This is a genomic window from Amycolatopsis sp. PSD-21 (assembly GCF_055561455.1).
In genome coordinates this window covers 7,636,961-7,862,812 of sequence record NZ_CM145712.1, presented here as the reverse complement: position 1 = coordinate 7,862,812, position 225,852 = coordinate 7,636,961, and the positions used below count along the sequence as shown (strand labels likewise).

The window sequence follows — 225,852 nt, the reverse complement described above, 5'->3', positions numbered from 1 at the left end:
TCAACTTCATCGGTGACGGACTGCGGGACGCTTTCGACCCGCGTCAGCGCCGTCAGAAGGCGTAAGGCCCTCTCTAGCGCGTGAAGGCCCCCTTCCCTCGGCTCAGCCGAGGGAAGGGGGCCTTCACGCGCTTCAGGGCACTGCGGGGTGTCGCGAAAGCCACGTTGCCAGGCACCTCTAGTGAGTCCAATGCCGTGAAGGCCTCCTTCCCTACTTTGAGGGTAGGGAAGGAGGCCTTCACGGATCGGGAGCCGTATCTCGCGTGCTTGGAGGCGTAACTCGCACATACGTCTCCAGACACGCGAGTTACGCCTTCAATCACGCGAGATACGCCTCCAGACACGCGAGTGTCGTCCAGATACACAAAGGCCCCCTTCACCGCGTCCAGCGCGGCGAAGGGGGCCTTCGCGTACCTCTGAGGGTCAGTCGGCCACCGGGGCCAGCTTGCCCGCCTCCCAGGCCGCACGCCGCTCGGCCTGCAGCACCGGGTCCGCGACCGGGGCGGCCGACAGCAGACGACGGGTGTAGTCCTCGCGCGGCGAGTGCAGCACCTGGTCACGCGTGCCGACCTCGACCAGCTTGCCGTGCTGCATCACCGCGACGCGGTCGGCCAGCAGGTCGACGACGGCGAGGTCGTGGCTGATGAACAGGCAGGCGAACTGCAGCGAGCGCTGCAGGTCCAGGAACAGGTCCAGCACCCGCGCCTGCACCGACACGTCCAGCGCCGACGTCGGCTCGTCCGCGATCAGCAGCGCCGGGTCGAGCGAGAGCGCCCGCGCGATGGCGACGCGCTGGCGCTGGCCGCCGGACAGCTCGTGCGGGTACCGGTTGCGGTAGTGGCCGCCGAGCTCGACCTTGTCCAAAAGGGACGCCACGCGCTCGTTCAGGGCCTTGCCCTGCAGGAACTTGTGCAGCACCATCGGCTCGGCGATCGATTCGCCGATGGTCATCTTCGGGTCCAGTGTGGACGCCGGGTCCTGGAACACGATCGAGAAGTACCGGCGCAGCGGGCGCAGGTCCTTGTTCGACATGTTCGTGATGTCCTTGCCCGCGATCGACACGGTGCCCGCGGTCGGGGTCAGCAGGCGGATCGCGCAGCGGCCGACGGTCGACTTGCCGGAGCCGGACTCGCCGACCAGGCCGACGATCTCGCCCTTGGCGATGCTCAGCGAGACGTCGTCCACCGCGCGGTTCTTCGCCTGGCCGCGACGGCCGGGGTACTCCAGCACGAGGTTCTTGATCTCGAGCGCGGGCGCGTTCTCCTCGATCACCGCGGCGAGCTCGGAGTCCTCGAGGCGGATCTCCTCGGCGATCTTCGTGGCCTCGTCGCTGTCGGCGGAGATGCCCTCTTCGAGCAGGCGGCGGCCTTCCGGACGCTGGCCCAGCACGGGGACGGCGGCGAGCAGCTTGCGGGTGTACTCCTGCGACGGCGACGCGAACAGGTCGCGCACCGGCGCCTCTTCGACGATGTTGCCCTGGTACATCACGACCACGCGGTCGGCGAGGTCGGCGACGACGCCCATGTCGTGCGTGATCAGTACGATCGCGGTGTTGAGCGTGTCGCGCAGCTTGCGCAGCAGGCCGAGGATCTCCGCCTGCACGGTGACGTCGAGCGCCGTGGTCGGCTCGTCGGCGATGATGACCTTCGGGTCGCACGAGATCGCCATCGCGATGACGACGCGCTGCCGCAGACCACCGGAGAGCTGGTGCGGGTACTGCTTGAAGCGCAGCGGCGGGTTCGGGATGCCGACCATCTCCAGCAGCTCGATGGCGCGCTTGTCGGCGGCTTCCTTCGAGATGTCCTGGTGCGAGCGGAGCGCCTCGCGCAGCTGCCAGCCGACGGTGTAGACCGGGTTCAGCGCGGTCATCGGCTCCTGGAAGATCATCGCGACCTGGTTGCCGCGGATCTTCTGGAGGTCCTTCTCCTTGAGGTCGGCGAGGTTGCGGTCGCCGAGACGGAGCTCACCCGCGATCCGGCTCGTCTTCGGGAGCAGCCCGAGCACCGACATCGAGGTCACCGACTTGCCGGAACCGGACTCGCCGACCACCGCGACGATCTCACCCGGTTTGACGTCGAAACCGATGCCCTTGACGGCGTCGACCACGCCTTCGTCGGTCGGGAACGAGACGCTCAGGTCGGAGATGGACAGAACCGAACCCGACACGCCGCCGAGGTCCGACGATGCTGCTTCAGTGCTCACCAAGATGCCCTTCGTGGGGGTACATATGGTCACGGCGCAATGGCCGTGACTCGCGCGAGGATAACCGAGAGCCGCCCGACTAAGGTCGGTGCTCGGGGTTTCCGTTCCCGACACCCTATAAAGGAAAGCGCGCCATGTTCGAATTAGTCTTCAAGCCGTGATCTCCGATCTGCCCAAATTGCTCCTCGTGCACGCCCATCCGGACGACGAGAGCATCACCACCGGTGGCACCATCGCGCGTTACGCCGCCGAAGGCGCCGAAGTGACCGTTGTCACGTGCACTCTCGGTGAGGAAGGCGAGATCATCCCGCCGTCCCTCGACGGCCTCGGCTCGTGGGCTTCGGACCAGCTGGGCGGCTACCGCGCGGGCGAGCTGGCGTCGGCCTGCGCGGCGCTGGGTGTCACGCGGCACCGGTACCTCGGCGGCATCGGCCGCTGGCGTGACTCGGGTATGGCCGGGACGCCGTCCGCGGCCCATCCGCGCGCGTTCTCCGGCGGCGACCTCGGCGAGCAGGCGGCTCAGCTCGCCGAGATCCTCGACGAGGTCCGGCCCCAGGTCGTCGTCACGTATGACGCCTTCGGGGGTTACGGGCACCCCGACCACATCCGCGCGCACGAGGTCACGATGGCCGCGGCCCCGAAGGCCGCGTCTGTCGAGCGGGTCTTCCACACCGTCTCTTCCCGCGACGCCGTCGCGGCCGGCCTCGCCGCGCTGCGCGGGCGCTCACCGTTCCGGGTCCCGGAAGACGGCGAACTCCCGGTGACGCCGGACGAGGCCATCACGACCGTCCTCGACGTCGGCGCGTACATCCCGGCGAAGGCGGCCGCGCTGCGGGCGCACGAGACCCAGGTCAGCGTGCCCGCTCCACCGCATCTCGCGGACCACTTCGCGCTGAGCAACGACATCGCGCAGCCGATCACCCCGAACGAGTACTTCGTGCTCGCGCACGGACCGGCCGAAGGCGCCGCGGCCGATCTGTTCGGGGGCCTCGCGAGGTGAACCCGCCGCTCACCTCGACGCAGCGTCTGCTGCTGGCCCTGCTGGCCTTCGACGCGTTCCTGCTCGGCCTGCTCGAACTGTTCTTCCTGCCGCTCCGGCTCGACGGGATCGTCCTGCCGAAGGTCGGGGACGCGCCTCTGCCGGTGACCGTGGTGCTCGCGGTGATCACCACCCCGCTGCTGGTGCGGACGACCGCGAAAGTGGTGCGGCCCTCCTTTTCGGTGATTCCGCTGCTCGTCTGGGTACTAGTCGTACTGGGAATGGGCGCGACCGGACCCGGTGGTGATCTGGTGCTGATACAGGACTGGCGGGCCTTGCTGCTGATCGGCGGCGGGGCGCTGCCGGGCGCACTGGCGCTGGGTGGCGGTCTTGGCGGGGCAGCGAAGGGAGTCAGCGGTGGGTGAAGCGATTTCGGACCGCCAGGTCGTGGCGGTGCTGCGGCCGTTCGTCCGCGGCTGCGGGCCGATGGTCGACGCGCTGCGTGACGCGGACCCGTTCGGCCTGCAGGCACGAGGACGCCGCCACGAGGATCTCGACGGCGTCGAGCCCGGGCTGAAGGACAAGCTGCTCAACGGGATCACCTCGGTCAAGGTGCCCGGCACCGCGGCGTGGGCCGAGATGTCGAACTACCAGCGGACCGACTGGTGGGTGAACCGGGTCGGCCGGTTCACCGCGCTGATCACCGCGATCCCCGGTCTCGGCGGCGCGCTGGCCGACCGGCTGCCCGTGCAGGACGCGCTCGGTTCGGCGGCGCAAGGCGTGTTGCTGTGCGCGATCGCGGGGGAGTACGGCGTGACCGACGTCGGCTCCCGTGTCCGGCTGATCGCGTGGGTCCTTTTCGAACGCGACATCGATCCGGTACTCGCGGCGGGCAAACATGCCGATCACGACAAAGCCGCCGAAGACGACGAAGCGGCGAAGCTCACCGAAGAACTCGACGACGCGAAGAAGAAGCACGGCAAGATCACCCTGAAGGCCGCCGCCGGCACGCTGTGGCGCTTGGGCAGGGGTCTGCTGGGCATCGTCGACGAACTGGAGAAGCGGCCCCGGGGCCGTCTTTTCCACCGCGCGCTCGGGAAGCTGCCGGTCGTCGGCATGGCGGGCGACTACCTCGGCGAGCGGTCCGGCCTCAAACGCGTCTGGAAGCGGGCGCACGAGTGGTTCACCGAGCACCCCGAGGGCGAGCTCACTTCCAGAACATGAACGCGTCCTGGCCGTACATGGCGGCCAGCTTGAAGCCGCCGACGGCGTCGAAGATCGCGAAGGACCCTTGCCACAGCAAGCGGCTCGCACCGTCCACGAGGAACAGCACGGCGAAGAGCACGATCGGTGCCCACGGCCGGGCCTTCGCGCCGAACTCGCGCGCGCCGGGCGAAAGGTACGGCTCGATCGCGCCCCAGCCGTCGAGGCCGGGGATCGGCAGGATGTTCAGGATGAACGTGACGATCTGAAGCAGCGCCAGGAACGAAAGACCGATCACGAGACCGGACGCCATCGGCACCAGCGCGACGACGAGGGTCAGCAGGACGCCGACGGCGAGGTTGCTCAGCGGTCCGGCGAGCGAAACCCACGACTGGACCCCGCGCGAGCGCAGGCGTCCGTGTTCGATCCAGACCGCGCCACCCGGCAGCGGGATGCCGCCGATGATGAGGAATACCAACGGCAGGATGATGGACAGTGCGGGATCCGTGTATTTCCGGACGTCCATGGACAGGTAACCCTTGTGGGCGACGCTGTGGTCGCCGCCTCGGAACGCGACGACCGCGTGCCCGAATTCGTGGAGCGTCAGTGACGCGACCCAGCCGCCCGCGACGAGCAGGACCACGCCGGCGATGATCAGCGGGTCGTACTGCTGGCTGGAAATCGTGGTCGCATCACCGAAAGCCGCCAGTACACCGCCCAGGACGGTGACCGCGAGGATGCCGAGGAAGATCGGGCTGGGCCGCACTGCTGATCTCTGCACCCCTCCAGTCTTCCGTATGCCCGATGTGAAGTTCTCGGCGTGTCCCCTTGCGCTTCCGCGCGCGGGTATCCCCCGAACTCGCTACTCCGCTTGACCTGACCGCACTACACGGGTGTAATCACAGTGATGTCATTCGTCGCTGGAAGGGGGCGGCGGATGGTGTTTCAACACCGCCAGCCTGGGGAGTGCGTGGACAGCGAGGAGGCGGACGTGCGGTTGGAAGCAGATGGAAGGGAATGGGGGCAAGTCGTGGGTTGGGGTGAGGTCCCGGAGCAGCAACTGGGCGATCTCACCGAGCTTTTCGACGACGCCTCCGCGGAAGAGCAGGACTGGCAGGAACGGGCCCTCTGCGCGCAGACGGACCCGGAGGCGTTCTTCCCCGAGAAGGGCGGCTCCACCCGCGAAGCCAAGCGGATCTGCCTCGGTTGCGAGGTCAAGGACGAGTGCCTCGAGTACGCCCTCGCGCATGACGAGCGGTTCGGTATTTGGGGCGGGCTCTCCGAACGCGAGCGTAGGAAACTGAAAAAGCGAGCCGTGTGACGGCGATCTCCGGCGGCCTGTGCGCGCCGGAGATCGCTTACGCCCGCTTCCACATAGTGGGGCCACCAACGGGTGACAGGGTCGCGTCGTAGGGTGGCGGCACTCGACTTCGCCGCCACATCTGGAGTGCCCGTTGTCACGCACCGCCGCGTCACCTGTGTTGCGCACGGTCCCCGTTCTGGCCATTGTGGTCTGTCACGACGGCGAGAACTGGTTGCCACTGGCGCTTTCCGCGCTGCGGCGCAGCGGAGTCCGGCCGCGGCACGTCCTCGCGGTCGACACCGGATCCACCGACGGGACGGCGAAGATCCTCGCCGACGCGGCGTCCGTCGGCGAAGCACCGGTCCTGGACGGAATTCTCACACTTTCCCGTGACGTCGGCTTCGGTGCCGCCGTCGGCGCGGCCGTCGAGCACGCCGTCGAACGCTGGGGTGATCCCGGAGGCTGGCTCTGGCTGCTGCACGACGACTGCGCGCCGGAACCCGACTGTCTCGAAAACCTGTTGGCAGCGGCGGAAAACGAGCCCGAGGCGACGGTGCTCGGCCCGCTCGCGGTCGACTGGAGCGACCCGCGGCTCATCGTCGAAGCCGGGTTGTCGACCGACGCCATCGGCCACCGGCAGCAGATCTCACCGGACGAGGACGACACCGCCGTGCTCGCCGTGCCGAGCGCGGGATCGCTGGTGCGGCGGGAAGTCTGGCACGAACTCGGCGGCTACGACCCGCGATTTCCGTTGCTGCGCGAGGATCTCGACTTCGGCTGGCGCGCCAACGCGGCGGGCGGCCGCGTGCTCTCGGTGCCGTCGGCCCGGCTCCGGCACGCTCGCGCGCTCAGCACCGGACAGCGCGAACCGGACGCCCTCGGCCTTCCCCTCGCGACGGCGAACCGCGCGCACGGGCTGCGGGTGTTCCTCGTCAACTGCTCCCCACTGTCCTTTTGGTTCGGCCTTTTTCGAATTCCGGTGTTCGCGGTGCTGCGGGCGCTCGCGTTCCTGGTGCTGCGGCGTACCGGCGAGGCTGGCGCGGAACTCGCGGCCGCCTGGTACCTGCTGCGCGGCCGTGGAGGACTGCGCGCGGCCCGCGCCGAACGCCGGAAGACCGGCAGGCCGGGACGGGTAGGCGGGCTGTTCACCGGCCGGATGACGCGGGTGCGCAACGCGGTGCGCGCCGGTGTCGTCGGTCTCGTCCGGCGTGGCGTGGAACGGGATTTCGCCCTCGGGACGGTGCCGGAGAGCGTCGATCAGGAAGGCGCCTGGATCCCGCCGGAGGCGGTGAAGGCCGGACAGGATCGTCCGGTCGGTCCCGGCGCGCTGCCGGCGGGGGCGATGCGCGGTGTCGGCTCGCGGGGGACGGGCCTGCGGCGGCCCAGCGGGGTTGTCGCGGTCGCGGTGCCCGAGAAGCCCGCGGAGGCTGGGCCGAAACCGTCTCCGGTGCCACGGGATGGCGGACAGCGGCCGGAACCGGAGCTCGTGTTCGTCGAGGTGGACCGGAAGCGCGTGCTTGGCGCGACCGTGTTCGCCCCGCCGGTGATCATGCTCGTCGTGTTGACGGCCCTCGCGTTCGTGATCAACGGATCCCGGCTGGGGCTGGACCTCTTCGGCGGGAAGCTGCTGCCGGTCGGCGGGCTCGGCGAGATCTGGTCGTCGTATCTCGCGCCGTGGCACGCGATCGCGGGCGGGACGGCGAGCCCCGCGCCCGCGACGCTGCCGGTGCTGGGCACGCTCGGCGCGCTCTTCGCCCCGATCGGCGGACCCGCTGCGCTGGTCGCGATCCTGCTGATCGGTGACATCCCGCTCGCCGCGCTGAGCGCGTACGCCGCCACTCGGCACCTTCGCGTGCGCCGCTGGGTGCGGGCCGTCGCCGCGGCGGCGTACGGCGTGCTCCCCGCGGCCACGGCTTCGGTCGCGCAGGGACGGCTCGACGTCGTCGTCGTGCATCTGCTGCTGCCACTGGTGATCGCGGGCCTCGTCGGGCTGCTGGTCCGCGCGGATTCGCGCTGGCTGCACGTATCCGCGCTGAGCGCGATCGGGCTGGCGCTGATCGGCGCCTTCTCACCGCTGGCGTACGCGCTGGCGCTGGTCGGGTTGCTGATCGGGTTCGTGGTGCTGCCGTCGCCGACGGGGCTCGCGCGTCGGATCGCGTCGGTCGGCATCGTCGTGTTCCTGCCGCTGGCGTTGCTGCTGCCGTGGCCGAGTGTGCTGCTGCGGCATCCGGAACTGTTGCTGCACGGGCTCGGCGGCGGCGCCACGGCCGCGTCCGGTGCCGACCTCGCCGGGCTGGACCCTGGCGGTCCCGGCGCGTGGCCGATCGGGGTGGCGCTGGTCGCGGCCGCGATCGTCGCGCTGGTGGTCCGGCCGTCGAAGGGCGCCGCCGGCGGTGTCGCGGTCGTCGTGCTGGGCGTGCTCGGGCTGGTGGCGGTGCGGTTCGTGGCCGTGACGCCGATGTCGGGCGGCGCGCACGCGACCGGATACGCCGGGGTGCCGCTGCTGGTGATCAGCGCCGGACTGCTGTGGACGGTGCTGGCGACCTGGCAGCGGGGCGGGTCCGGGGTCGACCCCGCGCCGTGGCTGGCGAAGGTCACGGCCGTGGCCGGGGTGCTCGTGCTGCTGGCGCTGGCGACCGGTGCGGTCGTCGCCGGGCGGGAAGGGCCTTTGCGCGCGGGTGCGCGTCCCTCGCTGGCTCCGGAGATTTCGGCGGAACTGGCTTCGAGTGGCCGCTCCGTGCTGGTGATCGGTGACGTCGCGCGGCAGACCGGTGGGCGATTGCCGAGTTTCGGCGACGACGAGTTGGCGCCGACGCCGGGCAGCGCCGATCGGCTCGCCTCGTGGCGCCGGGATCTGCTGCAAGGCTCGCCGGACGCGGTCAAACAGGCCTTCGCGGCCGCTTTGGCCTCGGGCGTGTCGTATGTCGTGCTGCCGAGCGGCGCCGACGGTGGCGCCTTCGTCGAACTCGCGCGTGAACTGGTCGTTTTGGCGGAGCCGACCTCGGACGGGCGTCCGGTGCTGCGGCTGCTGCCCGCCGGTGGTCAGGTGGCGCTGATCTCGCCGGAACTGGCGCAGGCCGCCGTGACCGGGAAGGGCGCGCCGGGGGCGTCGCCCGGGGTGGCGCCGGTGCAGGCCGGGCTGCCGGACGTGCGGGTGCGTGTCTCGGAAGGACCGACCGGGCGGCTGCTCGTGCTGGCCGCGGAGTTCGAGGCGGGCTGGCAGGCGAGCGTGGACGGCAAGGCGGTGCCGATCGTGCGGGCGTGGGGGCATCAGGTGGCGGTCTCCGTTCCGGCCACGCCTTCGGAGGTCGTGGTGGAGCATCAGGGCACGACGCGGAATCTGCTGCTGCTGGCGCAGGTGGCGGCGGTTTTGTTCACGCTGCTGACTGCTGTTCCTACGCGGAGGCGCTCTGCGGCTTCTTGAGCGGCTGGGCTGTCCTGAAGGGCACCTGCGAGACGTTGAACGTCCCGAAGGGGCCCTTCAGGACGTTCGGCAGCGGTGGTCGGGGTTCCCGATGTCGCATTCGTGTCGCTCAGCGTCTCGAATGCGACATCGGAAACCTTGCCCAAGACCCCGCGGTCCCGAGTTGTCCACAGCCCCTTCCCCTTGTGGACAACTCCGCGCTCCGGCGGCGTTTTCGCAGGTCCCATCGGTGCCCCGCGATACACTGGGCTGGGGACGCCCCCCGGGGAAGGGCGGGGGCTGGGGTGCGGAGGTGAGGGTTATTCGCCTTCGATGACGTCGGGTTCGACGCCCAGGTAGCCGGCGACCTGTTCGACGAGGACGTCGTGCACGAGTTCCGCGAGTTCGCCGGGGTCCTTCGCGCGCGCTTCGAGGGGGCGGCGGTAGAGGACGATGCGGGCCCGCGTCGGGAGGCCGGCGCGGTCGACGCCGGCCGGCACCAGCCGCGAGAGCGGGACGGCGCCGTCGTGCAGTACGCCATCGACTCCGGCCGGTGCGCCATCCGAGCGAACTTCGGGGACGTCGTCGACGGCGACGTCGAGCTTCGTCAGCTCGTGTCGCCACCGCGCTTCGATCGGTTCGAGCGCGTCCAGAACCAGCGCGTCGAACCTTTCCGCCCTGCTAGCGGCGGCGGGAAGGGTCGACGGATACAGCGCTCCGCGCAGGCCCCGGCCGTGCCGGTCCCGTCGCATCCGCCGTCGCTGTCGGGAATCACGAGCCGTCGCCACGAACCGAAGGGTACGCGCTCGGCGAATCAAAGCGCGTGTCGCCGGTACGCCCGGCTCGCGACGCGCTATCGTTCTCGATCGTGCGGAGCGTACGAAAGTGTTCGCGAACGGGTTGTCTCGAACCCGCTGTCGCCACGCTCACGTATGCCTACAGCGATTCGACCGCCGTCGTGGGCCCCTTGGCCACCGCGAGCGAGCCGCACTCCTATGACCTCTGCGAGGCGCACGCCCTCCGGCTGACCGTGCCCAAGGGCTGGGAAGTCGTCCGGCACGAAGGGGCCTTCGCCGCCCCGGACCCGTCCGCCGACGAGCTGACCGCGCTGGCCGAGGCCGTGCGCGAGGCGGGCCGGTCCGACAAGCCCGCGCCCGAGCCCGAACCCGAGGGCCCCTCGGGCAGGCGCGGCCACCTGCGCGTCCTGCCCGGCCGCGCCTGACGCGAAGGCTCGCCGGTAGGCTTTCGAGCGCGCCAGAGGGCGTTGTAACGAGACTATTGGCGGGGAGCAGGCGTGCCAGACCTTTCGGGCATCGTGAAGGCCTACGACATTCGCGGCGTGGTCGGTGAGCAGCTGGACGCGGCACTCGTCCGCGACCTCGGATCGGCGTTCGCCCTGTTGATCAAGCCGGAGTCCGACTCCGTGGTGATCGGCCACGACATGCGCGACTCCTCGCCCGAGCTGGCCGCCGCGTTCGCCGACGGCGTGACCTCGCAGGGCCTCGACGTCGTGTCGATCGGCCTCGCCAGCACCGACCAGCTGTACTTCGCGTCCGGGTCGCTCAACCTGCCGGGCGCCATGTTCACCGCCAGCCACAACCCGGCGAAGTACAACGGCATCAAGCTGTGCCGCTCGGGCGCCGCCCCGGTCGGCCAGGACTCCGGTCTCGCGGAGATCCGCGACACCGTCGAGCAGGGTGTGCCCGCCTTCGAGGGCCAGCGCGGTTCGGTGACCGAGAAGGACGTCCTCGCGGACTACGCGGCGTACCTGCGCAAGCTCGTCGACCTGTCGGGCAGCCGTCCGCTGAAGGTCGTCGTCGACGCGGGCAACGGCATGGGCGGCTACACCGTTCCGACGGTGTTCGCCGGCCTGCCCATCGAGGTCGTCCCGATGTACTTCGAACTCGACGGCAACTTCCCGAACCACGAGGCCAACCCGCTCGACCCGAAGAACATCGTCGACCTCCAGGCGAAGGTGCGCGAGGAAGGCGCCGACGCGGGCCTCGCCTTCGACGGCGACGCGGACCGCTGCTTCGTCGTCGACGAGCGCGGCGAGCCGGTCTCGCCGAGCGCCATCACCGCGCTGGTCGCCATCCGCGAGCTGGAGAAGGAGCCGGGCGGCACCATCATCCACAACCTGATCACGTCGAAGGGTGTCCCGGAGATCGTCGCCGAGCACGGCGGCAAGCCGGTGCGCACCCGGGTCGGGCACTCGTTCATCAAGGCCGAGATGGCCAAGACCGGCGCGATCTTCGGCGGGGAGCACTCCGCCCACTACTACTTCCGCGACTTCTGGCGGGCCGACACCGGCATGCTGGCCGCGCTGCACGTCCTCGCCGCCCTCGGCGAGCAGGCGGGCCCGCTGTCCGAGCTGACGGCGGAGTACTCGCGCTACTCGGCCTCCGGTGAGATCAACTCCACCGTCGACGACCAGGTCGCGCGCATGATGGCGGTCAAGGACGCGTTCGGCGCCCGCGACGGCGTCGAAATCGACGAACTGGACGGGCTCACCGTGCAGCTCCCCGGCGGTGGCTGGTTCAACCTGCGCCCGTCCAACACCGAGCCGCTGCTCCGCCTGAACGTCGAGGCCGCCGACGCCGAGGCCGTCCGGGCGCTGACCGAAGACGTATTGGCGATCGTCCGTGGGTAACGAATGTGTCGTGAAGACGCACATAGAGTCGTCCCACAGGTAGGGAGTAACCATGGCCGTCACGTTCGACGCACAGTTGCTGGAGATCCTGGCCTGCCCGTCCCCCGATCACGCGCCGCTGCGGCCGGGGACGGCGGCCGATCCCGAGGCCGACGCGCTGACCTGCACGGAATGCGGTCGCGAGTATCCGGTCCGTGATGGAATCCCGGTACTGTTGCTGGACGAAGCCACCGAGCCGACGACCCCGGATGGCGCCCATGCCGACGGTCCCTGACGATTCCCTGCTCGACGATCCCGCGAGGCTGGCCGAGGCCGACACCGCGGGGCTTCTCCGTGCCGCCGCGATGGCGGGCGCCCAGGTCCGGGCGACCGCCGAAACCGCGGCCGAACTCGAGCTGAGCGATCGCCTGGACGTCGGGCGCCCGCGCTCGCTCGTGCTGATCGACCGGCCGGGGGTCAGCCGGACGCTGACCCGGCTGGTCGCCGCGCTCCTGACCCCGTCGTGCCCGGTGCCGGTGGTCGTCGCCGAGGTGGTGCCGAGCTGGATCGGCGCGCTCGACGTGGTCTTCGCGCACACCGACGACGCCGGTGACCGCGAGCTGGCCGCTTCCTTGGAACGCGCCGCCCGGTTCGGGGCGAGGGTCGTGTTGTCCGCCCCCGACGAAGGCCCCGTCGCGGCCTCCATCGCGGGCAAGGGGCTGCTGCTCGCACCGCGGATCCCGGTCCCGCCGGAGATGGCGTTCCCGCGCGGGCTCGCCGCCGCGCTGCTCACCGCGAACGCGCTCGGCCTGCTGGTGGCCGATCTGGAGCAGCTCGCGGACCACCTCGACGCGGAGGCCGAGAAGGACTACCTGGCCAGGGATTCGTTCGCGAACCCGGCCAAGGCGATGGCGCTGAAGCTGGCCGAACGCCAGCCGCTGCTGTGGGGGCTGGACCCGGTCGCGGTCGCCGTCGGCGAGCACGCGGCCCACGCGTTCGCCGCGCACGCCGCCCTCGTCTGTGATGTCGAGGACTATCGCCAGGCGCTGGCCAGGCCCGCTTTGCGGCGGGCGGCGTTGTCCGGGGGCGTGGATCGCGATATCTTCGCGGACCCGGAAGAGGGGGCCGGCGCGACGCCGAGGGTGTTGCTCCTCTCCGTTCGCACGGGGCCCGCCGCCGAGGCGGCCCGCTATCAGGCGGAAGACCTGCTGCCCGGCGGCGACGTGATCGCCCCGGCCGAAGAGATCGAAACGGACGAGATCGTGCGTGCGGCCGTTCTCGCGCTCCGTTTCGAGCTGGCCGCGGTCTATCTGGGGCTGGCCGTCGGCAGCATCGGCGGCGCCGGGAGGTACACGCCCGCAACGGCGTGAGTCCCGAGCGCGACGTAAGCAATGAGGGCCGGCACCACCCGTGCCCGGCGAGGAGTTGAGGTGACAGTGGAGCTGCTGCGCAATGCCGTGCGGCCCTACGCGTGGGGATCCAGGACGACGATCCCCGAGCTGCTGGGGCGCCCGGTGCCGGCGCCGCATCCGGAGGCGGAACTGTGGATGGGCGCCCACCCCGGCGACCCGTCCCACGTCATCGGCCCGGACGGCACCGAGCGGAGCCTGCTGGAGCTCGTCGAAGCCGATCCGGTCGGCCAGCTCGGCACGATGTGCGCCGACCGCTGGGGTGGCAGGCTGCCGTTCCTGCTGAAGATCCTCGCCGCCGAAGAGCCGCTTTCGATGCAGGCGCACCCGTCGGCCGCGCAGGCGGCGGAGGGTTACGCACGCGAGGAGTCGGCGGGGATCCCGCGCGACGCCTCGAACCGCAACTACCCGGATCCGACGGCGAAACCGGAACTCGTCTGCGCGCTGACGGAGTTCCACGCGCTGGCGGGCTTCCGCGATCCGGAGCGCACGATCTCGCTGCTCAAGGCGATCGAGACGCCCGGGCTGGCGAAGTACGCGGTGCTGCTGGAGGCCCAGCCGGATCCGGCCGGGTTGCGCGCCCTGTTCACCACCTGGATCACCCTGCCGCAGGCGGCGCTCGACGAACTGCTGCCCGAGGTCCTCGATTCGTGTGTGAAGCACGTCCAGGAACGCGGCGAGTTCGACGTCGAATGCCGCACCATCCTGGAGCTCGGCGAGTCGCATCCCCGGGATGCGGGGGTGCTCGCGGCGCTGCTGCTCAACCGGCTCACCCTCAGCGCGGGCGAGGCGATCTACCTGCCCGCCGGGAACCTGCACCTGTACCTGCACGGCACCGCCGTCGAGATCCTGGCGAACTCGGACAACATCCTGCGCTGCGGGCTGACCCCGAAGCACGTCGACGTGCCGGAGCTGCTGCGCGTCGTCGACTTCGCGTGCGGCGAGATGCCGGTCCAGAGTGGCGAACGCGAGGACCGCATGTCGGTGTACCGCACCGACGCGCCCGAGTTCGAGCTGTCGCGGATCGAATGGGAGGCCGGGGACGGCGGCGAGGTCGCCGTCCACGACGTCGGCCCGCAGATCCTGCTGTGCACCGCGGGGAGCCTGCTGGTGACCGCCGACGACGGCGAGCAGGTCGAACTCAGCCGCGGCCAGTCGGTGTGGCTCCCGGCCGCCGACCCCGCCGTCCGGGTGCGGCCGCTTTCCGGCGAGCGCACCCAGGTGTTCCGCGCCACCGCCGGCACCTGCTGACCCCTTCCGCATTCAGTCCTCTGGATGCGGTACTTGCGCGTGCAAGGACCGCATCCAGAGGACTGAACGGGTGCGGGCTTGGCCGAAGTGTGTGCGTTCCGTGTGGTGGCTTCCGCAACTATCGCCCGAAGGGGTGACCCGGCGCTTGGCGTCGGCTCGTCCCGGATGTCGATAGCCAAGGAGCAGCAGTAGTGACTTCCCATCCCGACACGGCGAGCGGACGCGCTTTCCGGGTGCCGGTCTCCGCGCGCCCCACCGCCTTGCTCGCCGCGCTCGGAGCCGCCGTGGTGACCGTGCTCGTCCCGGTCGTCGACCTGGTGCTCCCGCTGCCGAGCGGCCAGGACCTGGTCGGCTCCGCGCAGGCGCTGGCCAGGTTGGCGGGTGAGACGATCGAGTCCGTCAAGGCCGCGGGATCCGGCCTGCACGGCCTCGCCGCCGACGCGGAGAGCAGGCTGAACCTTCCGCTGGTCGTGCTCGTCTCGCTCGGCGCGCAGGTGCTGCTCACAGCCGCGCTGGTGGTGTCGGGTACCCAGCCAGTGCGCGTGATGCTGACCGTCGCCGGGCTGATCAACGTGTTCGCGGTATCGCGCCTCGGGCCCGCCGCGCCGCCGGTGTGGGACGCGGCGGCCAACGGCGTGCTGGTGATCGTGCTGGCCTGGTTCTCCGCCGGACGCCGCGAACCACGGTTCGGGTGATCCGCACCCGATGGTGACTTCCGGGTGGTGCCCGTCTGAGGGGTCGGGCACCCCCCGGTCAGGCCGGGGCGGGTTCGGTGAGCGACAACAGCAACCGGACGAGGGTCGAAGCGTTGGCGTCGTGGGGGACTTCCAATCGCTTCGCCTCTTCGCCCGCCGCCTCGGCCGCCTTCGTTTCCCCGACGGCCTCGTACGCCCTGCGCAACACGTGCAGGGTGAGGGCCGTCGCGGGTTTCCCGCCCATGGCGCGGAATTCGTCAAGGCATTGGCGCAGCACGGGAATCGCGCGATCGGCCTGCCCGTCGCCGATCCAGCTCGCGGCTATCGCGCGCGTGCAGGAAAGCTCCCTCGGCCGTTCTTCGAGCGCTCCCGCCAGCCGCCGCGCGTGTTCGTACGCCTGCACCGCGCCGTCCCGCCGTCCGGCACCCGCGAGGATCGCGCCCTGGGTGCGCAACGACTTCGCCAGCGCCGATTTCGCCGTCGTCCGGCGCAGCACGCGGACCGACTCCTCGATCGTCTCCAGCGCCTCTTCCGGGCGGCCGCCGAGCATCAGCGACCACGAAAGCCCTTGCAGGGCAACACCGAGCTGACGTTCGTCGCCGCGTTCGCGCGCGTCGGCGAGGCTGCTCCTGTCGATCTCCAGTGCCTCGGAGATCTTGCCGAGCCGATGCAGCGCCGCGGATTCCGCCTGCCGTGCGTACGTACCGCTTTCCTCCACAGTGGACAGTTCGCGGGCCTGGGTCGCGGCGTGCAGGGATTCACCGGCCCTGCCGAGCCCGACGAGGCAGCGCGCCAGATTCGTCTCGACCCACGCCTGCGCGGAGATGTCGCCCAGCTCCGCCAATTCCTTCGAACATTCGCGGTAGCCCTCGGCGGCGAGCTCGTACTCGCCGCGAACGTGCAGCAGCACCGCCAAGTTGGCCTCGGCGATGACCACGATGTGCCGGTCGCCCGCCTCACGGGCGGCGTCGCGCAAGGTCTCGTACGCCGTCCGCATGTCGGTGTAATGACTCTGCAGGTACAGGTACGCGCTCAGCCTTTCCAGTATCCGCAGCGCTTTCCGCCGCCAGCCCACGGCGCACAGCGAGGAGACGGCGGCGACCAGGTTGGCCCGCTCCACGGAGAACCAGGTGCCGGGGTCGCGCAGCAGCCGCTCGACCAGCTCGCCGGCCAACGGCTGGGCGGGCACGTCGTGATCCGACAACGGCATCGGCACCGTCCTCGGCAGGCGGCGGGCCGCCGTGTCGGCCAGGCACAGCGCCGCGTCCGACACCTTCGCGACCGTTGCCACCCGCTCGGCGCGGGTCTCCAGCGCCCGGCCGAGTTCCGTGGCGAACACGCGCACGAGATCGTGGACGCGGAACCGCTGCTCGCCCGTCGGATCGAGACCGGTGGCTTCCAGCAAGCTGGCCTCGACGAGCTCGTCGATGGCCTCTTCGGCGCCTTCGTCGTCGATCAGCGTCGACACCGCCCAAGCGGGCAGGTCGAGGGTGCGGCAGCGGCCGATCAGCCGGAACGCGCGCCGCGCCGCCGGGCTCAGCGCCTCATAACTCAACGCGATACTGCCGCGGACCTGGAGATCGCTGACCTGGAGCTCGTCCAGGCGCGAGACCTCGTCCTCCAGTTTCCCGGCGAGCTTCCCGAGCGGCAGACCGGGCCGCATCGCGAGCCTGCTGCCGGCGATCCGCAACGCGAGCGGGAGATTGCCGCAGGCCTTGGCGATGCGTTCCGCGTCCGCGCGTTCGGCGCCCACCCGGCCCGGCCCGGCCAGCCGCGCCAGCAGGGCCATCGCCTCGGTGCCGGACAGCGGCGCGAGATGCAGCCGATCCGCCCCCGCGAGCCCGGAAAGCCGACGCCTGCTGGTGATCAGCACCGCACTGCCCGGCGTTCCCGGCAGCAGCGCGCGAACCTGCTCGGGGCTCGCGGCGTCGTCGAGCACCACGAGGACCCGCCGATCGGCGAGGCGGCCGCGATAGACCGCCGCCCTGGCCTCGACGTCGTCCGGGATGGCCGGACCGGTGACGCCGAGCGCGCGCAGCAGGTCGCCGAGGACGTCGGAAAGGTCGCGAGGGTCGGAGGCGCCCGCCAGCGGGACGAACAGCTGACCGTCCGGAAAGGACCGGCGGAGCCTGTGCGCGGTGCTGACCGCGAGCGTCGACTTGCCAGCCCCCGGTTCGCCGGTGATCACCGCGACCGGGACGCCGGCGGATTCGCCGAGCAGTGCGGAGAGCCGCGCGATCTCGCTCTCGCGGCCCGCGAGATCCGCGATGTCCGGCGGCAGCTGGCAGATCGGGAAGACCGGCGCCGCCTTGGCCGCGGGCACCGGATCCTCGCCGCGCAACACCGCGGCGTGCACCCGGCGGACCTCGGCACCGGGCTCCACACCGAGCTCCTCGACGAGCGTGGCGCGCAGATCGCGGTGGACGGCCAGCGAATCGGCCTGCCGTCCGGCGCGGTGCAGCGCGATCATCAGCTGCGCGGCGAGCCGCTCGCGCAGCGGATGCTCGGTGATCATCGCCTGGAGCTCGCCGGTGAGCTCGCCGTGCCTGCCGTCGGACAGTTCGGCGTCCACACAGTCTTCGAAGGCGGCCAGGCGTTCCGACTCCAGGCGGGCGATGTCCGCGTCGAGGCGGGGGATGTGCAGTCCGGAAAGGACCGGGCCGCGCCATTCCGCCAGCGCGCGGCGGTAGTGCCCGGCAGCGGCCGCCGGATCGCCCGCCCGCGCCGCCGCCTTCCCCGCCGCGGCGGCTTCGCGGAAGGAAAGCAGATCGAGGTCGGCAGGCTCGACCACCAGCCGGTAACCGTGCGGCTCCCGCTCGATCTCCAGGCCCTCGAACCGGGCCCGCAGGCGCGAGACGTACGTGTGCAGATTCGAGGAGTACGACTTCGGTGGCGTGTCCGGCCAGAGGGTCTCGACCAGCGCGTCGACCGGGACGGACGAGTTCGCGTTCAACAGCAGGACGGCCAGCAGGGCGCGCTGGTGCTCGCCGCGCGGCGTCGTGCGCCGCCCGGGCGGGCTCTCGATCGTCAACGGTCCGAGCACGCCGAATCGCGGCACGGGCACCTCCCCAGGTCATGAGAGGGGCGAGACTAACGAGGGGCCCCGACAATTCTGTGACCTGTCCCGCCCGCCGTGTACGGGCACATCCGCACTGCTAGCCTTCGAACCCGGCATATCGGGACACCATTGGGGAGTTGCACGTGTCTGCAGGTGGCGGAACCAAGGCGATCATCGCCGCGCTCGTGGCGAACGCCGGAATCGCGGCCGCGAAGTTCACCGGCTTCCTCATCACGGGGTCGTCCTCGATGCTGGCGGAGTCCGTGCACTCGCTCGCGGACACCTCGAACCAGGGGCTCCTGCTGCTCGGCCAGAAGACGTCGCAGCGCAAGGCGACCCGCACGCACCCGTTCGGTTTCGGGCGGGACCGGTACTTCTACTCGTTCATCGTCGCGCTGATGCTGTTCAGCCTCGGCTCGGTGTTCGCGCTGTACGAGGGCATCCACAAGATCTCGCATCCCGAAGAGCTGACCTCGCCGCTGGTGGCGGTCGGCATCCTCGTGGTCGCGATCGGGCTGGAGTGCTACAGCTTCTACACCGCGATCCAGGAGTCGAAGAAGATCAAGGGCGATGCGGGTTGGTGGGCTTTCATCCGCCAGGCCAAGACGCCCGAGCTGCCGGTGGTCCTGTTGGAGGACGCGGGCGCGCTGTTCGGACTGGTGTTCGCGCTCGGCGGGGTCGGGCTGTCGGTCGTCACCGGGAACCCGGTGTGGGACGGCATCGGCACCGTGACGATCGGTGTGCTGCTCGGCATCATCGCGATCATCCTGATCATCGAGATGAAGAGCCTGCTGATCGGCGAAGGCGCCTCCGAGACCGATCTCGACGTGATCGTCGACGAACTCGCCGCGGGCAAGGTCGAGCGGGTCATCCACATCCGGACGCTGTACATCGGCCCGGACGAGATGCTGGTGGCCGCGAAGCTCGCCCTGGTGCCGGGGCTGGAGACCGCGGACATCGCGCAGGCCATCGACGACGCCGAAGCGCGTGTGCGGGCGAAGGTGCCCACGGCGAAGCTGATCTATTTGGAGCCGGATCTGGACCGCGCGCTGGCCTGAGCGGCCGCCATCCGGGGCAACTCTCCGTACCGCGCCGATTACCGCCACGACCTCCGGGTACTTCGTTGCTCTCCCACCGCGCTGCCGTCACGACCGGGCGATAGGGTCCGTTGAACCGCAGTCAGGTGTAGGAGGTCAAGGGTGCCCGGAAACGGTCTGTGGCGTACGAAATCCATCGAGCAGTCCATCGCGGACACCGACGAGCCGGGGACGAAGCTCAGGCGGAACCTGAGCGCGTGGGATCTGACCGTCTTCGGTGTCGCCGTCGTCATCGGTGCCGGTATCTTCACCCTCACCGCGCGCACGGCCGGTGACTTCGCGGGGCCGTCGGTCTCGCTCGCCTTCGTGTTCGCGGCCATCGCGTGTGCGCTGGCCGCCCTCTGTTACGCGGAATTCGCGTCGACCGTCCCGGTGGCCGGGAGCGCGTACACGTTCTCCTACGCCACGTTCGGCGAGTTCATGGCGTGGATCATCGGCTGGGACCTCATCCTGGAGCTCGCGGTCGGCGCGGCCGCGGTGTCGAAGGGCTGGTCCGCCTACCTCGAAACCGTGCTCTCCTACATCTTCGGCAAGGGCACGAAGACGACGTTCGAGCTCGGCCCGATCCCGGTCGACTGGGGCGCCCTGCTCGTGGTGCTCGTGCTCGCGACGCTGCTCGCCGTCGGCACGAAGCTGTCTTCGCGGTTCTCCATGGTGATCACCGGGATCAAGGTCGCGGTGGTGCTGTTCGTGATCGTGCTGGGCATCTTCTACATCAAGGGGTCGAACTACACGCCGTTCATCCCGGACGCCCAGCCCGCCGGGGAATCGGCGTCGACCGGTGTCGACCAGTCGCTGTTCTCGCTGATCGCCGGTGGCGGCAGCAGCGCGTTCGGCGTCTTCGGCCTGCTGGCCGCCGCGTCGCTGGTGTTCTTCGCGTTCATCGGGTTCGACATCGTCGCGACCACCGCCGAGGAGACCCGCAACCCGCAGAAGGCCGTGCCCCGCGGCATCTTCGGCTCGCTCGCCATCGTCACGGTGCTTTACGTCGCCGTGTCGCTCGTGGTCGTCGGCATGGTGAACTACAAGGATCTCGCCACCACGGCGGGTGACGGCGGCAAGAAGACGCTCGCTTCCGCGTTCGCGGCCAACGGCGTCGACTGGGCGGCCAACATCATCTCCGTCGGTGCCCTCGCCGGTCTGACCACCGTCGTCATGGTGCTGATGCTCGGCCAGATCCGGATCATCTTCGCGATGTCGCGTGACGGCCTGATGCCGCGCGGCCTGGCGAAGACCGGCCCGACCGGGACCCCGATGCGCGCGACCATCGTCGTCGGCGGACTGGTCGCGGTCGCGGCGACGTTCTTCCCGGCGGACAAACTCGAGGAAATGGTCAACGTCGGGACACTGTTCGCCTTCGTTCTGGTCTCGGCGGGCGTGCTGGTGCTGCGGAAGACGCGGCCCGATCTGCCCCGCGCCTTCCGCGTGCCGTGGGTCCCGGTGATCCCGATCCTGGCGATCGTCGCCTGCCTGTGGCTGATGCTGAACCTGACGGTGCTCACGTGGCTGCGCTTCCTGGCGTGGATGGCGCTGGGCGTCGTCATCTACTTCGCCTACAGCCGCCGCCGTTCCCTGCTCGGCAAGCAGAACAAGGGCGAGGTGCCGACGTCCGTTTCGGACTGATCATTCTCGTTTCGGCGGCCCACCATTCCTTTGTGGATGGTGGGCCGCTTCGTCGGGGGCCCCGATTCACGGTGTGAAATCGGTGTGCGCTAACGTCCGGGCTCTTGCCTCACCCCGTCGGGTGAACGGGACTCGTGTAGAAGCACCGCGAGTTGACCTTCGTCCCTCAGAAGAGGCAACCGCGCTTTCTCTCGTTTGTCCCCCGATCGGTACAGGAGAGCTCTGAATGCAGATCATTTCCGGACGGCGTGTCCGCTCCGCTGTCACCGTCGTCGCGCTGGCGACCGCCGCCCTGCTCGGCGTCACGGGCACCGCGCTCGCGTGCCACACCGACGACCCCCGCGCCATCCCGACGCCGAAGAACGTCAGCACCTGTGAGAAGGCGAAGCTGCCGGGCACCGAGATCTCGACGAAGGACCTGACCTTCACCGGTGGGGACAACGAGAAGTACCTCAACATCACCGCGGTCGGTGAAGGCGTCACCGTCACCGCGATCGTGGTCAAGGGCGGCGACGGCTACAACATCTACGAGCCCGGCCAGCGCGGTCTCGCCAAGACCCCGCCGTGGGAGAAGCTGCGCTCGCCGATGAACGGCGGCGGCAAGCAGGCCGACATCAGCCACTGGTTCGCCTGCGGCGAGAAGAAGACCAAGCCGACCGAGCCGACGAAGCCGAGCGAGCCGACGAAGACGACGACGGCCAAGCCGCCGACGACCGCGCCGACCACCACCACGGAGAAGCCGTCGGAGACCTCCGCTCCGTCGAGCACCGCGGTTCCCGCCCCGAACGTCGGCGGTAACGGCGGCAACGGTGGCGGCCTCGCGGACACCGGTTTCGACAACGCCTGGCTGCTGTGGGCCGGTGGCCTGCTGGTCCTGGCCGGTGCCGGCGTCCTGGTCCTGCTGCGCGTGCGCCGCAAGGCCAACTGAAGCTAGCTGGTTGCGCGTGAAGGCCCCCTTCCCTCGGCTCAGCCGAGGGAAGGGGGCCTTCACGCGCATCAGCGCATCTGGGGGAAGTCCCCGAACAGCGATCCCTGCTCGCCCCAAGGGTTCTTCGGGCGCGGACGGCCGAGGCCGGCGGCCATCGCGACGGCGTTGTCCCATTCGGCGTCGACGACGTAGTCCGTGTGCTTGAGGACCCCGGGCGCCCAGCGGTGCCGTCCGGTCGGTCCGCGCATCGGGTCGGGCAGCCAGTGATCGCCGCCGAGCACCAAAACGCCCTGATCGTCGGCCTCGGCGGCCAGCGGCCCGGTCCCGCCGCCGGGCAGGTAGCCGTCGCCCAGCAGTTTCCCGGCCACCACGCGATGCCGCCACGTCGTGACGCCGCCGCCGAAGATGTCCGTGCCGCGGCACAGCGCGCGCCAGCGGCCGTCGAGATCCCGGTACAGCCCGGCGAGTTGCTCCTGCGGCAGCATCGCGGGGAAGGCGCGCTGGTAACCCCATTGCAGTGGTGATCCCGCGGTGAGCAGGCCGACCCGGTCGCGGTCCTCCGGCGGGAGATCGGCGACCACCCGCGCCGCGGCGAGCACGGTCAGCAGGCTGCCGAGGTTGTAGCCGGACAGCACGACCCGCGTGCCCGGATCGGCCAGATGTTCCTTGACCCGGTCGGCGAGTTCCGGGACGACCTTGAGCGCGTAACTCGGCGGGACGGTCGGATGGGCGGCACGCGGCCAGAAGCACACGAGATCCGCCAGCGCGCCGAGGTGACGGCTGCGTTTGGGGGTCGTCGCGGCGGCGAACACCACCCGCAGCAGCCCGGCCGCCATCGCGCCCAGCGCGAACACGCCGATCGCGGAGAGGGGCTTGAACCAGCCCGGCAACGGGCCGAAACCGAAGCGCAGCACCAGGAGCGCTCCGCCGCCCGCCGCCATCGCCAGCGCCACCGTGAGCGCGAGATGGTGCAGATGCTTGCGCTCCCACGACGCGCGCGCCCAAGCGCTCGCGGCTTCCTCTTCCTGGGCCTTGTCGATCTCCATCAGCGCGACGATCTCCGGGATGCCGCGGCGCAGCCGTCGCAGCGGGACGGCGACCGCGAAGCCCAGCACACCGAGCACGACGGCGAGCGCGAGACCGGCACCCCACAGCACGGTCACCAGGGAGTACGTGTCGGGCAGCCGGAGTTCGCTCGCGCCGACCAGCTGCCGCAGCGCGACCGCGAGTCCCGCGCCGAAGCCGCCGCCGAGCAGACCGGCCAGCGCGACGACCGGCGCCGCCGCCCAGCCGCCGAGCCAGGGCCGCAGCCGGTGCGGCAGGTGTTTCCACGCCGGCCGTCCGAGCAGGGCCGCCGGGACGAGGATCAGCGCGAACAGCACGGTCACCGCGACCATCGCCGCCCCCAGCGCCTCGACCGTCCCGTCCGCTCCGCCGAGCCCGCCGCCCGGGAGCCCGGCGGGCAGCGGCGTCCGGCGCACGACGGCGATCCCGACCAGGACGACGGCGAGCCCGATCAGCCCGCCCCGGATCACCGGGCCGGCCGAGAAACCGACCGTCGAGGCCACCAGCGTGGCGAGGACGAGCGCCAGCGCGCAGATCCAGACGACCAGGTCGAACGTCGCCGGCGGCAGCCGGAACGGCCCGCCGAGCAACGGGAGCGCGACACAGGTCAGCGCGGCGACGGTGTGCAGCGTGCGCAGGCCGGGCGTCCGCGGCAGGTCCTGCGGTTGCAGCGGGCTCGAACTGTGCGCGCGGTGCAGCCTGTTCCGCGATCGCCAGTCCGACGACGGGATCCGGTCGAGCACGAAGATCAGGATCAGCAGCGGCAGCACGCCGATCGCGGTCCGCAGCGGCGCGAAGTCCCTCAGGAACGACGGCGCTCCTTCGAGACAGGTCGAACCCGGCGCGAGGCATTGCGCGGCGAAGAGGTCGAGCGAGACCACAGCGAGCTGGCCGATCAGCAACATCGTCAGCAGCAGCGACGCCACCCGCAGCAGGCCACGGCACACCGAGCCGAGCAGCGCCGCGAACCGTTTGCCCTCCGGGACCGGCGGCAGCATCCAATGCGCGACGTTCGCCAGCGAGAACGGGAACAGCAGCGCCCAGGTCGCCTTCGCGGCGCCCCCGGAGGTCATCCCGCTCCACAGGTAGCCTTCGAGGATGCGCGGGATCGAACGGCCGAGCGCGGGCAGCACCGGACCGGGAGCGGGACGGCGCAGCCGGTCCGACGGCCGGATCAGCCTGCCGATCCCATCGCCCGCGACGTCGACCACCGACGTCGAATCCAGCAGGCTTTCACCGCTCGTGCCCACTAGCCCGGGTACGCGTATTTCGACGACGCGGGTATCGGGACCCGGCATGACCACGGTGAAGGCCTCCAAACCGTTCCGGTGGGCTTTGAGCCGACAACGGTACTGTTCCGATGTCATCCAACCTTGGAGGAAGCGCGCATATGACCCCCGAAAGCGTTGCCAAGCGGCACGACACCCGCAACGGCATCGAGTTCGCCGTCGCCGATCTCGAGGCCGCCGAGTTCGGCCGCAAGGAGATCCGCCTCGCCGAGCACGAGATGCCTGGCCTGATGGCGCTGCGCCGCGAGTACGCCGAGGTCTTCCCCCTGCGGGGAGCCCGGGTTTCGGGCTCACTGCACATGACCGTACAGACCGCGGTGCTGATCGAGACCCTGGTCGCGCTCGGCGCGGAGGTGCGCTGGGCCTCCTGCAACATCTTCTCCACCCAGGACCACGCCGCCGCGGCGGTCGTCGTCGGCCCGCACGGCACCCCCGAGGAGCCCAAGGGCGTCCCGGTGTTCGCCTGGAAGGGCGAGTCGCTGGAGGAGTACTGGTGGTGCACCGAGCGGATGCTCACCTGGGACGGCGAGGGCCCGAACATGATCCTCGACGACGGCGGCGACGCCACCATGCTGGTGCACAAGGGAACCGAGTTCGAGAAGGCCGGCGTCGTCCCGGCCCCGGACGAGGACACCTCGGACGAGTTCCGCGTGTTCCTGCAGTTGCTGAGCGCCTCCGTCGCGGCAGACAGCGGCAAGTGGACCAAGATCGGCCAAGGCGTCCGCGGCGTCACCGAGGAGACCACCACCGGCGTGCTGCGGCTCTACCAGCTCGCCGCGGCCGGTGAGCTGCTGTTCCCGGCGATCAACGTGAACGACGCGGTGACCAAGTCGAAGTTCGACAACCGCTACGGGATCCGGCACTCGCTGATCGACGGCATCAACCGCGGCACCGACGTGCTCATCGGCGGCAAGGTCGCGGTCGTCTGCGGTTACGGCGACGTCGGCAAGGGCGCCGCGGAGTCGCTGCGCGGCCAGGGCGCGCGGGTGATCGTCACCGAGATCGACCCGATCTGCGCGCTGCAGGCGGCGATGGACGGCTACCAGGTCAAGAAGCTGGAGAACGTCCTCGGCGAGGCCGACATCATCATCACGACGACCGGCAACAAGGACGTCGTGCTCGTCGAGCACATGGCGAAGATGAAGCACCAGGCGATCCTGGGCAACATCGGCCACTTCGACAACGAGCTCGACATGGCTGGCCTGCAGCGTTACCCGGGCATCCGGCGCATCAACATCAAGCCGCAGGTCGACGAGTGGGTGTTCCCCGACGGCAAGAGCATCATCGTGCTTTCCGAGGGCCGCCTGCTGAACCTCGGCAACGCGACCGGTCACCCGTCGTTCGTGATGTCGAACAGCTTCTCCAACCAGGTGATCGCGCAGATCGAGCTGTTCACCAAGCACGAGGAGTACGACAAGGAGGTCTTCCGCCTCCCGAAGAAGCTCGACGAGAAGGTCGCGAAGATCCACCTCGACGCGCTCGGCGGTGAGCTCACGAAGCTGACCAAGGAGCAGGCGGAGTACATCGACGTGGACGTCGAAGGTCCGTTCAAGACCGACCACTACCGGTACTGACCGCTGGGGCTCGTGAGTGGTGAGGACGGTTCTAACCGTCCTTACCACTCACGAGACGCGCCCTGCCACGCCACCGCCGCCCTTGGTCGCCCCCTGAAGTACATGAAGGCCCCCTTCCTGTACCTAGGCGCAAGGAAGGGGGCCTTCATGTACTCGGCAAGGTGTGAAGGTCGAGTTTCCCCAGGTACCTAAGACCCTCTCGACCCCGACCATCCTTACCACTCACGAGCCCCTGCCGGCCGTCACGCGCCGCTGTGGCTGCTGGTGCTTGTTCATTGCACGCGCTAGCGCCACTCGACCTCGATGCCGGCTAGCCCCGGCCCGGCGTCGCTGAAGAAACCGCTGGTCACGCCGCCCATGTCGAGGGGCAGCTCCTCGGACTCGACGGGCACGGCGTCGTCGCGCGTCCGGAACTGCCGCGTGCAGCGCGCGGGCAGCGCGCCGAGCGCGAACTTCAGCTGCACCAGGTAGCTGGAGCACTGGTCCCGCAGCATCCGGAAGTACCCGGGCGACGCGGTGCCGGAGTCGTCGCGGACCTCGAAGCAGAACACGTGGATCTCGCCCTCGGCGAGCTTCCGGTCGAAGAGCAGTTCGGTGGCCATCGTCTCGGCACCGGCGTTGCGCCGGATCCGGCCGACCCGGCAGCCCTCGGCGGTGATCAGCTCGACGTCGGCGATGTTGCAGCCGGGGTCGCCGTTGTAGACGGTGACGTACCGGTCCGGGCCGTGCCGCCGGGCCCGGCACACCAGCCGGGTCTGCAGGCCGACCTGCCGGTGCGCGGCGTCGAAGGTGATCGTGTCGTGCACCGAGAGCATCTCGAGGTCGGCGTTGTAGCGGTTGGACGACGGGTACGCGCCCAGTTCGGCCAGCAGCTGGTCGACGATCGAGCCCATGTCGCCGGACCGGATGTCGTGGAACGACGCGGCCATCTGGTGCCCGCGCGCCCGTGCGGTCCGCGGCCCGATCAGCACGACGAGCGCGTCCGCGGGCAGTTGCAGCACCGATTCCAGCGCGCGCACCGCGGGGAGCGCCTTGGGCACTTCCGGCTGGCGCAATCCGCGCTGCCAGTAGCTCAACGTCGACTGTCCGATTTGGACGCCGCGGAGCCCGAGGTGGGCGCGGAGCCGGGCGAGGGACAGGCCCCGGTAGGCGATCGCCTGCCGGAGGGCGTGGTGGAATTCGCCGCTGCGGAGGGCCTCGACGAGTTCCTTGGGCAAGGCTTCGAGCGGTTGACGGCGCGTGCCGTCGATGATCGTCGGGGTGTCATCGTTCGAGGCGAGCTTCCCCGCCGAGAACGTATCGGCACCGTCTCGTGTCACCGCTCGTCCCTTCACCAGACCAGTGTGTGCGCTGAGCGTGAACACCGCGGAACGTTCACGTTAGCAGCGCACTGTGAACACTACGTCCCCCGTTCGGGGTGGTTGACCCCGGAAGAGTGACCGTTCCGGGGTGTGGAAACGCCCCGGAACGGTCCGTTCCGCCGAGTGCCCATCTTGCTCTGTGTGAGCCTGCTGTTCACCGTTGTGACCACATTGGTTCGCCATGGTGACCAGGAGGCCCGTCGTGCCTGTGTTCTCGAGGAGGTTTTGCGCCGCCGGCGCCGCGAGTCTCGTGGCGTGGCTGGCGATCCAGACCCCGGCGAGCGCGCTGCCCTCGGCACCCGCCCGCCAGAACCCCATCGCCATGCAGGCGCAGGAGAAGTCCCAGTGGTGCTGGGTGGCTTCCGGCAACACCATCGCGGCACACCACGGCGTGACCGTCACTCAGAACGAATTCTGCCGGATCGCCCACGACGAGCGACGCCGGGAGTGCGCCGACGAGCCGGGAACGCTGGGCGACGTCCGGCGCGCCTTCGGCAAACTCGGCTTCTCGGCCCCGGGGAAGTACCTCAAGGGCCGCATCCCCTACGCCGCCGTCCAGGCCCAGACCGGCGACGGCAAGCCCGTCCAGACGCGGGTCGGCTGGGCCTCGGGCGGCGGCCACATGCACGTCCTCTACGGCCACGACGCCGGGCGGAAGTGGATCTCGTGGGGGGATCCACTGCCCACCGGCAACCGCTACAACTGGTCGACCTACGACTTCTATTCGGCCAACAAGTCCTTCACCTGGACCCACACGCTCACCGGGATCCGGCGATGAGCGCGCGGAAGTTGCTCGGGCTGGCCGGGCTGGTCGCGGTCGCGCTGCTGGTCTCGGCGCCCGGAGCGCGCGCGGATCACCTGTCCGGTGAAGATCTCGCGGCCGCGAAGGCGGCCGCCGACGACCCCACGTTGCGTGCCGAAATCGGTCGCTTCTTCACGCAGACGGGTGGTTCGGGAACCACGCCGTCGGTGAGTGTCGTCGATGAATCCTTCCCGGTTTACGAGCTTTCGAGGGATTTCGTCGCCGGTGACGGCGCGGTCGCCGGGCGGCTCGCCTACGTCGCGGTGCCCGTGACGGCGTCCGACGGGCGGACCGCGACCGTCTGGTCGGTCCGCGGCGACGACGGTGTCTGGCGCGTCGGCAACATCGCGTCGGGCGACCGGGAAAGCGAACTGGCCAAGAGGCTGCCCGCCGGCGCGACGCTGCTCCACGAACCCCAGGTCGACGCCTGGTACGCGCTGCGCGACGGCCGGGTGACCCTGCTCGACTCGGGCGCCAGCGGCCACGCGGCCGGGGCCTCGGCCACCCTCGCGGAGTACCAGAAGACCGTCTCCGGCCGGTACGGCGCCATGCTCGCGAACTCGCCGTACGCCCAGGAGGGCAAGGCCGGCGGCTACAACGCCCAGGTGATGCCCCGCGGCGACGGCGGCCCCGCGCCCGACGCGCAGGACACCGGCTTCGTGCCGCTGCTGATCTTCGGCGGCCTGCTCCTCATCGGTGTCGCCGGCTTCTTCCTGCACTCGAAGAGGCGCGTCCCCTAGCGGACCGGTGGGCCGGGCGTGAGCTGACCCGTCTGGCCCGCCGGTCGACCACCGCGTCTTAAGGTATGCCCGTGGGACGACTCGTGGTGATCGAAGGTCTGGACGGCGCGGGCAAGCGCACCCTCGCCGACGCGCTGACCGGCGCGCTGAACGCGGCCGGGGCGAGCGTCACGTCCATCGCGTTCCCGCGCTACGGCGAAAGCGTGCACGCCGACCTCGTGAAGGAAGCGCTGCACCGCGGCCACGGCGACCTCGCCGACTCCGTCTACGGCATGGCGATGCTCTACGCGCTCGACCGGCGGGGCGCGGCGGACGAGATCCGCGCCCGGCTCGGCGACCACGACGTCGTGCTGCTCGACCGGTACGTCGCGTCGAACGCGGCGTACGGCGCCGCCCGGCTCCACCAGGGCGCGGACGGCGAGTTCGTGCGCTGGCTCAAGGAGCTGGAGATCGACCGGTTCGGGCTGCCGGTGCCCGTCGCGCATCTGCTGCTCCGGGTCACCGCCGACGTCGCCGCCGACCGCGCGCAGCGCCGCGCGGAGAGCGACGCCGACCGCGCGCGGGATTCCTTCGAGACCGACGACGCGCTCCAGAAGCGGTGCTCGGTGGTCTACGACGAGCTCGCCGCGACGGGCTGGCTCGCGCCCTGGCACGTCCTCGACGGCGTCGCCGGTGTCGACCCCTCGGCTCTCGCGGCCTCCCTCCTCCGCACTTAGTCCTCTGAATGCTGGTGCCTACCGCGTTTCGTCCTCTAAATGCGTGAGTAGCCAGGTGTGGAACTCGCCGATGTGGTGCTCGGACGGCATCAGCACCCCACCGCCGCGGTAGGCGCGGGACGCCATCGCCGGCTGGCAGCGTTCGCAGGCGTCGAAGTCCTGCTCGTTGACGCGGTGGAACAACTCGACCGACCGTGACACGTCCCGCCCCGACGCCACGACGTCTTCGGAATAGAGCCAGTCGCATTCGACGACCGTCCGGTCCGGCGCGAGCGGGTACATCCGGTGGAAGATCACGTGGTCGGGCACCAGGTTCACGAACACCTGCGGCCGGATGGTGATCGCGTAGTACCGCCTGTCCTGTTCGTTCGCGACGCCGTCGAGCCGGTCGAAGCCCGTCGTGCCGTCGATGGTGAAACCCTCCACGGCTTCGCCGAATTCGGCGCCGTGCCCGACGTAGTACTGCGCCGCGTACCCGTCGGCGAATTCCGGCAGCACCTCGGTCAGCTCGGGGTGGATGGTCGCGCAGTGGTAGCACTCCATGAAGTTCTCGACGATCAGTTTCCAGTTCGCCTTGACGTCGTAGGTGATCCGGCGCCCGACCGAGAGCCGGTCGAGGCCGTAGCGCCCGATCGATTCCAGGTCGCCCAGCCGTTCCCGCACCGCGCCTTCGACGCCGTCCTCGAACGACGGCGGATCCGCGGCGAGGCAGACCCACGCGTAACCCAGCCATTCCCGCAGGTGCACGGTGTGCAGCCCGTACTCGGAGCGGTCGATGTCGGGCAGGTTCGCCAGGTTCGGCGCCGCGATCAGCTTGCCGTCGAGCCCGTACGTCCACGCGTGGTACGGACACTGGAACGCGCGTTTCACCGTGCCCGACTCCTCGGTGCACAGCCGCGCGCCGCGATGGCGGCAGACGTTGAGGAACGCCCGCAGCCCGCCGTCCCGGCCCCGGCTGACCAGCACGCTCTCCCGTCCCACCTGGACGGTCCGGAAGTCGCCCGCCGACGGCAGATCCGCCGACCGGACCGCGCAGAACCACTGGCGTTCGAAGATCTTTTCCTGCTCCGCCGCGAAGATCGCGGGGTCGGTGTAGTAGCCGCCGCCCAGTGTCGGGATGAGGCTCGTCATCTCGGCACTCCGGCGAACCGGGCGGGATCGAACAGGGCGATCGGATGACTCGTCGTGCCGTCCACGACCAGGTCGGCGAGGATCTCACCGACCACCGGGACGAATTTGAACCCGTGCCCGGAGAACCCGCACGCGACCACCACGCGTTCGTGCGCGGGGTGGCGGGAGATGACGAAGTGCTCGTCGGGAGTGTTCGTGTACATGCAGGTCGCCCCGCGCAGGAACGTGCCGGGCAGCGCCGGCATCTTCCGCCCGACGAACTCCGAGATCTCGCCGACCTCCTCAGGGTGCACCGTCCGGTCGATGGTCTCCGGCGTACAGGTCCGGCCGCCGCGGAAGAACGCGACCTTCACACTCTCCGTGTCGTCATGCGAAGGGAATCCGTAGAACTGGCGGCCGTTCTCACCTTCCCAGACGTAGATCGGATGCCGCCCGGCGCGGAACGGCTCCGCCCCGCCCGACGGCGCGAACCAGTACTGGACCTGGCGTTCGACGGTGAAGTCGATACCGAGCTCGGCGAGCAGTCCCGGCGCCCACGCGCCGGGGCAGACCACGAGCTGGTCCGCCGTGTAGAAGTTCTGCGACGTCCCCACCCGGACACCGGTGGAAGTCTCCCGCCACGAAAGCACCTTCTCTTCGTGGTGCAGCTCCGCCCCGGCCCGCGCGGCGAGCTGGAGATGCGCGGCCACACTGCTTTCCGGCACCACGAAGCCGGCGTTCTCCTCGTACAGCGCGATCTCGTGGGCGTCCGGGTTCATCGTCGGGAACCGGCGCCGGATCTCCGCCGCGTCCAGCAGCTCGTGCGGCAGCTCCCATTTCCGGGCGCTGGCCAGGCTTCCCGACACGGTCCGGGACTCGGGGCCGCCGAGCATGATCCCGCCGCAGCGGGTGAAGATCTTCCGGCCGGAGTCGTGTTCGATCCCGTCCCACAGTTCGTGCGCCCGCAGCAGGAGCGGGACGTAGGCGGGGTCCTCGAAGTACGCCTGCCGGGTGATCCGCGAGCCGCCGTGGCTGGACCCGAGGTTGTGCACCGGCGCGAAACGGTCGATGCCCAGCACGCGCTGACCTCGCTGCGCGAGCCGGTACGCCGCGGCGCTGCCCATACCGCCGAGGCCGATGACGATGACGTCGTAATGGCTCATGCGGCGCTCCTGATCCGGTCCATCCCGGGGTCGAACAGCGGTTCACGCGCGACGACGGCGGGGATCCGCTCGCCGAAGTATTCGATCTCCAGCGGCCTGCCCGGCTGGGTGAACTCGACCGGGAGCCAGGCGTACGCGATGTTCTTGCCGATGGTGTAGCCGTACGCGGCGCTCGTGACGTATCCGGCGGGACGGCCGTCGGCGAACACCGGCTCCTTGCCGAGCACGACCGGGTACGGGTCGTCGACGGTGAGACAGGTCAGTTTCCTGGTCACCGTTTCCGCCGAGCGCCCGGCCAGCGCGTCCCGGCCGATGAAGTAGCCCTTGTCCATCCGCACGGCGAAACCGAGCCCGGCCTCGTACGGATCGTGCTCGGCGGTGACGTCCGCTCCCCACAGCCGGTAGCCCTTCTCCAGCCGCATGCTCGCGAAGGCGTCCCGGCCGGCGGCGATGATCCCGTGCGCCTGCCCGGCTTCCCAGAGCGTGTCCCACAGCCGCTCGCCGAGGTCCGCGCTCGTGTACAGCTCCCAGCCGAGTTCGCCCACATAGGACAGTCGCATCGCGGTCACCGGCACCAGGCCGATGTACGCCTGCTTCGTCTTGAAGTACCCCATCGCCTTGTGTGAGAAGTCCGTTGTGGACAGTGGCTGCAGCACTGCCCTGGCGAGCGGCCCCCAGAGCCCGATGCAGCAGGTTCCCGGAGTCGTCTCGTGGATCTGGGCGGCGCCGTCGCCGGGGAGATGCCGCCGCAGCCAGTCGATGTCGATGGCGCTGTTGACGCCGACCTGGAACCTTTCGGCGCCGAGCCGGGCGACCGTCAAGTCGCTGCGCACCCCGCCGTCCTCGTCGAGCAAGAGCGTGTAGGTGACCGAACCGGGCTTCTTGTCGAGCTGGTTCGTGGTCATCGTCTGCAGGAACGGCAAGGCGCCGGGGCCGGTGACCTCCACCCGTTTCAGCGACGTCATGTCGAACATCGCGACCCGTTGCCGCGCGACCAGCGCTTCGGCACCGCCGATCGGCGACCAGTACCGCGCTGCCCAGTCGTTGCGCTCCGGGACGAGGCCGACCTCCGGGAGGTCCGCGTTCGCCTCGTACCAGTGCGGACGTTCCCAGCCGCTCGCTTCGAGGAAGAACGCGCCGAGCTCCTGCTGCCTTTCGTAGAAGGGACTCGTGCGCAGTGGCCGCGGTTCTTCCATGGGCTGCAAGGGATGGACGACGTCGTAGACCTCGGCGAAGCTCTGGCAGCTGCGTGCCATGACGTACTCCGGGGAGAGCTGCACCCGCTCGAAGCGGGCGAGGTCGCAGCCGTGCAGATCCACGCCGGGCTGCCCGTCGACGAGCCATCGCGCCATGGCTCGCGCGACCCCGGCCGAATGCGTGATCCACACGGCTTCGGCGACCCAGAATCCGTCGAGCTCCGGGTGTTCGCCCAGCAACGGCATGCCGTCCGGGGTGAAGGAGAACAGGCCGTTGATGCCTTCCTCGACCTTGGTGTCGCCCAGTGACGGCAGCAGGTCGACGGCGGCGGCCCAGGACGGCTCGAAATCCGCGGGGGTGAACGCGAGTTCCGACGGCATCCCCTCGCCGGTGCCGATCTCGTGGGGAGGCAACGGCATCGGCCGGTGCCCGTACGCGCCGATGCCGATCCGGTCGACGTGCTCGCGGAAGTAGAGGTCGGCGTCCTGGTGCCGCAGGATCGGCCGGGTGGCCTCCTCGGTGACGCCGGCGAGAGACGGCAGCGGGCTGGTGCGCGCGTACTGGTGCGCCATCGGGACCAGCGGGATCGCGAGGTCCACCAGTTCGCCGAGCAGCGGTCCCCACATCCCGGCGCACGAGAGCACGATGTCCGCGCGGAAACTCCCCGTCTCGGTGGTGACGCCGGTGACGCGGCCACCCGACCGGTCGATGCCGACGACCTTCTGGCGCGCGAGGAACTTCGCGCCGCGACCGATCGCGCGGCGGGCCTGCGCCTCGGCGGCGCGCAGGGGTTTGGCCAGGCCGTCGGAGGGGATGTGGAATCCGCCGAGCACCTTGGCCGGATCGAGCAGCGGATGCAGCGCGGCGCATTCGTCCGGCTCGACGAGCCTGCTCTCGACGCCGGACGCGGTGGCCCAGCCGTGCCGCCGGTTGAGATCGGCGAGGCGCTCCGGCGTCGTGGCCACCTCCAGCCCGCCGACGGGCCGGAAACACGGGTTCCCGTCGAGGTCGAGCGCGCCGTACTTCGCGACGGTGTACCGGGCGAACTCGGTCATCGTGCGGCAGGAGTTGGTCTGGAAGACCAGACCGGGGGCGTGCGAACTCGACCCGCCGGTGGTGAACAGGTCGCCCTGGTCCAGCACGGTGAGGTCGGTCCAGCCTCGTTCGGTGAGTTCGTCGGCGAGCGCGCAGCCGACGATGCCGGCGCCGATCACGACGACGCGGGGTCCTGGGGGCATGGTTCGGGGTACCTCCTGCCTGCCCTGGAGAGTCCACAAAGGACACCCGGGCATCGGGGTGACAGGCGCTGTTGCGGATGAGGCACGTTGTTCCGTCTTCAGCAACAAAGTGCGGCACGTGCGGGCGCGCTGTCAAGAGCCCGAAAAGGTCGGCCTCTTCACTCGGTGAAGTACCCCAGCTGTGCCGAAAGATCAGCCGACGCCTCGGTCAGCGGCCGCACGATCTGCCGCACCCGCTGCTTCGAAAGCCGGTACGACGGGCCGGAAGCGCTCATCGCCGCGACGACGTCGCCGCCGGGGCCGTGCACCGGCACCGCGACCGCGTGCATCCCCAGCTCCAGCTCCTCGAAGCAGGCCGCGTACCCGTCCTCGGCGACCCGCTCCAGCTCGGCGGCCAGCTCGTCGGGATCGACCGTGGTCCGCGGGGTGAACCGTTCGAGCTTCCGCCGGAGCAAACGTTTGCGCTCGACGTCGCCCATGTACGCGAGCAGCACCTTCCCGCTGGACGTCGCGTGCAGGGGAGTGCGCTGACCGGTCCAGTTCTGCGTGGTGATCGCGGCCGAGCCGCGGGCCTGGCTGACGTTGATCGCGACGCCGTCGTCGGCGATCGCGATGTTGACCGTCTCGCCGAGCGTCTCCGCCAGGCCCTGACAGGTCCGCCTGCCCAGTTTCGCCAGGTCCATCCGGCCGGTGGCGGCGCCGGCGAGCCGGACGACGCCGAAGCCGATCGCGTATTTCCCGCGTTCGCCGAGCTGCTCGACGAGGCCGCGGTTCTCCAGGACACTCAGCAGGCGTGACGCCGTCGACTTGTGCACGCCGAGCTCGCCCGCGATCTCGGTGATACCGGTTTCCCCGTTGCGCGCCAGCAGTTCCAGCACGCTGATCGCACGGTCGACGGACTGCACCTGACTGGGCGTTGCGTTCCCCGCGTCCTGGTTCCGCATGACGCAACAGTAGCCGTTTCGCCCGGATCCGCTCGGCTGAGTGGGCGAATCCCTTGACGTACCGGCCCCTCCGGGGTGATTGTTGCGCAGAGCACGTCCCGTCTCGTAATACGCAACATCAACAAACCGTCGGTCCTTTCCCCGGAGGCCCCGATGATCCGTGCCTGCTCCGTCTCCGAACTGCCCGAAGGCGAAGCCCTCCGCCTGCCGGGCCCCGTTCCGGTCTCGGTCTTCCATTCCGAGGGCGCCTATTACGCCCTCGACGACACGTGCAGCCATCAGGACGCGTCACTCGCGGACGGCTGGATCGAGGGCTGCTACGTCGAATGCCCGTTGCACGCCGCGCGATTCGACCTGCGGACCGGCGCCCCGGACTGCCTGCCCGCCAAGAACCCCGTGCGCACGTACCCGGTCGTGATCGCGGACGGCGTGATCTATGTGGACACCGAGGCGCGCCGGGAAGTGGCTTGAGATCGGTCGCCGTCGTCGGCACCTCTCTGGCGGGACTTCGCGCGGCGCAGGAGTTGCGCGGGCGGGGTTTCGACGGGCGTCTGGTGATGATCGGCGCCGAACCGCCGTACGACCGGCCGCCGTTGTCGAAGGATTTCTTGCTGGGCAAGGTTTCCGCCGAAGACGTCGCGCTCGCCGGGCGGGACGATCTCGACGCGCTGGACGCGGAATGGCACCTCGGTGTCCGCGCCGAAAAGTTCGGCCGCGAGGGCGTGACGCTCGGCGACGGCACCACGATCGCCGCCGACGGTTACGTCCTCGCGACCGGTGCGGTGGCCAGAACCCTCGATGCGGCAACGAATCTGTCCGGCGTTCACACTCTGCGGACGCTCGACGACGCGGTCGCGCTGAAACGCGCTCTCGCCGCCGGGCCTTCCTCGGTCGTCGTCATCGGCGCGGGATTCATCGGCGCGGAGGTCGCGTCCGCGTGCCGCCTGCTCGGGCACGAGGTCACCGTGGTCGAGGCGATGCCCGTGCCGCTCGCCGGCGTCATCGGCGCGCGGATGGGCGCGGTGTGCGGGGAACTGCACACCGAGAACGACGTCCGCCTGATCGCGGGCGTCCCCGTCGCCGGGTTCGCCGGTGGCGGCCGGGTCACCGGTGTGCGGCTCGCCGACGGCCGCGAACTCCCCGCCGATCTCGTCGTCGCCGGAGTGGGGGCGCGGCCGGCCACCGAATGGCTGACCGGCTCCGGGCTCGCCGTCGACGACGGGGTGCTGGTCGATTCCGGCTGTGTCACAGCGAATCCCCGAGTGGTCGCGGTGGGTGACGTCGCGCGGTACCGCTGCCCCCTGCGCGGCAGGAGGGTCCGCGCCGAGCATTGGACGGCGGCCACGGAACAGCCGGGCGTCGCGGTCGCGAATCTGCTCGCCGGCTCGACCGTCACGCGTTTCGCACGACACGGTTACTTTTGGTCCGATCAGTACGGTCGGCGGCTCCAATTCGCCGGAGTGGCCACGGAAGACGTGCGGATCGCCGAAGGTGACGTGGCTGCGAAGCGGTTCGTGGCGACCTATCACCGCGGCGACGTCCTGACCGGGGTGTTCGCGATCGACTCCCCGAGGCCGTTCACCAGGCTCCGGCGTGCCCTCTAGCGTCTGATGGTGAACCCGCGTCCGCGATCGACGTCGGCAGGACGCCGCCTGGCCTGCCGGCACGCGTCGGTCGGTTTCCGAGTACATCCCCAGCTCCGCCAACAGGCTCCAGGGCCCGAAGACCCTACTCGGATGGAGCAATTTGCCCGATTCGATGATCTTTCTGGTGGTCACATCGCCGGGTCGCGCGCTCGCGCGGGGAAACTAGTGCGAACATAGGTTTATGAAGGCACGTGTTCTGGTCGTCGACGACGACCCTGCTCTCGCGGAGATGCTCACCATCGTGCTGCGTGGGGAGGGGTTCGACACAGCCGTCGTGGCCGACGGCTCACGGGCGCTGCCCGCGCTTCGTGAGCTGAAACCGGATCTGGTCCTCCTCGACCTCATGCTGCCCGGGATGAACGGCATCGACGTCTGCAAGGCGATCCGGGCCGAGTCCGGCGTGCCGATCGTGATGCTCACCGCCAAGAGCGACACCGTGGACATCGTCCTCGGGCTCGAGTCGGGGGCCGACGACTACGTGGTCAAGCCCTTCAAACCGAAGGAGCTCGTGGCCCGCGTCCGCGCCAGGATGCGCCGCACCGAGGCCGAGCCCGCCGAGTCGCTGACGATCGGCGACCTCGCGATCGACGTCCCCGGCCACGAGGTGACGCGCGAGGGGAAGGCCATACCGCTGACCCCGCTCGAGTTCGACCTGCTGGTCGCGCTCGCCCGCAAACCGCGTCAGGTGTTCACCCGCGAGGTGCTCCTCGAGCAGGTGTGGGGATACCGCCACGCCGCCGACACCCGGCTGGTGAACGTGCACGTCCAGCGGCTGCGGTCGAAGGTGGAGAAGGACCCGGAACACCCCGAGGTGGTGTTGACCGTTCGCGGTGTCGGGTACAAGGCCGGCCCGCCGTGATCACCCCATGAACGGACGCTTGCGAAGGCTCGCCCAGACCACGATGCGCCACTTCCGGCGCATCGTGGTTTTCGTGCGCCGCAAGGTCGTCTCGTTCAACGAACTGTGGCGGCATTCGCTGCAGTTCCGGGTCACGGTGTCCACACTGGCGCTGTCGTCGGCCGTGGTGTTCGTGCTGGGCATGGTGCTGCAGAACCAGATCACCGAACGGCTGCTGGAGACCAAGCAGAACGCGGCCATCGCGCAGACGAGGGCGGTCGTCGAGACCGCGGCCGGTGAACTGATCGGCGTCGGCACCGAAAGCCCCGAAGCGCTGACCGCGCGGATGAAGAACGCGCTGAAGAAGATCACCAGCACGACGACTTCGCAGGACAGCGCCGGATCGGCCGCGGGCACCTTCGAGCCGGTGCTGGCCGCGGGTGGCCGTGACCAGTCGAACAAGCCGGTGTTCGCCGGGCCCTATGACAAGGTGCCGGAGCGGCTGCGCCAGTTCGTGGAGACCGAGCAGGTCAGCTTCCTGATCCACACGGTCACCGAAGCCGACGGCGGCAAGACGACGTACCTGATCGTCGGCGCGCCGGTGAGCACGATGATCAACCCGCTCCAGCTCTACCTGCTGTACCCGCTCACCAGCGAGCAGAACACCGTCTCGACCGTGCAGAACACGCTGCTCGTCGGCGGTCTCGTCCTGTTGCTCCTGCTGGCCGGGATCACGAACCTGGTCACCAGACAGGTCGTCCGGCCGGTCCGGCAGGCCGCCGCGGCGGCCGAGCAGTTCGCGGGCGGAGACCTCGACCAGCGCCTCGCCGTGCTCGGCGAGGACGACCTGGCCAAACTCGCCGTGTCCTACAACGAGATGGCCGCGAGCATCCAGCGGCAGATCCGCCAGCTGGAGGAGTTCGGTGGCCTGCAACGCCGCTTCACCTCCGACGTCTCACACGAGCTGCGCACCCCGCTGACCACCGTCCGGATGGCCGCCGACGTGCTGCACGCGTCGCGCGAGCAGTTCCCGGCCGGGCTCGCGCGCTCCACCGAACTGCTGGTCGACGAGCTCGACCGGTTCGAGGCCCTGCTCGGCGACCTGCTGGAGATCAGCAGGCTCGACGCGGGCGTCGAGGAACTCTCCGCCGAGCTGATCGACGTCCGGCCGATCGCGACCAGGGCCGTCGAGCAGGTGCGGGTGATCGCGGGCAACGCGGGCAGCTCGGTCGAACTGGTCCTGCCGGAGGAAGAGGCGCACGCCGAGGTCGACGCGCGCCGCGTCGAGCGGATCCTGCGCAACCTGCTGGCCAACGCGGTGGACCACAGTGAGGGGAACCCGGTGGTGCTGACCCTCGCGGTCAACGAGACCGCCGTCGCCATCACCGTCCGGGACCACGGTGTCGGGCTGCGGCCGGGCGAAGCGGAACTGGTGTTCAACCGGTTCTGGCGCGCCGACCCGTCCCGTAACCGACGGACCGGCGGCACCGGGCTCGGCCTCGCGATCAGCCAGGAGGACGCCCGGTTGCACGGCGGCGTGCTCGACGCGTGGGGCGAGACCGGCCACGGCGCCTGTTTCCGGCTCGTGCTGCCGCGGCGGCAGGACACGCCGATGGGGGAGAGCCCGCTGATCCTGCCACCGCCCGATCACACGTCCACCGAACCACACGGCTCGTCCGGACTGCTCGAAGTCCGCCCCGCACCCGACGCGATCCTCGCCGAGCCAGAGGAGGTCGGCCGGTGAAACGGCTCCTGCCCCTGCTCGCGGCGTTGCTGCTGCTCGCGGGCTGCGCGAACATCCCGCTCGAATCCCAGCCCGCCGTCGTCTCCGGGGACAAACCCGGGCAGGTGCCCGCGGACGTCGCCGAGCCGGTGGCCGGGCTCGACCCGCTGACCGTCACCCGTCAGTTCATCCGCAACTCCGCGACACCGGGCACGGCGAACGCCAACGCGAGGGTGTACCTCGACGAGGAGGCCCGGCGCAACTGGAAGCCCTCGCAAGGGCTGACGATCATCGACGACACCTTCGGCACCGTTTACGACACTTCGTCGTCTTCTCCGAACCCGGACGAGCAGGTGGTGAACGTCCGCGGGTTCAAACTCGGCAACCTGAGCCCCGACAGCGCGTTCATCCCGGTGAAGGCCGAGTACTCGCAGCAGTTCAAGCTGCGGAAGCAGCCGAACGGCCAGTGGCGCATCGTCGACCCGCCGCAGGAACTCGCCGTCACCGACGAGGATTTCGCACTCAACTACTTCCGCGTGCCGATCAGCTTCTACTCGCCCGACTCCGGGGCCTTCGTCCCCGACCTCCGCTACGTCGCGGCGAAACCGCAGGCCGGATTGCCCGGCCGGGTGATGGACCTGGTGCTGCAGGGACCGTCGGAAGGGCTGAAGGGCGCGGTCAAGGACCTGCTCGGCGACCAGGTCACCACCGAAAGCAACGTCCGCAGCACGGACGACGGGACGCTGGACATCAACCTGACCGGTGTCGGCGGGGCCAGCCTCGCGGACCGGAACCTGATCGCCGCGCAGATCGTCCTCTCGCTGCAGACGGTGACGCTGAGCCGGATCCGGCTGCTGGCCGACGGCACCGCGCTGGTGCCGGACCACGAATACTGGCGTTCCAGCGAACTGCCCAACTACAACGTGGACATCGCGCCCAACTCGGAACTGCGGGGCCTGATGACCGTGAACGGCCGGGTCCGGTCGCTCGAAGACGGGCAGCCGGTCGGCGGGCCCGCGGGCAACGGCGGCTACAAGGTCGTCAGCGCCGCGCAGTCCGTCGACGGGAAACGGCTCGCGGTGGTCGAAGAACGCGACGGCAGGCAGTGGCTCCGGGTCGGCGACCTCGGGCACGACCTCGCCTCGGTGGACCTGTTCGGCGGCAGCCTGAGCCGTCCCACCTGGCGGCCGGTCGCCCGGGGCGGCGGGGTATCCGGCGAGGTCTGGACGGTCGTCGACCACAACACCGTCGCCAGGGTCACCCTGGCCGCGGACGGCCGCTGGGTGAAGGCCGGCGTCGACGCGACCATGCTCACCAGCCTCGGCCAGATCACCGAAATGCGCCTCTCGCGTGACGGGTCGCGGCTGGCCGCGGTGGTCAACGGGCAGCTGGTGGTCGCCTCGATCGTGCGGACGGCGGACTCGGTGGCCCTGCGGGCGCCGCGGAAACTGCAGGAACGCGACCTCAAGGACGTCGTCGACGTCGACTGGGCGACCCAGGACCACCTGATCGCCGCGACGTCGTCGACCTCGCTGCCGGTGGTGAAGGTGCCGCTGGACGGGCAGCGGATGGACGCGTTCAACAGCTCGAACCTGACCCCGCCGGTGCACGGCGTCACCGCGGCGCCGAGCAGGCAGAACCTGGTCGCGGACGCGGGCGGGCTGTGGGTCGCCTCCGAGCTGGGGGAGGTCTGGCGGCCGCAGGCGCACACCGTCACCGACGCGGACCCGTTCTACCCGGGCTGAAGTACATGAAGGACCCCTTCCTTGCGCCTCACGCAAGGAAGGGGTCCTTCATGTACTTGGCAGGGGAGGAACGTCTCTTCGCGGTATTCCAGGGGCCCGCGCGTCGCGAAAGCCACTTTCGCGACCTCTGATGTCCCGAAAGTGGCTTTCGCGACGCGCAACGCTCCTCGGCGGGAGCAAGGGACCTTTAGTACCGCTAGCTTTCCTAGCGGCGCTAGCAAGCGGTTCGGGCACTGGATGTCCGTGAAGGCCTCCTTCGCTACCTTGAGGGTAGGCAAGAAGGCCTTCACGGACCGAGCTCCGCGCGCCAAAGCGACGCGAAGCCGCGAAGCGCCCTTCTCCTCGATTGGCTTTTTCAACGACTCCCGGTCATGACCGGTCCCCTTAGGACGAAAAGGGTCCAAACCGGACCTCTCACGACACGACGCGACCCGGAACTGTCGGAGCCCCCGCCGACACTCGCCGCATGTCCCCACTCCTGGATCTCCTCATCCCCGCCCGCTGCGCGTCCTGCGGAGTGCCGGGCGCGCCCTGCTGCGCCACCTGTCAGACCGCTTGGGGTTCGCTCAGCGAGATCATCCGCGGCCCGACGGCCGGTCTCGTGCCCGTGTACGCCCTGGCCCCCTACGCCGACGACGCCCGTCGCCTGATCCTCGCCTACAAGGAACGCGGCCGTCGCGACCTCGCCCCTTCCTTCGGGCGGGCGGTCGCCGAAGCCCTCGCTCAGCTACCCGATCCAGAGCCGGAACCTTGCCTCGTCCCCGTCCCTTCGCGACGGTCCGCCTCGCGTGTCCGAGGCGGACCGCACGTCCGGCGCGTCGCCGAAGAATGCGTGAAAGCACTGAGAGGCAAGGGAAAAGCCGCGACAGTGGCGCCGGTCCTCAGGCTGAGGTCCGGTGTTCGTGACGCCGTGGGGCTCACCCGGGCCCAGCGGTCGGCGAACCTCGACGGCCGGATCCGCCTGGCTCCGGGAGCCTGCCGGGAGAAGGTCGTTCTCCTTGACGACGTCATCACAACCGGAGCGACCGCCGCCGCTTGTACGCGATTTTTGGACATAAGCGGAATTCATGTTTCGGCGGTGGTGGCGCTGGCCGCCGCCGGGTGATCGGGCTGTCACCTACAAGAGTGATGAATGATCGGGAACGGGAATGGGTACAAGGGCGTTGACGGGATATGAGGGACCTTCTGGGGAACACTCCGACGGCCCGCCACTCCACCGGGGTGGCGGCGGATTCCCCCGGGCTCGGCACCCTAGGCACCCTCCGCATTTTCCTGTCCGAAGGCTTGCGCCGTCCGCGTGAAAAGAAATCACGGGGGCGACGCCCGACAGGCCGGATTGTCCCGCTGGCCGCACGGTCTTCGTCGCGTGCGGTGACGAGGTCTCACGTCCTGATATCCCCCGGCTCGGGGGCTGTTGCTCGCGGCGTGATGCAGCTAACGTGCAGCGCTATCAGCAATCCCGGCAGGCAGGGAGGTGACCAGCCCATGTCCCTGGCGCCGGAGCCGCGCTGAGTCCGCGCTCGGACATCCGACACGAGACGTCGTGGCCGTATGCCGAGTTCCCTCACCGCCCGCGATCCGGGCTTCGTCCCCGCATTACCGGCGCCCTAGTGAACACATCTACAGCTCGCAGTCATTTCAGCGAGGGAGGTCGTGTATGGACATCGTCGTTAAGGGCCGCAACGTGGAGGTGCCCGACCACTATCGGGCACTCGTCAGCGAAAAGCTGGCCCGGCTAGAGCGCTACGACAAGAAGGTCATCCGTTACGACGTGGAGCTCTTCCACGAGCCCAATCGCCGGCAGTCGAAGAACTGCCAGCGCGTCGAAATCACCGGTAAGGGCCGCGGCCCCGCCGTACGCGCCGAAGCGTGTGCCGGCGACTTCTACGCAGCGCTGGATTCCGCACTGAACAAGCTCGAAAACAGGTTGCGGAAGACACACGACCGCCGGCGCGTGCACTACGGCCGCAGCCGCCCGGAATCCGTCGCCGAGGCGACTTCGATGGCGGCCGCCGGTGGAACGACCACCGACACCCGACATCTGGCGGGTACCGCTGTGCTCGAAGCGCCTGAGGCCGAACCCATGGCCAACGGTTTCGCTGTCGAGAGCGGTGACTTCGAGATGCCCCAGCAGCGCTGGGATGACGGGGTGACCGAACACCAGCCCGGTCGCGTCGTCCGCGAGAAGAAACACGACGCGGAGCCCATGACGGTCGACCAGGCTCTCTACGAGATGGAACTGGTCGGTCACGACTTCTACCTGTTCAACGACTCCGACGCCGGATGCCCGAGCGTCGTCTACCGGAGGCGAGGCTTCGACTACGGCGTCATCCGGCTGAGCTAGCCGGCCCTGCGTCCAGACGGCGGCCCGCACGCGTCCCGTGCGGGCCGCCGTCATGTCCGGAACAGGCGGGACGCGGCCTCGTCCCGGCAGGTACCGACCGACGGTGCGTGCGCGAACACCGAGGTGTTCCCTACGATGGGGGCGGACGGTGGTGCGTTACCCGGCACCGCCGCGTACGAGATTGCCCGGGACCGGCTCGGGTGCGATCACAATCAGCTAGTGAGGTCGACCGGATGGTGCTGAACCGCCTGCTCCGCGCGGGCGAGGGCAAAATGGTGAAGCGGCTGCGACACATCGCCGATCACATCAACACCCTCGAAGACGACGTCAAGGAACTTTCGGACTCCGCGCTGCGGGCCAAGACCGACGAGTTCCGTAAACGGCACGCGGACGGCGAGTCCCTCGACGACCTCCTGCCGGAGGCCTTCGCGGTGGCGAGGGAGGCCGCCTGGCGCGTGCTCGGCCAGCGGCCCTACGACGTCCAGCTCATGGGCGGCGCCGCGCTGCACCTCGGCCAGGTCTCCGAGATGAAGACCGGTGAGGGCAAGACCCTGACCCAGGTCCTCCCCGCGTACCTGAACGCCGTTTCCGGCAAGGGTGTGCACGTCATCACGGTGAACGACTACCTCGCCAAACGTGACGCCGAGTGGATGGGCCGCATCCACCGCTTCCTCGGCCTCGAGGTCGGGGTCATCCTGGCCGACCAGACGCCCGAGGTCCGCCGCCAGCAGTACGCCGCCGACATCACGCACGGCACGAACAACGAGTTCGGCTTCGACTACCTCCGCGACAACATGGCGTGGAGCCTCGAAGACTGCGTGCAGCGCGGCCACAACTTCGCGATCGTCGACGAGGTGGACTCCATCCTCATCGACGAGGCCAGGACGCCGCTGATCATCTCCGGCCCGGCCGACCAGTCCTCGCGCTGGTACATCGAGTTCGCGCGGATGACGCCGCTGATGAAGCCGGACATCCACTACGAGGTGGACATCCGCAAGCGCACCGTCGGTGTCACCGAGAAGGGTGTCGCGTTCGTCGAGGACCAGCTCGGCATCGACAACCTCTACGAGGCCGCGAACACGCCGCTGGTCGGCTACCTGAACAACGCGCTGAAGGTCAAGGAGCTCTACAAGCGCGACAAGGACTACATCGTCCGTGACGGCGAAGTCCTCATCGTCGACGAGTTCACCGGCCGCATCCTGCACGGCCGCCGCTACAACGAGGGCATGCACCAGGCGATCGAGGCCAAGGAAGGCGTCGAGATCAAGGCCGAGAACCAGACGCTCGCCACGATCACGCTGCAGAACTACTTCCGGCTCTACGACAAGCTGTCGGGCATGACCGGTACCGCCGAGACCGAGGCGGCCGAGTTCCACCAGACCTACAAGCTGGGTGTGGTGCCGATCCCGACCAACAAGCCGATGGTCCGCGCCGACCAGGCCGACCTGATCTACAAGACCGAGCAGGCCAAGTTCGAGGCCGTCGCCGAGGACATCGCCGAGCGGCACGAGAAGGGCCAGCCGGTGCTGGTCGGCACCACGAGTGTCGAGAAGTCCGAGCACCTGTCGAAGCTGCTGCTCAAGCTGGGTGTCCCGCACGAGGTCCTCAACGCCAAGCACCACGACCGGGAGGCCCTGATCGTCGCCCGCGCCGGGCGCAAGGGCGCGGTCACGGTCGCCACCAACATGGCGGGCCGCGGTACGGACATCGTGCTCGGCGGCAACCCGGACATCATCGCCGACGAGGTGCTGCGCGACCGCGGTCTCGACCCGGTGGAGCACTCCGAGGAGTACGAGGCCGCCTGGCCGAAGGTGCTCGAGGAAATCCAGGCGGAGACCAAGGCCGAGGCCGAGGAGGTCCGCGAGGCGGGCGGGCTGTACGTGCTCGGCACGGAGCGGCACGAGTCGCGCCGCATCGACAACCAGCTCCGCGGTCGTTCCGGCCGTCAGGGCGACCCCGGCGAGTCCCGGTTCTACCTGTCGCTCGGTGACGAGCTCATGCGCCGCTTCAACGCCACGATGGTCGAGCGGGTCATGACCACCATGCGGCTGCCGGACGACGTGCCGATCGAGCACAAGATGGTCTCCAAGGCGATCAAGAGCGCTCAGACGCAGGTCGAGCAGCAGAACATGGAGATCCGCAAGAACGTCCTCAAGTACGACGAGGTCATGAACGAGCAGCGCAAGGTGATCTACGCCGAGCGCCTGCGCGTCCTCGAAGGCGAGGATCTGCGCGAGCAGATCGAGCACATGCTGGTCGACGTCATCAACGCGTACGTCACCGAAGAGACCGCCACGGGCTACGCCGAGGACTGGGACCACGAGAAGCTGTGGACGGCGCTGAAGCAGCTGTACCCGGTCAAGGTCACCTGGGAAGAGCTCACCGAGGACGACGACCTCGACGCCGACAAGCTGCGTGAGGCGCTGCTCGAAGACGCTCACCGCGCGTACGACGAGCGCGAGGCCGAGATCGACGCGAAGGTCGGCGAAGGCGCGATGCGCAGCCTGGAGCGCCAGGTGATGCTCACCGTGCTCGACCGCAAGTGGCGTGAGCACCTCTACGAGATGGACTATCTCAAGGAGGGCATCGGCATGCGCGCCCTGGCACAGCGCGACCCGGTCATCGAGTACCAGCGCGAGGGCTACGACATGTTCCGCGCGATGCTGGAGTCGCTGAAGGAGGAGGCCGTCGGCTTCCTGTTCAACCTCCAGGTCGAGCAGGCCGAGCCCACGACGCCGTCGCCGGAGTCGGCGTCCGCGCTGCCCGCCGGTGTCGGCTCCGGGAACGGCCAGGCCGCCGGCGGCGACGGCAGGCACGCCCGTCCGACGCCTCCGCAGGGCCCGGCGACCGACACCCAGTCCGTGCCGTCCGCCTTGCGGGGCAAGGGACTCGGTGGTGGTTCGCAGTCCGGGCTGACCATGTCGGGCCCGTCCGAGGACGGCGGCGTCGAGTCGCATTCGGACAGTGCCGGCAGCGCCGGTGGTGACCAGGGCGGGACCCGCCGGGAGCGTCGCGCCGCGCAGCGCGCCTCCCAGAAGAAGGGCAAGAAGGGCCCGCGCCGCTAAAGGCCCCAAGCACGTGAAGGCCCCTTCCCTCGGCTCAGCCGAAGGAAGGGGCCTTCACGCGCTTCAGGCCGCGTCGTGCGCTTCACGGGCGTCAGTCGGGCCCGATCGGCGGCGCGGGGTGTTGCGAAAGCCACTTTCACAACCTTCAACGTTGCGAAAGTGGCTTTCGCAACACCTGCGAGCCGCCCGGCCGTCTGCCGCCCGCCCGCGCAGCGGCCTTCACGCGTATCAGGCCGCGAGCGCGGAGACCCGTCGCGGCGGCTTCAGCAGGTGGAAGCGGGTGCACACCCAGCCCGACGGTGTCCGCTCGAAGCGGGCGGCCAGCGCGAGGGAGCGCCCGTTCTGTTCGACGGTCGCGCAGGCTTCGACGACGCCGTCCGCCGGATGTCCCAGGTGGACCGACTTCGGCCGGTAGCCGCCAGAGGGACGGCGCCGGCCGCTGTCGAGCAGCGCGCTGTGCAGCGCCGGGTCGAGGATCGGCCGCACCTGGACCGCGGGACGGCGCCCGTCGCAGGCTTCGAGGATGGTGGTCAGCAGCCTGCCGACCTGCTGTCCGTCGGGAGTGTCGGGCCGCGGCTGTGGTTCCTCCACGATCTTTTCGCCGGACAGCGGCAGGTCCAGCACGAGCTGGTTGTCCGGCACCGCCGCCCGGTGCACCAGGTTCTCCGGCCTGCCGGCGACCCGGTACGGCGGTTCGAACGGTTCGAGCCGTCTCAGTACGTACGACTTCATCAGGTTGTCCCCCTCCGCGGCCCCTCCGGCCGCGCCCAGCAACTAAGGGGCGGGCGACGGACGAAGCCGCGACAAGGACCGCCCGAGAGGATGAACCCGGCGGTGATCGCTTGTGTACGGTGGGCCGGTGCTGAAAGGGCTGGTCGTCGACTACGTCGGGGTGCTCACGGACGCCGGCGCGGACGAGCTGTACGCCTACCTGCGGGCGGCCAGGGCGCGCGGCATCAAAACGGCCTTGCTCTCGAACGCTCCCGGCGCGTCGGACGAGGCCAAACGGTCGCTCGGCCCGTTCTTCGACGCGCTCGTCTTCTCCGGCGAGGTCGGCGTGGCCAAACCCGAACGCGAGGTCTACCTGCTGACCGCGGGGCTGCTCGACCTGCCCGCCGACCGGTGCGTGTTCGTCGACGACGCCGCGCACAACGTCCGCGCCGCGGTGGCGGCCGGGATGGCGGGGGTGCACCACACGTCGGTCGAGGAGACGCTGACCGAGCTCAGCGCGTTGTTCCCGAAGCCTTAGCCCGGCGCACCAGCTCGAAGGACAGCACCGCGGCGGCGGCCGAGACGTTCAGCGACTCGACCTCGCCCGGCATCGGGATCGAAACCCACTCCGTCACCAGTTCGCCCACCTCGGCGCCGACGCCGTTCGTCTCCCCGCCCAGTACGAAGGCCGCGCGCTGCGGAAGCTCGACGTCGAACACCGAACTGCGGGCGGAAGCGCCCAGCGCGAAGATCCCGTAGCCGGCTTCGGTGAGCATTTCGGCCGCCTCGCGCGCGCTGCCGCATCGCAGTACCGGCGCGCGGAACGCGACCCCGGCCGAAGCCTTGACCACCATCGGATCGAGGGCGGCGACTCCGCGCCGCGGCACCACGACCCCGTCCAGCCCGGCGGCGGTCGCCGTGCGCAGGATCATCCCGACGTTGGCCGGGGTGGTGATGCCGTCGAGCAGCAGCACCCGCGACGGCGGCCTGCCGTCGGACAGGGCCGCGTGCAGGGAGCGCATCCGCGGGGCGACGACGTCGGCCAGCACCCCTTGGTCCTGTTTGCCGTTGCCCGCCAGCACTTTGACGCGGTGCGCGCTCGCGCGCTGCACCGGCACTCCGGCGGCCTTGGCGGCACGCTGGATCTCGGCGGCGTTCGGCCCGCGCACGGTGTCGGCGAGGATCACCTTGTCCACCTCGAGCGCCGCGTCGTCCAAGGCCTCGAGCACCGGTTTGCGCCCGTACACCGTCAGGAACCGGTCCTTCGGCGAGATCACCGACTCATCACCCACACCGGCGAGTGTCCCACTATGTAAGGATCGGCCCATGCCCGACCGCCTCTCCGCGCTGGACGCCTCGTTCCTGTACGTGGAAGACCACTCGACCCCGATGCACGTCGGCGGCGTGGCGATCTTCGAGCGCCCGCGCGAGGGCTTCACCTACGAGCGGCTGCTGGACCTGATCGGGCAGCGCCTCGCCTTCCTGCCGCGGTACCGGCAGCGGGTGCTGGAGGTGCCCGGTCACCTCGCCCGGCCGGTGTGGGTCGACGACGTCGACTTCGACCTGAACTACCACGTCCGCCGGTCGGCGCTGCCGCAGCCGGGCTCCGACGGCCAGCTGTTCGATCTCGTGGCTCGGCTGATGTCGAGGCGGCTCGACCCGGGAAGGCCGCTCTGGGAGGCGTACTTCGTCGAGGGGCTCGCGGGCGACCGGGTCGCGCTGGTGACCAAGACGCATCAGTCCGTCGTGGACGGGATAGGCACCATCGAGATCGGGCAGCTGATCCTCGATGCCACCCCGCAGGAGCCGGAACCGTTCGACGACACCTGGCATCCCCGCCGGGAACCGAGCCGTACCCAGCTGATCCTCGACGCGGTCGCCGAGACCGTGCAGCGGCCGACGGAGCTGGTGGAGAACGTCCGGTCCATCGCCCACGACGCCACCGCGATGGCGGGCAAGGTCACCGAAACGGTCGGTGACGTCGCGTCGGCGTTGAAGACCATGGTGAGCCCGGCGCCGTCCGGGCCGCTCAACGTCCGCACCTCCGGTGGCCGCATGTTCGCCGTGGTCCGGACGCGGCTCGACGATTTCCGCGAGGTCCGCGCCGCGCACGGCGGCACGGTCAACGACGTCGTGCTCGCCGCGATCACCGGCGCGCTGCGGGAATGGCTGCTCTCCCGCGGTTCGAACCTGACCGCGACGACCACCGTGCGCGCGCTGGTGCCGATGGCCGTCCGTGACGCCGAGACGGCCGAATACTCGACGCCGGCACTGGTCGGGAACCAGGTCGACGCCTATCTGGTCGATCTCCCGGTCGGGGAGCCGAACGCGGTCCTGCGGTTGCAGCACATCGGCCACGCGATGGCCGACCACCTCGACTCTGGCCGTTCGGTCGCCGCGCGGGGACTGCTGACGGTCGGCGGGTTCGCCCCGGCGACGCTGCATTCGCTGGGCGCGCGGGCGGCCGGGTCGATGTCGGGCCGCATCTTCAACGTGCTGATCACGAACTCACCGGGCCCGCAGGTGCCGCTCTACGCGGGACAGGCGAAGATGGTGGAGATGTTCCCGGTCATGCCGCTGGTGCGCAATCAGGCGCTGGCGATCGGGGTCACCTCGTATCACGGCGGTGTCTACTTCGGACTGAACGGCGATCGCAAGGCCGTGTCCGATGTGGACCTGCTCGCCGGGATGATCGAGGAATCGTTGGAAGAGCTGAAGGGTGCGCACTGGTGAGGGTCTATCTACCGGCGACGATCGCGATGCTCCGTGACCTCGAAACCTCCGGTGAGTTCCGGGCGCGGAGCGGCACGGGATTCGCGCTGACCCCGGCGCTGCGGGAGTCCTACGCCAGCGGATCCGACGAAGAACTGGAGTACGCCGCGCTGCTCGACGCCGCGAGGGCGTCGCTCCGGCTGATCGCGGCCGAGGAGAAGCCCGAGCCGCGGCGCGTGGTGATCTCGGCCGACGTCGAGGAGGTCACGCTGCGCCCGGATCTCGACGCCGCCGTCGTCCGGCTGTCCGGGCCGGTGAAGATCGCCGACGTCGCCGCGATCCACGTCGACGCGGCCGAAGCGGCCGAGTCCGTCCAGGCCGCCGCCGCGGTGATCGACCAGGCCGACCTCGGCGATCCGGACGCGGAGTTCACCCTCGGCGACGCCGAAGACCACGAACTCGCCTGGTACGCGCCCCAGGAGCTCCCGTTCCTGCTGGAACTCCTCTAGCCGCTCCGAAACGCGTCAGAACCAGGACGGCCCGGGCACCGGGCGCTCGGGGCGCCAGCCGGTCGCCTCGGTGAGCCTGGTCGAGACCACGCGCTGCGAACGCGCCAGCACCGACATCAGGCCCAGCCGGCTCGCCAGCCACTTCGGCAGCGCGCGCGGACGGCGGACACCGGCCGCCGCGGCCATCGCCTCGCCGAGTTCCTGCTTCCGCACCGGATCCGCGGCCAGGTTGTAGACGCCGCTCGGTGCCCGCAGCGCCGCGATCGCGCCCGCCGCCGCGTCGTCCGGATGGATCGCCGCGGTCCAGTCGGTCCGGCGGCCGATGATCAGCGGCGAACCGCGCCGCGCGGCCGCCAGCATCGTCGTGGTCATCGGATCGCCGGCGACCAGGAGCCCGATCCGCAGCCGGATCGCGGTGCGGCCCTCGTCCGCCAGTTCCGCGATGTTCGCGTGCGCCACCGTCGAAGACGCGATATTGCCGCGCAGCTCGAGGGGCGAGTCCTCGTCCAGTTCCTGGTCGCCGCCGTCGGCGTAGACGAACGAGATCCCTTCCTGCACCACGATTCCCACCTCGCCGGCCCGTCGCACGGCGTCCGCCAGGGTCCGGCTGCCGGTGATCCGCACGCGGTCGTTCTCGGCCCAGCCGGAGAGCGTCATCGCCCGGCGCGCGTCCGGGATGCGGGTGGCGACGTTGACCACGGCGTCGTGCCCGTTCAGCGCGCCCGCCAGGGAATCGACGTCGAACAGCGAACCCGGCACCGGTTTCGCGCCGGTCGCGCGCACCGCCGCGACCCGGTCCGCCCCGCGGGCCAGCCCGCTCACCTCGTGGCCTTCGGCCAGCAGCCGCCGCACCAGCGGGCGCCCCAGCACCCCGGTCGCCCCGATCACCATCACGCGCATGTCCGTTCCTCCTGTCTCGCTACCCGAGGGACGAGACGCGCGCGGGGAACGTGACAGGTCAGCCCGCCGGGATTTCCCCGATGTCCTCCGGCGGTGGCGCCTGGATGTCGGCCTGCGTGCCCCATTCGCTGTAGCGGGTGACGATGCGGGCCATAGAGCTGTCCGGGACACCCGAAGCGGCGAGGACGGGCGCGAGGTCGAGCACGATCCGCAACGGCCGGTGGGCGTCGTCGAGCCAGATCTCCATGGGGATCTTCCCGAGCTTCCCCTGCAGCTCCCCGAGGGCCTCGGCCGACAACCCGGCGGGCAGATCACCGCCCAGCGCGGCCATGTCGACGTCCAGCCGGTAGCGCTCGGCGGGCACCCCGTCGAGTTCGGTGTGCCCGGATTCGACGAGCGTGCCGGCCTTCCGCACCTGGCCGAACGCGCGGGCGGGGTCGTTCTGCTTCGCCAGCTGATCGATGCTGCCGCCGGCGACCTGCGAAAACGGGTCCGCGCCGTCGGGGGAGACCTTCACCCAGGGCTTCCCGCCGGGGACGTCCTCGCGGGCGGCCTCCGGGACCTTGGCGAAGACGATCTTGTCTACGAGCCGGAGTTCGAGGGGCTCGCCGAGGAAGTCCGTGGTCATGGCCAGCGCGGTGCCCGCCCCCACGACCTTCGCCTCTCCCTGGCTCTTCGACCGCATCGTGCCCGCGGTGACCTCGGTGACGAACTTCGCGGCCTTGCCGTCGATCGCGGACGTGGCCCCGTCGGCGAGCGCGCGGGCATCGGCGAACGCCACGGCTCCGCCGTCGCACGCGCCGAGCAGCGCGCCGAATACGAGCACAACGGTGGCGAGGGCCGTTCTCCGCATGAGGGACCTGCTTTCAAAGGCGGCCGCCCAAGCGAAACACAGCCGCGGTCCGCACCCCGATCGGGGGAAGGCTCAGCGGCTGTCGCCGACCGCCTCGGGCGGCGGCGCGATGATCACCACGTCGGAGGCCCAGCTTTCGTACTTCACCGTCGCCTTGCCGATGCTGACCTGCACCGGACGTTGCTCGGCGTCCAGCCACACCTCGGCGGGGGCGCCGCCGAGATCGAGGACGTAATGCGTGGCGGCCGTGCCGTTCACATCGGCCTGCCCGGACTTCGTGACCTTGCCCGTTTTGGCGATCCGGTCGATCGTGCGGGTCGGGTCCATCGTCTCGACGACGTTCGTCATCAGCGCGCCGTTGGCCGCGGAGAGCGCGTCCTTGCCGTCGGCGGTGATCTTGACCCATTCCTTGCCGGTCTTGAGTTCCTGGACCTGAGCGTCCGACAGGTGGTAGTAGAGGACGCCGTCGGCGAAGATCAGGTCCCGTTTCTCCCCGGCGATCTCGGCGACCATGGAGAACTTGCTGTTCGGTCCCTCGTAGAGCCCGGAACTGGTGACCACGACCTTGCGGCCGTCGTCGGCTGTGGTCTCGAGCGCGATCTTGGACGAGCGGGCCTTCTGCGTGCTCGCGGCGGCGGCCGAGGCCAGTTGCGCCGCGTCGTTCACCGGCGGTTTCTCTTCGCCGGAACAGCCGCCCAGCAGCAGGAGAGCGGTACAGACGACGGCGAATCCGGTGGCACGCATGGGACTCCCTCGGGTGAATGGTCTGTACCACTACCGTAGCGCCTATCGCGTGAATTTCCACCGTCCGAACGGTCCGGAAGCGCGTGAAGGCCCCCTTCCCTCGGCTCAGCCGAGGGAAGGGGGCCTTCACGCGCAAAGGTCTAGCGGCCCGCCCGCCTCATCATTTCGGCGTAGTCGCCCACCTCGGCGGCGGGCGGCGGAGTGACCTCCACCGGCGTGCCCCAGTCGCTGTAGGTATACGTCGACTTGGCCTCGCCGGTCTGGGAGCCTCCCGCCGACTTCATGAACGAGGTCATGTCCATGGTCATCTTCAGCGGAAGCTGCTCGGCATTGAGCCACAGTTCGGCCGGAACCCGCAGATCCTTGCCTTCGAACCGCTTCTCGACCTCCGCCCGCTGATCGGCGGGGAGGTCGTCACCGAGGAACAGGTCGATCTGCTTCCTGACGTCGAATTCGACGAAGTAGTGGTTCACCGGGACGCCGTCCAGCCGGATCTGTTCCGACCTGATGACGCGGCCGGTCTTTTCGACCATCTCCAGCTGTTTCGCCGGGTCACCCATCTCGAGGGACCTCAGCATGGCCTTCCCCGCGGCCTTCTCTCCGGGATCCTCACTGTTCAGCGGGACCTTCCCCCACGCCTTGTCCGTCTTGAGCCGGGCCTTCTCCTCGGCGGGCAGCTTGACGAACAGGGTCTGGTCGACCAGGCGCAGCCCGGCCGTTTGGCCGTCGGAGGTTATGTTCGCCTCGATTTTCGAGGCGGGGCCGTCGTAGAGGCCCACCACGGTTCCGGTGACCTTGGAAGTCCCCATCATGCCGTCGATGGTCGTCTTGGAGGATTTCGCCTTTTGCGTTCCCTGCTTCGCGGCCTCGACGAGGCCGAGCGCGTCGGTGAACGGGGTGGCCAGCGCGAGTTCGCCGGCGCCGTTGGTGTTCTCGGCGGTCACGCCGGGCCGGGTGCCGCAGCCCGTGATCACGAGGGTCAGGGCAGCGGTCACCGCGGTCAGCTTGAAAGTGCGACGCATCTTACTGGCCGCCGGCCTTCTTCATGATCTCCGTCAGGTCGCCGACCTGGTCGGCGGGCGGTGCGGTGACGTTCACCGGGCTGCCCCAGTCGGTGTACTTGACCGTGGTCTTGGCGACGCTGTCACCGGGGGCACCCATGGCCTTCGCGAACGCGCTGGCGTCGGAGACGACCTGCACCGGCAACTGATCGGCGTTGAGCCACAGCTCGGTGGGGATGGTGACGTTCTTGCCCTTGAGCTTCTCGTCGATCTTCTGCTGGACATCCGCCGGGAACGGGACGCCCACCTCGCCCACGATGAGGGCGAGGACCTTCTCGACCTCGATCTCGATCAGGTAGTGGTTGGTCCGCTCGCCGTTCAGCTCGACCTGGTCCGACTTCGTGATCTTGCCGGCCTTGGAGATCTGCTCGAGGGTGCGCGACGGGTCGCTTTCCTTGACGGCCTTCGACAGCATCTTGCCGAGCAACTGCGAGATGGGGTCCTGGCCGTCGGCCGAGATCTTCACGTACGCCTTGTCGGTCTTCAGCTCGGTCTTGTCGTCGGCGCCGAGCTTGAAGAAGAACGTGTTGTCGACGAAAAGGACTTCCACCTTCTTGCTGACGTCGTCCATGACCATGGAGAACTTGGTGTTGTCCCCCTCGTACACGCCCTGCCCGGTCACCGTGTTCTTCTCGGTGCCGGCGACGGTCTCCATCGTCATCTTGAACGACTTGGCCTTCTTGGTGCTCTCGCGGGTCAGGGCCACGAGCTGGATCGGGTCGCCGAGCGGCGCCGAAAGCAGGCTCTTCTGCTCCGAAGGAGCGGGGGCAGCCGCGCCGGGCTGCTTCTCGCCACCGCAGGCGGACAGCGCCAGGACGGCGGCCGTGGCGACGGCGGCGAGTGTGGTTACGCGCTTCAAGGGGACCCCTCAGGAAAGTTGATCTAATCCGAACGGGTTATCGCGCGCAGCCGGAATTAGTTACCGCTCGTCGTCGTGCCCGGCACGGGAGCCCAAAAGCCGCCGCAACGACGTCAGCCGCTCCGCGCTCGCGTGACCTTCGGTGACCACGTCGTCGAGCGCGCAGTCCGGGTCCGAAGGCGGCCCGAGGTGCCCGCAGCCGGAGGGGCACTCTTCGGCCGCCTCGGCGAATTCCTCGAAAGCCAGGACGATGTCGTCGGCGGTCACGTGCGCCAGCCCGAACGAGCGGACGCCGGGGGTGTCGACCACCCAGCCGCCGCCGGGGAGGGGGAGCGCGACCGCCGCGACGGACGTGTGCCTGCCCTTGCCGACCGCGCTGACCACACCGGTCGCCAGCCCGGCGTCCGGCACCAGCCGGTTGACCAAAGTGGACTTGCCGACCCCGGAATGCCCGACCAGCGCGGTGAGCCTGCCCTTGAGCCGTCCGGTCAGCTCTTCCGGATGTTCGTCGTGCCGGGTGACCACGGCCGGGATGTCGAGGCCCGCGTAGCCGGCGAGGAGTTCGTCCGGGCTCGCGAGGTCGGCCTTCGTCAGGCACAGGACCGGCTCCAGGCCGCCCGCGTAGCAGGCGACGAGACAGCGGTCGATGAATCCGGTGCGCGGCGGGGGATCGGCCAGCGCGGTGACGATCAGCAACTGCTCGGCGTTGGCGACGACCACCCGTTCGAAGGGGTCGGTGTCGTCCGCGGTCCGGCGCAGCACGCTGGAGCGTTCGTCCACCCGGATGATGCGGGCGAGGGTGTCGGGTTTGCCGCTCACGTCGCCGACGATGCCGACGGTGTCGCCGACGACGACCGGGACCCGGCCGAGCTCACGGGCCCGCATCGCGGTGACGACCCGGTCCGGATCGGAGTCGATCGCGCAGGTCCAGCGGCCGCGGTCCTTGCCGATGACCATCGCGGTGGAGGCGTCCGCGTGCTCGGGGCGGCGTTTGCTGCGCGGCCTGGTGCCCTTGCCGGGACGGATCCGCACGTCGGATTCGTCCAGCCTGCGCCAGTCCTTGCCAGCCAAACCGCCTCCTGCTCTTCGCATCCCGCGGGACAATGATCCCATGCTGCTCGCCAACGCCTCGTCAGCGTGTAACGATGGCTGTCGATCAGGGAGGTTTACGCATGTGCGGGCGTTATGCCGCGACCAAGGACCCGGCGGCGCTGATCGACGAGTTCGCCGCGGTGGACCTGACCGAGGGCCGGGTCCGGACCGACCACAACGTGGCGCCGACCAAGGTCGTGCCCACCGTCGTGCAGCGGCATCCGCGTGACGCGGACGGCGCGGTGCTCGAAGACGAGCCCGCCGTGCGGTCGCTGCGGATGATGCGCTGGGGGCTGGTCCCGTTCTGGGCGAAGGACCCGGGGGTCGGCTCGAAGATGATCAACACGCGCGCCGAGACCGCGAAGGAGAAGCCGTCGTTCAAGAAGGCGGTTTCCGCGCGGCGGTGCCTCGTCCCAGCCGACGGCTGGTTCGAGTGGCGGCGCGACGGCAAGGAGAAGCAGCCCTTCTTCATGACCGGACCGGGTGACGAGTCGCTCGCGTTCGCCGGGATCTGGGAGACCTGGCGGCCGAAGGACGACAAGGACGCCGACCCGCTGATCACCTTCTCCGTGATCACCACGGACTCGGTCGGCAGGCTCACCGACATCCACCACCGCATGCCGCTGCTGATGCCGCGCGAAAAGTGGGACACCTGGCTCGACCCGGACCTCGCCGACGTCACCGACCTGCTCGTCCCGCCTCCGGCGGACCTGGTCGACACGATCGAGCTGCGGCCGGTGTCCAGCCTGGTCAACAACGTCCGCAACAACGGCCCGGAGCTGGTGGACCGCGTCGAACCCGCCACCGAAAGCCCGCTCTTCGAGCTGCCGAACTCATGACGAAGCTGGAGATCGACACCGCCTACGGCCCCGCGCGGGCCGAGCTGCACTGTGCCGAGGAAGGCGTCGCGGTGCTGATGCTCGGCCACGGCGCGGGCGGGGGGATCGGCGCGAAGGACCTGGTCGCGGTCACCCGTGCGGCGCAGGCAGCCGGTGTCCACGTCGCGCTCGTGGAGCAGCCGTACCGGGTGGCCGGCCGCCGGGCGCCCGCTCCCGCCACCCAGCTCGACACCGCCTGGCTCACCGTCGCCGACGAGATCTCCGCGCGCTTCGACGATCTGCCGCTCGTGTTCGGCGGCCGGTCGTCCGGTGCCCGCGTCGCCTGCCGGACCGCCGCGACGGGGCAGGCGGTGGCGGTGCTCTGCCTGGCCTTCCCCGAGCATCCGCCGGGGAAGCCGGAGAAATCCCGGCAGGGTGAGCTCGACGCCGTCGAGGTCCCGACCCTGGTGGTGCAGGGCGACCGTGACCCGTTCGGGCTGCCCAAGGCGGGGCCGCATCACGAGATCGTGGTGCTCAAGGGCGACCACAACCTCAGCGCCGACCTCGAAGGCGTGTCACGCGCGGCCGCCGAGTGGCTGGAGCGTGTGCTGCGGCCGCTCACCTGAGAGCCGCCGCCGGGCGTAGTGCACGGTGACCGCCGCCAGCAGCGGGCCCCAGAGCAGGAGCGGCGCGTAACAGGCCGCCATGACGACGCCGTAGACCGGCGAGTCTTCCCAGCTCCCCGGACCCATCGAGGAACCGGCCTCCGCCCAGCCGAACAGTCCCTGGACACCCAGCCCGGTCAGCGCGAGCGCGCCCGCGGCGGCCGGGAGGATCGCCGCGAGCGGCGGGATCCGGCGGCCGCGCAGCCCCGGGAACCAGCGCGGCCACACCTCGCCCCACGGCCGGACGAGCCCGAGGGTGAGGAACGCGAGCGCTTCGGCGAGCAGGCTCAGCCCGAAGACGTAGGCCGTGCCCCAGCCGGGGATCCCGAACTCCACCAGCCCTTGCGCGGTGAACCCGACCGGGATGCCGAGGCCCATCGCGATCCGCCACAGCCCGGAGGGCAAGGTCACCAGCAGCGTCGCGTGGGCGGCGAGGTTCGCCCATCTCGGCACGTCGGGCACGGTCTCGGTCATTTCGTCGCTCCCAGGAGTCGTCTTTCGCCTGCCGACGACGATTCCCGGGTGCGGCCGCGTGATCTTCCCGCTGCGGACCGATCCCTCTCCCTCGCGAGGGTGAGGTCAGCCCGCGATCGGGGCGACCACGGCGCCGGTGAGCCTCACCAGGTCGCCGGGCGCGAGCTCGACCTCCAGCCCGCGCCGCCCGGCCGAGCAGTGCACGGTCTCGAACTTCTCCGCCGACGAGTCGATCACCACCGGCAGCCTGCTCCGGTGCCCGAGCGGCGAGATCCCGCCGAGCACGTAGCCCGTCGCGCGCTGCGCGGCGGCGGGGTCGGCCATCTTCGCCTTCTTCCCGCCCACGGCGGCCGCCAGCGCCTTCAGATCCAGCTGGCCGGTGACCGGGACCACGCCGACGGTCAGTTTCCCGTCGACCTCGGCGACCAGTGTCTTGAACACGCGCGCGGGGTCGAGCCCCAGCGCTTCGACGGCTTCGAGGCCGTACGACTCGGCCCGCGGATCGTGGTCGTAGGCGTGCAGAACATGCGCCACTTTCTGCTTCGCCAGCAGCGCCGTCGCCGGGGTTCCCTTGCCTGCCATGGGCGAAGTCTACGAGCGTGCCGGGAATGCCCGGCCGGGCCGCACTGTTGAAAGGCACGTGTCCACCACACTGGAAGCTCCCCGAATCCTGATCCCGCGCACGCCGGGCGGCCAGGTGATCCGCCCCCGCGTAAACTCGACGACGTCTCATGCGCACAAGCGCATCGACGCCGATCGGGAAGGGAACGGTTTGCCGAGCACGCAGAATCCCGCGCCGGACACGGGCACGGACGCCGAAGAGGCGGCCGCGCGGGCCGAGCGCTTCGAGCGGGACGCGATGCCCCTGCTCGACCAGCTGTACTCGGCCGCCATGCGGATGACCCGGAATCCCGCCGACGCCGAGGACCTCGTCCAGGAGACGTACCTGAAGGCGTACGCGGCCTTCGCGTCCTTCAAGGCGGGCACGAACCTCAAGGCGTGGATGTACCGCATCCTCACGAACACCTACATCAACGGCTATCGCAAGCGTCAGCGCCAGCCGGTGCAGCAGCCCACCGAGGAGATCACCGACTGGCAGATCGCCAAGGCGGAGAGTCACACCTCCAGCGGGCTGCGCTCGGCCGAGGTCGAGGCGATGGACAACCTGCCCGACGCCGACGTCAAGGAAGCGCTGCAGAAGCTGCCCGAGGAGTTCCGCCTCGCGGTCTACCTCGCCGATGTCGAAGGTTTCGCGTACAAGGAGATCGCCGAGATCATGGACACGCCCATCGGCACCGTGATGTCCCGGCTGCACCGCGGCCGCGCCCAGCTCCGTGACCTGCTCGCCGACGTCGCCCGCGAGCGGGGCTTCATCCGCTCGGGCAAACAGCAGGAGGTGGCGGGGCGATGACCGAGGACTACTGCGCCGGCGCGGACGACAAGGTCAGGTGCGAGGAAGCCCTCGCCGACATCTACCTGCTGCTGGACAAGGAGTGCAGCGCCGAGCGCGACGCCGCCCTGCGCAAGCACATCGAGGACTGCCCGCCGTGCCTCGAGGAATACGGCATCGACGAGCACATCAAGCAGCTCCTCGCCCGCAAGTGCGGCGGTGACCACGCGCCGGACGACCTCAAGTCCCGGCTGCGGGCCTCGATCCGGCAGACCGTGCAGACCAAGGGCTCGCTGACCATCGAGCGCACCGAGGTCAAGATCGAGCAGACCTTCGAATAAGCGGCTCAGGACACACGAAGGCCCCCGTACCGATCGGTGCGGGGGCCTTCGCCGTCTGATCGAATGATCAGGAGTTGGGCTTCTTGCCGTGGTTCGCGCCGTTCTTCTTACGGTCGCGACGCTTGCGGGCGCGCTTCGACATGTTTCACTCCTCGTCCGAGTGGCCCTCGCGGGGTGATACGACACCGCTGGGCCAGGGTCAACCTCTCCAGTGTGTCATGCGGCCCTCACCCTGCTTGGATGGGGACGTGTCCACCCTTTCCGATCTGCTCGCGGAGAACACCGGCCTGTCCGGTGAAGCCGCGGACCATCTCCAGACCGTGGTCGCCGAATGGCAGCTGCTGGCCGACCTGTCCTTCGCCGACTTCCTGCTGTGGGTCGCCGTCTCGGAGGAACTGCAACCCGACGGCGGCGACTACGTGTGCGTCGCCCACGCGCGCCCGACGACGGCGCCGACGGCCCATCCGGAGGACGTCGTCGGCTCCCGGTTCACCGTGGACGAGCATCCGCAGCTGGCCAAGGCGAGCCGCGAGGTGCGGATCTGCCGCGAGGAGGACCCGCACTGGTACCGCGACCTGCCGATGCGCCGCGAGGCCATCCCGGTGGTGTTCGGCGGCACGGTGATCGCCGTCCTCAGCCGCGAGACCAACCTGGCGGCCTCGCGGGTGCCCAGCCCGCTCGAGATCGCGTATCTCGGCAGCGCGGGCGACCTGTGCCAGATGATCGTCGACGGCACCTTCCCCAGTCCGGGGAACCAAACGGACACGCACACCAGCCCGCGGGTCGGCGACGGCCTGATCCGCCTCGATCCGACCGGCACGGTGGTCTTCGCCAGCCCGAACGGCCTCTCGGCGTATCACCGGATGGGGCACGAGTCCGATCTGGTCGGGCAGCGCCTGGCGCCGCTGACCAGGTCGCTCATCCGTGACCCGTTCGACGCGACCGAGGTGTCGCATCGGATCATCGAGGCGCTCGACGGCAAGCCCAGCAGCCGGACGGAGGCGGATTCCCGGCGCGGTGCCGTCGTGCTGTTCCGCGCGCTGCCGCTGCGTCCCGCCGGGCAGGCCGCAGGTGCGCTGGTGCTGGTGCGCGACGTCACCGAGGTGAAGCGCCGTGACCGCGCTCTCCTGTCGAAGGACGCGACCATCCGCGAGATCCACCACCGCGTGAAGAACAACCTGCAGACCGTCGCCGCGCTGCTGCGGCTCCAGTCGCGCCGGACCTCCAGCGAGGAGGCGCGGCTCGCGCTCGGCGAGTCCGTGCGCCGGGTCTCGTCGATCGCGATGGTGCACGAGGCGCTGTCCATCTCGGTGGACGAGCGGGTCGACCTCGACAAGCTGCTCGACAACGTCCTCCCGATGGTCGGTGAGGTCGCGACGGCGGAATCGCAGGTCGGCCTCTCGCGTACCGGCTCGTTCGGTGTCGTCGTCGCCGAGATCGCGACGCCGTTGGTGATGGTGCTGGCCGAACTCGTCCAGAACGCCATCGAGCACGCGTTCCCCGACGGGCGGCCGGGCAAGGTCGAACTGGTGGTGGAACGCTCCGCCCGCTGGCTCGACGTCGTCATCCGCGACAACGGGCGCGGGCTTCCCTCGGGTTTCTCACTGGAGCGCAGCGACGGCCTCGGGCTCCAGATCGTGCGGACACTGGTGGAGTCGGAGCTGCGCGGATCGCTGTCGATCCGGGGCCTGCGCGGGGAATCCGACGAGACCGGCGGACGACGGCTGGGAACCGAAGCGGCGCTGAGGATTCCGCTGTCCCGGCGTCTCTAGTGGACTGTCGCGTTTGATCGTCCACAAGGGACAGTCTTATCCGGACACGTTTTAGGGCCGGCGCCCGAAGAGAAGTGGCGCCGGCCCTGTAACGGTTCCGCGGGAGGACTTGGGAAAAGTCCGCTGAAGCCATACCCCCGTGAGGGCGTGTCGGCCTCGCTTGTTAAGCTCAAGTCGGGTACGTGTCACCTCACGGCGCACGGCCATACAGCCATCGCGCCGCAGGATATTCCCGAAGCTTGGGGTCTTGCTCAGTTGTGAGTGATGCGATGAAGCGTGCTGAGTCCGAAAGACTCAGGCGGAGGTACGCGTGCCGATGTGCGTACGACGGCGCTTCAGGGCCCGTCGCTCGTCCTCGCTCATCCCGCCCCAAACGCCTGCGTCCTGCCCGCTGGCCAATGCCCAGGCCAAGCAGTCGGAAGCGACGGTGCAGCGGTGGCACACGGCCTTCGCCTGCGCTACCTGCGACAGAGCAGGACCGCTGGTTCCCACGGGGAAGAACAGCTCGGGGTCCTCGTCTCGGCAGGCCGCGTCGTGGCGCCAGTCCATGTTTCTGAGCTCCTTCATAACGGCGCGGTACTCCGCGCCATAGTCGTCATGGCGGTCGTTTTTTTGGGTGCTTGTGAATGCTTTCACGAAGCACCCGTTTCGACAAGGGTTTTCTGAAGATCGGTGAGTCAGCTCACCCGGCCGAGCGACGCTTCTGACCTGCGGTTTCGTTCCGAAACAGCCTTCCGAAGGGAAGGCCGATGCGGTGAGCGGAGGTTCTGCGTCGATGAGCGGCAGTTCGTACTTTGCCGCAGGCGATCAGCGGTCCGGTCGTCAGACGATTACCGTCAGTGCTTCCGGGACGCTGAAGAACTCCACCCTCTTCCGCTGGCCGACGAGGTCGCCGTCCACCTGGAAGTTTACCGGTTCAGCAGCGTCTATGCGGATCATCGGCAGGTCATCGTGACGAAGGAGACGTCGCCCGCGTTGATCGCTCTTAGTGAGCAATGCCTGCCGTACATGCTTGAACACGGTGGGCAACCCCAGACCGCTCAACGCGAAAAGGCCCAATCCGGTGTCGAACGAGCTGTCCGGGTTCAGGTGGACGGGACGGTTGCCCAGGTAGCTCCACGGATCGGTGTTCGACACGAAAGCGGTCAGCACTTCGGTGGGCTCTTCACCCGGGATCCGGACCGTCAGGGGCGGACGGCCCAGCGGGGGCCGCAGATGCGACGCCACCGCGGCCCTCAGGTAGAGCCCTGCGGTGGTCTGCTTGCCTCGTCGCTTGGCCACGCGGCCGACGACGTCGGCGTCCCAGCCCAGGCCGGCGTTGAAGGTGAACCAGTGGCCGTCGGCGATCCCGAGGCCGACCTTGCGGCTCCGATCGTTCTCGATGGCGTTGAGGAGCTGATGGGTCGCTTCCACGGGATCGTGCGCGATCCCCAGCGCCCGGGCGAAGACGTTCGCCGAGCCGCCCGGCACGACACCGAGCATGGGGGCACCGCCGACCTTCGCCGGATCGCCGTCGGAGTCCGCGAGCAGCCCGTTGACCACTTCGTTGACCGTGCCGTCGCCGCCGTGGGCGACCACCAGGTCGATCCCGTCGCGGGCGGCGGACCGGGCGACGGCCATCGCGTGGCCGCGGTAGTCGGTCTCCACCACGTCGAGTTTCACCTGGCTGGCCAGTGCGTGCGCCAGCACGTCACGGCCACCGGCGGTGGTCGAGGTGGCCTGGGGGTTCACGACGAGGATGGCACGCACATACCGCAGGGTAAGTGACTCCGGCCCGAAGGTGTGAGCTTCACGTGACGCGAAGCTCAGCCGTGCGGAGCCTCCTCGAGGCAGCACCGTATGGCCCTGTGGCGGGCGTCCCTCCTCACTGTCGGCTGGTGACAGCGCGTCGTGACAAGTGCACCCGGGCCGACCGCCCGCTCATCGACGACACTGCCAATTCTTCCCATGCGGCGGCGAGGGGAAACCGGCCGACCGGGTGGCATACGATCGAAAGTGCTCACGTACGGTGACCCGCCCTGGTGGAGCGCCGTGTCCGGAAGCCTGGAAGGCTGTTTCGCCGTGTCCATCGCCGACAAGCTCTCGCCCGCGCCCCGTGAAGTCCGCCTCGCCGGGGCCGTCACCGCGCTGCCGGGGCTCGCCCTGATCGTGTTCGCGATCCTGCTCCTGGTCAACGGCCAAGCGGGACCGGAGAACCTCCTGGCCGAAGTCGCCTATTACCTCGTCCTCGCCGCCGGAACGCTGGCCTGCGCGGCCGGCCTGATGATGGGGAAGACCTGGGCGAGGTCGCCCGGCGTCGTCGTCGCGCTGATCCTGGTCGGCGTCGGCTGGTACGGCGCGGGCCCGTCCGGGCAGCCGGTGTGGGGAGTGCCGCTCGCGCTGATCGGCGTCGCCGTCATCGTGCTGCTGTTCCGCCGCCCGTCGCGCGCGTGGGCGCTGGGGATGCAGGAGGGCGAGAGCGAGGAGGAAGCCGCCGAGCGGGACGGCGCCGCGGGTCGCGCGGCGCGTCGCGAGCGCGAGGAACGCGACTCCTGAACTCGGCACTCGCGTGCTTGAAGGCGTAACTCGCGTGATCGAGGCCGTATCTTCGAGTGTCGCCTCCAGACACGCGAGTTACGCCGCTGATCACGCGAGTTAAGCCTTCGCGCACGCTAGACCTGGGCGGCGAGTGCCTTCAGCGGTTCGTCGGTGAGGCGGTCGACGGTCCATTCGTCCATCGGCACCGCGCCGAGCGACTTGTAGAACCCCTGCGCCGGGTTCCAGTTGAGCACCGACCACTCCAGACGGGCGTAGCCGCGCTCGACGCAGACCGCCGCGAGAGTGGCCAGCAGCGCCTTGCCGAGGCCGGAGCCGCGCTGCTCGGGGCGGACGTAGAGGTCCTCCAGGTAGATGCCGTGCACGCCGCGCCAGGTGGAGAAGTTGAGGAACCAGAGCGCGTAGCCGACGATCTCGCCGTCCACCTCGGCGACGTGCCCGAACAGGGCAGGGGCCTCGCCGAACAGTGCCGTGCGCAGCTGCCCGGGCGTGAGGTGGCACTCGTCCGGGGCGCGTTCGAACTCGGCGAGGTCGTAGACGAGCTGGACGACGGCGTCCACGTCTTCTTCGCGGATACGCCGGATGCGGTCGTCGGCCACTAGTCCTCCGTCGTGGGGAGCAGGTTGAGATGTTCGATCTGCGGCTCGCCGCGTTCGTCGCCGAGCACCGCGACGCCGGCCGGGTCCAGTCCGAAGTGGACGCCCGCGGTCGACGGCAGGCCGATCCAGCGCGCGACCAGGACGCGGCTGAAATGCCCGTGACCGACGAGGATCACGTCACCCTCGCCGAGCGGTTCGCGGACGCGTTCGATCAGCTTGTCCGCGCGGGCGTTGACGTCCTCCGCGCTTTCGCCGCCGGGGATCGGATGCGACCAGACCGTCCATCCGGGAACGGTCTCGCGGATCGTCGGGGTGGTGATGCCCTCGTAGTCGCCGTAGTCCCATTCGGCCAGTTCTTCGGTGACCTCGTCGACGCGCAGACCTGCCAGCTCGGCCGTCCGCAGGGCGCGGGTGCGGGGGCTGGAGAGGACGAGCGCCGGGTTGCCGCCGAGCACCGCGCGCAAGGTGCCACCCGCGGCGCGGGCCTGCCCTTCGCCCGCGGTCGTGAGCGGTATGTCGGTGCGTCCGGTGTGCCGTCCGTTGACGGACCACTCGGTCTGGCCGTGCCGGAGGAGGAAGAGCCGATGTGCCACGTTGCGAATATAGCCTGCGGTCCGGTTATGCTACTGGTGAGTAACATGATGAGGAGACCGTGATGGCGCAGAATCCGACCTACGCGATGTGGAACCGGCTGGCGGGCAAGCCGGTCGGCAAACAGCTGTTCTCGGCGGCGATGTGCCTGCGTGTGCCGTACTTCCGGACGGTGCTCCCGTCGGTGCGCGAACTGCGTCCCGGCCGGTGCGAGGTGACGTCCCCGAAGTGGTGGGGTGTTTACAACCACATCAAGACTTTTCACGCGATCGCGGCATGCAACCTCGCCGAGATCGCCATGGGCATGCTCGCCGAGGCGACCGTCCCGACGACGCATCGCTGGCTGCCCAAGGGGATGACGGTCGAGTACGTGGCGAAGGCCGAGACGAGCCTGCGCGCGGTCGCGGAACTGCCGGAGTTGCCGGAATTCGGCGACGAGGGCTTCGAGCTTCCCGTGCCGGTGACGATCACGGACACGAACGGGAAGCCCGTCGTGACCGCGACCATCACGATCTGGGTGACCAAGAAGAAGTAGGCGCCCTTCGCTCCCGGCCTCCGCGGATACCCTTCGCGTGATCCGGCGGACGACACGCGGCGGACCTCGGCCAGGCGGGAGTCGTCCGCCGGATAACGAGAGCCGGCCATCCAATCACGTGTGTCGTCCGTCCGCGCACCGGCGGTGGGCACCCAAGGCGCGCTTCTCTCTCGCGTTTAGTCCTCTGGATGCGGTCCTTGCGCGTGCAACTACCGCATCCAGAGGACTGAACGCGGGTGCTCAGAGGGGCTTGAACTGCACGTAGGTCGACATCTTGAAGGTGTTCCGCCCGGTCGTGGAGGGGAGGCCGAGCAATTCGTCGGCTAATCGCGCCAGCGGGCCGCAACCGGTCGTGCGCGGCAGGGCGAGCTGGGTGTCGACGACGCCGAACTTCACCGTCATGGGGTCCCGCGAGATCACCTCGAACGGCACCGCGGGATCGTCCTTGACCACCGAATGCAGCGGCGCGTCGAGGGTGCCGATCGTGCATTCCTTGGGCAGCAAGGGATGCCGCAGGACGGCGTAGAGATCCAGCTCGCCGCGGCGTTCGTCGTTGGACAGGAAGTCCGAATAGCCGCCGTACTTCAGCTGCAGGCTCGCGCCGAAAGTGCCGCGGACCCGGGCCGGAGCGTGCCGTAGTTCACCGAACACCTGCGCGTACTTTCCGTCCACTTCGCCTTCGGAGAACGTCAGGCGCATCTCCCCGAGCTGGACCTCGCGGTCGCCGATGGTCAGGACTCCTTGGGAGACAAAGGCTTCGCAGCGCCAGGTGCCCGGGTCGGCGTTGGCGGGCGGAGCGGGGCAGGCGGAGAAGTCGAAGTCGGGGAGTGACGACGGTGCCGCGGAGGCATGGCCGGGGAAGGCGAAGAGCGCGGCCGCGGACAGTACTGCCGCGGTCGCGGCGAGAAGACGTCTCATGACTCGAAAGAGTGGTCTGTCCCGGTTTGAGTCACATCGGGGAAACCACCCAAGGGACCCCTGAATCACCACGTTCGAGTGAAAATAAACGGTGTTTACCCAGCTGACGCGAATCCGCTTCGGATTCGCCCTTGAAGGCGGCTCGAACAGCGGGCGATCATCGGCTCATGTCCCCACTGTCGCGCCGCGGGTTCCTCGGGTTCACCGCGCTCAACTCCGCCGCCGCCCTCGGGCTCACCACGATTTCCACCGCGGAGGCGGAGGAATCGGGCTTCTCGACGGCCGTGGTCGTCGGCACCGGGTACGGCGCCGCGGTGACCGCGCTGCGGCTCGGGGAAGCCGGGATCCCGACGGTCATGCTCGAAATGGGCAAACTGTGGGCCGACCCCGGCCCGGACGGAAAGATCTTCTGCGACATGCTCCGGCCGGACCGGCGCGCCGCGTGGTTCAAGAACCGCACGCAGGCCCCGCTCGCGTCGTTCCTCTGGATGGACCTGGCGAACCGGGACATCAAGCGGTATCCCGGCGTGCTCGACAGGGTGGACCACGGCGACATGTCCGTCTACGTCGGACGCGGCGTCGGCGGCGGTTCGCTGGTCAACGGCGCGATGGCCGTGACGCCGAAGCGGTCGTACTTCGAGGAGATCCTGCCCGGCGTCGACGCGGACGAGATGTACGGGAAGTACTTCCCCCTGGCCAACCGGGCCCTCGGCGTGAACCACATCGACCCGCGCTGGTTCGAAACCTGCCGTTCCTATCGCTACGCGCGGGTTTCCCGGAAGGCCGCGACGCGGGCCGGGCTCAAGACGGTGTTCGTGCCCAGCGTCTACGACTTCGAGTACATGAAGCGGGAAGAAGCCGGCACGGTGCCGAGGTCGGCACTGGCGTCCGAGGTCATCTACGGCAACAACCACGGCAAACGATCGCTCGACAAGACCTACCTCGCGGCCGCGCTGGGCACCGGGAACGTGACCATCAAGACGCTGCACCAGGTTCGCGGGATCACCCGCCAGACCGACGGCACGTACGTCCTCACCGTGCACGAAACCGCCGAAGACGGCTCGGTCGTCGCGCGGAAGCAACTCGGCGCGAAGTACCTGTTCCTCGGCGCCGGCAGCCTCGGTTCGACGGAACTGCTCGTGCGGGCAAGGGAAACCGGGACACTGCCCGGTCTGAACGACGAGGTCGGCCGCGGCTGGGGCACCAACGGCAACGTGATGCTGGGCCGCGCGAACCACGCCTGGGACATCGGCGGATCACTGCAATCGGGCATGCCCGCGCTCGGCATCGACGCGTGGGACGACCCGGTGAACCCGGTCTTCGCCGAGGTCGCGCCGGTGCCCGCCGGGGTCGAGACCTGGCTGAGCCTCTACCTCGCGATCACGAAGAACCCCGAACGCGGCCACTTCACCTATGACGCCACCACCGACTCCGTGCGGCTGCGCTGGAACGCCGCACAGGGGAAGCCGTCGATCGACGCGGCGAAGTCGTTGTTCGACAAGGTCAACCGGGCGAACCGCACGATCTATCGCAGTGACCTGTTCGGGGATACGCGGTCGTTCGAGAACCGGTTCACCTATCACCCGCTGGGCGGACTGGTGCTGGGTGAGGCCACTGACCTGTACGGCCGGGTGAAGGGCTACCGGAACCTCTACGTCACCGACGGGTCGCTGATCCCGGGCAGTACCGGTGTGAACCCCTTCGTGACGATCACCGCGCTGGCGGAACGGAACGTGGAACGGGTGCTGCGCGAGGACGTGGCGCGCTGACTCAGTCCGCGGCCCGCAGCTTCTCGTAGTAGGCCACGCAGTCGTCGTACTGGGGCAGCAACCCCTGCTCCAGTGCCTCTTTCAGGTAGGGCGCCGTGGTGTCCTTTTCGGACACCACGGGTTCGATGTCCTGCGGCCACGGCAGCGCGAGATCGGCGTCCATCGGGTTGACGCCGTGTTCGCCCGTCGGGTTGTACGGCTCCGAGCAGAGGTACGCCATGATGGTTCCGTCTTCGAGCGCCATGAAGGCGTGGCCGAGGCCTTCGGCGATGTAGACCGCCTTGTACTCGGAGCTGTCGAGCAGCACGGACGTCCATTCGCCGAAGGTGGGCGAGCCGACGCGGAGGTCCACGATGACGTCCAGCATCGAACCGCTCGGGCAGTAGACGTATTTCGCCTGGCCGGGCGGGGTGTCCGCGAAGTGCACGCCACGGATGGACCCGCGCCGCGAAACGCTGGTGTTGGTCTGCCCGAGGCGAAGCCGGTGCCCGACCGCGTCGACGAACGCTTCTTCCTGGTACGGCGCCACGAACAGGCCGCGGTGATCGGGGAAAACCCGCGGGGTGAATTCGAAACAGTCGGGGATGCTGAGGCGCCTGGCATGCATGACCTCAATGCTAACGAGCCCTTCCCAAACCGGATGGACGTCTTGCGAAAGGTCTCTTGAGCTGCGGAAAGCCGGGCCCGTTTGTGACATGAACCGCACCAGAGGGGCACACTGGTCCGCACGCCTGTCACAATGATCCGACCGCTGCGTCCGCGGCCGTCGCCACACCCACGGCACCGATGGCCGATTGGACGCTTCGCCGACAGGCCGGCGCTACCGCGCTGGGCTGCCGTGTCGGAGGACGAGTTACCCCAGGTGGCCGGGCCATGCCCAGTTTTGGCCTGCTCACCGGCCAGTTCCCCCGCTCGCAGTCCCAGGAGAAGAAATCCCATGACCTTCGCTCGAATCGAGACTCCGCCGTCCTTAGACACGGCGGAAGCAATGACGGGAACCACGATGACCACGCCAGTGACGGACACCGAGATCTTCGAGGGCCACGAGGGCGGCAAGCTCTCCGTGGCCGCGACGCGCCCGATCTCCTCGCCCCGTGACCTTTCGGTCGCGTACACGCCTGGCGTGGCGAAGGTGAGCCGTGCGATCGCCGAGGACGCGGCCAAGGCGAAGCGGTACACGTGGGCGGACAGGCTGGTCGTGGTGGTCAGTGACGGTACGGCGGTGCTCGGCCTCGGTGACATCGGCGCGAGCGCCTCGCTGCCGGTCATGGAGGGCAAGTCGGTCCTGTTCAAGACCTTCGGCGGGCTCGACTCGATCCCGCTGGTGCTCGACACCACCGACGTCGACGAGATCATCGAGACCCTGGTCCGGCTGCGCCCGTCGTTCGGCGCGGTGAACCTGGAGGACATCTCGGCGCCGCGCTGCTTCGAGCTGGAGGACCGCCTCAAGGAGGCCCTCGACTGCCCGGTCATGCACGACGACCAGCACGGCACGGCGATCGTCACGCTGGCCGCGTTGCGCGGGGCGAACCAGGTCCTCGGCAAGGACATCTCCGGCCAGCGCGTGGTCGTCTCGGGAGCGGGCGCGGCGGGGGTGGCCTGCGCCAGGATCCTGCAGAACGCCGGCGTCGCGGACGTCACCGTGCTCGACTCGCGCGGCATCATCCACTCCGGCCGCGAGGGCTTGAACCCGATCAAGCAGAAGCTCGCCGAGACCACGAACGCGGCCGGTCTGCGCGGCGGCCTCGGCGAGGCGCTGCGGGGTGCCGACGTCTTCCTCGGCCTGTCCGGGGCGACCATCGACGAGACGCTGCTGGCCGGGATGGCCGACGACGCGATCGTGTTCGCGCTGTCCAACCCCGACCCGGAGGTTCACCCGGTCGCGGCGTCGCGGTACGCCAAGATCGTGGCGACCGGGCGCAGCGACTTCCCGAACCAGATCAACAACGTGCTGGCGTTCCCCGGCGTCTTCCGCGGCGCGCTGGACTCCGGTGCGCGGGCGATCACGGAGAACATGAAGCTGGCCGCGGCCGACGCGATCTTCGCCGTCGCGCAGGACGACCTCGGCCCGGACCGGATCGTCCCGAGCCCGCTGGACCCGCGCGTCGCGCCGGAGGTGGCGGCGGCCGTCGCGAAGGCCGCCGAGGCCGACGGCGTGGTGTGACGGTCCCTCTCACGCTCGCTCAAGCGCTGTGAAAGGCCCCTTCAGTGCGAAATTCGCACTGAAGGGGCCTTTCACAGCGTGTGGGGGTCACGCACGTCAGCCGGTGGGGATGGACAGATCGGCGCCGGGGACGAGGACGGAACCGGTCAGCTGCGAGTCGGGCGAGTAGATCGTGCAGAAGACGGTGCGCACGCCGTTTTCCCAGCTCTCGCGTCCGGGCCCCATGTAGCTCAGCTCGGCGTGGACGCCGGACGCCTCGAGCCGCGGACGGTCCACGTTCTTTTCCATGATCCGGCGGCACTCGCCCACGGCCTCCGCTCGCAGCTTTTCGGCACCGGGCCAGGAGGTGTCCGCCGGAGTGAAGGCCCCGATAGCTTCGGCTGCGTGCGCACTCCCGCACGAGGTGAGTTCGACGGTGGCGAACGTACCCTTGACAGTGGGTTGTTCGAAGCATTCGCCCGGCTTCAAGGTGCAGGCGTCGGCGTGTCCGGCCGGCGGGGTCGCGCAACTCGCGCTCGGGGGGCTCGCGGTGTGGCGGTCCAGGTCGCCCATGGTGTTCTTGGCCAGCGCGATCCAGCCGATGGTCCAGAACGCGGCGGCCGCGAGGCCGCCGATCGCCAGGCCCCGGCCCTGCTGTTTCCCGGGACCGGTCTGACTGAGCGCCATGATGCCCAGGATGAACGCGGGGAGCAACGGCAGCAGCAGGCAACCGGCCAGGCCCAGTACGAGCGCGGCGATCGCGAGGCCACTGGTCTTGGGGCGTTGAGGCGGAGGCCCCGGCGGGTAGGCGTACCCGTACGGCTGCGCTATCGGCGTTCCGGGGCCTTGAGGTTCGTACATGGGACTGAACCTAGGAAGGCCGCATGAAGTTCCGATGACACGTTCAGCCGAGTAGTTCCGCCAGCCGGTGCCGCGGCAGGTCGATCAGCCGCGCGTCCGTCAGGTCCGGTGGTACGTCCAGCGAGACGTTCGCCAGCCGCGCGTGCGCCCGGGTCAGCAGTTCTTCCTGGTGGGCGACGGCGTCCGCGACGACGATGGCGTGCCGGTTGTCCGGGGTGCTCCGCAACAACCGCAGCTTGTACTTCGCGCCGATCAGCCGGTTCAGCGCGGCCTGCGCATCGGCGTTCGTGAGGTCGGGATGCGAATTCGGGACCAGCAGCGCCAGCCGTCGCGCGTTGGTGCCCAGCAGGGTCCGCAGCAGCCACGGCCCGGGGTCGGCCGAAAGGTCCATCGCGACCGCGTCGCCCTCGGGGCCGGAGACGGACCAGTCGACCGGACGCGATTCGAGCGCCAGCCCGCCTTCGGTGGCGATCTCGTGCAGCTTGTCCAGCAGCGACGGCTTGGCCGCGCCGGCGGATTCCACCGACTGCGGGCCGTGCGTGTAGATCGCGGCCTTCCCCTTGCCGCCGCGGTTCTTCTTCGATTTCGCGGTCGGCTGGCAGACGTAGAGGTCGGCCGCGCTCCCGATCGCCTGCGCGCCGAAGTACCGGTTGAAGTCCGGCAGGATCGCCTCGAAGGTCAGCCCGAGCGTCGCGAGTGCCCGCTGCACCTGCGCGCCCAGAGCGGGATGGCGCGGGCTGTAGCCGTAGGCGAGCAGCAACCGCCCGTCCGAGGGTTCTATGAGCGCCTGGACCCCGCGCGCCGCGAACAGGCCCATTCCCTCGGGGGTGTAAGGCGGATCACTGAACACGAGGTCCATCCGCCCGGTCACCGATGGCGGGAGGCCGACGCGCAGATCCGTGTGCAGGGTGCGGATGGAGCGCTCGCTGAGCTCGTCGATGTAGGCCAGCACACGATCGTCGAGGTCGACGACGGTGAGGTCGGCGTCGGGCCGCAACGCGCGCACGGCCAGGGAAGTGAGGTCGTGATCGCCGAGGAACAGCAGCTTCGCCGTGCCGAGGTCGTACCGCTCGTCCAGCCACAACGCCCGGTTCAGCACCGTTTCCGGGGTCGCCTGGACGTGGTCGAGCGCGGCCAGCGGCGCGGGCACGTTCTCGACGTAGCTGGTGATGATCTTCAGCAGGTCGGGGTCGGATTTCCGGTCCCGCGCCCCGAAGCGCCCATACTTCTCGCGCGCGGCGGGGGCAAGCCGGAAGCGGGACTCGTTCCGCTCGAGGTCGTCGCCGAGCGCGTTCAGGACGTCTTCGACGCTCCGGCGCGGCGCGGTGCTGATCCGGACCAGCTCGCCGAGGTCACGCCAATCCGTCCGGAGCAGGGAAATCACCTGATGGAGCGGTCGCACGTGGACACCGTGCGCCGCGAGGACGTCTTCGACGGAAGGACTCACGGGCAGCAGCCTAGTAACCCGGTCCCTGGGACACCGTGCCAACAGGCAGGATCTGGGCTACGGTTTTTCGACCAGACATGGGGAGAGACACGTGACTATCGAGTTCCGTGGCGTGACCAAGCGGTATCCGGACGGGACGGTCGCGGTCGACGACCTGAACCTCACCGTGGAGGACGGCACGATCACCGTCTTCGTCGGGCCGTCCGGCTGCGGCAAGACCACGTCGCTGCGGATGATCAACCGGATGGTCGAGCCGACCTCGGGCACGGTGCTGCTCGACGGCAAGGACGTCAGCGACGGCGACCCGGCGTTGCTGCGCCGCGGCATCGGCTACGTCATCCAGCACGCCGGCCTCTTTCCACACAGGACGGTGCTGGACAACGTCGCCACCGTGCCGCTGCTGTCCGGCTGGGACAAGGGCAAGGCGCGCAAACGCGCGGCCGAGCTGCTCGAAACCGTCGGCCTGCCCGCGGAACTCGGCAAGCGGTACCCCGCCCAGCTTTCCGGCGGCCAGCAGCAGCGCGTCGGCGTCGCCAGGGCGCTCGCGGCGGATTCGCCGGTGCTACTGATGGACGAGCCGTTCTCCGCCGTCGACCCGATCGTCCGCGAGGAGCTGCAGGACGAGTTGTTGCGTTTGCAGTCGCAGCTGGGGAAGACGATCGTGTTCGTCACCCACGACATCGACGAGGCCGTGCGGCTCGGCGACAAGATCGCGGTGCTTCGCGTCGGCGGGGTGCTCGCCCAGTACGGCACGCCCTCGGACGTGTTGCGTCATCCCGTCGACGACTTCGTCGCGTCCTTCGTGGGCAAGGATCGCGGCTATCGCGGGTTGTCCTTCCTTTCGGCGGACGGGATCGTCGTCGAAGAGGTCAAACGGGTCGAGGTCGGCAAGCCCGCCCCCGGGCCGTCCGAAGACTGGCAGGTCGCGGTCAACGCGGCGGGACAGCCGCGCGGCTGGCTGCGCCCAGGGTCCACTGTGGACGGTGAGCTGACGGAGACCGATCTCGTCGCGGGCGGATCACTGTACGTCCAGGGTTCGCCGATCCGCGGCGCGCTCGACGCGGCGCTTTCGTCGCCTGCGAGCCTCGGTGTCGTGGTCGACGCCGAGCAGAAGGTCCTCGGCGTGGTCAGAGCCAAGCAAGTCCTCGAAGTGATCGAAGCGCCGTCGCTGAGTTCCTGATGGGGGACTTCTTCGCGGAGCTCGGCCGCTACCTGGGCAGCGCCAACAACAGGTCGCAGTTCTTCGGCGACCTGCTCGACCACGTCTATCTCTCGCTGGTCCCGCTGGCGCTCGGCCTGCTGATCGCGGTGCTGGCGGGCTGGCTCGGCCACCGGTTCGCGGCGGTGCGTTCCGTGCTGCTCGTGGTGTCGAATCTGCTGTACACGATCCCGTCGCTCGCCCTGTTCGTGGTGATCCCGGGCATCATCGGTTCCAAGATCCTCGACAGCGTCAACGTCATCGTCGCGCTCACCGTCTACACCGCGGCCCTGCTCGTGCGACCGGTGCTGGACGCGCTCGACGCCGTCCCGCCGCACGTCGTCGCCGCGGCCACGGCGATCGGCTACAAACCCGCGCGCCGCTTCCTCGCCGTCGAGCTGCCGCTTTCGGTGCCGGTGCTCGCGGCAGGCGTCCGGGTGGCCTCGGTCAGCAACATCAGCCTGGTCAGCGTCGGCGCCCTGATCGGCACTGGCGGGCTCGGCGTGCTGTTCACCGACGGCTTCCAGCGCGAGTACTTCTCGCCGATCGTCGTCGGGATCGTCGCGACCCTGCTGCTCGCGCTGATCGTGGACCTGGTGCTGGTCCAGCTGCGCAATGTCCTCACACCCTGGGACCGGGTGGCGACCACGGCGGGGGCGAAATGATCGGCGACGTCCTGAACTGGTTCGGCGACCCGGCGCACTGGCAGGGCCCCGACGGTGTCCCGGCCCGGCTGCTGCAGCATCTCGGCTACACGGCGCTGGCGCTGGTTTTCGCGCTGCTCGTCGCGATCCCGCTCGGGCTCTACGTCGGGCACACCGGCCGCGGCGCGGTGCTGCTGGTGAGCGGCGGCAACGCGATCCGCGCGCTGCCGACGCTGGGGCTGGTGACCTTCCTGTTCCTGCTCTTCACCGAGAGCGAGCTCTCGACGATCATCGGGCTCGTGGTGCTCGCCATCCCGCCGATCCTCGCCGGGACGTACGCGGGCCTGCAGGCGACCGATCACGGCGTGGTCGACGCGGCGCAGGGCATCGGAATGACCGGCTGGCAACGGTTGTGGAAGGTCGAGGTGCCCATCTCGCTGCCGCTGGTGCTCGGTGGGGTGCGGAACTCGGTGCTGCAGCTGGTGGCGACGGCCGCGGTGGCCGCCTACGTCGGGCTCGGCGGGCTCGGCCGGTTCCTGCTCGACGGACTGGCCATTTTGGACTATCCGCAGGTGGTCGCGGGCGCGGTGCTGACGACGTTGCTCGCCGTGGTGCTGGATCTCGCGCTGGCGGGTGTCCAGCGGGTGCTGGTGCCCAAGGGAGTACGGCTGGCGCAGGCGGCGAGCGGGAAGAAGGCGAAGGTATGAGGCGGACGGTGGCGGCGTTGTTCGCCGGGATCGCCCTGCTGGCGACGGGATGCGGCAATCCGCTCGCCGGAGGTGCCGAGGGCGGGACGACCGGCGACATCATCATCGGCGCGTCCGACGTCGGGGAAAGCCTTCTGCTGGCCCAGATCTACGCGGGCGCGCTGCGCAACGCGGGCGCCGAGAACGTGACGGTGCGCCCGCCGGTCGGCAGCCGCGAGGTCGTCGTCAAGGCCCTGCAGGACAAATCGCTTTCGGTGGTGCCGGACTACAGCGGGAACCTGTTGCGCTACTTCGACAAGGACACGCAGGCGACCACGCCGCAGGACGTCTACGCGCAGCTGAAACAGAAGGTGCCGTCCGGGTTCGAGGTCCTCGAACAGGCGCCCGCGGAGGACAAGGACCTGCTGGTGGTGCGGAAGGAACTCGCCGATTCCGGGATCCGGACCTTCTCCGATCTCGGCAAGCGGTGCGGGGAATTCGTCTTCGGTGGTCCCGGTCAGTGGAGCAGCCGCTGGAAGGAAAAGATCAAGACGCTCTACGGCTGCGAGTTCGCCGAGATCCGCACGACCGACACGGGCGGCCCGGTCACGGTCGCCGCGCTGAAATCCGGCGACATCCAGGTCGCCGACCTGTTCAGCACGTCGTCGACGATCGCCGCGAACGGGTTCGTCCCGCTGGTGGACGACAAGAACATGTTCCCCGCGCAGAACATCGTCCCGCTCGTCGCGAAGGGGACGTTGTCGCCGAAGGAGGCCGACGCGTTGAACCGGGTTTCGGCGGTGCTCACGACCGAGGAGCTCACCGAGCTGAACGTCCAGTTCAGCGAGGAGAAGCGCAACCCGCTCGACGTCGCCGAGGAGTTCCTGCGCCGGCACAACCTCCTCGCGCTCGCCTGACCACCCCATGCATTTAGTCCTCTGGATGCGGTACATCCAGAGGACGAAATGCGGGAGGGGCTAGAGGCGGTCGAAAGCGGGCGAGTAGCGGAACTCGCCTTGGAGAGCGGGCGTGTATGCGCGAAGGGTGCGGACCTGGAAGTGCGGCGCCCATTCCGCGACCGGCGGCGTGATCCCGTGCTGTGCGGCGAGCACGAAACCGAAGCGGGAGTAGTAGTTCGGGTCGCCCAGCAGGACCACGGCGCCGTAACCGAGCGCGTCCGCCGCGCCGAGCACGGCGTGCACGAGCGCGGAGCCGGCGCCCGAACCGTGGTACTGGGGCAGGACCCCGAGCGGGCCGAGACCGACCGTCGACTTCTCGTCGGAGCCGAGCTTGGCCGGGCTGCAGCACACGTGTCCGACGACCTTCCCGTCGCGTTCGGCCACGATGGACAGTGCGCCGATCAGGTCACCGTCCTCCCGCAGTTCGTCGACGAGTTTCGCCTCGACCACCGGGACACTGAGTTTTTCGAACGCGGCCAGATGGACGGCGTGGATCGCCTCGCGGTCGGCTTGGGTTTCCTGTCGGAGCAGCATGCGGCCGAGTGTGCTCCATCCGAAGGTAGGATGGAAATCGATTTCCGCGGCCGCAGGTCGCGACTTTAGTAGGCGGCCATCCGTGTGTACTTCCACGGCGTTGAAACGGCCGGGGGGACGGAAAACGACCACCAGATGTGCGGATCCCCAATTCTTCGTGGGCCGTACGGCGGTAAAACGCGACTAAAGGCGGGGGCTGAACGGTGCCCGAACCGCGTCGACGCGGCGTCCATTACTACCGGGATGTCCGTAATGCAAGGTCTTCCTTGGGGTGAATCCGCCACTTAGTCTCAGCCTGCGCTCCTAAGTGGAACGCGCTTCACCTCTGAGTCACCCCAACGATCCGGCGGGCTTCTTCATGTCCGTGGGTCGACCCTGCCTGGGAGGAATATCTTGAACAATTCCCTGGGAACCTTGAAGAGACGACTGCCCGCCTTCGGCGTGGCCGCGGCCGTCGCCGTGCTGACGGCGCTTGGCGGCACCACCGTCGCGTCGGCGGCCGAAGGTTCGATCGTCAACGCGGGTAGCGACAAGGCGATCAAGGACAGCTACATCGTCGTGCTGAAGGACGGCTCGTCGGTCGAAGCCACCGCGAAGAGCGTGACCCAGCGCCACGGCGGCACGGTCGAGAAGACCTTCGCGTCTTCGGTCCGTGGTTTCTCCGGCGCGCTGACCGAAAAGCAGGCGAAGCGCGTCGCCGCCGACCCCGCCGTCGCCTACGTGGAGCAGAACCAGACCGTCTCGATCTCGGCGGACCAGCTGAACCCGCCGTCGTGGGGCCTGGACCGGGTCGACCAGCAGAGCCTTCCGCTCGACCAGAAGTACAGCTACAGCACCACCGCGTCGAACGTCACCGCGTACGTCGTCGACACCGGCATCCTCACCACGCACCCTGACTTCGGCGGGCGCGCGACCCACGGCCGTGACACCGTCGACAACGACAACGACGCCACGGACTGCCAGGGTCACGGCACCCACGTCGCCGGCACCATCGGCGGTACCGCGCACGGTCTGGCCAAGGGCGTCAAGCTCGTCGCCGTCCGCGTGCTGAACTGCTCCGGTTCCGGGACGACCGCCGGCGTCATCGCCGGTGTCGACTGGGTGACCGCGAACGCCGTCAAGCCCGCCGTCGCGAACATGAGCCTCGGTGGCGGCGCCTCGACGACGCTCGACCAGGCCGTCCAGCGGTCGATCGCGGCAGGCATCACCTACGGTGTCGCGGCCGGTAACGACACCGGCGCCAACGCGTGCAACGTCTCGCCCGCCCGCACGCCGGAAGCGATCACCGTCGGCTCGACGACGAACACGGACGCGCGGTCGAGCTTCTCCAACATCGGCACCTGCCTCGACATCTTCGCGCCGGGCAGCGGCATCACGTCGACGTGGCTGAACAACGGCACCAACACCATCAGCGGTACCTCGATGGCGACCCCGCACGTCGTGGGCGCGGCGGCCCTGTACGCCTCCGCCAACCCGTCGGCCACGCCGAAGCAGGTCCGTGACGCGCTGGTCGCCAACGGCACCAAGGACAAGGTGACCAACCCGGGCACCGGTTCGCCGAACGTGCTGCTCTACACGGGCACCGGCGGTGGCCCCGGCCCCGAGCCCACCCCCTGCGGCACGCAGACCAACAGCGGCGTCGTCGCCATCCCCGACGCCGGTGCCGCGGTGACCAGCACGATCACCGTCGCGAACTGCGCCCGCAACGCCTCGGCCACCACCAAGGTCGCGGTGAACATCACGCACACCTACGTCGGTGACCTCGTCATCGACCTGGTCGCGCCGGACGGCAGCTCGTACCGCCTGAAGAACTCGAGCAACGACTCGTCCGACAACATCAACACCACCTACACCGCCAACGTCTCGTCCGAGGCCGCGAACGGTGCCTGGAAGCTGAAGGTCCAGGACGTCTACCGGGTCGACACCGGCTCCCTCAACAGCTGGTCGCTGACCGTCTGATCCACCCCCGGAGTACGTGAAGGCCCCCTTCCTCCTGCTGGGAAGGGGGCCTTCCCCTATCCGGAGAGTGATTCGGCGCCCAGTTGCGGCGTTCGTCCACTAAGGACCTTCGCGAGGCTTTACCCTCTCCGCATGCAGCCCGGACCGCCCTATCAGCAGGGACCTCAACAGCCGTATCCGCCGCAGGGATATCCGGGATACCCGCCGCCCGGATACGGCCCGCCGCCCAAGAAGTCGAACACCGGGCTCGTCGTCGGCCTCGTCATCGGCGCGGTGGTGCTGCTCGGCGGTGGCGGGGTCGCGGCCTTCCTGCTGCTGTCCGACTCCGGTTCGTCGCCGACCGCGGCGCCGACGTCGTCCAAGAAGACCGGCCCGCCGGACAAGTACACCTCCATGCCCGCCTGCGAGCGGATCGGGAGCAAGATCCGGAACCTGCCGCCGCTCGAAACGCCGAAGGGCGAGGAGCCGGCGAGCACGTCGAACGACGACATCACCTACACCCGTTCGTCCTGCAGCTGGCGTGAGCCCAACGCGCCTTCGGCGACCGTCTCGATGTACCTGTCGAAGTCGAAGGAGCCGGGCTCGGGCGCCGGGGAGGAGTGGGCGAAGGCGAGTGTCGAGAACGCCGTGACCGACGGCGGCGTGCTCATCCCCAGCATGGCGAAGGCGACCAAGGCCGTGCACACCAAGCTCGACTCGTCGAGCCAGTGCCAGATCAAGTTCTACCAGGGCAACGTCGAGGGCGAGATCATCGTGACCGGCCCCGACCCGTCCGGCACGGTCAACCAGACGGTGTGCAAGGAGAACGCCCTGAAGATGGCCAAGGCGACCTCCGAGGCGATCGGCTAGCCGATTCCGGTGACCTGGACCTGCCCGGTCGGCCCGTCGCCGAACGGGTTCTCCCAGCCGTGCCACTCGGCGGCGAGGACGTAGAGCGAACGCCCGTCCTCGCCGCCGATCGTGCAGGAGAAGCAGCCTCGGTCGGATTCGACCTTCTGCAGTACTTCGCCTCCTTCGCGGACGCGGACGCAGTGCTTGGCCGCCACGTCCGCGTACCAGACCGCACCGTCGGCATCGAGACAGATGCCGTCCGGGTGGTCACCGCCGAGGTCCGCCCACACCCGCCTGCCGGAAAGCGAGCCGTCTTCGGCGATGTCGAACGCGGTGAGCCTGCAGCCGTACGACTCGGCGACGATCAGCGTTCCGCCGTCGGGGGTGACGGCCATGCCGTTGCCGAACAGGATGCCGTCGGCGACCTGGCGCACCTCGCCGTCCGGGGTGACGACGGCGATGACGCCGGGCGCCTGGAAGTCGTTCATTCCGTTGACGAAGGCGTTGCCGCGGCCGTCGACCACGACCTCGTTCCAGAGGGAGGCGACCGGGCTCAGGTCCGCGTAGGTGCTCAGGTCCGCGTTGAGCAGGCGGGCGTTCGGGCCGTCGACGATGAGCAGGCGGCCGTCGGGGAGCCAGTCGAAGGTGAGCGGCATCGCGGCCGGCACGTTCGCGATCAGTTCGCTCTCGCCGCCGGGCGTGACGGCGAGGATCTGACCGCCGCCCCAGTTCGCCAGCCAGAGGCGGCCGTCGTGCCAGCGGGCGGATTCGGGGAGCTTGAGGCCGTCGAGCAGGGTGTTCATGGTGTCTCCTTCGGTCGTTTGCCCACTACACGAACGGGACTCGCCGGTTTCGACACCCCGAGTACATGAAGGCCCCCTTCCTTGCGCCTGGCGCAAGGAAGGGGGCCTTCATGTACTTCTAGGCGATCAGTCGAAGGCCCGCGCGATCAGCGCCTTCTGCTCGACCTCGTGCACCTTGGACGAACCGGCCGAGGGCGCCGCCATCGGACGACGCGACACGACGTCCAGGCTGGAGAACACCTCCGGGAGCTTCCGCGGCAGGTTCAGGCCGAAGAACGGCCACGCACCCTGGTTCTCCGGCTCCTCCTGGACCCAGACCGCGGGAGCGCCGTTGTAGCGCTCGAGCGCCGCCAGCAGCTTCTTCTTCGGCAGCGGGTAGTACTGCTCGACCCGCACGATCGCGATGTCGTTCGCCTCGCGCTTGGTGCGCTCGGCCACCAGCTCCCAGTACAGCTTGCCCGAGGTCAGCAGGACCTTGCGCACCTTCGACGGGTCGACATCGGCGTCGTCGATGACCGACATGAACTTCGACTGGCCGGTGAAGTCCTCGACCGCCGAGGTCGCCGCCTTGTTGCGCAGCATCGACTTGGGGGTGAAGACCACGAGCGGCCGGTTGACTCCGTCGAGCGCGTGACGGCGGAGCAGGTGGAAGTAGTTCGCCGGGGTCGACGGGACCGCGACGGTCATCGAGCCCTCCGCGCACAGCGAGAGGAAACGCTCGATGCGGCCGGAGGTGTGGTCCGGGCCCTGGCCTTCGTGGCCGTGCGGCAGCAGCAGCACGACGTCGGAGAGCTGGCCCCACTTGGCCTCGCCGGAGGAGATGTACTCGTCGATGACGGTCTGCGCGCCGTTGACGAAGTCACCGAACTGCGCTTCCCACATGACCAGCGCTTCGGAGTTGGCCACGGAGTAGCCGTATTCGAAGCCGACCGCCGCGTACTCCGACAGCGCCGAGTCGTAGATCATCACGCGGCCCTGGCCCTCGGCCAGGTTCTGCAGCGGCGAGTACTCCTGGCCGGTCTTGCGGTCGATCAGCACCGAGTGGCGCTGGGTGAACGTGCCGCGGCGGGAGTCCTGGCCGGACAGCCGCACCAGGCGGCCTTCCATGGCCAGCGAACCGAAGGCGAGCAGCTCACCGAACGCCCAGTCGATGCCGCCTTCGCGGGACATCTTGTGGCGGCGCTCCATGACTGGCTTGACCCGCGGGTGCGGGGTGAAGCCCTCGGGCACGTTGAGGAAGGCGTCGCCGATGTGCTCGATGACCTCGGTGGTGGTCGCCGTGGGCACCTTCGCCGGGACCTGCTGCTCCTCCTCGACCGAGGGGCTGGCCTTCGCCGGGTGCTTCTCCAGCTCGCGGACCTCGTTGAACACGTGCTCCAGCTGGCTGGAGAAGTCGCGCAACGCGGCTTCGGCCTCTTCGACGGAGATGTCGCCGCGGCCGATCAGCGATTCGGTGTAGGTCTTCCGGACCGAACGCTTCGTGTCGATGATGTCGTACATCGCCGGCTGCGTCATCGAGGGGTCGTCGCCCTCGTTGTGGCCGCGGCGGCGGTAGCAGATCAGGTCGATCACGACGTCCTTGTGGAACGCCTGGCGGTAGTCGACGGCCAGCTTGGCCACCCAGTGCGCGGCCTCGGGGTCGTCGCCGTTCACGTGGAAGATCGGGGAGCCGATCATCTTCGCGACGTCGGTGGCGTACTGGCTCGACCGCGAGTGCTCGGGCGCGGTGGTGAAGCCGACCTGGTTGTTGACGATGACGTGCACGGTGCCGCCGGTGCGGTAGCCGCGCAACAGCGCCAGGTTCAGGGTCTCGGCCACGACACCCTGGCCCGCGAAGGCCGCGTCGCCGTGCATCAGGACGGGGAGGACGGTGAAGCCTTCTCCACCCTTGTCGAGGATGTCCTGCTTGGCGCGGACGATGCCCTCGAGGACCGGGTCGACGGTCTCCAGGTGCGACGGGTTCGCGGTCAGCGACACCTTGGTCTCGCCGTCGCCGAACATGCGGAAGTACTTGCCCTCGGCGCCGAGGTGGTACTTCACGTCACCGGAACCGTGCGCCTGGCCCGGGTCGAGGTTGCCCTCGAACTCCTGGAAGATCTGCGCGATCGGCTTGCCGACGATGTTCGCGAGCACGTTCAGGCGGCCGCGGTGCGGCATGCCGATGACGACCTCGTCGAGCTCGTGCTCGGCGGCCTTGTCCAGCAGGGTGTCGAGCAGCGGGATCGCCGTCTCGCCGCCTTCGAGGGAGAACCGCTTCTGGCCGACGTACTTGGTCTGCAGGAAGGTCTCGAACGCCTCGGCGGCGTTGAGCTTCGAGAGCACGTACTTCTGGACGGCGGGGTCCGGCTTCTCGTGCGGGATCTCGACGCGGTCCTGGATCCAGCGGCGCTCCTCGGGGTCGAGGATGTGCGTGTACTCGATGCCGACGGTGCGGCAGTACGAGTTGCGCAGGACGCCGAGGATGTCGCGCAGCTTCATCCGCTCTTGGCCGGCGAAGCCGCCGACCGGGAACTCGCGGTCCAGGTCCCACAGGGTCAGGCCGTGGGAGAGGACGTCGAGGTCGGCGTGGCTGCGCTGCCGGTAGTTCAGCGGGTCGGTGTCGGCCATCAGGTGACCACGCATGCGGAAGGCGTCGATCAGCTCGATGACGCGCGCGGTCTTGTCGACCGGGCCGTCCGGGATGTCGGCGACCCAGCGGATCGGCTCGTAGGGCAGGCGCAGGCTGGTGAAGACGTCGTCGTAGAAGCCGTCCTCGCCGAGCAGCAGCTCGTGGATGCGCTTGAGGAACTCGCCCGACTCCGCGCCCTGGATGATGCGGTGGTCGTAGGTCGAGGTCAGCGTCATGATCTTGGAGACGCCGAGGTCGACCAGGGCCTTCTCGCTGGTGCCCTCGAAGTGCGCCGGGTACTGCATGGCGCCGACGCCGATGATCGCGCCCTGGCCCGCCTGCAGGCGCGGCACCGAGTGGTTGGTGCCGATGCCGCCGGGGTTGGTCAGCGAGATCGTGGTGCCGGCGAAGTCGTCGGCGGTCAGCTTGCCGTTGCGGGCCTTCTTGACGATCTCCTCGTAGGCCTGCCAGAACTGCATGAAGGTCATGTTCTCGGTGGCCTTGATGGAGGCCACGACGAGCGTGCGGGCGCCTTCCTTGCCCTTCATGTCGATCGCGAGACCGAAGTTCACGTGCTCCGGCGTGACCGCGAACGGCTTCCCGTCGATCAGCTGGTAGTGCCGGTTCATGTTCGGGAAGTTCTTCAGCGCGCGGACCATCGCGTACCCGATGAGGTGCGTGAAGGAGATCTTGCCGCCGCGCGTGCGCTTGAGGTGGTTGTTGATGACGATGCGGTTGTCGGCCATCAGCTTCGCCGGGACGGCGCGCACGCTCGTGGCCGTCGGCACGGACAGCGAGGCGTCCATGTTCTTCGCGATCGCCGCCGCGGCGCCGCGGAGCTGCTTCGACTCCGGCTCGGCGTCCTTCTCGGCGGGCTTGGCGGGGGCCTTCTCAGCCGGCTTGGGGTCGGCCTTGGGCGCGGCCTTGGGTGCCGCCGCCTTCGCCTCGGTCTTCGGGGCGGCCTTCGCGGGGGCGTTCTTCGGAGCGGTCTGCTTCGCGGTGGACTCGGCGTTGCGGACTGTCTGAGGCGACGGCTGGGCGGCGGCCTGGCCGTTGGCGCCGGGGCCCTCGTTGCCGGGCTCTCCGGAGTTCTGACGTGCGTCGTCAGCCTTCGCCTGCGCGTCCTGCGTTGGCTTGAAGTCCGCGAAGAAGTCGTGCCAGGCGGCATCGACTGAGCTGGGGTCGGCAAGGAACTGGTCGTACATTTCCTCGACGACCCACTCGTTGGGGCCGAATTGTGACGCAGGGCTGCTGCTGGACACGGCTTGGACTCGCCTCTATCCGTCTCGAGATCTTGAACACCGCTGATGCGCCTACCAGGCTAACCCCCTCGGTCGCAGCCGTGTGATGGAACTGGCCTGTGTGAGGCGTGGCGCACTAGGTGATGGGTCACTGTCTCGATCAAGAGACCGAAATCCGGCCGGGCGGGCTTCCGGCGGGGGAGCAAGGGACCTTTGCTGTCACTTTCACCGTCCGTGCAGGTCAGGTCACTGTCCCGTCGGTAAAGGTTGGCTGGGTCGTCGTGCCCGGACAGCCTGGAGTTCACGTCGGGGGGTTTCGCTGGGTGGAGGATGCGGCCGGTGTCGTGCCGGCCGCCGATCGCCCGCGAGGTGGTGGCAGCCGATGTGGCTCGACGAGTGCCCGTCGTTCTGGGACGAGGGGCGCGTGCGCCCGCTGGTCACCGAGTCCGGCAAGGTCGTGCTGATGTGCGACTCGTGCTCGGCGGTCTGGCCGACGCTCGACGACTTCAAGGAGATGGAGCACGTCGAGCCCGACGAGCCGGACTGGACGGTGACGGCCGGGGTGCACGTCCGGCCGGGGACCGTCCGCTGGGCTTCGCCCCAGGACCTGGAGGTCGCCGGGATGAGCGGCCTCGAGTGGCGGCCTTAGCCGGGGTACGGACGCTCCGCGGGTAGCAGCGCTTCGGCGTCTTCGATGCGGTTCGCCGCGACCAGGGCGCCGACCTCGCGCATGAGCGGGGTGACGTCAGTGACCGCCGTGATCCATTTGTCGACATAGCGATCGACGGCTTCGCCGCTCAGGCCCATCTGGAGCGAACGGTGCTTCAGCGCGCCGAGCCGGATGCCGCGTTCCGGATCCCACTGGATGCGGACCGGGCTGGTCTTGACCTCGTCCTGCCACGTCTTCCGGTCGGGGTGGACGTCGGGGTCGTAGTGGCTGAGCGCCGCGTGTTCGAGCGCCCAGGCGAAACCCTCGCGAGTGATGTCGAGGGCGAGCACGCGCTCCTGGCCGGGCTTCGCCGCCCAGCCGCAGCGGTACGCCATCCAGAGGAAGGACGGCTTGATCCACGTCATGCGTTCGCGTTTGAACGGCGGCACGAAGGTGCCCGCCTTCAGTGCGGCGTCGGCGATGGCCGTCGAGTACGCCTGATAGACGCGGATCGTGGTTTCGGTGTGTACGGCGCGGATCTGCCGCGCCGGGATCTCTTCTTTCATTTCCCGTACAGCGTGACAGGTGCTTGGGGCGCGGGCGACCGAAATTCCCTTGCCCCTCGGTTCATGCTGGCTTCATGGCATTGCTGCGCAAGGGATCGCGACGGATCGTCGTCGACGACACCGCTTATCGATGGATCGTCCGGCGGAAGCCCACCTACGCACAGGACGGCGGGTGTTTTCTTTCGTACGGGGTGGAATTGGAGGACGCGCGGGGTGCCGTGCTGGTGGTCCAGACGGATCACGCGCATCCGTTGAACTACATGGGGGTGCCGTCGAAGGCCGTGCTGCCTTCGGATGTCGAACGGGCCATCCGGCTGGCGCTGGCTCGTGGGTGGGAGCCGTCGGCTCCGGGGGCGCAATTCCAGCTGGATCTTGCCGCTGCGTGAGGCCCGCATTTGGAGGACGCCGTTGCGGCCGGCGCGGTTGAGCGGGAATTCGGGGTTGCGAAAGCCACTTTCGCAACGTTGAAGGTTGCGAAAGTGGCTTTCGCAACACCCTCCGCCGGAGCCGCGTCGTGGGGTGAGCGGCGGGGGAGGCGCGACCGACTCGGTACCGGTGTTCTTTGCCCTTCCCCGGTACATGAAGGGGGCCTTCATGTACCGGGGAAGGTGTGAGGGTCGAGTTTCCTCGGCTGAGCCGAGGGAAGGGGGCCTTCACGGGCCCGGGCCTGGCAACCAACCCACGGCCGGAATCCATGTGGGTAGCTAAGACACCCTTGGCGCTAGCCGTCCGTACCGCTCACGAGACCCGCTCAGCCGAGAGACCAAAGGCGCGCGTAGTGGCCGTTCGCGGCGACCAGGTCCGCGTGCGTGCCCTGTTCGATGATCCGGCCGTGGTCCAGCACCACGATCCGGTCCGCCTTGGCGGCGGTGGCGAGGCGGTGCGCGACCACGAAGGTCGTGCGGCGGCGCGCGAGTTGTTCCGTCGCGCGCAGGACGGCGGCTTCGGTCGACGGGTCCAGTGCCGCGGTCGCCTCGTCGAGCAGGAGGACGTCCGGGTCCACGAGTTCGGCGCGGGCGAGGGCGACGAGTTGCCGTTGCCCGGCCGAAAGAGACCGTCCGCGTTCACCGACGGGCTGGTGGAAACCGGCCGGGAGCGCGGCGACACCGTCGAGCGCGCCGACGGACCGCACCGCTTCCTCGACCTCCGCGTCCGTCGCGGAAGGCCTGCCGTAGCGCACATTGTCCGCGACGGTCCCCGAGAACAGATGCGCTTCCTGAGGTACCACGCCCATTCGCGTGCGCAGGGCGCCCAGGTCGTACTCGCGGATGTCGGTGCCGTCGATCCGGACCACGCCGGCCGTCGCGTCGTAGAAACGCGCGACGAGCTTCACCGCCGTCGACTTCCCGGCGCCCGTCGCACCGACCAGGGCGACGGTCTCCCCGGGCGCGACCTCCAGCGTCAGCTGCTTGAGCGCGGGATCATCCGTTGCGGTGTAAGCGAAATCGACGTCCTTGAAGGAGACCTCGCCACGCAGCCGCTCCGGGACCGGCACCGGGTTCTCCGCCGCCGGAACGGAAGTCGGCGTGCGCAGCAGATCGCCGATGCGCGTCAGGCCGACCCGCGCCTGCTGGTAGCCGTCGAACACCGAGGACAGCTGTTGGATCGGCGAGAAGAACTGGCCGAGGTAGAGCAGGAACGCCACCAGCACACCGGCCGACAGCGTGCCCGCCGCGACCCGGTTCGCGCCGACGATCAGCACGACCACTTCGGCCAAGCCGGAAAGCATTGCCGCGAAAGGGAAGTACGTCGCGACATAGCGCTGGGCACGCAGCCGCGATCGCCGGTACTCGTCGCTGCGTGAGGCGAACTTCTCCGCTGTCCGCTCCTCGCGCGTGTACGCCTGCGCGACCCGCAGCCCGTTCACGTTCTCCTGCATGTCCGCGTTGACGACGCTGACCCGCTCCCGGGCCTCGGTGTACGCCTTGGACGACGCCCGGCGGAAGATCACCGTCGCCACGATGAGGATCGGCAGCACCGCGAGCGCGTACGCCGCCAGCCCGATGTCGGTGATCATCAGCGCCGCCGCGATCCCGACCAGGGTCAGCGCGCTCACCACGGCCTGCGCGACACCGGTCTGCAGGAACGTCGAAAGCGCGTCGACGTCGGTGGTCATCCGGGTCATGATCTTCCCGGACAGTTCGCGTTCGTAGAAGTCGAGCCCGAGCCGTTGCAGATGGGCGTAACTGCGGACGCGCAGCGAGTACAGCACCGTCTCACCGACCCGCGCGGTCATCCTGGTCTGGAGGTAGACCACCAGCCAGTCCGTGAGGATCACCAGCGCGCCGATACCGGCGGCCAGCCAGATCACCGCCTCCGCCCCGGCGCGCACCCCGCTGTCGATGCCGTACTGGTACAGCGCGGGCATCGCGATGGTGGCCAGCGCGTCCGCCGCGACCAGCCCGATCACCACGGCGAGCGGGCCGCGCACCGGTTTCAGCAGGCGGCCTAGGCGGAACTTCGGTTCGGGCGCGGTGACGTCGGTGCCCGGCAGACGGGGGACGTCCGTGGCGGGCGGCAGTTTCCGCACGCCATCGATGAGCTCCTGGCTCGGCGGCAGGTCGACGTCCCATTCGCCGCCCGAGCCCTTCCGCTCGCCCGCCAGCTCGTCGGCCTTGTCCTGCTCCGGCCACAACGCGGGGGTGATCCCGGCGGGACCGCAGTCGAGACCCTCGCAGCGATGGGGTTCCTCGACGTCGTCCCCCGGACCCGCGACGAGTTCGCGGAACAGCGGGCAGCGCGCGAGCAGCTCCTCCTCGGTGCCGACGTCGACGACGCGGCCCTTGTCGAGCACGGCGATCCGGTCGGCGAGGGCGAGGGTTGAGCGGCGGTGCGCGATCAGCAGCGTCGTCCGGCTCGCGGTGACCGAACGCAGCGTGTCGTGGATCGCCGCCTCGGTGACCGTGTCGATGGCGGACGTCGCGTCGTCGAGGACCAGCACGCGCGGATCGGTCATCAGCGCCCTGGCGAGGCCGAGCCGCTGCCGCTGCCCGCCCGAGAGCGTGAGACCGCGCTCGCCGACGAGCGTGTCGTAGCCGTCGGGGAGGCGCTGGATGAACTCGTCCGCCTCCGCCGCCCGCGCGGCCGCGCGGATCTCCTCGTCGCTCGCGTCCGGCCTGCCGTAGGCGATGTTGTCGCGTACCGAGGAGGAGAAGAGGAACGCCTCCTCGAAGACCACGCCGATGACGCTGCGGAGGTCTCGCTGCCGGACGTCGCGGACGTCGAGGTCGCCGACCTGGACCGAGCCGCTGTGCACGTCGTAGAACCGGGGGAGCAGCAGGGAGATCGTCGACTTGCCGGACCCGGCCGTGCCGACCAGCGCGAGCGTCTCGCCCGGCCGGGCCTCCAGGGTGAGGCCGTCGAGCACGGGATCCGACCGCGTGTAGCCGAAGGAGACGTCCTCCAGCCGGACGCCGAGCGGGCCTTCGGGCAGCGGCCGCGCGTCCGGGCTGTCGACGACGTCCGGCTGCGCGTCGATCAGTTCGTTGACCCGTTCCGCGCCCGCCCTGGTCAGCTGGGCCTGGACGACGAGGCTGGAGATCATCCTGGCCGGGCCGATCAGGATGGACAGATAGGTCGCGAACGCCAGGAAGGTGCCGAGGCTGACTTCGCCCTTCAGCGCGAGGACACCACCGACTGCCAGCACCGCGACCTGACCGGCCGCCGGCAGCGCGGCCGTGGTGGCCGTCGGCAAAGACGAGAGCCGGGCCGCGCGCATGCGTTCCGCGAAGAGCTTCTTCGCCGTCTTCTCCAGCTTCGCGACTTCGCGCGCTTCCTGGCCGAAGCCCTTCACGACGCGTACGCCGGTGACGGTCTCCTCGACCTGCTGCGCGACGTCGGCCGCGCGCTGCTGGGCCGCCCACGTCGCCGGGAAGAGCCGCTTCCGGCTCACCGCCATGATGATCGCGATCGCCGGGGCGACCACCATCGCGATCAACGTCAGCGTCGGCGACATCCACAGCATCGCGCCGAGCGACAGCAGCGCGAAGATCACCGAACCGGCCGAAAGCGGCACCTGCATCAGGACCGACGTGACCAGCTGCAGATCCGAGATCGCGCGCGAGGCGACCTGGCCGGTGCGCAGCGCGTCCTGCTTGCCGCCGTCGAGCCGGGAAACCGCGTTGAACACCTGACGGCGCAGATCGTGCTGGACGTCGAGGGCCAGCCGCCCGCCGACGTACCGGCGGGCGAAGGCGTTGCCGAAGGTCAGCACCTGCAGCACCGCCATCACCGCGGCGAGCAGGCCGAGCCGGGAGGTGTCGCCCGCGACGGCGTCGTCCAGCGCCTCGCGGATCAGCAGCGGACCGGCGGCCTGGAGCCCGACGCCGATGATGGCCGCGCCCAGCGAGAGCACGACCAGCCAAGGATGTTTCCAGCACGAAGCGGCCAGGCGGCGGATCCAGCCTCCGGTGGGCGCGGGGGCGGTCTCACGAGCCGGACTGGCTTGACGCGGACGAGGTGGAGCAGTAGTCACCCCGCAAGCCTATTCGTCCGCACCGACAGGACCGGGCGGTTCGCGCAGGGCCGAACGCGATGAAAGGCCCCTTCATCGCGGATTTCGCGGTGAAGGGGCCTTTCAGATCACGTGCGGGTGTGACTTACGTGATGTCCTTCTTCTGGTTCACGGCCCAGCCGGCGAGGAAGAAGATCATCGTCCAGCCGAAGAAGATGAGCGCCGAGGCCCACCACGAGAACGCGCCGGGCGCACCGGCGGCGTACTGCAGCGCCCACGCCGTCTCGTCCTGCAGGCCGGGCACCTTCACCCCGGCGGCGCCGAACGCCTCGGCGCCGATGGCTCCCACGATGCCGTTGACCGTGCCGTTCGGCAGGACGCCGCCCAGCCAGGTGATGTCGGCGGCGCCGAACATGACGAACACCAGCACGTTCTCGACCACCAGCATCCAGATGGTCAGCGTGATGATGCTGCCGACCACGCTGCGCCACACCGCGCCGACCCCGATGCCGAACAGGGTCGCCAGGATCGTCGCGAGGACACCCGCGCCGAGCACGCCCAGCCACTGGCCCGCCGTCGGCAGGCGCTGGCTGTCGACCGTGATCACGGTGCCGAGGCTCGCCGCGCCCACGATGATCACGCCGTAGATCGCGCCCCAGGCGATGTAGGTGATCATCTTCGCGCTCAACGCCGAAACCCGGTTCGGGGCGGTGAGGAACGTCGTGGTGATCGTCTTCTTCGTGTACTCGCCGGCGAGGGCGAAGACACCGAAGATGATCGGGATCATCGTGCCGATGTTGATGCCGTGCCCGAGGGCGAGCAGCCCGACGGGCAGTTCGCCGGTCGAGATGCCGAGCGCCTCGGTCAGCTCACGGGTGTCGGAGCGGCCGAGGAAGTCGCTGAAGTCGTTGGTGACCATGCCCCAGAACAGGGCGAACGCGAAGGCGAAGACCACCGCGGGGATCATCAGCGCCCACCACGCCTTGAGCGTGAGCGTCTTGCGGAACTCCGCCTTGATCAGGTTGCCCATCAGCCCTGGCCTCCCCAGCCCTCGTTCTGGCCCTGCTGCTGCGCCTGCTGCTGAGGCGGGGCCTGCTGATACTGCGGTTGCTGCTGCTGGAACTGCTGCTGCGGCGGCGCGAAACCGGGCGGCGGCGTGTTCTGCGGCGCGTAGCCGGGAGGCGGCCCCTGATATCCGGGCGGCGGGCCCTGGTAACCCGGAGGCGGACCCTGGTAGCCCGGCGGCGGGCCCTGCTGGAACCCGGGCGGCGGCGCGGCGTACTGGCCCTGCGTCAGCTGGAAGAACATCCGCTCCAGATCCGCGGTCTCCTCCTGCATGCCGTAGACCGCGATGCTCGCCTTGGCGGAGATGTCGCCGATCTGCTGCACCGTCGCGCCCGACACCGCGACCCGGCCGTCCGGCATCGGCGAGACCTGCGTGATCCCCGCCTCCTGCAACGCGGAGACGAGGCCGTTCGCGTCGGCCGACTGCACCAGCACGCGGGACTGGTTGCTCTTGCGCAACTGGTCCAGCGAGCCGTTGTAGCGCGTCATGCCCTGGCTGATGATCACGACCTGGTCGATCGTCTGCTCCACCTCGTTCAGCAGGTGGCTCGAGACCAGCACCGTGCGCCCCTCACGCGCGTACGCGCGCAGGAAGTTCCGAAGCCACAGGATGCCCTCGGGGTCGAGACCGTTCGTCGGCTCGTCCAGCACCAGCACCTGCGGGTTCCCCAGCAACGCCGTCGCCAGCGCCAGCCGCTGCCGCATACCGAGCGAGAACCCGCCCGCCTTGCGGTCCGCCGCCGACGAAAGGCCGACCAGCCCCAGTACCTCGTCCACCCGCTGATCCGGCATCCCGATCGCCGCCGAGTACACGCGCAGGTGATTCCGCGCCGTGCGTCCCGGGTGGAAGCCCTCGTTCTCCAGCACCGAACCGACGACCCGCGCCGGATTCCCCAGCTGGTCGTGCGGGCGCCCGTTGATGGTCGCCGTGCCGTTCGTGGGCGTCACCAGCCCGAGCAGCATCCGGAGCGTCGTGGTCTTCCCGGCCCCGTTGGGCCCCAGGAAGCCGGTCACCGACCCGGGCTCCACCGTGAAGCTCAGATTCTGGACCGCGTTGACCGCACCGAACTGCTTGCTCAGGTTCTGCACCGCGATGCGGCCACTGCCGTCGTGCATACCGTCCCCTTTTGTTGACGAAGGCCGATCACGCGACATCCTGCCTCACGGGGTGAGCCCGCACCCGAGGAAGGGGTCAATCCGCCGAAAGCGACCTTCGTCACGTCCGGAACGGTGACGACTCCGTCCTCCAACGCACCCGGCGCTGCGCCGAATAGCCGCTGACTACCGGATATGCGCCGCCGAGCATGGAAAATCACCGACCAGGAAGGAGGCCGGTGAACAAATAATTCGGAAGACATGGCGACCTCATGCAGCGCGACGGCGACTTATTACCTACGATGGAGGAGGCGGCCCGCTCCCAGTGACCCCCAGGCTGGTTGAGCGGGCCGCCCTCAGCCCCTTTGCCCCACCTCGGTCGGTGCTTGCGCACCTTCCCCGAGGTGGGGCTTCGTCGTATCACCCGGGGGGCCGAGCCCCCCGGACCCCCGCGGTGCGGCCGGCGCCGGTTGGCGAGGTGGTCGGCCTAGGGCGCGGAGCGCCCTGGCCTGGTGAGATGGATGACCAGCGGTGTGAAGCTCGCTCCATAAAAGGAGCGAGGGACCTTTGCGCACCGGGGTGGCATAGGTCCCTCGCGTGGGAGTGTGGCTCGGGGGTCAGGCCAGGACGTCGGCCAGGTCGGTGGCCGGAAGGCCGTGCGCGGCGGCGACGGGGGCGTTCGTGAGGGCGCCCGCGTGCGTGTTGAGGCCCTTCGCCAGCGAAGCGTCGGCCTGCAGCGCCTTCAGCCAGCCGTGCTCCGCCAGCTGCACCGCGTACGGCAGCGTCACGTTGGTCAGCCCGTAGGTAGACGTCCGGGGCACCGCGCCCGGCATGTTCGCGACGCAGTAGAACACCGACTCGTGGACCTTGTAGGTCGGCTCGTCGTGCGTGGTCGGCCGCGAGTCGGCGAAGCAACCGCCCTGGTCGATCGCGATGTCCACCAGCACGCTGCCCGGGCGCATCCGCGAAACGAGCTCGTTCGAGACCAGCTTCGGCGCCTTCGCGCCGGGCACGAGCACCGCGCCGATGACCATGTCGGCCTCCAGCACGGACTGCTCCACCGACAGCGCGTTCGAGGTCACCGTGCGGATGCGGCCGCCGAAGTCGTTGTCGATCTGGCGGAGCCGGTCGACGTTCGTGTCCAGGATCTCGACGTCCGAGCCGAGGCCGAGCGCGACCCGCGCCGCGTTGAGGCCCGCGACACCGCCGCCGATGACGACCACGCGCGCCGGGTGCACACCGGGGATGCCGCCGGGCAGCACACCGCGGCCACCGCTCGGCTTCATCAGCGAGAACGCGCCCACCTGCGGGGCCAGCCGTCCGGCGACCTCGGACATCGGCGCGAGCAGCGGCAGCGCGCGGTTCGGGGTCTGCACCGTCTCGTAGGCGATCGCGGTGGTGCCCGCGGCCAGCAGCGCGTCGGTCAGCGGGCGGTCCGCGGCGATGTGCAGGTAGGTGAACAGCACCTGGTCGGCGCGCAGCCGCGGGTACTCCTCGGCGATCGGCTCCTTGACCTTCAGCACGAGCTCGCCTTCGGCCCAGGTCTCCTCCGCGGTCGCGAGGATCTTCGCGCCCGCGGTGACGTACTCCTCGTCGGTGATCGACGAGCCGAGGCCGGCGCCGGTCTCGACGAAGACGTCGTGGCCGCGCCCGGTCAGTTCGTGCACGCCCGCCGGGGTGAGCGCCACCCGGTATTCGTGCTTCTTGATCTCACGGGGGACGGCGATACGCACGGAAGGCCTCCTGGCGGCGGGTCTGCGAACAAAGGTGCTGCCACTCACGGTGAGCCACCCGGACGGCGGTGTCATCGTTTGCCCGCGACAGTGTTGGGAACCGATCATGGTTTCGCGGGCACAATCGCTTGACCTCCAGTCAAGTGGAGCTTGCACCTTGGGTCACATGAGAGCCGTGTGGTTGAAAGAGTTCGGCGGGCCCGAAGTGCTCGTCGCGGGCGATGCCCCGGATCCGGTGCCCGCAGCGGGCCAGGTCCTGATCGAGGTGGCGTTCGCCAACATCACGTTCGTCGAGACACAGTTCCGCGCCGGCGGGGGCGGGCCGTTCCGCGCCGAGCTGCCGATGATCCCCGGCAACGGCGTCGGCGGCGTGATCAGCGCGGCCGGGGAGGGGGTCGACCCCGGCCTGGTCGGCAAACGCGTCGTCACCTCGACGGGCGGTTCCGGCGCGTACGCGGAACGGGTCGCGGTCGCCGCCGACGGTGTCTTCGAGGTGCCGGACGGCCTGGCCCTCGACGCCGCGGTCGCCATCCTCGCCGACGGCCGCACGGCCACCGCGCTGGTGACCGCCGCGCGTATCCGCCCCGGCGAGCGCGTCCTGGTGGAAGCCGCGGCGGGCGGCGTCGGCGGGCTGGTCGTCCAGCTCGCCAAGGCGGCCGGCGCCGAGGTCGTCGGCGCGGCGGGTGGCGCGGCGAAGACCGAGCACGTCCGGGAACACGGTGCGGATGTGGCGCTCGACTACCGCGAGCCGGACTGGGCGGCGAAGGCGGGCGAGGTCGACGTCGTGTTCGACGGCGTCGGCGGCGAGATCGGGGCGACGTCGTTCGGGTTGCTGAGGCCGGGCGGCCGGATGCTGATCTACGGGCTGTCGAGCGGCTCGTGGACGGAGGTGTCCGAAGAGGACGCCGCCGCGCGCGGGGTCACGGTGATCCGTGGGCTCGGCGGGCCGGCCGAGATGCGGGCGTTCACCGAGTCGGCGCTCGCCGAAGCCGCCGCCGGACGGCTGGAACCCGTGATCGGCCAACGGTTCCCGCTCGACCGGGCGGCCGACGCGCACGCGGTCATGCAGTCGCGTGGCGCGATCGGCAAGACCTTGCTCGAGGTCTGATGTTCGACGTCGACGAATTCCTCGCCGGTCCGCTCACCGCCAGGGTCGCCGCGGTGGGGCCGACCGTGCGGCCGGTCTGGTACCTCTGGGAGAAACAGGCCTTCTGGATCCTCACCGGACCGTGGGCGCGGCTGGCCGGTCTCGTCCGCGAGTCGCCGTCGATCGCGGTGACCGTCGACGTGTGCGACGTCGGCACCGGCCTCGTGCGGCAGGTGCTCGCGCGAGGTGAAGCGGAGGTACTGCCGTTCGACGTCCCTCGTGGACGGCGGCTGCTGAGCCGGTATCTCGGCCGGGACGAACGCAAATGGGATCCGCGTTTTCGTTCCTACCTGCACGATGATCCGGAGGTGAAAGGGACCGTCTGGGTCCGGATGGTGCCGAAGCGATTCGTCGCCGACGACCTCGGGTATCGGGTATGACGAACGGCCGTGCAACCTGCGAAACGGTAAATGCAGCACGATCGAGTCAAGATGTTGATCTTACTGGCCGGTAAGCTGCCATTCTGTTCCGCATGACAAATCAGGACTGGCGGCGGGAGCGGCGTGTCCGCACCGTCGACACCGAAGGCAATCCGGCAGATGTCATCGTGGGCCTGGTCGAAACCCCGGGAAACGGTTACGAAGCCGCGCTGCGGGTCGACGGCGGCCCCGGTGTTCTTTTGCCGCTTTACCCCGGTGCCGATCTGCTCGCCGCGGTGCGGCAGACCATTGAGGACGGTTATCGCGCCAGCGCGCACTGAACCGTCGGATGTCAGGAAAGGGTCTTTCAAGATTTTTCTCGTCCTGAAAGACCCTTTCCTGACGTCTGGGCGCGGTTTTGTAGAACTACAAAGTGTTCGTTGTCGCACAGTTTGTCGTTGAATCAGCTCCACCGCAGGGAAACGAGTTGCGTGATCAGCGCCAGCCGGACGTCGGGGTCGTCGAGGTCCAGCGGGACGAGATCGAGCAGCCGCCGCATCCGGTACCGGAGCGTGTTGGGATGGATCCGGAGTTCCTTCGCGGCCGCGCGCGGGTCTCCGGGATGACGCAGCCACTGGTAGAGCGTGTCGACGTAGCCGCTCTCGTGGGTTTCGTCGTGCGCGCGCAGCAAGCCGAGCGGGCCGAGCTCGGCGACCCTCGCGGTACTGGCCGCCGTCGCCCCGCGATGCAGCGAAAGGGCGGTCCACGCCTCGTCGAAGACCACGACGCGACCCGGCACCAGCTTCGCGCGAAGCAGCCCCAACGCCTCGTCGGCCTGAAGCCGCGACGTCGCGAGTTCGCCGATTTCGCAGGCCGAACCCGCGGCCGCCCGCGGTGTCCCGCCCTTCCTCGACGAAGGCAGGGCTTCGAGCGCGGCCCGGAGTTCGTCCCAGCCGTCGCCGTCCGGGACGACCGCGTAGAGCACGCCCCCGAGTTCGGTGGCCACCGGCCGCCTGCCGACACCCTGCGAGATCCGTTCGAGGAGGGCGAGTCGCAGGCCCTCGTCGTCGCGTCCGTCGCCACCGGCGACCTCGATGACGACGACGCGGTGCGGCTCCTCGGACAGGTCGAGTTCCGCGATCGCTTTGCGCGGGCTGGCCTTCCCTTCCAGCACGGCACGCAGGAGTTCGGCCGAGACCCGGCGTTGCGAATCGGTGTGCGCGCGGCGGCGCAGCAGGTGCAGCGCGACGACGGGCGCCGCGTCGGCGAACGCGGCCGCGCGTTCGTCGGAGACCGGGCCCGCGACGACCGCCCACATCGACCCCAGCAGCTCGCCGCCCATCCGGATCGGCACGATGAGCCGGGGCAGGGTGCCGTCGCGCTGCGCGGGCACGAAGATCGTCTGCCGCCCGCGGGAAAGCTCGCGGAACACCCCTCGTGACCGGAACCGCGCGAGCACGTCGTCGGGGATGCGGCGGCCCATGATCGTGGACACGCGCGCCGAGTCGGTCAGGTCCTGCCGCGCGGAGTAGGCGAGCACCCGCGAGTTGGTGTCCTCGATGGTCACGGGCGCGTCGACCACCGAAGCGACGGCGTCCGCGAGCCGGAACAGGTCGCCGGAACCGGGTCCGCCGCCGTCCTCCAGCGCGTCCGACTCGTCGGCCAGCGCGTCGAGGACCGTCCTGAGCAGCCAGACGAGCTGGGCCCACGAGGTCGCCGAGCGCACCTCGATCAACGCGATGTCCGCCGATTTCGCCGCCCGTTTCACCGAGGGTTTCGCCGCGAGCGGCGGTTTCAGCAGAACGGCGGCGGCGCCTTTGGCCGCGCTGAGCCGGACGAGTTCCGCGGCGTCCGGCGTTTCGGTGATCGCGACGCCGAGGACGAGGTCGCCCGCGGCGAGGGTGTTGCCGGGTTCGGCGATGACGACGTCGCCGACGGCCGGGGACTCCTCGGGGACCTGGAGGGCGTGCAACAGCGTCGGCCCCACCCGGTCGACGACACTGCGCACGGAAACCATGGGGCGATTGTCCAGCAGGTGGGACCGCCGCACACGTCAGACCTCGCGTGGCGTCCGCGCGTCGATGTCCTCCGGCGTGAACCGCTCCCGTTTGGTCGTCAGCGCCCATCGGTGGCCGTCCGGGTCGATGATCCGGCCGTAGCGCTCGCCGAAGAACATCTCCTCGACCGGCGCCTCCACCCTGGCGCCCACGAACACGGCGCGCCGCACGAGGTCGTCGGGGTCCTCGGTCTCCAGGACCAGCAGCATCGGGGTGCCGCCGAGGGTGGCGGGCGCGAGCGCGTCCAGCTGCGGGATCTCCTGGCTCACCAGCAGCCGTGCGTCGCCGACCGCGACTTCCACGAACAACACGACCCCGTTCGGCAGCACGTTGCGGAACAGCTCCACCGCGCCGAACGCCTTGGTGTAGAAGGAAAGCGACGCGTCGACGTCCTTCACGAACAGATGCGGCGTCAAACCGAGCGGCCTGCTCACGCCGACTCCGCCCGCTTCAGCAGCCCGGCCTGCCCGGCCACGGCGACGAGCCTGCTCAGGAACTCCGCTTCGCGGGCGGCGACCTCCCGGCCGGCGCGGGTCAGCCGGTAGTAGCGGCGGCGCGAGTCGTGCGGCTGGTCCTCGCTCGCGTCCGGGGCCTCTTCGACCAGGCCGTCGGCGACGAGCCGGGCGAGCGTCCGGTACAGCGTGCCGGGACCGAGCTGGGCGGCACCGCCGCTCACCTCGTCGACGAAACCCATGATCGCGTAGCCGTGCGCGCGCCCTTTCGCGAGCGCCAGCAGGGTCTGGAACGCCGCGGGGGTGAGCTGCGGGTTGCCGTCGGCCATCCGGGAAGCATACACTCCGATTTCGTTATATCCATGATGGATACAAGGAGCCGGCATGGCGATTCAAGGTGTGCACAAGATCGTCGTCGGGGTGCGGGACCAGGAGCGGGCGAAGAAGTTCTGGTCCGAGGTCGTCGGATTCGAGATCACCACCGACGTGCCGTACGACGACAAGGGGAACCGGTGGGTCGAGGTCACGTCCGCCGATGGCGCGACGTCGCTCGTCCTGAGTACCGCGCCGGAGGACCTCAAGCGGTTCGAAGTGCGTGACGAAGTGCCGACGGGCAATTTCTTCTTCTACGCCGACGACATCGAAAAGACGTACGAGGAGCTTTCGGCGAAGGGCGTCGAATTCCCCGCCCGGCCGGAGAAGCAGCCGTGGGGCTGGTGGGCGATGTTCACCGACTCGGAAGGCAACAGGTTCGCCCTTCAAGAAAAGAATCCCACCTCCTGAGAGTAGTTGGGTGCTCCGTCCGGCGGAGCTAGCTTCGGTGACAACAGCCGAAACCCTTGAGCCGCTAGGAGAATCGCGATGAGCGCGGACGGATGGTCGTTCGAGACCAAGCAGATCCACGCGGGTGCGGCGCCGGACACCGCCACCGGCGCGCGGGCGACCCCGATCTACCAGACGACCTCGTACGTGTTCCGCGACAGCCAGCACGGCGCCGACCTCTTCAGCCTCGCCGAGCCCGGCAACATCTACACGCGGATCAACAATCCCACGCAGGACGTGCTGGAGCAGCGGCTCGCCGCGCTCGAAGGCGGCGTCGCGGCGCTGGCGTTCGCCTCCGGAAGCGCGGCGACGACGGCGGCCATCCTCAACCTGGCGAACGCGGGCGACCACTTCGTCTCCAGCCCGTCCCTCTACGGCGGCACCTACAACCTCTTCCACTACACGCTTCCCAAGCTTGGCATCGAGGTCTCGTTCGTCGAGGACCAGGACGACATCGAGCAGTGGAAGGCCGCCGTCCGGCCCAACACCAAGCTGTTCTTCGCCGAGACGCTGGCCAACCCGGGCAGCAACGTGCTCGACATCCGCGCTGTCGCCGATGCCGCGCACGAGTCCGGAGTCCCGCTGGTCGTGGACAACACCGTGCCGACGCCGTACCTCGTACGCCCGATCGAACACGGCGCCGACATCGTGATCCACTCGGCGACCAAGTACCTCGGCGGGCACGGCACCACGGTCGCCGGGGTGCTGGTCGACGGCGGCACCTTCGACTTCGGCAAGGACCCGGCGCGGTTCCCCGGGTTCAACGAGGCCGACCCGAGCTATCACGGCCTCAAGTACTGGGAGGCCCTCGGCCCGGGCGCGTTCGCCGCCAAGGCTCGGGTCCAGATCCTGCGCGACACCGGCGCCGCGATCGCACCGTTGAACAGTTTCCTTATCCTGCAGGGGATCGAGACGCTTTCGCTGCGTCTGGAGCGGCACGTGTCCAACGCTCAGGCCCTGGCCGAATGGCTGGAGCGACGCGACGAGGTCGAGAAGGTGTACTACGCCGGTCTGCCGTCGAGCCCGTACCACGAGGCCGCGAAGAAGTACCTGCCGAAGGGGGCCGGCGCGGTGCTGTCGTTCGACCTGCGCGGCGGCGTCGAAGCCGGACGGGCCTTTGTGGACGGTACCGAGCTGCACAGCCAGCTGGTCAACATCGGTGACGTGCGCAGCCTGATCGTGCACCCGGCCTCGACGACGCACAGCCAGCTCACGCCGGAGGAGCAGGCTTCCAGCGGCGTCACGCCGGGGCTCGTGCGGCTCGCCGTCGGACTGGAAGGCATCGAGGACCTCAAGGCCGATCTCGAGGCCGGATTCCGGGCGGCCAAGGCCGCTCTGTGACCGGTGCGTGGCGGGAGGGAGAGCCGCCTGGACGTCGCCGCTTCGTGACCGGCGTCCAGGCGCTCGAAGTCGGTGGCACGCTGCCTTTCACGCTCGCCTACGAGACCTGGGGGACGCTGGATCCCAGTGCCTCCAACGCGATCCTCGTCGAGCACGCGCTGACCGGGGACAGCCACGCCGCCGGTCCCGCGGAAGAAGGCCACGTCAGCCCCGGTTGGTGGGACGGCCTGATCGGGCCGGGCAAGGCGATCGACACCGACACGTTCTTCGTGGTGGTCCCGAACGTGCTCGGCGGCTGCCAGGGCTCGACCGGTCCGTCTTCACGGCATCCGGACGGAAAGCCTTGGGGCAGCAGGTTTCCCGCCGTGACCGTGCGGGATCAGGTGGGCGCAGAGGCCGTCCTCGCCGACGCGCTGGGCATCGGCCGGTGGGCGGCGGTGATCGGCGGTTCCATGGGCGGGATGCGCGCGCTGGAATGGGCGGTGAGCGCACCGGACCGGGTCTCGGCACTGCTCGTGCTCGCGTCGACGGCGCAGGCGTCGGCTGACCAGATCGCCTGGTCCGCGCCGCAACTGCACGCCATCCGCGCCGATCCGGGCTGGCACGGCGGCGACTATCACGACGTCCCCGGCGGCGGCCCGGACGCAGGCCTCGGCATCGCACGGCGAATCGCGCACGCGACCTACCGCAGCGAAGCCGAACTGGCGCAACGCTTCGGGCGTCGTCATCAGGACGGCGAAGACCCCTTGCGCGGCGGGCGGTTCGCCGTCGAGTCCTATTTGGACCATCACGCCGGGAAGCTGTCGCGCCGGTTCGACGCCGGCAGCTACGTGGTGCTCACCGAATCGATGAACACGCACGACGTCGGGCGTGGGCGGGGTGGTGTCGCGAACGCTCTAGGCCGGATCACCGCGCGGACGGTCGCGGCCGGGGTGGACAGTGACCGGCTCTACCCGCTGTACCAGTCGCGGGCCATCGCGGACGGTATCGGCGGGGCGGAGTTCGCGGTCATCGGCTCGCCGTACGGGCACGACTCGTTCCTGATCGAGACCGAGCAGATCGAGCGGCTGGTGAAGCCGCTGCTGGGTTAGGCGACACGGGTGATGTCCGGCTGATCACGCGTGTCGTCCATCCGGACACGCGAGTCGTCCGTTGCGGGGTGGCTAGGCCGTGCCCGCAAGTGATTTCGCGGTCCCCGTGCGGTGACCGTGTGGATTTCGGGTCATCCGACGCACCAAAATCCACACAGTCAGCGATGGACGTGGGTGTGTGGATATAGGGACACACAACGTCCCGCGATACCAAAGGTCCCCCGCTCTCTTTCCGCAGGTCAGCAGGCGATACTCGCAGGACACGGCCTGGTTGCGAAAGCCACTTTCGCAACGTTGAAGGTTGCGAAAGTGGCTTTCGCAACGCGTTCCCGCCGGCTCGCGCGCCCAGCCGATGTCCCTCAGCGTCCCCGATGTCGCCTTGGGAACACTGAGCGTCTCGAAGTCGCCCAAGCCGTCGGCAAGCGTGTCGCGAAAGCCACTTTCGGGACATCAGGCGTCGCGAAAGTGGCTTTCGCGACGCCTGGCGGAGCTACCCGCCCTAGTCCGCGACGGCGTCCGAGATCCAGGGCGCCACCGGCAGGTCCCGGTCCAGGCATTCCGCCGACAGCCGGATCGTCCAGCGCAGCGCCTGCAGCACCAGGCTGTCGACCTCGTCCGGCGCGGCGTTGGCGAGCGCGATCTCGACCTGTTCCTGTGCGGCCTCGCTGTTGCCGTGCACCTCGGCCAGCAGCGTGCGCACGGCCGTCCGCACGGGCGGGTCCGCCTGGTCGATCGAGACCTCTTCACCGTCCTCGTCGAACACCTGGACCTTCACCGGCGCGCTGCCGCCGTCACCGAGGGTCGACACCATCGCGCTGCATTCACCGAAGAGCATCATCACGAGCTCTTTGGTCTCTTCGGAGCGGGCTCGGGGCTCGACGGCGGTCGGCGTGAGCTCGTCGAGCGCCTCGGCGTCCTCCCCGAGGCTGATCGCCACGAGCGCACGCTGCGCCTTTTCGACGAGCCTCCGCTCGTACTCGCTCCTGTCCGGCTCCACGTGCCTATCAAACACCAGCGGACGGAAAAGTGGGGATAGGTCGAAACCCGGTCGTGGTCACTTGGCGGAGTGCAGTGCACCCAGCGCGAGACGGCAGAGCATTTCGGCCAGTTCGCTGTCACCGAGATGGCGGTTGTACGGCGTCGAGTTGATCAACCCGAAGACCGCGTGCGCCGCCGAGCGCGCCTGCCGTTCGCCGATGCCGGGGACGGCGTCGCTGATCGCGCGCACCCACACCTCGACGTACTGGCGCTGCAGGGCACGGACCTGTTTACGGTCACTGTCGGTGAGATTCGCGAGGTTGCGTTCCTGGACGGTGATCAGCGCGGGATGCGTGAGCGCGAAGTCGACGTGAAAATCCACCAGTGCTTCGAGAACCTCGCCCGGCTCGTCCCGCTGGCTCGCCCTCGCCGTCCCGCCGTCGAGTAGATAGCGGCTGATCGAGTTCAGCATCTCGCCGAGGATGGCGTCCTTGCTGCGGAAATGCCGGTACAGCGCCGGTCCCGAGATGCCGACGGCCGCGCCGATGTCGTCGATGCCGACGCCGTGGAAACCGTGGTGGGCGAAGAGCTCGGCGGCGGCGGCCATGATCTGTTCGCGCCTGTTCGCCTTCTCGCCGTTCACGAGTGGGGTGGGGTTCGCCGGCATCTGGCCATATTAAGGCCGCGTGTTAGCGAGCGCTAACACGCGGCCGTACTTCCAGCCTGAGCCAAGTGGGCTACCTGGGGAAATGACCCTTTTGCGTGGGGTTACCACCTGGTAATGCTGTCTCTCGTCAACTTGTCACGAAGGAGTGACCATGGCCGTCCCTGCTCGGATCAAAGCTCTTTCCTTCACTCGTTTAGGTGCGGCCCTGGGGGTCGCTGTCCTTGCCACCTTCGGTCTCGCGGGCACCGCCCAAGCGGCGACCAACTACGTGGCGCTCGGTGACTCGTACTCGTCCGGCGTCGGTGCCGGCAGCTACGGGAACTCGGGTGACTGCATGCGCAGTGCCAACGCCTATCCCCAGCTGTGGGCGAACGCCCACGCCGGGACGACCTTCAAGTTCGTCGCGTGCTCGGGGGCGCGCACCGGCGACGTCCTCAACCAGATCGCGAACGTCACCTCCAGCACCACGCTGGTGACGGTCTCGGTCGGCGGCAACGACGCCGGGTTCGCCGACGTCATGACCACCTGCACCACCGGCAGCGACCAGACCTGTATCAACCGGGTCAACACCGCGAAGAACTACGTGAACAACACGCTTCCCGGGCTGCTGAACAACGTCTACAGCAAGATCAAGTCGAAGGCACCCAGCGCGAAGCTGGTCGTCCTGGGGTACCCGCGCTTCTACACGGTGCCGGGTTCGTGCTCGGTCGGGCTGAGCGACACGAAGCGCTCGGCGATCAACTCGGGTTCCGACACGCTGGCGTCGGTGATCTCGGCCCGTGCCGCCGCGCACGGCGCGAAGTTCGTCGACGTGCGGGGTGCCTTCACCGGGCACAACATCTGCTCGTCGGCCGACGACTACCTGCACAGCCTCACCTGGCCGATCGTGAACTCGTACCACCCGACCGTCGCCGGTCAGCGCGGCGGCTACTACAACCCGCTGGTCGCCGCCATCGGCTGACCGTTTCGCGCGTGAAGGCCCCCTTCCCTCGGCTCAGCCGAGGGAAGGGGGCCTTCACGCGCTTCCGGGGGCGCGGTGGACAAGCGACGTTAGTGGGCGTTAACCTGTGCACGCGAGTTAACGACGGCTAACTTGGCGACGAGGAGCCATGGACACACCCGTACTGAGCACTTCGGCCGATCCGGGCAGCGACGAGTACGCCCGCAGCGTCACCTCCCATGCCGAGCTGGTCGAAGACCTGCGCAAGCGGCTCGCCGCCGCCCGGCTCGGGGGCCCGGAGAAATCCCGCACCCGCCACGTCGAGCGGGGCAAACTCCTGCCACGCGACCGGGTCGACACCCTCCTCGACCCGGGTTCGCCGTTCCTGGAGCTGTCCCCGCTGGCCGCCACCGGACTGTACGACGACGAGGCGCCCTCGGCCGGGATCATCACCGGGATCGGGCGGGTCTCGGGCCGCGAATGCGTGATCGTCGCCAACGACGCGACGGTCAAGGGCGGCACGTACTACCCGATGACGGTCAAGAAGCACCTGCGCGCGCAAGAGGTCGCGCTGCACAACAACCTGCCGTGCGTCTACCTGGTGGACTCCGGCGGCGCGTTCCTGCCGAGGCAGGACGAGGTCTTCCCGGATCGTGAGCACTTCGGCCGGATCTTCTTCAACCAGGCGACGATGTCCGCGCGCGGCATCCCGCAGATCGCCGCGGTGCTCGGGTCCTGCACGGCGGGCGGCGCGTACGTCCCGGCGATGAGCGACGAAGCGGTCATCGTGCGGAACCAGGGCACCATCTTCCTCGGCGGCCCGCCGCTGGTGAAGGCCGCGACGGGCGAGGTCGTCACGGCGGAGGAGCTCGGCGGCGGCGACGTCCACTCGCGCCAGTCCGGCGTCACCGACCACCTGGCCGAGGACGACGCCGACGCGTTGCGCATCGTTCGCTCGATCGTGTCGACTTTGGGCCCGCGCAGCCCGCGCCCCTGGGACGTCCTCCCGACGGAGGCCCCGGTCGCCGACCCGAACGAGTTGTACGGCGTCGTCCCGACCGATCCGCGCGTGCCCTACGACGTCCGCGAGGTCATCGCCCGGATCGTCGACGGCAGCCGGTTCGGCGAGTTCAAGAAGGAGTACGGCTCGACGCTGGTCACCGGGTTCGCCCGGATCCACGGCCACCCCGTCGGCATCGTCGCGAACAACGGCGTCCTGTTCGCCGAGTCCGCGATGAAGGGCGCGCACTTCATCGAGCTGTGCGACAAACGCTCGATCCCGCTGCTGTTCCTGCAGAACATCACCGGTTTCATGGTCGGCAAGGCGTACGAGGCGGGCGGTATCGCCAAGCACGGCGCGAAGATGGTCACCGCGGTGGCCTGCGCGCGCGTGCCGAAGCTGACCGTCGTCATCGGCGGCTCGTTCGGCGCGGGCAACTATTCGATGTGCGGCCGCGCGTACTCGCCGCGGTTCCTGTGGATGTGGCCGAACGCGCGCATCTCGGTGATGGGCGGCGAGCAGGCGGCGTCGGTGCTTTCGACGGTTCGCCGCGACGCCATCGAGGCCCGCGGCGGCGAATGGTCCACCGAGGACGAAGAGGCCTTCAAGGAGCCGATCCGCGACCAATACGAGGCGCAGGGCAGCCCGTACTACTCGACGGCGCGGCTGTGGGACGACGGGGTGATCGACCCGGCGGACACCCGCACGGTGCTCGGCCTCGCGTTGTCCGCGACGGCCAACGCGCCCTTGTCCGATGTCAACTACGGCGTCTTCAGGATGTGAGCGCGACGATGCGGAGGATCGCCCGACTCGGCCGAAGCCGGCGCGTATGCCGTCCGGAGGACTCGCGAACGTGGAGGCGGGCCGCCCTGGACACACGACTTGAGTTCCACTCACCAACGAGCGGCCTGGCTACGCGTTCGCGATCGCGCGCCGCCGGAAAACACAGGATGTGAGCATGTTCGACACGGTTCTGGTCGCCAACCGCGGGGAGATCGCGGTCCGCGTGATCCGCTCGCTGCGGGGGCTCGGCATCCGTTCGGTCGCGGTGTACAGCGACGCGGACGCCGACGCCCGCCACGTCCGGGAGGCGCACACCGCCGTCCGCATCGGCCCGGCCGAAGCGGCGAAGAGCTATCTGTCCATCCCGGCGATCGTCCAGGCGGCGCTCGACACGGGTGCGCAGGCGGTCCACCCCGGCTACGGCTTCCTCGCGGAGAACGCGGAATTCGCGCGTGCCTGCGCCGACGCCGGCCTGGTCTTCATCGGCCCGCCGGTCGAGGCCATCGACGCCATGGGCGACAAGATCCGCGCCAAGGCGACGGTGTCCAAGGCCGGGGTCCCGGTCGTGCCTGGTGCGTCCGATGTGGACATTCCCGAAGGCGGTTTCGCCGCCGCCGCGGAGAAGGTCGGGTTCCCGCTGCTGCTCAAGCCGTCCGCCGGTGGTGGCGGAAAGGGTATGCGGCTGGTCAACGAACTGTCCGAACTGGACGCGGCCGTCGAGTCCGCGCGCCGCGAGGCCAAGAGCTCGTTCGGCGACGACACGCTGCTCATGGAGCGGTTCGTCACCACGCCGCGCCATATCGAGATCCAGGTGCTCGCCGACACACACGGCAACGTGATCCACCTCGGCGAGCGTGAGTGCAGTCTTCAGCGGCGGCACCAGAAGATCATCGAAGAGGCGCCGTCCGTGCTCCTCGACGAAGCGACGCGTGCGAAGATGGGCGCGTCCGCGGTCGAGGCCGCGCGCTCGGTGGGTTACGTCGGCGCGGGGACGGTCGAGTTCATCGTGTCGGCCACCGCGCCCGACGAGTTCTTCTTCATGGAGATGAACACCCGGCTGCAGGTCGAGCATCCGGTGACCGAGCTGGTCACCGGGCTGGATCTCGTGGAGTGGCAGGTCAAAATCGCCGCGGGTGACGTGCTCTCCGTGGCGCAGGACGACGTCCGGCTGGACGGTCACGCCGTCGAAGCCCGCGTCTACGCCGAAGATCCCGCTCGTGGTTTCATCCCGACGGGTGGCACCGTGCTCGCGGTCCACGAGCCGTTGGGTGAAGGCGTGCGCGTCGACTCGTGGATGAGCGAGGGCGCGGTCATCGGCTCGAACTACGACCCGATGCTGGCCAAGGTCATCGCCTGGGGCCCGGACCGCGCGGCCGCCCTGCACCGGCTCGATCTGGCGCTCGCGGACACCGCGCTGCTCGGCGTCGGCACCAATGTCGCCTTCCTGCGCGGGCTCCTCGCCGACGGCGACGTCCGCGACGGCAAGCTCGACACCGGCCTCGTCGACCGGCGACTGTCCACTTTGGTCTCCGAGGAGGTGCCGCCGGAGTTCTTCGTGGCGGCAGCGCTCGACAGGCTGCTTTCCCTGCAGCCACAGGGATCCGTCATCGATCCGTGGGACGTGCCGGACGGCTGGCGGCTCGGCGGGTCCGGCGGGATCGACTTCGCGTTGAAGTCGGGAAGCTCCGAAGCCGTCGTGCGGGTGCAGGGCACGCCGGCAAACGCTCTCGTGAGTGTCGACGGCGCCGAGCCGGTCCGGGTTTCCGCCCGGCGCGACGGAGATCTGCTGGAAGTCCGACATCCCACCGGTTTCCACCGCTACCGGCATGCCGCCGGGGCCGGGCGGACGGTGTGGCTCGCGCGGGACGGCCACAGCTTCGCGATCGGCGAGCGCGAGCGGCTGCGCTCGGCCGCCGGTGCCGCGGGCGGCGCCGGACCGGTCACCAGCCCGATGCCCGGGACCGTGCTGGTGGTCAAGGCCGCCGCCGGTGACGTGGTGAGCGCCGGAACGCCGCTCGTGGTCGTCGAGGCGATGAAGATGGAGCACACGATCACCGCGCCGATCGACGGTGTGGTCAGCGAACTCCCCGTCCGAGCGGGCCAACAGGTCGCGCTGGACGAGACGGTAGCCGTCGTGACACCCCAAAAGGATGAGCAATGATCGACTTTCGGCTGGATGACGAGTACGAGGCGCTGCGCAAGACGGTCGAGGAATTCGCGCGTTCCGAGGTCGCCCCGGTCATCGGCGACCTCTACGAGCGGGAGGAATTCCCGTACGAGATCGTCGCGAAGATGGCCGAGATGGGCCTGTTCGGCCTGCCCTTCCCCGAGCAGTACGGCGGCATGGGCGGCGACTACTTCGCGCTCTGCCTGACGCTGGAGGAGTTGGCGCGCGTCGATTCTTCGGTCGCGATCACCGTCGAGGCCGGTGTTTCCCTCGGCGCCATGCCGATCTATCGGTTCGGCACCGAGGAGCAGAAGGAGAAGTGGCTCCCGGAGCTGTGCGCCGGCACCGCGCTCGGCGCGTTCGGCCTCACCGAACCCGGCGGTGGTTCGGACGCGGGCGCCACCCGAACCCGCGCGAAACTCGACGGCGACACCTGGCTGATCAACGGCAGCAAATCGTTCATCACCAACTCCGGCACCGACATCACGAAACTGGTCACGGTCACCGCCGTCACCGACGTGAAAGAGAACGGGCGCAAGGAGATCTCGGCGATCATCGTCCCGTCCGGCACCCCGGGTTTCGCCGTCGCGCCGAAGTACTCCAAGGTCGGCTGGAACTGCTCGGACACGCACGAGCTCTCGTTCGACGACGTCCGTGTCCCGGCCGAGAACCTGGTCGGCGAACGCGGCCGGGGGTACGCCCAGTTCCTGTCCATTTTGGACGAAGGCCGGGTGGCGATCGCCGCGCTGAGCGTCGGGCTCGCGCAGGGTTGCGTCGACGAATGCCTGCGGTACGTCAAGGAACGTGAGGCGTTCGGGCACAAGATCGGCGAGTACCAGGCGATCCAGTTCAAGATCGCCGACATGGAGGTGCGCACGCACACCGCGCGGTTGGCGTACTACGCGGCGGCGTCGAAGATGCTGCGCGGCGAGCCGTTCAAGAAGGAGGCGTCGATCGCGAAGCTCGTCGCGTCGAACGCGGCCATGGACAACTCGCGCGACGCGACGCAGATCTTCGGCGGGTACGGCTTCATGAACGAGTTCCCGGTGAGCCGGTTCTACCGGGACGCGAAGATCCTGGAGATCGGGGAAGGGACCTCGGAGGTGCAGCGGATGCTGATCGCGCGGCACCTCGGCGTCGCCTGACCCGTAACTCGCGTGATCGGAGCCGTAACTCGCGTGCTTGAAGCCGGTCCGGCTCTGATCACGCGAGTTACGGCTTCAAGCACGTGAGTTACGCCTTGACGCACGCAATAACTATACCGGTATAGTTATTGGCATGGTCGAGCTGAAATCCGTCGCCGAGCTGGACGTCATGCGCGAGTCCGGTCGTGTCGTGGCGCAGACGTTGCGAGCGGTGAAAGAGGCGTCCGCGATCGGCGTGAGCCTGAAAGAGCTGGACGACGTCGCCGCGCAGGTGATCAGGGACGCCGGTGCGAAACCGTCGTTCCTCCACTATCAGCCGCATTCCGCTCCGACGCCGTTTCCCGCCGTGATCTGCGCGAGCGTCAACGACGCCGTCGTCCACGGCATCCCGTCCGACTATCGCCTGCGTGACGGCGACCTGGTCAGCATCGACGCCGGCGCCTACATCGACGGCTGGCATGGCGACGCGGCGATCAGTTATGTCGTCGGCGAGGCCGACCCCGCCGACCTCGAACTCATCGCGACCACCGAACGCGCGCTGGCCGCGGGGGTCGCCGCCGCCCAGGCGGGAAGCACGATGGGCGACATCTCCCATGCTGTCGGCACGGTCGGACGCGAAGCGGGCTACGGCCTTCTCTTGCACCACGGCGGTCACGGGATCGGCCGCAGCATGCACGAGGACCCGCATCTGCCGAACGAGGGCAAGCCTGGGCGCGGCATGCGGCTCAGACAGGGGCTGGTGCTGGCGATCGAGCCGATGTTCATCGCCGACGGCCGCGACGGCTACCGCATCGACGACGACGGCTGGACGCTGCGCACCGTACGCGGCGCCAGGGCCGCGCACGTCGAGCACACCGTCGCGATCACCACAGAAGGTCCGCGCGTCCTCACGATGTTGTAGAACGGAAGAATGAGCGATTTCATCATCCGTCAGGGTGGTTCTGGGGACTTCCAAACGTTGCTGGACATGTTCGACGAGGTCGTCGCGTGGCTGGCCTCGCGTGGCAGCGAGGGGCAGTGGGGGAGCGAGCCGTGGTCCACGATCCCGAAACGCGTCGAGCGGGTCCGCGGGATGGCCGACGGGCCGGGGCTGTACATCGCCGAGATCGACGGCCAGGCGGCCGGGGCGATCATCCTCGGTGACCGCTTCCCGCATGTCTCGCCGGTCGACGAGCCGGAGATCTACATCGGCCTGCTGCTGACCTCGCGCCGGTTCACCGGCCACCGCGTCGGCTCGCGGCTCATCGAGTTCGCGCTGGCCGAGGCGCGGGAACGCGGTATCGGCCTGGTGCGGGTCGATTGCTGGGCCGGTGGCGACGGCGACCTGCAGCGCTACTACGAGAGCCAGGGCTTCAAGCCGACGGAACGCTTCGACGTCAAGGGCTGGATCGGGCAGGTGTTCGAGCAGCGGCCGTAGGACTGGCGTCCTCCCGGCTTCCGGTGCACCATAGTTGACACAACGCCAACAGTGCCCCGGACAGTGCAGTCGCAGAGGAGACCGGCATGGCCAAGCGTGAACGTTCCCTGGCAGGCAAGGTCGTCGTGATCACCGGAGCGGCGCAGGGCATCGGGGCCAGCACCGCGACGGCGCTGTCCCGGCTCGGCGCCAAGGTGGTCATCGGCGACCTGGACCAGGTCCTCGCCGAGAAGACCGCCGCCGAACTGGGCGCGGAGGCGCTGCCGCTCGATGTCACCGACACCAAGGGCTTCACCGAGTTCCTCGACGAGGTCGAGCGGCGCGTCGGCCCGATCGACGTGCTGATCAACAACGCGGGCATCATGCCGCTCGCGCCGCTCGACGAAGAGGACGACGCGGCGACCCGCAGGCTGCTCGAGATCAACCTGCACGCCGTCATCCACGGCACCAGGGAGGCCGTGAAACGGATGCGCCCGCGTGGCACCGGCCACATCGTCAACATCGCCTCGATGGCGGGAAAGGCCGGTTTCCCCGGCGCCGCCACCTACTGCGCCACGAAACACGCCGTCGTCGGCCTGTCGGAATCGGTGCACCTGGAATTACACGGGACGGGCGTGCTGGTGTCCTGTGTGATGCCCGCGGTGGTGCGCACGGAACTGGCCAGCGGCCTGGGCGAGGCGAAGTTCTTCAAATCGGTGCAGCCGGAAGATGTGGCGCAGGCCATTGTCGATGCGTTGCGCCGTCCCAAGTTCGACGTCTTCGTTCCCGCATCGCTGGACGCCATGGGCAGGATCACACGGCTGCTTCCGCGCCGCCTCGGCGAGGGACTGCTCCGCGCGCTCGGCGGCGACAAGATTCTGTCCTCCGCAACGCATTCCAGTGCTCGCGCGGAGTACGAATCGCGTGCCGCGCGGAGTGCTCCGGCGGCGGAAAAGGGTGCCGATTCTTAACTCGTACGGCCTAGCCACTGTCCGAAATGGACCAGCTGTGACGGCCGGGGTGTTGAGTCGTGCGCTCCCAGGCGGCAAGATTACGTCTTACCGCGTTGATTCCCCAGGAGGCACCCCATGGCCACACCCCCGGCACGGCTCGCCGCCGCCGCGTCGAACGTCGTCGGGAAGGTGCTGCACGGTGGTGTCGCCGATCTTCGCCCGGTGCCGCGCGTCCTGATCGACCAGGGCCCGAATCGCTCGCTCTACCGGCTGACCAACGGCAAGGAGCCCCAGACCGGTCCGCCGGTGCTGCTGGTGCCGCCGCTGGCCGCGCCCGCGCTGTGCTTCGACCTGCGCCGCGGCTGCAGCCTCGCCGAGCACCTGGTCGAGGGCGGCCGCAACACCTACCTCGTCGACTACGGGAACGTCGCGTTCTCGGACCGGCGCCTCGGTATCGAGCACTGGATCGAGGAGGTGCTCCCGCGCGCCATCCGCAAGGTCAGCGAGGATTCCGGCGGCCAGGGCGTGCACGTCGTCGCCTGGTGCCTCGGCGGGATCTTCTCGTTGCTGACCACCGCCGACCAGCCCGATCTGCCGATCGAATCGATCGCGACCATCGCGTCGCCGTTCGATTTCACCGCGATCCCGCTGATCGCCCCGTTCCGCCCGCTGGTGGACCTCACCGGCGGCCACCTGCTGACCCCGTTCTACCGGGCGCTCGGCGGCGCACCGTCCTATTTGGTCAGCCGGGTCTTCCGGGCGACCGGGATCAGCAAGGAGATCACCAAACCCCTTGCCATCCTGAAGAATCTCGACGACCGGGACTACCTGGCGCAGATCGAGGCCGTCGACCACTTCATGGACAACATGATCGCCTACCCCGGGCGGACGTTCGGCCAGATCTACCACCGGTTCTTCCGCGCCAACGATCTCGCCGAGGGCACGGTCGACCTCAACGGCCGCATCATCGCGCTGTCCGGGGTCAAGGTGCCGACGCTGGTCATCGCCGGGCAGAACGACACGATCGCCCCGCGCGCGGCCGTCGAACGGCTCACCGACCTGCTGGACAACTCGCCGTCGGTGACCTTCGAGACCGCGCCAGGCGGTCACCTGGGCGTCCTCACCGGCCGGAAGGCGCGCGGGACCACGTGGCGCTACCTCGACCGTTTCCTGGACGAACAGACCTCGTGAGTGGCTAGGACGGTTAGAACCGTCCTAGCCACTCACGAGGCCCACGGCTTACTTGAGCTCCGCGCTCGTCTTACCCAAAATCCGGCGCGCCACGATCAGCTGCTGGATCTGTTGCGTGCCTTCGAAGATGTCCAGGATCTTCGCGTCCCGGCTCCACTTCTCCAGCAGCGATTCCTCGGTGTAGCCCAGGGTTCCGGCCAGCTCGACGCATTTCAGCGTGATCTCGACGACCGACCGGCCGGCCTTCGCCTTGGCCATCGAGGCCTGCAGCGAGTTCGGCTTGCGGTTGTCGGCCATCCACGCCGATTCCATGGTCAGCAGGTATGCCGCTTCGTAGTCGGCCTCCAGCTGCAGGAATGTCGCCGCCGCGGCGTGCTGGCTGTGGACGGGCTTGTCGTAGTCGATCGTCACCCCGGCGTCGGTGAGGATCTTCCGGGTCTCTTCCAGCGCCGCGCGGGCGACACCGATGGCCATGGCGGCGACGAGCGGACGGGTGTTGTCGAAGGTCTGCATGACCCCGGCGAACCCCTTGGCGGTGTCGATCTCCGGCGTGCCGAGGAGATTTTCCTTGGGCACACGCACGTTCTCGAACCGCAGCACGGCGGTGTCGGAGGCGCGGATGCCGAGCTTGTGCTCGACTCGCACCACCTCGAAGCCGGGCGTCCCCTTCTCGACGACGAACGACTTGATCGCCGCGCGGCCCTTCGTCTTGTCCAGGGTGGCCCAGACGACGACGGCGTCCGCGCGCTCGCCCGCGGTCACGAAGATCTTCTCGCCGTTGATCACGTACTCGTCGCCGTCCAGCCGCGCGGTCGCGGTGATCGCGGCGGAGTCCGAGCCGCAGTCCGGCTCGGTGATCGCCATCGCGGCCCACAGCCCGGAGAACTTCTTGAGCTGTTCGTCCGTGGCGACCGAGCCGATGGCGGCGTTGCCGAGCCCCTGACGCGGCATGGACAGCAGCAGACCGACGTCACCCCAGCACATCTCGATCGTGCCGAGCACGATGTTGAGGTTGGAACCGTTGCGGTTGCCCGGTTTCTCGTTCTTCTCCGACCGGCGCACACCCGCCGCGCCCGCACCGCCCTCGCCGGAGGAGTTCAGCCCGTCCAGCAGCGCGGCGAACATGTCGAGCTCGGCCGGATAGGTGTGCTCGGCGCGGTCGTACTTGCGCGAGATCGGCCGGAACACCTCGGCCGCGGCCTGGTACGCCTGGTTGATCAGCGTGCCGGCCTTCTTCGGAACCTCAAGGTTGATCATGATTGCCTTTCGAAAGTCCTAGAGAAGGACGGCGCCTTCCATGACGCCGATCGCGCGGAGGTCGCGGTACCAGCGTTCGACCGGGTGCTCCTTGACGAATCCGTGTCCGCCGAGCAGCTGCACGCCGGCGCTGCCGATCTGCATTCCCTTGTCGGCGGCCAGTTTCCGGGCCAGCGCGACCTCGCGGGCGTACGGCTTGCCCTGTTCGGCGCGGGAAGCGGCGCGGAGCGTGACCAGCCGCAGCCCTTCCAGCTCGATCGCGATGTCGGCCACCGAGAACGCGACGGCCTGCCGGTGGCTCACCGGTTCGCCGAACGCCTTGCGCTCGTTGACATACGGCACCACGTAGTCGAGGACGGCCTTCGCGGTACCGGCGGCCAGCGCCGCCCAGCCGAGCCGCGAGAGCCGGACGACCTCGGTGAAGACCTCGGCCTTGCCGCCGCCGAGCAGCGCCCCGGCGGGCAGCGCGACCTTCTCCAGGTGCAGCTTCCCGGTCGCCGCGCCGCGCAGGCCCATCGCCGGTTCGGACTCGATGGTGACGCCCGAGTTGGACGACTCCACGAGGAACAGTGCGGGACCCCGGCCTTCGAGATCGGCCGAGACGATGAACAGCTCGGCGTCCGCGGCCCGCGGGACCAGCGACTTCACGCCGTCGAGCTGGTAGCCCTTCGGGGTGCGCCGGGCCTTGGTCGCGGGCTTGAACGGGTCGAACAGCGCGGTGCGCTCCTGCAGCGCGAGCGCCGCGGCCGGGACGTTCTCGCCGACGAACGCGGGCAGGTAGTCCGCCTGCTGCTGCTCGTCGCCGTAGGACACCAGCGCGGTGCTGACCGCGGACGGCGCGAGCACCGCGACCGCCAGGCCGAGGTCGCCGTGCGCGAGAGCCTCGGCGACCAGCGCGTTGGTGACCACCGACCGCTCGGTGCCGACCCCGCCCAGCTCCTCGGGGATGCCGACGAGCGTGATGCCGAGTTCGGCGGCGCGGCTCAGCAGGCCCTCGGGCGCGTGGAGCTTCGCGTCGGCGTCGGCCGCGGCGGGCCGCAGCTGTTCGGCCGCGAACTCCGTCACGGTCTCGACGATGAGCTGCTGGTCCTCACTCGGGGTGAGGTCGAACAGTCCGGTGTCCTCCGCAGGCGCGAGCCGCGCGGGTTTGCCGAGCTTCTGTGCGGATTTGAAGGTCCGTCCCGCCGCGCCCGCGACCCGGAAGCCGTTGCGCGTCCCGGCACTGACCAGGTTCTGCACGGGCTTCCGAAGTCCGGCCCGTTCAATGACCTTGCTCCCGGCCAGCCGGGTGAGCGCGGACAGGCCAAGGCCCATCGCGTCTCGTTTCCTAGGCGCACCCACGGTGAGTCTCCCTGCCTCGCTTACCTACTCGTGAGTAGGTTAACTCCCCTCGGGCGGATGCGCTACCACGGGGGAGGCGAACGTCACGCCGGTGAGTGATTCCGGGGATCGGCGAGCCCAGGATTACTCAAGATCTTGCGCCTCTCGAAGACGACGAGACCCACCGTCGCCAGCGCCACCACTCCGACCAGCACGATCGCCGGCACCAGCTCCAGTAGCGGCGTCGCCGCCAGCAGGACCACCGCGAGCACCAGCCGTTGGACGTTCCACGAGCCCAGGTTCCGCCGCCGCAGCCCGCTCAACGCGGTCAGGTACAGCGCGAGCCCGCCGGTGAGCGCCCAGATCGGGGTCCCGTGAAGGCCGTCGGCGAGGCTGTGGTGCGCGGTGTCGGACACGTACAGCAGCGACTTCTTCAGCCCGAGCGCCACGAGCACGATCCCGGCGATGAGTGGCAGGTGCAGGAACGTGTACGTGTCCGTCCCGATCCGCACCCGCTCGACACCGTCCGCGCGCTTCAGGTTGTGTTCGGAGACGTGCGCGACGACGGCGAAGTACATCCACCACATCGCCGAAGCGAGCGTGAGCCCGAAGACGGCGGCCAGCGTGATCGGCCAGGACATCGGGTACGAGCTGATCCCGATGCCGATCGCCACGATCGATTCGCCGAGCGCGATGATCACGATCAGCCCGAATCGCTCGGCGAAGTGGCCGGGCTGGTGCAGCCGCCAGTCCGACGACCGGGTCCGGAAGACGTTGACGTAGTCGGCGAGCAGCGCGACGGCCCAGATGCCGAGCTGCACCCAGCCGGAGAAGAACGCGGCGACGGTCAGCAGCGCGACGCTCGGCAGCAGCCCGACGAACATCTTCATGACGGTCTTGCGCAGCTTGGGGTCGGTCCGTGCGGCACCGAAGTACGCGGTCAGGTGCAGCAGCCGGACGAGGAAGTAGCAGCCGACGAACATCAGCGGCGCGTACAGGCCGCCGGGCAGGTCGGTGAACGCCTCCGGGATGGTCAGCGAGACCAGGAACATCGTCCCCATCGCGGCGAACATCGCCAGCTGGGCGATACCGCGGTCGACGTGCAGGGTGTTGGCCAGCCAGGCGTAGGCGCACCAGCACCACCACAGCACGGCGATCATCGCGACGCCCTGCCCGATGCCGAGCGGGGTGAGGTGATCGGCCATCAGCTGTGTGGTCTGGGTGATGGCGTAGACGAAGACCAGGTCGAAGAAGAGTTCCAGCGTGGTGACCTTGTGGTCTTCTTCCCTGGTCACCAGATGCAGGCCGCGTTTCTTGGGCACGCGCATATCGTGCCCGTCACGCCTTCGCGGGACACGGGAGTTTGCTAAGAGCTGACTTTCAGGACTGCGTGCGTCAGCGTGGTCAGCTCGGCCTCGAAGTTCGGGCGGCCGTTGACGCGCCGGGTGCGCGCGAGGTCGTTCGCGATGGTCAGCGCCGCGTGCACGGTGATCTTCACTTCGCGCAGGCTCAGTTCCGGATGGACTTCCGACGTCAGCGCGATCCAGCGCGCGACGTAGTCCCGCTGGACCCGGATCAGGTCCGCCTTGTCGCGTTCCGGCAGCTCCATGGGGCTGCCGGAGAACGACACCAGCAGTTCGGGCGTGTGCAGCAAGGTATGCACATAGGACGCCGCGAGCCTGCGGAGCGCGTCGCGTTCGTCGCCGGTCCGCAACGCGCGTTCCGCGGCGAGCGCCAGGCGGTCGGCCGCTCGATGCCCGATCGCCACCATCAGCGCGGCCTTGCTGGGGAAGTGCCGGTACACGCTCGGCCCGGCGATCCCGGCGGCCGCGCCGATCTCCTCCATGCTCACCGAACGGAAGCCGCGTTGCCCGAACAGTTCCGTCGCGGCGGCGAGGATCTGCTCGCGGCGGGACGGTTCACCGAGCGCGAGCGACGGCGTCTCCTCCGGCGGCTCCGAGGGCTCGGGGAGTGTGACATGCAGCACCGACTCTGCCAGCTGCACCAGGATCTGCGCGAAGCGTTTCTTCGCCACGGACGTGTGATGCACGGAGACGCTGCCGAACACGCTCAGCCCCGCCCAGCACAGCAGCTCGGCGTCGCCGGGGGCCAGTTCGGGACGCAACGCGAGCAGCGCCTTCGACCACGCTTCGAGCACCGCGCCCGACCGGCGGCGGATCTCGCGCCGTTCCTCCCGGGGCAGATGCCTGCCCTCCCAGCGCCACAGCGCGGCGACCTCACGCCGCTCCACCGCCTGCGCGGCGAGGGTGCCCAAAAGGGCGTTGACCTGGGCGGGGACGGGGAGGCCGTCGGCGAGCGTCTCGGTGGTGGCCGCCTCCATGTCGTCGATGCCGGAGAGCACGACGTAGGACAGCACGGCCTGCTTGTCCGCGAAATGCCGGTACAGCGCCGGCCCGGTGATCCCGGCCGCGGCGGCGATGTCGTTGATGCCGACACCGTGGAACCCGCGGGCGCGAAACAGCTCCGCGGCGAGGCCTGCCAGCTGGGCCTTGCGGTCGCGCGGTCGGGTCGAGCGCTCGGTCGGGTGATCCATAGGTGAACACACGATAGCGCCGGTTGCGTGCATCGCAACCCATTGACACCATGGGGTTATCGCGGTTTATGTTAATCGGCATTAGCATGGCTACCGGCCGGTACGTTTCACCCCTGATACAGCGCCGTACGCGGAGGAGTTTTCTGTGAGTAGCGAGGCCTACATCTACGAGGCGATCCGTACGCCTCGCGGCAAGAACAAGGGCGGTGCCCTCCACGGCACCAAGCCGGTCGATCTCGTGGTCGGCCTCATCGAGGAACTGAAGGTCCGGCACCCGAACCTCGACCCCGCCGTGATCGACGACATCGTCCTCGGCGTGGTGTCCCCGGTCGGCGAGCAGGGCGCCGTGATCGCGCGCACCGCCGCGCTGAACGCGGGCCTGCCGCAGTCGGTCGCCGGCGTCCAGCTGAACCGCTTCTGCGCCTCCGGCCTCGAAGCCACCAACACCGCCGCCCAGAAGGTGCGTTCCGGCTGGGACCAGCTGATCATCGCCGGCGGTGTCGAGTCGATGTCGCGCGTGCCGATGGGCTCCGACGGCGGCGCGCTGTTCATGGACCCGGCCACCGCGTACGACAACTACATCGTCCCGCAGGGCACCGGCGCCGACCTGATCGCGACCATCGAGGGCTTCTCCCGCGAGGACGTCGACGCGTGGGCCGTGCGCTCGCAGGAGAAGGCCGAAGCGGCCTGGTCCGGCGGCTACTTCGCGAAGTCCGTCGTCCCGGTGAAGGACATCAACGGCGTCACGATCCTCGACCACGACGAGCACCGTCGCCCCGGTAGCACCATCGAGGGCCTCGGCAAGCTCAAGCCCGCCTTCGCCGGCATCGGTGAGCTGGGCGGCTTCGACGCCGTCGCGCTGCAGAAGTACCACTCGGTCGAGAAGATCGACCACGTCCACACCGGCGGCAACTCGTCCGGCATCGTCGACGGCGCCGCGCTGGTCCTGGTCGGCAACGAGCAGATCGGCAAGGACTTCGGCCTGACCCCGCGCGCCCGCATCGTGGCGACCGCGACCGTCGGCTCCGAGCCCACGATCATGCTCACCGGCCCGACCCCGGCCACCGAGAAGGTCCTCAAGATCGCCGGCCTCACCCCGGACGACATCGACCTGTGGGAGCTGAACGAGGCCTTCGCCTCGGTCGTCCTCAAGTGGATCAAGGACCTGCACCTCGACGAGGAGAAGGTCAACGTCAACGGCGGCGCCATCGCGATGGGGCACCCGCTGGGCGCCACCGGCGCGATGCTGGTCGGCACCGTCGTCGACGAGCTGGAGCGCCGTCAGGCGCGCCGCGCCCTGGTCACCCTGTGCATCGGCGGCGGCATGGGCGTCGCGACCATCATCGAGCGGGTCTGAGGAAGAGACAATGACTGAAGCGAAGACCATCCGCTGGGAGCAGGACGCCGACGGCATCGTCGTGCTCACCCTGGACGACCCGAAGCAGTCCGCCAACACGATGAACGCCGACTTCCGCGAGTCGCTCGGCGTCGTCGTCGACCGCCTGGAGGCGGAGAAGGACAGCATCACCGGTGTCGTCCTGACCTCGGCCAAGAAGACCTTCTTCGCCGGCGGCGACCTGAACGACCTGATCCAGGCCAAGCCGGAGAACGCGGCCGAGATCACCGAGAGCAGCGGCCTGATGAAGGGCCAGATGCGCCGGCTCGAGCAGCTGGGCAAGCCGGTCGTGGCCGCCATCAACGGCGCCGCGCTCGGCGGCGGCCTCGAACTCGCGCTCGCGACGCACCACCGCATCGCCGCCGACGTCAAGGGCAGCCAGATCGGCCTCCCCGAGGTCACCCTCGGCCTGCTCCCCGGCGGCGGTGGCATCGTCCGCACCGTGCGCCTGCTGGGCATCCAGAGCGCGCTGCTGAACGTGCTGCTGCAGGGCCAGCGCCACCGCCCGGCCAAGGCCAAGGAGCTCGGCCTCGTGCACGAGCTGGTCGGCACCGTCGAGGAGCTGGTCCCGGCCGCGAAGGCGTGGATCAAGGCCAACCCCGAGGGCGGCGTGCAGCCGTGGGACGTCAAGGGCTACAAGATCCCGGGCGGCACCCCGTCGAACCCGAGCTTCGCGGCGAACCTGCCCGCGTTCCCGGCGAACCTGCGCAAGCAGATCAAGGGCGCCAACATGCCCGCCCCGCGCGCGATCCTCGCCGCGGCCATCGAGGGTTCGCAGGTCGACTTCGACTCCGCGATCACCGTCGAGACCCGCTACTTCGTCAGCCTCGCCACCGGCCAGGTCTCGAAGAACATGACGAAGGCGTTCTTCTTCGACCTGCAGAGCATCAACTCCGGCGGCTCGCGGCCGGAGGGCTTCGAGAAGTACACCGCCAAGAAGGTCGGCGTCGTCGGCGCGGGCATGATGGGCGCCGCGATCGCGTACGTCTCGGCGAAGGCCGGCATCGACGTCGTGCTCAAGGACGTCACCCTCGAAGGCGCGGAAAAGGGCAAGGGCTACGCGGTCAAGCTGGAGGAGAAGGCACTCTCCCGCGGCAAGACCACGCAGGAGAAGTCCGACGCGCTGCTCGCCAAGATCAAGCCGACCGACAAGGCGGAGGACTTCGCCGGCGTCGACTTCGTGATCGAGGCCGTCTTCGAGAGCGTCGAGCTGAAGCACAAGGTGTTCCAGGAGATCGAGGGCATCGTCAACCCCGACGCCGTGCTCGGTTCCAACACCTCCACGCTGCCGATCACCGCGCTCGCCGAGGGTGTCCAGCGGAGCGAGGACTTCATCGGGATCCACTTCTTCTCGCCGGTGGACAAGATGCCGCTGGTCGAGATCATCTGCGGTGAGAAGACCTCGCCCGCCACGCTGGCGAAGGTCTTCGACTACACCCTGCAGATCAAGAAGACCCCGATCGTCGTCAACGACAGCCGCGGCTTCTTCACCTCGCGCGTCATCGGCACGTTCCTCAACGAGGCCGTCGCCGCGCTGGGCGAGGGGGTCGAGCCAGCCTCGATCGAGCAGGCCGGTTCGCAGGCCGGGTACCCGGCCCCGCCGCTGCAGCTGATGGACGAGCTGACCCTGACGCTGCCGCGCAAGATCCGCAAGGAGACCCGCGAAGCGATCGAGGCCGCCGGCGGCACCTGGAACGCGCACGCGTCCGAGGGTGTCATCGACCGGATGGTGGAGGAGTTCGACCGCAAGGGCCGCTCCACCGGCTCGGGCTTCTACGACTACGACGAGTCGGGCAAGCGGACCGGTCTCTGGCCGGGTCTGCGCGACGCGTTCAAGTCGGGCAGCGCCGAGGTTCCCTTCGAGGACCTCAAGGAGCGCATGCTGTTCGCCGAGGCGCTCGAGACCGTGAAGTGCTTCGACGAAGGTGTGCTCACCACCGTCGCGGATGCCAACATCGGCTCGATCTTCGGCATCGGTTTCCCGGCGTGGACCGGTGGTGTCATCCAGTACATCAACCAGTACGAGGGTGGCCTGCAGGGCTTCGTCGACCGGGCTCGTGAGCTGGCGGAGCGCTACGGCGACCACTTCACCCCGCCCGCTTCGCTGGTCGAGAAGGCCGCGAAGGGCGAGATCTACGAGTAAGCCGCTTCACCCGCTTTAGCGTGTTAGGAACGGTCCTTTCCTTGCGAATTTCGCGAGGAAAGGACCGTTCCTTGTATCAGCGGGCCGACGGTTCCAGCGCCACGTGCGGCAGCCGCCGGTCCAGCCACCGCGGCAGCCACCAGGCGCGTTCCCCGAGTAACCGCATCACCGCGGGCACCACGAGACAGCGGATCACGAACGCGTCCACCAGCACCGCGACCGCCAGCCCGAGACCGAACTGCGCCAGCATCCGGTCGGGGTTGAGCAGGAACGCCCCGAACACCACGATCATGATCGCCGCCGCGGCCGTGATCACCCCGCCGGTGGAGGCGAGTCCCTCACGGACCGCGTGGCGCGCGTCGCCGGTGCGCCGCCATTCTTCGTGCATCCGGGAAACGAGGAACACCTCGTAGTCCATGGAAAGCCCGAACACGATCGCGAAGATCAGCACCGGCACGAACGCTTCGATCGGCCCAGGCTGCGCTCCGAACAGGCCGTCGCCGAACACCGCCGTCATCACCCCCAGCGCGGCGCCGATGCTCAGCAGGTTCAGCAAGGCCGCTTTGAGCGGGATCAGGATCGAGCGGAACACGACCATCAGCAGCAACGCCGACAGCCCGACGACCACCAGCACGAACAGCGGCAACCGGTCACCGACGGCGTCCGCGAAGTCCACCGCCGCCGCGACACTCCCGCCGACCAGGTACTTGCCCGGCAGGCCCGGCAACACCTCCGTCCGCAACCGTTCCACCAGCTCGGCGGTCGCCGCGTCCTGCGGCGACGACGTGGGGAAGGCGAGAACCGTCGTGACGCCCTGCCCCATTGGCGGTGTCACCTCAGCGATTCCTGGTGTGGCTTCGAGTTTCCGTTGTAGGGCGGCACCATCGCCGTTCTCGGTGACCACGATCAACGGCTCGCTGAACCCGGGACCGAAACCCTCCGCCATCAGGTCGTAGGCCTGCCGCGTGGTCGAGGTCTCCGGATCCGTGCCAGAGTCGGCGAATCCGAGGCGCATGCCGAGCGCCGGCAAGGAAAGACCGATCAGGACGAGCAGCCCGATCGCGAGCGGCACCATCGGCCGTCGTTGGACCGCGTCCCCGAGCTTGCCCCAGGCCCTGCCGTGTTCCCGTTTCGAGGCGTGCTTCCGGATGCCCTTTTCCAAGCGGCGGCCGAAAAGGGACAGCAGCGCGGGTAGCAGGGTGATCGAGGCGAGCATCGTCACGAGCACGGTCAGCGCCACGGCGAGGGCGACCCCGCGCAGCGAACCGAGACCCAGTGCGAGCAGACCGAGCAGCGCGATGATCACCGTGCCGCCGGCGAACAGCACCGATCGTCCCGCGGTGTCCAGCGCCCGCCGCGCCGCCTGCTCGCGGTCGAGGCCGGCCAGGATTTCGCCGCGATAGCGGGAAAAGATGAGCAGCGCGTAGTCCACGCCGACGCCGAACCCGACCAGCATCATCAGCGGTGCCGTGTAGCTCGCGATGTCGACGAACCTGCTCACGAGCACGATCACGCCGAGGGTGCTGCCGACGGCGAAGATCGCCGTGATCACCGGAAGCCCGGCGGCGAGGATCGAGCGGAACAGGAAGACGAGGATCACGAGCGCGGCCAGCAACCCGACGCCTTCCGACGGGCCGCCGCCCCCGCCGGTCCGCTTGATCGGGTCGCCGCCCAGTTCGACCTGGAGCCCGGCGGACTCCGCCTTCTTCGCGGTGTCGACGACACGCACGATGTCGTCGTACGGCAGATCCTTCGACTCGAGGTCGAAGGCGACCGCCGCGTAACCGATCGTGCCCTCGCGCGAGATTGCCGTCGGGCTGTCGAAAGGGCTCGTCACCGCCTTCACGTGCGGCTGGTTCCGGACTTCGGCGAGCATCCGGTCGATCGGGCCGCGTGCGGTCGCGAGGCCGCCCTCGGTCTTGAAGACGATCTCGGCCGTCGCGCCGGTCCGCGCCGGAGCCTGTGCCTTGAACAGGTCCATGATCTGCTGGGATTCGGTGCCCGGCAAGGAATGGTCGTCGTGGTACGCGCTGCCCGCCGCCTGTGAGCCCAGCGTGACACCGACGAGGGTGAGCAGCCAAAGCGAAACGGCGAGCCAGCGATGACGCTGCGACCAGCCCGCCAGCTTCGAGAGCGCGCCCCCAGGCGGCTGTCTCGGGGAAAGAGTGATGGTGTCCATGGCGGAAAGCATCGGCTTTCCCGGCCCGCATATCGTCGGGCTCCGGCGGGCACTCCGGACGCAACTTCTGGGTACCCCTAAGGCACCTCCCGTACTACCGGGGTTGTGGTCACGGGGTCAACCAGCGAGGGGTGACCATGCCCGATTCGTAGGCGAGCACGACGAGCTGGGCGCGATCACGGACGTCCACCTTGGTCATGATCCGGCTGACGTGCGTCTTCGCCGTCGCCGGGCTGAGCACGAGTTCCTTCGCGATCTCGTCGTTGGACAGGCCGGCCGCGACCAGGCTCATCACCTCGCGTTCCCGTTCGGTGAGCCGGTTCAGGGTGGGCGAGGGGGCGGGCCGGTCCACCCGGCAGGCGAATTCGGCGATCAGGCGGCGGGTGATCGACGGCGCGAGCAACGCGTCGCCCCTGGCGACCACGCGGACGCCGTGGATCAGCTCCTCCGGTTCGGTGTCCTTGACCAGGAACCCGCTGGCGCCCGCGCGCAACGCGCCGTAGACGTCCTCGTCCAGGTCGAAGGTGGTCAGGATGACGACCTTGATCCCGGTCAGCGCCGGGTCTTCGAGCAGGTGCCGGGTCGCGGTGAGCCCGTCCATCCCGGGCATCCTGATGTCCATCAGGACTACGTCGGGCCGGTGTTCGTGCGCGGCTTGGAGGGATTCGCGGCCGTCGGCCGCTTCGGCGACCACGGTGATGTCCGCTTCACCGTCCAATATGGACTTGAATCCGGCGCGCACCAGCCGCTGGTCGTCGACGAGCAGGACGCGGATCATTTCTTCACCCGCAGGGGAAGCCGGGCGCGCACCCGGAAACCGCCGTCTTCGCGCGCGGCCGCGACGAGCTCGCCGCCGAGTGCCTCGGCCCGTTCGGTCATGCCGCGGATGCCGTTGCCCGGTTCCGCGGGGCCGCCCCGGCCGTCGTCGTCGATCTGCACGGACACATCATGGGGCGTGTAGCCGATCCGCACCACGACGGTGTTCGCGGCGGCGTGGCGCGTGACGTTGGTCAGCGCCTCCTGGACGACCCGGAAGGCGGCGTGCTCGACGTCGGGCGGCAGTTCCGTGGCCGTGCCGTCGATCTCGGTCCGGACGGTCAGCCCGTGCGCGCCCGCCGACTCGGCGAGCTCGGCGACCCTGGCCAGGCTGGGGGTGTCCGCCTGCCGCAGCATGCCCAGGGTGGCGCGGAGTTCGCGCAACGCTTCCTTGCTGGTCTGTTTGATCGTGGTCAGCGCCTCCTCGGATTTCGCCGGATCCCCGCCGTGCAGGGCCGCCCCCGCCTGGACGTTGATGAGCGCCAGGTTGTGGCCGAGGACGTCGTGCAGTTCGCGCGCGATCCGGAGCCGCTCGTCCGTGGCCCTTCGCCGCGCCTCGGCCTCCTTCGTGCGTTCGGCTTCGCGGCGGTAGTACGTCACCGCGCCGACCGCGACCAGTGCGATGAACCAGCCCGCCATCAGCAGGAACGCGAAGTCGTCCACCTGCCGCGCGGCGCCGGCCCGCGCCTCGCCGATCGCGACGCCGCCCATCGAGGCCGCCGCGACGACCGCCGCGCTGCGGATCCGCCCGGTCGAGGCGGTGTTGTACAGCGCGAAGGCGAACGCGAGCAGCACGAATCCGTCGGGGTCGGTCTGCGGGTAGTAGATCGCGCAGCAGACCGCGGTGAAGATCGCGACGGGAAGCGGATACCGGCGGCGCAGGAACAGCGCCGCGCAGGCGAGGATCACGCAGACCCAGCCGACGACCGCGTTGCGCGGTGCTTCCGCGCCGTCCCCGAGCGAGGCCACGACGGAACCCGCGATCACCGCCGCGGTGACCGCGATGTCCGCCGCGTACCGCCGCAGGATCGCCACACGACGAGAGTAGCGCGATCCGGCTCGATTGACAAAATAGATTTTTACGTTCAAACTGATTTTTGTGATCAAGGGTGTGGCGCCGTGAGGGACGTGGAGTACCTGGAGCGGCTGGAACAGGCGGAGGCGTTGCTGAAACCGCAGCGGGTGGACGTGCTGCGGCAGCTGGCCGAGCCGCGGTCCTGCACCGAGGTGGCGGCGGCGCTGGATCAGACGCCGCAGCGGGTCTATTACCACGTGAAGCGACTGGTGGAAGCCGGTCTCGTGAAGCAGGTGTCGGAGCGGAAGGTGCGCGCCGTCAGTGAGGGTGTGTACCAGGCGACCGCCCGGTCGTACTGGTTGTCGCCGGGGCTGGTGGGACGGCTCGGCCCGCGGGCGGCGCGGGACGAGCTGAGCCTGGGCTATCTGGTGGACCTCATGGAAGAGGTCCAGGCGGACGTCGCCGCGCTCGACCGGGCCGCGCCGGAACTGCCGTCGATCGGTGTCGCCGGCGAGATCCGGGTCGAGCCGGAGCGGCGTCAGGAGTTCCTCGACGAACTGAAGACCACTTTGCAGGATCTGTTCACCCGCTACGGCGGAGCGGAAGGCGACGCCTTCAAGCTCGCCTTGGCCTGTTACCCGAAGGGAAACTCCCGTGACTGAACCGATGAGGTTCGAGGTGCGCCTGCGCGCGCCGATCGAGAAGGTCTGGCACGCGCTGACCGATCCCGGGGCCATGCGCGCGTGGCTTTCCGAACACGCGGAGGTCGACTTGCCGTCCCGGTACGAGTTCTGGGGCCGCTACACGCCGGAAGGCGATCGCCCGCGCCAGCGGCTGCTGTCGGCCGAGGACAACGTCCTGCGGTTCGCCTGGACCCTCGGCGGGAAGGAGACCGTCGTCGAGATCGCGCTGACGGAGGACGGGGACGAGACGTCCTTGTCGTTCAGTCAGAGCGGTCTGCCGGATTACGCCACGATGCTCGCCGACCCGTATTCGTCGCTCAGCCTGATGCACACGTTCTGGGCGCTTTCGGTCGCGAACCTCGTCGACCACGTCGAAGGACGGCCGCCCATCGCGCGCTGCGATCTCACTTCCCCGCTGATGAGCGAAGAAGTGCGGATCGACGCGCCCCGAGGGGAGGTCTACTCCTCGATCGCCGACCCCGGCGTGTTCACCCGCTGGTTCGGCGCCCGGATCGAGGCGGAGACCCATGTCGGCGGCCGCTGGGCGATGGGGTCGCTGGACAAGGACCCGGATCCGGCGAAGATCGTCGATCTGGTGCCCGGCTCCAAGATGTCGCTCGCCTACCAGGACGGTGTCGTCGCCTCCTGGGAACTCGAGGACTCAGATGGCGGTACGAAGCTGACCTTCGTCCAAAGTGGATTCGCGGACGAGAAGCCGCCATACGGCATGTGGATGGGCTGGCTCAGCGGTTTGGCGGAACTGCGCAGGTTCCACGAGCTCGACTCGTGGCGCTCGTCGTGGGTCGACGTCCACCTGGAGGGAACACCCGACGGGCTCATCACCCTGGATGGCAAGTAGGAGGAAGCGATGTTGCTCGAAGGCAGGAACGCGATCATCTACGGGGCAGCCGGCGGAATCGGCGGCGCGGTGGCCCGCGGGTTCGCCAGGGAGGGTGCGACAGTGCATCTCACCGGTCGCACCTTGAGGAAACTCGACGCGCTGGCCGACGAAATCCGGGCCGCGGGCGGGAAGGCCGAAACAGCCGAATTCGACGCGCTCGACGAAACCGCCATCGACGAGCATGCCGCTTCGGTGGCTTCCTCGGCGGGCAGCGTCGACATCTCGATGAACGTGATCACGCACAACGACGTCCAGGGCATCCCGCTGGTCGAGATGTCGTTGGAGGACCTCGAAAGCCCGGTCCGGACGGCGGTGCGGACGAACTTCCTCACCGCGCGGGCCGCTGCCCGGCACATGATCGGGCAGCGGGCCGGAGTGATCCTGATGTTCGGCGGCGACGGTGATCCGCTGCCCGGGTACCACCTCGGCGGGTTGCAGGTCGCGTTCAGCGCGATGGAGGCGTTGCGGCGCGGGCTGGCGTGCGAACTCGGGCCGCAGGGCATCCGGGTCGTGACCCTTCGCACCGGCGGGATCCCGGAGACGATTCCGGCGGGCGCCGGCCTCGACGACGCCATTCGTGACATGGTCGACGCGACGATGCTCAGGCGGACGGCGTCGCTCGAAGACGTCGCCCGGGTGGCCGCCTTCGCCGCGTCGGACCATGCGCGCAGCATGACGGCGACGGCGTTGAACATCAGTTGCGGCGCGATGGTCGACTAGGCGCCGGTCTCGCCGTAACAACGGCGGACGATCTCCCGACTACGCGGCACTACCGGTGCTGGGGAGGTCGTTATGCCGAAGAGGACGACGAAGCTGGGCATGGCACTGGCGATCGGGCTTCTGGTCGCCGGAGGCTGCGGTGTGGAGACCGTGCCCACCGGGCGGGTCACACCGCAAAGCAGCCCGGCGCCAACGGTGTCGACAGTGCCGGCGTCGTCCAGCACTGGGGCGCCGCCTACGAACACGGCCACTCCTACTCTGGCACCTCAGCGGTTCGTGCCGACGACCACGGCCGCGGTCGAGGTGCCGAAGCAGGTCGAGCCCAAACCGGCGAAAACACCTCCGAAGACCACACAGACCGCGAAGGCGCCGAACCCGGCGGAGTGTGGAAGCGACTACTACCGCAACACCGACGGTGTCTGTGTCCACCGGCCGTCGGCCGGAGCCGGCGCGGCCGACGGAGCGACCGCCCTCTGCGAGGACGGTTCCTATAGCTACAGCCAGAATCGCCGCGGTACCTGTTCCGGCCATGGTGGGGTTCGCACCTGGCTGTGATCCCGTCGGTCAACCGTTCACTGGGAAGGGTGGTGCTGTGTAAGGTCGGATCATGGGATGCGCATGGTGAAACCGGTCGGACGGGCACCTTCGCCCCGGATCTTCGTCGTCGTGCTCGCCACCTGCGGTCTGGTGGCCTCGTTCATGCAGACGCTCGTCGTGCCGCTCATCCCGGCGTTTCCCAGGCTGCTCGACGCGACCCCGTCGGACGCGTCGTGGGTGGTGACGGCGACCCTGATCGCCGGAGCCGTGGTGATGCCGGTGAGCGGCAGGCTCGGCGACCTCTACGGCAAACGCCGGTTGCTGCTGATCAGCCTCGGCTTCCTGGTCGCCGGTTCGGTGGTGTCCGCGCTGACCAGTTCGCTCGCGCTGATGGTCCTCGGGCGAGGGCTGCAAGGTTGCGCGATGGGCGCGATCCCGCTGGGCATCAGCATCATGCGCGACGAACTCGCGCCGGAACGGGTCGGCGCCGCGATCTCGGTGATGAGTTCGACGCTCGGCGTCGGTGGCGCCATCGGGCTCCCGGTGTCCGCGCTGGTCGCGCAGAACGCCGACTGGCACGTCCTGTTCTGGGCTTCGGCGGGGCTCGGGCTCGTCTGCGGCCTGCTGATCCTCTTCGTGGTGCCGGAGTCGCCGGTGAAGACGCCGGCACCGTTCGACTACCTCGGCGCGCTGGGGCTGACGGCCGGGCTGGTTTGCCTGCTGTTGCCGATCGTCAAGGGCGGCGAATGGGGCTGGGGAAGCGGCCGCACCCTCGTCTTCGCGGGGAGCGCGGTGGTGATCCTGCTGGTCTGGGGCGCCTACCAGCTGCGGCGGCGTGATCCGCTCGTGGACCTGCGGGTCTCCGCACGGCGGCCGGTGCTGTTCACCAACCTCGCGTCGATCATGATCGGGTTCGCGCTGTACTCGATGGCGTTGTCGTTCCCGCAGTTGCTGCAGGCACCCGCGTCGACCGGCTACGGCCTCGGCCTGACCATGGTGCAGGCCGGGCTCTGCCTCGCGCCGAACGGCCTGGTCATGTTCATGCTGTCGCCGGTTTCGGCTCGGCTCATCGAGCGCTACGGACCGCGTACGACGCTGATGGTCGGCGCGACCACCATCGCGGCCGGATACGCCTTCGCGACCGTGTTGATGGACAACGCCTTCGAGCTGATCACGGCGTCGATCATCATCGGTGGCGGTGTCGGCATCGCCTATGCGGCCATGCCGGCGCTGATCATGGGTTCGGTCCCGGTCACCGAAACCGCGTCCGCGAACGGGTTGAACTCGCTGATGCGCTCCGTCGGCACGTCGACGTCCAGTGCGGTGATGGCGTCCATGCTCGCGTCGCTGGCGATCACCGTCGGCGGGGTTTCCGTCCCGTCCGCGACGGGGTTCCGGCTGAGCTTCCTGGTCGCCGCCGGTGCGGCGCTCCTGGGACTCGTCCTGACCGTTTTCGTGCCGAAACAACGCCAGCCCGAATCAGTGGTCGCCTCGGTCCGCTAGCGCCCCGCGTGCGATGAAGGGACTCATCGCACGCAGGGACGCTCCGCTCAGAAGAGCGTCGGGACGATCGCGTCGATCAGGTGCGGGCCCGGTTCGGCGAGCGCGCGCTGGAACTGCTCGGCCAGCTCTTCCGCGGTCGTGGCCCGGGACGCCGGGACGCCCATGCCTTCGGCGATCTTGACGAAGTCCATGTCGGGCCGGGAAAGGTCGAGCAGCTCGTTCGCCTTCGGGCCGTTGGCGTCCGCGCCGACCCGCTGCAACTCCAGCCGCAGGATCGCGTACGCGCGGTTGTTCAGCAGGACGGTGGTGACGTTGAGGTTCTCCCGCGCCTGCGTCCACAGCGCCGAAATCGTGTACAGCGCGCTGCCGTCGGACTGCAGGTTGATCACCGGCCGGTCCGGCGCGGCGACGGCGGCCCCGGTCGCGACGGGCATGCCGTAGCCGATCGCACCGCCGGTCAAGGTCAGCACGTCGTGCCGCGGCGCGCCCGCGGTCGCGGCGGGCAGCAGCAGACCGGAGGTGTTCGCCTCGTCCGCGATGATCGCGCGCTCCGGCAGCAGCGCGCCGATCACGTCGACCCAGTTCTGCGGAGTCAACGGCCCGGAGGGCAGCGCGGGCCGGGAGGCCTCCTGCAACACCGGCTCCGTCTCGGCGGCGACCAGCTCGGCGACGTCGTTCAGCGCTCGCGGCACGTCTTGCGCGACTTCGGCCAGCACATGGACCTGTGCGCCTTCGGGGACCAGGTTGCTCGCCTTGCCGGGGTAGGCGAAGAACGAAACGGGCGCCTTCGTGCCGGCGACGATCACGTGCTTGATCCCGTCGAGCTGGTACGCGACCTGCTCGGCGAGGTAGCCCAGCCGTTCGATCGTCGGCAGGCCTTCGCCGCGTTCGAGCCGGGCGGGGAAGGTCTCGACGAACGCCTTCACGCCGGTCGCGGCCGCGATCCGGCTGGTCGCGCGCAACCCGGCCTCACGGCAGCCGCTGCCGCCGACAAGCAATGCGACCGGTTCACCGGAGGACAGCACCTCGGCGATGTTCTTCACCGTCGTCGCGTCGACGACCTGCGGGATCCGCGGCGGGATGGGCGCGCAGGTCTCGCCGCCCTCACCCCAGGACGCGTCGGCGGGGAGGATCAGCGTCGCCACCTGGCCGGGGGCGTCCTGGGAGGCCGCGACCGCCGCGGCGGCGTCGGCACCGACGTCCTTCGTGTGCTCGGACCGGCGGACCCAGCCTTCGAGCGAACCGGCGACGGCCTCGATATCCGATTCGAGCGGGGCGTCGTACTGCTTGTGGTAGGTCGCGTGGTCGCCGATCACGTTGACGATCGGGGTATGCGCGCGGCGCGCGTTGTGCAGGTTCGCCAGCCCGTTGCCGAGACCGGGGCCGAGGTGCAGCAGCGTGGCCGCCGGCTTGTCGGCGATCCGCGCGTAGCCGTCCGCGGCACCGGTGACGACGCCTTCGAAGAGGCCGAGCACACCGCGCATCTCGGGCACGGAGTCGAGGGCGGCCACGAAGTGCATCTCCGAGGTGCCCGGATTCGAAAAGCACACGTCGACACCGCTGTCGACGAGCGTGCGGATCAGGGACTGCGCGCCGTTCATCTCACTCACTTTTCAAGCCCTCTCAGCGAACAGAACGCCGGGGTTGAGGATCCCGGCCGGGTCGAAGCTCTCCTTGATCCGGCGCATCAGCGCGATCTTCGCCGGGTCCTCCAGTTCGAGGAAGTAGCCGGATTTGGCCCGGCCGAGGCCGTGCTCGCCGGAGATCGCGCCGCCGAGTTCCATGCCGAGCGCGAAGATGTCGGTCAGCAACTGCTTCCGCTTCTCCGGGTCCTTGCAGAAGATGGCCAGGTGGACGTTGCCGTCGCCGGCGTGCCCGCAGCCGAGCGCGCCCGACTCGCGCGACAACGCCATTTCCCTGGCCTTGCGCAGGAACTCGGGCATGGCGGACCGCGGGACGACCACGTCGATGACGTCGTCCGCGCCGGCCGCCTTGGCCGTCCAGAAGGCCTTCTCGCGTGCCTCGATCAGCTTGCGCGCCGACGGGCCTTCGAGCACGTACACGTCCATCGCACCGACGTCACCCAGCAGGCCGCCGAGTTCTTCGACGTCGGCGTGCAGCCGGTCGCTGTCGCGATTTTCCAGTGCCACCACCAGATACGCCTGCGCCTTGTCGCGGATCGCGTCGGGGACGCCGAGGCTGAGCTTCTCGTTGTAGCTGATCGCGGCGAGCGTCAGATTGTCGATGTACTCGAGGATATGCGGCGCGAGCCCGCTGGCGACGATCTTCGGGACGACCGTCATCACCTCGTCGAAGGTCTCGAATGGGGCGAACACCGTGGCGCCGTGCGGGAGGCGCGGGTACAGCTTCACGATGACCTCGGTCGCGAGCGCGAGGGTGCCTTCGGAGCCGATGATCAGCTGGGTCAGGTCGTACCCGGTCGACACCTTCGACGTCTTGCCGCCGGTACGGATGATCTCGCCGGTCGGCAGCACGGCCTGCAGGCCCACGACGTTGTGCCGCGTGACGCCGTACTTGACCGCGCGCATACCGCCCGCGTTCGTCCCGACGTTGCCGCCGACGCTCGCGCTCAGCTCGCCGGGGTAGACGGTGTAGCCGAGTCCGGCTTCCGTGGTCTTTTCGTCCAATTCGGACAGTGTGACGCCGGGCTGGACGACGGCCACATGGTTCTCGGTGTCGATCTCCAGTACCGCGTTCATTCGCTCGAAAGAGATCACCAGGCCGTCCTCGCGTGGCCTCGCGCCACCCGAAAGCCCCGTGCCCGACCCTCTCGCGGTGACCGGTACGCCGTGTTCGCTCGCGGCCTTGAGCAGCTCCGCGACCTCTTCGGCGCTTCCCGGTTTCGCCAGGTGGGCGGGCCGCTGCGCGGTGGTGGTCAAAGCCTCGTCGTGCGCGTAGTCCTCGGGGATCGCCTCGCCCGAGAGCAAGTTCGTGTCCCCGACGATCTCGGCGAACCGTGCCGCAACATCGCCCATCGACTGCCCTTCCTCACGCCTCTTCGCCTGGTTACCGAAGCGTAGTACGTCGTGGGCGACGATGGCCATGAATCCTTTTCATGTTTGGTTGCCACAACCTCGTGACAACCTCGCTCGGTTACCCATGTCGCAGCGGGCCGGGCGGCCCGCCGGAAGGGGTGGACGCTCGATGGGATCCAGGATGAGACGGATCGCGGCGCTGGGGGCGGCGCTGGCGATCACGTTCGGGCTCGCCGTACCGGCGGCCGAAGGCGGGCAAGCGGCCTGCACGGCGCCCGTGGCGAACGTCAGCGGAGTCAGCCAGGCCGAGGGGACGAGCGCCGGGTACACCACCCTTGTCTTCACCGTTTCACTCACCGACGGCGGCTGCGCGCCACAGGGCACGGTCGAATACCGGACGATCGAAGGCAACGGCTCGCCGGTCGATCCGGCGTTCGTCGCGAAGGAGAGCATCGACTACTTGCCGCGTGCGGGCACACTGACCTGGTCCGGAAGGACGGACGCGCAGACGGTCGCGGTCAAGGTCCGCGCCGATTCCCTGGTGGAGAACGACGAAATGTTCTCCCTGCAGCTGTACGGCGGGAAAGGGGTGCGGATCGGGCACAGCGTCGGTGTCGCCTGGGTGGCCGACGACGACAAGGTCAAGACCGCGCCACTGGCCACCACCCAGGAAGGCGAGATCTGCTGGTCGATCCCACCGAACTTCGCGCTGGGCGCCACCACCTGCAGGGTACCGCTCGTGCTTTCCCGGCCGTGGCTCTCCGGGCCGCTCACGATCCGCTACCGCACCGAGGGCTCCGCCCACGAGCCGGTGAAGGACGGTGTCGTCACCTTCCAACGCGGTGAGACCAGGGGATACGCCGAAATCACGATCGTGCCCGGGCAAACGGGGAAGGCGCGGGTCGAGTTCTTCGAGCCGTCGCAGGGCAGGCTCGTGTACGCGACCTCGACCGTGGTGATCAGCCCCGCCGGGTGACGAGGTCGGCGTCGGCCGTCGCGTTCGCCCGCCGGTACAGCTCGATCGCTCGAGCCCAGTGGGCGGCCGCGGCGGCCGTGTCACCGCACCGCGCTTCCAGATCGCCGAGGTCGCGATGCAGGTGAGCCTCCTCGTACGGATCCGGGACACCCGCCCGGACCGCGACGCCGCGTTCGAGGTTCTCCCGCGCCGCGGCCAGATCGCCGAGCCCCAGGTGGGCGCGGCCGAGCCGGTCGAGCGCGGCCGCCTCGCTGTGCCGGTTCCCTACGTCGCGGCTGATCAGCAGCGCCTGGTCGAAATCGGCCCGCGCGGCCCGGAAGTCCCGGCGGGCGAGGTGGACCTGGCCGGCGTGCAGCAGTGACTCCCACTCCTGCCACCGGTCCCCGATCGCCCTGGACGCGGCCAGCGCCTTGCCGAGATGGTCCAGCGCGACGTCGTGATCGCCGAGCTCCTCGTAGGCCTCGCCGAGCGTGTCCAGAGTGGCCGCTTCCAGCCGGGCGTTGCCGAGTTCGCGGAACGTCTCCAGCGCTGCCGTCAGCGGGCTGAGGCCGTCCATCGGCTGGCCGCGGCGGATGTAGGCGTGGCCGAGGTTGCGCTGGGACAGGGCACGGCCGAGCCGGTTGCCCGCCGAGGTGCACCGCTCCACCGCGAGCCGGTACGCGGTGATCGCCTCGTCGAACCGGCGCAGCGCGGCGTAGGCGTTCGCGGTGTTGTTGTAGATGTGCCCTTCGCCTTCCAGGTCGCCCGCCGCGCGGGCGGCCTTCAACGCGCGGGCGTTGGTTTCGAGCGCGTCCGTCAGCCTGCGGGTCATGAAGTAGGCCGCGCCCAGCGCACGCAGCATTTCCGCCTCCGCCAGCGGATCCTCGAGTTCGGCGGCCGCCGCGGCCCCCTCGCGGCAAAGTCCGATCCGCTCGTTCCAGCCGCCCATGGTGTCGTAGAAACTGGTGAGCAGGTAGGTGAGCTGCCAGGCGGCGGTGTTGCGGCCGTGTTCGCGCGCGAACCGCACCACCGGAAGCAGATTCGCGCGCTCGGCACCGAGGAACGCCAGCGCCGCACGCCTTTCCGCCGGGAACGGCCGCTCGGGTGCCGGGTGGCGCAACGCCGGGGTGACCAGATCGCGGTTCGGGTCGATGATCCGGTTCGCTTCGGCGGCGACGTGCAGGTACCAGTCGATCAGCCGCCCCGCTGCCTCCGCGCGGCCCGGCGTCGTTTCGTCGGCGTGGGCGCACGCGACGGCGAATTCCCGGATCAGATCGTGGAGGCGATAACGGTCCGGGCCCGCCGGGGTGATCAGGTGCGCCGCGGCCAGCTCGGCGGCCGCGGCCCGGCCGGCTTCGGCGGGCACCCCGCACAGCGCGCTGCCGAGGGACGAACTGAACGACGTCCCCGGGATCAGCCCGGAAAGCCGGAACAGCCGGGCCGGAGCCTGGTCCAGCGGCAGGTAGGCGCTCGCGAGGACTGTTTTGACCGTTCGTGAATCTCCTTGTACCGCAAGCGTTTCCAGCCGCCCGGCCCCGGTGAGCTCCTCGGTGAGCTCCGCGATCGGACGGCCCGGCTCACCGGTCAGGCGGGCGGCGGCGATCCGCAGCGCCAGAGGCATCCCGTCGCACAGCCTGGCCAGGCGCGCGGCGTGGTCGGCTTCGCGCGAGACCCGGTCGGCGCCCAGGACCCGGGTGAGCAGCGTCATCGATTCCGGGTCGGCCAGCGCGTCGAGGGCGAACACGCGGACGGCGTGCCTGCTGCCGAGCGCGGCGAGGGTCTGTCTGCTGGTGACGATCAGCATCGTCTCGGTCGTGCCGGGGACGAGCGGAAGGATCTGGTCGACCCCGCCCGCGTTGTCGGCGACGATCACGCAACGCTTCCCGTGCAGCAAGGAGCGGTAGAGCGCCGCGCGTTCGGCCGTCGCGTCGGGCAGCCGATCGTCGGGAAGACCGAGCCCGCGCGCAAGATGGGCGAGGGCCTCGCCCGGCGAGACCGCTTCCGCCGGATCGTGCCCGGCGAGGTCGAGGAAGAGCTGCCCGTCGGGGAAGCGTTCCGCGATGCGATGCGCCCACTGCACGGCCAGCGCCGATTTACCCATCCCCGCCGCCCCGGAGATGACCACGACCGGCGGCTCGGCTTCGTCGAGGAGACCGTCGAGCGAAGCGAGCTCCTGCTGCCGCCCGGTGAAGTGCCCGACGCGGGCGGGGAGTTGCGCGGGTGCGGTGCCCCGTGCGGGTGCGTCGAGTTCGGGCGCCCGTCGCAGGATCGACGCGTGCAGTTCGACCAGTTCCGGGCCGGGATCGACGCCGAACTCGTCGGCCAGACACCGGCGCACGGCCTGAAAGGTCTCCAGTGCCTCGGTATGCCTCCCGCAGCGGTGCAGGGCGAGCATGTGCAGCGCGGCGAGCCGTTCGCGGTAGGGCTGCTCGGCCCGGAGCCGCGGAAGCTCCCGGAGGACCTCCTCGTGATCGCCGAGCCTGAGCTCCGCGTCCCAAAGTTCTTCCCAGGCGGACAGCCGTAGTTCCTGGAGCCGTTCGACCTCGCGCAGCCCCCAACCGTCGAGTTCGGCGTCCGCGAAGGCTCCGCCGCGCCAGAGCCGTAACGCCTCGCGCAACGCCTCCACCGCCTGGGCCGGATTACTCCGCTTGGCGGCACGAAGTTCCTCTTCGAACCGGAGGGCGTCGACAGAGGACGGTGCCACCGTCAGGACGTACCCGGGCTTGCGGGTGAGCAGGACCGGCGCGAAACCGCAGTCCTCCAAGGCCTGCCGGATCCGGGCGACATGACTGTGCAGGGTCTTCACCGCGGTGCGCGGCGGATCTTCACCCCAGAGCACGTCGACCAGACGGGGGATCGGGACGACCGAGCCCGCGTGCAGGGCGAGAACGCCGAGCACGGCTCGCTGGCGGGCGCCGTGCAGCTCCGCCCGCCCGGTGGGGCCGATCGCTTCGACCGGGCCCAGCACCCGTAGTTCCCCTGGCCCGGGCACCCCGCTCCCTCCGGCATGTGACCTCGGTGAGCGTATCCGGGCGAAGACCCACCCAAATCGGCCGATTAGGGCACACGATCTCGACAACCCCGCCACAACCGGCCTGGCCGACGGTCGACGGGTCGAATGTTTCGCGCAAGGAGGGGAACATGATCAGCAGGAATCCTCGGCGCCGCCGGACGCTGCTCGCGTCGGCCGTCTTGGCCGCCGCGACGCTGTTCGCTGGTATCGCACCCGCGGTACAGGCCGCGCCGGAAGCCCGGGCCGACGTCTTCATCCGGGACAACACGTCCGACGTCGGGTTCGAACCCTCGGCCGGTTCGCTCTACTCCAGTCCGGACATCCGGGTGTGCTTCACGCCAGGGACACTGTGCGCCAGCGACGACCCGGTCGTGCAGGGGACCACCGCCTACATCCACGTCACCCTGAACAATCCCGGCCCGTACGGCGACGCGCTCGAGAAGGGCACGTTGCAGGTCTACTACACCAAACAAGGCACCGTGGCCCAGTGGTCGAGCCAGTGGACCTACATCGGTTCGGCCACCAACGTGAGCGTGCCCTACGGGACCAAGCGGGTCGTCATCCCGTGGAAGGTGCCGCTCGGTTCGCACTTCTGCCTGCTGGCGCGGTGGCTTTCGCCGACCGACCTGCCGACCGAAGGCCTGAGCACGTCGGCGAACGCCCGGAACAACAACAACATCGCCTGGCACAACGTGAACGCCGTACCGTTCAAGATCAAGATCCCGGAGTTCCGGCCGATCGTGTTCGGCTGGGACGGTCCGGACCCCACGGCGGTCGGCGACATCGTCTTCACCCAGCCGGGCAGGCCGTTCACCGGTCCGGGACGGATCACCATCGACCTCGGCCCCGACCTGGCCGCGCGCTGGCGGGCGTCCGGCGCGAAGGGGGAGGGCGTCGAACGGGTCGGTGAGACCGAGTTGGCCATCGTGAACCCGCAGCGAGCCCGGATCAGCGGCCTGACCTTCAAATCGGGCGAACAGGTGGGCGCCAAGCTGAGCTTCACCGCCGGCGCCGAAGCGGCGGGTGGGCAGTACACCGTCCACGTGACCCAGGTCGACCAGCGCGGTGAAGAGGTCGGCGGCGTCGAATACCGGCTCGCCGAAGCGCGACAGTAAGCCAGGGTGGGGTGCCTGCCCGTGGGCGGTGAGGGTGGAAACCCGCACCGCCCACGGGTTTTCACGCGCGTGCGAACGAAAGCGTCTCGCCCTCGACACCTCGCAGCCAGAGATCCTGGGCGGCTTCGGCCATTTCCGCCAGTCCCTCTTCGATCGTCGCGAACACGTTGCCGGGCACCCAGCCCGCGTCGCCGTTGATCAGCAGGTTGTTGCGGCCGTAGAAGATCGCGAGGTCCGTCGCGCCCTGGTCGCTGTGCGCCTCACTGCCTTCGTCGTAGCCGTACGCCGGGTTGCCGATCTCCCATGCCTCGAACCCGAAGTACACGACATCCCCCGGAATCGGGGTCACCGTGGGGTTTTCGCGGCCCGGCTTCGGTTCGGCGAAGGGCGGCACGAGCGTGTAGACCTCGTTGCGCGCGTACTTCGCGTGGTAGGCCGAACCGCTCTGCGGCAACGCGTCCCAGACAGCGCGGCAGGTCCGCGGGGCTTCGGCGTCGAGCAGCCGGGCCCGGCAGGACACCCCGCGCTTGTCGAGCGTGATCGTGATGTAGCGGGCCATCACTCGACCCCCGCCACCACGTCGCCCCAGATGCGCAGCGCCTCGTCGACCTGCGCGGAGTCGACGATCAGCGGTGGCACCATCCGGACGACGTTCATGTACGCCCCGCAGGTCAGCAGCAGCAATCCGTTGGAGGACGCGGCTTTCTGGGCCGCCTGGGCCTTCGCGGTGTCCGGTTCGCCGTCCGGGGTGGTGAACTCGGAACCGACCAGCAGCCCCAGCCCGCGGACGTCGCCGATCGACGGTGATTTGTCCGCGATCACCCGCACGCCCTCCAGGAGCTGGCGTCCTCGTTCGGCGGCGTTCTCGACCAGGCCCTCCTGCTGGATCACCTCGAGCGTGGCGATCGCCGCCGCACAGGCCACCGCGTTGCCGCCGTAGGTCCCGCCCTGGGAACCGGGGAGAGCCTTCGCCATCAGCTCCTCCGACGCGGCGATACCCGAGATCGGGAACCCGCTCGCGAGCCCCTTCGCGATGAGCACGATGTCCGGGCGCACGCCGAAGTGCTCGTGTCCCCAGAACCGGCCCGTCCGGCCGAAGCCGGTCTGGATCTCGTCCATCACCAGCAGGATGCCGTGCTTGTCGGCGCGTTCCCGCAGCCCGGCCAGGAACTCGGTGTTCGCCGGGACGTACCCGCCCTCGCCGAGCACCGGCTCGATGAAGAACGCGGCCGTCTCGTTGGGCGCGCAGACCGTCGCGAAGAGGTAGTCGAGCTCGCGCAGCGCGAACTTCGTCGCCGTCTCCTCGTCCCAGCCGTAGTGGAACGCGTAGGGGAATGGCGCGACGTGCACGCCGGACATGAGCGGCGAGATCCCGGCGCTGAACCGGGTGCCCGACGTCGTCATCGTCGCCGCCGCGACGGTCCGGCCGTGGAACCCGCCCTGGAAGACGATGACGTTGGGCCGCTTCGTGGCCTGCCGTGACAACCGGAGCGCCGCCTCGACCGCCTCGCTGCCCGAGTTCGCGTAGAAGAGGGAATCGAGGCCTTCCGGGAGAACGCCGCCCAGCTTCTCGGTCAGCTCCAGCATCGGCATGTGCATGACCGTCGTGTACTGCCCGTGGACGAGTTTGCCGATCTGCTCCCGGGCCGCGCTCACCACGTGCGGGTGACAGTGACCGGTGCTGGTCACGCCGATACCGGCGGTGAAATCCAGGTGACGTTTGCCATCGGTGCCGTAGAGGTAAACCCCTTCACCGTGGTCGACCACGACCGGCGTTGCCTGCTTGAGCAGCGGTGATAGCTGGGCCATGGGCTGCGCTCCTAGGTCGGCTGAGCTGTTGTCGATTGTTGACAATATCCATAGCATGGCGTTCGGGACAACATGGAGGAGCGTTGGGATGAGCTCGATCAGTGAGGCCGGCGTGGTCACGTCGGTCGGCAAGGAACTGTTCATCGGCGGCAAGTGGGTACCCGCCACGGACGGGAAGACCTTCCCCGTTCTCGACCCCTCGACAGGTGAAGCCCTGTGCGAGGTGGCCGACGCGTCACCGGCGGACGGTGTCAGCGCACTCGACGCGGCCGTCGCCGCACAGGCCGACTGGGCGAACGTCGCCCCGCGCGAACGCGGCGAGATCCTGCGCCGCGCCTACGAGCTGCTGATCAAGCGCGCCGACGAACTCGCGCTGCTGATGACCCTCGAGATGGGCAAGCCACTCGCGGAGTCGAAGGGCGAGATCACCTACGCGGCCGAGTTCTTCCGCTGGTTCGCGGAGGAGGCCGTCCGGATCGACGGTGGTTACGCCGTGGCCCCCAACGGGTCGGGCCGGTTCCTCGTGACGAAGCAGCCCGTCGGCCCGTGTCTGCTGATCACGCCGTGGAACTTCCCCATGGCGATGGGCACCCGCAAGATCGGGCCCGCGGTCGCGGCAGGCTGCACGATGGTGATCAAACCCGCCGCTCAAACCCCCCTTTCGATGTTGGCCCTCGCGGCTATCCTCGCCGAAGCGGGACTCCCGGAAGGTGTGCTGAACGTGCTCACGACGTCGGACTCCGGCGGCGTGATGGAGCCGTTGATCCGCGACGGCCGCGCGCGGAAGCTGTCCTTCACCGGCTCGACCGGCGTCGGGCGGAAGCTGCTGGAACAGTGCGCGGACAAGGTGCTCCGGACCTCGATGGAACTCGGCGGCAACGCCCCCTTCCTCGTCTTCGAAGACGCCGACCTCGACGCGGCGATCGAGGGCGCGATGACCGCGAAGATGCGCAACATCGGCGAGGCCTGCACGGCCGCGAACCGCTTCTATGTCCAGCGAGGCATCGTCGACGAGTTCTCCCGGCGCCTCACCGAGCGTATGGAGGCCTTGCCGATGGGGCGCGGCACCGAGGAGGGTGTCGTCGTCGGCCCCCTCATCGACGAAGCCGCCGTCGAGAAGGTCAGCGGGCTGGTCGCCGACGCCACCGGGCGAGGGGCGCGCGTCCTCACTGGTGGATCCACAGTGGACGGTCCGGGAAACTTCTACCAGGCCACGGTCCTCACCGACGTGCCCAAGGATGCCAGGCTCGCTTCGGAAGAGATCTTCGGGCCGGTCGCCCCGATCACTCCGTTCGACAGCGAGGACGAGGCCATCGCGGCGGCCAATGACACCGAGTTCGGGCTCGTGTCCTATGTGTACACCTCCGATCTCACACGGGCACTGCGGGTCTCGGAACGGCTGGAAGCCGGCATGATCGGCCTCAACCAGGGACTGGTTTCGAACCCGGCGGCACCGTTCGGCGGGATCAAGCAGTCCGGGCTCGGCCGTGAGGGCGGCAGCGTCGGCATCGACGAGTTCCTGGAGACCAAGTACATCGCGGTGGCCCTGTGATTTCTCGAGCAGGGACCTCCTATCGGATCGCGAGCATTCCCGGCGACGGGATCGGCGTGGACGTGACGGCCGAGGCCCGCAAGGTCCTCGACCGCGCGGCGGCATCGCATGGTTTCTCCTTGTCCTGGACGGAGTTCGACTGGAGCTGTGAGCGGTACACCAAGACCGGGGCGATGATGCCCGCCGACGGGATCGAGCGGCTTTCCGCTTTCGACGGGATCTTTCTCGGCGCCGTCGGCTTTCCCGGCGTCCCGGACCATGTGTCGTTGTGGGGTCTCCTCATTCCGGTCCGGCGTGCGTTCAGCCAGTACGTCAACCTCCGGCCGGTCCGGCTGCTGCCGGGGACGACGTCGGCGCTGGCCGGCCGCGCCGCCGACGAACTGGAGATGGTGATCGTCCGCGAGAACTCCGAGGGCGAGTACTCGGAGCTCGGCGGCAGGCACAATCGTGGGCTGGGGAACGAGTTCGTCTTACAGGAATCCGTGTTCACGAGGGTCGGGGTCGAGCGGATCATCCGCTACGCCTTCGAACTGGCGAAGACGCGCACGGGACGGGTCTGTTCGGCGACCAAATCCAACGGGCTCATCCACTCGATGCCGTTCTGGGACGAGATCTTCGCGGAGATCTCCGCGGAGTACCCGGACGTGCACGCCGAGCAGTGCCATGTCGACGCGCTCGCCGCGCGGATGGTGCAGGCGCCGGACCGGCTCGACGTCGTGGTGGCTTCCAATCTGTTCGGCGACATCCTGAGCGACCTGGCGGCGGCCGTGACGGGCGGGCTCGGAATGGCACCTTCGGGCAACATCAACCCGACCGGTGAGCTTCCTTCCATGTTCGAGGCGGTGCACGGCAGCGCTCCCGACATCGCCGGACAGGGCATCGCGAATCCGGTGGCGCAGATCCTGGCTGGGGCGATGCTGCTCGACCATCTCGGGGAAACCGTTGCGGCACAAGCCGTACGTGCGGCGGTGGAAAAGGTTCTCGAGGAGGGGGCCGTGCAAACCCCCGACCTCGGCGGGAAGTCCACCACCGCCGAACTCGGGTCCGCGGTGGTCGCCGCTCTATCTTGAACCATCCGCATAGTGGCGTGTCAAGTCCCGGAAGTCATGAACGGTCCATTCATGACTGTTGAGTACAGGAAGGCCCCTTCTTTGCGTTAAGCGCAGGGAAGGGGCCTTCGCGTACTCAAGTTCGGGCGGAGCCGCCATTCGCTGACTGGAGCGGCAAGGCTCGACGGCCGTGTCGCGAAAGCCACTTTCGGGACATCAGGTGTCCTGAAAGTGGCTTTCGCGACACTGGACAGGTCCAGGAAGTGCCAGATTCACCTTGCGACGTTAGGCAGTGGCGTTTGGGTGTCGATCCCGTGGATCCATCGCGCAACCTGCGTCTTGACCTTCGAAATTTCTCAACCAAGGTGAAAATGTTGCCCTGAAAGGGAATCTCGGCGCGAAATCGAGCACGAAAGCCCGTTCGCCGACTGCGCGTCACCCCGGGTCGCGAGTTTTTGTCGGTGCCCCGGTGCACAGTGCCGGTCATCGGATTCGACGACTTGAGGAGCGCTGATGTGCTGGCATTGCGACAACCCCGGGAAGACCCGCGCCGACTACCTCGTCGAGGAGGTGCGGCCGCTGATCCGGAAGTACGGCTGGATGGTGCAGACGGTCGAGCGCGGCACGGTCCAACCGGGCTTCGCGTACACGGTCGGGCTCACCGACGCCGGGCTGCCGGAACTGGTCGTCACCGGCCTGAGGGAGCGAAGATCCGGCCAGCTGCTGAATTATTTCGCCCAGCAGGTGGTCCGGTCGGGGCCGCCGGAGGCGGGTGAGGTGCTGCCCGCCGCGGTGGGATGGCCGTCGTTCGAGGTCGTTTCGCTCAGTTCGCCGTCGGCCCACCTGCTCACCGCGGTTCTCCTGTACGGCGAAGAATTCCGTGCGCTGCAACTGGTCTACGAGGACGAGCACGGCAATTGGCCGTGGGACAGGGATTTCCGCGGCGGGACGGGTGGTCAGCCGGTGCTGGGGGTGCGAGGCCGTGGCTGAAGGCTCAAGGCACCGCGGGCGCTTCGCCTTCCCGCAGGCTGGTTCCCGGGGCCAGCCGCTGGACGGCGTCCTCCATATGGGCTTCCAGCAGCGACAGCGCGGTCTCCTCGTCGCCGGCGCGCAGGGCTTCGATGATCCTGGTGTGCTCGGTGACCCGTTCTTCGACCCGCTGATAGGTGCCCTGCAGCGCGGTGAGGCACATACGGGTCTCGATCAGCAGGGTCCTGGCCATGCGCACGAGCCGCTTGCTGCCGGAGGCGGCGATCAGCGCCTCGTGGAAACGGAGGTCCGCCCAGGAGAGCGCGGTCGGGTCGTCGTCGTCCGCGGCGGTGGCCATGGCACGCACGGCCTCTTCGAGTTCGGCGGCGACCCGCTCCCTGTCCCCGCGCAGCGCGCGCAGCATCGCGGCACGCTCGATGGCCGAGCGCGCCGAGTAGATGTCGTAGACGTCGCCGGGTTCGAGGTCGATCACGAACAGGCCGCGGTGGCGTTCGCTGCGCAGGAGGCCTTCGGAGACGAGGTGCTGCATCGCCTCGCGCAGCGGCCCCCGCGAAACCTGGAACCGGGAGGCCAGATCCGTTTCACCGAGCTGGGTGCCGGGAGGAAGAGCGCCGGTCATGATCGCGTCCCGCAACTGGCGCGCGATGATCCCGGCGGTCGACTCCCTGCTGACCGGCTCGATATCCGGCAAGGACATGGTTCAGTCGCCCCTTCTCCCGAACAACGCGCCCAGTGTGCGGACGAGCGGCGACTTCCCGGTGAGCCGCAACCCTTCCCAGACGGTGACCTGGTTGGCGGTCAGCACGGGCTTGCCGAGCCTGGTTTCGAGCGTGTTGATCTCGCCGAGCGTCCGCATGGCGGTGTCGGGGACGAGCAGCGCGTCGGCGTCCGGGTGGTCCCGGCTCACCGCGAGCTCGACGACCGCTTCCGGGCTGAGTTCGCCGACCTCGGCCGCGGTGTCGATGTCCGCGCTGCCCATCGAGACCACTTCGACCCCGCCCGCGCCGAGGAACTCGACGAACAGCCGGGCGACGTCGTCCGGGTAGCTGGCGGCGACCGCGACCCGCCGGACGCCGAGTGCCCGTGCGGCGTTGACAAAGGCGAAGGACGTGCTCGACGCCGGGACACCTGCGACCGCGGAGAGCCGGTCGGCCTGGTCGCGGGCGCCTTCCCAGCCGTAGACGAAGCTGCCGCTGGTGCACGCCCACACCACCGCGTCGGGTTCGTGTTTGGCCAGGAGCGCGGCGCCGTCGGCGAGCCGGCTTTCGCTGCCGAGGTCCAAGAGCTCGGGAACGGCGTGCAGATCGGTTCCGTAGATGTGCTCGACCGGCAGCTTGATCCCGGCCATGTCCCCGCCGAGGAGCTGTTCCGCGAGCGGGTAGTCGTCTTCGGCCGCGTGATCGGGGTAGATGAACCCGATGGTGGTCGTCTCGGACGGCGGCTCGGGTGGGGCGAACGGCGTGATGGGCACGGAACCTCCGGAGGGCAGATTGTCGACAATCGTAGGCGAAGAGGTCAGTCGACCTCCCGGAGCCACTTGCCGGGCCCGACGATCGGCAGGTTCATCCGCCGGAGGCAGGCCCACATGGTGAGCTGATTCGCGGTGAGGACCGGTTTGCCGAGCGCGCTTTCGAGTGGCTCGATCAGATCGTAGGTGGGGAGGTTGGTGCAGCTGACGAAGATGGCTTCGGCGTCGGCGTGGTCGGCCGCGAGGATGCGTTCGGCGATGGTCCGGTAGCTGACCTTCCAGATGCCGCCACCCAGGCCGAGATGGTCGCTCGAGACGGTGTCGACGCCGAGCTCGGCCAGGAAGTCGTGCAGCTTCCCGGTCAGGTCGCCGTCGTAGGGGGTGAGCACCGAGACCCGGTGGAGGTCGAGCTGATGCAGGACCTCCGCCAGCGCTCCGGACGTGGTGACGGCGTCCGTCGCGCCCGCGTCGCAGATCGCCTTGGTCAGCGAGCGTTCGTAGTCCACACCGTTGACGAAACTTCCGGAGGTGCACAGATAAGCGACGACTTCGGGCTCCACGTGGAGCACGTCCCGCGTGGCGGCGGCGAGATGCCTGCTGTCGCTGACGAGCTGGGCCATCTCCATGCTGACGGGCACGGGCTCGTACGGTGTCCGCGCCAGGTGGAGGGAGACCTCCATGGGCACCCAGCGCCACAGCTCGCGTTCCAGGGCCAGGTCGAAGGGGGCGATCACGCCGATACCGCGCTGCGCCAACGGGCCTTCGAACTCCAGTAAGTCGAAATCCAAGTCTCAGCCTCCGGAAACTTCTGCTGTCACAGTCCGGTGCTCCGGGGGTCGTTCCTCGGATTGTTGACAATCATACGAGCCACTTTTACGGTGTCAACGTGATCGCCTCGGAGACCCCTGTGCTGGCGGTGCTCTGCGGAGACACGCGCCCACCGGACATGCGCGCTATCGAAGACCGAGCGGTGGTTCGTTACACCGGTGAGGCCGGGTTGGCTGACGCGTTGTCCGGAGCCGACGCGTTCTTCGTCTACGACTTCCTTTCGACCGCCGTCCCGGGCGCCTGGCACGCGGCCGACAAGCTGCGCTGGCTGCACATCGCCAGTGCGGGCGTCGACCCCGTCCTCTTCCCGGGGCTGCAGGAGAGCGATGTCGTGCTCACCAACTCCCGAGGGGTCTTCGACGGGGCGATCGCCGAGTACGTCCTCGGAGTCGTCCTCGCGTTCGCCAAGGACTTCGTTCGTTCGTGGGATCTGCAGCGGCGAAAGCAGTGGAAGCACCGCGAGAGCGAGCGGATCTCCGGCCGCCGGGTCCTCGTGGTCGGCACCGGGCCGATCGGCCGGTCGATCGCGCGGCTGCTTCGGGCGGCCGGGATGTCGGTGGCGGGCGTCGGACGGCGTCCTCGTGAGGACGATCCCGACTTCGGCGATGTGTACGCGTCTTCGGACCTCGCGCGTCATCTTCCCGGGGCGGACTACGTCGTCGCGGTCGCGCCGTTGACCGAGCAGACGAAGGGCATGTTCGACGCCGAGGCCTTCGCCGCGATGAAACCCGGCGCGCGGTTCGTCAACGTCGGCCGCGGCGAACTGGTCGTCACCTCGGACCTGATCGGCGCATTGCGGGACGGGCCGCTCGGCGGCGCGGCGCTCGACGTCTTCGACACCGAGCCGCTGCCCTCCGAGAGTCCTTTGTGGACTATGGAGAACGTGCTGATCTCGCCGCATATGTCGGGCGACTTCGTCGGCTGGCGTAATACTCTGGTAGAGGTGTTCGCGGACAACTTCCGTCGCTGGCGCGCGGGGGAGCCGCTGCGCAACGTCGTGGACAAGCAGCTCGGGTACGTGCCGTCGGAGACGCTTCGCCAAGGTTAGGGGCCGGATGAACGACACCAAGTTGACCGCGAGCGAGCTCGTCGCCGCGTATGCCACCGGAGAGCTGTCGCCGGTCGAGGCCACCCAGAACGCCTTGCGCGCCATCGAAGAACGCGACGGCGAGACCAACGCCTTTTGCCTTGTCGACGCCGACGGCGCGCTCGAACAGGCGAAAGCGTCCGAGATCCGCTGGCGGGACGGCAATCCGATCGGCTGGCTCGACGGCGTTCCGGCCTCGATCAAGGACATGTTCCTGACCCAGGGCTGGCCGACGTTGCGCGGTTCGCGATGCATCGACCCGGACCAGCCATGGGACGTCGACAGCCCGGTCACCGCGCGGCTGCGTGAGAACGGCTTGGTGCTGCTGGGAAAGACCACGACACCGGAGCTGGCGTGGAAGGGCGTCACCGACAACACGCTGACCGGGATCACCCGCAACCCGATCGACCCGTCGACGACGGCGGGCGGTTCGAGCGGGGGCAGCGCCGCGGCCGTCGCGGCGGGGATGGGTGAACTCTCCGTCGGCACCGATGGCGGCGGCTCGATCCGGATCCCGGCTTCGTTCTGCGGAATCGTCGGGCTCAAACCGACACACGGCCGGATCCCGCTGTTCCCGGCGAGCCCGTTCGGCCCGCTCTCGCACGCCGGCCCGATGGCGCGTTCGGTCGATGACACCGCGCTGCTCCTCGACGTCCTCGCCCTGCCGGACCACCGTGACCCGGCCGCGCTCGCCCCGCCGGTCTCGACCTATCGCGAGGCCGTCCGGCGGGACGTGCGCGGGCTGATCGCCGCCTACTCGCCGACGCTCGGCTACGTCGACGTCGACCCGGAGGTCGCGGAGATCGTCAAGTCGGCGGTCCGGTCGCTGGGCGACGCGGGCCTGCACATCGAAGAGACCGATCCCGGTTTCACCGACCCGAAAGCGGCCTTCGACATCCTGTGGTCGACGGGGGCGGCCAAGTGGCTGGACACCTTCCCCGCCGGTTCGGAGACGAAGGTCGACCCCGGGCTGCGGAAGGTGTGGGAACTCGGCAAGACCTTCTCCGCGAGCGACTACCTCGGCGCCAACGCCGAGCGGGCTGCGCTGGGCATCCTGATGGGCGAGTTCCACACGCGCTACGACGTGCTGATCACGCCGACCCTCCCGATCACCGCCTTCGAGGCCGGGCACGAGGTGCCGCCGGGCAGCGGGCTGAGCGGCTGGCCGGACTGGACGCCGTTCACCTACCCGTTCAACATGACCCAGCAGCCCGCCATCAGCGTGCCGGCCGGCCGCACCTCGCGGGGCCTCCCGGTCGGCCTGCAGATCGTCGGACCGCGGCACTCCGACGACCTGGTCCTCGCGGTCGCGAAGCTCCTCGAGGAGGTCCGTCCCTGGCCGTGACCTGCGGAAAGGAAGCAAGGGACCTTTGCTACCACTTCGCGGGGCGCCGGGTCAGGGCTGCGCGGCGTGGGACTTCCGGACCAGGCCGCGCACCTGGCCGCTGCACAGCGCGAGACCGGTGGCGGCCACGACCAGCGCGGCGCACGCGAGCAAAGTCGTGCTGACCCCGAAGTGCTGCGCGGCGGGCCCGGCCGCCATCTGCCCGAGGGGCAGGGCGATGAAGGAACCGAGCATGTCGTAGGAGTAGACGCGCGCGAGTTTGTCCTCGGGCACGTTCTCCTGCAGCGAGACGTCCCACGCGACCACGAACTGCTCGATCGCCAGACCGGAGACGAACATGGCCGCCAGCAGCAGCGGCAGCAAGGGGGCCTGGCCGAGGAGGATCAGCGGCGGCGCCTCGAAGAGGATCACCGCGACGCCGACGAACAGCGCGCGCCGCGGCTGCCATCGGGCCACGAGGATGCCGCCGACGAGCGAGCCGATCGTCTGCGCGGCGAGGGCGAATCCCCAGCCGGAGCGCCCGAAAGTGCTGTCGGCGACGACGGGGCCGAGCACCGCGATCCCGCCGGCGATGACGGCGTTCACCACCATGAACTGCACGACCACGACCCAGACCCAGGTGCGCGACCGGAACTCGTGCCAGCCTTCAACGAGTTCCGCGAGCGGGCGGCTGCCGGGGATCCGTTCCCGGCGGCTGAGGCGGATGCACCGGTAGGACAGGGCGGAGCCCAGGAACAGCAGCGCGTTCCCGCCGAGTGCCCAGCCGGGGCCGACCGCGGTGACCAGGATGCCGCCGAGCCCGGCGCCGGCGATCCGGCCGGAGTTCGACAACAGCCTGGCCAGCGCGTTGGCCTGTGCGAGCAGGGTGGCGGGCACCGTCAGCGGGGTGAGTGACGCCGACGCCGGTGCGGAGATCGCGGCCACCGCGCCGTTGACCACGCTCAGGCCGACCAGCAGCGGGATCGACGCGAATCCACAAAGGACGCTCGCCGCGATGACCGCCTGGGTCAGCGTGGCGGCGAGTTCGGTGCCCTGGAGGATCACCGACCGCGGCAGCCGGTCCGCCAGTACCCCGCCGAACAGCAGCAGGACCACGCTCGCCACGGACCGCGCGCCGACGACGATGCCGATGTCGACGGCCGAACCGGTCAGGTCGATCACCGCGAACGCGAGCGCGAGCGGGGCGACAGCGTTGCCGAACTCCCCGAACGTGCGGCCGCCGATCAGCCAGCGGAAGTTGTGATGGCGCAGTGGTTCGCGCAGAGACGTCATCGTCGCCTCATTTCGAACAGCGCGACCGTCGCGCTGACCGGGATCGTGCCCCGGGTGCGGGGCGGCTTCGCGGCGGAGTGCAGAAGGTCGCTCAGCTCGCGGGCGTGTTCGAGCGCCTTCCCCCAGGTCTCGCGGTCGACCCACATCTCCGCGTCGCTCGTCGACCCCGGTTTGCCGGGAACGCGGAATTCGCTGCGCCGCTTGAGTTCTTCGGCCATAGTCGCGATGAGGAGCTGTTCCTCCCGCGGATTCGCCGACGTGAACCGCGATCCGGACTCCGGATCGTGCCGGTAGCGTTTCGCCAGGCCGCCCCGGATCCGGACCTCCTCGGCGACGTCCAGCAGGCCGGCCTCGTGCAACCGCCGCAGGTGATAGCTGACATTCGCTTGTGTCTCACCGAGTTCGCGCGCGGCTTCGGCCGCGCTCATCGCGACACCGGTCAAAAGGGACAGAATGCGCAGCCGGACGGGATGGGCGAGGACGCGCAGCTCGTCAAGGCCGGGGGACTCGGGCATGGGACGAGTATCGACTGCCGGGACGCGAACCGTCAAACAGTTATTTGGGGGTGTCATTGGCCGGGAGATCCGGTGCGGTGATCGGATGTCTGTGCTCTGCTGGAGACATGCGTACGACGACATTGGGCAGGAGCGGTCTCGAGGTGTCGAGGATCGCTTTCGGCACTTGGCAGCTCGGCGGGGACTGGGGTTCGTTCGACGAGGACGCGGCCATCGCGGCGATCCACCACGCCCGCGAACTCGGGGTGAACTTCTTCGACACCGCACAGGCCTATGGTTTCGGGAAGTCCGAAGCGATGCTGGGGAAGGCGCTGCGCGAGGAACTCAAGCGCGACCGAGACAACCTCGTCATCGCCACGAAGGGCGGTATCAAGCCTCGTTCCGAACGGCCGCGCGACTCGCGGCGCGAGTGGCTGACGCAGGGCATCGAGGACAGCCTCCGCTTCCTCGACGTCGACCACATCGACCTCTACCAGATCCACTGGCCGGACCCGGGCACTCCGGCCGAAGAGACGGCGGGGATCCTGCAGGAGTTCGTCGACGCCGGGAAGATCAGGCACGTCGGTGTCTCGAACTACGACGCCGCGGCGCTCGCCGCCTTCGACAAGACCCGGCCCGTGGAAACCCTGCAGCCGCCGTATCACCTTTTCCGCCGCGACATCGAAACCGATCCTCTCCCGTACGCGCGTGAGAACGACATCGGCGTGCTCGTGTACAGCCCACTCGGCAGCGGACTGTTGACCGGATCCTTCACGCCGGAGACGACGTTCGAGAAGACCGACTGGCGGTCACGGTCGTCGGCGTTCACCGGCGAGACCTTCCGGCGCAATCTCGCCGTCGTCGGCCGGCTCGAGGAATTCGCGGCGGACAAAGGAATCTCCGTCAGTCAGCTCGCGATCGCGTGGACGCTCGCCCAGCCGGGTGTGCACGTCGCGATCGTGGGCGCGCGCAAGGCGGCCAACATCGAGGCCAGCCTCGCCGCCGGCGGCATCGACCTGACCGCGGACGATCTCGCGGAGATCGACCGGCTCACGGCCGACGCCGTTCCCGTGTCGGGCGCGAGCCCCGAAGGTGTCGCTTAGAGCTTGAATTCGGTACCGTCCAAGGGAAGCGAGGCGCCGCCGTCCAGCACGGCGGCGTGCTCGGGCGACGCCGGATCGACCACCGGGTTCGTGTTGTTCAGATGTGTGTACACCCATCGAGGGCCAGGCCGGAGCTTCGCGAGGCTGCCGGTGATCGGCAGATGGCCCATCGCCGGTTGAGCGCCGGCCTCGGCCGCGGTGGCGCCCGACATCTCGTCCGGTGCGTAGAAGGTCCCGTCCAGCAGTACCAGTCCGGCGTCGCGGGTGAAGTCGTCGAATCCGTCCGGCCAGCTCTTCAGGCAGGGCGCGTATACGAAGACGCCGCCGGTCTCGACGTCTTCGATCCGGTACGCCACCACCCAAGGGCCGTCCTCAGTGGACGAACGTGCGTACTTCGGCCGCTTGTCACTCACGGGAAGCACACTCACCCGGAGACCGTCGATAGAGACTTCCGACGACGGCAGCCAGTCCCAGCCGCCGTAACCGTCGATGATCGACCGCGCGGGGAACTGCTCGGAGAGGGCGCCCAGCACGGCGTCCGGTGCCCACACGGGAAGGCCGCCCGCTTCCCGCAGGAGAAGCAGCCCGAGTGAATGGTCGAGTTCGGCGTCGGTCAGCAACACCCCGCGCAGCGGGATTTCCCGAGGCCCCGGCCCGGCGCGCAGCGGTGGCGTGGCGAGGATCTGCGCACGGATGTCCGGCGACACGTTGAGCAGGTACCAGCCCTCGCCGTCCGCGCTCACCGCCACACAGTCCTGCGTGCGCGGCGGCGCGCCCGAAACGCACAACGCGCAGGCACAGTTCCACTGCGGGAAACCGCCGCCGGCCGCGGTACCGAGCAGGATCACCCTCATCGTGGCGTCCGCATCACGAGTTCGTCCGTCTTCGCCTGCGTGGCGAGGATGAGGTCGACCACGCCGCGTTGCGGGGAACGCGAGCACACCGGATCCGTCGCCGAGGCGTCACCGGTGAGCTGGAACGCCTGGCACCGGCAGCCGCCGAAGTCGATCCCGCGCCGATCGCAAGTGCCACAGGTGTCCGGCATCCAGTCCTCGCCGCGGAAGGCGTTGAAGGAGCCGGATTCGTACCAGATCCACGCCAGCGGCTTGTCGCGCACGTTGTCGAATTCCAGTGTCTCGATCGCCGTCGACGCGGGGCACGGCAGCACGTTCCCGTCGGGCGCCACGGTCAATTGCCGTGCGCCCCAGCCGTACATGCACGGCTTCGGGTACTTCTCGTAGTAGTCGGCGACGACGTAGATGATCTCCATGCGGCCACGCAGCCGTTCGGTGGCCGCGCGCACGATCGGCTCGGCCTCGTCGAGCTGACGCCGGGTCGGCATCAGGGCGTCGCGGTTGCGCAGGGCCCAGCCGTAGTACTGCGTGTTGGCCAGTTCGAGCCGGTCCGCGCCCATTTCCTCGGCGAGGTCGATGATCCCGGCGAGCTGATCGTGATTCTGCCGGTGCAGGACGACGTTCACCGACAGCGGCAGCCCGGCCTTCTTGATCAGTCCGGCGGCGACCAGTTTCCGGTCGTGCGCCCGCGCCCCGGCCAGCCGGTCCGCGCGGTCGGCGGTCGCACCCTGGACGGACAGCTGGATATGCGCGATACCGCGTTCGACGAGATCGTCCAATCTGGACTCGGTCAGGCCGAGCCCGGAGGTCACCAGGTTGACGTAGCATCCCAGTTTCGTGGCGTGTTCGGCCAGGATGGGCAGGTCCGGTCTGGCGAGTGGTTCGCCGCCGGACATGTGGACCTGGAGCACGCCGAGTTCCCGGGCCTGGGTGAGCACCGAAAGCCATTCCTCTGTGGACAGTTCGCTGTCGCGCGTGATCAGTTCGACCGGATTCGAGCAATACGGGCAATGCAGCGGGCAGCGGTGGGTCAGCTCGGCGAGCATGCCCAGTGGCGCCGCGGTGTTCAGGTCCATTCGACGATCCGCCGTTCTCCCAGCCGGGACAGGACGTCCAGGATCTCTTCCTCGCGCACCCCGGTGTAGCGCTCGCGCAGGGCCGAAGCGATTCCCGCGACGTCTTCGACGCCGTCGCAGAGGGAAAGCACGGCCGCGGCGGTCGGATTCGGGACGAGTACGCCTTCGGGGAACAAAAGAACGTGCGTTTCCCTGGTCTGGTCGTAGCTCAGCCGGACCCCGCGCCGCAGCCGCGGCACCGAGCCCGGTTCGAGGGTGGTCATGGCTACTCCTTGGCCGCGCGCTCGATGGCGTCGAGCATCGACCAGAGCACGTCGGTCTTGAACGACAGCGCGGCGATCGCCTTGTCCTGCTGCTCGCGGGTGACGGCATGCCGCACGACGATGTCGAGCGTGCCCTTGCCCTCGCCGGAGACCTTGTCGATGCGATTGGTGAAATAGGCGAGGTCGTCGGGCGCGATCCACGAATAGTTCGCCAGCATGTCGGCGACCCGCCGCTGCATGAGATGGCCGGCGAACATTTCGGTCAGCCCCGAGGCGACCGCTTCGAGCCAAGGTTTCGCGCGGGCGAAATTCACGTAGGCGTCGACGGCGAACCGCACACCGGGAACGACGTGCCGCTGATCGAGAACCTCTTCGCGGTCGAGCCCGACCGCGGTGCACAACCGGAGCCATCGCTCGATTCCGCCGTCACCGGCCTTCGTCCCGTCGTGGTAGACGATGCGGTCGAGCCATTCCCGGCGGATCTCCGGCAACGGGCAGTTGCTGATGATCGCCGCGTCCTTCTGCGGGAGAACGCATTGGTAGTACCAGCGGTTCGCGGCCCAGATCTTCAGTTCGCGCGCCGACAGGTGGCCTTCGTGCATCCGCACGTGGAACGGGTGGGTGCCCCAATAGCGGTCCGAAAGCCCGCGCAACGCCGCGATGAACTCCGACGACGACATGAGGGACACCGTGCTGCCTCCGGGTGTTCGCTGATCGGGACGGCGGCGGTGGTGGGGGACGGCCCCCACCACCGGATGCGGATTCAGTCCTCCATACGGGCCGCGTAAGCGGTGACCTCCATGGGGGTTTCGTATTCGACGAAGTCCGGGGTGGTCCATTCCTCGATCATTTCCGCTCCTAACGTCCACATGGGATCGAACAGGGCCGAGCCACCGTCACCCTAGAAGCGCGTCGCCGATTCTGACCAGACGTAAGGACCGACTTCCGGCGGTATTTTGTAAAGTTTCCTACCTATGGCCGAGCGAGCGGGGCGGGTCGTCACGCTCGGCGCACACAACGGTTAACGGCCGGTGGATCCGATAGCCCGTCCAGTGGTGTCCGATTCGTTCCGTTGTGTGTTTCTATCCAACTCGACGGGTGCGCCCCGACCACCCGCCTACCGCCGCCATCCGAGCTCCAGGGGTGTAGCTGAAGGAGGCGTCCCCATGTCCCTACGTCGTACTCTCGCCGCCACGTTCGCCGCGGCGACGGCCGTGTCGATCGCGGCCGTCCCGGCGGCCGCCGAAGCGCCGCCGTCGACACAGGCGATCAGACAGCTCGCGAGCGGCCTCAACCAGGCCTGGTCGATCGACTTCCTGCCCGACGGCACCGGCGTCTTCACGCAGAAGGACGCCAGGACGATCAGCAAGATCGACAAGGCGGGCAAGGTCACCACGGTCCAGACCATCCCCGGGGTGAGCGTCACCGCGGAGGCCGGCCTGCTCGGCATCGCCGTCTCGCCGAACTACGCCACCGACCAGACGGTCTTCATCTACTACACGACCAGCTCCGACAACCGGATCGCCAAGCTGAAGCTGGGCCAGACACCGACGCCGATCGTCACCGGCATCCCACGTGGTTCGCAGTACCACCACGGCGGGCGGATCCGGTTCGGCCCGGACGGCTACCTCTACGCGGGTACCGGCGACGGCCAGAACGGCGCCAACGCGCAGAACAAGAACTCCCTCGGCGGCAAGGTCCTGCGGGTCACCACCGACGGCGCGGCCGCGCCCGGCAACCCGTTCAACAGCCGCGTCTACTCCTACGGTCACCGCAATGTCCAGGGCCTGACCTGGGCGAACGGCCAGCTGTACATCTCCGACATCGGCGCGAACAAGCTCGACGAGCTGAACAAGATCGAGCCCGGCAAGAACTACGGCTGGCCGACCTGCGAGGGCCCGTGCAACACGGCCGGGATGACCAACCCGGTCAAGTCCTGGCCGACGTCCTCGGCGACGCCGAGCGGACTCGCGGCCTACAAGGGCTCGCTGTACATGGCGTCCCTCAAGGGCGGCACGTACAAGCTCGACCTGAACGGCAACGGCGGCAAGCTCTGGACCAACCTCGGCCGCACGCGTGACGCGACCGCCGGCCCGGACGGCCAGCTGTACACGATCACCCCGGGTGCCCTCTACGTCTCCGACGGCAGCTAACTCTCAAGGGTCTCCCGCGCCCGGCGGAGACTTCACCGGCGCAGCCTCTTTCGGGCCGGAGGCCCACGAAACGTTTTGCGGGGCGCCATGTACATGTGGCCAGGCGCCCCGCGGAACGTTTTCGTCAGCTGCGCCCGATGGACACCGAGTGTTCGAGTTCGGCGAGCGCGGTGTCCAGGTGGGTCAGGATGCGCTGCAGATGCGGCACGCTCCGGCGGCAGCCGGTGATGCCGAAGTCCAGGTTGTCCCCGTTGCTGGTCAGCGTGATGTTCAGCGCCTGCCCGTCCAGCAGCACCGATGCCGGGTAGATGCCGTCGAGCGCCGCGCCGTTCCAGTACATCTGCTTGCGCGGCCCAGGGACGTTGGAGATCACCAGGTTGAACGGCGGTTTCGTGTTGTTCACGAAACCGGGGATCGGGGACACGCCGAGCTGGGCGACGTTGATCCCCGACAGCAGCAGCGTCTGCAGCGGGGTCAGCTCCGAGAAGAGCTTCTTACCGTTCCGCATGGACGCGTTGATCGTCGCCAGCCGGGCGGCCGGATCGGTCAGATGGGTGGCGAGGTTGCACAGCAGCGCGCCGATGTTGTTCCCCGCCGCGTCCCCACTGTCCTTGCGCCGCAAGGAAACCGGGACCATCGCGGTCAGCGGCACGTCGGGGAGCGCGTTCTGTTCCATCAGGTAGTCGCGCAGCGCGCCCGAGCACATCGCGAGGACGACGTCGTTGCGCGACACCCCGGCGGCGGTCGCCACCTTGCGCACCCGGTCCAGCGACCAGGACTGCGCGGCGAACCGCCGGGCTCCGCCGATCGGCACGTTCAGCATGGTCTTCGGCGCCTGCGCCGGCAGCGTGAGCGTGTGCTCCTGGAACGCCTCACGCGCCACCTTCATCGCGGCGGGCGCGATACCGGCGAGCTGGTTGACCGTCTTGCCGAAGGTGCGGAACACCGAGGGCGACACCTTGCCGTTGCGGCCGGCGTCCGGTTTGGCGCGCCGCCCCCACGGCGGCGGGCAATCGAGGTCGGCCGGGTCGTCCGACAGCGTGCCCTGCAGATGACGCAGCGCCGAGACGCCGTCCATCAGCGCGTGGTGGATCTTGCTGTAGATCGCGAACCGGCCGTCCTGCAGGCCCTCGACCAGGTGGATCTCCCACAGCGGGCGGTGCCGGTCGAGCAGGGTGCTGTGCCAGCGGCCGGTGAGCTCCAGCAGTTCGCGGATCCGGCCGGGCTGGGGCAGCGCGGAATGCCGGAAGTGGTAGTCGAGTTCGAGATCGTTGTCGGTCGCCCACGCGACGTGGCCCGCGGTGTTGACCGGCCGGGCGGGACGGCGCCGGAACACCGAGCGCATGTTGTCGGAATCGAGCAGGCTCTTGCGGACGTCACGCAGATAGTCGTCCCCGGCGCCCTCGGGTTTCCTGAACAGTTGCAGTCCGCCGACGTGCATCGGATGTTCGCGCGTCTCCACGAGAAGGAACATCGAGTCGGTCACGGGCATGAACGGCATCGTCGGACCACCTTCCGCGCGGCGGCGTGCGGACACGCCGGGTGCCAGAGTCTACGCACACCGAAACCACCTTCTCACGCTTTAGGGTGGCTCACATGACGATCCCGACCGATCCGCAGACGGGTGAGTTCCGTCGGTCCGCCAACCATTTCGACGCGCGTGTCACCGCCGACGGCCGCGACGGCTGGCCGGTGGAGGCGGGGAGATACCGGCTGGTGGTCAGCCGGGCCTGTCCCTGGGCCAGCCGCGGCCTGGTCGTCCGGCGGTTGCTCGGCCTCGAGTCCGCGCTGAGCGTGGCCGTCGCCGACCCGATCCAGGACGAGAAGAGCTGGCGGTTCACCCTCGATCCCGGTGACCGGGATCCGGTGCTCGGCATCAAGTACCTGGCCGAGGCCTATCACGCCGCGGATCCGCACTACATGGGCGGGATCAGCGTTCCGGCCATTGTGGACATTCCGAGCAAACGGCTGGTGAGTAACGACTATCCTCAGATCACCCTCGATCTGTCCACCGAATGGACCAGCCTTCACCGGCCCGGCGCGCCCGACCTTTACCCAGAGCGACTTCGCGGCGAGATCGACGACGTCAACGCGGGGGTCTACGCCGACGTCAACGCCGCCGTGTACCAAGCCGGATTCGCGACCAAGCAGGCCGCGTACGAGGACGCCTACACCCGCCTCTTCACCATGCTGGACGTGCTTTCCGAACGGCTCGAAAAGCAGCGCTACCTCGTCGGTGACACGATCACCGAGGCGGACATCCGGTTGTTCACCACGCTCGTCCGCTTCGACGCCGTCTATCACGGGCACTTCAAATGCAACCGGAACAAGCTGACCGAGATGCCGGTGCTCTGGGCCTACGCTCGCGACCTCTTCCAAACGCCCGGTTTCGGTGACACCGTCGACTTCGACCACATCAAGCGGCACTACCACGCGGTGCACGAGCAGGTGAACCCGACGCGGATCGTCCCTTTGGGACCGGACCTGTCCGGCTGGACGACGCCGCACCACCGGGAGCAGCTGGGCGGGCGCCCGTTCGGCGACGGCACGCCGCCGGGACCGCCGCCCGAGGACGAACGGATCGGGGACACGGATGGAGCCACTGCCTGAACGCACCGACGTCGTCGTGATCGGCGGCGGCATCATCGGGGTCGCCTGCGCGTACCGGCTCGCCGCCGCCGGCGTCCCGGTCCTGCTGCTCGAACGCGACATCCTGGGCGCGGGCTCGACGGCGAAGGCGGCGGGCGGGATCCGGTCGTCGTTCACCACCCGGGTCAACATCGAGATCGGGCTGCGCGGGCTCGCCGAGTACGCCTCCTTCGCCGAGACGTACGGGACCGAGATCGATTTCCGTCGCGACGGCTACCTGTACCTGGTCACCGACCCCGCGGACCTGCCCGAATTCGAACGCTGTGCCGAACTGCAGAACTCCTACGGCGTCCGCAGCCGTCTCGTCGAGCCCGCCGAAGCGCGGCGGTTCTCCCCGCTGATCGACACCGAGGGCGTCGTCGCGGCGCTGTGGTCGCCGGACGACGCGAAGGCGACTCCGGACTCCGCGGTCCAGGGCTACGCGCGGGCCGCTCGCGCGCACGGCGCGGTGCTCAGGACCGGCGTCGAGGTCATCGGGATCGAACGCGACGGTGACGTGATCACCGGTGTCCGGACCTCGGCCGGTTTCGTGCGGACGGACGCCGTGGTCTGCGCGGCGGGCGCGTGGTCGGGCCGGATCGGCGAACTCGCCGATGTCGACCTCCCGGTGCGGCCGTTCCGGCGCCAGGTCGTGTTCACCGGACCGGTCGCGGACCTGCCGGGGCCGGTGCCGCTGACCATCGAGATGCCGTCCGCCTTCTACTTCCACCGCGAGGGCGCCGGCCTGGCGATGTCCTTCTGCGACGGTGACGGCGACCCCGGCTTCGACACCCGCTATCAGCCGGGCGAGTGGCTGCCGAAACTCGCCGAGATCGCCGCGCGCCGGGTGCCCGCGGTGCTCGACGCGGGGATCCGCGGCGGCTGGGCCGGGCTGTACGAGATGACCCCGGACCGCAACCAGATCGTGGGGGAAAGCGTCCACCTGTCGCGGTTCTTCTACGCCACCGGCTTCTCGGGACACGGATTCCAGATGGGCCCGGCGGTGGGTGAGCTCGTGCGGGACCTCTACCTGGGGCGGGTCCCGGAGATCGACATCAGCGGGCTCGACGTCCGCCGGTTCGCCGGCGACCGGGCCGTGACGAGGGAGCACAACATTGTCTGAGTTCGTCGAAGTCACCACCGAGGCCGAGCTGCGCGAGATCCTGCCGCCGCCGCTGGAACGAACCGCGAACAAGGCGCGCCCGAAGCTGCACGAGATGGACCGCCAGTGGCTCGCGGAGTCCCCGTTCGTGCTGATCGCGACGTCGGCGGCGGACGGGACCTGCGACGTCTCGCCGAAGGGCGACCCGGCCGGGTTCACGCTGGTACTGGACGACACGCGGATCGCCATCCCGGAGCGTCCCGGCAACCGGCGCGCCGACGGGTTCCGCAACGTGCTGTCGAATCCGCACGTCGGGCTGCTCTACCTGATCCCCGGCCGCGGCGACACGCTGCGGATCAACGGCCGCGCGCGGCTCGTGCGGGAGGCGCCGTTCTTCGACGACATGATCGTGAACGGCAACCGGCCGAAGCTCGCGCTGGTCGTCGACATCGACGAGATCTTCCACCACTGCCAGAAGGCGTTCATGCGCTCGAAGCTCTGGTCGCCGGAGAGCTGGACGCCGGACGCGCTGCCGTCGCGGGCGGTCATCTCCAAGACCTTCGAGCGGCCGGAGGACAGCCTCGCCGACCTGGAGGCGTATTACGCTCCTGCGGCTTACTCGGCCGGGTTGTACTGAAGCTGGCTGCGCGTGAAGGCCCCCTTCCCTCGGCTCAGCCGAGGGAAGGGGGCCTTCACGCGCAGTGGCCGGTTGCTGGATCGTTGAACGATCTGGCACTATCGGCGGGGTGCCTGCACCCACCGGAGCCCAGCATCTCGCCGACGCGCTGACCGCTCTGGGGACCGAAGTCGTCTTCGGTCTCCCCGGGGTGCACAACCTGCCGTTATGGGAGGCGCTGGCCGATACGGACATCCGGCTTGTCGGGGTCCGGCACGAGCAGACGGCGGGGTACGCCGCCGACGGGTACGCCCGCGCGACGGGCAAGCTCGGCGTCGCGCTGGTGACCACGGGGCCCGGTGCGGCGAACACGCTCGCCGCCGTCGGCGAGGCCATGGCGTCGGCCGCGCCGGTGCTGATCATCGCGACCGACATCCCGTCCACGCTGCGGCGGCCGGGCGTGGTCCGCGGCGTGCTGCACGAGACGTCGGACCAGCAGGCGATGTTCGCGCCGGTCACCAAGGCGGGGTTCACCGTCACCAGCGCCGATCAGGTCGCCGCCACCCTCCACCGCGCGGCCCGGCTCGCGCTCCAGCCGCAGAGCGGGCCGGTCTACCTCGGCATCCCGGCCGACTTCCTGTCCGAGCGGACGCCCGCGCGCCGTCCGCCGCGGTCGCACGCCCGGCCCGCCGAGATCCCGGATCTCACCGAGGCCGAGGCCCTCCTCGCGGCCGCCGACCGACCGCTGATCTGGGCGGGCGGCGGCGCGCTGCGCGCCGAGGCGGGTGAGGCGATCGGGAAACTCGCCGAACGGCTGGCCGCGCCGGTGCTCACCACGTTCGGCGCCCGCGGGCTGCTGCCGGTCGATCATCCCTGTCTCGCCCCGAATCCGGTGCACGCGCCCGAGGTCGGCGCGCTGTGGGACGAGGCCGACGTCGTCCTCGCGATCGGCACCGACTTCGACGGGCTGATGACGCAGAACTGGCTGATGCCGAAGCCGAGGAAACTCATCGCGATCAACGTCGACCCGGACGACGCGGCCAAGAACTACCAGCCGGACATCACGCTGGTCGGTGACGCCAGAGTGCTCGTCGAGGCGCTGAAGGTCGAGGAACGGCCGGGTATCGCGGCACTCGTCGGCAGGCTCGCCAAGGTCTCCGCCCGGGTACGGCGGCGGATCAAGGAGGAGGAACCACAGGCCGCGGACCTTCTGTCCACTTTGGACGAAGTATTGCCACAGGACGCGGTCGTGGTCGCGGACATGTGTGTGGCCGGGTACTGGATCGGCGGGTTCCATCGCGTCCGCGCGCCGCGCAAGCTCGCGTACCCGATGGGCTGGGGCACCCTCGGCTACGGCTTCCCCGCCGCGCTCGGCGCGAGTGCCGCGGGCGCCGGCCGCGCGATCTGCGTCAGCGGTGACGGCGGTTTCCTGTTCGGCTGCGGCGATCTGCACACGCTGGCGCAGGAACAGTTGCCGGTCACGGTGATCCTCGTCGACGACGGCGGCTACGGGATGCTCCGGTACGACCAGGATCGCGCGGGATTGCCGCGTCGAGGGGTCGACTGGGACAGCCCCGATTTCGTCGGCCTGGCGAGGGCCTTCGGCGTGCACGCGGACCGGGTTTCCGGGTTCGGGCGGGCGTTCCGGCGGCTGCTCGGTGAATTCGTCGAGTCCGACGAGCCCAACGTGCTGGTCGTGCGCGCGAAGATGGCACCGCCGCTCAACACCTCGCCGCGCTGGTACCGCAAGGAATCCCCGTGACCGGGCTCCGCGTCGGCGTGGACATCGGCGGCACGTTCACCGATCTCTGCGTGCTTGACGGGACCGGGATCGTGGCCGTTGGCAAGGTGCTGACGACCCACGACGAACCGGCCCGCGCGGTCGAGGAAGGTCTCAAGAGGACACTCGCCGACGCCGGGCTGGACGCGGGCGACGTCGAGCAGTTCGTGCACGGCACCACGCTGGTCACGAACGCGCTGATCGAACGCAAGGGGTCGCGCACGGCACTGCTCGCGACCGCCGGTTTCCGCGACGTGCTGGAGATGCGGCGCGAGCACCGGTACGAACTGTACGACCTGCTCATCGAATTGCCCGCCCCGCTGGTGCCACGGCACCTGCGGTTCGACGTCCCCGAGCGGATCCTCGCCGACGGTACCGTCCACACAGGACTGGACGAGGAGTACGTCGCGCGGCTCGGCCGGGAGCTCGACGCCAGGGGCATCGACGCGGTGGCGATCTGTTTCCTGCACGCCTTCACGAATCCCGCGCACGAAAGACGCGCCGCCGAGGTGCTGCGGGAGGTCGCGCCCCGGCTGCGGGTCGCGCTCTCCAGCGAGGTCGTCCCCGAGATCCGCGAATTCGAGCGAATGTCGACCACCGTCGGATGCGTCTACGTCCAGGATCTCACCGAACGTTATCTGCGTGATCTGGAAAGGCGCCTGCACGAGGCCGGGGTGCGGCCGTCTCCGCACATCATGCTGTCCAACGGGGGAATCGCGACGGTGGACACCGCCGCGCGGTACCCGATCCGCATCCTCGAATCCGGTCCGGCGGGCGGGGCGCTGGCCGCGTCCGCGATCGGTGCCGCGGCCGGTGTCGAGGATCTGCTGGCCTTCGACATGGGTGGCACGACGGCGAAACTGTGCCTGATCTCCGATGGCGCGCCGCTGGTGACGCACGAGTTCGAAGTGGACCGGAAGTACCGGCTGCTGCCGGGTTCCGGGCTGCCGGTCAAGGTTCCGGTCACGGACATGATCGAGATCGGGGTCGGTGGCGGCTCGATCGCGCGGATCGACGCGCTCGGCCTGCTCACCGTCGGCCCGGATTCGGCGGGATCCGAGCCCGGGCCGGTCTGTTACGGACGAGGCGGTGCCGAGCCGACCGTGACGGACGCCGACCTCGTGCTCGGTTATCTGGACCCGGGGTATTTCCTCGGTGGCGGAATGACTTTGGATCTCGAAGGCGCGCGCGAGGCCATCCGCTCGAAGATCGCCGGACCGCTCGGTGTCAGCGTCGAAGAGGCGGCCTGGGGTATCCACACCAGCGTCAACGAGGACATGGCGAACGCGGCCCGCGTCCACGCAGTCGAGCGCGGCAAGGATCCGGCGAAGCTCCCGATGTTCACTTTCGGTGGCGCCGGCCCGGTGCACGGCGTCGGTGTGGCGAGGGCGCTCGGCGCGCCCGAGGTGGTCGCGCCGCCCGCCGCCGGAGTGCTCAGCGCGGCGGGATTCCTCACCGCGCCACTGGCTTTCGACTTCGTGCGTTCGGCGCGCTCCGCGGTACTGGACCTTTCCTGGGAACAGGTCGACGCGCGGTTCGCCGAGATGGAGGCAGAGGGCGCGGCGCTCCTGGAGAAGTCCGGTGTGGACGGTTCCGACCTGACGCACCGCCGGATCGCCGAGATGCGGTATTCCGGGCAGGGTTACGAGATCCGCGTGCCGGTCGGACGGGGGAGCTGGCCGGAGTCGCTCATCGACGCGTTCACCGAGACCTATCGGACGCTGTACCGGCGGACCGGGCCGGACGTCGCGATCGAGGTGCTGAACTGGCGCGTCGTCTCCAGTGGTCCCACGCCCGAGGTCACGCTGAAACTCGCGGGCGCCGAGGCCGAGGGCGACGCGCGCAAGGGGAGCCGCCCCGCGTACTTCCCCGGCGAAGGTGGATTTGTCGACACGGCGGTGTTCGACAGGTACCGGCTCAAGCCGGGTGATCGCGTCGAGGGGCCTGCCATCGTGGAGGAACGCGAGTCCACTGTGGTCGTTCCGCCGGGTGCGCGCTGTGTCGTCGGCGCGGACGCCAGTCTGGTGGTGACGGTATGAGCGTCGACCCGATCCTGGTGGGGGTCCTGGGAAACCGGCTGCACTCCATCCTGGCCGAACAGCAGAACGCGCTCGTGGACACGGCCTTCTCGTCCGTGGTGCGGGAATCGCTCGACCTCGCCTGCGCGGTGTTCGACTCCCGCGGCGAGATGATCGGCCAGTCCGTCGGCGGGACACCGGGCCATATCAACGCGATGGCGACCGGCATGCGGCATTTCGTCGCCGCGTACCCGCCGGAGACGCTGGAGCCCGGCGACGTCCTGCTCACCAACGACCCGTGGCAGACGGCCGGGCAGATCAACGACATCACCGTCGCGACGCCGGTGTTCCTGCGGGGACGGCTGGTCGCTTGGTTCGCTTCCTGTTGCCACGCCCCGGACATCGGCGGGCGGCTGGTCTCCGCCGAAGCCAACGAGGTCTTCGAAGAGGGACTGCGCCTGCCGATCATGAAATTCCTCCGCGCGGGCGTGGTCAACGCGGATCTCGAACTGCTGATCCGCGCCAACGTGCGCACTCCCGAGGAGACCATCGGCGATCTGTACGCCCAGGTCACCGGCAACGAGGTCGGCGCGGCGGGCCTGGTGCGGCTGCTGGAGGAGTTCGGGCTCGATTCCCTGGACGACGTCGCCGCGGAGATCATGAACCGCTCCGAGCGGGCGCTGCGGGACGCGCTGGCGAAACTGCCGGACGGCACCTACACCAGCGAGCTGGTGACCGACGGATTCGACGACGAAGAGATCGTCCTCAAGGTCGCCGTGACCATCGACGGCGAGGACATCCACCTCGATTTCGCGGGGTCGTCGCCGCAGAGCCGCCGCGGGATCAACGTCGTCCTGAACTACACCCGGGCGTACGCGTCGTTCGCGATCAAGGCGGCGATCTCGCCGGAGGTGCCGCACAACGCGGGCTCGTTCCGGCCGGTGCACGTCACCGCGCCGGAGGGCTCGGTGCTCAACTGCACGCCGCCCGCGCCGGTCGCGTCCCGGCACCTGATCGGGCACTTCCTGCCTTCGCTGCTGATCACGGCCCTGCCGGGGAACGCCATGGCGCACAGCGCGGACGCTTTGTGGATGACGATCTGGCGTGGCGCCGACGCCGAGGGTCGCGAGTTCATGCTCAACGTCTTCCAGACCGGCGGGATCGGCGCGCGATCCACAAAGGACGGTCTCAGTACCACCGGATTCCCGAGCGGGCTGCGGTCGACGCCGACGGAGGTCATCGAGACGATGGCCCCGCTGATCCAGCGCGAACGCGTGCTGCGCACGGACTCCGGCGGCGCCGGGAAATGGCGCGGCGGCCTCGGCCAGTGCACCACCATGGCCGCCCGCGGCGCGATCTCCTGGAGTGTCAACGGGAACATCGACCGGGTGCGCCGGTCGGCGACCGGTGTGGACTCGGGACACGACGGCGCGGTGGGCCGGTTCGAGCTCGCCCGCGGGACCCTGCCGTCGAAGAGCCGGGTGAACCTGCGGCCCGACGACGTGGTGAACGTGATCCTGCCGGGCGGCGGCGGGCACGGTGATCCCCGCGAGCGCGATCCGGAGGCCGTGCTCGCCGACGTCGTCGACGGGTACGTCTCGGTGGAAGCGGCGCGTGAACTTTACGGCGTCGAAGTCACCTATCACGGGGATCCCGAGGCGCTGGTGCGCCTTCCGGAGGACTACACAGCGGTTTCGCTGAGAGGGAGGAAATGAGCATGGGCCGGCTGGCAGGCAAGGTCGCGGTGGTCTTCGGGGGCGCGAGGGGTATCGGCCTCGCCACCGTGAAGGAGTTCGTCGCCGAGGGCGCGACCGTGTTCTCCAGTGACATCCGCGAACCCGCGGAATCCGTCGAAGGCGCCCGTCACTCCCTTGTGGACGCCACCGACGAAGGACAGGTCGACGAGTTCGTGCGCGGTGTGGCCGCCGAAACCGGGCGGATCGACGTTCTGTTCAACAACGTCGGCATCCACCTCGGGAAACCGCTGGTGGACACCACGCTGGCGGAGTTCGACAATATCTTCGCGCTGAACGTGCGCGCGGCCTTCCTGGGCACTCGAGCGGTGCTGCCGCACATGATCGCGAACAAGGCGGGCAGCATCATCACGACGTCGTCGAACGGCGGGGTGATGGGCCGCCCCGGCGACCCGGTGTACAACGCCACCAAGCACGCGCTGGTCGGCCTGACGAAGTCGATCGCCGTCGCGCACGCGCACCAGGGGATCCGCGCGAACACGGTCAACCCGGGCGCGATCGACACGGACATGCTGCGCGGCACCCTCGCGTCGCCGGAGGACTTCGAAGCCAAGCAACACCAGTTGACCGCGAGCACGCCGGCGGCGCGGGTCGGCGAGGCGTGGGAGGTCGCGAAAGCCGTCGTCTTCCTGGCCAGCGACGAGTCGCGCTTCGTCAATGGGGTCGCGCTTCCCATCGACGGCGCCAAGGCCGCCGGTGCCATGCCGGGCGACCGGTACAGCCTCGACTTCGAACTCGGTGTCAGGTAGCGCCATGTCCACATCCGCCGCCGAGGAGACGCTGGCCCGCGACAGACCCCTGCTCGAACGGAGCGGGACGGCGGAACGGGTCGCCGAGATCCTGCGCCAGCGCATCACCGAAGGCGTGTTCCCGCCCGGGTCGAGGCTTTCGGAACCGTCGATCAGCGCCGCGCTGGGCGTCTCGCGCAACACCCTGCGCGAATCCTTCCAGCTGCTGGCGCACGAACGGCTCGCGGTGCACGAACTCAACCGCGGCGTGTTCGTCCGCGAACTGACCGCGCAGGACATCTCGGATCTCTACGTGATGCGGCGGGTCACCGAATGCGGTGCGCTGCGGCGCGCGGCCGAGCGGTCCACTGTGGACCTTTCGGCGGTCGCGGCGGCGGTCCGGGAGGGCCGTGCCGCGGCCGGTGAAGGCGACTGGCAGGCCGTCGGGACCGCGAGTATCGCGTTCCACCAGGCGTTGGGGGATCTGGCGGGCAGCGAGCGGGTCAGCACGACGATGCGCCAGGTGCTGGCGGAGACGCGGCTCTTCTTCGTGCTGGCGGAGAACACGCGTGCGTTCTTCGAGCCGTTCCTGGAACGGCACGAGCGGATCCTGCGGGATCTGGAGCGGGGGCGGTTCGGGCCCGCTGAGACGGCGCTGGAGAAGTACCTGCGGGATGCGGAGAAGCAGCTTCTGGCGGCTTACGACCGACGGGAGTCGTGAGGGCGCTTTTTCGCGCGTTGCGAAAGCCACTTTCGCAACGTTGAAGGTTGCGAAAGTGGCTTTCGCAACGTCGGCGGCCTGCCCAGGTGGTTCGGGCGCGTGTCGCGAAAGCCACTTTCGAGACGTGGGATGTCCCGAAAGTGGCTTTCGCGACACGGACGCCGACCGGGCCGACAAGCCGGACAAGTCCGCGCCGCGAACTGTGCACGATGGAGTGTTCGCGTTCCGGCCGGATCCGGGTGAGGATGGGGGCACGAGCACGAGGAGGAAGATCATGGTTTCGTCGGCGTCCGCGCGCAATCCGCTGTGGCACCCCTTCGCGGACATGGGAGCGGTCGACGGCGACCGGCTCGTCATCACCCGCGGTGAGGGTTCCTACGTCTGGGACGACGAAGGCGAGCGGTACTTCGACGCGACGGCGTCGCTCTGGTACGCGAACTTCGGGCACGGGCGCGAGGAGATCGCGCTCGCCGTCGCCGACCAGTTGCGGACGCTCGACTCGTACAACCTGTTCGGCTACAACGCCAACAAGCCCGCGCTGAAGCTCGCCGAACGCGTCTCCGCGCTGGCACCCGAACCGGGCTCGAAGGTGTTCTTCGGGTCGGGCGGCGGCGACGTCATCGACACCGCGGTCAAGCTCGCCCGTTCGTACTTCGCCCACACCGGGCGCCCGGAGAAGGTGCACGTCATCGGCCGGGTGCAGGGTTACCACGGCACGCACGGCTTCGGCACGGCCGTCGGCGGCATCGCGGCCAACGCGGCGGGCTTCGGGCCGCTGCCGGGCGACATCTCGCACGTCCCCTACGACAGCGCCGAAGCGCTCGAAGCCGAGATCCTGCGGGTCGGGCCGGAGCGGGTCGCGGCGTTCTTCTGCGAACCGGTGATCGGCGCGGGCGGCGTCCTCCTTCCCCCGGACGGGTACATCGAGACGGTCGCCGGGATCTGCCGCAAGCACGACGTGCTGTTCGTCGCGGACTGCGTGATCGCCGCGTTCGGGCGGCTGGGTACCTGGTTCGGGATCGACCGGTGGGCGGTGAAACCGGACATGATCACGACCGCGAAGGGCATCACCGGCGGCACGATCCCGCTGGGCGCGCTGATCGTCGCGCCGAGGGTGGCCGAGCCGTTCTTCACCGGCTCGCCCGGTGCGCCGGTGCTGCGGCACGGCGCGACCTACGCCGGGCATCCGGTCGCCTGCGCCGCGGGGAACGCGACACTGGACATCTACGAGCGCGACGGGCTGATCCCGCGCGGGCGGGAACTGGAGAAACCGCTGGCGGACGCGCTTTCCGGGCTCGCTTCGCATCCGTTGGTGGCGGAGGTCCGGGCCGGCCTCGGCTTCCTCGGCGCGGTCGAGCTGAAGGCCGAAGTCATCGAGGCGAACCCCGGCGCGGCGAACCGGTTGCAGCGGCTGGCGCGGGACGAAGGCGTCCTCGTGCGGAACCTCGCCAAGGGGATCGCGGTGTCGCCGCCGCTGATCGCGGGCGAGGCCGAGCTCGACCTGCTCACGACGGCGTTGCCGCGTGCGCTGGACAAGCTCGCCTAGGCCAGGTGTCCTGCGAGTCCGCTGGTGCCGGGTCGTGAGTGGCGTTTCGGGTTAGAACCCGAAACGCCACTCACGACCGCGGCGACCGAGGCGTGGCAGGACTTCCTGGACACCGTCTGGCGGCTGTCATCCCGCGGCGGCGGTCACCGGTGGCTGCCGCGGGAACGCGTTCCGGTAGGCGCCGGGCGAGACGCCGACCTGTTTCAGGAAGTGGTGGCGCAGGTTGTTCGCGGTGCCGAGACCGCTGAGCTCCGCGATCCGCTCCACCGGCAGGGCGGTCGATTCCAGCAGGCTCTGCGCCCGGGAAAGCCGCTGGGTCAGCAGCCATTGGAGCGGTGTCGTGCCGGTCGCCTGCTGGAGGCGCCGGTAGAAGGTCCGGCGGCTCATCATGGCGCGCCGGGCGAGATCTTCGATCGTCAACGGCCGGTCGAGATGGGCCCTCGCCCAGTCGAGCACCGGTGCCAGCCCCTGGTCGTCGGTGGCGGGAACGGAAAGATCGATGAACTGGGCCTGTCCGCCCGGCCGGTGCGCGGGCACGACCATCCGGCGGGCCAGCTGGTTGGCCACGTGCGCCCCGAGGTCGCGCCGGACCAGATGCAGGCACAGGTCGAGGCCGGCGGTCATCCCGGCGCTGGTGAGCACGTCGCCGTCGTCCACGTAGAGCACGGAGTCGTCGACTTCGACCTCGGGGAACCGCTCGGCCAGCGCCGTGGTGTGCATCCAGTGCGAGGTCGCCCGACGTCCGTCGAGCAGCCCGGCCTCGGCGAGCGCGAAGGCGCCGGAGCACAGCGAGACCATCCGCGCGCCCGCGTCGTGGGCGCGCCGTAACGCGCTGATCAGCTCGGGGGAGACCGGCGCGCCGTCGCTGAGGACCTCGTCCGGTACCGATGACACGATGACGGTGTCGGCGCCGACGATGTCGTCGAGCCGGTACGGGGTGCGCAGCGCGAACCCGGGAGCCACCGCCTCGGACCGGTCGCCGGTTCCGCACAGCCGCAGGTCGTACCAGGGATCGGCGAGATCGGGCTGGGGCATCCCGAAAACGGTGGCGGGGATGCTCACCTCGTACAGGTCCCAGAAGGCGATCCCGATCTCGTCGGGGACGACCAGGGCGACCGAACCAGCGCTCATGGGCACAGCCTATGGCACGAATTTGGTGCTTCCGGTCATCAGTGTCACTGGCAGCGGGAAGTGCCGGCCACGAGGCTGGTCACATGAGTACGACACCTGACCGAGTCGCCGTGATCGGCCTCGGCAACCTGGGCCACGCGCTGGCCGAAACCTTCTTGCGCCAAGGGATTCCCACGACCGTTTGGAATCGCGACGCCGCCAAGGCGGACGCGCTCGTCGCCGCCGGGGCGACGGCGGCGGCCACGGCCGCGGAGGCGATCGCGTCGAGCGACCTCGTGCTCGTCGCGCTGCTCGATGCCACCGTCGCCCGGCAGGTCCTGACGACGGCGGGCGATGCCGTCGCCGGGCGCGCGCTGGTCAACGTCACCTCCGGCGGGCCGGAGGACGCGCGTGAGCTGGCCACCTGGGCCGCCGAGCACGGCGCGCGGTACCTGCACGGAGCCGTCTACGCGGTGCCGCAGACGATCGGCACCGCAGGATCGTCGATCAGCTACAGCGGCGCCCAGGAGGTTCACCAGCGCTGGCAGCCGACGCTGGATCTGTTGGGTAAAGGCACTTTCCTCGGCGCCGACGCCGGTCTCGCGTCGGGCTACGACGTCGCCATCTTGGCCGGGATGTACGGCATGATCGGCGGTTTCCTGCACGCCACGGCGATGGCGTCGGCGGCCGGGGTGCGCGCCACCGAGCTGACGCCGATGCTGCTGTCCTGGCTGGCGGATTCGTTCCCGGCGCTGACCACCTTCGCCGAGGAGATCGACCGCGGCGGTTACACCGGTGGCGAGTCCAGCCTGGCGATGAACCAGGCGGGGCTGAGCACGATCATCCGCGCCAGCCGGGCGCTGGACGTCCCGCCGGACACCCTGCTCCCGATCAAGGACCTGATCGACCGGCAGATCGCGGCCGGACACGGCGCGGCCAGCCTGTCGCGCGCCGTCGAATCCTTCAGGAGCGCCGCATGAGCACGACGACCCGGGACTTCGGTGAGCTGGAAGCGGAGTTCGACAGCTACGTGGGAGCCATCAACTACGCCACGATGGTGACCGTCGACGCCCAGAACCGCCCGCGAATCCGCGTGCTCATCCCGGTGTGGGAAAAGGTCGACGGCCGTCCGCTCGGCTGGCTGGCCACCTTTCGGACCCCGGTGAAGGCGGCCCATCTCGAAGGCAACCCGCATACCAATTTCTCTTACTGGGCACCGGGGAACAACTCGGTGGCGATCGACGCGGTGGCCGTCTGGGACAACGAGCCCTCGGTCAAGGAGCATGTGTGGGACCTGTACCGCAAGACCAGCCCGCGCGGCGCCGGCTACCCGCTCGGCAATTTCTGGCAGGCACCGTCCGACCCGCGGCTGCATGTGCTTCGCCTGACGCCGTGGCGAGTCCAGGTGATCCGCGGCGCCGACCTGCGCAGCCGGATCTGGCGCGCGGACCGGTAGCCGGATCGTCGTGGGTGTTCCCGGGCCGCCGGAACGACCGGGGAACACCCACGACTGTCACGCCTCACGCGAGGCGCGACGCGCACGAGGGCCGCGCGCTCGGTCATGAAGGGCACAGCCGACGGGACCAGGTCCCTTCATGACACCCCCAGTGGCGGGCCCTCGCAGGCCCGCCTCAGGAGAGGCAGAGTTCGTTGCCCTCCGGGTCCGCGATCGTGATCCACTCGGCGGGCCCTTGCTTGCCGCGGTGCAGGAACGTCGCGCCGCGCGCGGTCAGCCGCTCGAGCTCGGCCTCGATCCTGCCCGCCCCCATCCGGATGTCGAGGTGCAGCCGGTTCTTGACCGTCTTCCCCTCGGGCACCAGCTGGAAGAGGAACCGCTGCCCGGTCTCCGGATGGACGATCGCCGCGCCGTCCTTCCACACCAGGACACCGTTGTGCGTGGTCGTCGCTTCTTCGGCGGCGTAACCCGCGGAGACCATCTCGCGGATGAACTCCTCGTTGCTCTCCTCGACCCGCCACCCGAGCATCTCGGCCCACCAGTCCGCGAGGGCGTGCGGACGGGCGGAGTCCACCGTCACCTGGAAGTCATACGCCATACCGGCACATTAACGACCCGCCCCGACAATTCCGGGCGGTCGTGCCCGCTGACCACGGTGAACCGCCATTTGTCGACCCCGCCGCCGATGATCTCGGCGTAGCGCCGGGCGCCGTCCGCGTTGGCGAAGCGCACCTGCTGCCCATTGGTGAGATGGGTGATCTTGACGGCCATCCGTGCCTCCCTGAAGTCCGGTGCCGGCCCGCGGAGCTTCCCCCTCCGGGGCCGGCGCCGACAGTAGAACACATGTTCGATGCCCGTCGCCAATCCGACCCCCCGGGCGGGTCATCTCCGCATGGTCACCCGCGGCCACGCGTCCAGGCCGCGGGCGATTTCGTGGTCCCGGACGGCTCGGAGGCCGTCTGTGAGGCTCTCCTCGTCGAGCGTCACGAAGCCGAGCCGGGCGTAGTACGGCGCGTTCCACGGCACCTCGGTGTACGTCGTCAGCGTCAGCCCGGCGAGCCCTTCGCGCGAAGCCCACTCCGCGGCGTGCTCGATCAGCCGCCGCCCGAGGCCCCGGCGCGCGTGATCCGGATGGACGGACACCTGCTCGATATGGCCGTGGCCGTCGACGATCTCGGCGAGCAGGTACGCCACCGGTCCGTCGCCCGCGTCCCACACCCAGGCCCGGTCCGCGCACTGGAAGGCCGTGAGGTCCGCGATCGACGGCGGGTCGTCGTCGGCGATCGCGGCCATGCCGAGCGCGCGGAACGGTTCGCCGGCGGCGCGTTCGATCTCCTGGAGCGCGGGCAGGTCGTCGGGGGTGGCGAGTCGGATCACGGTTCGAGTTCTACCCCGCCGCGGCGCGTGGGGCGCGTGAATTAGCGGCGAGGTTCCCGTGACCGGATGGACGACACGCGTGATCAGGCGGACGACACGCGTGATCAGAGGGCGAACGACGAAACGGCGCGGTGGATCCGGCTCGCGTACGACTGGAGCGCGACGATGGCGGCCCGCTTCGCGTCGTCACCGATCCGGGTGGCGGGGGCGGCCAGCGTCAGCACCGCGGGCCGGTGCCCGGTGCTCGGGATCGGCACGGAACACGACCAGACGCCGTCGTCCAGCTCGCCCCAGCTGACCGCGAACCGGTTCGTCCCGGCGCGTTTGACCTCTTCCCGCACGCTCGGGCCGCGGCGCTGGACGATCGACGAAAGGCGTCTTTCTCGTTCGCCCTCCGGCAGCATCGCGAGCAGCATCTTGCCCGACGCGCCGGTGCCGAGTGGGACGGAATGCCCCGGCTGGAAGGTGAAACGCATCGCGCGTTCGCATTCGACCCGGTCCGCGCAGACCGCGGATTCGCCGAAATGCTGGAACAGCAGCACCGTCTCGCCGAGGTCGCGGGCCGCCTCCTCCATCGCCGGACGGGCCAGCCGGGCGAGGTCGTTGGCCAGCTGCGCGGCCCGCGCGAGCGGCATCACCTGGCTCGTCACGTGATAGCGCCCCGTCCTGCCCTCCTCCAGGAGCTGGAGTTCCTTCAGCAGCGCGACATAGCGATAGGTCGTGGCGACCGGGGTGCCGATCCTCGCCGCGAGTTCGGCGACGCTCGCGTCCCAGCGGCGTTCGGAAAAGGAGAGCAGCAGCTGCAGTACTTTGCGCGAGCTGCTGGCGCCGGGGGTGCGTTTCGGCGGGGCGGTGGGGTTCACGGATCGTGCGGCAGGCGTCATCTCGACCTCTCGCCGGAGAATCACGAAGAGTCAAGAAACTAGCACATTGTGTGAATTGCGGACCAGGGTCTTTGGTCAACGAACAAGCGGACTTCTTGCTAGGTTCGGCCCATGGGAAAGCCATTGACCGGCAAGATCGCGTTGGTCGCCGGGGCGACTCGCGGGGCAGGGCGGGGAATAGCGGTCCAGCTGGGCGCCGCGGGCGCGACCGTTTACGTGACCGGTCGCAGTACCGGTTCCCGGCGATCGGAAATGAACCGCCCGGAGACGATCGAGGAGACGGCGGCGCTCGTCGACGAGGCGGGCGGACGCGGGATCGCGATCGCCGTGGACCATTTGGCGGCGGACGAGGTCCGCGAACTGGTGGAACGGATCGACGCCGAACAGGGTGCGTTGCACGTGCTGGTCAACGACATCTACGGGGCGCCCATCGAATGGGGAAAGTCGGTCTGGGAGTCCACTTTGGACGTCGGACTGCGGACCCTGCGGCTCGCGATCGACACCCACGCCATCACCAGCCATTTCGCGCTTCCGCTCATGATCAGGAATCCGGGCGCGCTGGTCGTCGAGGTCAACGACGGCACCGCCGCGTACAACTCGGAGAACTACCGGGTTTCGTTCTTCTACGATCTCGCCAAGACCGCGGTGAACCGGATGGCGTTCGCGCTCGGGCACGAATTGGCGCCGCATGGCGGTACCGCGGTCGCCGTCACGCCGGGCTGGTTGCGTTCCGAAGCGATGCTCGACGCTTATCGGGTGACCGAAGAGAATTGGCGGGACGCGACGAAGGTGCAGCCGCATTTCGCCATTTCTGAAAGCCCGGCGTTCGTCGGCAGGGCGGTCGCGGCACTGGCCGGTGACGCGGAAGTCGCCCGCTGGAACGGGAAATCGGTGTCCAGTGGCGAATTGGCGAAGGAATACGGATTCACCGACCTCGACGGCAGCCGTCCCGATTGCTGGCGCTATCTCGTCGAGGTCCAGGATCCCGGCCTTCCCGCGGACGTCACCGGCTACCGCTGAACCTCCCGGCGCAGGAACGGCGTGAGGAGACCTGGCGCCGCCTGCTCCGCCATCGCCAGCCCGGCCGATTCGCCGACGTCGACCACCCGGTAGCCGCCCTTGCCCGCCGCGATCGGGGCCGTCACGGTGATCAATCCGGCGCGGCGCTGGAAGAACGAGCGGCTGACGACGACGCCGGTGAGGCCCTCGCGCCGGATCGCCACCGTCGCCCGTGCCAGTGAACCCGACCGGCTGACCAGGTACCGCCCGACGATCGCGTGGCCGAGGTTGCGGTAGCGGTCCCAGCCCACCAGCGCGGCGAGCGGGACCAGGCCGAGCGCGACCTGCCACATCCAGGACGGCAGGAAATCGATCCACGCCAGGCCGAAGAGGGCGGCCGCCAGGATCAGCACGCCGCCGACCGCGCGAGTGAGCCGTCTGGTCAGCGCCCGCCGGGGATGCCGGTCGAGCGGGACGGTGGCCGGGTCGAAGTTCTCCCGCAGCACTTCGGCCGCGACCTCGTGGACCCGGCCCACGGGCGCGGGCGGCAGGAGCAGCCCACCTCCCTTGTCCCCGCCCTTGCCCTCACGCAACCCGCCCACGATCGCGGTGAGCCGCGCCCCGCCCGCGATCCGCAGCGGCAGCGGCTCCTTCACCTCGACGCCGCGAAGCCGTTCTTCTTCGATGGACACCGACCGCGTGGTGATCAGCCCGCGCCGGACGTGCAGCGTGCCTTCCGTCTCCCGGGTGAGCTTGAAGTTCCAGAACGACAGCACGTAGCCGCCGACGGAAAGCAGGGAGACGACCACGAGCAGGGCGACCGCCGCGACGACCACGATCAGCCACACCGCCGTGTTCGCCAGATCGTCCAGGAGATCCCGCAGCGGGCCGACGTTCTCCGGGGCGATGTTCAGCTGGTGCGCGAAATGCCAGACCGCGGCGAAGATCGCGCCCACCACGGCTAGGCCGGACAGGGTGAACGGCGCGTACCGCACCCACCTGCGGTCGACCTCCGCCACGACCTGCTCGGGCGGCGGCGCCTCGGCTTCGGTGGTGATCTCCTTGCGGTGCAAGAGAACCGTGCGCAGCCGGTCGGCCTCGGTCCGGCTGACGGCGTCGAGCACCAGCTGGTCGCCGTTCGCGCCCTGGGCGGGTGAATGCCGTCCGGTGCCGATGCGCACGGCGCTGAGGGAGAACAGGCGGTGCTTGGGTTCCGAGGTGACGTCGACCGTGCGCACCCGGTCCAGCGGGATCGCGCGATGTTTGCGCAGCAACAGGCCGGTGGTCCATTCCACCTGACCGTCGGCGATGCGGTACCGCGAGGTGAGCACGTGCGAGACCCCCACGAACACGGTCAGCGCGGTCACGCCGAGCCCGAACCATTCCCAGCCGTTGCCCCGGCCGAGGATCACCGTCCCGATCAGCACCGGCAGCGATTTCACGACGTCGAGCACGGGGCGGATCAGCAGCATGCGGCGGTCGAGCCGGTGCCACTGGCCGCCGGCGTCCGGGAGCGCCTCGGTGCTCACGTCGCGTCACCGGGAGTGGCCTGAGTGGTCTTCGTGAGCTCCGCGGCCAGCTTCAGCGCTTCGGTGTGGTCGAGACCGGCGATCTTGACCGGGCCCGCGGCCGAGGCCGTCGTCACGGTGATCTTCGCCAGCCGGAACAGCTGCTCGACCGGGTCGCGTTCGATGTCGACGGTCTGGATCCGCGAGATCGGCGCGATCCGCCAGTCCTGGCTGAGCCAGCCTTCCTGGGTGTACACGGCCTCGCCGGTGACCTCCCAGCGGTGGATCCGGTAGCGCCACTGCGGCATGACCAGCAGATGCAGCGGCGCGATCACGCAGGAGATCGTCAAGGTCACCGTGAGCCACGTCGGCGCGTCGTCGCTCGTGAGCACGAACACCGTCTGCGCCGCGATGAGGATCACCCAGCCGACCGCGGCCCACACCGTCCAGTAGCCGATGGCGCGCCTGCTCACCCGATTGGCGGGCGGGCGCAGGCCGAGCGTCTCTTCTGTCACCCCTCCACCCTGCACCACGTCCGTGCGGACCGCCCACGACGGCTGTCACGGACCGATAGGATCCAAGCCACCGTCGGCGGAATGGATACCCCCTATCGGGGCGTTGGCATCGGTGGACGGTCGTACCCACGAAACCTGGAGGATCTGGTGGCGCTGGACCCGGAAGACCTGTACGAGGTGGACTCGGACGTCCCTGACCTCGGCGGGGCCGTGCTCCTGCACTACTTCGACGGCTTCATGGACGCGGGTTCGGCGGGCAAGCTCGTCGCCGAGCAGCTCCTGAACTCCTCCGAGCACCGGGTGATCGCGCGGTTCGACGTCGATCGCCTCATCGACTACCGCTCGCGCCGCCCGGCGATGACCTACTCCATCGACCACTGGGAGGCCTACGACGCCCCCGAACTGGTCGTCCACCTGCTGCACGACGCCGCCGGGGTGCCGTTCCTGCTGCTCACCGGGCCGGAACCGGATCACGACTGGGAGCGGTTCTGCGCGGCCGTGCGCGGGCTGGTCGAACGCTGGGACGTCCGGCTCACCACCGGTTTCCACGGCATCCCGATGGGCGCGCCGCACACCCGCCCGCTGGGCGTGACCGCGCACGCGACGCGGAACGAACTCGTCGGCGAGCACCGTCCGCTGCCCAACCGGATGCAGGTGCCGGGCAGTATCGCCGGGCTGCTGGAGTTCCGCCTCGGCGAGTGGGGGCACGACGCGTCCGGATTCGCGGCGCACGTGCCGCACTACCTGGCGGACTCGACGTACCCGAGCGCCGCGCTGAACCTGCTCGGCGCCGTCGCCGCGGCGACCGGGCTGAACCTGCCGGACGGCGACCTGCGTGAGGCCTCGCACGAGGCGGAGGCCGAGATCGCCCGCCAGGTCGCCGGATCGGAGAAGGTCGCCGACGTCGTGCGCGCGCTGGAGCAGCAGTACGACACGTTCATGGAGGCGTCCGGCAAGGAGAGCCTGCTCGCGGAATCGGTCGAGCACATGCCGACCGCCGAGGAGCTGGGCAAAGAGTTCGAGCGGTTCCTGGCCGAGCAGAACGGCGGCGACGCGCCGGAGCGCTAGGCCCACGTTGGCCTGCAAGTACATGAAGGCCCCCTTCACTGCGCTAGACGCAATGAAGGGGGCCTTCATGTACTTGGGGTGCCGGCGACCGTGGCGCGAAAGTACTTGGGGTGCCGGCGATCGTGTCGCGAAAGCCACTTTCGAGACGCCTGGTGTCCCGAAAGTGGCTTTCGCGACATCATCTCCGAACAGTCCAGGCCACCGTCAGTGGTCGATCGCGACCATGACCCGGGAATGTTTCGGCCGCTCGATCTCGTCGACCAGCGCGACCGCGAGATCCGCGTAGGAGAACGGCCCCGCGTCCGCCGCGCGCGGCAGCACCCGGTGGTCCCCGCTGCGGTACTCGCCCGTGCGCCCGGCGTGCTCGTCGAGCATCACCGGCGGCGGCGCGACGACCACCCAGTCGAGTCCTTCGCCGGACGCACGGAAGACCTCCAGTTCCGCCGTGTGCCCGAGCGAGAACTCGCGGTGTTCGGGTGGCCAGCCCGGCTGGTCGTGGAAAGCGACGCCCGGGGCGATCTCCAGCGCCGACCCGACGCCGACGACCACCAGTCTCGCGACACCGGCCCGGCCGAGGCCGTCGATCAGCGCGTGCGCGGCGGCCGGGTAATACTCGCGTGACGGGAGATCCGCGCGGTAGATGGAACTGATCGCGGCGTCGTGCCCGGCGGCGGCCTTCGCGACGTCGTCCGCGACGGTGACGTCGGCGGCGGTCAAGGTGACGTTGTCCCCGGCGAGATCCTTGTGGCGGCCGGGATCCCGCACCGCGGCGGTGACCCGGTGCCCGCGGCTCACGGCTTCGGCGACGGCCCGGCGCCCGCCGCGTCCGCCCGCCCCGAAGATGACGATCCTGCTCATCGTGCTCCCTTTTCCCGTGCCGGCAACCGAATGCCGGCGGTGATCCCGATGCTAGGAGCGGACCCCTCGGTTACCGCAACGAAACCGACCCCGCACGTTCCGGTCCCGTTCACCCGGATGGCCCTGGTGTATCGTCCCGGGATGCGTCACCTGGTACCCCATTCAGCCCTGAAAACCTTGGGCCGGTCGGCCCGTGGCACGCTCGGCCGGGGCCTGCACCGGCTCGCCCGCCGATTCCATGATCCTTATACGGAGGAATTGGAACGGGTCGTCGCGGAACTGCGCGAAGAGATCGTCCGGCAGGGGGATCGCTGTTTCGATCGGATCGTCGAGTTCGAAATCCGGAGCCGTCGCGACATCATCTACGCTGGCGACCAGGACGCGGCAAAGGACAGCAATCGTTTCGCCCGTGAGCAGCTGACCGGGACCAAGCATTTCGCGAGTCCGGAAGAGACGCTCGCGTACGCGCTTTCCCTTGCCCCGTCCGGAGGAATGGCCCTCGAATTCGGCGTCGCGACCGGGAACACACTGGGCGCGATCGCCAGGGCCCGTGGTGGTGTCGAGACCTACGGATTCGACTGGTTCCAAGGATTACCGGAGAACTGGCTCAACGGGATGCCAGCCGGTTCGTTCGCGCGCGACGACCTGCCGGACGTCCCCGGCGCCGAACTCGTCGTCGGCCTTTTCGCGGACACGCTTCCCGGTTTTCTCGAGCGGCACGAAGGCGTCGTCGATTTCCTTCACGTGGACGGCGATCTGTACAGCTCCGCGAAAACCGTGCTCGATCTGGTCGGCCCGCGGCTGCGGTCGGGCAGCATCGTGCATTTCGACGAGTTCTTCAACTATCCTGGCTGGCAGCGGCACGAGTACAAGGCGTGGCTGGAATACGTCGAACGCACCGGCGTCGAATTCGAATACGTGGCCTACACCTACACCGACAACCAGGTCACCGTCCGGATCACCTAGAGCAGTTCGCGGACCTCGATCGTGCCGATCGCGGCCCACGGGTGGCTCTTCGCCGCCTCGACGGCCTGTTCACGGCTGTCGCGTTCGAGGATGTCGATCCCGCCGATCTGTTCCTTCGTCTCGGCGAACGGACCGTCCGTGAGCAGTGCCTCGCCGCCGCGGACGCGGACGGTCGTCGCCGAGGCGGGCGGATGCAGTCCCATCCCGTCGACACGCAGGCCGCACCGCTCCTCCTAGTCGGTCAGTCCGTCTTCGTAGGCGCGCAGGGTATCGATGAACAGGCGCCGTTCGGCCGGGGTCAACGGCGTGAGCGCCTTCTGCCAGGCGCGGGCGCCCTGCGCGAGCCAGCCGTCGATCGCGGGCCGCATCCGCTCGGCGATCGCGACGATCCGCCGCCGCCGGTCCGCTTCGTCCTCGCGCCGGTCGAGCACGTCCTTCTTGGTCAGCTCGCCGACCATCAGGCTCACCGTGGTCGGGGCGACCTCGAGCCGTTCGGCCAGTTCGTTCACCGTCATGGGCCCGTCGAAGAGCAGGTACGACAACAGGGACAGGTGACGCGGAGCCAGTGACAGCGACTGGAGCTCTTCGGGGATCTTGATCCGCTTCGCGCGCCCGACCATCCGCGGCATGAGCAGCAGCAAAGCCCGCACGGCGTCGTCGACTTCCATGTCCTCGGTTGACACCGGCCACCCTCCTGGATACCTTTGCAAGCAAAGAGGCTTTGCTTGCAAAGCAAAATAGCTTTCACGATGATGCTACCTGGGGAGTACCGGTGCTGATGACCACCGCGGACGCCGGAACGGGGCGTCCCCGCACCACTCGTGTCGACTGCCGCCCGTCCGGAAGCCGGTACCTGGTGTTCGCGCCCGACGGCGATTCACCTTGGTATCGCGACCTTCTGGTCAGTCCACAAGCGACACTGGAAATCGACGGCGTGCCGCATGCCGCGCGTGCCGTGCCGCTCGAAGGCGGGGAACCGGGTTTCGCGCTGCATCTCTTGGAGGTCGACGCCGCCCGCGGCCGGGCGATCGCCGATCAGCTGCTCGTCCACCACGGGGAGCTCCGCAAGACGCTGGCGGCGGCGCGGGCCGAACTCGACGGCGCGCCCGCCGCGCGCCGGACAGAGCTGCGGGGCGAACTGCTCGGCCATTGCGTGACCTTCTGCAACGACCTGCGCATGCACCATCTCCGCGAGGACGGCGCGTTCACCGCGATCGAGAAGGCCCATCCCGGGCTCGCGCCGGCGCTGAAGCGGCTGCGTCAGGAGCACGAGACCGTGTCCCGAGCACTGCGCGATCTCGATCGGCTGCTGCAAGGCAAGGGGGAGATCGAACGCGCCGCGCTACGCGAGGAGTTCGAGCGCGTCGTGAAGGGACTCGAAGAGCACTTCGCCTATGAGGAGGCGAACCTGATTCCCGCGCTTCGCGGCGAAGGCGCGAGCTAGCCGGCGTTGGTCACAGCTTGGGAACGAGCGTGGTGATCGAACTGCTGACCGAAGACGGGTGCTGCGCACCTGGAACACGCGGGCGGGTTGCTCCGAGCGGGTGAGAGCGGCGTGCCATCCGGCGGGAAACACCGGTAACGAACGCCTGCCACCCGGCGACTGATCGTTGTCCGCACCGACGTCCGGGATTGTGAGAACCGATGAAGCTTCGAAGAGCCACACTTCTGTCGCTCGTGGTCGCGGCCGCCACCATCACGCTCGTGTCTCCGGCGCCCGCCTCCGCCGAGACTCCCACCAGTTCGGTGGTGGTAAGCCCGACCACTGTCCAGCGTGGACAGACGTTCACCGTCGAGCACTCGCTGTACAACGCGCTCACGGACGCGGCCATCGAGGGCGGGGCGGCGACGCTCTACACCGCCGAGACCCCGCTCACGGGGATCGCCGATGTCGTCTCGTGCCCGGGCGCGCTCAGTTGCAGCTCGCACGTCGTGAGCATCCGCGGCGGGGTCGGGGACGTGGCTCCCGGAGACAGCCGCAAGGTGACTTTCACCCTGCGGATCAAGGACGACGCCCCGCTCGGCCCGGTGACCCTGCGGCACCAGTTCCTGGGTGAGAACTACAGTTTCGAGACTTTCGACGGCCCCGTCCTGACCGTCACCGGTGGCACGACCGCCGCCGATCTCGGGGTCACACTGACCGCGTCCCCGCGCGGGCTCCTGACGTCGTCGATCGAGTACACGGTCAAGGTGACGAACGCCGGCCCGGCCGCGGCGTCCGGGATCCGGGTGGCGTCGGCCCTCGGCAACGGGCTGCGCTTCACCGGCTCGCCGTCCTGCTCGAACCCGGGCGGCACGAAGGTCGTCAACTGTGACTTCCCGTCGCTCGCCTCCGGAGCCAGTGCCACCGCCAAGTTCTCGGTGGCGACCGGGCTGCTGACCGTCGGGCCGGTCAAGACGACCGCGAAGATCACGCAGAGTTCCGTCGCCGATCCGAACGCGGCCAACGACACCGCGTCGTCGACCTGCACGGCGATCACCGGGCTCCTGGTCAGCTGCTGACACTCCTGCTGGGTCGTGAGTGGTGTCTTCACCACTCACGACCCGCGCAGGCGTTCCGCCCGCGCGTGGAGATACCGCTGCTGCGGCAGGCTCGTGGCCAGCCGCGCGGCGTCCACATAGGACTCGGCGGCTTCGGCGGTGTCCCCGGCCATCTCCAGCAGATGCGCACGGGCGGCGTGGAACCGGTGGTCGCCGGAGATCCGGTCGCCCAGCTTTTCCAACGCCGCCAAGCCTTCCCTCGGCCCTTGGGCCATCCCGACGGCGACGGCGTGGTTCAGCGCCACCACCGGATTGTCGGAGAGCCGCAGCAAAAGCGCGTACAGTGCTTCGATCTGCGGCCAGTCGGTCTTCTCGGCGCTCGGCGCCTCGTCGTGCAGCGCGGCGATGGCCGCCTGGATCTGGTACTGCCCGGTCGGCCCGTGCGGCAGCGCTTCGGACAGCAGCGCGATGCCCTCGGCGACGTACTCGGTGTTCCACCGACTCCGGTCCTGTTCGGACATCGGGATCGGCGCGCCGTCCGGCCCCGTCCTCGCCGGACGGCGCGCATCCGTGAGCAGCATCAGCGCGAGCAACCCGGTGACCTCGCTGTCGTCCGGCAGCAGCCGGTGGACGATCCTGGTCAGCCGGATGGCTTCGGCGGAAAGATCGCTCCGCACCAGATCAGGGCCGGACGTGGTGGCGTACCCCTCGGTGAAGATCAGGTACAGCACGTGGAGCACCACGTCGAGCCGTCCCGCCTCCGGCGGCATGCCGAACGGGACACCACCGGCCTTGATCCCGGCCTTCGCGCGGCTGATCCGCCGGGTCATCGTCGCTTCGGGCACCAGGAACGCGCGGGCGATCTCCGCGGTGGTGAGGCCGCCGACCGCGCGCAGGGTCAGCGCGATCTGCGACGCGGGCGACAGGGACGGGTGACAGCACAGGAAGAGCAGGACGAGCGTGTCGTCTGAGTCGGCGGCACTCCGGTCCGCGGCGGGGGCGAGATACTCCTCCGGCAACGTCCGCTGGACGACGGTGTCCTCGCGACGGCGTCGCGCCTGCTCGGCACGGAGGAGGTCGGTCAGCCGCCGCGAGGCGACCGTGATGAGCCACGCGCGCGGGTTTTCGGGCCGTCCTTCGGCGGGCCACTGCGTCGCGGCCGCGAGCAGCGCCTCCTGCGTCGCGTCCTCCGCCAGGTCGAAGTGACCGTAGCGGCGGACGACGGCGCCGAGGACCTGCGGAGACAGCTCGCGCAGCAGGTCTTCGACGCCGCTGTCCGGCACCTAGAGCTCCAGTTCTTCGAAGCTGTCGGCGCACGGCCGGATGTCGACGTACCAGTCGCGGCCGAGGTCGCTGCCTTCCGGATGCGGGGTGTTCGCCAGCTGGGCCGCGATCTCGATGGCGCGGTCGTAGCTCGCGCAGTCGACGGTCGTGTAGCCGACCAGGACCTCCTGGGTCTCGGCATACGGCCCGTCCGTCACCACAAGGGAGCCGTCACGCAGGGAGACGCGGCGGGCGTGCGCCGGCTGGGAGAGGCCCTGCGCGTCGACGAACTCGCCCGATTCGACCAGGTCGTTGTTCCACTTGCCCATGAACTCGTGCAGGGCCGTGACCTCGTCGCTGCTCCAGGCGCCGGCGATGTCGGTGAGGTCCTTCTGCGACCCGAACATCATGATCATGTACTTCATGGTTCTCTCCTCTCGGCGGGCACCGCTCCGGTGCCTTCTGCCGGGGACGTCGGAGCCGCCGGACCGGACCGGACATCGTCCGCCGAGGATTCTTCCTCAGCCGCGGCCGGCCGCGGTGTTCATCGCGTCGGCGGGTTCCAGTGTCCGCCCGCCGGTGATCTTGGCGTAGAGGTGCGCACCGCCGAGGACCGGCGGATACTTCGGCGGATTGCCGGCGGAATGGCAGGTCGGGAGGCATTCGAACCGCGCGTCGTGGTCGCCGTCGAAGAAGAACGCCACGCTCCGCCGCCGTGACGGCCCCGGCCCGGACGGCGGCACGACCCGGTGCAGGGTGGAGCGCCAGCGGTCGTTGGTCCACTGCGCGGTGAGGTCGCCGAGGTTCACCACCAGCGCGTCCTCGGCGGGGACGACGTCGTGCCAGGCGCCGTCGGGGCCGTGGATCTGGAGGCCGGGGACCGGGTCGGCGTAGAGGACGGTGACGATGCCGTAGTCGGTGTGCGCGCCGAGCCGCATCTGGCCCGGCAAGGGCTCGGGCGCTCCGGCGCGGCGCTCGAAGTGATTCACTCGCAAGGTGCGTGTCGGATGCCGGGTGTACGCGCCGAGGTAGCCGTCCGGCAGCCCGAGCGCCTGCTCGAAGATCTCCAGCAGCACTCGCGCGACCCGGTGCGCTTCGTCGGCGTACGCGGTGAGCGCGGGACGCAGGTTCTCCGGCGCCTCGGGCCAGATGTTGGGGACGAAGAAGCCGTACGGGTCTTCGCCGTCGATGTGCTCCGCGCCGATGACGAACGATTCCGACAGGTCGGGCGGTGTCTTCTCGCCGAGGCTGTACGCCAGCCCTTCGGTGCCTTCGGCCGCGTACCCGCGATCCGAGGCGCGGTCGGCCGGCGCGGATCGGAGCTTCTCCTCGACGGGGAGCGCGAAGAAGGCAGCGGTCGCTTCGCACATGTCGTCGATCGTCGCCCGGGGGATGCCGTGCCCGACGACCTGCAGGAACCCGACGCGCCTCAACGCCTCGTCGACCGTGTGCGCGAGCTGAGTGCGGTCGCCCTCGTGCCAGGTGCTCAGGTCGACCGTCGGTACGAGAGTCATACAGCGACGGTAGCCAGGTCCGCGCCGGTGCTCACCGGGTCGCGGTCATCCGATCGGGCGATCTGCGCTGCCCGATCGGCCCCCGCAGGTTCACCGAGCACACGAGGCCGAGGATCAGCGCGCCGACGGGAAGCAGGAAAGCGGCCTTGACCGCGTCCGTGAGCGCGGCACCGGTGACCTGCGCGGCCAGCTCCCGGGCCTGGGCCGCGATCTCGGACGGCAGCTCCGCGGGGACGTCGGGAGCGCCGCCGAACTCGCTGGCGACGGCCGCCGCCCCGGCTTCCCCGGTGAAACCGTCGACGAACCGCTGCCGGAATTCGGCGGGCAACGCCGCCGCCGCTTCGGGAGCCCGCGCCGTCATCGAGGCACCGGCCCGCGCCTCCACCAGCACACCGACGGCCGCGCCACCGAGCACTCCGCCGACCTGGCGCGCGGTGTTGAAGATGCCCGACGCGCTGCCGACCAGCGAACGCTCGACGGAGTTGAGGGTCACGTTGTTCATCGGGGAGAAGGTGAACCCGACCCCGAGGCCGCAGAGCAGCAGCCCGGGGAGCAGGGCCTGCGGTGAACTCGCGGGGATGATCACCAGCGAGACGAGGCACAGGCCGCTGCTCAGGGAGAGCATCCCGAACGCCAGCAGGTACTTGGGATTCACCCGGTCCGAGAGCCTGCCCGCGAACGGTGCGACGCCGCCGGACACCAAGGCGAGCGGTGCGATGAGCAGCCCGGCGTCGGCCGGGGACAGCCCCAGCACCGATTGGACGTAGACGACGAACAGCAGCAGCATGCTGGTCATCGTGAAACCGACCGTCACCGCGGACGCGGCACCCAATGAGAAGTCGCGGTGGTGGAAGATCCGTAACGGCAGCAGCGGTTCGCGGCGGTTGGCCCGTTGCCACAGGACGAAACCACCGAGCAGCAGCACCCCGGCCCCGATGATCTCGAAGGCCGTGCCCCAGCCGTATGTCTGTCCATTTTGGATACCGAAGACCACGCAGACGAGACCGGTGCCGAAGAGCAGGATGCCGGGAACGTCGAAGCGGTGCGAATTCCCCGGCCGCCAGTCGGGGACGAGGACGGCGGTGAGCGCCAGCGCGATCAGCCCGACGGGGACGTTGGCGAAGAAGATCCATTCCCAGCCGAGCCGGTCGACGAGCACCCCGCCCAGTACCGGACCGGCGATCATGGCGAGGCCCGCGACGCTGCCCCAGGCGCCCATCGCCGGGCCGCGTTCGTCCGGCGGGAACAGATGCGTGATGAAGGCCGTGGTCTGCGGTGTCATCAGCGCGGCACCGAAACCCTGCACCGCGCGGGCGGCGATCAGCGTCTCGACGTCGCCGGCGAGCCCGCACCAGAGCGACGCCGCGGTGAACACCAGCAGCCCGGCGACGAAGACGCGTTTCGGCCCGAACCGGTCGCCCAGCCTGCTGGCGGGCAGGATCGGGACGGCGTAGGCGAGCAGGTACACGCTGGTCACCCAGATCACCGCGGTCAGCTCGGTGCCGAGTTCGCGCACCATCGACGGCACCGCGATGTTCACGATGCTGATGTCGAGCATGACCATGAAGAAACCCAGGCACAGTGCGAAAAGCGCGGGCCAGGGCCGGGTTCGCTTCGGCATCGGTCCTCCTCTTCCGGCGCCGGAAGGGACGGACGACGGGCGGGATCGCCCGCCGTCCACCCCCGTGGTCATCCTGCTTGCGTGACCATTTCGGCGACGGGCGCCACGGGGGCCCAGACGCTGTCCGGACGGCCGATGCCCTGGTAGGCGAGCCCGGACCGCGCCACGGTGTGCGGGTCGAGCAGGTTCCGGGTGTCGATGACGGACCGGCCGTGGAGCCGGTCGGCGATCCGTCCCCAGTCGAGGGCGCGGAACTCCGGCCATTCGGTCAGCAGCACCACCGCCGCCGCCCCGTTCGCCGCGTGATAGGCGGTCCCGGCGATCCGCACGGCGTCCGTCACGCCCGCCACCGGCGCGTGGACGCTGGGGTCGTAGCCGGTCAGTACCGCGCCTTCGGCGGCCAGCAGCGCCGCGATCGCCAGCGACGGGGAGTCCCGCAGATCGTCCGTCCCGGCCTTGAACGTCAAGCCGAGCAGGCCGATCCGGACGCCGGCGAGGTCGCCGCCGACGGCCTTGCGCACCTTGCCGACCACGAGCTCCTGCTGCTTCACGTTGGTTTCGATCGCCGCCCGCAGCAAGGCGAAATCGCTGCCCGCCGACTCCGCGGTGCGCAGCAGCGCGAAAGTGTCCTTCGGCAGGCAGGAGCCGCCCCAGCCGGGGCCCGGCCGCAGGAACGACTTGCCGATCCGCTCGTCGTACCCCATCCCGGTCGTCACGTCGTCGATACTCGCGTCGAGGTATTCGCACAGCTCCGCGACGGTGTTCACAAAGGACAGACGCGTCGCGAGGTAGCAGTTGGACGCGTACTTGATCAACTCGGCGCTCGCGGAATCGGTCACCAGCACGGAGGTGTCGAGCTTGTCGTACAGCTCGGCGACCCGGCGGGCGGGGACCGGGTCGCGATCGGCCGAACCGACCACGACCCGGTCGGGGTTCAGGAAGTCGTGGACCGCGAACCCCTCGCGCAGGAATTCGGGATTGGACACGACCGCGACGTCGGGGCGATCGATCAGGCCGGCGACGCGGGCCGCCGTGCCGACGGGGACCGTCGACTTGTTCACCACGACGCAGCCGGGCGGCAGGAGATCCCGCACCTCGGCCACGACGGATTCCAAGGCGGTCAGATCCGCCGCGCCGCTCGCGCCCATCGGTGTCGGCACGCAGAGGATCACGATGTCCGCCGCCGCGGCCGCCGCGCTCGCGCCGAGGACGAACCGCAGCCGTCCGGACGCCAGCCCGTCCACGACGAGTTCGCAGATCCCCGGTTCCCTGATGGTCGCTTCTCCGCGCTGCAGCGCGTCGAGCTTTTCCTGGTCGACGTCCGCGCACACGACGCGGTGCCCCAAGGACGAAAGGCACGCGGCCGTGGTCAGCCCGACGTAGCCCGCGCCGATGACGGCGACCTCTGCCCCCATAGTTGCATCCATTCCCTTACCCTCCAGTTGTTCGACGTCGCCGGGCAGCACGGAACCGCACTGCCCGGCGACGTCGCGAGATACGGATCTTCAGCCGGACGAACGTCGTGTCACTTGGCGTGCGGGATCGCCCTGATCCCCTCGTACGGGGTCTCCCGGCCGAGGTAGTCCACCGTTTCGAACAGGCCGATGGCGTCCATCGGGTAACGCGCGCCCGCCTCCGCCGCGAAGACGCACGGCAGGATCTGCTTCCGCTCGGAGGCGGCGGCCTGACCGCCCTTGCGGATGTGCTTGTGGGTGTGGATCAGGATCGGCATGTAGCCGCCGCCGAGGAACGAACCCGACTGCAGCACCGCCCCGCCGACGCAGTCGATCACGCAGCCCTTGCCGAGGATCGCGTCGCGGCCCTGGTAGTAGTACGAAGGTGTGGCGAGCGTGCCGTGCTCCACATGGAACACCCCCGCCGAAAGGCCGATGATCGAGCGGCCGCAGGTCCGCAGCACCGACCGGTAGAAGTCGACCAGGATCGGCCGCACGGTCGTGTCCGGAAGCGAGAACTCGCCGCACATCAAGGTGATGCGCACCAGTTCCGCGAGCGTGAGGCCGGAGCCGTGCTCCCCGGGGAACTCCTGGTCCCACGGCACGAGGTAGTCCGACGGCGCGACCATGGTCGTCCCGACGTCTTCGAGGATCAGCCGCTCCGGTTCGCCGACCGGTTCCTCCGGCAGGACACCGTTCGCGAGGATGCGGACGGCGAGCATGTGCCTGCTCTCCAGCGTTTTCGCCCGGCTTGCCGCGATCAGGAGGTTGAGCCTGCCGGTCACCGTTTCGGGGATGTCGAAGAGGTGGTCGATACCGTCGGTGGGGACGGCGATCTTCGCCTGCAGCCCGCGGGCGGGCAGCGGTTCGTAGGCGTCGACGACCTCCTGGAGGGCACCGGCGTACTCGCCCGTCCCGGCCTGTACGAGCCGTTCCGCGGCCAGAGCCCGGTAGTCGTAGGGGATCGAGGTCGACGTCGACAGCACGACGTCGGCGAGCAGGGCGCGATACCGGTCGTCGTCCAGCGACGACGCGGCCAGTTCCAGTGACAGGTAAGGGGATTCGTCACCGGGGCCGTGGATCCAGCTCGCGGTGAACGGTGCCTCGAACCGGCACGCCTTCGAGAACAGCGCCCGGGCGGCGTCGTCGTTCTTGATCTGGCCGGTGACCTCGGCCAGCGCCACGTCGCGGTCCGAGACCTCGGGCAGCATGTCCTTGGCCGGCCGCAACAGTGTCGAAAGATCCTCGATGCTTCGCGTCATGCTTCGCTCCCAATCCGTGCGAACTTCTCGTTTTCCGTTGTCTGCGGGAAGATTCCGGTGAACAACGCCGAACCAAGGGCGGCGAGGAACCGGTGCTCGGCGGGGCGGACCACCGTGGTGCCCTCGTCGAGATGCTGCAAAAGGTCCAGCTGGGTCAGAAGTGCCTCCTTGAAATGGTTGACGGCGATGCGGAAATGGCGCGCCGGAGCGGCGGTGTCCCTGATGTGGACGGTGTGGACGTTCTTGTGGTCGGGATCCGCGCCGAAGAACGGTTCGAAGACCAAGGTGACGTGCTTGCCGGAGCGGAGCTCGACGTCCGCGAACCGGTACCGGAACTCGGACCCGTACGGGATCACCGCCGGGGCGATGAAATCCCTCGAAACCCTTTCCGGGAAAGCGAATCCGGCCAGCTCGGGGAAGGCGATGGCGCCGGTCGACGACGTGTAGAGCTCGACCTCCGGGATACCGGGAGCCGTGGTCCGCACCCGCATCTCCGGCGTCACCGAAGACGGCACCGTGCGCAGATAGGTCCGGTACGCCGCGGACGGGAGGATCGCGCGCAGGATGCTCAGCATGTGGAAGCCCTCGTAGCCTGCTTCGCCGTACTGGGTGTCGACGAATCTGCCGTTCGCGACGTCGAGTTCGCGGTTCTTGGTGAATTCGACGGTGATCTTCCTGATCGGATCGGACACGGCGGATTCCCGCACCGACGCCGCGAAGCGCTGCACGGCTTCGCTGTGCGAGTACACGTCGTTGACGATGATCCGGGCACGGGGATGGCGCCGGACCGTGTGGCCGAGATCGGCGAGGTCGTCCGGGTAGCAGGCCGGTTTCTCCAGCAGGACACGGGCATCGGGCCGCCGCCGCAGTATCTCGTCGACGATCGCGAGATGGGACGCCGTCGGGGTGGCGACCACCCAGGCGTCGACCGCCGCGGGATCCGGCACCTGCGCCACCCGCTCCCAGTCGGCGCCGTCGCCGATGTCCACGGTGCGGATCCGGTGGCCCGCCTGCCCGTAGCACGTGGCGTACAGCGAGCCGATCTTGCCGAGCCCGACGATCACGATCGTCTTCTCAGCCAGCACTGGTGCCGACACGGGCTTCCCCTCCCCGTGACCGGATGGCGTGACGGGCGGCGGACGTTCCCGCCGCCCGCCCCAGCACGGCGCCCGCCATCATGCCGGTGCCGCCCGGATAGCCCTGGTCGTAAAGGCCGCCCACGATCACGCCCGCCGCGTACAGGCCGCTGATCGGCTCGCCACCACCGCGTACCTCGGCGTCCGGGGTCACGGACAGCCCGCCGTAGGTGAAGGTCAGCCCGCAGACCACCGGGACGAACAGGAACGGAGGCGTGTCGAGTCGCTTCTCCGCCTGGCCGTCGTGCAGCCGCTGGACTTCGGCGGCCAGGTTCGCGGCGTCGATGCCGAGCCGCCGGGCGCCTTCTTCGAGCGAAAAGACCGACACCGACGCCGGATCGCCGACGTAGCCCTTCGGGAGCGCGCCCGCCGAGACGACCTTGTCGTCGAAGATCTGGAAGGCGATCTTTCCGGGCTGTTCCTGGATCTTCTGACCCAGCGTGACGTAGGTGAGGTTGCTGTAGCCGCCGGATTCGTCGAAGAACCGGCGCCCCTCCCGGTTGACCACGACGCCGAGCGGATAGGCGTAGCGGGCGAGGCCATGGGATTTGTGCATCTGCCCCGGCAGCATGTGGTCGGGCAGGTTGATGCCCTGCGGCGTGGTGTGGCATTTTTCCCAGTTGCCCGCGGTGTCGGCGCCGAGGTCGACGGCCGCCGCCAGCGGGGCCCCTTCGTTGAACGGAACGCCGCGCAGCTTCACGTCCCGCCACTCCTCCCCGAGGTGGCGTTCGCGCAGCCGGTCGTTCGCCTCGAAACCGGCAGAGGCCAGCACCAGCGCGTCGGCGAGCATCGGGAACGCGGGGCCGGAACCGTGGAGCAGATACCGGTCGCCGGCGGTCTTCTCGAATCCGGTGACCGCGCTGTCGTAGAAGACCGTTCCGCCGAGCTGTTCGAACCGGGCGAAGTTCCGGTCCTGCAGGCTCTGGCCGCCCCCGTCGAGGACGATCGGCACGTCACCGGGCAGCGGGGTCGGTCTCGGGGCCCAGCGCTGACCGAAGTCGCGCATCCAGGTGATCGTGTCCGTCGACCGGCGGATGATCGATTCGATGAGGGCGACGTCCACCTGATCACCGGACACCGCCAGCCAATCGCCGAGGTACTGCTCGTCGGTGTATCCCCGCCTGCCCGCCAGGATCTCGTCGACGCGGCCTTTGTCCGCCTCCCGTAACAGGGAAGCGATGAATGGGCTTCCTTGCCAGGAGAAACGCATCGTCCTGGTCAGGGAACTGTTTCCGCCGCGTAAATTCTTCGGTGCGGCTTCGAGGACGCTGACCGCCGTCGCGCCCGCTTGTAGTGCGGCTATCCCCGCGCAGAGGCCCGCATTACCGGCGCCGACGACGACTACCTGCCTTTCGGCGACGGCATTTTGACCGTTATCCATCAACAACGCTCCACAAATCCGATGTTCGCCATTCAGGGACGACCGAGTTCGAGCGAGACCGAGCCATACCGCCGGAAGGCACGAAGAAGGGTTATGCCCTCGAACGGGGGCCGAACCGGCGGTACACTGCGGAAATCGCAGCGTTCACTCCTCGCGTGTGCTCAGATGTGCGGCGCACGAGGGTTCTTCTTCGGAATCAGCGCATCGGCCGCCCCATACGGGCGATGCCGGCGTCATCCGGTCTTCAGTGCAGAGATTTCAGTGGACGCCTTCCGAGATGAACCGGGAGTTTCCGCCGGGTTCACCGTCGCCCTTGACGATGATCGTGCGGATGCTTCCGGTTTGCTCATTTTTCTCCGGCCCGGCTTTCCCGGGCCTCCCCAGGTTCGGTCGGTGTCGAAACCGACTGGGGCCAGCCTGACTTCCTGACCAGCGCAGGGGCAACCTTCGGCCAGTTCGGCCTTGTTCGAAATCGTTCGAGTGGTCCGAACAGCGGTTTCCGGCGCCGCTGAATGGCGGTATCGCGGCTGAGATCGGCTCAGTCAATCTAGAGCGATGATCGTTGATGAGGGGGGCGACGACGGGGAGTCGCCGGCGACGGTTCACCCGCCGGACTCGACGGCTTCACCGGCTGAGTTCACAGCAGCACTGCGTGTATTGAGAACGTGGTCCGGATTGACTTATCGGCAGTTGGCCGGGCGGGCGAAAGAACTCGGGGGAACACTTCCGGCGAGTACGGTCGCGACCACTCTCGGCCGCACCACACTGCCCCGTGAATCGTTCGTCGAGACGTTCACGCGCGCGTGCGGGTTGAACGACGAAGAGGTACGGCGGTGGCTCGACTCCCGGACCCGGATCGCGATGGGGACTCCGCCGCGACCCACCGACGAGACGAAGGGCGAAACCGGCCCGCCGCCGGAGCCCGAGCCGGAGCCAGAGCCGCGACCCCGTCGGCGCTGGCGCGCGCCGCTGATCGTGGCCGCGCTCGTCAGCGTCGTCCTCGTCGGGACCCTGGGATATCTGACGCGGTCGTTCGGCGCGAGCTCGAAGGCCAAGGAGACCGCGGCCGTCGTGCCGGGGCTGGACGTGCGGGAAGTGGGCAGCTGGGCGCAGATCCGCCCGGCCCGGTCGCCCCAGTTCTGTCTCGCCGAAGGGCAGGACCGGACCCGGCTGTATTCCGGTGCCGTCGTCGCACAGCAGCCCTGCGGTGAGGCGGCGCCGCGCCTGTTCATCGATCCGGTGGGGGAAGAGAACGCCGTGCAGTTCCAGTGGCACCATCCGGAGACCGGGGTCGGCTGCCTCACGGTGGTGAACGAAGGGCTGGGACACGATCTGATCGAGTCCCGCGACGACTGCGACGACGATGGTATGGACCAGTTGTTCACCATCGGCTCGGCGGGCCCGGACGAGCCGGGGCGGTTCGTCATCCGGCCCGTCGGCACCAGCCAATGCCTCGGCTTGCGCGACCTGGACACCGTCGCGGGGACGGAGGTCGTGCGGGAGCGTTGTTCCGGAGCGCCCGACCAGACGTTCCTCATCGATCTGATCCCGCCGCCGTGAGCGCCGGGCCGGGGTGGTCGTTCCGGTAGGCGGGTGCACCAGCTGCCACAGCTGCCACAGCGGCCGCGCGTGAAGGACCCCTTCCCTCGGCTCAGCCGAGGAAACTCGACCTTCACACCTTCCCGAGTACATGAAGGCCCCCTTCCTTGCGCCAGGCGCAAGGAAGGGGGCCTTCATGTACTTCGGGCGGGCTCGGGCGCCCGTGACTGCCCCGAACGCCCAATCTCGTGATCACTCCACGAGAAAGGTGACGGAGCCGGGAACCGAAGACGACCTTTCGACGACTTGTGGGGCTGAATCGTGCGGCCCGGCGAGCGGAGAGAGATGCACTGGTACGAGGACGACGACCTGTGGGTCGGCTTCGCGGACGTCATGTTCCCGCCCAGCCGCGCCGAAGAGGCCGAACGCCTGACGGCCACGTCGCCGCTGCTCGCGGTCACACCGGAGACGAAGGTGCTGGACCTGGCCTGCGGCCCGGCGATCCACGTCGTGCCGCTGGCGAAGCGGGGCGCCGACGTGACCGGCGTCGACCTCAGCCCGGCGATGCTCGAACGCGCGCGTGAAGCGTGTGAGAACGCGGGAGTCGCCGCGAAGCTGATCCAGGCCGACATGCTCGAATACAGCGAACCCGCCGCATACGACCTGATCATCAACATGTACACGTCGTTCGGCTACTTCACCGAGCCCGGCGACAACCTCGCGGTGCTGCGAAACGCCTACGCCAGCCTCGCGCCCGGCGGCAGGCTGCTGATCGACGTACTCGGCAAGGAGGTGCTGGCAGGCTGGGTCGGGCGCCCGAAGGCGGTCGACGTCGACGGCGGGACGGTGTTCATGCGCGACACCATCCTCGACGACTGGACCCGGCTCAGGACCGAGTGGACCCTGGTCCGCGACGGCGAGGCGAAGCAGGCGTCGATCCTGTCCTTCCTCTACAGCGCCGCGGAACTGAAGGCGCTGTTCGAGACGGCGGGCTTCACCGGTGTCGAGTGCTTCGGTGACTTCGACGGTTCGCCGTACGACAACCACGCGCGCCGCCTGATCGTGCGTGGTGAACGTGCCGGCTGAATCGCTCCGCCTCTTCGCGGAACCGGATGACGAGACGGCGCGTCCGCTGCGGCTCACCGGACCGGTGATCCTGCTGTCGGTCGCGCTCCTGATCTCGCTGATCGCGGGCATCGCGCTCGGACCGTCCACCGTCGCGCTCCCGGATGTCCTGCGCTACCTGGGAAAGGCGATCACCGGGGGCACCATCACCGGCGACGAGGTCACCGGCTACTCGATCGTCTGGCAGGTCCGCGCCCCGCGGGTGCTGCTGGCGGCCGTGGTCGGCGCGGGGCTCGCGGTGGTCGGCGTCGCGGTGCAGGCACTGGTCCGCAACGCCCTCGCCGATCCGTTCGTGCTCGGGATCTCGTCGGGCGCCTCGGTCGGCGCCGCCGCCGTCGTGGTGTTCGGCCTCTTCGCCGGGCTCGGCGTGCTGGCGTTGTCGACGGCGGCCTTCCTCGGCGCGCTCGGCGCGACGGCGATCGTCTATCTCGCCGCCCGCAGCAAATTCGGCCTGACGCCGTTGCGTCTCGTGCTCACCGGGGTCGCGCTCACGTATGCCTTCCAGGCGGTGATGAGCGTGCTCGTCTACCTGTCGCCGAACGGCCAGGCCGCGCAGACCGTGCTGTTCTGGTTGCTCGGCAGCCTCGGCGCGGCGACCTGGGCGTCACTGCCGCTGGCCGCGCTCGGGGTGGCCGTCGCGGTCGTGGTCCTGCTGCGGTACGGCACCGCGCTCGACGTCCTGTCCATGGGCGACGAGACCGCGATGAGCCTCGGTACCGACGCGGCCGCGTTGCGCCGCTGGCTCTTCCTGCTCACCGCGGTCGTCACCGGCCTGCTGGTGGCGGTCAGCGGCTCGATCGGGTTCGTCGGGCTGGTCCTGCCGCATGTGGTGCGGATGATCGCCGGTTCGGGGCATCGCCGGGTGCTGGCGCTCGCGCCGCTGGTGGGCGCGGTCTTCCTGGTGTGGGTCGATCTGCTGGCCCGCACGCTCGTCGCGCCCGAGGAACTGCCGCTCGGCGTGATCACCGCGCTCATCGGCGTTCCGGTGTTCCTCGTCGTGATGCGGCGGCGCGGCTACGCGTTCGGAGGCCGCTGATGCTGTCACTGCGGGAACTTTCCGTCGAGGTGGCCGGATCGGCGCTGATCCGCGAGCTGTGCTTGGACGTCGGCGCGGGCGAGGTCGTCGGCCTGCTCGGCCCCAACGGCAGCGGCAAGTCGACGGCGTTGCGCTGTGTCTACCGGGCGCTGTCACCGTCCGGCGGCGCGGTCCTGCTCGACGGGACCGACCTCGCCGGGCAGGGGTTGCGCGACACCGCCCGCCGGATCGCCGCGCTCACCCAGGACAGCCGGGCCGATCTGGACTTCACGGTCGAGGAGGTCGTCGCGCTCGGGCGGTCGCCGCATCAGCGTGGCAATCTCCGGCTGTCGGCCCGCGAACGCGCGCTGTGCCGGGAAGCGTTGCGGCGGATGGACATCACCCATCTCGCCCAGCGCAGCGTGCTGACGCTTTCGGGTGGCGAACGGCAGCGGGTGCTGGTGGCGAGGGCGCTCGTCCAGGAGCCGGAGGTGCTGGTCCTCGACGAGCCGACGAACCATCTCGACGTCCGCCACCAGGTGGAACTGCTGAAGTTCCTGCGCGACTGCGGGCTCACCGTGCTCGTCGCGCTGCACGACCTCAACCTCGCCGCCGCCGTCTGTCACCGGATCGCGTTGCTGCGCGCCGGATCGCTCGCCGCCTGCGGCACCCCGGCCGAAGTGCTCACGCCGGAAACGGTCCGCGCCGTGTTCGGCGTCGAGGTCACCCAGGTGACCCATCCCGTGACCGGGGCGATCCAACTGCTCTACGACCTTCCCGCCGATGAAACCGAGGGGATCACACGATGAAGCCGTTTAGGGTGACCGCGCTCTTCGCCGCGGCACTGCTCCTCAACGCCTGCGGTGCCCAGGTCGAGGCCGGGCCGACCGCGCCGGCACAGGCCACGGTGACCAATTGCGGCGCCCAGGTCACCTTCCCCGCGCCGCAACGTCCCGTCGCCTACGACGTTTCGGGTGCCGAGAAGATGTTCGCGCTCGGGCTCGCCGGCCGGATGCGCGGCTACGTGATGAATTCGCTCGGTGACCCCTCGATCGCCGGTTCACCGTGGAAGGACGACTACGCCAAGGTCGAACGGCTCGGCACCTCGCGGGTCACCCGCGAGATCTTGGTCAACGCCAAGGCGGACTGGGTGATCGCGGGCTGGAACTCCGGGTTCAGCGAGGAACGGGGGATCACGCCGAAACTGCTGGAGCAGGTCGGTATCCGGAGCTACCTGCACACCGAAACCTGCTGGGAGTATCCCACCGCGAAGCAGGAAGTGACGCCGCTCGAAGCGCTCTACACCGACCTGCGCAATCTCGGTGACATCTTCGGTGTCCGCCAGCGGGCCGACGAGCTGGTCACGGAACTCAAGGGACGCTTCGACAAGGTCCGCGCCGGAGCGCCGAAGACACCGCCCGCCAAGGTGTTCGTCTACGACTCCGGGACCGACCAGCCGTTCACGTCCGGGAAACACGCCGCCCCCAACGACATCATCGACGCCGCCGGCGGGACGAACGTGTTCCGCGATCTGCGGGACGGCTGGGGCAGCGTCGGCTGGGAAGCGGTGGTGAAGGCCGAACCCGAGGTGATCGTCGTGGTGGACTACGCCGATCAGCCCGCCAAGGACAAGATCGCCTTCGTCAAATCCGCGCCACAGCTGAAGAACACGCCCGCCGTGCGCGACAACCGGTTCCATGTCATCTCCTACGGCGACCTCGTGAGCGGCCCGCGCAACGCGGCGGGCGCCGAGTCGCTGGCCGCGTATCTGCGCTCGATCGGCCGGTGACCGCGATGTCCGCGCTGGTCCACGACCACGTCACCGACGCGATCAAGACGCCGGCGTTGATCCGGCTCGAACCGAACATCGTGCTGATCCGCTTCGAGACCCTGAAGGTCTACGCGGCGCTCGGCGCGGTGCGGTCGCTGCTCGCCGACGGAACCGTCCGAAAAGGACAGACGCTGATCGACAGCTCCAGCGGGATCTACGCGCTCGCGCTGGCGATGGCCTGCCACCGCTACGGCCTACGCTGCCACATCGTCGCGTCCACCACCGTCGACCTCACCATGCGTTCGCAGCTGGAGATCCTGGGCGCGACGGTGGACCAGATGCCGCCGTCGGACGATCTCCGCCTCGACCAGCGGCGCCGGGTCGCCCGCGTGCACGAACTGCTGGAACGTCATCCGGACATGCACTGGATGCGCCAGTACCACGACCCCGTGCACTACGTGGGCTACGCCGAGGTCGCCGATCTCGTGGCCCGCGCGCTGCCGTCCGGGCCGCTCACCGTCGTCGGCAGTGTGGGCACCGGCGCGTCGACCGGCGGGATCGCCCGCTCGCTGCGTGAACGCGATCCCGACGTCCGCCTGACCGGGGTCCAGCCGTTCGGCAGCGTCACCTTCGGCAGCGAACGGTTCACCGATCCGGACGCGATCATCGCGGGGATCGGCTCCGCCATCCCGTTCGGCAACGTGGATCACGCGCTGTACGACCGGATCCACTGGCTGGACTTCGTGCACGCCATGGCCGCGACCGTCGGTCTGATGCGTGACCACGCCGTGTTCGCCGGGCTTTCCACCGGCGCGGCGTACCTCGTCGCGGGCTGGGAGGCGGCGCGGAATCCGGATCGGACCCACGTCGTGATCGGCGCGGACACCGGACACCGTTACACGGCAAGGGTTTTCGCCCGGCACCGGGAAGCGGTCGATCCGGCGGGGCTCGCGCCGCGCGAGATCGCCTCACTCGACGAACTCGCCCTGCCGTGGGCGGCGATGGACTGGCGGCGCCGCCGGTTCGGGATACCCGTGCAGCCGTCGTACCGGAAGGAGCGGGTGTCGTGACCGTCGTCCTGCTGGAAGCGCTCACCTTCGGCCTGGGCAGGATCGCCGACGCGGCGGCGGAGGCCGGGCGGAAGCTGGTGCTGTTCACCGGAAACCGCGACATCTACCGCTACGAACTCGGCACGCTCGGCCCGGACCGGGTCGAAGTCGTCGGCATCGACACCACCGACATCGCGGCCTGCGAAACCGCGTTGCGCGCCATCCCGGACCTCGCCGGGATCATCAACTCGACCGACACGTGGGCGCTGCCCGGCGCGGAACTCACCGCCCGGCTCGGCCTGCCGGGGCCGGACGCGGCCGCCGTGCGGGTGCTGCGGGACAAGGGCGCGGTGCGCGACCGGCTGTACGAACACGGGCTCACCCGCGGCAGGCCGGTGCCGGTCATGGTCGCCGAAGAACTCGGGTTTCCCTTGGTGGTCAAGGATTCTTCGGGAACGTCGTCGCGGGGCGTGTGGCTCGTCCGCGATCAGGCCGAACTCGAGCGAGCCAGGCTGGAGGCGAAGACGACGCCGCTGAAGGGGCATCTGATCGCCGAACCGTATTTCGCCGGCCCGCTCTACAGCGCGGAAACCGTGACCTGGCAAGGAAGGACCCGGTTGCTCGGGATCCTCTCCCGCCAGTTGTCGCCCGAGCCGGTGCGGCGCGAGGAAGCCGCCGCGTTCCCGGTGGCCTTCCCCGCGGCCGAGTACGCGGGTTTGGCGGACTGGATCGGCCGGGTGCTCAAGGCCGCCGGACACGAGCAGGGCTTCGCGCACACCGAATTCGTGCTCACCGCCGACGGCCCCGAGGTCGTCGAGATCAACATCCGGATCGGCGGGGCGATGCTCGGCGAGGCGTTGTGCCGGTCGTTGCGCACCAACGTCTATTCCGCGATGGTCGCCATGGCGCTCGGCGAGGAGCCCGCCTTGCTCACCCAGGAGGTCGGTGGGGGACCGGGCGTCGCGTTCGTCCTGGCTTACCCGGCCGCGGAAGGCGTGCTGAAGGGCTGGTCGGGGCTCGACAGGCTGCCCGGCCTGCCCGGCTCGCCGGAGTGGTACCCGACGGCGAGCCCCGGCGACGAGATCCGGCATCTCGCGGACCAGCGGTCGTGTACGGGCATCGTCCTGGCCGAAGGGCCGACGGCGGAGCTGGCGCTGCATCGCGCGCTGGCCGCGGCGGGCGGGATCACGCCGGAGATCGATTCTTGAGAGTTCCCTCAGATGGATAGCCCTACTGTCTGCTTTGGGAAGCAGAGTTATCCATCTGGAGGGAAATCGTGGGCGGAACAGTGGGCAGGCGCGCGGTGCTCGGCGGCGCGGTGGCGGCCGGTGTCACGATGGTGGCGGCGAACCCGGCCACGGCCGGGGAAGACCGGCGACGGTTCGCGGGCAAGGTCGTGCTCGTCACGGGGGCGACGTCGGGGATCGGCCGCGCGGCGGCCATCGCCTTCGCCGCGGCCGGCGCGAAGGTCGGATTCTGTGGCAGGCGGGAAGAACTCGGGCGCGAGGTCGAGCGGGAGATCCGCCGCGCGGGCGGGGAAGCGACCTATCTCCGGGCGGACGTCCGGGTGCCCGAACAGGTTCAGTCCTTTGTGGATGGTGTCGTCCGCCGGTACGGCAGGCTCGACATCGCGTTCAACAATGCCGGGATCCACCTCGGCAAGCCCTTGCACGAGATCTCCCTCGACGAATGGGAGGACGTGCAGCGCACCAACGCGCGCGGCGTGTTCCTCTCGATCAAGTACGAGGTGCCGCATCTGCTGAAGGCGGGCGGCGGGGTGATCGTCTGCACCGCGTCGGCGCAGGCCGACCAGACCAGGCCCGGGCACGCCGCCTACACCTCGAGCAAACGCGCCGTGCAAGGTCTGGTGCGCGCGGCCGCGCTGGATTACGGCGCGAAGGGGATCCGGGTGTTTTCGATCGATCCGGGGACGATCGATACCAAGCTGGTGCGCCCGCCGGGTATCCCGGACGACCTGTGGGCGCGCTTCAAGGCGGCTTGGGGGCCGCTGAACGTCCACGGCCTGCCGAGGATGGGGGAAGCCGCGGAGATCGCTTCGGCCGTGCTCGCCCTGGCGTCACCGGATTTCGCTTACCTGTCCGGGACTTCCGTTCTCGTCGACGGCGGTTTGAACACCGGGAGGCCGATGGTCATGCCGCCCGGTTTCACGCCGCCGGCCTGAGCCCTGGTCCGTGTCCTCTCGGGCCTTGTGCGCACGTCGCGAAAGCCACTTTCGGGACATCAGAGGTCGCGAAAGTGGCTTTCGCGACCTCTCCCGGCATCACCGGACCCGCGTCGCGATCTACTCCTGCGGGCGTGTTGCGAAAGTGGCTTTCGCGACACGCCGCCTCACCGCGCACGAGTCAAGCGGGCACGCACTTCTTGGCCGCCGCAGCGGCGGCCATCAGCTCGGGCGTTTCGATTTTGAGCGAGGGCAGGAGATCGGGAGTCCCCGTGATCGGCTTCTGCGTGGCTTCCATCGCCTTGATGGCCGCGTCCATGGCGGCTTGGTTCCCGGACTTCTCCAACCGCTGCCTGCCCGCGGTCGCCGCGTCCCTCGCGGCGGTGTACTGGTCCACAAGGGACTTTCGCACCGTGTCGCCGCCGGGAATCGGCGACGGGGGCAGCGCGGCCAGGTCGTCGACGGCCTTGCCCGCGAATCCCGCGCGGACCCCGAGTTCCTCCTTCAGCGCGCCGCGGGTCACCTCGGTTCCCGATCGCTGCTTGCTCGTGTAGTCGTTGGAAGCCTTCAGGTAGCCGTACACCGCGCCGCACACTCCGTCGAGCCAGGCGACGGTTTTGGCGTCCGGCTCGGCAGGCGTCGAGGACGACGGGGTGACGGTGACCGTCGCGGGGGCCGCGGGCGGCTCCCCGGAACAGGCCGTCGTCGCGAACAGTGTCAGAGCGATGAGCAGAAGTTTCGTCTTCATGGGATCCCCTCCGGGGTGGACACGCACCGGAGGGGCCGAGGGTTGCCCTCAGCCGCAGCCGCCCATGATCCGGGCCAGTTCCCCGGGCAGCAGCGGGGGCTCCGGCAACGGCTTCGCGGCGGGCGCCCGCATCCCGTCGAACAGCAGCGCGAGATGGCGGCGCCACGCCTCCGGCCGGACGGCCGCGGTCGCCTCCACGGTGCGCGCGATCCCCCAGGTCACGAAGGCCATGTCCTCGAGGGTGAAATCCGCGCGCAGGGCGCCGCTCTCCTTGGCGCGGTCGACGATCCGGGTCATGAGTTCGTAGCCGCGTTCGAGGTCTTCGGCCTGCGGCGGACGGGTCGAGGCGAGTTCGTTGTAACCGCGGTCGGCGGCCTGCAATTCGCAGACCCGTTCGACGAAGGAGGTCAAGCCGGTCCACGCGTCGTCGAGGGAGAGCGCGTGCTCGGCGAGCTTCGCGACGGTCTCGGTCCGGTCGGCGAACACGGCGTTCACCAGATCCGCGCGCTGGGGGAAGTGGTTGTACAGCGTGCCGATGCTGACGCCCGCGGTCTTGGCGATCTCTTCGAGCGCGACGTCGAGGCCGCGTTCCGCATAGAGCCCCCTGGCGGCCTCGACCAGCAGGTCGCGGTTGCGCTGGGCGTCCTTCCGCAGGGGTTTGGTCATGACCGCATCGTAGTCAAGTTGAAGGAGGCCTCAAGTTATGGGTATAAGTTGAGGAAGACCTCAACTTAACTCTGGAGGACAAATGACCAAGACACTCGCGATCTTCGGCGCCGGACCGGTGCTGGGACTTTCGCTCGCGCGCCGCTTCGGCCGCGAGGGCTTCCGGATCGCCCTCGTCGCGCGCACCACCGAGAACCTCGACGCGCTCGTCGCCGAACTCGGCCGCGACGGCATCGAAGCGAACGGTTTCGTCGCCGACGTCTACGAGCCGGCGCAGATCGCGTCCGCCGTCAGCGCGATCGGCCGGATCGACGCGGTCGCGTTCAACCCCGGCGGCGGGACCATGGGTGAGGGCATCGTGCCGGTGCTCGACGTGGATCCGGAGAACCTCCGGCTCATCCTCGACCGTTTCCTGGTCTCCGCGGTGGCAGTCGTGCGCGCCGTCCTGCCGGCCATGACCGAGCGCGGCGACGGCGCGATCCTGTTCACCGCCGGGCAATCCGGCCTGTACCCGGCGCCCTTCCTCGGCAACGTCGGCATGGCGCAGGCCGCGCTTCGGAACTACTTCCACAACCTGAACGCCGTGCTCGCGGAGAAGGGGGTGTACACCGGAGCCGTCAACGTCGGCGCGCTGATCGAGGGCAGCGTGCCGCATCAGGCGCTCACCGCGAGCCCCATGGACTTCGAGCCCGAGGTGATCCATCCGGACGTCTTCGCCGACGCCTTCTGGAAGCTCTACGAGACGCGCGAAGCTCCCGAAGCACTCGTCGGCTCTTTCGGGAGGTAGCCGTCATCCCCACGGAGTACGGGCGGATGTACCACTGTGGACGGATGTGACCGCGCGGCCCCGTGCCCACAATCAGGGAAACGGACAAGGGAGGCCCCGGTGGGGAAGACGATCGTCGACATCAGCCCGTCGCTGGACGGGTACGTGGCGGGAGAAGGCGTCGGTGTGGACGCGCCGTTCGGGACCGCGGGACAGCGGCTCACCGCGTGGAGCATGGAGGACCCGGACGACGTCGACAAGGCGGCGGCCAGGGTGATGTTCGAGGACACCGGGGCGTTCGTCATCGGCAGGACGCTGTTCGACGTGGGGATCGGGCTGTGGGGCGAGGACGGGACCTGGGGGATGCCGGTGTACGTGCTCACTCATCGCTCAGAACCCGATCTGGTGAAGGGACCGACCCGGTTCTCCTTCGTCACCGGTGTCGAGGAGGCGCTCCGGCGGGCGAAGGAGACGGCGGCCGGGCGTGACGTCGTGATCGCGGGAGGGGCTTCGGTCGTCCGGCAGGCGCTCGCCGGTGGCTGGGTCGACGAACTGCGGCTGCATGTCGTGCCGGAGATGGTCGGCGGCGGCACCCGCCTGTTCGAGGGCGCGGATTCCGCGTCGCTCACCCAGGTGAGTGCGGCCGCCGGAAGGAACGCGGTCCATGTGACCTACCGCGTCGAGGGGCGCGGCTGGTTCACCGGCCGGGCTCGGGTGGGCTGACCAGGCCGTGCCGATAGGCCATGGCGACCAGCTGAGCCCGGTCGCGGGCGCCGAGTTTGCTCAGCGCGCGGCTGACGTGGGTCTTGGTCGTCGCCACGCTGATGAACAACCGGGCGGTGATCTCCGCGTTGCTCAGCCCCTCGGCGACGAGCGCGACGACTTCCCGTTCCCGGACGGTGAGTTCGGCGAACACCGTGTCGTTCACCGTCGGTGGCGCGGGGGTGACGAGCCGCGCGATCAGCCTTCGGGTCAGCCCGGGGGCCAGCAGCTCCTCGCCGCCCGCCACCACCCGGATGCCGTGCAGGAGCTGGGCGGGTGCGGTGTTCTTGAGCAGGAAACCGCTCGCGCCCGCGGTGATGCCCGCGACCGCGTACTCCTCGGCGTCGAAAGTGGTGAGGATGAGGACGCGCACCGCCGAAAGCTCCGGATTCGCGGTGATGCGCCGGATGCCTTCGATCCCGTCGGTGCCGGGCATCTGCACGTCCATCAGGACCACGTCGGGGCGGAGGCGTTCGGCGAGGGCGGCCGCGGTGGCGCCGTCTCCGGCCTCGCCGACGACCTCCATGTCGTCCTCGGACTCCACCAGCACCCGGAAGCCCGCCCGGACCAGGGACTGGTCGTCGGCGATGAGCACCCGGATCGGCATCAGTGGTCCACCGGCAGCGTGGCGGTGACCTCGAAGGTCTCACCGGTCCGCGCCGCGTGCAGGGTCCCGCCCAAGGCGGTGGCCCGCGAACGCAGTCCGGAGATCCCGTTGCCACCGGTGGGAGACGGGGCGCTCTCGCCCGCTCCGTCGTTGCGAACCCCGATCTCCAGCACGTCGTCACCATAGAGCAGGCGGACCCGGATCGACGCCGGCCGCGCGTGCCGCCGAGCGTTGGTCAGTGCTTCCTGGACGATCCGGAACGCGGCCAGGTCCACCCGCGGCGGTAAGGGACGGCGTTCGCCCTCCACCGCGAGTTCCACCGGGACACCGGTCGCCCGCGTCACGTCCAGCAGGGTCTCCAGCCGGGAGAGGCCGCCACGGTCGGCCGCGGTTCCGTCGACGCGAAGCATGCCGAGCAACGCTTGGACTTCGGCCAGCCCTTCGTCGCTGACCGTCTTGATGGTGCGCAGCGCGGCCGCGCCCTGTTCCGGGTTCCGTTCCAGCACATGGGTCGCGACGCCCGCCTGCACGCTGATCGTGACCATGGTGTGGCCCACCACGTCGTGCAGTTCGCGGGCGATCTCCAGCCGTTGTTCGGTTTCCCGCAACCGGTCTCGCAGTGCCCGTTCCCGTGCGCCCGCGGCGTACGCGCGGTGGTAGTGGACGGCGGAACCGAGCGCCACCGCGGCCAGCTCCAGCGAAAGCGCGTTCACCGCCCGGTCGTCGAACCACGTCACACCGAGGGTTCCGTGCACCACGACGGTGGACACCGCGGCGGTGACCGCCCAGGCCGCCGCGCCGAGCCGCCAGCCGCGTTCGGCGGCGACGGTGTAGCAGGCGATCAGTGCCGCCACGGTGATGAGCCTGCCGGGGAAGTCGAGGACGAACCACGCCGCGACGACCGCGTTGACCGCCACCAGCACGCCGAACGGGAACATCCGGCGCGCGGTGAGCAGCGCGGCCAGCAGTGCGAGCAGGACGGCACCGAGCGGGCCGAGCGTTCCTTCCGGTCCGCTCGGCCCGATCCGCGTCACCGCCGAGACGGCCACGAGGGCCGCGACGCCGATCCCGGCCGCGGTCTCGGCCGCCGTGGGTCGTCTCACGCTCATCAGGACCTCTGTGATGTCAGGCAATGCGCACCAGGGCACGCGCGCCGCGCAGCGCCAGCGGTTCCCCGGTGCGCAGGTCGCGCACCCAGGTGACCAGCGCGTACTCGCCGGGAGGGAGCGCCGTGGTGAGTATCGCCGAGCGCCACGGTGACAGCGGGACGACCCCCGTCGGGCGGCCGGTGAACGGGCTCGGCCCGGTGCGGGCGAAGAAGGCGTCGAGATCGGTGAGCCTGGTCCCCGGCCGCACCGGAAGCAGCATGGCTTCGGTGAACTGCCCGGACGCGTTGAGCACGAACACCGGTGCGCCGGACTTGAGCGAAGGCGGCGCGAGGAATCCGCTGTCGGTCGCGACGATCGCCGCCGTCGCCTTGGCCGCGTTCGGCGTCGTCCCGGCGCCGATCCGCAGCGGCCGGATCCGCGAGAGGAAATCCGGCTCGGCGACGTCGCGGAAATCCACCAGGTGGTAGTCCCCGGGGGACACGGCGATATCGGCCGCCGCCGGGACGGCGGCCACGGCGACCCCGCCGAACATCTCCGCGTCGGCGGTGACGGCCCTGCCGCCCGCCATCACGTCCGCGGGATCGTCGGACATCGCCTGTTTCAGGTGCCGCGTATAGGTTTCGAGCGCGACTCCCGGGCGCAGCCGCACCAGGCCCACCCACGCGCCCGCCGGGTCTTCCGACCGCACCTTCAGGGTGAGGACGCCCGCACGGGTGGTGGACGGCGCGGTGAAGCCCGACGGGGTCACTGTGAGGTCGAGTCCGCCCGGCTCGGCGAGCGCGGGCGAACCGGTCAGGAAGGCGGCGACGGCGATCGCCGCCGTGACGAGTTTTCTCATGGTGGCGACTCTGGCCGAGCCCGTCCCGCGGCGCGTCCGTCCGTGACGGGCAATGGCCTACCGCACCGGGATGACGTACCGCGCCGGTCGGATTTCCCGGACTACCGTTCCCGGCCGACGCGCCGGGCACCCCGCCGCCGCGACCATCACGCCATGGACCGACGTTCCTTCTTGAAACTCGGCGCGCTCGTGGCCGCCGGTGTCGCGGGCTGTTCGGCGGGAACGGCTCATCCGCCGGGAGCGTTCGCCAACCGCCTGCGGGTGCCGCCGCTGCTGTCGCCGGACCCGGACGCCTCCGGTATCCGCCGGTTCGAGCTCACCCTCCGCACGGGAAGCACCGAACTGATCCCGGGCAAGCGGGCGGACACCTGGGGGATCAACGCCGACCACCTCGGTCCGACGCTGCGGATGCGCCGCGGTGACCGGGTGGCGATGGCCGTCACCAACCGGATCGGCGAGCCGACCACGCTGCACTGGCACGGGATGCGCCTGCCGGCGCGGATGGACGGCGGTCCACACCAGACGATCGCTCCGGAGTCGACCTGGCGTCCGGAGTGGACGGTCGACCAGCCCGCCGCCACCGGCTGGTACCACCCGCATCCCCATGAACAGACCGCCCGGCACGTCTACCGCGGCCTGGCGGGGATGATCCAGATCGTCGACGCCGAGCCGGCCGCAACCGGGCTGCCGTCGGAATACGGGGTGGACGACATCCCTCTGATCCTCCAGGACAAGCGGCTCGACTCCGACGGGCGGCTCGTGGAGGACTTCGGCGGCACGTTCGGGTTGATCGGCGACACGATCCTGGTCAACGGCACGTTCGATCCGTTCGTCGAGGTGCCCGCCGGCCGGACCCGGTTCCGGGTGCTGAACGCGTCGAACGCCCGGATCTACTTCCTCGAATTCGCCGATGGGCGCGAATTCCACGTGATCGCCACCGACGGCGGGCTCCTGCCCGGACCGGTCGCCGTCCGGCGGGCGGTCCTCAGCCCCGGCGAACGGCTGGAGATCGTCGCCTCCTTCGCTCCCGGCGAGCAGGTGGTCCTCCGGACCGTCGGCGAGCGGACCGAGGCGGCGACGGACATCGAGGAGGGCGACTTCGACCTGCTCAAGATCATCGCGACGGGACCGCGACGCGACCCGTCACCGTTGTCGGAGCGGCTTTCCGCGGCCGTCTTGCCCGAGGCGCCGCCGGGAGCCCGCGTCCGGCGCATGACGTTGACCGGTTCGGAGATCAACGGCAGGGACATGGACATGACGCGGATCGACGAGGTCGTCCCGGCGGGCGCGCGCGAGATCTGGGAGATCCACAACACGACCTACACGCACAACTTCCACATCCACGAGGTCGCGTTCCGCGTTCTCGAGATCGACGGTGCGCCGCCGCCCGCCTATCTCGCCGGTCCCAAGGACACCGTCTACGTGCCGAAGCAGGCCACCGTGAAACTCGCCGTCGAATTCGGGCGCCACGCGGATCCGGCGGCGCCCTACATGTACCACTGCCACATCCTGCGCCACGAGGACAAGGGGATGATGGGGCAGTTCGTCATCGTCGCCCCCGGCACCGAAGACCGCGTGCCGCGGCTGCTTCCGATGCCGGGCCACGACCACGGCGGTTGAGCTACTTCTCGATGGCGTAGGCCTCGATCTCGACCTTCATCTTCGGGTCGAGCAACGCCGACACCTCGACCATGGTGGCCGCGGGCAGCACGTCACCGAAGGCTTCCCGGTGTGCCCGTGCCACCAGGTCGGCGTCCTTGATGTCGGTGACGTAGGTGACCGTGCGGACCACCGCGACCAGGCTCGAGCCGGCGTCCCGCAGCGCGGCCTCGATGATCGAAAGCACGGCCACGGCCTGCTCGTACGCGTCACCCGAGCGGGCGGGTTCCCGCGCCGTGGTCCCGGAGACGTGGATGTGCTCGCCGACGCGTACCGCCCGGCTGTAGCCGAAGACCGTCTCGTAGTCGCCGCCGGAGGAGATGTTCACCCGTTCAGTCATGACCCGAACGAAAGCACAGGCGGCCCTGTCCCGGAACACCGGTACAGGGCCGCCTGCCCCTTACTGCTCTTCCTTCTCCTCCGGCGGTGTCTCTTTCACGGCGGGCGGGATGGCCTTCGTCAACTCGACGATGGTCTTCCCCGCCATGCCCGACGCGCCGTAGGTCGGGTCGCTGAGGATTTTGAGCCCCTTCTCGAGCTTGTCGAGCGCGTCCGCCGCCTTCGGGAACCTCGTTTTCAGGTCACCGATCGGGAAGCTGTTCCAGTAGTCGTACCGCTCCAAGATCTTCTTGGCGTCGGGATGCCCCTCCAACTCCTTCGCCAGCTTCTCGCGCACCACCCTCGGGGGTATGTCGCTGAGCTTCTCCGGTTTGGGCTTCGGAGCGTCGGGCGTCGCGTCCGGAGTGCCGTCGCCCGGCTTCGGGGGCGGGCCTTCGATCGGCTTCTTGCCACCGGGCATCGGTGTTCCACCAGCGGGTTTCGGCTTGGGCAGGGTGATCTTGCCGCCGCCGAGGGTCAGCTTGACGACGTCGTCGGCCGCGCCGCGGGTCTTCGCCAGGATCTTGAGCATCTCGGCGAGCTTCTTGGCGACGTCGGCGATCTGCTTGGCGATCTTGGCGATCGCCACGGCGACCGTGCTCATGATGGAGGTGATCGCCGCGATGATCGAACCGCCGAAGGTGACCGGCGCCAGTGCCACCGCCACGATCGCCGCCTTGAGGATGCCCGCCAGCGTCATGGCGATGATGTCGCGGACGATGCCGCGGACGGCGCCGATGACCGCGCCGGCGATCCCCATCTGCTTGCCCGCGAACTCGATGTACCCGGCGAGCGCCTCGATCTGGGCGGCGACGCCCTCCATGTCGGCCCGGAAGGTGTCGGCGGACTCGCCCGTCCACTTCTCCATGAACTTCTTGGTGGCGGCGTCGTGGTCCTTCGCCCACTCCCGCACCTCCGCGCCCTCTTTGTAGATCGCGGTCTTGGCCGCCTCGATGCCCTTCGGGTCTCCCAGCAGGAAGTCCAACGGCCAGCGGAAGATGACGATGTGCTCGATCAGCCAGCCGATCCCGGCGGTGAGCAGCGATCCGATCGGATCGGCGACCATGCCGAGGATCTCGATCGCCATCCCCGCCGAGGCCAGTCCGATGCTGAGGCTGTCCCCTTCGTCGACGGCTTTCTTCAGCGAGAACGCGGAATCGAAGAAGCCCGCGCCCGTGGTGTCGCCGCTGCCCGCGAGGAAGCTGTTCTTCTCGTCCTTGAAGTCGCTGGCCTTCGTGCCGGTGTTGTTCCCGAAATCGTTGCGGTGGTACTCGTCGCTCACTTGACCTTCACCTCGTCGATCCCCTTGCCGGCGTCGGTGATCAGCTTCTCGGTCTCCTGCTCGTTGGCGTTGTACTTCTTCGCGGCTTCGCGAAGCCTGTCCGAGAACTCCTGCACGTTCTCCGAGTACTTGTTGAGGTGGTCCCGCGCCTTCCCGCAGTGCATGCTCGCGCCGGCGCCGTAGATCTGGCCGCCGAAAATGCCGAAGATGCCGGGATCCGCCACGCAACTGCCCACCATGTCCGCGCTCTTCCGCAGCGCGTCCTCGAGTCTGCCGAGGTGACCGGCGAACTCGTTCATGGTTTCCGTGTCGACACCGAATCCGGTCACCAGGGGCTCATCTCATCGTCGTCGGGGGAGGCCGGTCGCCGGGGTCGCGGCGCCGGGGGGTTCGGCGGCCGCACGGGACGGCCGGGCTGCGGCGGCATCGGGGGACCGGCCTGCGGTGGCGGCGGCCGGTATCCCGCCTGCGGACGCGGCGGCTCGTTGTGCGCCTCCGGCGCCCACTTGTCCTGTTCCGGGTCGCCCGGCGCGGTCTCCTCGTCCTCCACCTTCGGCAGGAAGGTGCGGACCAGTTGCGCGGCCTCGTCTTCACCGTTGATCTCGGTGTAGGACTCGGTGACCTTCTCGACGGTCCTGCGCTGGGCCGTGCGCACCGTCTGCATGACCAGAGAAGAGAGCCGGGCCGGTCCCAGCGAGGTGGCCCGGTTGCCGAACTCGATGGCGCTCAACGAGCCGTTGGCCTCGACCGTCACCGTCACCGAGCCGTCGGGAGAGGTCACCGTGGACGCCGAGGCGGTGAACGCGGCCGTCAGGGCTTGGGCTTTTTCCTCGAGTTTCTTGGCCTCTCGCTCCAAAAGGAGCGCGAAGTCCTCACCTGCGTCGAAATTGGGTTGCATGCGTCGCCTTGGCCTGGTTGGGATGGGAACACGATCGGCGGAAATACGAGGTCGACGAGGCGGAACACCCTCGGCTTCCCAGCACGGAGGGTGGACCGGCCGTCCCGGCCCGCCCGTATCGTTACCACCGGGCGCGTACCGGGACAACCCCGGTGATCAAGGACTGCCCGAAAGGTCCGCGGGGGGGTGGCGGTTCGGGGCAGCCGCCCGCTGTCCTCATCGGACAGTCACCCGCCGGCGCCGTAGCGGAGGTTCCGGGCGAACGGCCCGTCGAGCCAGCGATCGACCTGGCGCTGACCACGCAGCCGGACGACGACGAGGTCCGGATACCGGTTCTCGACGATGACCTTGCGCACGCGTGCCCGGATCATCGGGTGGTAGCGCCAGGCGAGCTTGACGATGTGATCGCGATCGGTGAAGAACGTGCGCAGCGGGCCCTCGACGTTGCCGCCGGCGATCTTCGAACCGCGCCCCACGCGGCGCTTCAGTGTCCGCACGATCGTGCGCGCCACGGTCATGGCGCGCGGATGATCGAGCCAGACCAGGACGTCCAGCCGCTCGGTCATCCGTTCCCGGACCTCTTCGCCCTGCCATTCGATGGCCCATTCGTCACCGGCCACGAATTCCAGGACGTCGGCCTGCCAGGTCTCCCGCACCGTCCAGCCCGGCGCGTGGAAGAAGGACTCGAATTCGACGAACGGGATCCCCATGCGTTCACACAGGGTTCGCGCCAGCGTCGATTTGCCGGATCCCGCGGGGCCCGCCACCGCGACCCGCCGGACCCGGTGTCCGGGAAGCGCGTCGGCGGGCCCGATGATCTCCATGCGAGGAGCTTATTGGTTCCGGCTTTCGGCGGCCTTCTTCAGGTCCTTCAGCCAGATTTCGAGGCCCTGCCCGAGCATCGCGGTGGAGCCGGGCACGTCCTTGTCGACCTGCGGGCCGGTGTGGCTCTCCTCGGTGCGCACGATGACGCCGCCGGCGACCTTGACGAAGTTCCAGACGTGGACGCCGTCGATGTGCATGCCGCCGGGGCCGTCGAGGGGCCCGGTCCAGCGGATGCATTTGCCGGGCTGGAGTTGCCGGACGGTGGAAACGATGGTCACGTCACCGGGCGGGTAGGGCATACCGGGCGGGACGGGAATGGTCCGCTGGAAGCGGGAATGCTTACGCAACGGGCCGTCGTCCAGGCGTTTCATGGTGACGGGGATGGCGGGGTTCTGCCAGGACGGCCAGGCCTCCACGTCGGTCTGCAGGTTCCAGATGGTGCGTATCGGTGCCTTGACGAAGATCTCGGTCCGGTAGTGCACCTTGGCGGATCGGTCGATGCCTTTGCCTTGGCAGGTGAGCGAAGCCGGCTTGGTGTGGTGGTCGGGAGCCGCCTGGGCGGGCGCCGTGGCGCCGAGGACGCCGGCGAGGGCCAGCGGGAGTGTGAGCAGGGCGGCGCGGCTGGTGATCCGGCGGCGTGCGGTGCGGAACATGACACTTCCCCTTCGATGCGTTAGCGCTTGTCGCTATAGTTAGAACCTATAGCGATCGCGCCGTGGGCGTCAAGGTGAAGGTGAAGCGAGTCGGTGCGGCTGGTCGTGAGTGGCGTTTCGGGTTCTAACCCGAAACGCCACTCACGACCACCTGGACCGAAGGCTCGCCATCGCCACGCGCGAAACGCCGGGCTCAGGCCGAGCGGCCGAGGAAGGCCAGAAACCGCTCCTGCGGGCCGGCGTCCGCGGGCGGTTTCACCCGCGGTCCGAAGGTCCCCGGCGTGCGGCTGATGATCAGCCGGGCCAGCGAGAACGACGGCGCGACGATGTCCGGATCCATGCGCACGTCCTGCCCGAGCGCGGAACCGATGTCCCAGGTGTGCACCAGCGTGTCGAACGTCAGCAGCGCCAGGTAGTCCGTGACCGTCGCATCAGGACGGTTGGCGACGTACCACGCGGGAGCGGGTCGGACGAGCAGCTCGCCGGTGACGGCGGCATCGGCCGCTTCCCTGGCCGTGCGCCACGCGGCCAGCGGGTCTTCACCGGCCAGCTCGCCGGGCTTCGCCGAACCCGCGGGCCCGTTCTCCACCGTGAACTCCCGGCCCGACGCGTGATGGCGCAGCACCTCCAGTCCCCAGATGACGTGCCCGGTCACGTCGCGCACCGTCCAGTGTTCGCACGCCGAGGCCGCGTCCCACTGGTCCGGCCGCACGGTGGCGAGCACGGCGTCGAAGGCGTCCTGGGTCCGCCGGTAACGATCCGAGGTTTCCATGGGTCCTCCTACCGCAGTACCGCGTCGACGGCGGCCGTCAGTTCCGCCGCCCCGGGCACCAGGGCCTTGTCGAGGGCGAGGGCGTACGGGATCACGGTGCCGTCCGGGCGGCAGACCCGCCTCGGGGGTGCCACCAGATCGAACTCCTCGGCCGCCGTCGCGACGATCTCCGCGCCCAGCCCGCACATGCGGTTCGAGTCGTCGATCACGATCAGCCGCCCGGTCTTGTCGACCGACTTGCGCAGGCACTCCCAGTCGAACGGGTACACCGTGCGCGGGTCGACGATCTCGATGTCGACCCGGTCCGCGAGGCTCTCGGCGACCTCGATCGCCGTACCGACGTGCTGGCCCACCGCCACGACCGTCAGGTCGCCGCCTTCCCGGACGACGTTCGCCTGCCCCAGCGGCACGATGTCCTCTTCGCCCGCGTACGAGACGTCCGTCGCGCCCAGCAGCGGAGAGGGAGCGAACACGGCCACCGGATCCGGATCCTGGATCGCCGCCCGCAGCAGCCCGTACGCGTCGGCGGCCAGACCCGGGACGACGGTCTTGATCCCCGCGTGCGCGAGCAGGCTGTACGGGTTGTCCGAATGCTGGCCCGCCCAGCCGAACCGCGAACCCGATCCGGACACGAGATAGGTGACCGGGATCCGGACCTGTCCACCGGTCATCAGGGAGAACTTGTGGGCCTGGTTCACGATCTGTTCGAAGACCAGGTAGATCAGCGAGGAGATCTGGAACTCGATCACCGGTTTCCTGCCCGCCATCGCCGCACCGGTCCCGAAACTGGTGAAGGCCTGTTCGGACAGCGGGGTGTCCAGCACCCGCTCCGGGCCGAACCGGGGCAGCAGCCCCGAAGTGACCCCGCTCGCCCCGACGCCGACGTCCTCGCCGAGCAGGAAGACGTCCTCGTCGGCAGCCATCTCGGCGTGCAGGGCGCGGTTCATCGCGTGCATGTAGCCGAAGTTCTCCGGTGAAGGCAGCCCGCTCACAGGATCACCCCCGGCCGGACGGCGGTGGCTCCCGCGTACAGATACATGAGTGCGTCCTTCGGGTCGGGCGACGGGGCGTTCTTCGCGAACTCGACCGCCTCGTCGATGGTTTCCTTGACAGCCGCGTCGATCCCGGCGACGACGTCTTCGCCGAGCTGATCGCCCAGTAGCGGGATCGGGTCCTTCGTGCGCCAAAGGGCGACCTCGTCGGGGTCGCGGAACTCGACCCCGAGGAGTTCGAGCACGGAATGGTGCCCGAAGAACCGGTACGTCCGGCATTCCAGGAACGCCGGGCCCCGCCCCGCGCGAACCCCTTCGAGCAGTTCGGCCGCGGCGCTCTCCACCGCTTCGACGTCCATGCCGTCGACGCTGCGTGAAACCAGCCCGAAGCCTTCGGCGCGCCGGACCGCGCCCCCCGCCAGCCCCGCTTCGAGTTTGAGGCTCGTCGCGTACTGGTTGTTCTCGCAGACGAACAGCACCGGCAGCGACCAGATCGCGGCCAGGTTGAAGGCTTCCAGCAGGACACCCTGGCTCATCGCCCCGTCGCCGAAGAAGCTGACGACGACGTCGGAATCGCCGCGGGCTTTGGCCGCCCACGCGGCGCCGGAGGCGATCGCGCCGCCCGCGCCCACGATTCCGTTGGCGCCCAGGATGCCCAGCTTCATGTCCGCCGCGTGCATCGATCCGCCGCGGCCCTTGTTGAACCCTTCGAGGGTGCCGAGGAGTTCGGCGAGCAGGCGGCGCGGTTCCGCGCCCTTCGCCAGCACGTGACCGTGGCCCCGATGGGTGCTGGTGATGCCGTCGCGTTCGGTCAGGTTCGCGCAGATGCCCACCGCGACGGCCTCCTGCCCGATGTACGGGTGGATCCCGCCGTCGATCTCCCCGGCGATGGCCATCGCCAGGCAGCGCTCTTCGAACTCGCGGATCAGTTTCATGGACCGGTACAGGGCCGGCCGGTTCTCACGGGTCATTTTCGCGACAGCCCTTCAGCAGTGGTCCGGACGAGCATTCGGTCGACGTAACGGAGCAGCGCGCCGTCGTCGGGGCTCGGCACGACGACGGGCTCGAATTCGCTGCTCGGGCGGCCGCTCGACGAAGTGGAGCCGAAGAGCAGCTTGAGGATGGCGTGTTCCTCGGGGGAATGGGCTTCGAGAGCGGAGAGCCAATCCGCCACGGGCAGGGTGCCGATGTCGGTACCGGCGTTGCGCAGGAGCTCGACCAGGTACGTCAGCCGCATCGGCCGTTCGCCCGCCAGCACGAACCGGCCGCCGTCCGGCCGCCGGTCCAGGCCGAGCCGGGCGAGCGCGCCCGCCGTCTCGTCGACCGCGATCCACGGTTCCTCGATCTCGGTGTCGGGCGCGGCGCCGAGTTCGAGGATGTTCCGCAGCACCCGCAGCATGATGTCCCGCGTGTTCCCCTGCCCGGTCCTCGAATCCCCGACGATCCGGGGCAGACGGCAGATCTCCGCCGGTATCCCGCGCTCGTACGCGGTGATGACCAGCTGCTCCGCGTGCGCCTTGGTCTCCGCGTATCCGCTGCGGGAGCCGTTCTCCTCACCGGCGGAAATGGTCGACACGAACTGCAGCCGCTTGAGCCGGGTGGTGGCCGCCAGCCGGATCAGCTCGCGGGTGCCGCCCACGTTGGCGCCTTCGAGTTGTTCGTAGCTGGAGAGCGCGTCGACCCAGGCGCCGTTGTGGCAGATCAGGTCGATTTCGCCCGCGAGCCGCGCGAACACCGTGTCGGTCAGCCCGAGTCCGGGTGCCGCGAGATCGCCGGGGATCACGCTGATCCGGTTCTCGTCGACGTCGTCCCGCAGGCCGTAGCGGTCCAGGTTTTCGCGCAGCCGCCGCCATCCAGACCGTTCGTCGGCGGCACGGACGAGGCAGTGCACCCGCACGTTCTCGCGCGCCAGCAGCTCGCGGACCAGGTACGCCCCGACGAATCCGGTGGCACCGGTGAGCAGTATTTCCGACACGGCACCGGATCCCCGCGGTGGCAACGACTCCGGGAGGACACCGCGCAACAGTGCCGGCGGATCGAACGAACGCACGGTGGTCCGCCGGTCGCCGTTGATCTCTTCGGCCAGCTTCGCGATCGTGGGCCGCTCGAACAGCGTCCGCAGTGGCAGGTCGATCCGCAGGGTCTCCCCGATCCGGACCGCGAGTTGCGCGGCCTTCAGGGAATGCCCGCCGACGTCGAAGAAGCTCTCGTCCCTGCCGACGGTTTCACGGCCGAGGACCTGCGCCCAGATCGCCGCCAGCTTCTCCTCGGTCGGGTTTCGCGGCGGGGCGGCCTCGTCCGCACGGGTGCCGTCTCCGGGTTCCGGCAGCGCCCGGACGTCCAGTTTCCCGTTGATGGTCAACGGGAGTTCGGGAAGCGACACGAACGCAGAGGGCACCAGGTACTCCGGCAGCTCCCGGCGCAGCTCCGCACGCAGAGCGGTGCCGTCGACGTTGCCCTTGAGATAGGCGACGAGCCGCTTCTGACCCGAGCCGTCCTCAAGGGCGACGACGGCGGCCTGGGTGATCTCCGGCCGGGCCAGCAGCGCGGCTTCGATCTCGCGGGGTTCGACGCGGAAGCCGCGGATCTTGACCTGGTCGTCGACGCGGCCGAGATACTCGAGATCGCCGTCGGCGTTGTACCGCACGACGTCCCCGGTCCGGTAGAGCCGCTCACCGGTCGGCTCGTGGTGGGGGACGAACTGTTCCTCGGTGAGTTCCGGCTGTCCCCGATAGCCCCGGGCGACACCGGGGCCCGCCACGTGGAGTTCGCCCGGCACCCCGGTCGGCGTGAGCCCGCCACGCTCGTCGAGGACGTAGACCCGCGTGTTCCCGAGCGGACGGCCGATCGGGATTCCCTTGGCGTTCTCGGGAACAGGGGCGGTGATCGGGTGACACGTGGCGAACGTCGTGCACTCGGTGGGGCCGTATCCGTTGAAGAACTTCGTGCCGGGCAGCGCGGCGACGGCACGGCGGACATGGGTGACGGACAGCGCTTCACCGCCGACGAGCAGATTCCGGAGCCCGGTCAGCGCCGCGGTGTCCTCGTCGACGATGTGGTTGAACAACGACGAGGTCAGCCACGCCGTGCTGATCCGGTGCCGGGTGATCGCGTCCGCGAGCGGCCGGGCGGTGAGCACTCGTTCGGTGGAGACGACGCAGGTCGCTCCGGTGAGCAGAGCGCCCCAGATCTCGAAGGTGGCCGCGTCGAAGGAGATCGCCGACGCGTGCAGCACCACCTCGTCCGGGCCGAGGATGCCGTCCGGCAGCCCGGTGACCAGCCGGATGATCGACCGGTGCTCGATCTCGACGCCTTTGGGACGGCCGGTCGAGCCGGAGGTGTAGATGACATAGGCCAGGTCGCGCGGGCCTACCTCGGTCTCGAGGGCGGCCGATGGTTCCTGGTCGAGCGTGGGATCGGCGATCAGATCGGTCGTGATCACCAACCGCGCCCGGCCGTCGGCGAGCAGGAGCCGTTGGCGCTCCTCGGGATACTCCGGGTCGATCGGCAGATAGGCGGCGCCGGTCTTGAGGATCGCGAGCAACGCGGTGATCAGGCCGGGGGAGCGCGGCAGGCAGACCCCGATGACGGTCCCCGGTCCGGCGCCCAGCGTGCGCAGCCGGTGCGCGAGCCGGTTGGACCGGACGTCGAGTTCCTCGTACGTCACGGAATCGTCGCCGCAGACCAGCGCTGTCGCTTGTGGACGGTCGCGCACCTGTGCGGCGAACACCGCGGGCACCGTCGCCGGGGAGGGCAGCTGGGTGGTCGTGGCGTTCCAGTCCTCGGTCAGCAGGCGGACCTCGGAATCGCCCATCATCGGCCAAGCGGAAAGCGGCCGTTCGGGCTCGGCCACGGCGGACGCGAGCAGCCGCCGGAAGTGCCGGACGAAGCGTTCGATCGTGACCTGGTCGAACACTTCGGCGTTGTAGTCGATCCGCGCCTCCAGCACCCCGGCCCGGTCCGACACGAGGCATTCGAGATCGAACGGTTCCGAGCGGCTCCCGGCCGGTGCGACGGCCGACAACGGCTCGTCCACCACCCGGAGCACGACCTGGGCTAGAGGATTGCGGCTGAAGTCCTGTCGCGGCGCGAATTCCTCGACGAGACGCTCGAAGGGGACGTCCTGGTTCGCGTACGCGCCGAGCGTGGTCTCCCGCACGCGGCCGAGCAGCTCCGCGAAAGTGGGATCGCCGGAAAGGTCGGTGCGCAGCACCAGCATCTTCGCCTCGGGCGCGGGAACACCGACCGTGACGTCGGTGGTGCGGGCGTAGCGGGACAGTACGACGTCGAAGGCCGCCAGCAGGGTCATGAACAGGGTGGCGTCATGACGGCGGCCCGCTTCACGGACATGCGGATCCACGGTGAAGGAGAGCGAGCCGGCGCGATAGGACGCCACCGGCGGGCGTGCGCGGTCCGTCGGCAGCTCCAGCGCCGCGGGCAGGCCGTCGAGTTTTTTGCGCCAGTAGTCGAGCTGCCCGCGCAATGCCTCGAAAAGCGGCTCGTCGGGGTGTTCCAGCATGTGTTCGACCAGCCGGACGAGCCTGCCGACGAGCCGGGTGGCGGTGGAGCGGTCGAAAAGGCTGGTGCGGAACACCAGAGAGCCGTGCAACTTCCCGTCCTGCACATGGGTGACCAGTTCCAGATCGAACCGGGTCGCCACCCCGGCCCATGGCACGCTGGAGATCTCGTCTTCGCCGTCGGCGGGGATCTCGCCGTTGTGCACGACCACGACGTCGAAGATCGCGTTGCGCCCGGCGTCCCGTTCCGGCCGGACTTCCGCGACCACCTGGTCGAACGGTGCCTGCTGATGGGCGTAGGCGTCGACCATCTTGGTGCGCGTCACCTTCAGCAGCTCGCGGAACGACATCGACGGCGTGATGCGGGCGCGCAGCACCACGGTGTTCACGAAGAAGCCGAGGACGTCGGCGAACCTGCGGTCGTCCCGACCGGCCAGTACCGTGCCGATCGTGATGTCCTCCTGTCCTGAATGGAGGGACAGCAGGGCCTGGAACACCGCGGCCACGGCACTGGACAGCGCGCAACGGTTCCGCAGCGCGAAGGAACTGAAGGCTTTCGTCAGGTCGGCGGGCAATTCGAAATCGACGTGGTCGCCCGCGAAGCCGGGGTTGCCCGAACGCGGCCGGTCCGCCGGCAGCCGAAGCGGCTCGAATCCGTCGAGCTCACGCCGCCAGTAGTCGATGTGCTCCGCCACCGAATCGGCGGCCGCGCGCTGCGACGCGACGTACTCCTCGTAAGTCACCTCCAGCGGCGCTGGAGTCTCCGAACGGTACAGCTTGACGACGTCCTCGGTCACGATCTGGATGGACCGCCCGTCGGTGATGATGTGGTGGTTCACCACGCACAACACCGCCGAGCCGTCGGCGCATTCGACGACCATCGCGCGGATGGGCGGCGCCGCCGCGAGGTCGAACGGCTCGCTGACCAGATCGGCCGTGTGCTTCCGCCAGTCGTCGTCGGCCGCGGTGCGCCGGGCCACCGGGATGCGGAAACCCGGGGTCGGCACGGCGGCGGGCGTCCCGGACTCGTCCACGACGAACCGCCAGCGCAGCACCGGATGCCGTTCGACGAGCGCGCCGAGCGCCCGGTCGAGCACGGCGAAGTCGACACCGTGGTGGAACCGGAAGACGATCGGGATGTTGTACGCGGCGCTGGTCCGGTCGAGTTGCTGCACCAGCCACAGCCGCTCCTGCCCGAGCGACAACCTCATCGATTTCTCCTTCATCGGGCGTTCGCGATCAGGGCCTGTTCGTCGACTTTCCCGTTGCGGGTCAGCGGGATCTCGTCGACCACCACCCAGAGGGCGGGTAACGCGTAGCTCGGGAGCAGCCGCGACAGGAACGCCCGCAAGGTGCGGGGTCCGGTGTCCTTGCCGGGCCGCACGACGATGGCCGCCACGAGCTGAGGACTTTGGTTCTCCTGCCGGGAAACGACGATCACGGCGTCGCGGATACCGGGGTGACCGGCGAGGACGGTGGCGATCTCCTCGGTTTCGATGCGATGCCCGTCGAGTTTGACCTGCTTGTCCGCGCGGCCGAGGAAGACCACGTTCCCGTCCGGGGCGAGCCGGACCAGATCTCCCGTGCGGTACAGGCGTTCGTCCACATCGGGGGAGAAGTGGCCGAAGCGCCGCTTCGTCTCGGTCTCGTCGTCCAGGTACCCGTCGGCCAGGCCCGCTCCGGCCGCGTACAGCTCGCCGACGCCGCCGGGCGGGACGAGCCGGGCGTTCCGGTCGAGCACGAAGACCTTCGTGCCGGCGATCGGCCTCCCGATGGGCAGGGGGCCGTCGATCTCCGCGCTGCCGCGCACGGTGTGCGTGGTCGTGAACGTGGTGTTCTCGGTGGGCCCGTAGCCGTTCGTGAGCACCAGCCCCGGGTAGGACCCGAGCACCCGCGCCGCCGCGTCGTGCGGTACGACCTCGCCTCCGCTCAGCAGCCAGCGGAGTCCGGCGAGCGCCTGCGGCCGGGAGTTCGCGACCAGCCGGAACAGGCTGGCGGTCAGCCAGGCGACGGAGACCTTCCGCTCGACGAAGAACTTCTCGAGCGCCCTGACCGTCGGAAGCCGTCCGGGAAAGGCCTCCAGTGTCGCGCCGTTGAGCAAGGTCACCCAGATCTCGTACGTCGACGCGTCGAAGGCCAGCGGCGCCATCCGCAGGACACGGTCACCCGGGCGCGGCTGGAGCTCCGTCGTCCGCGCGAGCCGCGTGACCGCGCGATGCGGGACGACGACGCCCTTCGGTTCACCGGTGGACCCCGAGGTGAACGCGACGTACGCGGTCCTTTGTGGATTGTCGTGGGCGGGAGCCGGTTCGGGATCCGCGCCGGCTTCCTCGCCGGCGATCCAGGTATCGACCAGGGTGAGCCCGCGCAGAACGGGATGGTCCGCCGTGGTGGCGTCGACCACCGCGGCGGCGGGCGCCAGCTTGCCGATGATCCGCGCCAACCGGGCTTCCGGCGCGTCGTCGTCGAACCCCGCGTACGCGGCTCCGGCACGGACGATCGCGAGCAACGCGACGATCTCCCCGACCGACCTCTTGGTCGCGACGAGCACCGTGTCACCGGGCCGGACCCCGGCGCGACGCAGGACGCCCGCGTACCGGTCGGCCGCCCGCGCGAGCCGCCCGTAGGTCAGCTCGGCGCTCGCGTCACGGACCGCGACCTGCTCCGGGTGAAGCCGCACCTGCTCCAGGAACAGGGTTTCGATGTCCGCCGGTGGAAGGTCGGCGCCGGCCAGCGCGTCGAGGATCCGGCGGCGTTCCGGCGCGATGCAGCGCACGTCCTCCAGCGAACCGTCGAGAAAGGCCAGCTCGCCCACCGCGGTGGCGACGTCGGCGAGGAAACCGTGCTCGGCGTCGGGCACCTCGGTGACGAAGCGGGCCTCCCCGGACCGCAGATCCGCGTGCAGGGAGGCGAGCACGACATCCACCGGCCCGTCCTCGGCGACGCCGACCGGGTGGATCGAGCCCAGGAAGTCCTCGACGCGCGCCTTGTCGTCGACCTGGACCCGGATCACCCGCCCGGCGACCGAGATCGCGACCTCGCTCGCCGCCGTCCACCGGCTCAAGGTGACCGCGAACGCGGCGAGCACCACCTTCGCGCGCTGGTACTCGGAGGGTTCGGCAGCGAGTTCGGCCGTCAGATCGTAGGGAACGGTGAGCGCGTCAGGCATCGCGTTCGCGCTCCAGCCGGACATGGAGGTGATCGGGCCGCCGGAAGATGTGGCCGCGTTCCCGCAGCCGCCAGAACCCCGGCCGGACGCCGTCGAGCGAGCCGCTGAGCCGGACGCCGCCGAACCGGTGCGACAACCGCTCGAACAGCGTGTCGAACTCCGCCAGCGCCAGCTGGATGCCCAGGCAGGTGTGCGGGCCCGACGAGAACGCCAGCAGCCGCTGGTCGGTCCGCTCGGGGCGCCAGGAGTCCGGGTCCTCGAACGCGTTCTCGTCGCGGCTGGCGCTGCCCAGCGACAGCAGGAGCGCGGACCGGCGCGGGACGTCCACCCCGTGCAGGTTCAGGTCCCTTGACGCGTATCGGAGGATGGTGTGGCTCGGCGGTTCCCACCGCAGTGTCTCGCGCACCACCTGGGTCCGGTACTCCTGATCGGCCAGGGCCGACAGGTCGACATTGTGCGCGAGCACCGCGTACATGATCTTGCCGATGGTCGCGACGCTCGTCTCGGTGCCGGCGAGCAGGAAGAGCGTGGCGGTGCCCAGCATGGATTCGTCGAGCGGTTCACCCGGCGGGAACACGAGATCGAGGAACGGCATCCGGTCGCCCTCGCGGCGGTCGGCGAGTTTGCCCTTCAGGTAGTCGATCAGCTCCGCCTTGGCCGCGAGCGCCGAATCCAGCGAGGTCGCGGGGAACTCGATCGCACCCGCCAGCGGCAGCACCCGGGGACGCAGCCAGGCCGCGTCCTCCGGCGGCAACCCGAACAACCGGGTGACCATCGCGTAGGGCACCCCGACCGCGACCCGCTCCATGAACTCGACGTCGACTTCGTCCCTGGCACCCATTTCGGCCTCGATCGAGTCGAGGACCTGGTCCACCGCGGGGATGAGGATCTCCGTGCGCAGCCGTTTCACCGACGCGCCCGCGAACAGCGGCATGAACAGCTTCCGCAGATCGCGGTGGCGGGGTCCGTCGGTGTCCAGCAACGTCCGGCCGAACAGGCGGCGGCTGCTGCGCATCGGGAACCCGCTGCCGACTTCGCGGTCGGCCAGCAGGGCCTGGACGTCTTCGAACCTGGTGACCAGGAAGGCGTTGAACGCCGCCGACCAGTGCACCGGATCCGACCGCCGGAGCTCCTTGTAGATGGGCCAAGGGTCGGCCAGGAACTCGTCGGAACTGAAGTCCAGTTTCACCGGCGCGGTGCTCATTTGTCACCTCCGTTGCCGACCAGCTCGGTCCGGGATTTCAGTTGGCGGGCGGCCTCTTCCGACGTGAGCCGGAGCGATTCGGTCGTGCCGTCGTAGCCGCCGACGAGGGCGGGCACGACCTCGTGCGCGAGCGCGGTCAGCTGGTCGAGGGTCGCGCGGTGCGAAATCCACCTGGGCACGAAGAAGTTCAGCGACACCGGGTCGCCGATCCGGTCCACCAGATCGCGGATCCTGGCGGCGCAGGTCGCGGCGTCGCCGACGATGAACCCGCCCGTGTCGACGAGGTTCTGCAACGTCTTGCGGTGCGCGACCGGCGAATCCGGGATGGGCATGCCCAGCGTGCCCCGGTACAGGCCGCGGCGGAGCGCGGAAAAGCCTTCAAGCAGTTCTTCGACACCTTCGGCGGGAGAGTCCGCGATGTGGACGAAGACGTTGCACCGGATCCGTGTCCCTCCCGCGGATTTGTTCCGGTACGCGTCGATGCGCTCGATCAGCGCGCCGACCGGGTCCGGGTCCATGCCGGGCCGGATGGCGCCCCACGGCGGTGCCACGTGGACGGTCGGGGTCGTCGCCGTGTCGGTCAGGAGCTCGATTCCGGCCGGGCTCAGCGAGGACGCGACGACGGTCTCGATGGTGCCGGGACCCCTCAGCGGCTGAAGCTGGAGCACGGCTTTCTTCACCGTGAACCACGGCGTCGTGGTGTTGACCGTCTCGCCGTTGAGAAGAGCTTGCACGGTCCCCAACGCCGCACGGAAATGGTCGCGAACCGACGCCGGGTCCACCCCGATCATTTCCATGTCGTGGACGTAGGTTCCCGTGCCGACACCCAGGATCGCCCGGCCGGCGGTGAGGTGATCGAGCAGCGTGATCCGTTCCGCGACATGCAAAGGGTGGTGGTAGGGCAGCGGGATCACTCCCGTGGCGAACCGGATCCGGCGCGTTTCGCGGGCCAGCGCCGCCATCAGCATTTCGGGCGAGCTGAGCGTGCTCCAGCCGCTGGAATGGTGCTCACCGAGCCAGATCTCGTCGAAACCCAGGTCGTCGACGAGGCCGCACAGTTCGATGTCGCGCTTCAACGACGCGTGCGGACTGACCGAAGGGTCGTGAAAGGGAGGCAGGAAGCAGCCGAATGCCTTTGCGTTCATCTCAATCCTTTGTCCGGAGGTGGAAGATCGTGCTGCTTCAGGCGGACGGCACCTGTTCGAGCAGGTAGTCGCAGAACTTGTCCACAGTGGTCAGATCCTCGTTCTCTTCGAGGTCGATGAACACGTCGAGCTTCGTCTCGATCTTCTCGATGAGCGCCAGGTACTCGATGGAGCTCATCCCCGTCTCGGGGAACTCCGTGTCCGCTTCGATGGTCTGGTTCTCCAGAACACCGCCCGCGACCTCGGTCAGCAGCGAGAAAATCTGCTGACGCAATTCCGCCCGCGCGTCTTCCGCGTTCATGTGTCCCCTTTGCTGAATCCGCGCACGAGCGCGCGGCCGGATGAATGCTTGATGGCGATTTCACCGCATGCGAAAGCGGCGTTCCATTCGATGATCACGACAGCGGAAAACACCCCAGTGTGCTCGCCGTCGCGCCTCCCAGTGCGCCCGGATCTGGCGTCCGGACTGGCGATTCGACACCATTGTCGCCCGAATCCTCCGCGATCCGCAACAGTCCGGGACGCGGGTCTTCGTCGATTATTTCGCGGTTATGTGAGGAAAGATCACCGTGGAACGCCGCGAAGGGGGCTTTCCGCGCGTCGCGTGCGCGGAAAGCCCCCTCCGTCGTCAGGTCAGCGCTTGCGCTTCTTCAGCAGTTCCGCGAACTGCCGCCAATCCTCCGCGCGCGCCCTGGCGAGTTCGGAGATCAATTCCAGCCGGTGTTCGGGGATGTTCCTGGCGACCTGGTCCCATTCGTCCCGGTCGTTCAGATGTCCGTCCAGCAAGCGAACCAGGGTGCGGCCGGACTCGGTGTACCGGATCGTGGGGTCCGAGCGGAGCCGTTCCACGGCCGCCTGGGTGTCCGTTCCCGTCTGCTCGCCGCCTTCGGCCGGGCGGGTGCGCGGCCTGGGGGCGACGCGTCCCGGACTCTTCTCACCCTGCAGGTGCCGATGCCGTACGTCGTGCGCGGTCGCGAGGGAAACCCCCGCGCCTCGCGCGATTTCACGGATCGAAGCGGAGGGGTTGCTCGTGAGCAGCTCGTGGGCACGACGGCGGCCCTGCGCCGGATCGAGCGCGCGGACGCGGCCGTCGCGGCCGACGTGGGCGTTCGACTGGGGAACTTCCCCACTCGAACGCCGGCGCAACTTGCCGACCGTCTTGTGTGAAAGGCCGGTGACCGCCGCGATCGACCGGTCGGACCAGTGGGGGCGGGTGCCGAGGATCCGGCAGGCGGCGGCCTTGCGGTCGGCGAGGGAAAGCGGCAGGCCGTGCGCGATGTTCGTCTTCACGGCGAGGATGAAGGCCGCCTGCTCGTCCCCGTCGAAGAACTGGACGTCGATCGCGGTGGCGTTCTTCAGCTTCGCCGCCTCGAGCCGATGCGTTCCGTCGATCACCCGCATCGTGGAACGATGGACGAGAATCGGCGGCAGCGGGGCATCCGTTTCCGCGAGCACCCGTGCGTACGCGGGGTCGACCCCCGCCGCTCGCGGTGTGTCAGTGTCGTGCACGGACAACGCGTCGAGCGGGACCTCGACGACCTCGCCGAGCGGCGGGTCGGAGCCGACCGCGACCCACTCGTCTTCCCTTCTGGCGACGGGGATCTGCGTGCCGTCCGCAGTTTTCTCCTTATGCCAGTTTAACATCTTCCAGCCCCCAGGACACTTGGTGAATATCAAACCTTTTCAATATTCGAGCTGGTGCGAGTGGTTGTCAAGGTCCGCGAGTCGCGATCGTGGCGTCGCCAGGGTGTTCGACGGCGCCTCGTGTTCTCGGCTACTGTCCGTCGTCATGCGGCCGAACGGAAGCAAATCGCTTGACGGGAGCGCGGAAGCCACGCAACCTGGACTTGACCTGTCGACGGAGGGAAGCCCATAAACCGCTCGGTGAAATACGTCCACGTGAATTCCGGCGACGGCTCGGCGAATACTTCGCGATTATTCTTTCCCGGTCGTCGGATGATTTCCGCCACCCGCCGTATGCGGCGATACTGATCGCTGTGGACGAGGTTCAGGTGGTCGTCGCCCACCATGATTGCGCGACCGTGCGCGCCGGTGACGTGTTCCTGAAGATCGACGCGGATCAAACGCGCACCGACGTGGAAGTGGCGGCGATGGCCATGGCGCCGATCCCGACCCCGGAGGTCCTGTGGCGAAAGCCGCCCGTGCTCGCGCTGGCCGCCCTGCCAGGTGAAGCGCTCGGCCGCCTCGGCCGTCCGTCGACCGCGTCACCGGAGGCATGGGCCGCGGCGGGCGCCGCCCTGCGGACGCTGCACGACGCGCCGCTGCCGCCATGGCCGGGCCGAAGCCCCGACGAGGTCGCGGCGCACCTCGACGACGAATGCGAATGGCTCATCACGCAGAAAGTCCTGCCCTCGAAACTGGTCGAGCGCAACCGCCAGATCGCCGAAACCGCGCTTCGGCCGTGGACGCCGGTGTTCACGCACGGCGATCTGCAGATCGCCCACGTCTTCGCCGACGGTGACGAGATCACCGGCGTGATCGACTGGTCCGAGGCGGCGCGGGGCGATGCCCTCTTCGACCTCGCGACCTTGACCCTCGGACACGAGGACCGGCTCGGAGACGTCCTGTCGGGCTACGGCACCGACGTGGACCTCGACGTCATCCACGCGTGGTGGTCGTTGCGAAGCCTGCGAGCGGTCCGCTGGCTGATCGAGCACGGCTTCGATCCGGCCGCGCCGGGCTGTGAGATCGATGTACTGAAGGCGCGGATGTGAAGGAGGCCGGTGATCCGCTCCGTCGTCTGATGCCGTCGATCCCCGCGTTTTAAGAAACTGTCGCGTCCGTCAGTTGCTCAGGGTTGCGCACGTTACCTCGCGGAGGCGCCGTCGTGTGCGATCCGGACAACGCGTCGGCAACCTCACCGTCCATACCTCGCGCACTTACGGTCCTCGTCCACGATACCGGCCCGTGGGGGATAGGCTTGGAAGCTCTTTCGCGCACGTTGGAATAGTGTTCGATGTGGTTCGAGACGCTTTCGTCAAAGCTGATCCGACGTACGTCGATGCTCTGTCGGACGGACCTGGACTTGATAAGGGGATCAGCCTTGATGAATGACTTGAGCCCTGCTCATCAGGCAGTCGAGATGGGTGATCTTCCGCTGCTTCGTGAACTCCTCGATGACGGCGCTGACATCAATGAAGAGCATGGTGGGCTTACGTTGTTGCACCATGCCATCGACGTCGAGATCGACAGTCACACGCAGACGGGGGAGCCACTACACGTGGATGTCACGGCTTACCTGCTCACGCGAGGAGCGGACCCGAAGCGTCCGTCGGATGGGGGTTGTGGCGTTACAGCGGAGCATATGGCCTTTGAAAGCCGTCACTGGCTGGCTTCGGCTCTCTTCGAGGGATGGGGCACCCGTCATCACGAAAAAGGCGCCTAGCGGCTCTCGCCCGGCAACGATGGAACAAACGTGCAGCTGAACCGTATGGTCGATCTGTGTGCCCTCGGCAGGATTCGAACCTGCGACACCTGCCTCCGGAGGGCAGTGCTCTATCCCCTGAGCTACGAGGGCGTTGCCGCCTGGGCGACGTTGGAAGCTTAGCGCATGTCCCCGCAGGGTCTCACGAGTGGTGGTCGTTAAGGGGTGTGGTGCTCGACCACATGGGCCGGCGGGCTGGTCGATTGCTCCCGTTCGGCGCGGTCCAGCGGCGCGAGGAACGGGTCCTGTGTGTCTTTGACCAGGCCTTCCAGCCGGCCGATGCCGGTGCGGCGGATCGAGGAGCCTGCTGATCCTGGTTCGGAGCCGGACGACGGCGGTGCGCATCGGAAATGCGTAGCGTCGGTGTCATCGACGAACTGGGAGGCCCGATGA

General features: G+C 69.2%; 210 protein-coding genes and 1 tRNA gene (2 of these 211 only partly in view). 107 read left to right on the top strand and 104 right to left on the bottom strand.

The window, feature by feature from the left end; all coding sequences use genetic code 11:
- Positions 1–65 carry the final stretch of an ABC transporter permease gene (locus ACZ1DY_RS36910; protein WP_091598657.1) on the top strand. It extends 868 nt beyond the left edge of the window, so only the last 65 of its 933 coding nucleotides appear in the window; its start codon lies beyond the left edge, outside the window; its stop codon occupies positions 63–65.
- A gap of 357 nt (positions 66–422) precedes the next feature.
- On the opposite strand, the gene ACZ1DY_RS36905 is transcribed toward ACZ1DY_RS36910, so the two are convergent.
- Positions 423–2,201 (bottom strand): ABC transporter ATP-binding protein, encoded by a 1,779-nt coding sequence (locus ACZ1DY_RS36905; protein WP_192743403.1) that lies wholly within the window; start codon positions 2,199–2,201, stop codon positions 423–425.
- A 157-nt stretch (positions 2,202–2,358) separates the two neighbouring features.
- Between ACZ1DY_RS36905 and mshB the strand changes: the two genes are divergently transcribed.
- Genes mshB through ACZ1DY_RS36890 form a run of 3 tightly spaced genes read left to right on the top strand, consistent with a single transcriptional unit; the run spans position 2,359 to position 4,404 of the window.
- Entirely contained in the window at positions 2,359–3,201 is an 843-nt protein-coding gene (mshB, locus tag ACZ1DY_RS36900; protein ID WP_257484426.1) for an N-acetyl-1-D-myo-inositol-2-amino-2-deoxy-alpha-D-glucopyranoside deacetylase, read from the top strand.
- Entirely contained in the window at positions 3,198–3,605 is a 408-nt protein-coding gene (locus ACZ1DY_RS36895; RefSeq protein ID WP_465482430.1) for a hypothetical protein, read from the top strand. The genes mshB and ACZ1DY_RS36895 overlap by 4 nt, the downstream gene beginning before the upstream one ends.
- A complete protein-coding gene (locus ACZ1DY_RS36890; RefSeq protein ID WP_126737477.1) occupies positions 3,598–4,404 on the top strand; it encodes a hypothetical protein in 807 nt (268 codons plus the stop codon). The genes ACZ1DY_RS36895 and ACZ1DY_RS36890 overlap by 8 nt, the downstream gene beginning before the upstream one ends.
- Here ACZ1DY_RS36890 and ACZ1DY_RS36885 read toward each other — a convergent pair.
- Positions 4,388–5,149: a site-2 protease family protein gene (locus ACZ1DY_RS36885; protein WP_219154342.1), complete on the bottom strand. Its 762-nt coding sequence runs from the start codon at positions 5,147–5,149 to the stop codon at positions 4,388–4,390. The genes ACZ1DY_RS36890 and ACZ1DY_RS36885 overlap by 17 nt on opposite strands.
- 171 nt (positions 5,150–5,320) lie before the next feature.
- Between ACZ1DY_RS36885 and ACZ1DY_RS36880 the strand changes: the two genes are divergently transcribed.
- Positions 5,321–5,704 carry a WhiB family transcriptional regulator gene (locus ACZ1DY_RS36880; protein ID WP_007028952.1) on the top strand — a complete coding sequence of 128 codons (384 nt, stop codon included), beginning with the start codon at positions 5,321–5,323 and terminating at the stop codon, positions 5,702–5,704.
- A gap of 133 nt (positions 5,705–5,837) precedes the next feature.
- On the top strand, positions 5,838–9,110 hold the full coding sequence (locus ACZ1DY_RS36875; protein ID WP_465482429.1) for a glycosyltransferase: 3,273 nt from the start codon (positions 5,838–5,840) through the stop codon (positions 9,108–9,110).
- Positions 9,111–9,409: 299 nt separating this feature from the next.
- Here the strand turns inward: ACZ1DY_RS36875 and ACZ1DY_RS36870 are convergent, their stop codons facing one another.
- The gene (locus tag ACZ1DY_RS36870) at positions 9,410–9,841 is read right to left on the bottom strand and encodes a metallopeptidase family protein (RefSeq protein ID WP_016337110.1); all 432 of its coding nucleotides are present in this window, start codon (positions 9,839–9,841) and stop codon (positions 9,410–9,412) included.
- Between the two features lie 116 nt (positions 9,842–9,957).
- Between ACZ1DY_RS36870 and ACZ1DY_RS36865 the strand changes: the two genes are divergently transcribed.
- The 6 genes from ACZ1DY_RS36865 (at position 9,958) to ACZ1DY_RS36840 (ending at position 15,073) form a co-directional block, all read left to right on the top strand.
- On the top strand, positions 9,958–10,311 hold the full coding sequence (locus tag ACZ1DY_RS36865; protein ID WP_073848429.1) for a DUF3499 domain-containing protein: 354 nt from the start codon (positions 9,958–9,960) through the stop codon (positions 10,309–10,311).
- A 72-nt stretch (positions 10,312–10,383) separates the two neighbouring features.
- Entirely contained in the window at positions 10,384–11,739 is a 1,356-nt protein-coding gene (locus ACZ1DY_RS36860; protein ID WP_034305253.1) for a phosphomannomutase/phosphoglucomutase, read from the top strand.
- Positions 11,740–11,791: 52 nt separating this feature from the next.
- Positions 11,792–12,013, top strand: coding sequence for a Trm112 family protein (locus tag ACZ1DY_RS36855; RefSeq protein WP_126735775.1), 222 nt, complete (start codon positions 11,792–11,794; stop codon positions 12,011–12,013).
- Positions 11,997–13,088 (top strand): hypothetical protein, encoded by a 1,092-nt coding sequence (locus ACZ1DY_RS36850; protein ID WP_257484430.1) that lies wholly within the window; start codon positions 11,997–11,999, stop codon positions 13,086–13,088. The genes ACZ1DY_RS36855 and ACZ1DY_RS36850 overlap by 17 nt, the downstream gene beginning before the upstream one ends.
- Before the next feature lie 66 nt (positions 13,089–13,154).
- On the top strand, positions 13,155–14,378 hold the full coding sequence (gene manA / locus ACZ1DY_RS36845; protein WP_465485756.1) for a mannose-6-phosphate isomerase, class I: 1,224 nt from the start codon (positions 13,155–13,157) through the stop codon (positions 14,376–14,378).
- A 191-nt stretch (positions 14,379–14,569) separates the two neighbouring features.
- Positions 14,570–15,073 carry a hypothetical protein gene (locus ACZ1DY_RS36840; RefSeq protein WP_465482428.1) on the top strand — a complete coding sequence of 168 codons (504 nt, stop codon included), beginning with the start codon at positions 14,570–14,572 and terminating at the stop codon, positions 15,071–15,073.
- Between the two features lie 58 nt (positions 15,074–15,131).
- Here ACZ1DY_RS36840 and ACZ1DY_RS36835 read toward each other — a convergent pair whose 3' ends face one another.
- Positions 15,132–18,131, bottom strand: coding sequence for an AfsR/SARP family transcriptional regulator (locus ACZ1DY_RS36835; RefSeq protein ID WP_465482427.1), 3,000 nt, complete (start codon positions 18,129–18,131; stop codon positions 15,132–15,134).
- Between the two features lie 143 nt (positions 18,132–18,274).
- Here ACZ1DY_RS36835 and ACZ1DY_RS36830 point away from each other — a divergent pair, with 143 nt between their 5' ends.
- From ACZ1DY_RS36830 to ACZ1DY_RS36820, 3 genes are all read left to right on the top strand, one after another.
- Entirely contained in the window at positions 18,275–19,189 is a 915-nt protein-coding gene (locus tag ACZ1DY_RS36830; RefSeq protein ID WP_126735771.1) for a cation diffusion facilitator family transporter, read from the top strand.
- A 141-nt stretch (positions 19,190–19,330) separates the two neighbouring features.
- Positions 19,331–20,851, top strand: a complete 1,521-nt coding sequence (locus ACZ1DY_RS36825) for an amino acid permease (RefSeq protein ID WP_257484433.1) — start codon at positions 19,331–19,333, stop codon at positions 20,849–20,851.
- A gap of 226 nt (positions 20,852–21,077) precedes the next feature.
- The gene (locus ACZ1DY_RS36820) at positions 21,078–21,779 is read left to right on the top strand and encodes a cytochrome c-type biogenesis protein CcmH (protein WP_257484434.1); all 702 of its coding nucleotides are present in this window, start codon (positions 21,078–21,080) and stop codon (positions 21,777–21,779) included.
- A gap of 68 nt (positions 21,780–21,847) precedes the next feature.
- Here the strand turns inward: ACZ1DY_RS36820 and ACZ1DY_RS36815 are convergent, their stop codons facing one another.
- Positions 21,848–24,142: a hypothetical protein gene (locus ACZ1DY_RS36815; RefSeq protein WP_465485755.1), complete on the bottom strand. Its 2,295-nt coding sequence runs from the start codon at positions 24,140–24,142 to the stop codon at positions 21,848–21,850.
- A 92-nt stretch (positions 24,143–24,234) separates the two neighbouring features.
- On the opposite strand from ACZ1DY_RS36815, the gene ahcY reads away from it, so the two are divergent.
- A complete protein-coding gene (gene ahcY, locus ACZ1DY_RS36810) occupies positions 24,235–25,707 on the top strand; it encodes an adenosylhomocysteinase (protein WP_126735768.1) in 1,473 nt (490 codons plus the stop codon).
- A gap of 284 nt (positions 25,708–25,991) precedes the next feature.
- Here ahcY and ACZ1DY_RS36805 read toward each other — a convergent pair whose 3' ends face one another.
- Positions 25,992–27,026 (bottom strand): hypothetical protein, encoded by a 1,035-nt coding sequence (locus tag ACZ1DY_RS36805; protein WP_192743391.1) that lies wholly within the window; start codon positions 27,024–27,026, stop codon positions 25,992–25,994.
- A 250-nt stretch (positions 27,027–27,276) separates the two neighbouring features.
- Between ACZ1DY_RS36805 and ACZ1DY_RS36800 the strand changes: the two genes are divergently transcribed.
- From ACZ1DY_RS36800 to ACZ1DY_RS36790, 3 genes are all read left to right on the top strand, one after another.
- Positions 27,277–27,846, top strand: a complete 570-nt coding sequence (locus tag ACZ1DY_RS36800) for a papain-like cysteine protease family protein (protein WP_371878920.1) — start codon at positions 27,277–27,279, stop codon at positions 27,844–27,846.
- The gene (locus tag ACZ1DY_RS36795; RefSeq protein ID WP_126735766.1) at positions 27,843–28,610 is read left to right on the top strand and encodes a hypothetical protein; all 768 of its coding nucleotides are present in this window, start codon (positions 27,843–27,845) and stop codon (positions 28,608–28,610) included. The genes ACZ1DY_RS36800 and ACZ1DY_RS36795 overlap by 4 nt, the downstream gene beginning before the upstream one ends.
- Positions 28,611–28,693: 83 nt before the next feature.
- A complete protein-coding gene (locus ACZ1DY_RS36790) occupies positions 28,694–29,326 on the top strand; it encodes a dTMP kinase (protein WP_465485754.1) in 633 nt (210 codons plus the stop codon).
- Between the two features lie 18 nt (positions 29,327–29,344).
- On the opposite strand, the gene ACZ1DY_RS36785 is transcribed toward ACZ1DY_RS36790, so the two are convergent.
- From ACZ1DY_RS36785 to ACZ1DY_RS36770, 4 genes are all read right to left on the bottom strand, one after another.
- Complete coding sequence (locus ACZ1DY_RS36785; protein ID WP_465482426.1) at positions 29,345–30,457, bottom strand: aromatic ring-hydroxylating oxygenase subunit alpha; 1,113 nt, start codon at positions 30,455–30,457, stop codon at positions 29,345–29,347.
- Positions 30,454–31,599 carry an N-methyl-L-tryptophan oxidase gene (solA, locus tag ACZ1DY_RS36780; RefSeq protein ID WP_465482425.1) on the bottom strand — a complete coding sequence of 382 codons (1,146 nt, stop codon included), beginning with the start codon at positions 31,597–31,599 and terminating at the stop codon, positions 30,454–30,456. The genes ACZ1DY_RS36785 and solA overlap by 4 nt, the downstream gene beginning before the upstream one ends.
- Positions 31,596–34,034 carry a GcvT family protein gene (locus tag ACZ1DY_RS36775; RefSeq protein WP_465482424.1) on the bottom strand — a complete coding sequence of 813 codons (2,439 nt, stop codon included), beginning with the start codon at positions 34,032–34,034 and terminating at the stop codon, positions 31,596–31,598. The genes solA and ACZ1DY_RS36775 overlap by 4 nt, the downstream gene beginning before the upstream one ends.
- 158 nt (positions 34,035–34,192) lie before the next feature.
- Complete coding sequence (locus ACZ1DY_RS36770; protein ID WP_192743386.1) at positions 34,193–34,978, bottom strand: IclR family transcriptional regulator; 786 nt, start codon at positions 34,976–34,978, stop codon at positions 34,193–34,195.
- A 153-nt stretch (positions 34,979–35,131) separates the two neighbouring features.
- Between ACZ1DY_RS36770 and ACZ1DY_RS36765 the strand changes: the two genes are divergently transcribed.
- From ACZ1DY_RS36765 to secA, 8 genes are all read left to right on the top strand, one after another.
- Entirely contained in the window at positions 35,132–35,449 is a 318-nt protein-coding gene (locus ACZ1DY_RS36765) for a bifunctional 3-phenylpropionate/cinnamic acid dioxygenase ferredoxin subunit (protein WP_126735760.1), read from the top strand.
- Positions 35,446–36,582, top strand: a complete 1,137-nt coding sequence (locus ACZ1DY_RS36760) for an NAD(P)/FAD-dependent oxidoreductase (RefSeq protein WP_465482423.1) — start codon at positions 35,446–35,448, stop codon at positions 36,580–36,582. Before ACZ1DY_RS36765 ends, ACZ1DY_RS36760 begins: the two co-directional genes overlap by 4 nt.
- A gap of 223 nt (positions 36,583–36,805) precedes the next feature.
- Positions 36,806–37,483, top strand: a complete 678-nt coding sequence (gene mtrA, locus ACZ1DY_RS36755) for an MtrAB system response regulator MtrA (protein WP_005150760.1) — start codon at positions 36,806–36,808, stop codon at positions 37,481–37,483.
- 7 nt (positions 37,484–37,490) lie between these two features.
- Positions 37,491–39,206: an MtrAB system histidine kinase MtrB gene (mtrB, locus tag ACZ1DY_RS36750; protein WP_465482422.1), complete on the top strand. Its 1,716-nt coding sequence runs from the start codon at positions 37,491–37,493 to the stop codon at positions 39,204–39,206.
- Complete coding sequence (locus tag ACZ1DY_RS36745) at positions 39,203–40,930, top strand: LpqB family beta-propeller domain-containing protein (protein WP_257484443.1); 1,728 nt, start codon at positions 39,203–39,205, stop codon at positions 40,928–40,930. The genes mtrB and ACZ1DY_RS36745 overlap by 4 nt, the downstream gene beginning before the upstream one ends.
- Before the next feature lie 466 nt (positions 40,931–41,396).
- A complete protein-coding gene (locus tag ACZ1DY_RS36740; RefSeq protein WP_465482421.1) occupies positions 41,397–42,035 on the top strand; it encodes a ComF family protein in 639 nt (212 codons plus the stop codon).
- Between the two features lie 552 nt (positions 42,036–42,587).
- Entirely contained in the window at positions 42,588–43,274 is a 687-nt protein-coding gene (hpf, locus tag ACZ1DY_RS36735; RefSeq protein WP_257484445.1) for a ribosome hibernation-promoting factor, HPF/YfiA family, read from the top strand.
- A 233-nt stretch (positions 43,275–43,507) separates the two neighbouring features.
- Positions 43,508–46,339 (top strand): preprotein translocase subunit SecA, encoded by a 2,832-nt coding sequence (secA, locus tag ACZ1DY_RS36730; RefSeq protein ID WP_192743381.1) that lies wholly within the window; start codon positions 43,508–43,510, stop codon positions 46,337–46,339.
- A 228-nt stretch (positions 46,340–46,567) separates the two neighbouring features.
- Here secA and ACZ1DY_RS36725 read toward each other — a convergent pair whose 3' ends face one another.
- A complete protein-coding gene (locus tag ACZ1DY_RS36725) occupies positions 46,568–47,071 on the bottom strand; it encodes an Rv3235 family protein (RefSeq protein ID WP_126735753.1) in 504 nt (167 codons plus the stop codon).
- A gap of 112 nt (positions 47,072–47,183) precedes the next feature.
- On the opposite strand from ACZ1DY_RS36725, the gene ACZ1DY_RS36720 reads away from it, so the two are divergent.
- Positions 47,184–47,588 carry an HAD-IA family hydrolase gene (locus ACZ1DY_RS36720; protein WP_126735752.1) on the top strand — a complete coding sequence of 135 codons (405 nt, stop codon included), beginning with the start codon at positions 47,184–47,186 and terminating at the stop codon, positions 47,586–47,588.
- Here ACZ1DY_RS36720 and ACZ1DY_RS36715 read toward each other — a convergent pair.
- The gene (locus ACZ1DY_RS36715) at positions 47,563–48,342 is read right to left on the bottom strand and encodes a TrmH family RNA methyltransferase (protein ID WP_126735751.1); all 780 of its coding nucleotides are present in this window, start codon (positions 48,340–48,342) and stop codon (positions 47,563–47,565) included. The genes ACZ1DY_RS36720 and ACZ1DY_RS36715 overlap by 26 nt on opposite strands.
- Positions 48,343–48,376: 34 nt before the next feature.
- Between ACZ1DY_RS36715 and ACZ1DY_RS36710 the strand changes: the two genes are divergently transcribed.
- Positions 48,377–49,783 carry a WS/DGAT/MGAT family O-acyltransferase gene (locus ACZ1DY_RS36710; RefSeq protein WP_465482420.1) on the top strand — a complete coding sequence of 469 codons (1,407 nt, stop codon included), beginning with the start codon at positions 48,377–48,379 and terminating at the stop codon, positions 49,781–49,783.
- Positions 49,780–50,271, top strand: a complete 492-nt coding sequence (locus ACZ1DY_RS36705; RefSeq protein ID WP_465482419.1) for a DUF6912 family protein — start codon at positions 49,780–49,782, stop codon at positions 50,269–50,271. The genes ACZ1DY_RS36710 and ACZ1DY_RS36705 overlap by 4 nt, the downstream gene beginning before the upstream one ends.
- 15 nt (positions 50,272–50,286) lie before the next feature.
- Here the strand turns inward: ACZ1DY_RS36705 and ACZ1DY_RS36700 are convergent, their stop codons facing one another.
- The 6 genes from ACZ1DY_RS36700 to rsgA all read right to left on the bottom strand — a co-directional run bounded on the left by ACZ1DY_RS36700 (position 50,287) and on the right by rsgA (position 55,759).
- Positions 50,287–51,171 carry an NAD-dependent epimerase/dehydratase family protein gene (locus ACZ1DY_RS36700; RefSeq protein WP_257484448.1) on the bottom strand — a complete coding sequence of 295 codons (885 nt, stop codon included), beginning with the start codon at positions 51,169–51,171 and terminating at the stop codon, positions 50,287–50,289.
- A gap of 58 nt (positions 51,172–51,229) precedes the next feature.
- The gene (locus ACZ1DY_RS36695) at positions 51,230–52,024 is read right to left on the bottom strand and encodes an SCO4651 family lipoprotein (protein ID WP_465482418.1); all 795 of its coding nucleotides are present in this window, start codon (positions 52,022–52,024) and stop codon (positions 51,230–51,232) included.
- Between the two features lie 72 nt (positions 52,025–52,096).
- The gene (locus ACZ1DY_RS36690; protein ID WP_465482417.1) at positions 52,097–52,768 is read right to left on the bottom strand and encodes an SCO4651 family lipoprotein; all 672 of its coding nucleotides are present in this window, start codon (positions 52,766–52,768) and stop codon (positions 52,097–52,099) included.
- A gap of 140 nt (positions 52,769–52,908) precedes the next feature.
- The gene (locus tag ACZ1DY_RS36685) at positions 52,909–53,763 is read right to left on the bottom strand and encodes an SCO4651 family lipoprotein (RefSeq protein ID WP_465482416.1); all 855 of its coding nucleotides are present in this window, start codon (positions 53,761–53,763) and stop codon (positions 52,909–52,911) included.
- Positions 53,764–53,791: 28 nt separating this feature from the next.
- A complete protein-coding gene (locus ACZ1DY_RS36680) occupies positions 53,792–54,688 on the bottom strand; it encodes an SCO4651 family lipoprotein (RefSeq protein ID WP_465482415.1) in 897 nt (298 codons plus the stop codon).
- Positions 54,689–54,748: 60 nt separating this feature from the next.
- On the bottom strand, positions 54,749–55,759 hold the full coding sequence (gene rsgA / locus ACZ1DY_RS36675) for a ribosome small subunit-dependent GTPase A (RefSeq protein WP_257484451.1): 1,011 nt from the start codon (positions 55,757–55,759) through the stop codon (positions 54,749–54,751).
- A 101-nt stretch (positions 55,760–55,860) separates the two neighbouring features.
- Between rsgA and ACZ1DY_RS36670 the strand changes: the two genes are divergently transcribed.
- Positions 55,861–56,619, top strand: a complete 759-nt coding sequence (locus ACZ1DY_RS36670) for an SOS response-associated peptidase (protein ID WP_126735742.1) — start codon at positions 55,861–55,863, stop codon at positions 56,617–56,619.
- Positions 56,616–57,224: an alpha/beta hydrolase family protein gene (locus ACZ1DY_RS36665; RefSeq protein WP_126735741.1), complete on the top strand. Its 609-nt coding sequence runs from the start codon at positions 56,616–56,618 to the stop codon at positions 57,222–57,224. The genes ACZ1DY_RS36670 and ACZ1DY_RS36665 overlap by 4 nt, the downstream gene beginning before the upstream one ends.
- Here the strand turns inward: ACZ1DY_RS36665 and ACZ1DY_RS36660 are convergent.
- The gene (locus ACZ1DY_RS36660; RefSeq protein WP_257484452.1) at positions 57,174–57,737 is read right to left on the bottom strand and encodes a hypothetical protein; all 564 of its coding nucleotides are present in this window, start codon (positions 57,735–57,737) and stop codon (positions 57,174–57,176) included. The two genes, ACZ1DY_RS36665 and ACZ1DY_RS36660, sit on opposite strands and share 51 nt — an antisense overlap.
- Before the next feature lie 105 nt (positions 57,738–57,842).
- Entirely contained in the window at positions 57,843–58,319 is a 477-nt protein-coding gene (gene ybaK, locus ACZ1DY_RS36655) for a Cys-tRNA(Pro) deacylase (RefSeq protein WP_257484453.1), read from the bottom strand.
- A gap of 190 nt (positions 58,320–58,509) precedes the next feature.
- Here ybaK and ACZ1DY_RS36650 point away from each other — a divergent pair, with 190 nt between their 5' ends.
- Entirely contained in the window at positions 58,510–59,148 is a 639-nt protein-coding gene (locus tag ACZ1DY_RS36650; protein ID WP_126735738.1) for a sigma-70 family RNA polymerase sigma factor, read from the top strand.
- Complete coding sequence (gene rsrA / locus ACZ1DY_RS36645; RefSeq protein WP_126735737.1) at positions 59,145–59,468, top strand: mycothiol system anti-sigma-R factor; 324 nt, start codon at positions 59,145–59,147, stop codon at positions 59,466–59,468. The genes ACZ1DY_RS36650 and rsrA overlap by 4 nt, the downstream gene beginning before the upstream one ends.
- Before the next feature lie 67 nt (positions 59,469–59,535).
- On the opposite strand, the gene ACZ1DY_RS36640 is transcribed toward rsrA, so the two are convergent.
- The gene (locus ACZ1DY_RS36640; protein WP_369299112.1) at positions 59,536–59,610 is read right to left on the bottom strand and encodes a 50S ribosomal protein bL37; all 75 of its coding nucleotides are present in this window, start codon (positions 59,608–59,610) and stop codon (positions 59,536–59,538) included.
- A gap of 106 nt (positions 59,611–59,716) precedes the next feature.
- Between ACZ1DY_RS36640 and ACZ1DY_RS36635 the strand changes: the two genes are divergently transcribed.
- Positions 59,717–61,240 carry a sensor histidine kinase gene (locus tag ACZ1DY_RS36635; protein WP_126735736.1) on the top strand — a complete coding sequence of 508 codons (1,524 nt, stop codon included), beginning with the start codon at positions 59,717–59,719 and terminating at the stop codon, positions 61,238–61,240.
- Between the two features lie 294 nt (positions 61,241–61,534).
- Here ACZ1DY_RS36635 and ACZ1DY_RS36630 read toward each other — a convergent pair whose 3' ends face one another.
- On the bottom strand, positions 61,535–61,789 hold the full coding sequence (locus ACZ1DY_RS36630; protein ID WP_007028999.1) for a WhiB family transcriptional regulator: 255 nt from the start codon (positions 61,787–61,789) through the stop codon (positions 61,535–61,537).
- 273 nt (positions 61,790–62,062) lie between these two features.
- Complete coding sequence (locus tag ACZ1DY_RS36625; protein WP_126735735.1) at positions 62,063–62,989, bottom strand: diacylglycerol/lipid kinase family protein; 927 nt, start codon at positions 62,987–62,989, stop codon at positions 62,063–62,065.
- Between the two features lie 246 nt (positions 62,990–63,235).
- Between ACZ1DY_RS36625 and ACZ1DY_RS36620 the strand changes: the two genes are divergently transcribed.
- Positions 63,236–63,775, top strand: coding sequence for a hypothetical protein (locus ACZ1DY_RS36620; protein ID WP_126735734.1), 540 nt, complete (start codon positions 63,236–63,238; stop codon positions 63,773–63,775).
- Positions 63,776–63,891: 116 nt separating this feature from the next.
- On the opposite strand, the gene ACZ1DY_RS36615 is transcribed toward ACZ1DY_RS36620, so the two are convergent.
- A complete protein-coding gene (locus ACZ1DY_RS36615; RefSeq protein WP_126735733.1) occupies positions 63,892–64,374 on the bottom strand; it encodes a GNAT family N-acetyltransferase in 483 nt (160 codons plus the stop codon).
- Positions 64,374–64,967 carry an acid phosphatase gene (locus ACZ1DY_RS36610; protein ID WP_192743367.1) on the bottom strand — a complete coding sequence of 198 codons (594 nt, stop codon included), beginning with the start codon at positions 64,965–64,967 and terminating at the stop codon, positions 64,374–64,376. The genes ACZ1DY_RS36615 and ACZ1DY_RS36610 overlap by 1 nt, the downstream gene beginning before the upstream one ends.
- 62 nt (positions 64,968–65,029) lie before the next feature.
- Here ACZ1DY_RS36610 and ACZ1DY_RS36605 point away from each other — a divergent pair, with 62 nt between their 5' ends.
- Positions 65,030–65,500 carry a hotdog fold domain-containing protein gene (locus tag ACZ1DY_RS36605; protein ID WP_034305160.1) on the top strand — a complete coding sequence of 157 codons (471 nt, stop codon included), beginning with the start codon at positions 65,030–65,032 and terminating at the stop codon, positions 65,498–65,500.
- A gap of 240 nt (positions 65,501–65,740) precedes the next feature.
- Here ACZ1DY_RS36605 and ACZ1DY_RS36600 read toward each other — a convergent pair whose 3' ends face one another.
- Positions 65,741–66,418: a hypothetical protein gene (locus tag ACZ1DY_RS36600; RefSeq protein ID WP_465482414.1), complete on the bottom strand. Its 678-nt coding sequence runs from the start codon at positions 66,416–66,418 to the stop codon at positions 65,741–65,743.
- 167 nt (positions 66,419–66,585) lie between these two features.
- On the opposite strand from ACZ1DY_RS36600, the gene ACZ1DY_RS36595 reads away from it, so the two are divergent.
- Complete coding sequence (locus ACZ1DY_RS36595) at positions 66,586–68,187, top strand: GMC oxidoreductase (RefSeq protein WP_257484456.1); 1,602 nt, start codon at positions 66,586–66,588, stop codon at positions 68,185–68,187.
- Position 68,188: 1 nt separating this feature from the next.
- Here the strand turns inward: ACZ1DY_RS36595 and ACZ1DY_RS36590 are convergent, their stop codons facing one another.
- Positions 68,189–68,794, bottom strand: coding sequence for a dTDP-4-dehydrorhamnose 3,5-epimerase family protein (locus tag ACZ1DY_RS36590; RefSeq protein WP_126735728.1), 606 nt, complete (start codon positions 68,792–68,794; stop codon positions 68,189–68,191).
- A 381-nt stretch (positions 68,795–69,175) separates the two neighbouring features.
- On the opposite strand from ACZ1DY_RS36590, the gene ACZ1DY_RS36585 reads away from it, so the two are divergent.
- Positions 69,176–70,351, top strand: coding sequence for an NAD(P)-dependent malic enzyme (locus ACZ1DY_RS36585; RefSeq protein ID WP_126735727.1), 1,176 nt, complete (start codon positions 69,176–69,178; stop codon positions 70,349–70,351).
- Between the two features lie 96 nt (positions 70,352–70,447).
- Here the strand turns inward: ACZ1DY_RS36585 and ACZ1DY_RS36580 are convergent, their stop codons facing one another.
- Both ACZ1DY_RS36580 and ACZ1DY_RS36575 read right to left on the bottom strand, forming a co-directional pair.
- Positions 70,448–71,191: a DUF4190 domain-containing protein gene (locus ACZ1DY_RS36580; RefSeq protein ID WP_465482413.1), complete on the bottom strand. Its 744-nt coding sequence runs from the start codon at positions 71,189–71,191 to the stop codon at positions 70,448–70,450.
- A 43-nt stretch (positions 71,192–71,234) separates the two neighbouring features.
- Complete coding sequence (locus ACZ1DY_RS36575) at positions 71,235–72,638, bottom strand: bis-aminopropyl spermidine synthase family protein (protein ID WP_465482412.1); 1,404 nt, start codon at positions 72,636–72,638, stop codon at positions 71,235–71,237.
- A gap of 91 nt (positions 72,639–72,729) precedes the next feature.
- On the opposite strand from ACZ1DY_RS36575, the gene ACZ1DY_RS36570 reads away from it, so the two are divergent.
- Genes ACZ1DY_RS36570 through ACZ1DY_RS36555 form a run of 4 tightly spaced genes read left to right on the top strand, consistent with a single transcriptional unit; the run spans position 72,730 to position 76,083 of the window.
- Entirely contained in the window at positions 72,730–73,818 is a 1,089-nt protein-coding gene (locus ACZ1DY_RS36570; RefSeq protein WP_465482411.1) for an ABC transporter ATP-binding protein, read from the top strand.
- Entirely contained in the window at positions 73,818–74,501 is a 684-nt protein-coding gene (locus ACZ1DY_RS36565) for an ABC transporter permease (RefSeq protein ID WP_465482410.1), read from the top strand. Before ACZ1DY_RS36570 ends, ACZ1DY_RS36565 begins: the two co-directional genes overlap by 1 nt.
- On the top strand, positions 74,498–75,187 hold the full coding sequence (locus ACZ1DY_RS36560; RefSeq protein WP_126735722.1) for an ABC transporter permease: 690 nt from the start codon (positions 74,498–74,500) through the stop codon (positions 75,185–75,187). Before ACZ1DY_RS36565 ends, ACZ1DY_RS36560 begins: the two co-directional genes overlap by 4 nt.
- Positions 75,184–76,083, top strand: coding sequence for an ABC transporter substrate-binding protein (locus ACZ1DY_RS36555; protein ID WP_465482409.1), 900 nt, complete (start codon positions 75,184–75,186; stop codon positions 76,081–76,083). The genes ACZ1DY_RS36560 and ACZ1DY_RS36555 overlap by 4 nt, the downstream gene beginning before the upstream one ends.
- A 60-nt stretch (positions 76,084–76,143) precedes the next feature.
- On the opposite strand, the gene ACZ1DY_RS36550 is transcribed toward ACZ1DY_RS36555, so the two are convergent.
- Positions 76,144–76,659: a GNAT family N-acetyltransferase gene (locus ACZ1DY_RS36550; protein ID WP_257484463.1), complete on the bottom strand. Its 516-nt coding sequence runs from the start codon at positions 76,657–76,659 to the stop codon at positions 76,144–76,146.
- A gap of 393 nt (positions 76,660–77,052) precedes the next feature.
- Between ACZ1DY_RS36550 and ACZ1DY_RS36545 the strand changes: the two genes are divergently transcribed.
- Both ACZ1DY_RS36545 and ACZ1DY_RS36540 read left to right on the top strand, forming a co-directional pair.
- Entirely contained in the window at positions 77,053–78,618 is a 1,566-nt protein-coding gene (locus ACZ1DY_RS36545; RefSeq protein WP_257484464.1) for a S8 family peptidase, read from the top strand.
- Between the two features lie 132 nt (positions 78,619–78,750).
- The gene (locus ACZ1DY_RS36540; RefSeq protein WP_257484465.1) at positions 78,751–79,467 is read left to right on the top strand and encodes a hypothetical protein; all 717 of its coding nucleotides are present in this window, start codon (positions 78,751–78,753) and stop codon (positions 79,465–79,467) included.
- On the opposite strand, the gene ACZ1DY_RS36535 is transcribed toward ACZ1DY_RS36540, so the two are convergent.
- Positions 79,464–80,252, bottom strand: coding sequence for an SMP-30/gluconolactonase/LRE family protein (locus tag ACZ1DY_RS36535; RefSeq protein ID WP_465482408.1), 789 nt, complete (start codon positions 80,250–80,252; stop codon positions 79,464–79,466). The genes ACZ1DY_RS36540 and ACZ1DY_RS36535 overlap by 4 nt on opposite strands.
- Positions 80,253–80,378: 126 nt before the next feature.
- Positions 80,379–84,122 (bottom strand): multifunctional oxoglutarate decarboxylase/oxoglutarate dehydrogenase thiamine pyrophosphate-binding subunit/dihydrolipoyllysine-residue succinyltransferase subunit, encoded by a 3,744-nt coding sequence (locus ACZ1DY_RS36530; protein WP_465482407.1) that lies wholly within the window; start codon positions 84,120–84,122, stop codon positions 80,379–80,381.
- A gap of 361 nt (positions 84,123–84,483) precedes the next feature.
- Here ACZ1DY_RS36530 and ACZ1DY_RS36525 point away from each other — a divergent pair, with 361 nt between their 5' ends.
- On the top strand, positions 84,484–84,750 hold the full coding sequence (locus ACZ1DY_RS36525; protein ID WP_465482406.1) for a hypothetical protein: 267 nt from the start codon (positions 84,484–84,486) through the stop codon (positions 84,748–84,750).
- Here ACZ1DY_RS36525 and ACZ1DY_RS36520 read toward each other — a convergent pair.
- Positions 84,747–85,316: a DUF4291 domain-containing protein gene (locus ACZ1DY_RS36520; protein ID WP_465482405.1), complete on the bottom strand. Its 570-nt coding sequence runs from the start codon at positions 85,314–85,316 to the stop codon at positions 84,747–84,749. The two genes, ACZ1DY_RS36525 and ACZ1DY_RS36520, sit on opposite strands and share 4 nt — an antisense overlap.
- Before the next feature lie 74 nt (positions 85,317–85,390).
- On the opposite strand from ACZ1DY_RS36520, the gene ACZ1DY_RS36515 reads away from it, so the two are divergent.
- The gene (locus tag ACZ1DY_RS36515; protein ID WP_126735713.1) at positions 85,391–85,702 is read left to right on the top strand and encodes a hypothetical protein; all 312 of its coding nucleotides are present in this window, start codon (positions 85,391–85,393) and stop codon (positions 85,700–85,702) included.
- 365 nt (positions 85,703–86,067) lie between these two features.
- Here ACZ1DY_RS36515 and ACZ1DY_RS36510 read toward each other — a convergent pair whose 3' ends face one another.
- From ACZ1DY_RS36510 to ald, 4 genes are all read right to left on the bottom strand, one after another.
- The gene (locus tag ACZ1DY_RS36510) at positions 86,068–89,790 is read right to left on the bottom strand and encodes an ABC transporter ATP-binding protein (RefSeq protein ID WP_465482404.1); all 3,723 of its coding nucleotides are present in this window, start codon (positions 89,788–89,790) and stop codon (positions 86,068–86,070) included.
- 124 nt (positions 89,791–89,914) lie between these two features.
- Entirely contained in the window at positions 89,915–90,799 is an 885-nt protein-coding gene (locus tag ACZ1DY_RS36505; RefSeq protein ID WP_005150670.1) for an ABC-2 transporter permease, read from the bottom strand.
- Entirely contained in the window at positions 90,799–91,950 is a 1,152-nt protein-coding gene (locus tag ACZ1DY_RS36500; protein ID WP_457960006.1) for an ABC transporter ATP-binding protein, read from the bottom strand. Before ACZ1DY_RS36500 ends, ACZ1DY_RS36505 begins: the two co-directional genes overlap by 1 nt.
- Positions 91,951–92,546: 596 nt before the next feature.
- A complete protein-coding gene (gene ald, locus ACZ1DY_RS36495; protein ID WP_257484472.1) occupies positions 92,547–93,662 on the bottom strand; it encodes an alanine dehydrogenase in 1,116 nt (371 codons plus the stop codon).
- 166 nt (positions 93,663–93,828) lie between these two features.
- Here ald and ACZ1DY_RS36490 point away from each other — a divergent pair, with 166 nt between their 5' ends.
- The 3 genes from ACZ1DY_RS36490 (at position 93,829) to ACZ1DY_RS36480 (ending at position 95,509) form a co-directional block, all read left to right on the top strand.
- A complete protein-coding gene (locus ACZ1DY_RS36490; RefSeq protein ID WP_465482403.1) occupies positions 93,829–94,770 on the top strand; it encodes a zinc-binding dehydrogenase in 942 nt (313 codons plus the stop codon).
- Positions 94,770–95,189, top strand: coding sequence for a pyridoxamine 5'-phosphate oxidase family protein (locus tag ACZ1DY_RS36485; RefSeq protein WP_257484474.1), 420 nt, complete (start codon positions 94,770–94,772; stop codon positions 95,187–95,189). Before ACZ1DY_RS36490 ends, ACZ1DY_RS36485 begins: the two co-directional genes overlap by 1 nt.
- Positions 95,190–95,281: 92 nt before the next feature.
- The gene (locus tag ACZ1DY_RS36480) at positions 95,282–95,509 is read left to right on the top strand and encodes a hypothetical protein (protein WP_034309241.1); all 228 of its coding nucleotides are present in this window, start codon (positions 95,282–95,284) and stop codon (positions 95,507–95,509) included.
- 122 nt (positions 95,510–95,631) lie between these two features.
- On the opposite strand, the gene ACZ1DY_RS36475 is transcribed toward ACZ1DY_RS36480, so the two are convergent.
- Genes ACZ1DY_RS36475 through ACZ1DY_RS36465 form a run of 3 tightly spaced genes read right to left on the bottom strand, consistent with a single transcriptional unit; the run spans position 95,632 to position 98,006 of the window.
- A complete protein-coding gene (locus ACZ1DY_RS36475; RefSeq protein WP_126735707.1) occupies positions 95,632–97,185 on the bottom strand; it encodes a helix-turn-helix domain-containing protein in 1,554 nt (517 codons plus the stop codon).
- Positions 97,186–97,221: 36 nt separating this feature from the next.
- The gene (locus ACZ1DY_RS36470) at positions 97,222–97,659 is read right to left on the bottom strand and encodes a VOC family protein (RefSeq protein WP_465482402.1); all 438 of its coding nucleotides are present in this window, start codon (positions 97,657–97,659) and stop codon (positions 97,222–97,224) included.
- Positions 97,656–98,006, bottom strand: coding sequence for a PadR family transcriptional regulator (locus ACZ1DY_RS36465; RefSeq protein ID WP_465482401.1), 351 nt, complete (start codon positions 98,004–98,006; stop codon positions 97,656–97,658). The genes ACZ1DY_RS36470 and ACZ1DY_RS36465 overlap by 4 nt, the downstream gene beginning before the upstream one ends.
- Positions 98,007–98,061: 55 nt before the next feature.
- Here ACZ1DY_RS36465 and ACZ1DY_RS36460 point away from each other — a divergent pair, with 55 nt between their 5' ends.
- The 3 genes from ACZ1DY_RS36460 to metX all read left to right on the top strand — a co-directional run bounded on the left by ACZ1DY_RS36460 (position 98,062) and on the right by metX (position 100,931).
- The gene (locus tag ACZ1DY_RS36460; RefSeq protein ID WP_257484477.1) at positions 98,062–98,460 is read left to right on the top strand and encodes a VOC family protein; all 399 of its coding nucleotides are present in this window, start codon (positions 98,062–98,064) and stop codon (positions 98,458–98,460) included.
- A 78-nt stretch (positions 98,461–98,538) separates the two neighbouring features.
- Complete coding sequence (locus ACZ1DY_RS36455; protein ID WP_465482400.1) at positions 98,539–99,840, top strand: bifunctional o-acetylhomoserine/o-acetylserine sulfhydrylase; 1,302 nt, start codon at positions 98,539–98,541, stop codon at positions 99,838–99,840.
- Positions 99,837–100,931, top strand: coding sequence for a homoserine O-acetyltransferase MetX (gene metX, locus ACZ1DY_RS36450; RefSeq protein WP_465482399.1), 1,095 nt, complete (start codon positions 99,837–99,839; stop codon positions 100,929–100,931). The genes ACZ1DY_RS36455 and metX overlap by 4 nt, the downstream gene beginning before the upstream one ends.
- Positions 100,932–101,430: 499 nt before the next feature.
- Here the strand turns inward: metX and ACZ1DY_RS36445 are convergent, their stop codons facing one another.
- Together ACZ1DY_RS36445 and ACZ1DY_RS36440 are read right to left on the bottom strand one after the other, a co-directional pair.
- Complete coding sequence (locus ACZ1DY_RS36445; RefSeq protein ID WP_005150645.1) at positions 101,431–101,928, bottom strand: hypothetical protein; 498 nt, start codon at positions 101,926–101,928, stop codon at positions 101,431–101,433.
- A gap of 57 nt (positions 101,929–101,985) precedes the next feature.
- Positions 101,986–102,576 carry an SACE_7040 family transcriptional regulator gene (locus ACZ1DY_RS36440; protein ID WP_016337026.1) on the bottom strand — a complete coding sequence of 197 codons (591 nt, stop codon included), beginning with the start codon at positions 102,574–102,576 and terminating at the stop codon, positions 101,986–101,988.
- A gap of 151 nt (positions 102,577–102,727) precedes the next feature.
- Between ACZ1DY_RS36440 and ACZ1DY_RS36435 the strand changes: the two genes are divergently transcribed.
- The 8 genes from ACZ1DY_RS36435 to ACZ1DY_RS36400 all read left to right on the top strand — a co-directional run bounded on the left by ACZ1DY_RS36435 (position 102,728) and on the right by ACZ1DY_RS36400 (position 112,151).
- A complete protein-coding gene (locus ACZ1DY_RS36435; RefSeq protein ID WP_126735700.1) occupies positions 102,728–103,537 on the top strand; it encodes an SGNH/GDSL hydrolase family protein in 810 nt (269 codons plus the stop codon).
- Between the two features lie 148 nt (positions 103,538–103,685).
- Positions 103,686–105,299: a carboxyl transferase domain-containing protein gene (locus ACZ1DY_RS36430; RefSeq protein WP_465482398.1), complete on the top strand. Its 1,614-nt coding sequence runs from the start codon at positions 103,686–103,688 to the stop codon at positions 105,297–105,299.
- Between the two features lie 175 nt (positions 105,300–105,474).
- Entirely contained in the window at positions 105,475–107,460 is a 1,986-nt protein-coding gene (locus ACZ1DY_RS36425) for an acetyl/propionyl/methylcrotonyl-CoA carboxylase subunit alpha (protein ID WP_465482397.1), read from the top strand.
- On the top strand, positions 107,457–108,611 hold the full coding sequence (locus ACZ1DY_RS36420; protein WP_465482396.1) for an acyl-CoA dehydrogenase family protein: 1,155 nt from the start codon (positions 107,457–107,459) through the stop codon (positions 108,609–108,611). The genes ACZ1DY_RS36425 and ACZ1DY_RS36420 overlap by 4 nt, the downstream gene beginning before the upstream one ends.
- 133 nt (positions 108,612–108,744) lie before the next feature.
- A complete protein-coding gene (gene map, locus ACZ1DY_RS36415) occupies positions 108,745–109,512 on the top strand; it encodes a type I methionyl aminopeptidase (RefSeq protein WP_465482395.1) in 768 nt (255 codons plus the stop codon).
- Positions 109,513–109,521: 9 nt separating this feature from the next.
- Positions 109,522–110,028 (top strand): GNAT family N-acetyltransferase, encoded by a 507-nt coding sequence (locus ACZ1DY_RS36410; protein WP_125673904.1) that lies wholly within the window; start codon positions 109,522–109,524, stop codon positions 110,026–110,028.
- Between the two features lie 86 nt (positions 110,029–110,114).
- Positions 110,115–110,978 carry an SDR family oxidoreductase gene (locus ACZ1DY_RS36405; RefSeq protein ID WP_038508730.1) on the top strand — a complete coding sequence of 288 codons (864 nt, stop codon included), beginning with the start codon at positions 110,115–110,117 and terminating at the stop codon, positions 110,976–110,978.
- A 117-nt stretch (positions 110,979–111,095) separates the two neighbouring features.
- A complete protein-coding gene (locus ACZ1DY_RS36400; protein WP_465482394.1) occupies positions 111,096–112,151 on the top strand; it encodes an alpha/beta fold hydrolase in 1,056 nt (351 codons plus the stop codon).
- A 48-nt stretch (positions 112,152–112,199) separates the two neighbouring features.
- On the opposite strand, the gene ACZ1DY_RS36395 is transcribed toward ACZ1DY_RS36400, so the two are convergent.
- From ACZ1DY_RS36395 to ACZ1DY_RS36380, 4 genes are all read right to left on the bottom strand, one after another.
- Positions 112,200–113,408 (bottom strand): acyl-CoA dehydrogenase family protein, encoded by a 1,209-nt coding sequence (locus tag ACZ1DY_RS36395; RefSeq protein WP_007033833.1) that lies wholly within the window; start codon positions 113,406–113,408, stop codon positions 112,200–112,202.
- 18 nt (positions 113,409–113,426) lie between these two features.
- The gene (locus ACZ1DY_RS36390; protein WP_257489893.1) at positions 113,427–114,722 is read right to left on the bottom strand and encodes an acyl-CoA dehydrogenase family protein; all 1,296 of its coding nucleotides are present in this window, start codon (positions 114,720–114,722) and stop codon (positions 113,427–113,429) included.
- A 110-nt stretch (positions 114,723–114,832) separates the two neighbouring features.
- Positions 114,833–116,056, bottom strand: a complete 1,224-nt coding sequence (locus ACZ1DY_RS36385; RefSeq protein ID WP_465482393.1) for a low temperature requirement protein A — start codon at positions 116,054–116,056, stop codon at positions 114,833–114,835.
- A gap of 38 nt (positions 116,057–116,094) precedes the next feature.
- Positions 116,095–117,282 (bottom strand): TetR/AcrR family transcriptional regulator, encoded by a 1,188-nt coding sequence (locus ACZ1DY_RS36380; protein ID WP_465482392.1) that lies wholly within the window; start codon positions 117,280–117,282, stop codon positions 116,095–116,097.
- Positions 117,283–117,427: 145 nt separating this feature from the next.
- On the opposite strand from ACZ1DY_RS36380, the gene ACZ1DY_RS36375 reads away from it, so the two are divergent.
- Both ACZ1DY_RS36375 and ACZ1DY_RS36370 read left to right on the top strand, forming a co-directional pair.
- On the top strand, positions 117,428–118,639 hold the full coding sequence (locus ACZ1DY_RS36375; RefSeq protein ID WP_126735691.1) for an acetyl-CoA C-acetyltransferase: 1,212 nt from the start codon (positions 117,428–117,430) through the stop codon (positions 118,637–118,639).
- A gap of 10 nt (positions 118,640–118,649) precedes the next feature.
- Complete coding sequence (locus tag ACZ1DY_RS36370; RefSeq protein ID WP_465482391.1) at positions 118,650–120,821, top strand: 3-hydroxyacyl-CoA dehydrogenase NAD-binding domain-containing protein; 2,172 nt, start codon at positions 118,650–118,652, stop codon at positions 120,819–120,821.
- A gap of 76 nt (positions 120,822–120,897) precedes the next feature.
- Here ACZ1DY_RS36370 and ACZ1DY_RS36365 read toward each other — a convergent pair whose 3' ends face one another.
- From ACZ1DY_RS36365 to ACZ1DY_RS36355, 3 genes are all read right to left on the bottom strand, one after another.
- Entirely contained in the window at positions 120,898–123,000 is a 2,103-nt protein-coding gene (locus tag ACZ1DY_RS36365; RefSeq protein WP_465482390.1) for an MMPL family transporter, read from the bottom strand.
- A 109-nt stretch (positions 123,001–123,109) separates the two neighbouring features.
- Entirely contained in the window at positions 123,110–123,778 is a 669-nt protein-coding gene (locus ACZ1DY_RS36360; RefSeq protein WP_465482389.1) for a response regulator, read from the bottom strand.
- Positions 123,775–124,851, bottom strand: a complete 1,077-nt coding sequence (locus ACZ1DY_RS36355) for a sensor histidine kinase (RefSeq protein WP_465482388.1) — start codon at positions 124,849–124,851, stop codon at positions 123,775–123,777. Before ACZ1DY_RS36355 ends, ACZ1DY_RS36360 begins: the two co-directional genes overlap by 4 nt.
- A gap of 84 nt (positions 124,852–124,935) precedes the next feature.
- Between ACZ1DY_RS36355 and ACZ1DY_RS36350 the strand changes: the two genes are divergently transcribed.
- The 5 genes from ACZ1DY_RS36350 (at position 124,936) to ACZ1DY_RS36330 (ending at position 129,175) form a co-directional block, all read left to right on the top strand.
- A complete protein-coding gene (locus ACZ1DY_RS36350) occupies positions 124,936–125,493 on the top strand; it encodes an ArsR/SmtB family transcription factor (protein ID WP_465482387.1) in 558 nt (185 codons plus the stop codon).
- The gene (locus ACZ1DY_RS36345; RefSeq protein ID WP_465482386.1) at positions 125,486–126,373 is read left to right on the top strand and encodes an SRPBCC domain-containing protein; all 888 of its coding nucleotides are present in this window, start codon (positions 125,486–125,488) and stop codon (positions 126,371–126,373) included. The genes ACZ1DY_RS36350 and ACZ1DY_RS36345 overlap by 8 nt, the downstream gene beginning before the upstream one ends.
- A gap of 9 nt (positions 126,374–126,382) precedes the next feature.
- A complete protein-coding gene (locus ACZ1DY_RS36340) occupies positions 126,383–127,135 on the top strand; it encodes an SDR family NAD(P)-dependent oxidoreductase (protein ID WP_465482385.1) in 753 nt (250 codons plus the stop codon).
- 72 nt (positions 127,136–127,207) lie between these two features.
- Positions 127,208–127,690 (top strand): DUF3761 domain-containing protein, encoded by a 483-nt coding sequence (locus ACZ1DY_RS36335; RefSeq protein WP_257484496.1) that lies wholly within the window; start codon positions 127,208–127,210, stop codon positions 127,688–127,690.
- Between the two features lie 57 nt (positions 127,691–127,747).
- Positions 127,748–129,175 (top strand): MFS transporter, encoded by a 1,428-nt coding sequence (locus tag ACZ1DY_RS36330; protein ID WP_465482384.1) that lies wholly within the window; start codon positions 127,748–127,750, stop codon positions 129,173–129,175.
- A 47-nt stretch (positions 129,176–129,222) separates the two neighbouring features.
- Here ACZ1DY_RS36330 and ACZ1DY_RS36325 read toward each other — a convergent pair whose 3' ends face one another.
- Both ACZ1DY_RS36325 and ACZ1DY_RS36320 read right to left on the bottom strand, forming a co-directional pair.
- Positions 129,223–130,776, bottom strand: a complete 1,554-nt coding sequence (locus ACZ1DY_RS36325; RefSeq protein ID WP_465482383.1) for an acetolactate synthase large subunit — start codon at positions 130,774–130,776, stop codon at positions 129,223–129,225.
- 12 nt (positions 130,777–130,788) lie between these two features.
- Positions 130,789–132,171: an FAD-binding oxidoreductase gene (locus tag ACZ1DY_RS36320; protein ID WP_465485753.1), complete on the bottom strand. Its 1,383-nt coding sequence runs from the start codon at positions 132,169–132,171 to the stop codon at positions 130,789–130,791.
- A 181-nt stretch (positions 132,172–132,352) separates the two neighbouring features.
- Here ACZ1DY_RS36320 and ACZ1DY_RS36315 point away from each other — a divergent pair, with 181 nt between their 5' ends.
- Positions 132,353–133,147, top strand: coding sequence for a Calx-beta domain-containing protein (locus ACZ1DY_RS36315; RefSeq protein ID WP_465482382.1), 795 nt, complete (start codon positions 132,353–132,355; stop codon positions 133,145–133,147).
- Here ACZ1DY_RS36315 and ACZ1DY_RS36310 read toward each other — a convergent pair.
- On the bottom strand, positions 133,131–136,118 hold the full coding sequence (locus ACZ1DY_RS36310; RefSeq protein WP_465482381.1) for an AfsR/SARP family transcriptional regulator: 2,988 nt from the start codon (positions 136,116–136,118) through the stop codon (positions 133,131–133,133). The genes ACZ1DY_RS36315 and ACZ1DY_RS36310 overlap by 17 nt on opposite strands.
- Before the next feature lie 149 nt (positions 136,119–136,267).
- On the opposite strand from ACZ1DY_RS36310, the gene ACZ1DY_RS36305 reads away from it, so the two are divergent.
- Positions 136,268–137,254 (top strand): hypothetical protein, encoded by a 987-nt coding sequence (locus ACZ1DY_RS36305; RefSeq protein WP_465482380.1) that lies wholly within the window; start codon positions 136,268–136,270, stop codon positions 137,252–137,254.
- A 61-nt stretch (positions 137,255–137,315) separates the two neighbouring features.
- Here the strand turns inward: ACZ1DY_RS36305 and ACZ1DY_RS36300 are convergent, their stop codons facing one another.
- Together ACZ1DY_RS36300 and ACZ1DY_RS36295 are read right to left on the bottom strand one after the other, a co-directional pair.
- Positions 137,316–137,813, bottom strand: a complete 498-nt coding sequence (locus tag ACZ1DY_RS36300) for a DUF3830 family protein (protein ID WP_007033814.1) — start codon at positions 137,811–137,813, stop codon at positions 137,316–137,318.
- Entirely contained in the window at positions 137,813–139,063 is a 1,251-nt protein-coding gene (locus tag ACZ1DY_RS36295) for an aspartate aminotransferase family protein (protein WP_465482379.1), read from the bottom strand. Before ACZ1DY_RS36295 ends, ACZ1DY_RS36300 begins: the two co-directional genes overlap by 1 nt.
- A gap of 88 nt (positions 139,064–139,151) precedes the next feature.
- Between ACZ1DY_RS36295 and ACZ1DY_RS36290 the strand changes: the two genes are divergently transcribed.
- From ACZ1DY_RS36290 to ACZ1DY_RS36280, 3 genes are all read left to right on the top strand, one after another.
- On the top strand, positions 139,152–140,615 hold the full coding sequence (locus tag ACZ1DY_RS36290; protein WP_465482378.1) for an NAD-dependent succinate-semialdehyde dehydrogenase: 1,464 nt from the start codon (positions 139,152–139,154) through the stop codon (positions 140,613–140,615).
- The gene (locus ACZ1DY_RS36285) at positions 140,612–141,685 is read left to right on the top strand and encodes a tartrate dehydrogenase (protein ID WP_465482377.1); all 1,074 of its coding nucleotides are present in this window, start codon (positions 140,612–140,614) and stop codon (positions 141,683–141,685) included. The genes ACZ1DY_RS36290 and ACZ1DY_RS36285 overlap by 4 nt, the downstream gene beginning before the upstream one ends.
- 492 nt (positions 141,686–142,177) lie before the next feature.
- Positions 142,178–142,654, top strand: a complete 477-nt coding sequence (locus tag ACZ1DY_RS36280; protein ID WP_126735678.1) for a DUF4262 domain-containing protein — start codon at positions 142,178–142,180, stop codon at positions 142,652–142,654.
- A gap of 4 nt (positions 142,655–142,658) precedes the next feature.
- On the opposite strand, the gene ACZ1DY_RS36275 is transcribed toward ACZ1DY_RS36280, so the two are convergent.
- Genes ACZ1DY_RS36275 through ACZ1DY_RS36265 form a run of 3 tightly spaced genes read right to left on the bottom strand, consistent with a single transcriptional unit; the run spans position 142,659 to position 144,910 of the window.
- Positions 142,659–143,351 (bottom strand): GntR family transcriptional regulator, encoded by a 693-nt coding sequence (locus ACZ1DY_RS36275; RefSeq protein WP_192743318.1) that lies wholly within the window; start codon positions 143,349–143,351, stop codon positions 142,659–142,661.
- A 3-nt stretch (positions 143,352–143,354) separates the two neighbouring features.
- The gene (locus ACZ1DY_RS36270; protein WP_465482376.1) at positions 143,355–144,125 is read right to left on the bottom strand and encodes a maleate cis-trans isomerase family protein; all 771 of its coding nucleotides are present in this window, start codon (positions 144,123–144,125) and stop codon (positions 143,355–143,357) included.
- A gap of 44 nt (positions 144,126–144,169) precedes the next feature.
- On the bottom strand, positions 144,170–144,910 hold the full coding sequence (locus ACZ1DY_RS36265; RefSeq protein ID WP_126735675.1) for a maleate cis-trans isomerase family protein: 741 nt from the start codon (positions 144,908–144,910) through the stop codon (positions 144,170–144,172).
- Between the two features lie 98 nt (positions 144,911–145,008).
- Between ACZ1DY_RS36265 and ACZ1DY_RS36260 the strand changes: the two genes are divergently transcribed.
- Together ACZ1DY_RS36260 and ACZ1DY_RS36255 are read left to right on the top strand one after the other, a co-directional pair.
- Positions 145,009–145,998 carry a D-2-hydroxyacid dehydrogenase gene (locus ACZ1DY_RS36260; protein ID WP_465482375.1) on the top strand — a complete coding sequence of 330 codons (990 nt, stop codon included), beginning with the start codon at positions 145,009–145,011 and terminating at the stop codon, positions 145,996–145,998.
- Positions 145,999–146,005: 7 nt separating this feature from the next.
- Entirely contained in the window at positions 146,006–147,382 is a 1,377-nt protein-coding gene (locus ACZ1DY_RS36255; RefSeq protein WP_126735673.1) for an amidase, read from the top strand.
- A gap of 51 nt (positions 147,383–147,433) precedes the next feature.
- On the opposite strand, the gene ACZ1DY_RS36250 is transcribed toward ACZ1DY_RS36255, so the two are convergent.
- Together ACZ1DY_RS36250 and ACZ1DY_RS36245 are read right to left on the bottom strand one after the other, a co-directional pair.
- The gene (locus ACZ1DY_RS36250; protein WP_465482374.1) at positions 147,434–148,654 is read right to left on the bottom strand and encodes an MFS transporter; all 1,221 of its coding nucleotides are present in this window, start codon (positions 148,652–148,654) and stop codon (positions 147,434–147,436) included.
- Positions 148,651–149,169 (bottom strand): ArsR/SmtB family transcription factor, encoded by a 519-nt coding sequence (locus ACZ1DY_RS36245; protein ID WP_257484508.1) that lies wholly within the window; start codon positions 149,167–149,169, stop codon positions 148,651–148,653. Before ACZ1DY_RS36245 ends, ACZ1DY_RS36250 begins: the two co-directional genes overlap by 4 nt.
- A 107-nt stretch (positions 149,170–149,276) precedes the next feature.
- Between ACZ1DY_RS36245 and ACZ1DY_RS36240 the strand changes: the two genes are divergently transcribed.
- The gene (locus ACZ1DY_RS36240) at positions 149,277–150,251 is read left to right on the top strand and encodes an aldo/keto reductase (RefSeq protein WP_465482373.1); all 975 of its coding nucleotides are present in this window, start codon (positions 149,277–149,279) and stop codon (positions 150,249–150,251) included.
- Here the strand turns inward: ACZ1DY_RS36240 and pqqB are convergent.
- The 5 genes from pqqB to pqqA all read right to left on the bottom strand — a co-directional run bounded on the left by pqqB (position 150,248) and on the right by pqqA (position 153,315).
- Positions 150,248–151,105: a pyrroloquinoline quinone biosynthesis protein PqqB gene (pqqB, locus tag ACZ1DY_RS36235; RefSeq protein ID WP_465482372.1), complete on the bottom strand. Its 858-nt coding sequence runs from the start codon at positions 151,103–151,105 to the stop codon at positions 150,248–150,250. The two genes, ACZ1DY_RS36240 and pqqB, sit on opposite strands and share 4 nt — an antisense overlap.
- On the bottom strand, positions 151,102–152,181 hold the full coding sequence (gene pqqE / locus ACZ1DY_RS36230) for a pyrroloquinoline quinone biosynthesis protein PqqE (RefSeq protein WP_465482371.1): 1,080 nt from the start codon (positions 152,179–152,181) through the stop codon (positions 151,102–151,104). Before pqqE ends, pqqB begins: the two co-directional genes overlap by 4 nt.
- Positions 152,172–152,444, bottom strand: coding sequence for a pyrroloquinoline quinone biosynthesis peptide chaperone PqqD (pqqD, locus tag ACZ1DY_RS36225; protein WP_126735668.1), 273 nt, complete (start codon positions 152,442–152,444; stop codon positions 152,172–152,174). The genes pqqE and pqqD overlap by 10 nt, the downstream gene beginning before the upstream one ends.
- 2 nt (positions 152,445–152,446) lie before the next feature.
- A complete protein-coding gene (gene pqqC / locus ACZ1DY_RS36220) occupies positions 152,447–153,124 on the bottom strand; it encodes a pyrroloquinoline-quinone synthase PqqC (RefSeq protein WP_465482370.1) in 678 nt (225 codons plus the stop codon).
- An 83-nt stretch (positions 153,125–153,207) separates the two neighbouring features.
- Positions 153,208–153,315 carry a pyrroloquinoline quinone precursor peptide PqqA gene (pqqA, locus tag ACZ1DY_RS36215; RefSeq protein WP_126735666.1) on the bottom strand — a complete coding sequence of 36 codons (108 nt, stop codon included), beginning with the start codon at positions 153,313–153,315 and terminating at the stop codon, positions 153,208–153,210.
- 295 nt (positions 153,316–153,610) lie between these two features.
- On the opposite strand from pqqA, the gene ACZ1DY_RS36210 reads away from it, so the two are divergent.
- Positions 153,611–154,597 carry a PQQ-dependent sugar dehydrogenase gene (locus ACZ1DY_RS36210; protein WP_257484512.1) on the top strand — a complete coding sequence of 329 codons (987 nt, stop codon included), beginning with the start codon at positions 153,611–153,613 and terminating at the stop codon, positions 154,595–154,597.
- A gap of 124 nt (positions 154,598–154,721) precedes the next feature.
- Here ACZ1DY_RS36210 and ACZ1DY_RS36205 read toward each other — a convergent pair whose 3' ends face one another.
- A complete protein-coding gene (locus ACZ1DY_RS36205) occupies positions 154,722–156,098 on the bottom strand; it encodes a WS/DGAT/MGAT family O-acyltransferase (RefSeq protein ID WP_465482369.1) in 1,377 nt (458 codons plus the stop codon).
- A 95-nt stretch (positions 156,099–156,193) separates the two neighbouring features.
- On the opposite strand from ACZ1DY_RS36205, the gene ACZ1DY_RS36200 reads away from it, so the two are divergent.
- The 9 genes from ACZ1DY_RS36200 to ACZ1DY_RS36160 all read left to right on the top strand — a co-directional run bounded on the left by ACZ1DY_RS36200 (position 156,194) and on the right by ACZ1DY_RS36160 (position 167,490).
- Positions 156,194–157,207: a glutathione S-transferase family protein gene (locus ACZ1DY_RS36200; RefSeq protein WP_257484514.1), complete on the top strand. Its 1,014-nt coding sequence runs from the start codon at positions 156,194–156,196 to the stop codon at positions 157,205–157,207.
- A complete protein-coding gene (locus tag ACZ1DY_RS36195) occupies positions 157,191–158,348 on the top strand; it encodes an NAD(P)/FAD-dependent oxidoreductase (protein WP_465482368.1) in 1,158 nt (385 codons plus the stop codon). The genes ACZ1DY_RS36200 and ACZ1DY_RS36195 overlap by 17 nt, the downstream gene beginning before the upstream one ends.
- On the top strand, positions 158,341–158,964 hold the full coding sequence (locus tag ACZ1DY_RS36190; protein ID WP_465482367.1) for an MSMEG_1061 family FMN-dependent PPOX-type flavoprotein: 624 nt from the start codon (positions 158,341–158,343) through the stop codon (positions 158,962–158,964). The genes ACZ1DY_RS36195 and ACZ1DY_RS36190 overlap by 8 nt, the downstream gene beginning before the upstream one ends.
- Before the next feature lie 109 nt (positions 158,965–159,073).
- Positions 159,074–160,705 (top strand): thiamine pyrophosphate-binding protein, encoded by a 1,632-nt coding sequence (locus tag ACZ1DY_RS36185; RefSeq protein ID WP_465482366.1) that lies wholly within the window; start codon positions 159,074–159,076, stop codon positions 160,703–160,705.
- Positions 160,702–162,762, top strand: a complete 2,061-nt coding sequence (locus ACZ1DY_RS36180) for a hydantoinase/oxoprolinase family protein (protein ID WP_465482365.1) — start codon at positions 160,702–160,704, stop codon at positions 162,760–162,762. The genes ACZ1DY_RS36185 and ACZ1DY_RS36180 overlap by 4 nt, the downstream gene beginning before the upstream one ends.
- Complete coding sequence (locus ACZ1DY_RS36175) at positions 162,759–164,456, top strand: hydantoinase B/oxoprolinase family protein (RefSeq protein ID WP_465482364.1); 1,698 nt, start codon at positions 162,759–162,761, stop codon at positions 164,454–164,456. The genes ACZ1DY_RS36180 and ACZ1DY_RS36175 overlap by 4 nt, the downstream gene beginning before the upstream one ends.
- A 2-nt stretch (positions 164,457–164,458) precedes the next feature.
- A complete protein-coding gene (locus tag ACZ1DY_RS36170; RefSeq protein WP_465482363.1) occupies positions 164,459–165,244 on the top strand; it encodes an SDR family NAD(P)-dependent oxidoreductase in 786 nt (261 codons plus the stop codon).
- A 4-nt stretch (positions 165,245–165,248) separates the two neighbouring features.
- Positions 165,249–165,944: a GntR family transcriptional regulator gene (locus ACZ1DY_RS36165; protein ID WP_126735657.1), complete on the top strand. Its 696-nt coding sequence runs from the start codon at positions 165,249–165,251 to the stop codon at positions 165,942–165,944.
- A gap of 274 nt (positions 165,945–166,218) precedes the next feature.
- A complete protein-coding gene (locus ACZ1DY_RS36160) occupies positions 166,219–167,490 on the top strand; it encodes an aminotransferase family protein (RefSeq protein ID WP_465482362.1) in 1,272 nt (423 codons plus the stop codon).
- A gap of 126 nt (positions 167,491–167,616) precedes the next feature.
- Here the strand turns inward: ACZ1DY_RS36160 and ACZ1DY_RS36155 are convergent, their stop codons facing one another.
- On the bottom strand, positions 167,617–168,621 hold the full coding sequence (locus ACZ1DY_RS36155; RefSeq protein ID WP_465482361.1) for a GlxA family transcriptional regulator: 1,005 nt from the start codon (positions 168,619–168,621) through the stop codon (positions 167,617–167,619).
- A gap of 83 nt (positions 168,622–168,704) precedes the next feature.
- On the opposite strand from ACZ1DY_RS36155, the gene ACZ1DY_RS36150 reads away from it, so the two are divergent.
- Both ACZ1DY_RS36150 and ACZ1DY_RS36145 read left to right on the top strand, forming a co-directional pair.
- Positions 168,705–169,580, top strand: coding sequence for an NAD(P)-dependent oxidoreductase (locus ACZ1DY_RS36150; RefSeq protein WP_465482360.1), 876 nt, complete (start codon positions 168,705–168,707; stop codon positions 169,578–169,580).
- Positions 169,577–170,056 carry a pyridoxamine 5'-phosphate oxidase family protein gene (locus ACZ1DY_RS36145; protein ID WP_465482359.1) on the top strand — a complete coding sequence of 160 codons (480 nt, stop codon included), beginning with the start codon at positions 169,577–169,579 and terminating at the stop codon, positions 170,054–170,056. The genes ACZ1DY_RS36150 and ACZ1DY_RS36145 overlap by 4 nt, the downstream gene beginning before the upstream one ends.
- Positions 170,057–170,231: 175 nt before the next feature.
- On the opposite strand, the gene ACZ1DY_RS36140 is transcribed toward ACZ1DY_RS36145, so the two are convergent.
- The 4 genes from ACZ1DY_RS36140 to ACZ1DY_RS36125 form a co-directional block, all read right to left on the bottom strand.
- A complete protein-coding gene (locus ACZ1DY_RS36140) occupies positions 170,232–170,654 on the bottom strand; it encodes a VOC family protein (RefSeq protein WP_257484525.1) in 423 nt (140 codons plus the stop codon).
- Complete coding sequence (locus ACZ1DY_RS36135) at positions 170,633–170,827, bottom strand: hypothetical protein (protein WP_020631236.1); 195 nt, start codon at positions 170,825–170,827, stop codon at positions 170,633–170,635. Before ACZ1DY_RS36135 ends, ACZ1DY_RS36140 begins: the two co-directional genes overlap by 22 nt.
- 111 nt (positions 170,828–170,938) lie before the next feature.
- Entirely contained in the window at positions 170,939–171,433 is a 495-nt protein-coding gene (locus ACZ1DY_RS36130; RefSeq protein ID WP_465482358.1) for a GNAT family N-acetyltransferase, read from the bottom strand.
- A 104-nt stretch (positions 171,434–171,537) separates the two neighbouring features.
- Positions 171,538–172,317, bottom strand: coding sequence for an IclR family transcriptional regulator (locus ACZ1DY_RS36125; RefSeq protein WP_465485752.1), 780 nt, complete (start codon positions 172,315–172,317; stop codon positions 171,538–171,540).
- A gap of 111 nt (positions 172,318–172,428) precedes the next feature.
- Between ACZ1DY_RS36125 and ACZ1DY_RS36120 the strand changes: the two genes are divergently transcribed.
- Positions 172,429–173,337 carry an SDR family oxidoreductase gene (locus tag ACZ1DY_RS36120; RefSeq protein ID WP_257484528.1) on the top strand — a complete coding sequence of 303 codons (909 nt, stop codon included), beginning with the start codon at positions 172,429–172,431 and terminating at the stop codon, positions 173,335–173,337.
- Here ACZ1DY_RS36120 and ACZ1DY_RS36115 read toward each other — a convergent pair.
- On the bottom strand, positions 173,328–174,845 hold the full coding sequence (locus tag ACZ1DY_RS36115) for a PH domain-containing protein (RefSeq protein WP_465482357.1): 1,518 nt from the start codon (positions 174,843–174,845) through the stop codon (positions 173,328–173,330). The two genes, ACZ1DY_RS36120 and ACZ1DY_RS36115, sit on opposite strands and share 10 nt — an antisense overlap.
- Positions 174,842–175,339: a PH domain-containing protein gene (locus tag ACZ1DY_RS36110; protein WP_126735651.1), complete on the bottom strand. Its 498-nt coding sequence runs from the start codon at positions 175,337–175,339 to the stop codon at positions 174,842–174,844. Before ACZ1DY_RS36110 ends, ACZ1DY_RS36115 begins: the two co-directional genes overlap by 4 nt.
- Positions 175,340–175,486: 147 nt before the next feature.
- Here ACZ1DY_RS36110 and ACZ1DY_RS36105 point away from each other — a divergent pair, with 147 nt between their 5' ends.
- Positions 175,487–176,407, top strand: a complete 921-nt coding sequence (locus tag ACZ1DY_RS36105; protein ID WP_465485751.1) for a proteasome assembly chaperone family protein — start codon at positions 175,487–175,489, stop codon at positions 176,405–176,407.
- 204 nt (positions 176,408–176,611) lie between these two features.
- Here ACZ1DY_RS36105 and ACZ1DY_RS36100 read toward each other — a convergent pair whose 3' ends face one another.
- The gene (locus tag ACZ1DY_RS36100) at positions 176,612–177,265 is read right to left on the bottom strand and encodes an NAD(P)-dependent oxidoreductase (protein ID WP_257484530.1); all 654 of its coding nucleotides are present in this window, start codon (positions 177,263–177,265) and stop codon (positions 176,612–176,614) included.
- A gap of 141 nt (positions 177,266–177,406) precedes the next feature.
- Between ACZ1DY_RS36100 and ACZ1DY_RS36095 the strand changes: the two genes are divergently transcribed.
- Positions 177,407–178,231: a class I SAM-dependent methyltransferase gene (locus tag ACZ1DY_RS36095; RefSeq protein ID WP_257484531.1), complete on the top strand. Its 825-nt coding sequence runs from the start codon at positions 177,407–177,409 to the stop codon at positions 178,229–178,231.
- On the opposite strand, the gene ACZ1DY_RS36090 is transcribed toward ACZ1DY_RS36095, so the two are convergent.
- Together ACZ1DY_RS36090 and ACZ1DY_RS36085 are read right to left on the bottom strand one after the other, a co-directional pair.
- Entirely contained in the window at positions 178,228–178,434 is a 207-nt protein-coding gene (locus tag ACZ1DY_RS36090) for a YciI family protein (RefSeq protein ID WP_257484532.1), read from the bottom strand. The genes ACZ1DY_RS36095 and ACZ1DY_RS36090 overlap by 4 nt on opposite strands.
- 30 nt (positions 178,435–178,464) lie before the next feature.
- Positions 178,465–178,899, bottom strand: a complete 435-nt coding sequence (locus tag ACZ1DY_RS36085) for a MarR family winged helix-turn-helix transcriptional regulator (protein WP_126732862.1) — start codon at positions 178,897–178,899, stop codon at positions 178,465–178,467.
- Positions 178,900–179,009: 110 nt separating this feature from the next.
- Here ACZ1DY_RS36085 and ACZ1DY_RS36080 point away from each other — a divergent pair, with 110 nt between their 5' ends.
- The gene (locus tag ACZ1DY_RS36080) at positions 179,010–179,675 is read left to right on the top strand and encodes a nitroreductase/quinone reductase family protein (protein WP_465482356.1); all 666 of its coding nucleotides are present in this window, start codon (positions 179,010–179,012) and stop codon (positions 179,673–179,675) included.
- A 200-nt stretch (positions 179,676–179,875) separates the two neighbouring features.
- On the top strand, positions 179,876–180,733 hold the full coding sequence (locus ACZ1DY_RS36075; RefSeq protein WP_465482355.1) for a hypothetical protein: 858 nt from the start codon (positions 179,876–179,878) through the stop codon (positions 180,731–180,733).
- 35 nt (positions 180,734–180,768) lie between these two features.
- Here ACZ1DY_RS36075 and ACZ1DY_RS36070 read toward each other — a convergent pair whose 3' ends face one another.
- The 8 genes from ACZ1DY_RS36070 to ACZ1DY_RS36035 form a co-directional block, all read right to left on the bottom strand.
- A complete protein-coding gene (locus ACZ1DY_RS36070) occupies positions 180,769–181,995 on the bottom strand; it encodes an RNA polymerase sigma factor (protein ID WP_465482354.1) in 1,227 nt (408 codons plus the stop codon).
- Positions 181,996–182,400: a YciI family protein gene (locus tag ACZ1DY_RS36065; protein ID WP_257484536.1), complete on the bottom strand. Its 405-nt coding sequence runs from the start codon at positions 182,398–182,400 to the stop codon at positions 181,996–181,998.
- Positions 182,401–182,496: 96 nt separating this feature from the next.
- Positions 182,497–183,489, bottom strand: coding sequence for an isopenicillin N synthase family dioxygenase (locus ACZ1DY_RS36060; RefSeq protein WP_465482353.1), 993 nt, complete (start codon positions 183,487–183,489; stop codon positions 182,497–182,499).
- 31 nt (positions 183,490–183,520) lie between these two features.
- Positions 183,521–185,110 (bottom strand): DHA2 family efflux MFS transporter permease subunit, encoded by a 1,590-nt coding sequence (locus tag ACZ1DY_RS36055; protein WP_465482352.1) that lies wholly within the window; start codon positions 185,108–185,110, stop codon positions 183,521–183,523.
- Between the two features lie 68 nt (positions 185,111–185,178).
- Positions 185,179–186,525, bottom strand: a complete 1,347-nt coding sequence (locus ACZ1DY_RS36050; protein WP_465482351.1) for a UDP-glucose dehydrogenase family protein — start codon at positions 186,523–186,525, stop codon at positions 185,179–185,181.
- 110 nt (positions 186,526–186,635) lie between these two features.
- The gene (locus tag ACZ1DY_RS36045; RefSeq protein WP_465482350.1) at positions 186,636–187,826 is read right to left on the bottom strand and encodes a hypothetical protein; all 1,191 of its coding nucleotides are present in this window, start codon (positions 187,824–187,826) and stop codon (positions 186,636–186,638) included.
- A complete protein-coding gene (locus tag ACZ1DY_RS36040) occupies positions 187,823–188,923 on the bottom strand; it encodes a Gfo/Idh/MocA family oxidoreductase (protein ID WP_465482349.1) in 1,101 nt (366 codons plus the stop codon). Before ACZ1DY_RS36040 ends, ACZ1DY_RS36045 begins: the two co-directional genes overlap by 4 nt.
- Positions 188,901–190,343: an FAD-binding protein gene (locus ACZ1DY_RS36035; protein WP_465482348.1), complete on the bottom strand. Its 1,443-nt coding sequence runs from the start codon at positions 190,341–190,343 to the stop codon at positions 188,901–188,903. Before ACZ1DY_RS36035 ends, ACZ1DY_RS36040 begins: the two co-directional genes overlap by 23 nt.
- Positions 190,344–190,898: 555 nt before the next feature.
- Between ACZ1DY_RS36035 and ACZ1DY_RS36030 the strand changes: the two genes are divergently transcribed.
- The 8 genes from ACZ1DY_RS36030 to ACZ1DY_RS35995 all read left to right on the top strand — a co-directional run bounded on the left by ACZ1DY_RS36030 (position 190,899) and on the right by ACZ1DY_RS35995 (position 199,024).
- Complete coding sequence (locus ACZ1DY_RS36030; RefSeq protein ID WP_465482347.1) at positions 190,899–191,903, top strand: helix-turn-helix domain-containing protein; 1,005 nt, start codon at positions 190,899–190,901, stop codon at positions 191,901–191,903.
- A 324-nt stretch (positions 191,904–192,227) separates the two neighbouring features.
- On the top strand, positions 192,228–192,968 hold the full coding sequence (locus tag ACZ1DY_RS36025; protein WP_257484544.1) for a class I SAM-dependent methyltransferase: 741 nt from the start codon (positions 192,228–192,230) through the stop codon (positions 192,966–192,968).
- Entirely contained in the window at positions 192,949–194,043 is a 1,095-nt protein-coding gene (locus ACZ1DY_RS36020; protein WP_126732608.1) for a FecCD family ABC transporter permease, read from the top strand. The genes ACZ1DY_RS36025 and ACZ1DY_RS36020 overlap by 20 nt, the downstream gene beginning before the upstream one ends.
- A complete protein-coding gene (locus ACZ1DY_RS36015; protein WP_126732609.1) occupies positions 194,043–194,831 on the top strand; it encodes an ABC transporter ATP-binding protein in 789 nt (262 codons plus the stop codon). Before ACZ1DY_RS36020 ends, ACZ1DY_RS36015 begins: the two co-directional genes overlap by 1 nt.
- Positions 194,828–195,811, top strand: coding sequence for an ABC transporter substrate-binding protein (locus ACZ1DY_RS36010; protein WP_465482346.1), 984 nt, complete (start codon positions 194,828–194,830; stop codon positions 195,809–195,811). The genes ACZ1DY_RS36015 and ACZ1DY_RS36010 overlap by 4 nt, the downstream gene beginning before the upstream one ends.
- Positions 195,808–196,863, top strand: coding sequence for a cysteine synthase family protein (locus ACZ1DY_RS36005; protein ID WP_257484546.1), 1,056 nt, complete (start codon positions 195,808–195,810; stop codon positions 196,861–196,863). Before ACZ1DY_RS36010 ends, ACZ1DY_RS36005 begins: the two co-directional genes overlap by 4 nt.
- Complete coding sequence (locus ACZ1DY_RS36000; RefSeq protein ID WP_465482345.1) at positions 196,860–198,050, top strand: ATP-grasp domain-containing protein; 1,191 nt, start codon at positions 196,860–196,862, stop codon at positions 198,048–198,050. The genes ACZ1DY_RS36005 and ACZ1DY_RS36000 overlap by 4 nt, the downstream gene beginning before the upstream one ends.
- Before the next feature lie 68 nt (positions 198,051–198,118).
- On the top strand, positions 198,119–199,024 hold the full coding sequence (locus ACZ1DY_RS35995; protein WP_465482344.1) for an SDR family NAD(P)-dependent oxidoreductase: 906 nt from the start codon (positions 198,119–198,121) through the stop codon (positions 199,022–199,024).
- Between the two features lie 181 nt (positions 199,025–199,205).
- Here ACZ1DY_RS35995 and ACZ1DY_RS35990 read toward each other — a convergent pair whose 3' ends face one another.
- Positions 199,206–199,772 (bottom strand): hypothetical protein, encoded by a 567-nt coding sequence (locus ACZ1DY_RS35990; protein ID WP_465482343.1) that lies wholly within the window; start codon positions 199,770–199,772, stop codon positions 199,206–199,208.
- Positions 199,773–199,820: 48 nt separating this feature from the next.
- Positions 199,821–200,438, bottom strand: a complete 618-nt coding sequence (locus ACZ1DY_RS35985) for a TetR/AcrR family transcriptional regulator (RefSeq protein ID WP_465482342.1) — start codon at positions 200,436–200,438, stop codon at positions 199,821–199,823.
- Between the two features lie 82 nt (positions 200,439–200,520).
- Here ACZ1DY_RS35985 and ACZ1DY_RS35980 point away from each other — a divergent pair, with 82 nt between their 5' ends.
- Positions 200,521–201,225, top strand: coding sequence for an SDR family NAD(P)-dependent oxidoreductase (locus ACZ1DY_RS35980; protein ID WP_465482341.1), 705 nt, complete (start codon positions 200,521–200,523; stop codon positions 201,223–201,225).
- A gap of 99 nt (positions 201,226–201,324) precedes the next feature.
- Entirely contained in the window at positions 201,325–201,927 is a 603-nt protein-coding gene (locus ACZ1DY_RS35975) for a dihydrofolate reductase family protein (protein WP_465482340.1), read from the top strand.
- On the opposite strand, the gene ACZ1DY_RS35970 is transcribed toward ACZ1DY_RS35975, so the two are convergent.
- Genes ACZ1DY_RS35970 through ACZ1DY_RS35960 form a run of 3 tightly spaced genes read right to left on the bottom strand, consistent with a single transcriptional unit; the run spans position 201,902 to position 204,520 of the window.
- Entirely contained in the window at positions 201,902–202,573 is a 672-nt protein-coding gene (locus tag ACZ1DY_RS35970; RefSeq protein WP_465482339.1) for a response regulator, read from the bottom strand. The genes ACZ1DY_RS35975 and ACZ1DY_RS35970 overlap by 26 nt on opposite strands.
- Complete coding sequence (locus tag ACZ1DY_RS35965) at positions 202,573–203,682, bottom strand: sensor histidine kinase (RefSeq protein WP_465482338.1); 1,110 nt, start codon at positions 203,680–203,682, stop codon at positions 202,573–202,575. The genes ACZ1DY_RS35970 and ACZ1DY_RS35965 overlap by 1 nt, the downstream gene beginning before the upstream one ends.
- 16 nt (positions 203,683–203,698) lie before the next feature.
- Positions 203,699–204,520 carry a hypothetical protein gene (locus ACZ1DY_RS35960; RefSeq protein WP_257484555.1) on the bottom strand — a complete coding sequence of 274 codons (822 nt, stop codon included), beginning with the start codon at positions 204,518–204,520 and terminating at the stop codon, positions 203,699–203,701.
- 153 nt (positions 204,521–204,673) lie between these two features.
- Here ACZ1DY_RS35960 and ACZ1DY_RS35955 point away from each other — a divergent pair, with 153 nt between their 5' ends.
- Complete coding sequence (locus ACZ1DY_RS35955) at positions 204,674–206,140, top strand: multicopper oxidase family protein (protein WP_465482337.1); 1,467 nt, start codon at positions 204,674–204,676, stop codon at positions 206,138–206,140.
- Between the two features lies 1 nt (position 206,141).
- Here the strand turns inward: ACZ1DY_RS35955 and ACZ1DY_RS35950 are convergent, their stop codons facing one another.
- The 15 genes from ACZ1DY_RS35950 to ACZ1DY_RS35880 all read right to left on the bottom strand — a co-directional run bounded on the left by ACZ1DY_RS35950 (position 206,142) and on the right by ACZ1DY_RS35880 (position 223,658).
- Positions 206,142–206,519 carry a RidA family protein gene (locus tag ACZ1DY_RS35950; RefSeq protein WP_225949325.1) on the bottom strand — a complete coding sequence of 126 codons (378 nt, stop codon included), beginning with the start codon at positions 206,517–206,519 and terminating at the stop codon, positions 206,142–206,144.
- Between the two features lie 60 nt (positions 206,520–206,579).
- Positions 206,580–207,839 (bottom strand): hypothetical protein, encoded by a 1,260-nt coding sequence (locus tag ACZ1DY_RS35945; RefSeq protein ID WP_465482336.1) that lies wholly within the window; start codon positions 207,837–207,839, stop codon positions 206,580–206,582.
- Positions 207,836–208,168 (bottom strand): type VII secretion target, encoded by a 333-nt coding sequence (locus tag ACZ1DY_RS35940; protein ID WP_321183296.1) that lies wholly within the window; start codon positions 208,166–208,168, stop codon positions 207,836–207,838. Before ACZ1DY_RS35940 ends, ACZ1DY_RS35945 begins: the two co-directional genes overlap by 4 nt.
- Positions 208,165–208,737 (bottom strand): YbaB/EbfC family nucleoid-associated protein, encoded by a 573-nt coding sequence (locus ACZ1DY_RS35935; protein ID WP_257484558.1) that lies wholly within the window; start codon positions 208,735–208,737, stop codon positions 208,165–208,167. The genes ACZ1DY_RS35940 and ACZ1DY_RS35935 overlap by 4 nt, the downstream gene beginning before the upstream one ends.
- 227 nt (positions 208,738–208,964) lie before the next feature.
- The gene (locus tag ACZ1DY_RS35930; protein WP_465482335.1) at positions 208,965–209,561 is read right to left on the bottom strand and encodes an AAA family ATPase; all 597 of its coding nucleotides are present in this window, start codon (positions 209,559–209,561) and stop codon (positions 208,965–208,967) included.
- A gap of 9 nt (positions 209,562–209,570) precedes the next feature.
- Positions 209,571–210,215, bottom strand: a complete 645-nt coding sequence (locus ACZ1DY_RS35925; RefSeq protein WP_465482334.1) for an SRPBCC family protein — start codon at positions 210,213–210,215, stop codon at positions 209,571–209,573.
- A gap of 193 nt (positions 210,216–210,408) precedes the next feature.
- A complete protein-coding gene (locus tag ACZ1DY_RS35920; protein WP_465482333.1) occupies positions 210,409–210,987 on the bottom strand; it encodes a TIGR03086 family metal-binding protein in 579 nt (192 codons plus the stop codon).
- A gap of 8 nt (positions 210,988–210,995) precedes the next feature.
- Positions 210,996–211,979, bottom strand: coding sequence for an alpha-ketoacid dehydrogenase subunit beta (locus ACZ1DY_RS35915; RefSeq protein WP_257484562.1), 984 nt, complete (start codon positions 211,977–211,979; stop codon positions 210,996–210,998).
- Positions 211,976–212,950 carry a thiamine pyrophosphate-dependent dehydrogenase E1 component subunit alpha gene (locus ACZ1DY_RS35910; protein WP_465482332.1) on the bottom strand — a complete coding sequence of 325 codons (975 nt, stop codon included), beginning with the start codon at positions 212,948–212,950 and terminating at the stop codon, positions 211,976–211,978. The genes ACZ1DY_RS35915 and ACZ1DY_RS35910 overlap by 4 nt, the downstream gene beginning before the upstream one ends.
- On the bottom strand, positions 212,947–217,707 hold the full coding sequence (locus tag ACZ1DY_RS35905; protein WP_465482331.1) for an amino acid adenylation domain-containing protein: 4,761 nt from the start codon (positions 217,705–217,707) through the stop codon (positions 212,947–212,949). The genes ACZ1DY_RS35910 and ACZ1DY_RS35905 overlap by 4 nt, the downstream gene beginning before the upstream one ends.
- An 11-nt stretch (positions 217,708–217,718) precedes the next feature.
- Positions 217,719–219,689, bottom strand: coding sequence for an amino acid adenylation domain-containing protein (locus ACZ1DY_RS35900; RefSeq protein ID WP_465482330.1), 1,971 nt, complete (start codon positions 219,687–219,689; stop codon positions 217,719–217,721).
- A complete protein-coding gene (locus tag ACZ1DY_RS35895) occupies positions 219,658–220,869 on the bottom strand; it encodes a cytochrome P450 (RefSeq protein WP_465482329.1) in 1,212 nt (403 codons plus the stop codon). The genes ACZ1DY_RS35900 and ACZ1DY_RS35895 overlap by 32 nt, the downstream gene beginning before the upstream one ends.
- Entirely contained in the window at positions 220,866–222,014 is a 1,149-nt protein-coding gene (locus tag ACZ1DY_RS35890; protein ID WP_126732628.1) for an LLM class flavin-dependent oxidoreductase, read from the bottom strand. Before ACZ1DY_RS35890 ends, ACZ1DY_RS35895 begins: the two co-directional genes overlap by 4 nt.
- A 37-nt stretch (positions 222,015–222,051) precedes the next feature.
- On the bottom strand, positions 222,052–222,315 hold the full coding sequence (locus ACZ1DY_RS35885) for an acyl carrier protein (RefSeq protein ID WP_034309004.1): 264 nt from the start codon (positions 222,313–222,315) through the stop codon (positions 222,052–222,054).
- Between the two features lie 332 nt (positions 222,316–222,647).
- Positions 222,648–223,658 (bottom strand): ParB/RepB/Spo0J family partition protein, encoded by a 1,011-nt coding sequence (locus ACZ1DY_RS35880; RefSeq protein ID WP_465482328.1) that lies wholly within the window; start codon positions 223,656–223,658, stop codon positions 222,648–222,650.
- A 353-nt stretch (positions 223,659–224,011) separates the two neighbouring features.
- On the opposite strand from ACZ1DY_RS35880, the gene ACZ1DY_RS35875 reads away from it, so the two are divergent.
- Both ACZ1DY_RS35875 and ACZ1DY_RS35870 read left to right on the top strand, forming a co-directional pair.
- Positions 224,012–224,749: a phosphotransferase family protein gene (locus ACZ1DY_RS35875; protein ID WP_257484568.1), complete on the top strand. Its 738-nt coding sequence runs from the start codon at positions 224,012–224,014 to the stop codon at positions 224,747–224,749.
- 242 nt (positions 224,750–224,991) lie between these two features.
- Positions 224,992–225,420 carry an ankyrin repeat domain-containing protein gene (locus ACZ1DY_RS35870; RefSeq protein WP_465482327.1) on the top strand — a complete coding sequence of 143 codons (429 nt, stop codon included), beginning with the start codon at positions 224,992–224,994 and terminating at the stop codon, positions 225,418–225,420.
- 59 nt (positions 225,421–225,479) lie between these two features.
- Here ACZ1DY_RS35870 and ACZ1DY_RS35865 read toward each other — a convergent pair.
- Positions 225,480–225,552, bottom strand: a tRNA-Arg gene (locus ACZ1DY_RS35865).
- 296 nt (positions 225,553–225,848) lie between these two features.
- Here ACZ1DY_RS35865 and ACZ1DY_RS35860 point away from each other — a divergent pair.
- Positions 225,849–225,852, top strand: the 5' portion of a protein-coding gene (locus ACZ1DY_RS35860) for an epoxide hydrolase family protein (RefSeq protein WP_465485750.1). It continues 1,121 nt past the right edge of the window; 4 of the gene's 1,125 nt are visible here — the first part of the coding sequence; the start codon lies at positions 225,849–225,851; its stop codon lies beyond the right edge, outside the window.

Coding starts and splice junctions, on each gene's coding strand:
- ACZ1DY_RS36880 (WP_007028952.1), top strand. CDS start 5,321: ATGGTGTTTCAACACCGCCAGCCTGGGGAGTGCGTGGACAGCGAGGAG.
- ACZ1DY_RS36870 (WP_016337110.1), bottom strand. CDS start 9,841: ATGCGACGGGACCGGCACGGCCGGGGCCTGCGCGGAGCGCTGTATCCG.
- ACZ1DY_RS36855 (WP_126735775.1), top strand. CDS start 11,792: ATGGCCGTCACGTTCGACGCACAGTTGCTGGAGATCCTGGCCTGCCCG.
- ACZ1DY_RS36850 (WP_257484430.1), top strand. CDS start 11,997: ATGCCGACGGTCCCTGACGATTCCCTGCTCGACGATCCCGCGAGGCTG.
- ACZ1DY_RS36820 (WP_257484434.1), top strand. CDS start 21,078: ATGCAGATCATTTCCGGACGGCGTGTCCGCTCCGCTGTCACCGTCGTC.
- ACZ1DY_RS36815 (WP_465485755.1), bottom strand. CDS start 24,142: ATGCCGGGTCCCGATACCCGCGTCGTCGAAATACGCGTACCCGGGCTA.
- ahcY (WP_126735768.1), top strand. CDS start 24,235: ATGACCCCCGAAAGCGTTGCCAAGCGGCACGACACCCGCAACGGCATC.
- ACZ1DY_RS36795 (WP_126735766.1), top strand. CDS start 27,843: ATGAGCGCGCGGAAGTTGCTCGGGCTGGCCGGGCTGGTCGCGGTCGCG.
- ACZ1DY_RS36785 (WP_465482426.1), bottom strand. CDS start 30,457: ATGACGAGCCTCATCCCGACACTGGGCGGCGGCTACTACACCGACCCC.
- solA (WP_465482425.1), bottom strand. CDS start 31,599: ATGAGCCATTACGACGTCATCGTCATCGGCCTCGGCGGTATGGGCAGC.
- ACZ1DY_RS36775 (WP_465482424.1), bottom strand. CDS start 34,034: ATGCCCCCAGGACCCCGCGTCGTCGTGATCGGCGCCGGCATCGTCGGC.
- ACZ1DY_RS36770 (WP_192743386.1), bottom strand. CDS start 34,978: ATGCGGAACCAGGACGCGGGGAACGCAACGCCCAGTCAGGTGCAGTCC.
- ACZ1DY_RS36765 (WP_126735760.1), top strand. CDS start 35,132: ATGATCCGTGCCTGCTCCGTCTCCGAACTGCCCGAAGGCGAAGCCCTC.
- mtrA (WP_005150760.1), top strand. CDS start 36,806: ATGAAGGCACGTGTTCTGGTCGTCGACGACGACCCTGCTCTCGCGGAG.
- mtrB (WP_465482422.1), top strand. CDS start 37,491: ATGAACGGACGCTTGCGAAGGCTCGCCCAGACCACGATGCGCCACTTC.
- ACZ1DY_RS36740 (WP_465482421.1), top strand. CDS start 41,397: ATGTCCCCACTCCTGGATCTCCTCATCCCCGCCCGCTGCGCGTCCTGC.
- hpf (WP_257484445.1), top strand. CDS start 42,588: ATGGACATCGTCGTTAAGGGCCGCAACGTGGAGGTGCCCGACCACTAT.
- secA (WP_192743381.1), top strand. CDS start 43,508: ATGGTGCTGAACCGCCTGCTCCGCGCGGGCGAGGGCAAAATGGTGAAG.
- ACZ1DY_RS36725 (WP_126735753.1), bottom strand. CDS start 47,071: ATGAAGTCGTACGTACTGAGACGGCTCGAACCGTTCGAACCGCCGTAC.
- ACZ1DY_RS36710 (WP_465482420.1), top strand. CDS start 48,377: ATGCCCGACCGCCTCTCCGCGCTGGACGCCTCGTTCCTGTACGTGGAA.
- ACZ1DY_RS36700 (WP_257484448.1), bottom strand. CDS start 51,171: ATGCGCGTGATGGTGATCGGGGCGACCGGGGTGCTGGGGCGCCCGCTG.
- ACZ1DY_RS36695 (WP_465482418.1), bottom strand. CDS start 52,024: ATGCGGAGAACGGCCCTCGCCACCGTTGTGCTCGTATTCGGCGCGCTG.
- ACZ1DY_RS36690 (WP_465482417.1), bottom strand. CDS start 52,768: ATGCGTGCCACCGGATTCGCCGTCGTCTGTACCGCTCTCCTGCTGCTG.
- ACZ1DY_RS36670 (WP_126735742.1), top strand. CDS start 55,861: ATGTGCGGGCGTTATGCCGCGACCAAGGACCCGGCGGCGCTGATCGAC.
- ACZ1DY_RS36665 (WP_126735741.1), top strand. CDS start 56,616: ATGACGAAGCTGGAGATCGACACCGCCTACGGCCCCGCGCGGGCCGAG.
- ACZ1DY_RS36660 (WP_257484452.1), bottom strand. CDS start 57,737: ATGACCGAGACCGTGCCCGACGTGCCGAGATGGGCGAACCTCGCCGCC.
- ybaK (WP_257484453.1), bottom strand. CDS start 58,319: ATGGCAGGCAAGGGAACCCCGGCGACGGCGCTGCTGGCGAAGCAGAAA.
- rsrA (WP_126735737.1), top strand. CDS start 59,145: ATGACCGAGGACTACTGCGCCGGCGCGGACGACAAGGTCAGGTGCGAG.
- ACZ1DY_RS36630 (WP_007028999.1), bottom strand. CDS start 61,789: ATGGACTGGCGCCACGACGCGGCCTGCCGAGACGAGGACCCCGAGCTG.
- ACZ1DY_RS36605 (WP_034305160.1), top strand. CDS start 65,030: ATGGCGCAGAATCCGACCTACGCGATGTGGAACCGGCTGGCGGGCAAG.
- ACZ1DY_RS36600 (WP_465482414.1), bottom strand. CDS start 66,418: ATGAGACGTCTTCTCGCCGCGACCGCGGCAGTACTGTCCGCGGCCGCG.
- ACZ1DY_RS36595 (WP_257484456.1), top strand. CDS start 66,586: ATGTCCCCACTGTCGCGCCGCGGGTTCCTCGGGTTCACCGCGCTCAAC.
- ACZ1DY_RS36590 (WP_126735728.1), bottom strand. CDS start 68,794: ATGCATGCCAGGCGCCTCAGCATCCCCGACTGTTTCGAATTCACCCCG.
- ACZ1DY_RS36585 (WP_126735727.1), top strand. CDS start 69,176: ATGACGGGAACCACGATGACCACGCCAGTGACGGACACCGAGATCTTC.
- ACZ1DY_RS36580 (WP_465482413.1), bottom strand. CDS start 71,191: ATGTACGAACCTCAAGGCCCCGGAACGCCGATAGCGCAGCCGTACGGG.
- ACZ1DY_RS36565 (WP_465482410.1), top strand. CDS start 73,818: ATGGGGGACTTCTTCGCGGAGCTCGGCCGCTACCTGGGCAGCGCCAAC.
- ACZ1DY_RS36560 (WP_126735722.1), top strand. CDS start 74,498: ATGATCGGCGACGTCCTGAACTGGTTCGGCGACCCGGCGCACTGGCAG.
- ACZ1DY_RS36555 (WP_465482409.1), top strand. CDS start 75,184: ATGAGGCGGACGGTGGCGGCGTTGTTCGCCGGGATCGCCCTGCTGGCG.
- ACZ1DY_RS36550 (WP_257484463.1), bottom strand. CDS start 76,659: ATGCTGCTCCGACAGGAAACCCAAGCCGACCGCGAGGCGATCCACGCC.
- ACZ1DY_RS36540 (WP_257484465.1), top strand. CDS start 78,751: ATGCAGCCCGGACCGCCCTATCAGCAGGGACCTCAACAGCCGTATCCG.
- ACZ1DY_RS36535 (WP_465482408.1), bottom strand. CDS start 80,252: ATGAACACCCTGCTCGACGGCCTCAAGCTCCCCGAATCCGCCCGCTGG.
- ACZ1DY_RS36525 (WP_465482406.1), top strand. CDS start 84,484: ATGTGGCTCGACGAGTGCCCGTCGTTCTGGGACGAGGGGCGCGTGCGC.
- ACZ1DY_RS36520 (WP_465482405.1), bottom strand. CDS start 85,316: ATGAAAGAAGAGATCCCGGCGCGGCAGATCCGCGCCGTACACACCGAA.
- ACZ1DY_RS36515 (WP_126735713.1), top strand. CDS start 85,391: ATGGCATTGCTGCGCAAGGGATCGCGACGGATCGTCGTCGACGACACC.
- ACZ1DY_RS36505 (WP_005150670.1), bottom strand. CDS start 90,799: ATGGGCAACCTGATCAAGGCGGAGTTCCGCAAGACGCTCACGCTCAAG.
- ACZ1DY_RS36500 (WP_457960006.1), bottom strand. CDS start 91,950: ATGCACGACGGCAGTGGCCGCATCGCGGTGCAGAACCTGAGCAAGCAG.
- ACZ1DY_RS36490 (WP_465482403.1), top strand. CDS start 93,829: ATGAGAGCCGTGTGGTTGAAAGAGTTCGGCGGGCCCGAAGTGCTCGTC.
- ACZ1DY_RS36485 (WP_257484474.1), top strand. CDS start 94,770: ATGTTCGACGTCGACGAATTCCTCGCCGGTCCGCTCACCGCCAGGGTC.
- ACZ1DY_RS36480 (WP_034309241.1), top strand. CDS start 95,282: ATGACAAATCAGGACTGGCGGCGGGAGCGGCGTGTCCGCACCGTCGAC.
- ACZ1DY_RS36475 (WP_126735707.1), bottom strand. CDS start 97,185: ATGGTTTCCGTGCGCAGTGTCGTCGACCGGGTGGGGCCGACGCTGTTG.
- ACZ1DY_RS36465 (WP_465482401.1), bottom strand. CDS start 98,006: ATGGCCGACGGCAACCCGCAGCTCACCCCCGCGGCGTTCCAGACCCTG.
- ACZ1DY_RS36460 (WP_257484477.1), top strand. CDS start 98,062: ATGGCGATTCAAGGTGTGCACAAGATCGTCGTCGGGGTGCGGGACCAG.
- ACZ1DY_RS36455 (WP_465482400.1), top strand. CDS start 98,539: ATGAGCGCGGACGGATGGTCGTTCGAGACCAAGCAGATCCACGCGGGT.
- ACZ1DY_RS36440 (WP_016337026.1), bottom strand. CDS start 102,576: ATGCCGGCGAACCCCACCCCACTCGTGAACGGCGAGAAGGCGAACAGG.
- ACZ1DY_RS36435 (WP_126735700.1), top strand. CDS start 102,728: ATGGCCGTCCCTGCTCGGATCAAAGCTCTTTCCTTCACTCGTTTAGGT.
- ACZ1DY_RS36430 (WP_465482398.1), top strand. CDS start 103,686: ATGGACACACCCGTACTGAGCACTTCGGCCGATCCGGGCAGCGACGAG.
- ACZ1DY_RS36425 (WP_465482397.1), top strand. CDS start 105,475: ATGTTCGACACGGTTCTGGTCGCCAACCGCGGGGAGATCGCGGTCCGC.
- ACZ1DY_RS36420 (WP_465482396.1), top strand. CDS start 107,457: ATGATCGACTTTCGGCTGGATGACGAGTACGAGGCGCTGCGCAAGACG.
- map (WP_465482395.1), top strand. CDS start 108,745: ATGGTCGAGCTGAAATCCGTCGCCGAGCTGGACGTCATGCGCGAGTCC.
- ACZ1DY_RS36410 (WP_125673904.1), top strand. CDS start 109,522: ATGAGCGATTTCATCATCCGTCAGGGTGGTTCTGGGGACTTCCAAACG.
- ACZ1DY_RS36405 (WP_038508730.1), top strand. CDS start 110,115: ATGGCCAAGCGTGAACGTTCCCTGGCAGGCAAGGTCGTCGTGATCACC.
- ACZ1DY_RS36400 (WP_465482394.1), top strand. CDS start 111,096: ATGGCCACACCCCCGGCACGGCTCGCCGCCGCCGCGTCGAACGTCGTC.
- ACZ1DY_RS36395 (WP_007033833.1), bottom strand. CDS start 113,408: ATGATCAACCTTGAGGTTCCGAAGAAGGCCGGCACGCTGATCAACCAG.
- ACZ1DY_RS36390 (WP_257489893.1), bottom strand. CDS start 114,722: ATGGGCCTTGGCCTGTCCGCGCTCACCCGGCTGGCCGGGAGCAAGGTC.
- ACZ1DY_RS36385 (WP_465482393.1), bottom strand. CDS start 116,056: ATGCGCGTGCCCAAGAAACGCGGCCTGCATCTGGTGACCAGGGAAGAA.
- ACZ1DY_RS36380 (WP_465482392.1), bottom strand. CDS start 117,282: ATGGATCACCCGACCGAGCGCTCGACCCGACCGCGCGACCGCAAGGCC.
- ACZ1DY_RS36370 (WP_465482391.1), top strand. CDS start 118,650: ATGACTGAAGCGAAGACCATCCGCTGGGAGCAGGACGCCGACGGCATC.
- ACZ1DY_RS36365 (WP_465482390.1), bottom strand. CDS start 123,000: ATGGACACCATCACTCTTTCCCCGAGACAGCCGCCTGGGGGCGCGCTC.
- ACZ1DY_RS36360 (WP_465482389.1), bottom strand. CDS start 123,778: ATGATCCGCGTCCTGCTCGTCGACGACCAGCGGCTGGTGCGCGCCGGA.
- ACZ1DY_RS36340 (WP_465482385.1), top strand. CDS start 126,383: ATGTTGCTCGAAGGCAGGAACGCGATCATCTACGGGGCAGCCGGCGGA.
- ACZ1DY_RS36335 (WP_257484496.1), top strand. CDS start 127,208: ATGCCGAAGAGGACGACGAAGCTGGGCATGGCACTGGCGATCGGGCTT.
- ACZ1DY_RS36330 (WP_465482384.1), top strand. CDS start 127,748: ATGCGCATGGTGAAACCGGTCGGACGGGCACCTTCGCCCCGGATCTTC.
- ACZ1DY_RS36325 (WP_465482383.1), bottom strand. CDS start 130,776: ATGAACGGCGCGCAGTCCCTGATCCGCACGCTCGTCGACAGCGGTGTC.
- ACZ1DY_RS36320 (WP_465485753.1), bottom strand. CDS start 132,171: ATGGGCGATGTTGCGGCACGGTTCGCCGAGATCGTCGGGGACACGAAC.
- ACZ1DY_RS36315 (WP_465482382.1), top strand. CDS start 132,353: ATGAGACGGATCGCGGCGCTGGGGGCGGCGCTGGCGATCACGTTCGGG.
- ACZ1DY_RS36305 (WP_465482380.1), top strand. CDS start 136,268: ATGATCAGCAGGAATCCTCGGCGCCGCCGGACGCTGCTCGCGTCGGCC.
- ACZ1DY_RS36300 (WP_007033814.1), bottom strand. CDS start 137,813: ATGGCCCGCTACATCACGATCACGCTCGACAAGCGCGGGGTGTCCTGC.
- ACZ1DY_RS36295 (WP_465482379.1), bottom strand. CDS start 139,063: ATGGCCCAGCTATCACCGCTGCTCAAGCAGGCAACGCCGGTCGTGGTC.
- ACZ1DY_RS36290 (WP_465482378.1), top strand. CDS start 139,152: ATGAGCTCGATCAGTGAGGCCGGCGTGGTCACGTCGGTCGGCAAGGAA.
- ACZ1DY_RS36280 (WP_126735678.1), top strand. CDS start 142,178: ATGTGCTGGCATTGCGACAACCCCGGGAAGACCCGCGCCGACTACCTC.
- ACZ1DY_RS36275 (WP_192743318.1), bottom strand. CDS start 143,351: ATGTCCTTGCCGGATATCGAGCCGGTCAGCAGGGAGTCGACCGCCGGG.
- ACZ1DY_RS36255 (WP_126735673.1), top strand. CDS start 146,006: ATGAACGACACCAAGTTGACCGCGAGCGAGCTCGTCGCCGCGTATGCC.
- ACZ1DY_RS36250 (WP_465482374.1), bottom strand. CDS start 148,654: ATGACGTCTCTGCGCGAACCACTGCGCCATCACAACTTCCGCTGGCTG.
- ACZ1DY_RS36245 (WP_257484508.1), bottom strand. CDS start 149,169: ATGCCCGAGTCCCCCGGCCTTGACGAGCTGCGCGTCCTCGCCCATCCC.
- ACZ1DY_RS36240 (WP_465482373.1), top strand. CDS start 149,277: ATGCGTACGACGACATTGGGCAGGAGCGGTCTCGAGGTGTCGAGGATC.
- pqqB (WP_465482372.1), bottom strand. CDS start 151,105: ATGAGGGTGATCCTGCTCGGTACCGCGGCCGGCGGCGGTTTCCCGCAG.
- pqqE (WP_465482371.1), bottom strand. CDS start 152,181: ATGGACCTGAACACCGCGGCGCCACTGGGCATGCTCGCCGAGCTGACC.
- pqqD (WP_126735668.1), bottom strand. CDS start 152,444: ATGACCACCCTCGAACCGGGCTCGGTGCCGCGGCTGCGGCGCGGGGTC.
- pqqC (WP_465482370.1), bottom strand. CDS start 153,124: ATGTCGTCGTCGGAGTTCATCGCGGCGTTGCGCGGGCTTTCGGACCGC.
- pqqA (WP_126735666.1), bottom strand. CDS start 153,315: ATGTGGACGTTAGGAGCGGAAATGATCGAGGAATGGACCACCCCGGAC.
- ACZ1DY_RS36210 (WP_257484512.1), top strand. CDS start 153,611: ATGTCCCTACGTCGTACTCTCGCCGCCACGTTCGCCGCGGCGACGGCC.
- ACZ1DY_RS36205 (WP_465482369.1), bottom strand. CDS start 156,098: ATGCCGTTCATGCCCGTGACCGACTCGATGTTCCTTCTCGTGGAGACG.
- ACZ1DY_RS36200 (WP_257484514.1), top strand. CDS start 156,194: ATGACGATCCCGACCGATCCGCAGACGGGTGAGTTCCGTCGGTCCGCC.
- ACZ1DY_RS36195 (WP_465482368.1), top strand. CDS start 157,191: ATGGAGCCACTGCCTGAACGCACCGACGTCGTCGTGATCGGCGGCGGC.
- ACZ1DY_RS36175 (WP_465482364.1), top strand. CDS start 162,759: ATGAGCGTCGACCCGATCCTGGTGGGGGTCCTGGGAAACCGGCTGCAC.
- ACZ1DY_RS36170 (WP_465482363.1), top strand. CDS start 164,459: ATGGGCCGGCTGGCAGGCAAGGTCGCGGTGGTCTTCGGGGGCGCGAGG.
- ACZ1DY_RS36165 (WP_126735657.1), top strand. CDS start 165,249: ATGTCCACATCCGCCGCCGAGGAGACGCTGGCCCGCGACAGACCCCTG.
- ACZ1DY_RS36160 (WP_465482362.1), top strand. CDS start 166,219: ATGGTTTCGTCGGCGTCCGCGCGCAATCCGCTGTGGCACCCCTTCGCG.
- ACZ1DY_RS36155 (WP_465482361.1), bottom strand. CDS start 168,621: ATGAGCGCTGGTTCGGTCGCCCTGGTCGTCCCCGACGAGATCGGGATC.
- ACZ1DY_RS36150 (WP_465482360.1), top strand. CDS start 168,705: ATGAGTACGACACCTGACCGAGTCGCCGTGATCGGCCTCGGCAACCTG.
- ACZ1DY_RS36145 (WP_465482359.1), top strand. CDS start 169,577: ATGAGCACGACGACCCGGGACTTCGGTGAGCTGGAAGCGGAGTTCGAC.
- ACZ1DY_RS36140 (WP_257484525.1), bottom strand. CDS start 170,654: ATGGCGTATGACTTCCAGGTGACGGTGGACTCCGCCCGTCCGCACGCC.
- ACZ1DY_RS36135 (WP_020631236.1), bottom strand. CDS start 170,827: ATGGCCGTCAAGATCACCCATCTCACCAATGGGCAGCAGGTGCGCTTC.
- ACZ1DY_RS36125 (WP_465485752.1), bottom strand. CDS start 172,317: ATGACGCCTGCCGCACGATCCGTGAACCCCACCGCCCCGCCGAAACGC.
- ACZ1DY_RS36120 (WP_257484528.1), top strand. CDS start 172,429: ATGGGAAAGCCATTGACCGGCAAGATCGCGTTGGTCGCCGGGGCGACT.
- ACZ1DY_RS36100 (WP_257484530.1), bottom strand. CDS start 177,265: ATGAGCAGGATCGTCATCTTCGGGGCGGGCGGACGCGGCGGGCGCCGG.
- ACZ1DY_RS36095 (WP_257484531.1), top strand. CDS start 177,407: ATGCGTCACCTGGTACCCCATTCAGCCCTGAAAACCTTGGGCCGGTCG.
- ACZ1DY_RS36090 (WP_257484532.1), bottom strand. CDS start 178,434: ATGGGACTGCATCCGCCCGCCTCGGCGACGACCGTCCGCGTCCGCGGC.
- ACZ1DY_RS36085 (WP_126732862.1), bottom strand. CDS start 178,899: ATGGAAGTCGACGACGCCGTGCGGGCTTTGCTGCTGCTCATGCCGCGG.
- ACZ1DY_RS36080 (WP_465482356.1), top strand. CDS start 179,010: ATGACCACCGCGGACGCCGGAACGGGGCGTCCCCGCACCACTCGTGTC.
- ACZ1DY_RS36075 (WP_465482355.1), top strand. CDS start 179,876: ATGAAGCTTCGAAGAGCCACACTTCTGTCGCTCGTGGTCGCGGCCGCC.
- ACZ1DY_RS36065 (WP_257484536.1), bottom strand. CDS start 182,400: ATGAAGTACATGATCATGATGTTCGGGTCGCAGAAGGACCTCACCGAC.
- ACZ1DY_RS36060 (WP_465482353.1), bottom strand. CDS start 183,489: ATGACTCTCGTACCGACGGTCGACCTGAGCACCTGGCACGAGGGCGAC.
- ACZ1DY_RS36055 (WP_465482352.1), bottom strand. CDS start 185,110: ATGCCGAAGCGAACCCGGCCCTGGCCCGCGCTTTTCGCACTGTGCCTG.
- ACZ1DY_RS36050 (WP_465482351.1), bottom strand. CDS start 186,525: ATGGGGGCAGAGGTCGCCGTCATCGGCGCGGGCTACGTCGGGCTGACC.
- ACZ1DY_RS36045 (WP_465482350.1), bottom strand. CDS start 187,826: ATGACGCGAAGCATCGAGGATCTTTCGACACTGTTGCGGCCGGCCAAG.
- ACZ1DY_RS36035 (WP_465482348.1), bottom strand. CDS start 190,343: ATGGATAACGGTCAAAATGCCGTCGCCGAAAGGCAGGTAGTCGTCGTC.
- ACZ1DY_RS36030 (WP_465482347.1), top strand. CDS start 190,899: ATGATCGTTGATGAGGGGGGCGACGACGGGGAGTCGCCGGCGACGGTT.
- ACZ1DY_RS36025 (WP_257484544.1), top strand. CDS start 192,228: ATGCACTGGTACGAGGACGACGACCTGTGGGTCGGCTTCGCGGACGTC.
- ACZ1DY_RS36015 (WP_126732609.1), top strand. CDS start 194,043: ATGCTGTCACTGCGGGAACTTTCCGTCGAGGTGGCCGGATCGGCGCTG.
- ACZ1DY_RS36010 (WP_465482346.1), top strand. CDS start 194,828: ATGAAGCCGTTTAGGGTGACCGCGCTCTTCGCCGCGGCACTGCTCCTC.
- ACZ1DY_RS35990 (WP_465482343.1), bottom strand. CDS start 199,772: ATGAAGACGAAACTTCTGCTCATCGCTCTGACACTGTTCGCGACGACG.
- ACZ1DY_RS35985 (WP_465482342.1), bottom strand. CDS start 200,438: ATGACCAAACCCCTGCGGAAGGACGCCCAGCGCAACCGCGACCTGCTG.
- ACZ1DY_RS35980 (WP_465482341.1), top strand. CDS start 200,521: ATGACCAAGACACTCGCGATCTTCGGCGCCGGACCGGTGCTGGGACTT.
- ACZ1DY_RS35970 (WP_465482339.1), bottom strand. CDS start 202,573: ATGCCGATCCGGGTGCTCATCGCCGACGACCAGTCCCTGGTCCGGGCG.
- ACZ1DY_RS35965 (WP_465482338.1), bottom strand. CDS start 203,682: ATGAGCGTGAGACGACCCACGGCGGCCGAGACCGCGGCCGGGATCGGC.
- ACZ1DY_RS35960 (WP_257484555.1), bottom strand. CDS start 204,520: ATGAGAAAACTCGTCACGGCGGCGATCGCCGTCGCCGCCTTCCTGACC.
- ACZ1DY_RS35955 (WP_465482337.1), top strand. CDS start 204,674: ATGGACCGACGTTCCTTCTTGAAACTCGGCGCGCTCGTGGCCGCCGGT.
- ACZ1DY_RS35950 (WP_225949325.1), bottom strand. CDS start 206,519: ATGACTGAACGGGTGAACATCTCCTCCGGCGGCGACTACGAGACGGTC.
- ACZ1DY_RS35935 (WP_257484558.1), bottom strand. CDS start 208,737: ATGCAACCCAATTTCGACGCAGGTGAGGACTTCGCGCTCCTTTTGGAG.
- ACZ1DY_RS35930 (WP_465482335.1), bottom strand. CDS start 209,561: ATGGAGATCATCGGGCCCGCCGACGCGCTTCCCGGACACCGGGTCCGG.
- ACZ1DY_RS35925 (WP_465482334.1), bottom strand. CDS start 210,215: ATGTTCCGCACCGCACGCCGCCGGATCACCAGCCGCGCCGCCCTGCTC.
- ACZ1DY_RS35920 (WP_465482333.1), bottom strand. CDS start 210,987: ATGGAAACCTCGGATCGTTACCGGCGGACCCAGGACGCCTTCGACGCC.
- ACZ1DY_RS35910 (WP_465482332.1), bottom strand. CDS start 212,950: ATGACCCGTGAGAACCGGCCGGCCCTGTACCGGTCCATGAAACTGATC.
- ACZ1DY_RS35905 (WP_465482331.1), bottom strand. CDS start 217,707: ATGAGGTTGTCGCTCGGGCAGGAGCGGCTGTGGCTGGTGCAGCAACTC.
- ACZ1DY_RS35900 (WP_465482330.1), bottom strand. CDS start 219,689: ATGTCCGGCTGGAGCGCGAACGCGATGCCTGACGCGCTCACCGTTCCC.
- ACZ1DY_RS35895 (WP_465482329.1), bottom strand. CDS start 220,869: ATGAGCACCGCGCCGGTGAAACTGGACTTCAGTTCCGACGAGTTCCTG.
- ACZ1DY_RS35890 (WP_126732628.1), bottom strand. CDS start 222,014: ATGAACGCAAAGGCATTCGGCTGCTTCCTGCCTCCCTTTCACGACCCT.
- ACZ1DY_RS35885 (WP_034309004.1), bottom strand. CDS start 222,315: ATGAACGCGGAAGACGCGCGGGCGGAATTGCGTCAGCAGATTTTCTCG.
- ACZ1DY_RS35880 (WP_465482328.1), bottom strand. CDS start 223,658: ATGTTAAACTGGCATAAGGAGAAAACTGCGGACGGCACGCAGATCCCC.
- ACZ1DY_RS35870 (WP_465482327.1), top strand. CDS start 224,992: ATGTGGTTCGAGACGCTTTCGTCAAAGCTGATCCGACGTACGTCGATG.